At 28.7% G+C, this 161,837-nt stretch carries 140 protein-coding genes, 1 tRNA gene and 1 riboswitch; of the genes, 73 read left to right on the top strand and 68 right to left on the bottom strand.

The features are described 5' to 3' along the window. Window positions 1-204 precede the first annotated feature (204 nt). Window positions 205-936, bottom strand: a complete 732-nt coding sequence (locus tag ACKTTQ_RS18200) for a DUF4294 domain-containing protein (RefSeq protein ID WP_113785405.1) — start codon at window positions 934-936, stop codon at window positions 205-207. A 117-nt stretch (window positions 937-1,053) separates the two neighbouring features. On the opposite strand from ACKTTQ_RS18200, the gene fdhD reads away from it, so the two are divergent. The 3 genes from fdhD to ACKTTQ_RS18185 all read left to right on the top strand — a co-directional run bounded on the left by fdhD (window position 1,054) and on the right by ACKTTQ_RS18185 (window position 4,089). Further along, window positions 1,054-1,851 (top strand): formate dehydrogenase accessory sulfurtransferase FdhD, encoded by a 798-nt coding sequence (gene fdhD, locus ACKTTQ_RS18195; RefSeq protein ID WP_299135941.1) that lies wholly within the window; start codon window positions 1,054-1,056, stop codon window positions 1,849-1,851. A 69-nt stretch (window positions 1,852-1,920) separates the two neighbouring features. After that, window positions 1,921-2,550, top strand: coding sequence for a hypothetical protein (locus tag ACKTTQ_RS18190; protein ID WP_408050017.1), 630 nt, complete (start codon window positions 1,921-1,923; stop codon window positions 2,548-2,550). A 36-nt stretch (window positions 2,551-2,586) separates the two neighbouring features. Beyond that, the gene (locus ACKTTQ_RS18185) at window positions 2,587-4,089 is read left to right on the top strand and encodes a hypothetical protein (protein WP_408050016.1); all 1,503 of its coding nucleotides are present in this window, start codon (window positions 2,587-2,589) and stop codon (window positions 4,087-4,089) included. Window positions 4,090-4,142: 53 nt separating this feature from the next. On the opposite strand, the gene ACKTTQ_RS18180 is transcribed toward ACKTTQ_RS18185, so the two are convergent. Then, window positions 4,143-4,439 (bottom strand): hypothetical protein, encoded by a 297-nt coding sequence (locus ACKTTQ_RS18180; RefSeq protein WP_408050015.1) that lies wholly within the window; start codon window positions 4,437-4,439, stop codon window positions 4,143-4,145. Window positions 4,440-4,542: 103 nt separating this feature from the next. Between ACKTTQ_RS18180 and ACKTTQ_RS18175 the strand changes: the two genes are divergently transcribed. From ACKTTQ_RS18175 to ACKTTQ_RS18155, 5 genes are all read left to right on the top strand, one after another. Further along, a complete protein-coding gene (locus tag ACKTTQ_RS18175) occupies window positions 4,543-5,169 on the top strand; it encodes an NUDIX hydrolase (RefSeq protein ID WP_408050014.1) in 627 nt (208 codons plus the stop codon). 58 nt (window positions 5,170-5,227) lie between these two features. Next, window positions 5,228-6,031: a lysophospholipid acyltransferase family protein gene (locus tag ACKTTQ_RS18170; protein ID WP_093870960.1), complete on the top strand. Its 804-nt coding sequence runs from the start codon at window positions 5,228-5,230 to the stop codon at window positions 6,029-6,031. Between the two features lie 35 nt (window positions 6,032-6,066). Continuing rightward, complete coding sequence (locus ACKTTQ_RS18165) at window positions 6,067-7,155, top strand: M42 family metallopeptidase (protein WP_299135946.1); 1,089 nt, start codon at window positions 6,067-6,069, stop codon at window positions 7,153-7,155. A 36-nt stretch (window positions 7,156-7,191) separates the two neighbouring features. After that, window positions 7,192-7,734, top strand: a complete 543-nt coding sequence (locus ACKTTQ_RS18160) for an NUDIX hydrolase (RefSeq protein ID WP_408050013.1) — start codon at window positions 7,192-7,194, stop codon at window positions 7,732-7,734. 109 nt (window positions 7,735-7,843) lie between these two features. Continuing rightward, the gene (locus tag ACKTTQ_RS18155) at window positions 7,844-9,466 is read left to right on the top strand and encodes a class I SAM-dependent methyltransferase (protein WP_408050012.1); all 1,623 of its coding nucleotides are present in this window, start codon (window positions 7,844-7,846) and stop codon (window positions 9,464-9,466) included. Between the two features lie 77 nt (window positions 9,467-9,543). On the opposite strand, the gene ACKTTQ_RS18150 is transcribed toward ACKTTQ_RS18155, so the two are convergent. The 3 genes from ACKTTQ_RS18150 to ACKTTQ_RS18140 form a co-directional block, all read right to left on the bottom strand. Continuing rightward, entirely contained in the window at window positions 9,544-12,039 is a 2,496-nt protein-coding gene (locus ACKTTQ_RS18150; protein ID WP_408050011.1) for a PIG-L family deacetylase, read from the bottom strand. 112 nt (window positions 12,040-12,151) lie between these two features. Beyond that, complete coding sequence (locus tag ACKTTQ_RS18145; RefSeq protein ID WP_408050010.1) at window positions 12,152-12,847, bottom strand: energy transducer TonB; 696 nt, start codon at window positions 12,845-12,847, stop codon at window positions 12,152-12,154. 158 nt (window positions 12,848-13,005) lie between these two features. Beyond that, window positions 13,006-14,433, bottom strand: coding sequence for an ATP-dependent DNA helicase (locus ACKTTQ_RS18140; protein WP_408050009.1), 1,428 nt, complete (start codon window positions 14,431-14,433; stop codon window positions 13,006-13,008). Between the two features lie 103 nt (window positions 14,434-14,536). On the opposite strand from ACKTTQ_RS18140, the gene ACKTTQ_RS18135 reads away from it, so the two are divergent. From ACKTTQ_RS18135 to ACKTTQ_RS18120, 4 genes are all read left to right on the top strand, one after another. Then, complete coding sequence (locus ACKTTQ_RS18135; RefSeq protein ID WP_408050008.1) at window positions 14,537-15,271, top strand: hypothetical protein; 735 nt, start codon at window positions 14,537-14,539, stop codon at window positions 15,269-15,271. Next, complete coding sequence (locus ACKTTQ_RS18130) at window positions 15,249-16,079, top strand: DUF3822 family protein (RefSeq protein ID WP_408050007.1); 831 nt, start codon at window positions 15,249-15,251, stop codon at window positions 16,077-16,079. Before ACKTTQ_RS18135 ends, ACKTTQ_RS18130 begins: the two co-directional genes overlap by 23 nt. Continuing rightward, a complete protein-coding gene (locus tag ACKTTQ_RS18125) occupies window positions 16,080-16,622 on the top strand; it encodes an RsmD family RNA methyltransferase (protein ID WP_408050006.1) in 543 nt (180 codons plus the stop codon). Between the two features lie 100 nt (window positions 16,623-16,722). Continuing rightward, window positions 16,723-17,001, top strand: coding sequence for an STAS domain-containing protein (locus ACKTTQ_RS18120; protein WP_113785394.1), 279 nt, complete (start codon window positions 16,723-16,725; stop codon window positions 16,999-17,001). On the opposite strand, the gene acs is transcribed toward ACKTTQ_RS18120, so the two are convergent. Then, complete coding sequence (gene acs, locus ACKTTQ_RS18115; protein ID WP_408050005.1) at window positions 16,994-18,910, bottom strand: acetate--CoA ligase; 1,917 nt, start codon at window positions 18,908-18,910, stop codon at window positions 16,994-16,996. The two genes, ACKTTQ_RS18120 and acs, sit on opposite strands and share 8 nt — an antisense overlap. Before the next feature lie 116 nt (window positions 18,911-19,026). Between acs and ACKTTQ_RS18110 the strand changes: the two genes are divergently transcribed. From ACKTTQ_RS18110 to ACKTTQ_RS18100, 3 genes are all read left to right on the top strand, one after another. Next, on the top strand, window positions 19,027-19,800 hold the full coding sequence (locus tag ACKTTQ_RS18110; RefSeq protein WP_113785392.1) for a sulfite exporter TauE/SafE family protein: 774 nt from the start codon (window positions 19,027-19,029) through the stop codon (window positions 19,798-19,800). 126 nt (window positions 19,801-19,926) lie between these two features. Then, window positions 19,927-22,350, top strand: coding sequence for a LodA/GoxA family CTQ-dependent oxidase (locus ACKTTQ_RS18105; RefSeq protein ID WP_093870947.1), 2,424 nt, complete (start codon window positions 19,927-19,929; stop codon window positions 22,348-22,350). Window positions 22,351-22,352: 2 nt separating this feature from the next. After that, window positions 22,353-23,378: an NAD(P)/FAD-dependent oxidoreductase gene (locus ACKTTQ_RS18100; protein WP_408050004.1), complete on the top strand. Its 1,026-nt coding sequence runs from the start codon at window positions 22,353-22,355 to the stop codon at window positions 23,376-23,378. A 118-nt stretch (window positions 23,379-23,496) separates the two neighbouring features. Here the strand turns inward: ACKTTQ_RS18100 and ACKTTQ_RS18095 are convergent, their stop codons facing one another. Then, on the bottom strand, window positions 23,497-28,431 hold the full coding sequence (locus ACKTTQ_RS18095) for a GEVED domain-containing protein (RefSeq protein ID WP_408050003.1): 4,935 nt from the start codon (window positions 28,429-28,431) through the stop codon (window positions 23,497-23,499). Between the two features lie 488 nt (window positions 28,432-28,919). Next, window positions 28,920-29,390 carry a Dps family protein gene (locus ACKTTQ_RS18090; RefSeq protein ID WP_093870944.1) on the bottom strand — a complete coding sequence of 157 codons (471 nt, stop codon included), beginning with the start codon at window positions 29,388-29,390 and terminating at the stop codon, window positions 28,920-28,922. 114 nt (window positions 29,391-29,504) lie between these two features. Between ACKTTQ_RS18090 and ACKTTQ_RS18085 the strand changes: the two genes are divergently transcribed. Beyond that, complete coding sequence (locus tag ACKTTQ_RS18085; RefSeq protein WP_093870943.1) at window positions 29,505-30,446, top strand: hydrogen peroxide-inducible genes activator; 942 nt, start codon at window positions 29,505-29,507, stop codon at window positions 30,444-30,446. A gap of 64 nt (window positions 30,447-30,510) precedes the next feature. Here ACKTTQ_RS18085 and ACKTTQ_RS18080 read toward each other — a convergent pair whose 3' ends face one another. Beyond that, complete coding sequence (locus ACKTTQ_RS18080; RefSeq protein WP_093870942.1) at window positions 30,511-32,403, bottom strand: SulP family inorganic anion transporter; 1,893 nt, start codon at window positions 32,401-32,403, stop codon at window positions 30,511-30,513. A 146-nt stretch (window positions 32,404-32,549) separates the two neighbouring features. On the opposite strand from ACKTTQ_RS18080, the gene pyrR reads away from it, so the two are divergent. Genes pyrR through ACKTTQ_RS18055 form a run of 5 tightly spaced genes read left to right on the top strand, consistent with a single transcriptional unit; the run spans window position 32,550 to window position 35,698 of the window. Continuing rightward, window positions 32,550-33,092: a bifunctional pyr operon transcriptional regulator/uracil phosphoribosyltransferase PyrR gene (gene pyrR / locus ACKTTQ_RS18075; RefSeq protein ID WP_093872028.1), complete on the top strand. Its 543-nt coding sequence runs from the start codon at window positions 32,550-32,552 to the stop codon at window positions 33,090-33,092. A 36-nt stretch (window positions 33,093-33,128) separates the two neighbouring features. After that, window positions 33,129-34,061: an aspartate carbamoyltransferase catalytic subunit gene (locus ACKTTQ_RS18070; protein ID WP_408050002.1), complete on the top strand. Its 933-nt coding sequence runs from the start codon at window positions 33,129-33,131 to the stop codon at window positions 34,059-34,061. A 3-nt stretch (window positions 34,062-34,064) separates the two neighbouring features. Continuing rightward, window positions 34,065-34,397 carry a hypothetical protein gene (locus ACKTTQ_RS18065; protein ID WP_113785388.1) on the top strand — a complete coding sequence of 111 codons (333 nt, stop codon included), beginning with the start codon at window positions 34,065-34,067 and terminating at the stop codon, window positions 34,395-34,397. 36 nt (window positions 34,398-34,433) lie between these two features. Further along, window positions 34,434-34,754, top strand: coding sequence for a T9SS type A sorting domain-containing protein (locus tag ACKTTQ_RS18060; RefSeq protein WP_093870939.1), 321 nt, complete (start codon window positions 34,434-34,436; stop codon window positions 34,752-34,754). Window positions 34,755-34,756: 2 nt separating this feature from the next. After that, window positions 34,757-35,698 carry a ribonuclease Z gene (locus tag ACKTTQ_RS18055; RefSeq protein WP_299135962.1) on the top strand — a complete coding sequence of 314 codons (942 nt, stop codon included), beginning with the start codon at window positions 34,757-34,759 and terminating at the stop codon, window positions 35,696-35,698. Here ACKTTQ_RS18055 and ACKTTQ_RS18050 read toward each other — a convergent pair. Beyond that, the gene (locus ACKTTQ_RS18050; protein ID WP_093870937.1) at window positions 35,695-36,057 is read right to left on the bottom strand and encodes a CoA-binding protein; all 363 of its coding nucleotides are present in this window, start codon (window positions 36,055-36,057) and stop codon (window positions 35,695-35,697) included. The genes ACKTTQ_RS18055 and ACKTTQ_RS18050 overlap by 4 nt on opposite strands. Window positions 36,058-36,161: 104 nt before the next feature. Between ACKTTQ_RS18050 and ACKTTQ_RS18045 the strand changes: the two genes are divergently transcribed. The 3 genes from ACKTTQ_RS18045 to ACKTTQ_RS18035 all read left to right on the top strand — a co-directional run bounded on the left by ACKTTQ_RS18045 (window position 36,162) and on the right by ACKTTQ_RS18035 (window position 44,154). Beyond that, complete coding sequence (locus ACKTTQ_RS18045; protein ID WP_408050001.1) at window positions 36,162-38,573, top strand: TonB-dependent receptor domain-containing protein; 2,412 nt, start codon at window positions 36,162-36,164, stop codon at window positions 38,571-38,573. 199 nt (window positions 38,574-38,772) lie between these two features. Continuing rightward, window positions 38,773-41,166: a TonB-dependent receptor domain-containing protein gene (locus tag ACKTTQ_RS18040; RefSeq protein WP_408050000.1), complete on the top strand. Its 2,394-nt coding sequence runs from the start codon at window positions 38,773-38,775 to the stop codon at window positions 41,164-41,166. 153 nt (window positions 41,167-41,319) lie between these two features. Then, the gene (locus ACKTTQ_RS18035) at window positions 41,320-44,154 is read left to right on the top strand and encodes a M20/M25/M40 family metallo-hydrolase (protein ID WP_408049999.1); all 2,835 of its coding nucleotides are present in this window, start codon (window positions 41,320-41,322) and stop codon (window positions 44,152-44,154) included. 68 nt (window positions 44,155-44,222) lie between these two features. Here ACKTTQ_RS18035 and ACKTTQ_RS18030 read toward each other — a convergent pair whose 3' ends face one another. Then, complete coding sequence (locus ACKTTQ_RS18030) at window positions 44,223-45,230, bottom strand: 3-oxoacyl-ACP synthase III family protein (RefSeq protein ID WP_093870933.1); 1,008 nt, start codon at window positions 45,228-45,230, stop codon at window positions 44,223-44,225. Between the two features lie 185 nt (window positions 45,231-45,415). Here ACKTTQ_RS18030 and htpG point away from each other — a divergent pair, with 185 nt between their 5' ends. Further along, window positions 45,416-47,329, top strand: a complete 1,914-nt coding sequence (htpG, locus tag ACKTTQ_RS18025) for a molecular chaperone HtpG (RefSeq protein ID WP_408049998.1) — start codon at window positions 45,416-45,418, stop codon at window positions 47,327-47,329. Window positions 47,330-47,413: 84 nt separating this feature from the next. Here the strand turns inward: htpG and ACKTTQ_RS18020 are convergent, their stop codons facing one another. From ACKTTQ_RS18020 to ACKTTQ_RS17985, 8 genes are read right to left on the bottom strand one after another with little or no spacing between them, the layout of a single operon-like run. Continuing rightward, the gene (locus tag ACKTTQ_RS18020) at window positions 47,414-48,169 is read right to left on the bottom strand and encodes a LytR/AlgR family response regulator transcription factor (protein ID WP_113785381.1); all 756 of its coding nucleotides are present in this window, start codon (window positions 48,167-48,169) and stop codon (window positions 47,414-47,416) included. A 43-nt stretch (window positions 48,170-48,212) separates the two neighbouring features. Beyond that, window positions 48,213-48,530 (bottom strand): 2TM domain-containing protein, encoded by a 318-nt coding sequence (locus ACKTTQ_RS18015; protein ID WP_113785380.1) that lies wholly within the window; start codon window positions 48,528-48,530, stop codon window positions 48,213-48,215. Next, window positions 48,514-48,849: a 2TM domain-containing protein gene (locus tag ACKTTQ_RS18010; protein WP_093870929.1), complete on the bottom strand. Its 336-nt coding sequence runs from the start codon at window positions 48,847-48,849 to the stop codon at window positions 48,514-48,516. Before ACKTTQ_RS18010 ends, ACKTTQ_RS18015 begins: the two co-directional genes overlap by 17 nt. 20 nt (window positions 48,850-48,869) lie before the next feature. After that, a complete protein-coding gene (locus tag ACKTTQ_RS18005; RefSeq protein ID WP_093870928.1) occupies window positions 48,870-49,187 on the bottom strand; it encodes a 2TM domain-containing protein in 318 nt (105 codons plus the stop codon). Between the two features lie 2 nt (window positions 49,188-49,189). Continuing rightward, window positions 49,190-49,477: a 2TM domain-containing protein gene (locus tag ACKTTQ_RS18000; RefSeq protein WP_093870927.1), complete on the bottom strand. Its 288-nt coding sequence runs from the start codon at window positions 49,475-49,477 to the stop codon at window positions 49,190-49,192. 5 nt (window positions 49,478-49,482) lie between these two features. After that, a complete protein-coding gene (locus tag ACKTTQ_RS17995; protein WP_093870926.1) occupies window positions 49,483-49,767 on the bottom strand; it encodes a 2TM domain-containing protein in 285 nt (94 codons plus the stop codon). Window positions 49,768-49,798: 31 nt separating this feature from the next. Beyond that, complete coding sequence (locus ACKTTQ_RS17990; protein WP_408049997.1) at window positions 49,799-51,154, bottom strand: 2TM domain-containing protein; 1,356 nt, start codon at window positions 51,152-51,154, stop codon at window positions 49,799-49,801. A gap of 12 nt (window positions 51,155-51,166) precedes the next feature. Further along, window positions 51,167-51,580, bottom strand: a complete 414-nt coding sequence (locus tag ACKTTQ_RS17985) for a DUF2141 domain-containing protein (RefSeq protein WP_408049996.1) — start codon at window positions 51,578-51,580, stop codon at window positions 51,167-51,169. A 195-nt stretch (window positions 51,581-51,775) separates the two neighbouring features. Here ACKTTQ_RS17985 and ACKTTQ_RS17980 point away from each other — a divergent pair, with 195 nt between their 5' ends. Both ACKTTQ_RS17980 and ACKTTQ_RS17975 read left to right on the top strand, forming a co-directional pair. After that, window positions 51,776-52,270: an RNA polymerase sigma factor gene (locus ACKTTQ_RS17980; protein ID WP_093870923.1), complete on the top strand. Its 495-nt coding sequence runs from the start codon at window positions 51,776-51,778 to the stop codon at window positions 52,268-52,270. 8 nt (window positions 52,271-52,278) lie between these two features. Then, window positions 52,279-52,893, top strand: coding sequence for a hypothetical protein (locus ACKTTQ_RS17975; RefSeq protein ID WP_408049995.1), 615 nt, complete (start codon window positions 52,279-52,281; stop codon window positions 52,891-52,893). 35 nt (window positions 52,894-52,928) lie between these two features. Here the strand turns inward: ACKTTQ_RS17975 and ACKTTQ_RS17970 are convergent, their stop codons facing one another. Together ACKTTQ_RS17970 and ACKTTQ_RS17965 are read right to left on the bottom strand one after the other, a co-directional pair. After that, window positions 52,929-53,948 carry a threonine aldolase family protein gene (locus ACKTTQ_RS17970; RefSeq protein WP_408049994.1) on the bottom strand — a complete coding sequence of 340 codons (1,020 nt, stop codon included), beginning with the start codon at window positions 53,946-53,948 and terminating at the stop codon, window positions 52,929-52,931. A gap of 25 nt (window positions 53,949-53,973) precedes the next feature. Further along, window positions 53,974-56,358 carry a zinc-dependent metalloprotease gene (locus tag ACKTTQ_RS17965; protein ID WP_408049993.1) on the bottom strand — a complete coding sequence of 795 codons (2,385 nt, stop codon included), beginning with the start codon at window positions 56,356-56,358 and terminating at the stop codon, window positions 53,974-53,976. Window positions 56,359-56,452: 94 nt separating this feature from the next. On the opposite strand from ACKTTQ_RS17965, the gene prfB reads away from it, so the two are divergent. From prfB to ACKTTQ_RS17950, 3 genes are all read left to right on the top strand, one after another. Beyond that, window positions 56,453-57,559, top strand: a complete 1,107-nt coding sequence (gene prfB / locus ACKTTQ_RS17960) for a peptide chain release factor 2 (RefSeq protein WP_093872027.1) — start codon at window positions 56,453-56,455, stop codon at window positions 57,557-57,559. A 14-nt stretch (window positions 57,560-57,573) separates the two neighbouring features. Then, a complete protein-coding gene (arsC, locus tag ACKTTQ_RS17955) occupies window positions 57,574-57,915 on the top strand; it encodes an arsenate reductase (glutaredoxin) (RefSeq protein WP_408049992.1) in 342 nt (113 codons plus the stop codon). A gap of 113 nt (window positions 57,916-58,028) precedes the next feature. Further along, the gene (locus tag ACKTTQ_RS17950; RefSeq protein WP_408049991.1) at window positions 58,029-60,851 is read left to right on the top strand and encodes a M16 family metallopeptidase; all 2,823 of its coding nucleotides are present in this window, start codon (window positions 58,029-58,031) and stop codon (window positions 60,849-60,851) included. 51 nt (window positions 60,852-60,902) lie between these two features. Here the strand turns inward: ACKTTQ_RS17950 and ACKTTQ_RS17945 are convergent, their stop codons facing one another. From ACKTTQ_RS17945 to ACKTTQ_RS17925, 5 genes are all read right to left on the bottom strand, one after another. Beyond that, window positions 60,903-61,856 (bottom strand): glycosyltransferase, encoded by a 954-nt coding sequence (locus ACKTTQ_RS17945; protein ID WP_408049990.1) that lies wholly within the window; start codon window positions 61,854-61,856, stop codon window positions 60,903-60,905. Continuing rightward, window positions 61,856-62,635 (bottom strand): DUF3050 domain-containing protein, encoded by a 780-nt coding sequence (locus tag ACKTTQ_RS17940; protein ID WP_408049989.1) that lies wholly within the window; start codon window positions 62,633-62,635, stop codon window positions 61,856-61,858. Before ACKTTQ_RS17940 ends, ACKTTQ_RS17945 begins: the two co-directional genes overlap by 1 nt. Window positions 62,636-62,714: 79 nt before the next feature. Then, a complete protein-coding gene (locus ACKTTQ_RS17935; RefSeq protein WP_093870915.1) occupies window positions 62,715-63,527 on the bottom strand; it encodes an enoyl-ACP reductase FabI in 813 nt (270 codons plus the stop codon). Window positions 63,528-63,612: 85 nt separating this feature from the next. Next, entirely contained in the window at window positions 63,613-65,265 is a 1,653-nt protein-coding gene (recN, locus tag ACKTTQ_RS17930) for a DNA repair protein RecN (protein ID WP_408049988.1), read from the bottom strand. A 98-nt stretch (window positions 65,266-65,363) separates the two neighbouring features. Then, window positions 65,364-67,187 (bottom strand): cation:proton antiporter, encoded by a 1,824-nt coding sequence (locus ACKTTQ_RS17925; protein WP_299135976.1) that lies wholly within the window; start codon window positions 67,185-67,187, stop codon window positions 65,364-65,366. A gap of 78 nt (window positions 67,188-67,265) precedes the next feature. On the opposite strand from ACKTTQ_RS17925, the gene ACKTTQ_RS17920 reads away from it, so the two are divergent. After that, window positions 67,266-68,093 carry a universal stress protein gene (locus ACKTTQ_RS17920; protein ID WP_408049987.1) on the top strand — a complete coding sequence of 276 codons (828 nt, stop codon included), beginning with the start codon at window positions 67,266-67,268 and terminating at the stop codon, window positions 68,091-68,093. A gap of 5 nt (window positions 68,094-68,098) precedes the next feature. Further along, the gene (locus ACKTTQ_RS17915) at window positions 68,099-70,318 is read left to right on the top strand and encodes a SulP family inorganic anion transporter (RefSeq protein WP_093870912.1); all 2,220 of its coding nucleotides are present in this window, start codon (window positions 68,099-68,101) and stop codon (window positions 70,316-70,318) included. On the opposite strand, the gene pbpC is transcribed toward ACKTTQ_RS17915, so the two are convergent. Beyond that, entirely contained in the window at window positions 70,302-72,644 is a 2,343-nt protein-coding gene (gene pbpC, locus ACKTTQ_RS17910) for a penicillin-binding protein 1C (protein ID WP_408049986.1), read from the bottom strand. The genes ACKTTQ_RS17915 and pbpC overlap by 17 nt on opposite strands. A 95-nt stretch (window positions 72,645-72,739) precedes the next feature. Here pbpC and ACKTTQ_RS17905 point away from each other — a divergent pair, with 95 nt between their 5' ends. Next, window positions 72,740-73,687, top strand: a complete 948-nt coding sequence (locus tag ACKTTQ_RS17905; protein ID WP_408049985.1) for a tRNA dihydrouridine synthase — start codon at window positions 72,740-72,742, stop codon at window positions 73,685-73,687. Window positions 73,688-74,342: 655 nt separating this feature from the next. Here ACKTTQ_RS17905 and ACKTTQ_RS17900 read toward each other — a convergent pair. The 4 genes from ACKTTQ_RS17900 to ACKTTQ_RS17885 form a co-directional block, all read right to left on the bottom strand. Then, on the bottom strand, window positions 74,343-75,023 hold the full coding sequence (locus ACKTTQ_RS17900; RefSeq protein ID WP_408049984.1) for a type 1 glutamine amidotransferase domain-containing protein: 681 nt from the start codon (window positions 75,021-75,023) through the stop codon (window positions 74,343-74,345). Window positions 75,024-75,162: 139 nt separating this feature from the next. Further along, on the bottom strand, window positions 75,163-75,552 hold the full coding sequence (locus ACKTTQ_RS17895) for a Crp/Fnr family transcriptional regulator (protein WP_408049983.1): 390 nt from the start codon (window positions 75,550-75,552) through the stop codon (window positions 75,163-75,165). Beyond that, complete coding sequence (locus tag ACKTTQ_RS17890) at window positions 75,518-75,748, bottom strand: cyclic nucleotide-binding domain-containing protein (protein ID WP_408049982.1); 231 nt, start codon at window positions 75,746-75,748, stop codon at window positions 75,518-75,520. Before ACKTTQ_RS17890 ends, ACKTTQ_RS17895 begins: the two co-directional genes overlap by 35 nt. A 24-nt stretch (window positions 75,749-75,772) precedes the next feature. After that, window positions 75,773-77,422 carry a DUF4419 domain-containing protein gene (locus tag ACKTTQ_RS17885; protein ID WP_408049981.1) on the bottom strand — a complete coding sequence of 550 codons (1,650 nt, stop codon included), beginning with the start codon at window positions 77,420-77,422 and terminating at the stop codon, window positions 75,773-75,775. A 260-nt stretch (window positions 77,423-77,682) separates the two neighbouring features. On the opposite strand from ACKTTQ_RS17885, the gene ACKTTQ_RS17880 reads away from it, so the two are divergent. From ACKTTQ_RS17880 to ACKTTQ_RS17870, 3 genes are all read left to right on the top strand, one after another. Further along, window positions 77,683-77,859: a hypothetical protein gene (locus tag ACKTTQ_RS17880; RefSeq protein ID WP_158530802.1), complete on the top strand. Its 177-nt coding sequence runs from the start codon at window positions 77,683-77,685 to the stop codon at window positions 77,857-77,859. A gap of 200 nt (window positions 77,860-78,059) precedes the next feature. Beyond that, window positions 78,060-78,209 (top strand): hypothetical protein, encoded by a 150-nt coding sequence (locus ACKTTQ_RS17875; protein WP_408049980.1) that lies wholly within the window; start codon window positions 78,060-78,062, stop codon window positions 78,207-78,209. 167 nt (window positions 78,210-78,376) lie between these two features. Beyond that, entirely contained in the window at window positions 78,377-78,517 is a 141-nt protein-coding gene (locus ACKTTQ_RS17870; RefSeq protein ID WP_299135984.1) for a hypothetical protein, read from the top strand. Between the two features lie 1,010 nt (window positions 78,518-79,527). Here the strand turns inward: ACKTTQ_RS17870 and ACKTTQ_RS17865 are convergent. The 3 genes from ACKTTQ_RS17865 to ACKTTQ_RS17855 form a co-directional block, all read right to left on the bottom strand. Beyond that, window positions 79,528-79,767: a hexameric tyrosine-coordinated heme protein gene (locus ACKTTQ_RS17865; RefSeq protein WP_299135985.1), complete on the bottom strand. Its 240-nt coding sequence runs from the start codon at window positions 79,765-79,767 to the stop codon at window positions 79,528-79,530. Between the two features lie 67 nt (window positions 79,768-79,834). Continuing rightward, window positions 79,835-80,458 (bottom strand): Crp/Fnr family transcriptional regulator, encoded by a 624-nt coding sequence (locus ACKTTQ_RS17860; RefSeq protein WP_408049979.1) that lies wholly within the window; start codon window positions 80,456-80,458, stop codon window positions 79,835-79,837. Window positions 80,459-80,535: 77 nt separating this feature from the next. Continuing rightward, window positions 80,536-81,078 (bottom strand): HD domain-containing protein, encoded by a 543-nt coding sequence (locus ACKTTQ_RS17855; protein ID WP_408049978.1) that lies wholly within the window; start codon window positions 81,076-81,078, stop codon window positions 80,536-80,538. A gap of 183 nt (window positions 81,079-81,261) precedes the next feature. On the opposite strand from ACKTTQ_RS17855, the gene ACKTTQ_RS17850 reads away from it, so the two are divergent. From ACKTTQ_RS17850 to ACKTTQ_RS17840, 3 genes are all read left to right on the top strand, one after another. Beyond that, on the top strand, window positions 81,262-81,420 hold the full coding sequence (locus ACKTTQ_RS17850; protein WP_176974402.1) for a hypothetical protein: 159 nt from the start codon (window positions 81,262-81,264) through the stop codon (window positions 81,418-81,420). 521 nt (window positions 81,421-81,941) lie between these two features. Further along, entirely contained in the window at window positions 81,942-82,112 is a 171-nt protein-coding gene (locus ACKTTQ_RS17845) for a hypothetical protein (protein ID WP_158530799.1), read from the top strand. A gap of 460 nt (window positions 82,113-82,572) precedes the next feature. Beyond that, window positions 82,573-82,707: a hypothetical protein gene (locus tag ACKTTQ_RS17840; protein ID WP_255405196.1), complete on the top strand. Its 135-nt coding sequence runs from the start codon at window positions 82,573-82,575 to the stop codon at window positions 82,705-82,707. A gap of 1,636 nt (window positions 82,708-84,343) precedes the next feature. Here ACKTTQ_RS17840 and ACKTTQ_RS17835 read toward each other — a convergent pair. The 5 genes from ACKTTQ_RS17835 to ACKTTQ_RS17815 form a co-directional block, all read right to left on the bottom strand. Further along, window positions 84,344-85,921, bottom strand: a complete 1,578-nt coding sequence (locus ACKTTQ_RS17835) for a hypothetical protein (RefSeq protein WP_408049977.1) — start codon at window positions 85,919-85,921, stop codon at window positions 84,344-84,346. A gap of 623 nt (window positions 85,922-86,544) precedes the next feature. Next, window positions 86,545-86,620, bottom strand: a tRNA-His gene (locus ACKTTQ_RS17830). Window positions 86,621-86,675: 55 nt separating this feature from the next. Beyond that, window positions 86,676-87,392, bottom strand: coding sequence for a bacillithiol biosynthesis deacetylase BshB1 (bshB1, locus tag ACKTTQ_RS17825; protein WP_408049976.1), 717 nt, complete (start codon window positions 87,390-87,392; stop codon window positions 86,676-86,678). Beyond that, window positions 87,389-88,546: a trans-sulfuration enzyme family protein gene (locus ACKTTQ_RS17820; RefSeq protein ID WP_299135990.1), complete on the bottom strand. Its 1,158-nt coding sequence runs from the start codon at window positions 88,544-88,546 to the stop codon at window positions 87,389-87,391. Before ACKTTQ_RS17820 ends, bshB1 begins: the two co-directional genes overlap by 4 nt. A 37-nt stretch (window positions 88,547-88,583) precedes the next feature. Next, the gene (locus tag ACKTTQ_RS17815; RefSeq protein ID WP_408049975.1) at window positions 88,584-89,993 is read right to left on the bottom strand and encodes an MATE family efflux transporter; all 1,410 of its coding nucleotides are present in this window, start codon (window positions 89,991-89,993) and stop codon (window positions 88,584-88,586) included. A gap of 152 nt (window positions 89,994-90,145) precedes the next feature. On the opposite strand from ACKTTQ_RS17815, the gene ACKTTQ_RS17810 reads away from it, so the two are divergent. The 5 genes from ACKTTQ_RS17810 to ACKTTQ_RS17790 all read left to right on the top strand — a co-directional run bounded on the left by ACKTTQ_RS17810 (window position 90,146) and on the right by ACKTTQ_RS17790 (window position 93,159). Further along, window positions 90,146-90,898: a Rossmann-like and DUF2520 domain-containing protein gene (locus tag ACKTTQ_RS17810; protein WP_299135992.1), complete on the top strand. Its 753-nt coding sequence runs from the start codon at window positions 90,146-90,148 to the stop codon at window positions 90,896-90,898. Further along, window positions 90,882-91,409 (top strand): KdsC family phosphatase, encoded by a 528-nt coding sequence (locus tag ACKTTQ_RS17805; RefSeq protein WP_093870896.1) that lies wholly within the window; start codon window positions 90,882-90,884, stop codon window positions 91,407-91,409. Before ACKTTQ_RS17810 ends, ACKTTQ_RS17805 begins: the two co-directional genes overlap by 17 nt. Before the next feature lie 27 nt (window positions 91,410-91,436). Next, complete coding sequence (locus tag ACKTTQ_RS17800; protein WP_408049974.1) at window positions 91,437-92,012, top strand: Crp/Fnr family transcriptional regulator; 576 nt, start codon at window positions 91,437-91,439, stop codon at window positions 92,010-92,012. A 195-nt stretch (window positions 92,013-92,207) separates the two neighbouring features. After that, window positions 92,208-92,663, top strand: a complete 456-nt coding sequence (locus ACKTTQ_RS17795) for a hypothetical protein (protein WP_408049973.1) — start codon at window positions 92,208-92,210, stop codon at window positions 92,661-92,663. A 70-nt stretch (window positions 92,664-92,733) separates the two neighbouring features. Further along, the gene (locus tag ACKTTQ_RS17790; RefSeq protein WP_093870893.1) at window positions 92,734-93,159 is read left to right on the top strand and encodes a DUF2147 domain-containing protein; all 426 of its coding nucleotides are present in this window, start codon (window positions 92,734-92,736) and stop codon (window positions 93,157-93,159) included. Between the two features lie 79 nt (window positions 93,160-93,238). On the opposite strand, the gene msrA is transcribed toward ACKTTQ_RS17790, so the two are convergent. From msrA to ACKTTQ_RS17760, 6 genes are all read right to left on the bottom strand, one after another. Continuing rightward, complete coding sequence (gene msrA, locus ACKTTQ_RS17785; protein ID WP_408049972.1) at window positions 93,239-93,868, bottom strand: peptide-methionine (S)-S-oxide reductase MsrA; 630 nt, start codon at window positions 93,866-93,868, stop codon at window positions 93,239-93,241. Between the two features lie 67 nt (window positions 93,869-93,935). Beyond that, entirely contained in the window at window positions 93,936-96,383 is a 2,448-nt protein-coding gene (locus tag ACKTTQ_RS17780; RefSeq protein WP_408049971.1) for a M1 family aminopeptidase, read from the bottom strand. 174 nt (window positions 96,384-96,557) lie between these two features. Beyond that, on the bottom strand, window positions 96,558-97,097 hold the full coding sequence (locus ACKTTQ_RS17775) for a DUF4252 domain-containing protein (RefSeq protein ID WP_408049970.1): 540 nt from the start codon (window positions 97,095-97,097) through the stop codon (window positions 96,558-96,560). A 66-nt stretch (window positions 97,098-97,163) separates the two neighbouring features. Continuing rightward, window positions 97,164-97,664: a DUF4252 domain-containing protein gene (locus ACKTTQ_RS17770; protein WP_408049969.1), complete on the bottom strand. Its 501-nt coding sequence runs from the start codon at window positions 97,662-97,664 to the stop codon at window positions 97,164-97,166. A 53-nt stretch (window positions 97,665-97,717) separates the two neighbouring features. Next, window positions 97,718-98,194 carry a hypothetical protein gene (locus ACKTTQ_RS17765; RefSeq protein ID WP_299135998.1) on the bottom strand — a complete coding sequence of 159 codons (477 nt, stop codon included), beginning with the start codon at window positions 98,192-98,194 and terminating at the stop codon, window positions 97,718-97,720. Next, the gene (locus ACKTTQ_RS17760; protein WP_093870887.1) at window positions 98,181-98,690 is read right to left on the bottom strand and encodes an RNA polymerase sigma factor; all 510 of its coding nucleotides are present in this window, start codon (window positions 98,688-98,690) and stop codon (window positions 98,181-98,183) included. Before ACKTTQ_RS17760 ends, ACKTTQ_RS17765 begins: the two co-directional genes overlap by 14 nt. A gap of 159 nt (window positions 98,691-98,849) precedes the next feature. Here ACKTTQ_RS17760 and ACKTTQ_RS17755 point away from each other — a divergent pair, with 159 nt between their 5' ends. Then, window positions 98,850-100,298: a S41 family peptidase gene (locus ACKTTQ_RS17755; protein ID WP_299135999.1), complete on the top strand. Its 1,449-nt coding sequence runs from the start codon at window positions 98,850-98,852 to the stop codon at window positions 100,296-100,298. A gap of 1 nt (window position 100,299) precedes the next feature. Further along, window positions 100,300-101,709, top strand: coding sequence for a S41 family peptidase (locus tag ACKTTQ_RS17750; RefSeq protein WP_408049968.1), 1,410 nt, complete (start codon window positions 100,300-100,302; stop codon window positions 101,707-101,709). 54 nt (window positions 101,710-101,763) lie between these two features. Here ACKTTQ_RS17750 and ACKTTQ_RS17745 read toward each other — a convergent pair whose 3' ends face one another. Together ACKTTQ_RS17745 and ACKTTQ_RS17740 are read right to left on the bottom strand one after the other, a co-directional pair. Beyond that, the gene (locus ACKTTQ_RS17745) at window positions 101,764-102,657 is read right to left on the bottom strand and encodes a DUF72 domain-containing protein (RefSeq protein ID WP_299136001.1); all 894 of its coding nucleotides are present in this window, start codon (window positions 102,655-102,657) and stop codon (window positions 101,764-101,766) included. Next, complete coding sequence (locus tag ACKTTQ_RS17740; protein ID WP_093870883.1) at window positions 102,654-103,580, bottom strand: patatin-like phospholipase family protein; 927 nt, start codon at window positions 103,578-103,580, stop codon at window positions 102,654-102,656. Before ACKTTQ_RS17740 ends, ACKTTQ_RS17745 begins: the two co-directional genes overlap by 4 nt. A 39-nt stretch (window positions 103,581-103,619) precedes the next feature. Here ACKTTQ_RS17740 and ACKTTQ_RS17735 point away from each other — a divergent pair, with 39 nt between their 5' ends. From ACKTTQ_RS17735 to ACKTTQ_RS17690, 10 genes are all read left to right on the top strand, one after another. Continuing rightward, window positions 103,620-104,663: a WD40/YVTN/BNR-like repeat-containing protein gene (locus tag ACKTTQ_RS17735; protein ID WP_299136002.1), complete on the top strand. Its 1,044-nt coding sequence runs from the start codon at window positions 103,620-103,622 to the stop codon at window positions 104,661-104,663. Between the two features lie 75 nt (window positions 104,664-104,738). Next, on the top strand, window positions 104,739-107,693 hold the full coding sequence (locus tag ACKTTQ_RS17730) for an amidohydrolase family protein (protein ID WP_408049967.1): 2,955 nt from the start codon (window positions 104,739-104,741) through the stop codon (window positions 107,691-107,693). Window positions 107,694-107,712: 19 nt separating this feature from the next. Further along, window positions 107,713-109,008 (top strand): amidohydrolase family protein, encoded by a 1,296-nt coding sequence (locus ACKTTQ_RS17725; RefSeq protein ID WP_408049966.1) that lies wholly within the window; start codon window positions 107,713-107,715, stop codon window positions 109,006-109,008. An 81-nt stretch (window positions 109,009-109,089) separates the two neighbouring features. After that, window positions 109,090-109,887 carry a TrmH family RNA methyltransferase gene (locus tag ACKTTQ_RS17720; RefSeq protein ID WP_113785351.1) on the top strand — a complete coding sequence of 266 codons (798 nt, stop codon included), beginning with the start codon at window positions 109,090-109,092 and terminating at the stop codon, window positions 109,885-109,887. Window positions 109,888-109,997: 110 nt separating this feature from the next. Then, on the top strand, window positions 109,998-110,876 hold the full coding sequence (locus ACKTTQ_RS17715; protein ID WP_299136005.1) for an AraC family transcriptional regulator: 879 nt from the start codon (window positions 109,998-110,000) through the stop codon (window positions 110,874-110,876). A gap of 101 nt (window positions 110,877-110,977) precedes the next feature. Continuing rightward, window positions 110,978-111,859 carry a hypothetical protein gene (locus ACKTTQ_RS17710; protein ID WP_408049965.1) on the top strand — a complete coding sequence of 294 codons (882 nt, stop codon included), beginning with the start codon at window positions 110,978-110,980 and terminating at the stop codon, window positions 111,857-111,859. Window positions 111,860-112,030: 171 nt separating this feature from the next. Then, entirely contained in the window at window positions 112,031-113,263 is a 1,233-nt protein-coding gene (gene hutI / locus ACKTTQ_RS17705) for an imidazolonepropionase (RefSeq protein WP_408049964.1), read from the top strand. 2 nt (window positions 113,264-113,265) lie between these two features. Beyond that, window positions 113,266-114,273 carry a formimidoylglutamase gene (locus ACKTTQ_RS17700; protein WP_408049963.1) on the top strand — a complete coding sequence of 336 codons (1,008 nt, stop codon included), beginning with the start codon at window positions 113,266-113,268 and terminating at the stop codon, window positions 114,271-114,273. A 66-nt stretch (window positions 114,274-114,339) separates the two neighbouring features. Then, window positions 114,340-114,618, top strand: coding sequence for a putative quinol monooxygenase (locus ACKTTQ_RS17695; protein WP_408049962.1), 279 nt, complete (start codon window positions 114,340-114,342; stop codon window positions 114,616-114,618). A gap of 8 nt (window positions 114,619-114,626) precedes the next feature. Next, the gene (locus ACKTTQ_RS17690) at window positions 114,627-115,418 is read left to right on the top strand and encodes a helix-turn-helix domain-containing protein (protein ID WP_408049961.1); all 792 of its coding nucleotides are present in this window, start codon (window positions 114,627-114,629) and stop codon (window positions 115,416-115,418) included. A gap of 87 nt (window positions 115,419-115,505) precedes the next feature. Here the strand turns inward: ACKTTQ_RS17690 and ACKTTQ_RS17685 are convergent, their stop codons facing one another. The 3 genes from ACKTTQ_RS17685 to ACKTTQ_RS17675 all read right to left on the bottom strand — a co-directional run bounded on the left by ACKTTQ_RS17685 (window position 115,506) and on the right by ACKTTQ_RS17675 (window position 119,736). Further along, window positions 115,506-116,249, bottom strand: a complete 744-nt coding sequence (locus tag ACKTTQ_RS17685; RefSeq protein WP_408049960.1) for a LytR/AlgR family response regulator transcription factor — start codon at window positions 116,247-116,249, stop codon at window positions 115,506-115,508. Next, window positions 116,246-117,274 carry a sensor histidine kinase gene (locus ACKTTQ_RS17680; RefSeq protein ID WP_408049959.1) on the bottom strand — a complete coding sequence of 343 codons (1,029 nt, stop codon included), beginning with the start codon at window positions 117,272-117,274 and terminating at the stop codon, window positions 116,246-116,248. Before ACKTTQ_RS17680 ends, ACKTTQ_RS17685 begins: the two co-directional genes overlap by 4 nt. A gap of 95 nt (window positions 117,275-117,369) precedes the next feature. Further along, window positions 117,370-119,736 carry a TonB-dependent receptor domain-containing protein gene (locus tag ACKTTQ_RS17675; RefSeq protein WP_408049958.1) on the bottom strand — a complete coding sequence of 789 codons (2,367 nt, stop codon included), beginning with the start codon at window positions 119,734-119,736 and terminating at the stop codon, window positions 117,370-117,372. A gap of 204 nt (window positions 119,737-119,940) precedes the next feature. On the opposite strand from ACKTTQ_RS17675, the gene ACKTTQ_RS17670 reads away from it, so the two are divergent. The 3 genes from ACKTTQ_RS17670 to ACKTTQ_RS17660 all read left to right on the top strand — a co-directional run bounded on the left by ACKTTQ_RS17670 (window position 119,941) and on the right by ACKTTQ_RS17660 (window position 121,970). Then, the gene (locus tag ACKTTQ_RS17670) at window positions 119,941-120,297 is read left to right on the top strand and encodes a hypothetical protein (protein ID WP_408049957.1); all 357 of its coding nucleotides are present in this window, start codon (window positions 119,941-119,943) and stop codon (window positions 120,295-120,297) included. Between the two features lie 50 nt (window positions 120,298-120,347). After that, the gene (locus ACKTTQ_RS17665) at window positions 120,348-121,067 is read left to right on the top strand and encodes a hypothetical protein (protein ID WP_408049956.1); all 720 of its coding nucleotides are present in this window, start codon (window positions 120,348-120,350) and stop codon (window positions 121,065-121,067) included. Between the two features lie 180 nt (window positions 121,068-121,247). Next, window positions 121,248-121,970, top strand: a complete 723-nt coding sequence (locus tag ACKTTQ_RS17660; RefSeq protein WP_408049955.1) for a hypothetical protein — start codon at window positions 121,248-121,250, stop codon at window positions 121,968-121,970. A 38-nt stretch (window positions 121,971-122,008) separates the two neighbouring features. Here ACKTTQ_RS17660 and ACKTTQ_RS17655 read toward each other — a convergent pair whose 3' ends face one another. The 3 genes from ACKTTQ_RS17655 to ACKTTQ_RS17645 all read right to left on the bottom strand — a co-directional run bounded on the left by ACKTTQ_RS17655 (window position 122,009) and on the right by ACKTTQ_RS17645 (window position 129,108). After that, window positions 122,009-126,781, bottom strand: a complete 4,773-nt coding sequence (locus tag ACKTTQ_RS17655; RefSeq protein WP_408049954.1) for an excinuclease ABC subunit UvrA — start codon at window positions 126,779-126,781, stop codon at window positions 122,009-122,011. Window positions 126,782-126,932: 151 nt separating this feature from the next. After that, the gene (locus ACKTTQ_RS17650; protein WP_093870865.1) at window positions 126,933-128,228 is read right to left on the bottom strand and encodes an MFS transporter; all 1,296 of its coding nucleotides are present in this window, start codon (window positions 128,226-128,228) and stop codon (window positions 126,933-126,935) included. Window positions 128,229-128,298: 70 nt separating this feature from the next. Continuing rightward, window positions 128,299-129,108 carry a M48 family metallopeptidase gene (locus ACKTTQ_RS17645; protein WP_408049953.1) on the bottom strand — a complete coding sequence of 270 codons (810 nt, stop codon included), beginning with the start codon at window positions 129,106-129,108 and terminating at the stop codon, window positions 128,299-128,301. 123 nt (window positions 129,109-129,231) lie between these two features. On the opposite strand from ACKTTQ_RS17645, the gene ACKTTQ_RS17640 reads away from it, so the two are divergent. The 7 genes from ACKTTQ_RS17640 to folD all read left to right on the top strand — a co-directional run bounded on the left by ACKTTQ_RS17640 (window position 129,232) and on the right by folD (window position 134,759). Continuing rightward, entirely contained in the window at window positions 129,232-130,104 is an 873-nt protein-coding gene (locus ACKTTQ_RS17640; protein WP_113785337.1) for an alpha/beta hydrolase, read from the top strand. Further along, on the top strand, window positions 130,101-130,562 hold the full coding sequence (gene msrB / locus ACKTTQ_RS17635; protein ID WP_299136022.1) for a peptide-methionine (R)-S-oxide reductase MsrB: 462 nt from the start codon (window positions 130,101-130,103) through the stop codon (window positions 130,560-130,562). The genes ACKTTQ_RS17640 and msrB overlap by 4 nt, the downstream gene beginning before the upstream one ends. 53 nt (window positions 130,563-130,615) lie before the next feature. Then, window positions 130,616-131,170: a DUF1572 family protein gene (locus ACKTTQ_RS17630; protein ID WP_408049952.1), complete on the top strand. Its 555-nt coding sequence runs from the start codon at window positions 130,616-130,618 to the stop codon at window positions 131,168-131,170. 18 nt (window positions 131,171-131,188) lie between these two features. Then, on the top strand, window positions 131,189-131,725 hold the full coding sequence (locus tag ACKTTQ_RS17625) for a GNAT family N-acetyltransferase (RefSeq protein ID WP_408049951.1): 537 nt from the start codon (window positions 131,189-131,191) through the stop codon (window positions 131,723-131,725). Window positions 131,726-131,771: 46 nt separating this feature from the next. Further along, the gene (locus ACKTTQ_RS17620) at window positions 131,772-132,386 is read left to right on the top strand and encodes a hypothetical protein (protein ID WP_408049950.1); all 615 of its coding nucleotides are present in this window, start codon (window positions 131,772-131,774) and stop codon (window positions 132,384-132,386) included. Window positions 132,387-132,460: 74 nt separating this feature from the next. Further along, a complete protein-coding gene (gene ffh, locus ACKTTQ_RS17615) occupies window positions 132,461-133,789 on the top strand; it encodes a signal recognition particle protein (protein ID WP_093870858.1) in 1,329 nt (442 codons plus the stop codon). 91 nt (window positions 133,790-133,880) lie between these two features. Next, window positions 133,881-134,759: a bifunctional methylenetetrahydrofolate dehydrogenase/methenyltetrahydrofolate cyclohydrolase FolD gene (gene folD / locus ACKTTQ_RS17610; protein WP_093870857.1), complete on the top strand. Its 879-nt coding sequence runs from the start codon at window positions 133,881-133,883 to the stop codon at window positions 134,757-134,759. Window positions 134,760-134,838: 79 nt separating this feature from the next. Here the strand turns inward: folD and ACKTTQ_RS17605 are convergent, their stop codons facing one another. Continuing rightward, on the bottom strand, window positions 134,839-137,478 hold the full coding sequence (locus tag ACKTTQ_RS17605) for a valine--tRNA ligase (RefSeq protein WP_408049949.1): 2,640 nt from the start codon (window positions 137,476-137,478) through the stop codon (window positions 134,839-134,841). Window positions 137,479-137,651: 173 nt separating this feature from the next. On the opposite strand from ACKTTQ_RS17605, the gene ACKTTQ_RS17600 reads away from it, so the two are divergent. Continuing rightward, window positions 137,652-138,065 carry a DUF1573 domain-containing protein gene (locus ACKTTQ_RS17600; protein ID WP_093870855.1) on the top strand — a complete coding sequence of 138 codons (414 nt, stop codon included), beginning with the start codon at window positions 137,652-137,654 and terminating at the stop codon, window positions 138,063-138,065. A gap of 390 nt (window positions 138,066-138,455) precedes the next feature. Here ACKTTQ_RS17600 and ACKTTQ_RS17595 read toward each other — a convergent pair whose 3' ends face one another. The 7 genes from ACKTTQ_RS17595 to ACKTTQ_RS17565 all read right to left on the bottom strand — a co-directional run bounded on the left by ACKTTQ_RS17595 (window position 138,456) and on the right by ACKTTQ_RS17565 (window position 147,155). Further along, window positions 138,456-139,586, bottom strand: coding sequence for an efflux RND transporter periplasmic adaptor subunit (locus tag ACKTTQ_RS17595; RefSeq protein ID WP_408049948.1), 1,131 nt, complete (start codon window positions 139,584-139,586; stop codon window positions 138,456-138,458). Window positions 139,587-139,621: 35 nt separating this feature from the next. Continuing rightward, window positions 139,622-140,839 carry an ABC transporter permease gene (locus ACKTTQ_RS17590; protein WP_093870853.1) on the bottom strand — a complete coding sequence of 406 codons (1,218 nt, stop codon included), beginning with the start codon at window positions 140,837-140,839 and terminating at the stop codon, window positions 139,622-139,624. Window positions 140,840-140,841: 2 nt separating this feature from the next. Beyond that, window positions 140,842-142,071, bottom strand: a complete 1,230-nt coding sequence (locus ACKTTQ_RS17585; RefSeq protein WP_408049947.1) for an ABC transporter permease — start codon at window positions 142,069-142,071, stop codon at window positions 140,842-140,844. A gap of 2 nt (window positions 142,072-142,073) precedes the next feature. Next, the gene (locus tag ACKTTQ_RS17580) at window positions 142,074-142,775 is read right to left on the bottom strand and encodes an ABC transporter ATP-binding protein (RefSeq protein ID WP_093870851.1); all 702 of its coding nucleotides are present in this window, start codon (window positions 142,773-142,775) and stop codon (window positions 142,074-142,076) included. Window positions 142,776-143,031: 256 nt separating this feature from the next. Further along, window positions 143,032-144,102 carry a cell surface protein gene (locus tag ACKTTQ_RS17575; RefSeq protein WP_408049946.1) on the bottom strand — a complete coding sequence of 357 codons (1,071 nt, stop codon included), beginning with the start codon at window positions 144,100-144,102 and terminating at the stop codon, window positions 143,032-143,034. A gap of 2 nt (window positions 144,103-144,104) precedes the next feature. Continuing rightward, a complete protein-coding gene (locus ACKTTQ_RS17570; RefSeq protein ID WP_408049945.1) occupies window positions 144,105-145,976 on the bottom strand; it encodes a TonB-dependent receptor domain-containing protein in 1,872 nt (623 codons plus the stop codon). Between the two features lie 33 nt (window positions 145,977-146,009). After that, a riboswitch (cobalamin riboswitch) is annotated at window positions 146,010-146,207 on the bottom strand. Between the two features lie 27 nt (window positions 146,208-146,234). After that, window positions 146,235-147,155, bottom strand: coding sequence for an ABC transporter substrate-binding protein (locus tag ACKTTQ_RS17565; protein ID WP_093870848.1), 921 nt, complete (start codon window positions 147,153-147,155; stop codon window positions 146,235-146,237). Between the two features lie 103 nt (window positions 147,156-147,258). Between ACKTTQ_RS17565 and ACKTTQ_RS17560 the strand changes: the two genes are divergently transcribed. Genes ACKTTQ_RS17560 through chrA form a run of 6 tightly spaced genes read left to right on the top strand, consistent with a single transcriptional unit; the run spans window position 147,259 to window position 152,379 of the window. After that, entirely contained in the window at window positions 147,259-147,762 is a 504-nt protein-coding gene (locus ACKTTQ_RS17560) for a bifunctional adenosylcobinamide kinase/adenosylcobinamide-phosphate guanylyltransferase (protein WP_408049944.1), read from the top strand. A gap of 5 nt (window positions 147,763-147,767) precedes the next feature. Further along, window positions 147,768-148,805 (top strand): nicotinate-nucleotide--dimethylbenzimidazole phosphoribosyltransferase, encoded by a 1,038-nt coding sequence (gene cobT, locus ACKTTQ_RS17555; protein ID WP_408049943.1) that lies wholly within the window; start codon window positions 147,768-147,770, stop codon window positions 148,803-148,805. 3 nt (window positions 148,806-148,808) lie between these two features. Next, entirely contained in the window at window positions 148,809-149,576 is a 768-nt protein-coding gene (locus ACKTTQ_RS17550; protein WP_113785323.1) for an adenosylcobinamide-GDP ribazoletransferase, read from the top strand. Beyond that, window positions 149,561-150,091: an alpha-ribazole phosphatase gene (cobC, locus tag ACKTTQ_RS17545; protein WP_408049942.1), complete on the top strand. Its 531-nt coding sequence runs from the start codon at window positions 149,561-149,563 to the stop codon at window positions 150,089-150,091. The genes ACKTTQ_RS17550 and cobC overlap by 16 nt, the downstream gene beginning before the upstream one ends. A gap of 6 nt (window positions 150,092-150,097) precedes the next feature. Continuing rightward, window positions 150,098-151,210 (top strand): ABC transporter substrate-binding protein, encoded by a 1,113-nt coding sequence (locus ACKTTQ_RS17540; protein ID WP_299136028.1) that lies wholly within the window; start codon window positions 150,098-150,100, stop codon window positions 151,208-151,210. Between the two features lie 26 nt (window positions 151,211-151,236). Next, complete coding sequence (gene chrA / locus ACKTTQ_RS17535) at window positions 151,237-152,379, top strand: chromate efflux transporter (protein ID WP_408049941.1); 1,143 nt, start codon at window positions 151,237-151,239, stop codon at window positions 152,377-152,379. A 77-nt stretch (window positions 152,380-152,456) separates the two neighbouring features. On the opposite strand, the gene ACKTTQ_RS17530 is transcribed toward chrA, so the two are convergent. The 7 genes from ACKTTQ_RS17530 to ACKTTQ_RS17500 form a co-directional block, all read right to left on the bottom strand. Beyond that, window positions 152,457-153,410 carry an acetyl-CoA carboxylase carboxyltransferase subunit alpha gene (locus ACKTTQ_RS17530; RefSeq protein WP_093870842.1) on the bottom strand — a complete coding sequence of 318 codons (954 nt, stop codon included), beginning with the start codon at window positions 153,408-153,410 and terminating at the stop codon, window positions 152,457-152,459. Window positions 153,411-153,503: 93 nt separating this feature from the next. Continuing rightward, window positions 153,504-154,409 carry a DMT family transporter gene (locus ACKTTQ_RS17525; protein WP_093870841.1) on the bottom strand — a complete coding sequence of 302 codons (906 nt, stop codon included), beginning with the start codon at window positions 154,407-154,409 and terminating at the stop codon, window positions 153,504-153,506. Then, window positions 154,396-155,481, bottom strand: coding sequence for an LptF/LptG family permease (locus tag ACKTTQ_RS17520; protein WP_093870840.1), 1,086 nt, complete (start codon window positions 155,479-155,481; stop codon window positions 154,396-154,398). Before ACKTTQ_RS17520 ends, ACKTTQ_RS17525 begins: the two co-directional genes overlap by 14 nt. A 1-nt stretch (window position 155,482) precedes the next feature. After that, window positions 155,483-156,613: a tRNA guanosine(34) transglycosylase Tgt gene (tgt, locus tag ACKTTQ_RS17515; RefSeq protein ID WP_093870839.1), complete on the bottom strand. Its 1,131-nt coding sequence runs from the start codon at window positions 156,611-156,613 to the stop codon at window positions 155,483-155,485. 81 nt (window positions 156,614-156,694) lie between these two features. Beyond that, entirely contained in the window at window positions 156,695-157,516 is an 822-nt protein-coding gene (gene rluF, locus ACKTTQ_RS17510) for a 23S rRNA pseudouridine(2604) synthase RluF (protein WP_408049940.1), read from the bottom strand. Window positions 157,517-157,591: 75 nt separating this feature from the next. Next, entirely contained in the window at window positions 157,592-158,539 is a 948-nt protein-coding gene (locus tag ACKTTQ_RS17505) for a PorP/SprF family type IX secretion system membrane protein (RefSeq protein ID WP_093870837.1), read from the bottom strand. 2 nt (window positions 158,540-158,541) lie between these two features. Then, window positions 158,542-161,837 (bottom strand): T9SS type B sorting domain-containing protein (locus ACKTTQ_RS17500; protein ID WP_408049939.1); only part of this gene is annotated, 3,296 nt, incomplete at its 5' end.

Here is a 161,837-nt window from a genome sequence, read left to right as displayed (position 1 = left end):
TTGCTTACTTTTAAACTCTACGCTTATCCGTTTGCGGGTGCAAATATAGATCCCTTTTCTAACATGACAATGACTTTTTTGAAGTTATTTTTAAAGAAACTCTTAATTAACTACCTACTAAGCCTTTAAATGTGAAAGTTTTTTTGAGTACTGTTATAAATACTCTTTTCTTCTAGTAATACCTAAACTGTATTGTTTAGTAGCTTACTTCCTTGTGTTACGTCTTTTCTTTCTTTTACGTTGTTTAGCAAACATTTTTTTATACTTTTCTACATTAATCCCTCCTTTTTTATTTGCTAATATACTTACATAGTTCATTTTTAACTTAGGCTCTTGATAAATCAATGCTTCATCTATATATGCTCTTTGTAAAACATCTTCTATTAGATAATCTTCATTATTAAGTTCTGGATTATATTTTGACTTCAACGATAGCTTGAATAAATTAGCTGTAGTATTATACCAGAAAGCTTTCCAACCACTTCGTAATTCCTTTATATTATCAAATGCAGTTTTTCCTGTTTGGCGATGAATTAACTTTAAAAGCACTCTACCTTCCGTTCTTGTTAATTTTTTCAACCTATTTGTTAATTCGTTTTCAAGATATTTCTGAACTCTTTTTATATATTGCTTTTTCTTTCTTTTTGAAGAAACTCTATTTAAACGTACATTAAGACTATCTATTCTTTTTGAAGCTAACATGGCATAAGGATAAGCTTTGAACACCTTTCTTCTAAACCAGTAATAATAATGTACATCTACTTTTGAAGTAAACTTATGCTTAGGTAATACTGACACTTCATTAAGTTGTATCATTAATGAATCACCATTCTTTATAAGGTAATAATCATCTACAAAGCTTGGTAATGTATCTTTCACCTGAGCTATAATTAACGAACTAAAAAAAACAATATAAATACTTAAAACCTTTTTCATTATAATAAGATATAGATCAATCTCTCTACTTTTAAAGTAACAGGGCATAAAGTTAATTATTTTAATGCTACCCTATTTTCTTATTTTTGTTTTTTTTATTATTTACTTTTGTTCTCTATGACACAAGTAAACGCATACCAATCGATAAAAGTATCTAATAACATTTCAAATAAGTTAAATGACAATTTAGTTATAGAGGCTCCTTTGCAAATAAACATTAATGAAGAAGCTTATACCGTTGTAATGCGAACTCCTTATAATGATACTGATTTAATTACTGGTCTTTTATATGCTGAAGATATTTACAGAAGCAATGAACCATTATCTTTTAATATTACAACTAAAAAAGATAATCATCATGATATTATAAATGTTACTATTGATAAAGAAAAAATAGGTAAAGGCTACTTAAATAAACGAACTTTATTATCAGTCTCTTCATGTGGTATTTGTGGTAAAAAAGAAATCAACGATATTCAAGTTTCTGGAAAACCTATAAAAAACACTTATACCTTAAGTTCAAATAAAATTCAGCAAATGTTTTTGCAAATGACATCACTACAATTTACATTTAAATCTTCTGGAGGAAGTCATGCTTGTGCTTTATTTAATAAAAATCAAAAATTATTAACCTGTAAAGAAGATATTGGTAGACATAATGCCGTTGATAAATGTATTGGAAGTTTATTAAAAGAAAAAGATTTAAATAGTGCTAAAATAATGCTAGTTAGTGGTCGTGTTTCCTACGAAATAGTATCTAAAGCGTTTTTTGCTAAAATACCTATAATAATTGCTGTTTCTGCTTGTTCTTCATTAGCTGTAGATTTTGCTAAAGAGTTTGGAATATGCCTTATAGGTTTTAGTAGAGATGATAAAATGACAATATACGCTAACCCTCAATATATTAATTACTGATCATAAAAAACACTACTAAAAAAAGATTTGTATTTTAGTGGTCGAAAATCAACTAAAAACAACAACGGTATGCCATTCATCGAGGAAGAGAAGTATCAATTAATGCAGGAAGATTTTGACAAAGCAAAACTTAAAAGAGAAGAATCTGAAAAAGAGTTAAGTGAGCTTCAAGAAACATACAAACACCATAAGCAAAAATCTAGAACCATTTATATTATATTAGGTCTTTTTTTGGGGTTAGCATTAGGTATTATCTATTTATTTAAAAGCGGAAAATTAAATGATAAGGGTATTATAACTAATAATAAAGTTAATATTTCTGAAATTAAAACTAGAGAGGCTGAACGTGTTATTGACAGCTTAAAAAGAGTTAATAAAAAAGTAGAGAAAGAAGATATGGCTTCGGTAAGTACTGATAATTTAGATGACACTATAAATGAAGTTGAATCTAATGTACAAGGAAAAACAATTTACTCAGTTCAACTAGGAGTTTTTCAAACAAAAAAATACCCATTACTTTCAAATAATCTAATACCTGGAATTATATCATCTAAAAATGGTTACTTTAAATATTCATTAGGATTATTTTCAACTTTAAATGAAGCTAAATATTTTAAAAAAGAACTAGCAAAAATAGGTTTTAAAGATGCTTTTGTAGCATCATACATAAATAATAAACGACAGAAAATTCATCATTAAAAATTAATTCAATTATTTTATATGTTTAAAAACATAATGAAAAGAGCACTTGTGTTAAGTATAACATTGAGTGTTCATTTTTTTTACGCACAAGAGAAATTACCAAACAAAGTTACCCAAATTGGTTTTGGTCAATTAGATTTCCTTTCAATAAAGATGCCTGAAAATGAATCTAATATGGATTTCACAGGCTTACATTACAATTTAAAAATAAATAAATGGAGTTATGCAGGTGTAGGCTTTTATGGTGCTGTTGGAGGTATTAGAGGTGGTTTCTTCACTTTAGGAATTAACGCAGGAATTCAAAAAAACATCACTGATAATTTATTTATAGATACCGGTATTCATTTTGGTGGTGGTGGTGGTGCAAACGCACCCGATGGAGGTGGTGCATTTATTTTACCACACTTTAATTTAGGATATGACTTTAAACACTTTTCAATCTCAACTGGTTATAGTTATGTTAACTTTTTTGATAAAGGAACTATTAAAGGGAGTCAATTAAATGTAGCTATTCAAGTTCCTTTATCCTTTCAAACTTCAAGTTTTGACGAAAAAGAAACTGAATTTTCTTTTAACAACTTAAAAGACTCTGACTGGAACAAACCTAGTAGTAGATTGTCCTTATTAATGCATTTAAATAACTTATCAGTTACTAAAGGTTCATATAAAGGAAAAACAATACGGTTAGCTGGATTTGAATTTAATTCATATTTAACAAATAACATTTTCTTTTTTGTAAAAGCCGACGGTGCTTATCATGGAATTAAAGCTGGTTATATGGATATTTTTCTAGGAGGAGGATATCATTTTTCTATGAATAAAAACAGAACCAACATTCTTGCTAAATTTGGTATAGGTGCTGGTGGTGGTGGTGGTGTTGATACAAAAGGTGGTTTTTTAATTTATCCTGATCTTTCAATAGAACAAAAACTTTTTGACAACTTTTATGCTACTTTAAATAAAGGTTATTTAATGAGTCCAGATTCACATTTCACCTCCTCTACTCTTGGTTTTGGTCTAAAATATTATGTAGATAAGGATGGTATAAATTCAAAAACATTGTCTTTTTCAAAAGGAGTATTTAAAGGTTTAGAAACCATATTGAAACAAGATTTATATATAAACGCACAAAGAGTTAGTGGGATTAGTCAAAATATGCATCAGATATCACTACAAATTAACTTCTTTTTAAATAAACATATTTATGGAGCAGGCCAAACCTCATTTGCTAACTTTGGTGATGCCGGAGCTTATGCTGAAGGTATAGTTGGTTTAGGATACCAATCAAAAAAAATATTTGATAATACTACCTCTATTTTCCTTCAAGTATTAGGAGGAGCTGCTGGTGGTGGTGGAATTAGTACTGGTCAAGGTTTAATAATAAAGCCTAGCTTAGGTATCAACTATAAATTAACTGATAAGTTAAAATTAAGAGGAGCTTTAGGTCATGTTAAAGCTAAAGGTGGTAGTTTAAATTCAACATATATGAATTTAGGTATTAGCTATAATTTCTCCTTTTTAAGTATGAAAAAATAACAATAATAAATAACCAAAATCTGGTACTTAACATATCGTTTACTTGGTTTTGGTTATATTTCAATTGTTTTTTTCTTTTCATCAGAAGATTTAAAAACATAAGTATATAGCCACATAAGTGTAAAAGTAGGTATCACATCTAAACCTGGCATTGCTTCTTCTATAAACGATACTGCCGCTGCAATTTTCCCTTTATTCCCTTTATATAGCTTAGTCATTAAAAATGCAGAGATTGGAGCCCAAATAACATCTGTAATTTCTCCTAATCCTGGTAAAATAAAAGATGCATAACCTACAGCGTCAAAAATTAAACTCAAAGCTAGTTTTCTATATTTATATTTTTTACTCATATATTTTATTTGATTTTTAATAGTATTTAAAATACAAAATTCGAGCCAAAAAATTGACTTCGTGCTATTAAAATCAATATGTTTGTCTAAAATACTATAAAAAATGATTTTTTCTGATTTCACTAATCAAATACAACGATTTCAAAATAGTCCTTTAGGAGGTTTAGATTCTCAATTTAAGCTAGCTCCTGAATTAAGGAGAAAATATACAGAAGAAATGATTACACAAAAATCTCCTAAAAAAGCAGCAGTTTTAGCTTTGTTTTATCCCGATAAACAAAATAAAACAAACTTTTTACTAACACAACGAGCAAGTTATAATGGTGCGCATTCTGCACAAATAAGTTTTCCTGGTGGAAAAGTAGATAAAATCGATATTAATCTTCAACAAACTGCTTTAAGAGAAACTTACGAAGAGGTTGGGGTTAACAATAAAGATATTACTGTAATAAGACAATTATCTAACACATATATTCCTCCAAGTAATTTTTTAGTTACTCCTTTTATTGGGTTCTGTAACCAAAAACCAACTTTCAATCCAAATAATGAAGTTGCTACAATTATTGAGGTATTAGCACAAGATTTACTAGATGACGATAATATTGTTTACACTCCAATGGAAACATCATACATGAAAAATATCGAGGTACCATCCTTTAAACTAAATAATTACATTGTATGGGGAGCAACTGCTATGATGCTTTCAGAAATTAAAGATTTAATTAAATAGTAACAGTATTATTTTTCTTTTGTAATTTAGCATTTATACTAATAAAACCTGCATCAATATGCCCTTATTTAAAAGGAATCCTTTTGGACATATATTATGGATAAAAAAATGGCTTATACGTATCTTAGGAGTTATTTCTCATGGACGTTATCGTAGGTTTAATGAACTTCAAATTGAAGGTTCTGAAATTTTACGCCAACTTCCAAATCAAAATGTCTTATTCATTTCCAATCACCAAACATATTTTGCTGATGTTGCTGCTATGTTTCATGTATTTAATGCTTCTTTAAAAGGACGTATTGATAATATTAGAAACATTGGTTACATATGGAATCCTAAATTAAATGTATACTACATCGCTGCTGGTGAAACCATGCGTTCTGGTATTTTACCTAAAATCTTTGCTTATACTGGATCAGTATCTATTGACAGAACTTGGCGTAGTGGTGGAAAAGATGTTAATAGACAAGTTAAATTATCAGATATTTCTAATATTAAAAAAGCTTTAGACGATGGATGGGTTATCACCTTCCCTCAAGGTACTACGACAGCTTTTAAACCTATTAGAAGAGGAACAGCGCATTTAATTAAAACATACAAACCAGTAGTTGTACCTATTGTAATTGATGGATTTAGACGTTCTTTTGATAAAAAAGGATTACAAATAAAAAAGCGTAACGTTTTACAATCAATGGTTATTAAAGAGCCTTTGGATATCGATTACGAAAATGAGAGCATTGAAAACATTGTTGAAAGAATAGAATATGCCATTGAGCAACACCCATCTTTCTTAAAAGTAATGACTCCTAAACAAATAAAAGAACAAGAAGAATTAAACGAAAAACGTAAGTTTTGGAGTTAATCTTTTAGTTCTCATAAAATCTTATTAATAAAAACATGGCTGAGAAATCAATTTTAAATCAAAAGTCGATAGACTTCTTAGAAAAATATTTAAACAACGCAGCACCTACTGGTTATGAATGGGAAGGCCAAAAAATTTGGATGGACTATTTAAAGCCTTATGTAGATGAATTTATAACAGATACTTATGGAAGTGCTGTTGGAGTTATTAATCCTGATGCTAAATATAAAGTAGTTATTGAAGGACATGCTGATGAAATTTCATGGTATGTAAATTACATTTCTGATAACGGACTTATTTATGTAATTAGAAATGGAGGTAGTGATCATCAAATAGCACCAAGTAAGATAGTAAACATTCATACTAAAAACGGTATTGTAAAAGGTGTTTTTGGTTGGCCAGCTATACATACTCGTAACAAAGCTAAAGAAGAAGCTCCAAAACCAGATAATATTTTTATTGATTGTGGTTGCTCAACTAAAGAAGAAATTGAAAAATTAGGTGTTCATGTTGGTTGTGTTATTACATACCCAGATGAGTTTCATATATTAAATGGAGATAAATTTGTTTGTAGAGCCCTAGATAATAGAATGGGTGGATTTATGATTGCTGAAGTTGCAAGGCTTTTAAAAGAAAACAAAAAAGACTTACCATTTGGTTTATATATTACAAACTCTGTACAAGAAGAAATTGGTTTACGTGGTGCAGAAATGATTACCCAAACTATTAAACCTAATGTAGCTATTGTTACCGATGTTACTCATGACACTACTACTCCAATGATTGATAAGAAAAAAGCTGGTTTATTAGAAATTGGGAAAGGTCCAGTTATTGCTTATGCACCAGCTGTACAACAAAAACTTCGTGATTTAATTATTGATGCAGCCGAAGCAAACGATATTCCTTTCCAACGTTCAGCCTTATCAAGAGCAACAGGTACTGATACTGATGCATTTGCTTATAGCAATGGTGGAGTTGCCTCTGCTTTAATATCTTTACCTTTACGTTATATGCATACTACTGTTGAAATGGTACACAGAGAAGATGTTGAAAATGTAATCAAAATGATTTACCAAAGTCTCTTAAAAATTGAAAACGGAGAAGACTTCTCTTATTTTAAATAATATACTAAGTCCCGCAAAATGCGGGACTCTTTTTTTATGGATGAAATAATTGACATTCTTGATGAATTTGGTAATTACACAGGCAAGACCTGTTTAAAATCAATAGCTCATAAATATGGCTACTTCCATCCTACTATTCATGTATGGTTATATACTTCAGATTACAAAATTTTACTTCAAAAAAGAGCTTTAACTAAAAAAGTATTCCCTGGTTTATGGGATATTTCAGTAGCTGGCCATATAGCAGCAGGTGAAAATACTATTATTGGTGCAGTTAGGGAGATACAAGAAGAAATTGATTACACAATAAATCCAGATGACTTATATAAAATTGGTGTGAGAAAACATCAAATAAACCATAATAATGGTATAATAGATAACGAATATCATCACATTTTTATAGCAGAATTAAAAACACCTATTGAAGATTTAATTATTCAAAAAGAAGAGGTAGATGAAATTAAATTATTTGATTTACAAACTATTATAACCACTAAAAATTTAAAGAATATTTTATTACCTCAATATCATGACTATTATAGTTTTGTTTATGATAAAATAGTAGAAAAACTAAAATAAACATTTAATAACTCTTTATATTATAAGTTTTTTAAACGAAAGACTTCCTCTTTATTTTATTATGAAAGACATTTAAAAATAAGTATATTTAAAGGAAAATACTTAGTCAATGTTATCTAATAAAGAAAAATCAATACTTAGAAGTAGTTTATTTCGTCATTTAGACGGAATTGTAACCTGTCCTGCAGCATATATCTTAAAAGAAAAAGGTATCACTAAATATTTATTGAAAAAAAAATCAGTTAGTTTAACAGAAATCACATCAACTTTTAATGCTAATGATGGTTATTTAAATGTAGCTTTACGCACTTTATGCTCACAAGGCTGGTTAAATCAACAAGTAAATAACACAACTAATACTGTACACTTTGAAATAAATGAGTTGTCAGCAATCGCTTTTTCTTATTTCGATATTTACAAAGAAGCTTATTTATTACTTAAATTTTCAAAAAATTACAACTCTAGAAAATTTGAAACAGAACCATTTTTAAAACTAGAAGAACTATATCAAAACTTTAAAAATAATTTTAATGTTTCACCTCCACCTAATTCAAAAGAAAATGAAATATTAAACCAAATTTTAACACATATTGAGGGTATAATTATTGGACCCACTGTTGTATTATTAGGTATGAGTGGGATGTTTCATAAATATTTTATGCAAACAAAATTTAAAGCGGAAGAATTTCATAAAGATGCTAAAAATTTTAGCCGCTTATTAGATATACTTACAGGTTTAGATTGGTTTACGAAAACTGGAGATTCTTATGAATTTACAAATAAAGGACTATTTTTTGCACGAAGAGCAAGCGCTTATGGAGTAACTGTATCTTATATTCCTACTTTAAGAAAATTAGATAAGCTTATTTTTGAAGACTCTACAATTTTAAGAAACGCTAACACTGCCGCTGAAGAGGTTCATGTAGATCGAGAAATGAATGTATGGGGAAGTGGAGGTGCACATGCAGCATACTTTAGAGTAATTGATGAAATCATTATCAACTTATTTAATAAACCTATACATGAACAACCAAAAGGTATTTTAGATGTTGGTTGTGGTAATGGAGCATTTTTAAAACATCTATTTAATGTAATTGAAAATCAAACAAACAGAGGCAAAGTTTTGGAAGAGTATCCTTTATTATTAATTGGAGTAGATTATAATGAAGCTGCCTTAAAAATTACTAGAAAAAATTTAGTACAGGCTGATATTTGGGCTAAAGTAATTTGGGGAGATATTGGAAATCCTAAAGCCATGTCAGAAGACCTGCAACAAAAATATGATATTAACTTATCCGACTTATTAAACGTTCGTACGTTTTTAGATCACAATCGCATTTGGGAAGAACCGAATTTAAACACTAATATTACTATAAGTACTTCAACTGGTGCTTATGCCCATAGAGGTATACGCTTAGATAATAATTTAGTAATTGAATCGCTTAAACAACACTTCAAAAAATGGGCTCCTTATATTCATAAATTTGGTTTACTTTTAATAGAACTTCACACATCAAAACCGGAATTAGTTAGTCAAAATTTAGGAAGAACAGCTGCTACTGCTTATGATGCTACCCATGGATATTCTGATCAATATATAATTGAAATTGAAGAATACATGAGTGCTATGAAATCTATAGGATTAATACCTGATGAAAATACTTTTAAAAAATTTCCTAATTCAGATTTAGCAACAGTTTCAATTAATCTTTTTAAACCAAAGGTTTCTTAATTTGTAAATACTAAATATTTTGTCTACAATAATTAATCAATAAAAAACCCCGAAAATATTTCGAGGTTTTTCTGGGTTTATCTTTCATTCTTTTTTAAGGACAATAAGTTAGCAAATAACTTATATGCTCCTGGAACCCCTGCAGGCAGTTCTCTAAAAAAACTTAAGCCTGTATAAACATAATTTCCTTTACCATATTTTGCTACCAATAAACTTCCTTTCTTAATACGTTCACCTTTATCGTTCATTGAAAGTATTGGAGTATACTCTTTACTCCATTTATTAGGGAAATACAAACCTCTTTCTTGTACCCAATTTTCGAAGTCTACACTAGTTATTTTATTTGGATAATTTAATGCTGAATGCTCTTTTGCAATTAAATTAACTTTTGCATACTCATCAGTAACTCTGTCTCTTGACAACTGTAAGTCATAAGGAGCTTTAACATCTACCCTCCTATTAGTATTATACTGTACAATTACATTACCTCCATTTTTTACATAATCCAATATATACTTTTGTTTAAACTGTAGTTCTTTCTTTGTATTGTATGCTCTAATACCTAGTACTACTGCATCAAAATCCAATAAAGTTTTATCGTTTATTTCAACAGATTTTAACTCAGTTACAGTATACCCAATTTGACGTAAACTTTCTGGCACTGCATCTCCAGAACCAAGGATGTAACCTATCTTAGTTCCTTGCTTTTTAATATTCAAACGAACAACTTTTGCTTGTGAAGCTAATAATATTGATTGTTTTGGTATATGTTCATAATTAATTTCTACCAACTCTTTATCATAAATTTCACCATCAATTTCTGCTATTGATTTTAGTAATCCGTTTGACTCTTTTTGGGTAGGTTTAACCATAAAATTTATTGATCTTACATCACCTTTTTGTTCTATAGAAAACGAAACTTTATTAGGTGTTACTTCCCAACCATCTGGAGCTTTTAAACTTAAAGAACCCTTAGTGTTTTTTCCTCCTGATCTAACTTCTACAGAAACTCTCTGTGCTTCTTGTGTAGAAAAAATTAATACTTTATCTTTTAATTTTGTAGTTACCTGTGGTAAAATTTCAAAAGGTTCATAAATTTCTCCTTTATCTCTTTTAGAATATCTATATATTAAAGGTTTAATAAAAGAGATTGGTTTATTATCTATGATAAGATTATATTTAATTTCAACAGGTCTTTTAGTTTCTGGGTTTCCTCTTTCTTTTTGATTAGGTACTTTATACATACCTAAATTCCATTCAGAATTTAACCAATAAGGTGATGAATATGGTAAATCACCTATGGTAATAACCTCTTTAAAATTTCTTTTATCATTAGCTTTCAATCTTATTTCTTTTGCAATTTTCTTTCCATTTGATAGAAATTCAACAGAATTTAACTCCATTGAAGTATTACTTCTGTTTAATACTTCAAAATTAACATTAATAGTACTATTAGGTGTTGTACTAGAACTAGTAGCTGAGGCTTCAATATACAAACCAGAGCAAGCAATTATAATCTCTTCTAGTTGCTTAGTTTTTATACGTTTCCAATGTTCATTTTCTAACTTTAGAATCTTAGTATAGGCTTTCATTAAATTTGGTAAATGCTTAGATGGATTCACAAAATCAAAATTCTTTTCTACACTGTATAAAATTTCACCTATTTCTCCTCCTCCTTTAAGACGATTCCACGTTGTATTAATTCCTGAGAAAATATCTTTTTTATCTTTTGGAAAATCACCTTTTAAAAACTCTACATATTCTGTTTGACTACCACGTGTTGTTAAACGTCCAAAACCTTGACACAAATGCTGACTACTTGCAATAGATGCCAACTCATTGTTTGACAAACCTTTTAATGGGTAATAAGTTCCAATATCAAAACTTAACATTTTACTTTTATCAGCTTCTGCGAATTTTTTTTGACTACCATAAAACCACCAAGATGTATTAAAAAACAATCGATTTGGGTTCCATATATCTGTATAGGCTAACTGTTCAGGATATTTAGTTTTATCTCCAGCTAGTTCAAAAGCTTCAACACTTAACATTGCTGATGAAGTGTGATGCCCATGAGTAGTTCCAGGGGTTCTATGATTAAACCTATTTATTATAACATCTGGTTTAAAAGTTCGTATTGCCCAAACAACATCTGCTAAAACTTTCTTTTTATCCCATATTTTTAACGTCTCATCAGGATGTTTAGAATATCCAAAATCATTAGCTCTTGAAAAACGTTGCTCACCTCCATCAATTCTTCTTGCTGCCAATAATTCTTGAGTACGAATTACACCTAACAACTCACGTATTTCTGAGCCAATTAAATTTTGTCCGCCATCACCTCTTGTTAATGATAAATATGCTGTTCTTGCTTTTTCATGATTAGCTAAGTAAGCAATTAATCTAGTATTTTCATCATCTGGATGAGCTGCTATATACAATGCAGAACCTAAAAAATTTAATTTTTGTAATTTTTCGTATATCTGATTAGAAGATAACTTTTGCGGTTTTTGTGCTTCTATCGATATTGAAATCAATAAAAATAAAAGAAAAACAGTTACTTTATTCCTCATCCTTAATATTTTGAATTGGGTAACAAATGTAACTTTTTTGTTTGTTGAATTTAACAAATTAACAAAATGCTAACATTTTGCATTTATTTTAATTCAAGTAATAATTTTTAAATTACTTTAATTTGAAGTTCATAGGAAAACTATAAGATACAGCTATAACTTTACCATTTTGTTTCCCTGGAGTAAATTTTGGCAACAATGACACAATTCTAATTGCTTCTTTATTTAAAATAGCTATTTCTTTAGTAGAAGAAACTTTAATATTACCAACATTACCGTTAGAGTCTATTACAAAATAAACTAACAATTCACCTTCAACTCCATTATTTATTGCTTCTTTAGGATATCTAAAGTTATTTTCAATATGTAACTTCATACTGTTATTAAAACAATCTTCGCTTGCTTTATCGCAATCTAGAAATTTAGGAATTTCATTTACTTCATTAAATGAAATTATTTTATTTTCTTTTCTTTTATCTATTAGTGAAATCATTGCACTAACATTTTTTTTAACTAACTCAATCTTACTATCCTCAAGAGGATTACTTAATATATTTATTTTTTTATGTAATGTTTTTGTTTGAATAAAATCTCTCTCATTTATTCTTTTTTTTAGATATCTAAATCTCTTAATTTCTAAAACTTTGTTGTCTTTTATATTTTTCTCCGAAGATGAGTTAGTATTACATTTATTAATTGATATATTATTTGCCTCTACATAATCAGCTTCTTGATTTTCTTTACACACCTGTTGAGTAAAGCTTTCCTGAAAAGTTAATAAAGCAACAATTAATAGTATTTCCCTCATTACGAATTTTATTAGATTAACTTCTATTTACAATAGATTTCTAATTTATATGACACTAAATTTTAAAATAAGTCACATTTACACAAGAATCATTAATGATTTACGAAAACAGGAATATTAAATATACTTTATCATGGATAATAGGTGAAATTAGATTATTAGTCTACAAAACATTCATCTTTAAAACCTATTAAATATAATTTTTCTTGCGCACGTGTTACTGCAGTATACAACCATCTTAAATACTCTACACTAGATCCATCTGGAAGATATGGTTGCTCAATAAAAATCGTTTTCCATTGTCCACCTTGAGACTTATGACAAGTCATCGCATAAGAAAATTTTACTTGCAAGGCATTAAAATATTTATTCTTTTTAACTCCCATGAATTGTTTATACTTTGATTTTTCATTAGCAAAATCTTCTTTAACAGCTTCATACAACTTATTTGACTCTTCATAAGTTAATGAAGGACTTTCACTTGTTAAAGTATCTAACAACAATACTGTTTCAAAAGGCTTCATATCTGGATAATCAATCATACGCACTTCAACTTCAGCAAATTTAAATCCGTATAATTCTTTTATGGAATTAATTCGCATTACTTCACAAATATCCCCATTCGCAATAAAACCAGCCGACGAAGAATCTTTTAACCAGAAGTAATTATTTTTAACTACCATTACGTAATCTCCTGTAGAAATTTCATTTTCTTGCCCTCTAATTTTCGTTCTAATCTGATCATTATACTGGTTAGCTCTTTTATTAGAGCGCACTATAATTGCAGTATCCTCTACTCCTATTTCACCATCATAAGCTGAAGTAATTGCATCTTGAATTTCATAACCATCTTCCAATCGGATAATATCTGGAAAACTTACATCGAATTGAAAATCAACAGCTTTATTTTCTATTAACAATCTTAAATCAGTAGCATTGTATAAAATCCCTGAATCCTCTTGCTGACGTACAACTTCATCTAATTCAATTTCAGTAACTTGTTTATTAAACTCAAATGATAGCTTATCAGCTTCTAAAGCTGGACTCATTGTTAATTTTACTGGAGGTAACTGAGCTGTATCTCCTATAAAAACAATTTTGCAGTTTTTTCCTGAATATGCATATGCCATTAAATCATCAAGTAAAGAACCATTTTCAAACAATTTGGCATTTTGTTTTTCATCAGAAATCATTGAAGATTCATCAACAATAAAAATAGTGTTTGTATGCTTGTTAGGTTGCATTACAAAACTTACTCCACCATTACTTTGTTTTTTAGGGAAATATATTTTTTTATGAATAGTAAATGCTTGCTTACCTGAATACCCTGATATTACCTTAGCAGCTCTACCAGTTGGTGCCAATAAAACAGCCTTTTTACCAGCCTTCCATAGGTTATTTACTACGGTACTTATAGTTGTAGTTTTTCCAGTACCCGCATACCCTTTTAAAACAAATAAGGCATTTTCATTATCTTCGAAAATAAAATTAGTTAATTCATTTAATAATTTATTTTGCTTGTAGGTTGGTGTATAAGGGAATTTTTGTAATATTTCAGTATAAAATTTGTGTGCAGATGCTATCATAAAATAAAATAATTTCCAAAGATATATCTATTTATAGTTAAAAATTTTCTTCATTGAAAAAAAATTGTAGATTTGCGAATATCATATATTAAAAATTAAAAAAATGAATTTATTATTAATGATTTTAGCAGCAGCAGTTGTTGCGTTTCTTTTAGCTGTACTTATTGTTAAATTTGTACCTCTAAAAATGAGATGGTTAGTTTCTATATTACTATTAGTTGCCTCTATCTTCTTAGCCTATAAAATTTATGGCGGAATTATGGAGCCAATAAAATTTAATAAAGATAAAAAGGTTCGTTACGCTAAAGTTATTAAAAGTTTAAAGTTAATACGTGACGCTCAAATTAAATATAAGGAAGCTAAAGGTGATTATACTAAAGATAAAAATGCTTTAATTAGCTTTATCCAAAATGATTCTTTAGCTATTACAGAAACTACGAATATAGAAAAAGAGGTTACTTTATCTGGTGGTTTAACTGATAAAATATCTGTTAAACAAACTGACACTATTGATTATGAGCCAGTAATTAAATATTTTGAGGGGAAAGACTTCCAAAATATGTTTAATGTACCAGGTACTGACAAACAATTTGAGTTAGCAACGGATAAAATAGAAAAAGTAGCTGGTTTATTAGTTCCTGTATTTGAAGCTAAAGTAGATAAAAAACCTATTTTAGAAGGAATGAATAGTTCTTTAATAAAAATAGAATTAGAAGCAGTTGAAACGGATCAAGTAAAAGGTCCTTTTATCTCTGTAGGGTCTCTATCAGAAGTTACTACAGGTGGTAACTGGCCTCCATTTTACGACAAAGAAGATGCAGCTGCAAAAAAAGAGTAAAAAAATTAGCGCAATTGCGCAAAATAAAAATCTATCCATCCAATTTAGTTTGGATGGATTTTCTTTTTGTATTACTGATTTAACAACTAATGATGTTAATCTTTTTTCTGAATACATTTTTGAAAAAACTATTGCTTCTCCCGAATTATTGTTAGAGAAAATAATGTACATTTTTGCTAATGATAAAGATTTACAGCAAGATTTTAAATCAGTATCTGCTATACATCAAAACAACCTAGCTACTATTGTGCCTAATGATTTTTTTGATAGAAATAATTTAGTTCCTTATTTAAAATACTCTGTAAAAACATTAGCTACAGATTTTATTACATATGATAACCTGTCATCTATTAACGCCAATACAGTGTATATCCCATATGTAAACATTAATAATTATTTATTTCAAAATTTCGGAGAGTTTGAATACATGCATCATGCTTCTGTACTCATAGATAAACTTATTACTAAAATAAAAAACTCATCAATAAAAACAGGATTTTTTGTTAATGTTGCTCCAAACTTGATGGACATAATAATTATTGAAAATGATAAATTAAGTATGTATAATTCATTTTCATATTCTTGTAAAGAAGATTTTATTTATTACATATTATTTACTGCTGAACAATTACAAATGAATCCTGAAGAATTCCAATTAACCTTTTTAGGTAAAATTGAATCGGATTCTGATTTATATAAAATAACCTATAACTATATTAGAAATATTAACTTTATTGAAAGTACAACTTGTTTTTTTAATGAAGATGATGATTTTTCAAACCATTCAAACTATATATTACTTTCATAAATGCGTATAATTTCTGGAAAACATAAGAGTAAGCGAATTTCTGCTCCCAAAAACCTACCTGTTCGTCCAACAACAGATATGGCTAAAGAATCATTATTTAATATTTTAAATAACTTATATTACTTTGATAGTATATCTGTAATAGATTTATTTTCTGGTACTGGAAATATCAGTTATGAATTTGCTTCTAGAGGTACAGAAGAAATTTATGCTATCGATGCTCATTTTAATTGTATAAAATTTATCAATCAAACATCAAAAGACCTTGATTTAAATATTAATACTTTTAAAAGTGATGTGTATAAATTTTTAGAAAAAACTCCTTTAAAAGCTGATGTTATTTTTGCAGATCCTCCTTATGATTTTAAAGAGGAAGAGTTTTTAAAAATTGCAGATACTATTTTTGAAAGAAATATTTTAAAAGAAGAAGGACTTTTAATTATTGAACATTCAAAACATACCACATTATCAAATCACCCATATTTTAGTTATGAAAAACGTTATGGAGGGAATGTTTTTAGTTTTTTTGAAATAAAAGAATAATTATTTATTGTTTCCATTCATCCACAATAACATACATTTGAACGAAAAAAAATTAGGGCTTATTTAATTCATAATTATTTTTATTACAAACTATATTATTATGAATTTACAAATAACCAACGAAAAAAACTGTTTTCATCTTAAAGGTAATTTAAACTTTAATAATTATTCTCGTTTAAAAACTATTATTAACTCTTTTCTAAAGTCGAATAACAAAATAGTCTTAAATATTAATGAAGTTACTGAGATAGATACTTTTACAGTTAATTCTCTCATTAATTTATATACCAAAACCTCAAATAATAATAAAGATATTAGTATTCAAGGTTTTGGTGCTAAAGATTTTTATGATGAATTAGATTATAGAAATATTATTTAGTTTCTAATCTACTATCTATAATATTTTGTACAATTTCTGGGTTTAATAACGTAGAAACATCTCCTAAATTATTTAACTCATTATGTGCAATTTTACGTAAAATTCGTCTCATAATTTTTCCCGAACGTGTTTTAGGTAATCCATTTGTGAATTGAATTTTATCTAATTTGGCAATTGGTCCAATATGTTCGGTAATAATTTGATTAATCTCTTTTCGTAAATTATCATGATTTCTACCTTCACCGGTTTCTTTTAAAATAACATAACCGTATAACGCACTTCCTTTAATATCATGAGGAAAACCTACAATGGCACTTTCAGCAACTGCAGGGTGCTCATTTATAGCATCTTCAATAGGTGCTGTTCCTAAATTATGTCCTGAAACTATAATAACATCATCTACTCTACCTGTTATACGATAATAACCAACTTCATCACGAAGAGCACCATCACCAGTAAAATATTTATTTTCAAATGCTGAAAAGTAAGTTTCTTTATATCGCTGATGATTTCCCCATATTGTTCTTGCCATTGACGGCCAAGGAAATTTAACACACAATCGACCATCTACTTGATTTCCTTTTATCTCTTCTCCTTTTTCATCTATTAATGCCAATTGAACTCCAGGGAGTGGTAATGTTGCATAAGTAGGTTTAGTTGGTGTAGCATATGGTATTGGTGAAATCATCATTCCCCCAGTTTCTGTTTGCCACCAAGTATCTACAATCGGGCTCTTTTTTTTACCTACATTATCATTGTACCAATGCCATGCTTCTTCATTGATAGGTTCACCAACGGTTCCTAAAACTTTTATAGATGATAAATCATAAGAATCAACATAATCTAATTTTTCTTTTGCCAAAGCTCTAATAGCTGTCGGAGCTGTATAAAACTGACTTACTTTATGTTTTTCTACTATTTGCCAAAAACGCCCAAAATCTGGATAGCTAGGCACTCCTTCAAACATAACTGTAGTTGCTCCATTTGCTAAAGGCCCATATACAATATAGCTATGACCAGTTATCCAACCAATATCTGCTGTACACCAATACACATCATTTTCTCTATAATTAAAAACATTTTTAAACGTATATGCAGTATACACCATATAACCCGCAGTTGTATGTAACATTCCTTTTGGACTTCCGGTTGAACCCGAAGTATATAAAATAAATAAAGGATCTTCTGCATCCATTATTTCAGGTTCGCATTCTTCAGAAGCTATATCTAATAAAGGCTGTAACCATTTGTCTCTGCCTTCTTTCATATTAATATCAGTAGCTATTCTTTTTGTAACTAAAACTGTATTAATACTTTTACAACTATCTAATGCCTCATCAACAATACTTTTTAAATCGATCGTTTTTGCACCTCTATATGATCCATCTGCTGTAATTACCATTTTTGCTTCACAATCGTTTATTCTTGTAGATAATGCTGTTGATGAAAACCCAGCAAAAACCACAGAATGAACTGCTCCAATTCTAGCACAAGCCAATACTGAAACTGCTAATTCAGGAATCATTGGTAAATAAATACATACTCTATCACCCTTACCTATTCCATTATTTTTTAAAACATTAGCAAACTTACATACTCGCTTATGTAAATCATTATAACTTATATGTAGAGCTTCTTCATCTGGACTATTTGGCTCAAACAAAATAGCAGTCTTATCCCCTCTAATTTGAAGGTGCCTATCAATACAATTTTCTGTTATATTTAATTTTGCTCCTTCAAACCATTTTACTTCTGGTTTAGAAAAGTCATAACTCAATACGTTATCCCATTTTTTTCTCCAAACAAAATGTTCCTCAGCAATTTCTTCCCAAAATAATTCAGGGCTTCTTATTGATTTTCTATAAACTTGATAATATTCTTCTAAATGTTTTATGTGATAATTACTCATCTATAAAATCTTTTATGTTTTTAATAAAAAACTAATCTACAGTTTTTTTTAAATAGTTTTTATATTTTTTCTACTAACAACATAAGATCACTTATAAATATATATATTTGATTTATATGGAGCTTTTAATTGTTTTGAAAACTGTTCTCGAAAATTGGCATATAGTCTTTTTATTTTTTAGCATTGCTATTCTATATTCATCAGTAGGTTTTGGAGGTGGTTCAAGTTATTTAGCAGTTTTAGCTTTAACTAGTTTAGCTTTTACTGAAATTAGAGCTACTGCTTTATTATGTAATATTATTGTTGTAACAGGTAATGTTTTAATTTTCAAACAACAAAAACAGTACAATTGGAAAAAAGTAACTCCTTTGGTTATTTTTAGTATCCCTTTAGCTTTTTTAGGTGGGTATCTACGAATTGATCAAACGTTCTTCTTTATCTTGTTAGGCTTTACATTATTATTCGCAGCCATAACTATGTGGGTTTCAAAAAAAGTTGTCTCGAAAAAAACTAGTTCTAAAGAATTAAAATTACCCCAAAATGCTTTGTATGGAGGTCTAATTGGATTTGTTTCAGGCATGGTAGGTATTGGTGGAGGTATTTTTTTAGCCCCTTTACTTCATCTAACTAACTGGGAAACACCTAAAAAAATAGCAGCAACTGCAAGTTTATTTATTTTAGTTAATTCAATTAGTGGCCTAATTGGCCAATACACAAACCCTAATTTTTCAATCAACTGGAATCTAACCTCTATTCTTCTTATCATTGTATTTGTAGGAGGTCAAATTGGTAATAGATTAAGTAATAAAATACTTACACCTATTCAATTAAAAAAAGCTACTGCTATATTAATTGCCTTTGTTAGCATACGTATTTTAATAAATATTTAAGTTCTTAATAATCCTGCTCTCGTTCTCCAAAAGAACACGTTTATGGGTATTTTTCCAATTACTAATCTTTCTATTTATAGTTTTATATATATATCTAATTTTTCTAACTATATAAATTAAACTATTATGAATTTTAAAATTTATCCATCAATAGGAATTGCTCGAATGGGTAATGGTCCTGCAACAAAAGAAGATGTCGTTTTTAGCCCTGAAGTTCCATGGGCTAATTTATATGAAACTGGAGAAGAGTATCACACTGCTGATGGTGCATTAAAAAAACAAGCTCAACGTTTTTATATTTATGAATGTGACGATCAGGGTAACCCTATTCGTAAATTAGACGCCAATATTAGTCAAGTTGAATGGACTGTAGAGGTAGCTAATAAAAAACCATTTTGGTATGATTTTAATAATAGTTTAGATCTTTCTGTAAATACAGATAATGAAAATTTAAGCTCAACTTTTTTTACCGAAAAAATAGCTCCTGGAATTAGTACTTCAAGAAGAAATCCTAATGTATTAGATCAAAAACTAATAAACTCTGATGATCAAAATTATAGAAAAGAGTTAGTTAACTGCCCCGCACCTGTTAGTGTATCCTCAAGTAATCAAAAGCAAAAAATTGGAGGACAATTTCCTTTTCCTTTAAACCCTGAAGGAAAGAGTAAAATTGCAAAAGCAATGCACATGGAAAGTAAAAGTGTAAATTTAGGAACAGTTGAACATGATAATGGAACTTTAATTTTTTATCCTGGAGATGGGGTTTCCGCAGCTTTAAATCCATCAGATTTGAATACTGATTTTGCTGATAACTCTAATTGGTATGATGATATTTGTGACGGAAGAATTACTGCTAAAGTAACAATAGATGGAAAAACATACGAAGTAAACGATCCTAAATCGGCAGCTTGGATAGCTACTGCTCCACCAGATTATGCTCCACAAATACAACCATTAGCTACAATGTACGATCTTATTTGTGGCACTTCAAATGATACGTATTCTACAGATTTCAGTTTAGTTTTCCCTGTATTATATAGGTTATATAGAATGCAATGGGTAAATGCAAGTGATTTCCTTGCTCCATCATTTAGAGAAATTATTGATCAATTAACTACTGAAGAATTTAAATTTTTATATAATAGCTCTGATGAAGCTCAACCCTTAAGGGAAAAAATATTTAGCTTATTTAGAAATCCAGCTTATGCTTATACCAACGAACCAGTTATACCTAGTAAGAGTACAACTGATATTACAAATATTGGTAGTGGAACAGAAGAATTAAAATACCCTTTTTATCCAGGTGATGGAATTAATTATCCTGGAAGTCCTGCGCAATGGTTTGCAATCCCTCCTATTTTATATCAGCAACTTGAAAGTTGGAGAGATGGAAATTTTGAAAGCTTAGATTTTGAATTCACAACTATGGATGAAATAGGTCATTATTATCAAAATATATACATTCAAGCTTCAAAAGATGAAACAAAAAGTGCTTTATTAATGACACGAGCTGTTTTAGAAACTTTATATGGAGGTGGTTTCCACCCAGGAGTAGAACTTACTTGGCCAATGCGTCATGAACAAATGTATTCAGCAAATAATTTAACATTTAAAAATGTTACTGAAGGTGCTTCTTTCTTTGGACTACGTGAAATACGTATTGCTTCAGCTACAAAAAATGAACAATCTGAAATTTTTTATAATGATTTTGGATTTCAAATGAATTCAGATGATGTAAAAGCTTCATTAAATCCATCAAATAAAGAAAATTGGTTATGGAAAACAACACCAGGAGATTTAACTAAATGGATGGGAATTCCATGGCAATCTGATGCTGGGAGCTGCCAAAAAGTTTTTCTAGACAGTCAATACCCAATACCTGCATGGTGGGCTGCAAATTTACCAGTTGATGTATTAACTGAAGAAAGTTTAGTTAAAATGCAAGACACTACTTTAGGAGATGAAACTAAACAATATATTTATGCTAATCGAGTTCCATGGTTAATGACAAGTGATACAGGATATGTTGGTTATCACGCTGAAGGTGGCTATTTAAATGGCTTAATTAATATGGTTTACAAATGGAAAGATGTAGGTGTAGTTGCAGGTCGTAATGCAAATGTAAATGGAGTTCCTGAAATAGTGTATGTAGCTTCTGATAGCAAAAATGTTAAAGACAAACTAGTTATATTTTTAGGTAAAGAAATAACCTCTAGACCTGTAAAACTAAACCCTCCAAGTATTTTCTATTCAAATGTAAGAGAAATGGTATGGCTTCCTTCTGGTAAGGAAATATTTTTATCATCTACAAAAGATGGTACAGGTGATGTTTCTGTAGACGATGTTTTAGAACTTAAAATAAATGGAAACGTTGTATTAAATCAAGATTTCAGTAATGGTTGTAGTGGAAAAATAACTCCGCTTCCTCCAATGGACATTACAGAAAATTTAAAACCTTATAGTAATAATTTTGTTACTATTGAGGTTAGTTATATTGATAAATGTGGTGGATACGAATCAGCTACAAATATGTACTTAATTATTAAATAATTATGAATCCTGAGACACACTTAAAAACAAAAGTACTTATTGTTGGGAAAGGAGTCTCAGGACTCATTTTATGTTATTTATTAGAAAAAAAAGGAATTGAATGTATACTACTTAACAAAGAAGTAAATACATCTGCTACTATTCTTGCAGAAACTATACCTCCTTCTACACTTAGCCTATTAAAAAACATTGACTTACTTACTCTATTTGAAGAATGTGCTTCCAAAACATATGGCTATCAATCAATATGGAACAATATTTTTCATAGTGAAGATTTTTTCAAACATAATCCGTTTAAATATGGATTAAAACTAAACAAAAGAAAGGTCATTTCAGAATTAGAAAAAAAAGTAAAATCAAGAATAATAAACTATAATTTACTAAAGAACATAACATCAACAACTACATCTGTTCAATTAAACAATACTAAATACAATATTGATAGTGAATTAATTATTGACGCTACTGGACGAAATCGAGTTATTTTAAATTTCTTTAAAGTACCTATAATTTCATATGATAATAACATTGCTTTTATATGTTATTTACCAAAAACTAAAGAATCGCTTAAATATGGTTTTTTTACTGAGACATATGAAAGTGGATGGGGAACCGTTTCTGATTTAAATGAAACAACAAGAATTATGACTCTATACTCTTCAAAAAATGATGCTCTCCATAAAAAATTAAAAACTTTTTCTAATTGGTGTGAAATATTAACCAATACCAAAATATTAAAAAAACATTTACCTACTGGTAATTTTAAAGTTACTGGAAGACTAGCAAACTCATCTATCCCACAAAATATTGTAGGTGATAATTGGTTATCTATCGGCGATGCGGCCATGGCTTTTGATCCTATTTCATCACATGGTATTTCTAACGCTATATTTTGTTCTTTAAAAGCAAGTGAAAGTATTAATGATTTAATTACTAAGAACGATGGAACTTCTTTTAATAAATATCAAGAAACAATCAATGCTGTTTTTAATGAATACTATAATGTAAAAGAAAAACTATATGCGTAAAATAAAAAAGACTATAAATTCATATTATCTCTTTTTCTCTTAAAATGGGATTTAAAAAAAACACCTTTTTCATTAAGTTGAAAAGGTGTTTTATTATTAACAAAATATTTAGGGTTATTTATTTTTTAAGAACCCTTAAGACTTCTGTTTTATCATTAGATTGAATTCTAATAAAATAGTTACCAGGAGCGGTAATACGTTCACCTAAATTTTCTATTTTAGTTTGATTTCCATTGTATTCTTGAGAGTAAATCTGTCTTCCAACGATATCATAAATACTTACATTAAAGTTAGTACTTTTAAAAGAAGTTACATTCAAAGTAAAACTTTTATTAAATGGATTTGGAAATAAAGAAAACTTATTACCGCCGTTACTAAATAAACTAGGACTAGCATTAGCACTAGAGTTCGTTACATTAATTGTATAATCTTCATACTCTCCATATCGTACATCATTGGTACCAGTATCACATGAATTCTTTTCTGTATCATAATATGAGACTAGTAAACGCATTCTTGTTGAACCAGTTATTGCCGTTTGTGGTACCGTTACTGATATTGCACCTGTAAGACCATTTGTCTTAATCAAAGTAAATTCCTCTCCTGCATCCGAAAAATCACCATCACGGTTCCAATCAAAGAATGCATAGATTTCATCATTACTACCTCCTTGATAACCCAGTATTGTAACTGTAAGGTTATGACTTGTCCCTACATTTACATTAGTAGAAATAGAAGTAAAGTCATCATATCCAGAAACATTTCTTACAGAAGAATTATTAATTCCAGCAAAAACAACATTTGATATTCCCTCTGGTCCATCATTCCCTGTAGCAGAACAATAGGTAGGATTTGGATTCGTTTGTTGGGTGGTAACATTAACGGTATTACTGGAAGCTGATTGATTACCCGCTGCATCCTTAGCTCTAACAGAGAAAGTATACGCTGTATTAGCAGTTAAACCAGTTACACTGTAAGTTGTACCTGTAGCTGTACCTATATAAGTTCCTCCACGGAATACATCGTATCCTGTTATCCCTACATTATCTGTAGAAGCAGTCCAGTTTAATGTTAAGGTTGTTTCATTTACATTAGAAGCTAGTAAATTTGTTGGCGTACTTGGTGCTTGTGTATCACCAGTACTACCACCAATTACAACTACATAATCTTCAACTTCATCACCATCATTAGCACTAGTTCCACAAGGATTAGGATTACTTGCCCATCTGTAACGTACACGTAACTTAGTGGCTCCAGATTGAGCATTATTGGGTACAGTAACTGAAGTTGTTTCACCACCAGTACCAGGAACTTTCATTAAAACTTCTTCATTAGCATCTGTAAAATCACCATCTCTATTCCAATCAATCCAGGCACCAACTACATTAGCCGACCAATTAGAAGCTGTGATTCCTGGAGTTACAGTTAATGTTAAGGTTTGTCCAATAGAAACGTTTGTGCTTTGAGCTGTAAAATTTGTATAATTACTATTTTGACTCGTATTATTAATACTTCCAAATGTAACTCCACCTATATAATTGGTTCCTTGACTTCCTGCATTACAATAACCTGTTGGTAATGTTGGATCAGGATTTGTACCTCCTGTAGTTGTTACATTTGCTATATTACTTTCAGTAGATTGATTACTTGCTGCATCTTTAGCCCTAACGGTAAAACTATAAGAAGTATTTCCAGTTAAACCAATCACATTATACGAAGTTCCTGTAACTGTACCCAAATTAATGTTTCCTTGATACACATCATATCCAGTTACTCCTACATTATCAGTAGAATCCGTCCATGTTAATGTTAGTGAAGTACTTGTAATGCTAGAAGCTACTAACCCACTTGGAGCAGTTGGGGGTTGCGTATCACCAGTTACTCCACCACTTACTACTACTGAATAATCCTCAACTTCCCCAAAAGAAGTATCCGTACCACATGGTTGAGCTCTCTCACTACTTCCATAACCTAATCGTACTCGCATACGTAATAAGGTATTCGAAACAGCTGTATTAGGTGGCGTAACACTACCTGAATAAGGGCCAGCTCCATATCGAGCATATACTTCTTCTGAAGTTTCAAATTGACCATTATTATTCCAATCGATCCAAACTCCTACGTCATTAAATGTCCAACTACTATTATTTACGTCAATAGTAATTGTTTCCGACTGCCCCACTGAAAGATTAGTTGAAATAGTTGAAAAATCATTATATGCTGCATTTGTGGAGCTATTATTTATAGAACCAAAGCTTACATTCGTGATATGTAAAGTACTATTTTGTGTTGTAGATGCAGCACAAGGATCAGTTCCAGGGCTTGGACCGTCTTTAGTTACTATGTTAATAGTATTACTATTTCCAGAAGTATTATTAGAAAAATCCTTAGCTTTTACATAAAAAGAATAAGAAGTATTTTTAGTTAACCCTGTAACATTAAATATAGTTCCTGAAGGACTTCCTATCGGAGTCGCTTCATTATTTCTAAATACATCATAACCAGATACTCCTATATTATCGATAGAACCTGTCCAATTTAATGTTAAAGAAGTACTTTCAATATTAGAAGCAGTTAAATTAGTTGGTGTACTTGGAGCCTCTGAATCTGGAGTTGAATTACCTTTAATAAACACAAAATAATCTTCTACTTCGTCACCTTTCGATGATGCTATTCCACAAGGCTCAGGAGCAGTATGTAATTTATAACGCACTCTTAATCTGGTTGCACCATTTTTTGCAGTATTTGGAACTACAACAGTTGTTGTTACTCCACCTTGCCCATTGGTTGTTAATAAAACTTCTTCACCTGTATCCTCAAAATCTCCATCCTTATTCCAATCAATCCAAGCTCCAAAATAATTAGGATCCCAGGTCTCAATTCCTGGATTAACCGTTAAAGTAACAGGTTGGCCTTTGATAACATTTGTCCCTAGATTGGTAAAATCAGAATATCCACTATTTTCACTTTTATTATTGATATCTCCAAAGATGACTTCATCTATATAATTATTACCTTGATGACCAGCAGCACAATAATTTGTAGGCATAGGATCAGAGTTACCATCCGTTATGCTAAAGTTAGCGTTTGTAATATCAAAAAAAATATTGTTGGTACCTCTTACCATAATTCTATTTACACCTCCTTGTTCATCTGGTATTGTAATTTGATGAGAACCATCATTAGGTACCGCCGACGCTAAAGTTATTGGATATGTATTTCCTCCGTCTGTAGATAATAAAATATCTACGTTTGCTGCATTAACTCCATTTCCTGTAGTTCCTGCTACATTCCAGGTTACTTTTTGGGTAGAGCCAACTGGTGCATCAAATCTACTGTTTTGGGAAGTTATTACAAAAGGGCCGGCATTTCCAGCTACCTTAATAACAGCATCTCTAGAATCTGTATTCCCCCCTCCAGCGTGGTTATCTCTTACGGTAAATCTAAAATTAATCGTTCTAGCAACAGAAGGTGTTACCTCCCATTCAGAAGAAGAATTTCCAGCTTTTACTGTACCAAGATCAGGCATATATCGGATAGGAGATGTTGTAGGTGGTTTAAAACGAAATAAAGGGCCACCTGTTGATGTAGCAAGAGGGGGCATAGGAGCTATTTCTTTATCCATTTGATCCCAAGTATATGTTAGTTGGTTGGCCGGTGTATTAGCATCAGTAGCAGATCCTTCTAATATAAATGGAGTAGATCTTGGAATCGTATAGTTACCTCCTATACTAGCTACTGGTGCACTATTACCTACTGACTTTGTTATACCACAACCTGCTGTGTTTACAATATGATTCCACATTTCATCTATCTGTTTAGCATGAAAGAAAACATGTGAAGTTTGTAAATCGTAATTTGGAGCACAACCTTGATATGCCATAATACTATTACCTCCTCCTGGTTCAACGGCACCTTCATCCAAACGATTACCACCACATGCATTATTAAACGAGTGATTAGCACCAAATTGATGACCAATTTCATGAACGAATGTACGGAAGAAATAATCATTTACAGATGTGAAAGGATGCGCACCTGTAGATCCTTGCGCTTTTTTATCATCAACACATACAGAGTTTAAAGCTCCACGTCCGGTTCCATCTGAATCTAAAACATGACCTATATCATAGTTAGCATTACCTATTTGAGCATCAAGAATACCTTGAGATTCATTTATAGATATTCCCGTATTACCATGTGTAATACCATCTGTTACTGGATCAAGGAAAATGGAATTTAAAATGTTAGGTACTAATTCAAATGTAGTTCCTAAATCTCGTTCATAAACCGCATTCACCCTTGTCATGAGTGCATTTAACTCAGCAAGTACAGCAGCTTTCCTTTGTTGAACTGAACCATTTGTAACACTTGCTTTATCAGTATATATTTTAGACAATTCTCCCGTTACTGCTATGGCCATTCGATAAACTCTAAGACGACTATCATTAGCATCTCTTCTGGCTCTTTTTGGTAACCCTTTAGATCCTGTTGTCTTTTTTTCTAAAAAATTTTCGAAATCATTATCTGTAGTTTGGCAACTTATAGGTTCTGATTTTTCCTTTTTTGAAGTAATCATATACATTTTACTATTGATAGTAGGATGCTTGATATTAATTATTGTAGCATCTGACTTCATAATCATAGCCCTAAAGTCATTATTACCCAAACTAAAATGTACTAATTCATTTTCTCCACTTACAGATGTACCCACATAAGATTTAATCTTTGGAAATTTTTTAGCTAAATCTGGATGTAAAACATTAGTCTCCTTTATACGGTATTTTTTAAATTTTCCGTCTTCACTAGGAAGCGTGATAATAACATTTGATTTACCAAACGACTCGTACCTTTTAGGGCAGTAAGACAATACTTTTTTTAGTTTTTCAACACTAAGGTTATAAGTGTTATTTGGCGTAACTACCTTCTTCTCAACTAAATTAATAGTCTTATTTTGAATTGGTTGAGTGTTTTTTTTCCAGAAGTTGTTAGTTTGTGAGAATCCACAACCAAAAACGAATACTCCTAAGAGTAATGATATTTGATTTTTCATGATAGAAAGGTTTTAATAAGTATTTTTGGTAAATTTATTTTAACTTTTTCTTTTTACTCTATACTATTTTAATTCATCCGAATACTATACTACCTGATTAACAGTTTTTTAACTTAAAAAGTAAATTCTTTATCATTTTTTAACACTTAAAGTAATATTTAATCAACTCAACTAATATGACATTGAAATTAAAACATTTAAAAAAATCACTTTTTCAACATAATGAAAAAGTGATTTTGAGCTAAAAAAAATATTTAATTTTTCTTAAGAACTTGTAAGATTTCTATTTTTTCAAAAGATACAATCTGAGTAAAAATTCAGTTAAATGGATTAGGAAATAAAGAGATTTTATTATTACTATCATTAAATAAAGATGCTAGCATTACAATTATTAATGAATACTATTACATAAAAAGAAAACTATATACTTAAAATAAAAAAGACAACAAATTAATGTTGTCTTTTTCTCCCCTTAAAAAAAAGATGATTTAGCCTAACCAAGCATTCATCATCCATAATGTTTTTTCTTGTTCTGATATGAAATCACTCATCATAGAATTTGTTCCTTCGTCATCTGCATCATCAGATAATTCTAAAATACTTCTTTCTATTTTTAACAGTTCTGATAAAGACTCAACTACTAATTCTACAGCTTTAACATCTTCATAAATATTTTTCCCTACAGGAACTTTAGCCAAACTACTGTAATCGTTAAAAGTATGTAAAGGTACTCCTTGTAGAGTTAAAATACGTTCAGCAATTAAATCTACTTTTTCTTGTGCATCTGTATAAAACTCTTCAAATTTAACATGCAATTCAAAAAAATTTTTTCCTTTAATATTCCAGTGAAGTCCTCTTACATTCTGATAGTATATTTGAAAATTAGCTAATAGAACATTTAATTCTTCTACTAAGTTTTCTGTCTTCTTTTTATCTAATCCTAATATTGTAGTTTCCATATCTTATTGATTTTGTGTTGCGTTTTAAACTGATTCAAAATTATTGCAATTTTAACGAGTAAAACTATAAATTCAATTGATTGTTTTAATATCTTTATCAAAAAATATTATAGAATGACTATCACTCAACTAAAATATACATTAGCTGTAGCTGAATATAAAAATTTTACTGTCGCTGCTGAGCATTGTTTTGTTACACAACCAACTTTAAGTATGCAAATTCAGAAACTAGAAGATGAATTAGATGCTAAAATCTTTAATAGATCAAAAAAGCCTATTGAATTAACTGAAGTAGGAAAAAAAATTATTGAACAAGCAAAAGTTATTGTCGATGAAAGTAATAGAATTATTGATATTGTACATCAACAAAAAGGATATGTTGGCGGAGAATTTAAATTAGGAATTATACCTACAATAATGCCAACATTATTACCTATGTTCCTAAAAACTTTTAATAGAAACTATCCAAAAGTTCAATTAATTATCGAGGAACTTACAACTGAAGAGATTGTACGTAAATTAACAGACGGTCATATTGACGCTGCCTTAGCTGCAACCCCTCTTGAAAATGAAGCTATAAAAGAACGTGTATTATATTATGAACCATTTGTTGGTTTGGTTCCTGAAGAGCATAAACTTTTTAGTCAAAATAAAATTAAAGTAGATGAACTTGAAGTAGATGATATATTATTATTAGAAGATGGACATTGCTTTAAAGACAGTGTTATTAATTTATGTAGAACAAATAAAAAGAATAGAAATTTACAGTTTCAACTTGAAAGTGGGAGTTTTGATACCTTAATTAAGCTTTCAAAAGATGGGTTAGGTATGACTCTTTTACCTTATCTAAATACATTAGATTTACATGAGGAAGATAAAAAGCATTTACGTGAGTTTGAAACACCCCCTCCTGCGCGTGAGGTAAGTTTATTGTATCACAAATCACAATTAAAAATGCAACTTATTGAAGCTTTAAAAAGCACTATAGATAGTGTTGTTAGAGGCGCAATAGCCTTTAGTGATGTAGAAATAATCAGTCCATTACAAAAGAAATAACTAAGCATTTAAATAACATAAAAAAACCATTTTAAAATTAAAATGGTTTTTTTATGTTATTTTTTTAAAATTTATATTCAGATAATGGCTTCGGAAACTTTTCAGGATTTTCAGCTAAGTGATAACGAGGGTCATCAATATCTTCTATAATAATATCATGAAAAGTATCACTAGCTTTATACATTAATACTTTACAATCTTCACTTAAATGCTTTAATATTATTTTTTTCCCAGCTGCTTGATATTTTTCTACTAAATTAAAAATAGCCTCTATAGCTGAATGATCAGATACACGTGACTCTACAAAATCAATTTCAACTTTATCTGGATCATTTTTAATATCAAATTTCTCATTAAAAGCAGTTATACTTCCAAAAAATAAAGGGCCCCAAATTTCATAAACTTTAGTACCGTCATCTTTTGTACGTTTTCTTGCTCTAATTTTTCTTGCATTTTCCCATGCAAAAACTAATGCAGAGATTATAACACCTACAAATACAGCTATTGCTAAATCAAAGAATACTGTTACAGCAGATACTATAATTAAAACAAATGCATCTGTTTTAGGTATTTTATTCATGATTCTAAAACTAGACCACGCAAAAGTTTCTATAACCATCATAAACATCACACCTACTAATGCGGCAATAGGCACTTGTTCAATATATTTATCAGCAAATAAAATAAAAGTTAATAAAGTTAAAGCCATCATTACTCCAGATAATCTACCTCTACCTCCAGCATTAATATTAATAACTGTTTGGCCAATCATTCCACAACCACCAGTTCCTCCAAACAATCCACTAACCATATTTCCAGCACCTTGAGCAACACACTCTTTATTTCCATTTCCTCTAGAATCAGTTAATTCATCTACTAAATTCATTGTCATAAGCGTTTCAATTAAACCAACTGAGGCCGCTAAAAATGAATAAGGCGCTATAAATTTCAATGTATCCAAATTAAAAGGAAGGTTACTCCATAACTCAAATAGATTTAATTTTTTAGATAATTCATCAAAACCATTTAATCCGGCTCCTCCCCCATCTCTAATAAAATCACCTACATTAATAGAATTAATACCTCCAAAAATAACTACAAAAGAAACTATTAATATAGCAGTTAAAGCTGCTGGTATTTTTGTAGTCAATTTAGGTAGCCCCCATACAATAAGCATTGTTAATAATACTAAACCTATCATGGTATATAACTTTTCTCCTTGCATAGTAGATTTTACTACTCCACTATCTTTTATAGAATAAAAGCCATCATCTTTTACATTAAATACAACTTTTTTAGTTTCAGGATTGAACACCTGACCATCAGATATTACAAAAGCTTCTTTGTTTGTTTTTAAATTTATTACAGAGTTTTCTTTAATAGCATATAAAATTGTACCAGACATTACATCTTTAACTTCATTATTAGCGACATTATATACAAGTTCCTTAGAATCAGTTTTACGTTTGTTCTGCCCAAATAAATCTTTTGAGTTTTCTTTGAACATCCCTAGCTGAGCCATAAAAATAACGATAGCAAGTCCATTTACAAACCCCATCATTACTGGATGAGGTATTAATCTAACAAACTTTCCTAATTTAAAAACACCAGCCAAAACTTGTATAACTCCCATTAAAACTACTGCAGCCAAAAGATAGAAATACCCCATATTCTCTACTGGAGAATCAAATAAAAGACCTTTGGCATGCCCTTCTTGAATCATATGAACAAAAATAACTGCTACTGCTCCAGCTGCTCCCGAAATTAGACCAGGCCTACCTCCAAAAATCGCAGAAATTATACCTACCACAAACGCACCAAACAATGCTACAATAGGGCTTATTTGAGCTACAAAGGCAAAAGCAACAACCTCTGGTATCATTGCTAAGGAAACAGTAATACCAGCTAACGTATCATCTTTTATCTTAATCTTCTTATTCTTAATGTATTTCATCATAATATTACGAGGCTATTCTAAAAGTTGGCAAATGTAAAGATAATTTTATTGATTTACTTTTATGTTTCATTAACTTTAATTTTGCCAACGTATTTTTTTGTCTTAATTTTGAATATTGAAACTATCAAATAAAATTGGTAGCAACAATGAGCAGAAAAACACTACTTACTTCAAAAGAAATTGAAATCATTCTGCATCGATTAGCCTGTCAGTTAATCGAAAATCATAACGATTTTTCTAATACAGTATTAATAGGTATTCAACCGAGAGGAACATACTTAGCACAACGTTTAGCTAAATTATTAAAGAATGATTACGGTATAAAGAACTTACAATTGGGGTTATTAGATATAACTTTTTACCGTGATGATTTCCGAAGAAGAGACGAACCCCTAGAAGCAACTACAACTGAAATAAACTTTCTTATAGAAGGTAAAAATGTTGTTTTTATTGACGATGTTTTGTATTCAGGAAGAAGCGTTAGATCAGCTTTAACAGCTATTCAATCATATGGAAGACCTGAAAACATTGAATTACTAGTATTAATAGACCGTAGATTTAGTCGTCATTTACCAATTCAACCTAATTATAGAGGTAGGCAAGTAGATGCTATTAATGAAGAAAAAGTAGTTGTTCATTGGAAAGAAACTCACAAAAAAGACACCATTTACCTAGAGAACAAGCAATAATGCTTGATATAGTTATGATAAAAAAATTACACTAGAATGAAGCAATTAAGTGTTGAACATTTATTAGGCATAAAGTACCTTAATAAAAATGATTTAGATATCATTTTTGAAACTGCCTCTCATTTTAAAGAAGTTATAAACAGACCTATAAAAAAAGTACCTTCATTAAGAGATATAACTATTGCTAATTTATTTTTTGAAAACAGTACACGTACAAAGTTATCATTTGAATTAGCTGAGAAAAGATTATCTGCTGATGTAATTAATTTTTCTGCCGGTCAATCATCTGTTAAAAAAGGAGAAACACTTATAGATACAGTAAACAACATTTTATCTATGAAAGTTGATATTGTTGTTATGCGACATTCAAGTGTTGGAGCTGGTATATTCTTATCAAATCACGTAGATGCTAAAATAATAAATGCTGGTGATGGTACGCATGAACATCCAACTCAAGCTTTATTAGATAGTTTTTCTATGCGTGAAGCCTTAAATAGTAATTTAAAAGGTAAGAAAATAGTAATTGTTGGTGATGTTTTACATTCACGTGTAGCTTTATCAAATATCTTTGCTTTACAATTACAAGGAGCTGAAGTAAAAGTATGTGGACCAACAACATTAATTCCACGCTACATATCTAGCTTAGGAGTTGAAGTTGAAACAAATTTAAAGAAAGCTCTTGAATGGTGTGATGTTGCTAATGTTTTACGTGTGCAACATGAAAGAATGGATATTAAATACTTTCCTTCAACAAGAGAATACACACAGCTATTTGGAATCAATAAACAAATTCTAGATAACCTTGGCAAGAAAATTGTTATTATGCATCCTGGTCCTATTAACAGAGGTGTAGAACTAACAAGTGATGTAGCTGATAGTGACCAATCTATTATTTTAAATCAAGTAGAAAACGGTGTAGCTGTTAGAATGGCTGTTATTTATTTGTTCGCTCAGCAAATAAAAAGATAAAGTATGAATATAATACAGAAAAATAATTATAACTTAATTTCGTCCAATGAATCTTCTTTTGAAATATTCATTGAAAATTTTGATGAAAATTATACTAATTTGAAAGGAAAACATTTAATTGTTGAAATTTCTCCTAAAAATAATTTCACCGAAAAGAATATTTTAGTATTTTTGAAATACGCTGATTTACAACAACAAAGTGGCACATCTTTTGTTGTTATATGTAATGAAGTTAATGTTGATAATTTTCCTGAATTTTTTAATATAGTGCCAACACTAGTTGAAGCTGAAGATATTATTGAAATGGAAGATATACAACGTGATTTAGGTTTTTAACCTTATAACTATTCATAACCCCTTAATGAATTATTTATGACGAAAAAATTACTATTAATTATATTTTTCTTTGTTTCTTTTTCTATCTTTTCTCAACAGAAAGGCATTAGTAAATTAGTAGCATCTCCTAATCCTTTTACAAATAATACAACTATTTTTTTTAATGTAAATAATGATCAACCTGTATTATTAACTGTTAAAAATGTTTTAGGAAAAACTGTTTTTACTGAAAAATTAAAAGTTAAAAAAGGGAGAAATTCATTCCCTTTTAGGCGCAACGATTTAAAAGCTGGTATGTATATTTACGCAATACAAACGAACAAAGAAGTAATCTCTAAACGCTTTGTTATTAAATAATAATGAGCTTAAACCTTACCATTCTTGGGTGCCACTCTGCTACCCCTCGTGTAAATGCGCATCCTACCTCACAATATTTAGAAATAAATAATAGACATTTCTTAATTGATTGTGGCGAAGGTACCCAACGCCAAATGCGCAAATACAAAATAGGTTTTTCTAAAATTAACCATATTTTTATTTCCCATTTACATGGTGATCATTTTTTTGGCTTAATTGGCTTAATATCTACTTTTGGTATTTTAAACAGAGAAAAAGATTTACATATCTATGGTCCAAAAGGAATAAAAGAAGTTACAGTGCTACAATTAAAACTTTCTAAATCTTGGACAAAATACAACATTGTATTTCATGAGTTATCATCTAATAAAAGTGAATTAATTTTTGAAGACGATAAAGTTTCTGTACATACAATCCCTCTTAGCCACAGAGTATATACAAACGGTTATTTATTTACAGAAAAACCAAAATTAAAAAAACTACATATTGAAAATATAAAACAATATGATGAAATTGACACCTGTGACTATCATAACTTAAAAGCTGGAAAAGATTTTACTTTATCTTCGGGAGAAGTAATTCCTAATTTAAAATTAACCATTGAGCCTTCAAAACCAAAGAGTTTTGCTTTTTGTAGTGATACTGAGTACAAACCAGATATAGTACCTATCATAAAAGATGTAGATGTTTTGTACCATGAAGCTACTTTTTTAAAAGATAGAGAAGATTTATGTGATAAAACTAAACATTCTACTGCTGAACAAGCTGCTTCAATTGCCAGTCAAGCTAATGTTGGAAAATTAATTATTGGGCATTATTCAAGCAGGTACAATAACATCAATGATTTTAAAAACGAAGCTCAAACTGTTTTTGAAAATGTTGAATTAGCAGAAGCTGGTAAACGTTATTCTATAGACTCCTTCCCTATTCAAGTTTTAAACTAATATTGCCCTGTTGAAAGTAATACTAGAGTACATGCTACCTCTGTTTTAACACCATTCTCTTCAAGCAAATTTTTAAATTCACTGTTTTCTGTTCCTGGATTAAAAATTACTCTATTCACATTTAAACTAAGAATATAATCATAATAAGTTACTTGGTTTTTAGCACTTAAATACAATGTAACAGTATCTATATCTTTTAACATTAATTTTTCTGTAACAATTTTAATAGCATTAATACTACCTTCTTTGTTACCAATTGCCCTTACACTAAACCCTTTATTATCAAGCAACTTAACAGCTCTATTTGAATATCTATTCTCTTTTAAAGAAGCTCCTAAAACTAAAGTTGTGTTTTTCATACCTGTTAATAATACGTTAAATAGAGTTAATTAAGGTAACAAAAATATAATACCTATAGTCTATTAGTTATTAAGACAATTCAAAATTACATAAAATTAACAAAATGAAAAAAATACTACTTTTACTTTTAACCATTTTAAGCATGAATACATATGCCCAAATGTCTAAAGGTAATTTATCTAAACCTGGATCAGTTTACGGAAAGGTAATTGATCAAACTACAAAAGAACCTTTACCATACGTTAACATTATAATCAAAGATGTTGCCAAAAAAATAATAACTGGAGGAATTACTAATGAAAACGGAATATTTACAGTGAAAAATATTCCTGAAGGAAATAGTATTGTTGAAATACAGTTTATAGGATACAAAACTATTAACAAACCAATTGCTATTAAAGGGAGTCGTAAAAAAATTAATTTAGGAACTATTTCATTACTAGAAGACGCTACTACGTTAGATGAAGTTGAAGTTCGTGCTGAAACATCTACTGTAACACAAAAAGTGGATAGAAAAGTAATAAATGTAGGTAAAGATTTAACATCTGCAGGAGCAACAGCTTCAGAGCTATTAAATAACGTACAATCAGTAAGTGTTGATAGTCAAACAGGAAACATAAGTTTACGTGGAAATGACAATGTACGTGTATTAGTGGACGGAAAACCTACAAATATTAGTGCTGCTCAATTATTGCAACAAATCCCTTCAAGTTCAATTAAAAGTATTGAATTAATAACCAACCCTTCTGCTAAATATAATCCTGAAGGTATGAGTGGTATTATCAATATCATTTTAAATAAAAAAGCAAACATGGGTTTTAATGGTTCAATTAATACTGGTGTTGAAGCTGGGCATTATGTTCGTTATAATGGTTCATTAGACATGAATTATAAAACAGGTAATGTTAACTTTTTTGCTAATTACGGTACACGTATAGGAAAAAGACATAATTATGGATATGTTAATCGTACTTCACCACAAACTATTAATCAAAACTTTGTTTTTGATAACGACAATACATCTCATTTATTAAAAGTTGGAGCTGATATCTATATAAATGATAAAAATACTTTATCAGTTTATACTACTCAAAATTGGTTTGATGGTTTAGCAACTGGATCAACAATGGTTAGAAATAATGGTGTTTTACTTACTAATGCTCCTACTATTTCAAATTCTGAAAGTAATTCAAGTGCTTATAACTTTAACTATAAATTAGATTTTGATAAAAAAGGTCATAATATTGAATTTGAAGCTAACTTTTCTAATTCAAAATCCCCTGAAGTAGCGGTATTTAACGAACTAATTAATCCTAGTGATAAATCTTTAAACTATAATAATAGTGTTACTAACAATAGAGACAATACGTTACTTAATTTAGATTATACAAATCCTGTTTCAAAAAATGGTAAACTTGAATTAGGTGCAGAAGTTAGAATAAACAAAACTTCTAATAGCATTATTACCAATCAAGAAAACCTAAACAACTCTTCATTTAATTATGATAGAAATATATTTTCTTCATACATAACTTACAGTCATAAGTTTAATAAAATAACTATGCAAATAGGAGCTCGTTTAGAGCAGTATGAAATAGAAGGTGATTTTGTTAATGGAACTTCAACTGCTAAGATTACTGATGATATTTTCACTGTTTACCCTTCAGCTTTTTTTACCTATAACCCTTCTGATAAGAATCAGTTTCAGTTAAGCTATAGCCGAAGAGTTGATCGTCCTGGTATAGGTCAATTAAATCCTATTAGAGAATGGAGTACTCCTTTAATAACATCGATTGGAGAACCAACATTACGTCCGCAGTTTACTAATTCTTTTGAAGTTAATTATACACGTAGAATTAAAGGAGGTTCTTTAACTTTTGGAACTTTTTACAGAAAAATAAATGATAACATATCTAGATTAACCTACAAAGATCCTTTAGACACAAATGTACCTAAGGTAAAACAAATTTTATCTTTCATTAACTTCCCAGATAATGATGCTTATGGTTTAGAGTTTTCAGCAAATTATAGAATTGCAAAATGGTGGAGAGCAAATGCAAGTTTAGATTTCTATTCTCAATCTCAAAAAGGTATTGTAAACTACAAAGAAGCTAATGAAAGAACTACAGATGTAAAAACAAATGTTTTCAATTCAAGAATTAGTAACAGTTTTACAGCAACTAAGAATTTACGTTTTCAATTATTTGCAATGTATCGTGGTGGTCAGGATGGTATACAATTTAATAGTAAATCTATGTGGATGATCAATACAGGTGCTAGTTTAAGAGTATTAAAAGGTAAAGGTAATTTAACACTTAGAGTTAATGATATCTTCAAAGGAATGAGATTTGCCTTTGATGCTGAAACACCATTTACTCAAAACGGACAATTCAATTGGGAAAGTCAATCAGCTTATATAGGTTTTAACTACCGCTTTGGTGGAGGAAAGAATAAAGCTAAATCTCGAAGAAGAAGAGATAATAATGAAAAACAAGGTAGCGGAGGGTTCATTTAACAACAACTTTTGCTATAAATATATAAAAACTTCAGATATTAATTTATCTGAAGTTTTTTTCATATAATTGCACTTGGTATTTTATATGTATAAAATATACTTACTGGCTATATATAATTACCTCTTATTCCTTATTAGTTAATTGATATTATATCAATTATCGTTACCTCCATATTTTATTTTAGTACTACTATTTAAAATGAAAAAATTATTATTTATAATTTTATATATAAACACACTTTTAATATTCTCACAAAAAAAGAATCTAGGAGAAATCTCTGGGCTAGTTATAAATCAAAAAAACGAAACCGCTATACCTTATGCTACAATAGTTTGCAAAACCTTGGATAATAAAATAATTTCTGGAGGAATAGCAAATGAAAAAGGCCTTTTTACTATTAAACAATTACCTTTAAAAAGATATATAATTCAAATACAGTTTATAGGTTTTTCAACTTTGAGTAAAGAAATTGTGTTAAGTAAAGCTACTCCTATAATTAACTTAAAAAAGCTCTATTTAAAAAATAAAAATACCAAGTTAAAAGATATTGAAATACATGCAGAAGAGACTAGTGTTGTTCAAAAAGTTGATAGAAGAGTTATAAATGTAGGCAAAGATTTAATTGCTACTGGAACTAATTCATTACAAATGTTACAAAACATACCCTCAGTAAATGTTAATATTCAAACTGGTTCTATTAGCTTAAGAGGTAATGAAAATGTTCGTGTTTTGATTAATGGAAAACCCTCTAACATGGACACTTCTCAACTATTAAAACAAACTCCTTCCTCTTTAATAAAACAAATTGAAATTATTACCACGCCTTCAGCAAAATACAATCCAGAAGGTATGAGTGGTATTATTAATTTTATTTTAAAGAAAAATATGAAATCTGGTTTTAACGGAACAATTTCTGTAGGCTTTGAACACAGCAAAAACACAAGACCAGATGTTTCTTTAAATTTAAATTATAATACTGGAAAAATAAACTTATTTGGTAATTATAGTAGTAACTGGGGGAAAAACTCTACTATACAACAATTAGTAAGAACTACTAATAATTTAGAACAAAAATTTAATTTTTTGCACGACTACTCTGATCATGCTTTTAAAATTGGCTCAGATATTTATCTTGATAAAAACAATACATTATCACTTTATACATATCAGAATTTTAGTAATTCAACTTTATACACCAATTCTTTTTCACGTATAAATAACAACATATTAGAAGCTCCTAACCATTCAAAATACAATGAATCAGAACAAAACTATAATGTCGATTATAAATTAACAACTAATAATAAAGGCGAAAATATTGAGCTAGAAGTTAATTATAGTATTCATAAAAACCCTGAAGAATCAATTAACAGACTTCTTCAAGATACAAATAACAAATTATTTAATTATACCAACTCAATTTCAGACACTAAAAAATCTTGGTTAGTAAATCTAGATTATGAAACTCCTCTTTTTGAAACAGCAAAACTAGAATTAGGTATTGAATACCGAAATCAAAAAGTAATAAGCTCAATTAAAACAGATCAGGTTATTGAAATTGGAACTCCAGTTTCTCAACAACCTAAGGGAAATACTGATTTCAACTATGATAGAAGTATGTATTCTGGATATTTCAACATAAATAACAATTTTAAAAAATGGTCAATTCAAGCTGGTATCAGACTAGAACAATTCATTGTTAATGGATTATTTTCAAATACTCAACAGAGTAATCCTTCCATTTATTCTGATAAAATTTTTAGTATATACCCATCAGCTTTTTTAACCTACCATATTACTAACAAAGAAGATATTCAACTAGCTTATAGTAGACGTGTAGATAGACCTTCAATATATCAAGTGACTCCTATACAAGAATGGGTTAGCCCATTTACTACCTCAGAAGGTAATCAAAATTTAATTCCTCAATTTACTAATTCTATTGAATTAAATTATTCAAAATCTTTTTCTAAAGGAACAGTTACTTTTGGAACATTTTATCGTAAAATTTCAAATAAAATTGGTAGAACCATACAAAAAGATACTTCAGCCCCAAATAAACAGGTTTTTTCTTATGGAAACTACAATACAGCTAACAGTTACGGTGTAGAAATATTTGGGAGTTATAAAGCATTTTCTTGGTGGAAAATTAGGCCTCAAATAGAAACATATATTCAAGATTCACAAGGAATAATTAATACTAAAAATGAACAAGTTAAAAACACTCTTTTTAAATCTACTTTAAACAACAGCTTTAAAATAAATAAAAGAATACGATTACAATTAACAGCTATTTATAGAGGTAAAAGTAAAAATATACAATTTGAAGTAAAACCCTATACTATGGTTAATATTGGAGCTAGTTTAAGTGTTTTAAAAAAGAAAGGAACTATAACTCTTAGAGGAACAGATATTTTTAACGGACTTAATTACGATTATTTCTCTGAAAACCCTTTTTTAGAGAAAGGAAACTACAATCTAGAATACAACTCATTTTATTTAGGCTTTAGATATAATTTTGGTGGAACCAAAAATAAATCAAGAAATAGAAAACATAGGGATAACAATGAAACTGATGGAGGTTTATTTTAAACAATATCATATTGTCATTTTTACACAAAACATTCGTTAATTTGTTAAAAAAATATCTATAAAAATAAAATTAACATAAATAAATAAAAAATACACAATAAAAATCATAAATAACTGTTTTTAAAATAATTAACCCTCTAATTATTTTAAACAATGAAAAAACTTATCAATTTTACCCTAACAATGACGCTTATAACACTAGTGTCATTTAACATTTTTGCTCAAAAGCAAAAAATGTTTTATGCAACCATGGGAACCAATGATGCTGTAAACTTAAAAAAGAACCACCCTAAAGATGTGAAAATCATAAAATCTTACACCGATTACAGTGTTGTAATGCTTAACCATACCTCAGCAGAAGAACTTCATCATACTGGTTTAAGACACGGACCTGGTTATTTCTTAGAAAACTCTAAAGAAGAGGCTATTAAAGCCATAGAAAAAATTCAGGTAATCAAAAAAAGAAAACTAACAAGCTCTAAAAGAGCTATACCCCTTTCCATAACACAAGATGTACTAGTTAACCAAAGTTTAAACCTTGTAAATAACACGAATATCAAAAACCAAATCACCCAATTAGAAAGCTATGGAACTAGATTCCATACATTTTCTTCTGCACAACAATCTGCTGTAGATTTAAAAGCTAAATGGGAAAACATGAGTAGCACTAGAAGTGATATTTCTGTAAAACTAGTAAGTCATACAAACACACCAATGTCTTCTGTAGTAATGACAATTACTGGTTCTGAAAAACCTGATGAATATGTTATTTTAGGTGGACATTTAGACTCTACTTCTAGAGAAGGAAATGCCAACGCTCCTGGCGCAGATGATAACGCATCAGGAATAGCAACTATAACTGAAGTTGCTCGTGTACTATTGAGCATGAATTACAAACCTAAACGTACAGTTGAATTTATGGCTTTCGCTGCTGAAGAAATTGGTCTTGTAGGATCTAAAGAAATAGCTAGAGATTATAAAAATAGAAATGTGAATATCATTAGTTATTTACAATTAGATATGACGAATTATAAAGGTTCTACAAATGATATTTACATTACAACAGACTCTTATAATAGTACTTCTTTAAACAACTATTTAACTCAATTGATGGATCATTATAATGCTTCAGGTACTCATAAAATTACCTATGGTACTTCTCGTTGTAATTATGGTTGTTCTGATCATCATAGTTTTGCTCAACAAGGATACGAAACTGCTTTTCCTATAGAAGCTACATTAAGTGAATCAAACCCATATATTCATACCGCTAAAGATACTTCTTCAAGGTTTCCAACAGCAAATGCTACACACGCTGCTAAATTTGCTAAACTTGCCTTAGAATATCTTATTGAAATTTCAAACATTGGATCTGGAGGTGGTGGCGGTGAACCAACATATTGTAGTTCTAATGGACAAAGTACATCTGATGAATATATTAGTAATGTGAATATCGGTTCTATAAATAATAATTCAAATCAAGGTACCAATGGGTATTCTAATCACACATCAATTTCAACAGATTTAGAAAAAGGTAAATCACAAACAATTTCAATAACTCCTAAATGGGCAAGTACTAAATATAATGAAGGATATGCTGTGTTTATAGATTATAATAATGATGGAGACTTTTCTGACTCAGGAGAAACTGTATGGACAAAATCTCCTTCAAAAGAAACTCCTGTTTCTGGAACATTTACTGTTCCTTCAACAGTTTCAGAAGGAAAAAAAAGAATGCGTGTTATTTTAAGGTATAATACCATTCCTAGTTCTTGTGGATCTTATAATTATGGAGAAACAGAAGATTATTCTGTTAATATTACATCAGCTCAAGCAGATACTCAACCTCCGACTACTCCTAGTAATTTAGTCTCTTCTAATGTTGCACAAACAACTTTAACTTTAAACTGGACCGCTTCTACAGATAATATAGCGGTAACAGGCTATGATGTTTATCAAGGTACTACGAAACTAGAAACTGTTACTACAACTTCATATAATGTAACAGGATTAACAGCAAGTACTGCATATACCTTTTCTATAAAAGCAAAAGATGCCGCAGGAAATATTTCTCCTAAAAGTAATAACGTTAATGTAACAACATTAGATAACCTCCCTTCTTATTGTAACTCAAAAGGGGAAAGAATTACTTATGAATGGATAGACTATGTTTCATTTGGAGGTATGACAAATACAACAACAGCTAATGGAGGTTATGGTGATTTCACATCAAAAATAGCTACTGTTACGCAAGGGACTACTAATCAAATCATTGTAAGTGCTGGTTTTAGCAATACAGCATATAATGAATACTTCACTATTTGGATTGACTATAATAGAAACGGTACTTTTGAAAGTAGTGAAAAAACTGCTATAGGATTATCTAACATAGCTGGAAACAGAACAGCAAATATCTCAATACCTTCAACTGCTACTTTAGGCCAAACAAGAATGCGTGTTTCTATGAAATACAATGGAGCATCTACAGCATGTGAAACATTTCCTGATGGTGAGGTAGAAGATTATACTGTTAATATTGTTAATTCATCAATAAACATTAACAGTAAATCTGATTTATGTTCTAAAGCAAAATCATATGATAGCTCTATAAACTATAATGAAAAAGATCTTGTTTCTTATGCTGGATCGTTATATGAAAGAACAACTGATGGATGGAATCGTATTGGAAACTGTATAACTTCAGAAAGAAATAATATTGAAAATAATTTAATTTTAGCAAATGATAATTCTTTACTAAATATTTACCCTAACCCATCAAGTCAAAAAAACATAACTATAACAGTTAATAATGAACTTTGGAAAGCTGGAACTGTTCTTCTTTTTGACATAAGAGGAAATATATTAAAAGAACTAAAGTTAAAAGATAAATCAACTTTTGTAAACACTACAAAACTTAGTACTGGCATTTACTTCTTAACACTTTTTAATAACTCAAAAAGTTATTCTAAAAAAGTAATTATTAAATAACTAATTTATTTGTCATAAAAAAACCGTGTGAATTTTCACACGGTTTTACTTTTATTTTATCAAACGTCTTACCAACGAATAACTACAGACCCCCAAGTAAATCCGCTACCAAAAGCAGCTAATACTACCAAGTCTCCATCATTTATTTTTCCTTTTTCCCAAGCTTCAGTTAACGCAATAATTACTGATGCAGCTGTAGTATTTCCATATTTTTGGATATTATTATACACCTTATCATCAGCTAATTGAAACTTTTTCTGAATAAATTGAGCAATACGTAAATTCGCTTGATGAGGAATTAACATATCAATATCTTCTTTTTGTAAATTATTAGCTTGTAAACCTTCTACTATTGCTTCAGAAAAGCGAACAACAGCGTGTTTAAAAACAAATTGTCCGTTCATATATGGAAAATACGAAACATCTTCAGGATCATTAGCTTCTAATATTTCAGGTACCCAACGTCCAGTTGATGGTCCTTCTAATGCTAACTCTTTTGCATGTTTTCCTTCAGAATGTAAATGAGAAGATAAGATACCTTTTCCTTCTTCTTCACAACGTGACAAAACTGCAGCTCCCGCTCCATCTCCAAAAATAACAGTAACACCTCTTCCTCTAGTTGATCTTTCTAAACCACCTGAATGATTCTCTGATCCAATAACTAATATATTTTTATACATCCCAGTTTTTATAAACTGATCAGCAACTGAAAGAGAATAAATAAAACCAGAACATTGATTACGAACATCAAGAGCACCAATAGTAGGCATATCTAACATATCTTGAACACGAACTCCTCCTCCTGGGAAATACATATCTGGACTTAAAGTTGCAAATACAATAAAATCTATATCATCTTTGGTTAAACCTGCTCTTTCTATAGCTATTTTAGCAGCCTTAGCTCCCATTGAAGATGTATTATCTCCTGTTTTTGGGTCAATCCAACGACGTTCTTTAATACCAGTTCTCTCTTGAATCCATTCATCATTCGTATCCATCCACTGGGTTAAATCATCATTAGTTACCACGTTGTCAGGCACGTAATACCCTAATCCTGTAATTTTTGAACTATACATAATTTTTTATGTTATTTTTTACTTTTATGTAAATGCGTAGCTTGTAAAAGTAGTAATTTTTAACTTTTCACACAAAAACAATCACTATAGTCATTTTATATGTCATCTTGGCACATATCTATTTTTGGTATTTTTTTTGACAATAAAATTAACCAGAAAATAATATCAAATAAAATATATAAATTATGAGTAAAGGAAACATTAATGTATCGGTAGAAAATATATTTCCACTGATTAAAAAGTTTTTATATTCTGATCACGAGATTTTTTTACGTGAATTAATTTCTAATGGAACTGATGCTACTACTAAGTTAAAGCATTTGATATCTATTGGTGAAGCTAAAACTGAATTAGGAGATGCTAAAATTGAAATTAGCATTGATAAAAATGCAAAAACATTGACTATTAAAGATCAAGGTTTAGGTATGACTGCTGACGAAGTAGAAAAGTACATTAATCAAATTGCATTTTCAGGAGCTGAAGAGTTTTTAGAAAAATATAAAGACGATAAAAATGAAACAGGTGTAATTGGTCACTTTGGTTTAGGTTTTTACTCTGCTTTTATGGTAGCAGATAAAGTTGATTTAATTACAAAGTCATTTAAAGATGAACCAGCAGCTCACTGGACATGTGATGGTTCTCCTGAATATACCTTAGTAGAGCACGACAAATCTGACAGAGGAACTGAAATTATTTTACATATTGCTGATGACTCTACTGAATTTTTAGAAGAAGCTAAAATTTCAGGTTTATTAAATAAATATAATCGTTTTAATCAAGTACCAATTAAATTTGGAACTAAACAAGTAAACGATCCTGATTTTACACCTCAAACAACGACTGATAAAGACGGTAAAGAAACTACTGAGCCACATAAGCAAATTGATGTTGATAACATTATCAACAACACAAACCCTGCTTGGACTAAAAAGCCAGCTGACTTAGAAGCAGAAGACTATACTAACTTCTATCGTGAATTGTATCCTATGCAATTTGAAGAGTCTTTATTTCATATTCATCTAAATGTTGATTATCCTTTTAACTTAACAGGTATATTATTTTTCCCTAAGTTATCTCAAAACTTAGACATGCAAAAGGATAAGATTCAACTGTATCAAAACCAAGTTTTTGTAACAGATAATGTTGAAGGTATTGTTCCTGACTTTTTACAAATGTTAAAAGGAGTTATCGATTCTCCAGATATTCCTTTAAATGTTTCTCGTTCTTACTTACAAGCTGATGGAGCTGTAAAAAAGATTTCTGGATATATAACTAAAAAAGTAGCTGATAAATTAAGTTCATTATTTAAAAAAGATCGTGCCGATTTTGAACAAAAATGGAATGACATTAAAGTTATTATTGAGTACGGAATGTTATCTGAAGATAAGTTCTTTGATAAAGCTAAAAAGTTTGCTTTATACCCTACAGTAAGCGATTCATTTTTCACTTTTGATGAGTTAATTGAAAAAACAAAAGATGCTCAAACTGATAAAGATGGAAATCACATCATTTTGTACGCATCTAACAAAGAAGCACAACACAGCTATATTCAAGATGCTACAGCAAAAGGATATGAGGTTGTTATATTAGATTCTCCAATTGTATCACATTTAATGCAAAAACTAGAAACTTCTGGTGAATCTAAAGTTCAGTTTACCCGTGTTGATTCTGATTTTATTGATAATTTAATTAAAAAGGATGATACAGTTATATCTAAATTAACTGATGAAGAGAAAGAAACTTTAAAACCAGTTATTGAAGGAGCTGTTAACAACAAGAGCTATACTGTTCAATTAGAAGCTATGGACTCTTCTTCTTCACCTTTCTTAATTACTGTGCCAGAATTTATGCGCCGTATGAAAGAAATGCAAGCTTCTGGTGGTGGAGGTGGAATGATGGGAATGGGTAATTTACCTGAAATGTATAACTTAGTTGTAAATACAAATCACCCATTAGTTTCTGAAATTTTAACTGCTGAAGAGGGCAAGAAAAAAGAACTAATAACACAAGCTTTTGATTTAGCTAAACTATCTCAAAACTTATTACATGGTGAAGAATTAACAAACTTTATCAAACGTTCTTATGAATTAATAAAATAAGACTCACTATCATATTTAAAAGCCTCTTTATAATTAATTATAAAGAGGCTTTTTATTTTAAACTTTAAACAAAGTAATTTTAAATTATTCTATCCAATTTTTAAAATCTTTAACACGCTCTCTACTTACAATAATTTCTGCTTCATTATAAGTATGTAATTTCAATTGTAGTCGTGAGTTAGTATATGATATTATATCTTTTATTGCATTAATATGAACTATATAAGTTCTGTTAACCCTATAAAATTGTTCTGGGTCTAATTGTTCTTGCCAATATTCTAAAGAGTGATCTATTAAATAATTTCTATTAGAATTTGTATGAATATAAGTAGCCTTATTCTCTGAATAAAAACACTCAATTTCATCTGTATGTATAATTTTTATATGCTGTCCTACTTTTATTGTAAAACGTTTTTTATATTTTCTATCGATAGGGTTGATAAGTAACTTCCTTATATCATCAATATTAACCTGTATGTCGGTTTCTTTAGGTTTATTATTAATAAATTTATCTACCGCTACTTTTAATTCATCTTCATCTAATGGCTTTAATAAATAATCTATAGAATTTAATTTAAATGCCTTTAAAGCATATTCATCATAAGCAGTAGTAAAAATAATAGATGACTTCACTGGTACTTCTTCAAATATCTCAAAAGACAATCCATCAGATAGTTGAATATCTAAAAAAATTAAATCAGGATGTTCGTTTTTTTGAAACCAATTAATTGCTTCTTCTACTGAATGTAACATTTGTTGAGCTTCTAAATTTAAAACAGCTAACATTCTTTGCAGTCTTCTTGCAGCTGGTTTTTCATCTTCAATGATTATAATATTCATTACTTACAGTCTTCTTTATAATTTAATTTTACTTAACTTTTAACTATTTATTTATAAACTCTTTTATTTTTTCTTCTTCCCAGTTTTTTCCAAATAACTTTCTAAAACCAAACACTCTAAAAGCATCTATTATTAAAATAACTCCCCATATACCCCACAATGGATAATGTTCAAAACCATTTTCAGTAAACTTATTACTAACTCTTAGTCCATCAAAAACTCTAACTACAACATCAAAATAATTCGATATAAACGTAAATGCTAAATTAACAATTAAATATGCTGATAAATGCTTGTAAAATTCTTTTAACTCTTTTACTCTTTGTTCTGCTTTAATTCTTTTATTATCTGTTTCCATCATACCTAGTTTGATTATCCATATGTTCTTTAATTTTTCGTTCTTCCCAGTTTTTACCTAAAAAGAAATCAAAACCAAAAACTTTAAATGTATGAAATACTAAACCTATTCCCCAAAAAAACCAAATTGCAAAAGTTCCAAAATCGAAAAAAGCTTCTTGAAAAGTTTCTCCATTACCAACATTTCTTACTATCTTTTTTACACTTATAAATATATTAACTACTATATATACAGATAGATGAATATAATACTTTTTTAATTCTTCAACTTTCTTTTGCGCTCTAAAATATTTTTGCTCCTTTGTATAATTATCTGTTTTCATTTTGATTAAGTTTTTATTTATTATTCATCATTTTTCATATACTCATCTATCTTACGTTTTTCCCAATCTTTATTAAAAAATAAAGAATCTCCGTATACTCCTAGCCAATGAAAAAACAAACCTATTCCCCAAAATATCCAGGTTGAGTATACCCCGAAATTTTGTAACACTTCTATTAAAGAATCTCCATCATCAGACATTAACCCAAAAATTACCATTGATGAAATAAAAACATTTACTACTACATATGATATTAAATGCCAATAAAATCCTTTTATTTTCTCTACTTTTTTCTTTGCAAGTAAATATTTATGCTCTTTTTTATAATCTTTCTCCATCTTTATTTATTCTTTTTTATATACTCATCTATTTTACGTTCTTCCCAATCTTTACCATACCCTATTACATCTGATCCGAAAACTATCATCCAATGAATAAAGGTTACCAATATTATTCCCATGACAGGAAACCAAAACCAATGAAAATAAGGTACAAATGTTAAGTTCACTGAAACTATTATAACAATTGAAACTATGTTTACTACAACATGTATATAAAAAGCTTTTACTTTTTTTATCTTTTTTTTCGCTTCAATATATTTTTTTTCTTGAGTATAATTAGTATCCATAATTATTAGTTGTTATCTAAATATTCTTTAATTTTTTTCTCTTCCCAGTCTTTACCAAATCCTAATTTATCAAAACCGAAAGCTCCAAACCAATGAAAAAAAAGCCCAATTGACATTCCCATAATAGGAAACCAAAACCAATGAAATTGAGGAACAAATCTTAGGTTAATGAAAATTAAAAAAGGTATTAATACTATTGTTACTAATAAATGAATATAAAATCCTTTAATTTTTTCTATTCGCTTCTTCGCTTTAGCATATTTGTACTCATATGTATAATTTTTTTCCATTTTTTCTATATTTTCAATTAACTAATTCTTATTATTGGTACTTATCCTCTTCTTCCATTAGTTCTTTTATTTTACGCTCTTCCCAATTTCTTCCTAAAAACATTCTGTAATTATTTACTTCTAAGAAATGAAATATTACACCTATCCCCCATCCTATCATTGGAAACCAGAACCAATGAAATTGTGGTGATACTCTAAGATTTATAAATATTAAAAAAGGTATTACTAAACAATATGAAATTAAATTTTGGTAAAATTCTTTAAGTTTCTCTACACTCTCTACCGCTTTTACATATTTATTATTCTCTAAATCATTTGTATCAATTCTCATATCTTTTACTTTTGTTAACAGTGGTAAGCTCACTGTAAATGTTTTATTATTTTTTGTTATTTGCACATTTCTTTTGGTTATTAAACCATATCTATCTGCAATATTTCTTAATCCTACTTTTGTACTCTTTCCTATAGCTTCTTTAGGATTTATATTATTCTGTACTTGTAAGAAACCTTCTTCTTCATAAATTTTTATTTCTAAAGGTTTGTTTGAAGAAACTACATTATGTTTTACCGCGTTTTCAAGTAATAACTGTAAAGACAACGGTACTATTTTCAATTCAGGATTATTTAATGTTGTTGGAATCGTAAACTTTACAGCATCTTCAAAACGCATTTGTAACAACTCCATATATGTTTTTGCAAACAACAACTCTTCTTGAATTGGAACTAATTCTTTATTTCTTTGTTCTAATACATACCTATAAACTTTAGATAGTTTAGTTGTAAACTTTTCAGCTTGATATGGGTTTTCACCTATTAAAGAGGTTAATACATTTAAGCTATTGAATAAGAAGTGTGGATCTATCTGACTTTTTAATGTTTCAAACTTTGCCGTTTCTGTTTTGGCAACTATTTGTTGTTGCGTACTTTCTTTTTTTACTGATTCTTTCCAGTTTTTCATAAAGCCTCTCGCATGAAAAAAAGCAGCCATTCCTAAAGCTAACATTACAGCAAATAAATGTGTCCAAAATAATTCTCCTTTAAAAAAATTATTAATACCTCTATCAAAAATTATAATGTATTGTATATAATGAATTAATAATACGGCAATAACATTAAAAATAACTGTTGTTATAACTCCTGCCCAAACTCGTTGGTTTGTTTCTTCAACCCAACTCCATTTAGAACTTAAATAATCATTTATATAGCCATTTCCCATACCTAAAACGAACGAATACATTGCTGAAAAGAGAAAAATAATACCTGCTCCTTTAATACTAAACTGCTTGTTAACTATAATAAAAAACACCCCGAAAATTAATGTCATTTTTAAGCAAACCCAGAAATCTTGTTTTAGTTTATTTATTACGTTTTTATTTTCTGTATTCATTCTATTTGTATGTTAAAATCTAATTTCTAAAGATACGTTATTATCAATAATAGTAAACTTTGCATCTTCATATTGCGGTGGTCCAAAATTCATCACATTATTTGATGCACCATAGTTTTCTATCGGCATACCATTAGGTTGAAAATCCATTTTATTATTATTATTTTTATCATGATAACAAACAATTGCATATTCACCAGCAGGAACATCATTAAAAACTACTGTACTTTTTCCTTTAACAATTTTTGAAGACTTTGCTTTTACTGGCTCTTTCATAAAATTATCTTTATTATATAAAGCATAACTTACTTTTCCTTTGTTAGATGTTACATTTACAACTGTTGCAGTAATTGTTTGCTTTTGAGCCGAAACTGTTTCTATTGTAAATACTATTATTAATACTAAAATACTTGTTAAAAATCTCATCTGTGTATGTTTTAAGTTTAATTACACTACAAATATCTAATCATAGTTGTGTTTTTTAAATTAAAAACTACTCAACTGTATTTTTTTTAGGCTGAATTGTCACTTGAATATTATAAATTATAAAAAAATTGAAATAATAGTGTAACGTTTCTTATTTTTGATCTACTTATTCAATATCAACAGTTACTAAACTTAGTGCAAACAGAACTCGAAAATAAATTTTTATCCGATTTTGAAACTAATCAAAATATAGTGCATAAAGTATGTAGAATTTATACTACTAACCAAGATGCTCATAATGATTTGTTCCAAGAAATAACTATTCAACTTTGGAAAAATTATAGCAAATTTCGAGGTGATGCAAAATTTAGTACGTGGATGTATAGAGTTGCTTTAAATACAGCCATTTCATTATATAGAAAATCAACTAGAACGATAAAGACACAAGATATTAGTGACTTTACTTATAAAATACAGTCTAATGAATATGATGATACAGAAGAGCAACAGTTAAAATCTCTATACAAAGCTGTTCATAAATTAAATGATATAGATAAGGCTCTTATTTTTTTATACCTCGAAGATAAAGCCTATAAAGAAATTGCTGCTACATTAGGTATAAGTGAAGTAAATGCTAGAGTGAAAATGAATAGAGCAAAAGATAAATTAAAAAAAATACTGACACCCTAACGTATTATATGGATGCATTAGATAAATACAAAAAAGCTTGGGATAATCAACCTAAAGAAACCAATAAGGTTTCTAAGGTAGATATATACAAAATGGCACAATCAAAATCATCGTCTATTGTTAAATGGATATTTATTATTGGATTATTGGAACTTATTATACCACTATCCATGTATCTATTTTTTGATTTAGACAAATTAGATGATACCTATGCTAAACTTGGTTTAGCTAATTATGCATTTTATTCTCAAATTATATTATATCCTGTTGTTCTTGTTTTCTTGTTTTTGTTTTATAAAAACTATAAAAACATTTATACAACTGATACCACTAAAGAGTTAATGCAAAAAATACTAAAAACCAGAAAAACTGTACGTAATTATATATTTTTAAACTTAGGGTATGCTTTTATCACTTTAATTGTAGTAGTGTTCGCAACTATAAAAACTCAATTTAACAATTTAGGCACTAAAGAAATAATTATAACATCCTTAGTATCTATAGTATTTGGTATACTTTTAATAGGCTGTATCTGGTTAATATACCAACTCTTATACGGTATCTTATTACGAAAATTGAATAAAAATTATAAAGAACTGGCTAAATTAGATAATCCAAACTAAAAAAAAGAGAAGCTTAAAAGCTTCTCTTTTTTATTTTAATATTCTTTTAATTCTTTTAATAGAATTGATAGCATATCGTCTGTAAAATCCAAATGCGTTACTATTCTTATTTTTCCTTCCCCCATCGAAATTAGTAAAATTCCTTTTTCTTTCATTTTTTCCATAAATTCATCAGGGTTTATAGAGTCATTCACGTAAAAAATAATAATATTCGTTTCAATTGGTTCTACTTTTTTCACATAACTACAAGATGTTAATACATCTCCAATTTGTTTCGCCTTTTGATGGTCTTCCTTTAATCGATTTACATGATTATCTAATGCATAAATAGCTGCTTCAGCTAAAAAACCAGCTTGTCGCATACCTCCTCCAAATAATTTTCGAACCCTTAGAGCCTTTTCCATCTGTTTTTTAGTTCCTATCAAAACAGATCCAACTGGTGCTCCTAATCCTTTAGACAAACATATAGAAATCGTATCGAACAATTCACCGTATTGCTTTGGGGTTTCATTCTTTGCTACTAATGCATTAAACAATCTTGCCCCATCTAAATGATATGCTAAATCATTAGATTTAGCTACTCTTTGTATTTTTTTTAACTCTTCAAAATCCCAACAAGCTCCTCCACCTTTATTTGTTGTGTTTTCCACACAAACTAATCTATTATATGGCGTATGAATATCATTTCTTCCAGCTACTAACCCTTCTAATTGTTCAGCAGTAAACATACCTCTATCTCCATCTATTAAACAAGAAGTTACTCCAGCATTAAATGCTGCTCCTCCACCTTCATAATTGTACACATGGGCCCATTTATCACAAAACATTCTATCTCCTGGTTGAGTATGAATTTTTATAGCTGTTTGATTTGCCATTGTTCCAGATGGAAAAAACAATGCATCTTCCATACCAAACATAGCGGCTACTTTTTCTTGTAACTTATTTACTGTTGGGTCAGCTTTAAATACATCATCTCCTACTTCAGCATTCATCATTACCTCTAACATTTTTTTTGTTGGTTTGGTAACTGTATCACTTATTAAATTGATTTCCATAAATACTTTTATTCTTCTTTTAATATTAATATCTCGTTCCTATCGGTGAACCATCAGGCATTTTAGGTGCTCTTTGTTTTTTGTACTTTAAAGGATTCTTTTTAAAATCTTGAATCATTTCCAAATATTGAATATCCATTAAATTCTTATTCTTCTTTGTAAGATAATTTACTAACTTATTTATTTCATTATTTGTTATTGCCTTAGCTTGAGAATATATATTCTTATCTACAATTATTGAAAACATTCCTTTCAACACTTCTTCTTTAACCATTTCATTTAATCCCTTATAATAACTATCATTAAACGATCTTTTAAACGTTTTAGTTATTAACTTGTCTAAAACTTCGCTTAACCCTAGTTGACTTTCATCTAAATTTTTATGTTGAATTAACCTATTTATCCTTTCTGGGTGCAGTAAAAAGCTTAATGTAAATTCAGTAGCAGTTTGCATTGCTCCATATGGATCAAAAGCAACTCCTGTTTTACTTTTAAAGCTTTCTCTAGTTCTATAATATCCATATGCACGTGGAGGAAATAAAGTTAATATTTTTTTAGGAATTCCTATTTTTTCTACATCAATTGTTTTTAATAAACTTTTTAACGCTTTACGCTCTGCTTTACCACTTACTCTTTCAACAACTTTTTCTTTTTGTCCTTTAACTGCATAGGTATAATCTAAACCTCCTATAGTTTTTGAAGTCGCATCAACTTGGTATCTATGAAAATAGTAAAGAGGTACAAATACATCTTCCAACACAGAGTATGGTTGTTTACTTTTAATATTGTCTATAGAAAAATTTTGAATAGCATGTGCTCTTATTTCTAAAATAGTATCTAATTCATCACTTGCGCTTTCTCCATTATCCCATAAATGTGCATACGCATGTGCACTCCCTTTAGAACGAGAATCTGAATCAGTTATAAATCGTAGTCCTTGTGCAAAAGCATTCTCTAATATTTTATTTAAGTTACTTTCTTCATTACTTTCAAAATCTTGATAAGCATAAGCTACGGTAACTTTATCCCATATACCTATTTTAGTATCATATGCTTTTGAAAAATCTATTGCACCATTTTTTAATGATAATTTAGGGTGTGGATAATCCATTACTGAAGACCTTCCATTTGTACTTGCTGCAAAATTATGAGCAAAACCTAAAGTATGACCAATTTCATGGGCTGATAGTTGACGAATTCTTGCTAAAGCCATATCTAAAGCAAAAGAATCATTTGCAGTATTATTTTTATAAGGAGCTTGTAAAGCTTGGGCAATTAAAAAATCTTGACGTATACGTAAAGATCCCAAACTAACATGACCTTTTATTATTTCTCCAGTTCTTGGATCTGTAATACTTCCTCCATAACTCCAACCTCTAGTTGATCTATGGACCCACTGAACCATATTATAACGAACATCTAATGGATCTACTCCTTCAGGCAACATTTTTATTTGAAATGCATTTTTATAACCTGCTGCTTCAAAAGCTTGATTCCACCAACTTCCTCCTTCTAATAAAGCTGAGCGAACTGGTTCAGGTGTTCCTCTATCTAAATAATAAATAATTGGTTCTTTTGCTTCACTAATTGCCGCTGATGGATTTTTCTTTTCTAAACGATGTCTTGTAATAAATCTTTTCTTTATTGGTTCATTAACAGGGGTAGCATAATCCATATAAGTCATTTGCCAAGAACCACATCTAGGATCATACTTTCTAGGAGTATAATTATTATCTGGTAACTCCACAAAAGAATGATGTTGATGCACTGTTATTAAGGAAGCATTAGGGGCTACACTTCTAACATTATAGCCTTTTGGTTTTCCAGAAAAAGTAAGCATAATATCAAATTCTACATTTTTAGGAAATGCTTTAGTTCTTCCCAAATTAAATGCACTCTTACTCTTATCTAATCGATAACTTCCTTCCTTATTTCTAGCGAGTGTATTAGTTACACCATGAGCATCTCTCATAAAAAAATCTGTTGCATCAACCAAATATTTATTCTTTTTAAATTCTTGAATCTTGAATCCATATAAAACTGATTTAGCAAAAGCTTCTTTTACAGATTCTTTTTCTTCTTTATTAGTAGTTATAGCTCTGTAGTCTTGATTAGGTTGAATTAATAATAATTTATTTCCTGCTTTTAAAAACTTAACCACAACACCATTTCCTAATTGTCCTCTATCTAAACCAATATCATTTGATCCAAGTCCTTCTGATAATGAATTAACATATAAAAACTCATTATTTAATTTAGTTACTTCTAAAAATATTTTATCATTACTTTCATCATAATAAAAAGTAAAATATCCTTTATACTTAGTAACTTCTTTATTTCCTTCAAAAAATTGTGAAAATCCAGAAAATGTTACACAAAAAAATAAAATAAATGTAGTTAGTTTTTTCATTATGTTAAATATTTCTATAAAAATAGAAAAATACTATTGGTTATTTAAAAACACTTCTGTCAATCTTAAATTTTAACTTATTTTTGTGATGATTATGATAACACAAGAACAGTTAAAAAATATCTCAGAGCGAGTAGTTAAACTAAAATCGTATTTAGATATTGATAAAAAATTAATTGAAATAAATAACGAAGAAGAAAAAACTGCCAATCCTGATTTTTGGAATAACCCAAAAGAAGCTGAAGCTTTAATGAAAGAACTTCGTTTTAAGAAAAAATGGGTTAATGATTATAACTCTATTGTTACTTTAAGTGAAGACCTTATTGTTTTATACGATTTTTATAAAGAAGGTGATGTTGAAGAATCTGAAGTTATTGAACAATATGAAAAAACAAGTACTCTTTTAGAAGATATTGAGTTTAAAAATATGCTATCTGAAGAAGGTGATAGTTTAAGTGCTACTATACAAATTACAGCTGGTGCAGGAGGAACAGAAAGTTGCGATTGGGTAGAGATGTTAATGCGTATGTATACCATGTGGGCAGAAAAACAAGGATACAAACTAAAAACACTTAACTATCAAGCAGGTGATATCGCTGGTGTAAAAACAGTAACCATCGAAATTGATGGTGATTATGCCTTTGGATGGTTAAAAGGAGAAAATGGTGTACATCGTTTAGTTAGAATTTCACCATTTGATAGTAATAATAAAAGGCATACTACTTTTGGTTCTGTATATATTTTCCCTGTAGCAGATGATACAATTGAAATAGAAATAAACCCAGCAGATATTGAAATAACTACTGCTCGTTCTAGCGGTGCTGGAGGTCAAAATGTAAATAAGGTTGAAACTAAAGTTCAATTAACTCATAAACCAACTGGTATACAAATTCAATGTTCAAATTCTAGATCACAACATGATAATAGAGCTACAGCTTTAAAAATGTTAAAATCTCAATTGTATGAAATTGAATTACAAAAACGATTAGCAACTAGAGAGAATATTGAAGCTGGAAAGTTAAAGACTGAATGGGGTAGCCAAATTCGTAATTATGTAATGCACCCTTATAAATTAGTAAAAGATGTTAGAACAGCTCATGAAACTGGAAATGTAGATGCTGTTATGGATGGAAACATAAATCCTTTTTTAAAGTCTTATTTAATGATGATGGGGCAAAAAGAAACAGATAAAACTTTTTAATACAAAAACATAAAATGATAAAAATATACCATAATAATAGATGTAGTAAATCTCGTTGCGGTTTGGAGATACTTGAAAATTCTGGAAAAAAATTTGAAATAGTTAAGTATTTAGATACGATTCCTTCAAAAGAAGAGTTAAAAGAAATTATTACATTATTAGGCATAGAACCTTTGCAATTAGTTCGTAAAAACGAAAAGATTTGGAAAGAGAATTTTAAAGGAAAAGAATTAACAGACGATCAAATAATTGAAGCAATGATTCATTACCCAAAGTTAATAGAACGCCCTATTGTAATAAATGGCTCAAAAGCGGTTATAGGTCGCCCACCAGAAAATATCACTACAATTTTATAATATAAAGCTCTCAAGTAATTGGGAGCTTTCTTTTTAACACTAATTAACAACTAAAAACTTAGTTTATAAAGTATTTGATGTATATTAGCTACTTAATCAAATACTTATTCACTATGAAAAAAATTCTTTATTCAATTTCTTTCGCTTTACTGATGACACTACCTGGGTATAGTCAGGCTTTAAAAAAAGTACCAAAAGGAAAAGAAAGTATTAAGTCAATGCCAATTCCAACCGACCCTTCTGTTAAAATTGGAAAACTTTCAAATGGTATTACCTATTATATTAAACAAAACCCTAAACCAGCTAATAAAGTAGAATTGCGTTTAGCAATCAATGCAGGTTCTATTTTAGAAGATGATGATCAATTAGGGGTTGCTCATTTTATGGAGCACATGAATTTTAATGGAACCAAAAATTTTAAGAAAAACGAGCTAATTGATTATTTACAATCTATTGGTGTTAAGTTTGGAGCTCATTTAAATGCTTATACTGGTTTTGATCAAACTGTTTATATTTTACCTATACCAAGTGATGATGATAAAAAACTTGAAAAAGGTTTTCAAATTATTGAAGATTGGGCACATGGAGCTCTTTTAAATGGTAAAGATATAGATGAAGAGCGTGGTGTTGTTTTAGAAGAATATCGCTCTAGAAGAGGTGCAGATAGCCGTATGCTAGAAAAATACTTACCTAAAGTTATGCATGGCTCTAAATATGCTAAAAGATTACCTATAGGAACCAAAGAAAGTATTGAAACTTTTAAACATGAAAGTATTCGTCGTTTTCATAAAGACTGGTACCGTCCAGACTTAATGGCTGTTATTGCTGTTGGTGATGTTGATGTTGCTACTTTAGAACAAAAAATAAAAGCTCATTTCGAAAGGATTCCAGCAGTAAAAAACCCAAGAAAAAGAAAAGTTTCAACTTTAAAAAACCACAAAGAAACATTTATCGCAATTGAAGCTGATAAAGAAGCTGCTTTTTCAAGAGTACAATTAATGTATAAAGACTATGATGAAGCAAAAGCAGATGTAACTATCAATGATTACAGAAACTCTTTAGTTAAGTCATTATTTTCTCAAATGTTAAATAACAGATTAAGTGAATTAAGAGAAAGTGAAAAACCTCCATTTGTTTATGGTTTTAGTTATCATGGAGGAACTTGGGCTAGAGGTAAAAATGCATACCAATCAACAGCAGGAACAAGTGCTGATGGCCAATTAAATGGGTTAAAGGCTTTATTAAATGAAAATGAAAGAGTTAAACGATATGGTTTCCAAGCCGGTGAGCTTGATAGAGCTAAGAAAAATGTAATTGCTCGTATTGAAAAAGCTTTTAAAGATAAAGACAAAAGAGAGTCTAGAAGAATAGTTGGGCAGTACGTAAATAACTTTTTAGAACAAGAAGCTATTCCTGGAATTAGTTGGGAGTATAAAGCTCATATGGGATTATTACCTTCTATTAAATTAGAAGAAGTAAACAGTATTATTAAAAACTTTTTACATGATGATAATCGAGTGGTTGTTATAACTGGCCCTAAAAAAGTAGTTACAGAATCGCAAGTTACCCAAGCTTTAAAAGAAGTTAAAACAAAAGAATTAAAACCATATGAAGATAAAGTAGTTGCTACTTCATTAATTACAAAAGCTCCTAAGTCTGGTACAATTATTAGTACTTCTAAAAATGATAAATTAGGAACAGTTACTTTAGTTTTAAGTAATGGTGCTAAAATTACTTACAAAAAAACTGATTTTAAAAATGATGAAATTTTATTTGATGCTTTCAGTTTTGGTGGTACTTCATTATATAGTGATAGTGATTTAAAAGCTACTACTTTTGCCAACGGAGCATTATCTCAAGCTGGGGTTAATGGATATTCAAAAACTGATTTATCAAAAATGATGTCGGGTAAAATTGCTCGTGTAACCCCATATATAGGTACATATAGTGAAGGCTTTAGAGGTTCTGCTTCTCCTAAAAACTTAGAAGATATGTTTCAAATGGTTCATTTATATTTCACCTCTTTAAATAAAGATGAAAAGGCTTTTAAATCATTTGTAAATAAACAAAAGAGTTTCTTAGGTAATTTATTAGCTAGTCCAAACTTTTTCTTTCAAAAAGAAATGGGTGATTTTATGAATGCTGGTAATCCTCGTTATTCAGGATTCCCATCTCCAGAGGCATATGATAAAGCTGACTATAACTTAGCTTACAAAAAATATCAAGAACGTTTTGCTGATGCTGGTGATTTTAATTTTTATTTTGTTGGTAATATTGATGAAAAAAAATTAGCTGAATATGCAATGAAATATATTGCTGGTTTACCTAACAAGAATTCGAAGGAAAACTATAAAGTACATAACTTTCGTCCAAAATCTGGAAACCATACAAAAACAATTCAGAAAGGAAAAGCACCAAAAAGTAATGTTAGAATAACATATCAAGGGAAAGCTAAATACAATAAAAAAGAAGCTTTAGCTTTTTCTATTTTAGGAGATGTAGTTGCTATTAAGTTAACTGAAAAACTTCGTGAACAAGAAGGTGGTGTATATTCATCAAGAACACGTGGTAGAATATCAAAAATGCCTTACGGTTGGTTTAACTTTAGTATTTCTTACCCTTGTGCACCTGAAAATGTTGAGAAACTTAAAAACATTTCTGTTAACCATGTTGCTTCTGTTATTAAAGATGGACCAACTGAAGAAGACGTAATGAAGGCCAAAAAGGGAATGATTTCAGATTATAGAGATGACCTTAAAAAGAATCGTTTTTGGTTAAGAACTATTAAAAACATTGATTATCAAAAGAACGAGGCTTCTGATCCAAGTGATTTTGAAAATAGAATTAATGCTTTAACTAAAAAAGATATTCAAAACGTAGCTAAAAAATATTTAACTAATGGCTATATTTTAGGAGTTTTAAACCCTGAAAAATAAGACACTCAATAAATTAATAATATACAAAGTCCTCAATTTAATTGAGGACTTTTATTTTTCTATAAACTTAGATTGTAAGAACCCTAATCCATACCCATAGAATTGAGTTAATGTTGTAATTATACTCAAAAAAGCAACTTTAAAGCTTTTGTTTTCAAATAATGAATTTAAAAAAAGTATTACAAAATAAAATGCATAAAAAAGAATAGGTATCCAACTACCAAATAATAATAAAATGATAGTGATATCTATTCCAATAATAAATAAACTTGGAAACCAATAAGTAATTTTAGCTGTTTCAGGGTATTTTCTATTTAATTTAGGTCTTGCAGTACCAAAAGCAAAAGTTTGTTTAAAAAACTGTTTAATAGTAGTTCTCCGCTTATGGTACACAAATGCTTTTTCCAGTAATTGAGTATTAAACCCACTTTCTAATAAACGGAAACTTAAATCAATATCCTCTCCAGCCTTTAATTTAGAAAAGCCTTTTGTTTTTTCAAAAGCTTTTTTAGATAACCCGAAATTAAAACTTCTTGGTTGAAATTTACCTACACTTTTCTTTTTTCCTCTAATGCCTCCTGTAGTTATAGTAGAAGTCATAGAATAGTTAATTGCTTTTTGAATGGCAGTAAAACTATGATGAGCCGCATCAGGCCCTCCAAAAGCATCCGTGAAATTTTTAGTTAATTCGTTTTTAACTATTGACAAATATTTTTGGGGTACAATTACATCTGAATCTAGTATAATAAAATAATTTCCTGAGGCCTTCTTCATTCCAAAGTTCCTACTTAAACCTGCTCCAGTATTTTCTTTATAAAAATATTTTATATTTAATTTAGCATTATACTTTTCTACTATGCTAACAGATGACTGATCAGAACCATCTTCAATAATAATAACCTCAAATTCATCTTGATAATCTTGTTTTGTGATACTCTCTAATAATTCATCAACTTCATCAGGACGATTATACACAGGTATTATTATAGAAAAATATAACTCCATTAAACAAGTGTTAATTTCTTATTTTTTTTCGCAATTCCATTCCAAAGTGCTATTCTTTTTTCTAATGAAGCTTTTGCGTAATAAAGCACATCATTCCACTTTTGTTCATCATTTCCACATAACTCTTCAATCATTTGCAAAGCTAACGGGCCATGTTCTCCTCCATCTAACTCAATATGTCTGTTTAAATAAAAAAGTAATTTACTATAATTTGTATTTTCCTTTTCTTCTGTTTTTTTAACAATCTCAATAAACATATCTGGTATTACATCTTCTCTTCCAAAAGTAAAACTAGATGCAATTATGTGAGGTTCTTTTGTATTAATTACTTCAAAAGTAAATAATAAAAACTCTTTTGTTTCTTCATTTATTGATAACTTACCTATAATATTTTCAATACTTTTTCCTTCTATTAATTCAGAAATAAAAGTTGAAATTTGCAATGCATTAGCTTTTACTTGTTGCATTGCATCTATATACATTTCAAAATGGCTTCTAGGTTCTCCTAATTCATTTAAATCGGTCTCCTCTTCTAAAACTATTTCATTAATAAAACGAGCTGCAGTCGAATTAATAACTGGTATCCAAGGTAAGTTTGTACAAGTCAGCTGTTGTTGTAAGGCTTTCAATAATGACATAAAATCCCAAACAGCAAAAACATGTTCTTCCATAAATACTTTTACATCATCAATTGTATTTAATGATGCATATAATTCATGCTCTCTTAACTCTAACCTTAACCCTTCTAACTCTTTCTCTATTAATAAAATACGATCCATACTCTTTTAGTTTCAATAAAAAATGCAAATCTAACGATTTGCATTTTATGTTTTTTTATGAATTCTTAAAAAAATTCTTTTATTCTGTAACAAATTTATCCATTACGGCATCACTAACTCCCATATTAGAAAACCCTCCATCATGGTATAAGTTTTGTAATGTAACTTTCTTTGTTAAGTCTGAAAATAATGAAATTGTATAATCTGCACATTCTAATGCTGTTGCATTTCCTAATGGTGACATTTTTTCAGCATAAGAAATAAACCCATCAAACCCTTTTACACCACTTCCTGCTGTAGTTGGAGTTGGAGATTGTGATACAGTATTTACTCTAACTTTATGATCACGTCCAAAGAAGTACCCAAAACTACGAGCTATCGATTCTAAATATGCTTTATTATCAGCCATATCATTATAATCAGGAAATACTCTTTGAGCAGCCATATATGTTAAAGCCACAATACTACCCCATTCATTCATTGCTTTTTTGTTGTACAAAACATTCATTGTTTTATGAAAAGATAATGCCGAAACATCAAACCCTTTCATTGTAAAATCGTATTTTGAATCAGTATAATGGCGACCTTTACGCACATTTACCGACATACCTATAGAGTGTAAAACAAAATCAATTTTACCCCCTAAAATTTCCATAGATTTTTCTACTAAATTATTTAAATCATCCATAGAAGTTGCATCAGCTGGAACAATTTGTGATCCTGTTTTTTCAGCCAACGTATTTAATTCTCCCATTCTCATTGCTATAGGAGCATTTGTTAAAACAAATTCAGCTCCTTCTTCATGTGCTCTCTCTGCTACTTTCCATGCTATTGAATGTTCATTTAAAGCTCCAAAAATAATTCCTTTTTTACCTTTTAATAAATTATACATAGTGTTATAGTCTTTTCTTTAGTTATTTGAGTATTTCTTCTTTAAATTAGTAGTTTACCTAATCAATGAAAAACTTTTATTATTGTTATCCTAATAATTCTTTAGCATGTGTTAATGCACTTTCAGAAAAATCTTTTCCGCTTAACATTTCTGCTATTTCAGCAACTCTTTCATCATAATTTAAGCGTTTTAAATTTGAAGTAGTTACCCCTTTTTCTTCTCCCTTGAAAACTTTATAATGTTGCTGTCCTTGTGAAGCTATTTGCGGTAAATGTGTAATAGTTATTACTTGCATATTCTCACCCATATCATTCATTATTTTTGCTATTTTATTTGAAACTTCTCCAGAAACACCTGTATCTATTTCATCAAAAATAATGGTTGGCAATTGAATATTACTTGAAAGTATTTTTTTAATGGAAAGCATTATTCTGGAAAGTTCACCACCAGAAGCTACTTTTTTTAGTTCACCGAAATTACCACCTTTATTTGCTGAAAATAAAAACACTAATTCGTCTTTACCATTTACTGTATAAATTTCACTTGGTTTTAATTCTATTAAAAACTGTGCATTTGGCATACCTAACTCAGTTAATAAATACTTTAACTCTTTTTGTAACTTAGGTATTCCTTTATTTCTTCCTTTAGTAATTAAACTAGCTACTTCATCTAATTTAACAGCTACAGCTTTAATTTCAAATTCCTTCTTAGTTATATTTTCACTCGCTCCTTCAACTTGTGCTACTTTTTCTGATAATGATTCATGAATTTTTTGTAATTCTTCAATCGTAGCCACACCATGTTTCTTTTCTAAGTTATATATAAGTTGTAGTCTATCGTTTAGTTCTTCTATTTCATTCGGATTAAAATCTACTTGTTCATTGGCAGATTCTAATTCAGTTACAATATCATCTAATTCAATTTTTATACTTGAAACTCTAGAAGTTAACTCTTCATATTCAGCTGAAAAAGAACTTATTTTCTGTAACTTACTTTCTAAAGAATGTAATTGAGTTTGTATACCTAAATCTTCATTAACAGTTATTTGTAAACCTTCAGATAAATTTAACTTAATATCTTCAATATTATTAAGTTTTTCAATCTTCTCTTCTAAAGTTTTTTGTTCTCCTACTTTAAGGTTTGCTTCTTCTAGTTCATTAAATAAATGAAGATTATATTCGTATTGTTCAGTTGACTTTTGAGCCTGATCTTTTAACTCTTTTAATTCTTTTTTTAATCCATTATACTTACGTAAACCTCTTTTATAAGAAGCTATTTTAGCCTGATTTTTAGCTAGAGCATCAAGAATTGAAAATTGAAAGTTAATATCAGATAACTGTAAAGTTTGATGCTGAGAGTGTATATCTATCAATTTTACTTTTAAAGCTGTTAAAACTGATAGATTTACAGGAGTATCATTTACAAAAGCTCTAGATTTGCCAGATGGTAAGATCTCTCTTCTTATAATTGTTTCCTCTTCATAATCTACATCTAATTCCTCAAAAACGGATTCTAAATTGTATCCATCTAATAAGAACTGAGCTTCAATAATACATTTTTTTTCTGCATTTTTTAGTGATGACAAATCAGCTCGATTTCCCATTACTAAACCTAAAGCTCCTAATAAAATCGATTTCCCCGCTCCAGTTTCACCAGTTATTATAGATAGCCCTTTGGTGAAATCAATCGATAATTGATTGATTAAAGCGTAATTATGTATTTTTAAATGTGTAAGCAAATTCTAAACTTTCTGAAAGATAAAAGTAAGTATTTTGAATGAATAAAAAACATATAGATTTTTAAAAGTATTTTGGTATTTAAAACATCAGTTTTTAATTAGAATTCTAACTTTTTACCTACATAAACTAAACTCCAGTTTTCCATAGATGTAATCTTTTTTTCAAACTCTGAAATTAATAAGATTTCATTTGATTTATTTTTTACCAAAATAGGAATAGATTTCAGTTCTTCATTGATTTTCCCTAGTACAGTTTTATACTCTTCCTTAGATTTAATAAGAGTTTCATGAACTTCAGGAAATTCTCTGATAGCCTCTAGTAAACTAAAATAATCATCTTCTTTGGTAAATAACTTTTCCTCATCTTCATATTCTTTTGTATTTACTTCTTTAGAGTTAGCTAAACGGTAAGAACCTTGCTCTCCAAAAATAGACGAGAAATTTGACATTGCATATTCATTTATTGAGTCACTTCCTGTCATTGCTATCATATAACCTACGTCATTTAACTCTATGTTATCAGTAAGCTCATTGTCATATACATTAATTTCATAGGATTCTAATCCTTCATTATTAGCCTTTTCTATATTATCTCTGTTAGAATCAATAATCACTACCCTTCTATCATTCTCTTGCAAATACTTTGCTATTAATCTAGCTACTTCAGATGCTCCTATTATCATTATTGCATTTGATCGTTTTAAAAACACACCTACTAATTTAGCAAACAATCTTGCAGTAGTTGCATTTAACAATACAGTACCTAAAACAACCATAAAAACAAGCGGAGTTATATACTCAGCTCCATCTACTCCTTGCTTCATTAACTTAGATCCAAATAAAGAAGCAATACCTGCTGCAACTATACCTCTTGGTCCTACCCAACTAATAAAAAGCTTTTCATTTGTTTTTAAATTAGATTTATGCGTACTTAAAAACACTGCTAAAGGTCTTATTATAAAAACTATTAATGCAAAAAGTAATAATGTTTTCCACTCGTACAATAGCATTAGCTCTTTATAATCCATATTCGCAGCTAATAAAATAAATAATATAGAAATTAATAATACACTAAGAGATTCTTTAAAATATAATATTTCTTTTAAATCTTTTAACTTGCTATTTCCTAGTACCATTCCCATAACTACCACAGCTAATAAGCCTGATTCATGCGCAAACAATTCAGACTCTACAAAAACTAACAATACAGTTGATAATGAAACTACATTTAACAAGTAATGTGGAACCCATTTTTTATCAATTATGAAAATTAAAGCGTGCGCAAATGTAAATCCGAATGTTGTTCCAAATAATAAAATTTTTAAAAACTCCAATAAAGCTGTTAAAGTAAATCCAGCTCCTCCTCCAACACTAATAAACTCAAATACCAATACGGCAACTAATGCTCCAATAGGATCAATTAATATTCCCTCCCATTTTAGTACAGCAGAAACATCCTTCTTTAAAGGTATATTTCTTAAAATAGGAGTAATTACCGTTGGTCCTGTAACAATAATTAAACCTGAAAACAAAAATGAAAGTTTCCAATTTAAATTGAATATGTAATGTGCAGTAATCCCTGCTCCGAAAAATGTAATTGCCGATCCTAGCGTTATTAACTTACTAATAACAGGTCCAATATTCTTTATTTCCCCTCTTCTTAACGTTAATCCTCCTTCAAAAAGAATAATACTAATAGCCAATGAAACAAAATAATACAGCCCATCTCCAGGAAATAATCCTTTTTCTCCATTCCAAACTGGCTCAATCCATTTACTACCATCTTCATTAAAAAACTGAGCCGCAATAGGCCCTACAATCAATCCAATTAATATTAAAGGTAAAATAGCAGGAATCTTAAACTTCCATGCAACCCATTGTGCTAAAATCCCTAAAATTATAATCCCAGCTAATTCAATCATAGTTTAAATTTAAGTTTCATAGTTTTGTTTCCTAAAACTACAATAAAATTTTATATTCGAAGTCTAAAATTTACAATTTTGATTAACAAAATTATTATAGGTATTGCATTTTCTCCTAATTTAAAAGCCAATTTACTAGAGGCTATCAGATTAGCGAACATGTTTAAAGCAGAATTGATAGGTGTTCATGTTGGTGAAAAATCAATTCAAAAAGAAAATCAATTAAAAAAGTTGCTTTTTGAAGCACCAAAGCCACTAAAAGGATTTACAACTATTTGGCAAGAAGGAGAGCCAGTAGATGTTATTTTGAGTACCACAACTCAACAGCAAGCAGATTTACTTATTTTAGGAGCCTTACAAAAAGAAAATATCTATAAATATTATGTAGGATCTATCGCTCGAAAACTAACAAGAAAATCTCCTTGTTCTGTTTTACTTTTAATAAAACCTTCTACTGAACGTGTTCCTTGTAAACATATTGTTGTTAATGGTTTACAAGATGAAGATACAGAAGAAACTATTAAAACAGCTTTTACTATTTCAAAAAATTTAGATTGTAAAAGAGTTACCATTGTAGAAGAAATTAGTCAAAACGAATTAAACGTAACAGTAAGTGATGATAAAACACTTCTTAAAGCAACTGAAGTAAAAGAACAGTTAAAAAACAGAGAAGATTTACGTGTAAAAAACATACTTAAAACTATAGATATTAAAGATATAAATGTAAAAACGCAAAGTATTTTCGGTAGAAGAGGATATTCTATTGGGCATTATGCTAAAGTTAAAAGAGCTGATTTACTTATAATGAATGCTCCAAAAAAAACAGGGATTTTACATAGAATTTTCCCTCATGATATAGAATATATCTTATCAGAATTACCAACCGATGTTTTAATAGTTAAATAATATAGATGGGAAGAAAGAATAATATTAAAACATTTTTAGGAGAGTTACCTCAAAATATATTTGCAGGTTTTGTTGTTTCATTAATAGCCCTTCCTTTGGGGTTTGGATTAGCTTTAGCTTCTGGTGCTCCACCAATGTCAGGAATTATAGCCGCAATAGTTGGTGGATCTGTAGTTGCTATTTTAGGTGGATCTAATGTTACTATAACTGGTCCTGGTAATGGTTTAGTTGTTGTTATTTTAGCTGCTATTACAACATTAGGTGCTGGTGATATGCAGCAAGGATTCTTATATACATTAGCTGCTATTGTAGTTTCTGGAGTTATCATGATTATCCTTGGTTTCCTTAGACTTGGTTCTTTAGGAGACTTTTTTCCTTCGTCCGCCATCCAAGGAATGTTAGCTGCAATTGGTATAGGAATATTCGCCAAACAAATACATGTTATGTTTGGTAACCTGGATGCTAAGGGTAGTATTATTGACTTGTTACTTCAAGTACCTGAAGGCATTGTTAATTTTACAAAAACAGATAGTCAAAGTGTTTTTTATGCTGGAATGGTTGGTGTTATAAGTTTACTTATAATGATATTTTATAGTAAAATACGTAATAAATACTTTCAATTAATCCCTGCTCCTATGTGGATTGTTGTTTTAAGTGTTGGTATGTATTATTACTTTGATATGGTGTCACCTTCAACATATCCAATAGATAAAAGTTTATTAATAAACTTACCTGATAATGTACTTTCTAGCTTTGCTTTCCCTGATTTTGGAAAAGTATACGATTTTGAATTTATTAATGCTGTTATTGCAATTACTTTAATTGCTAGTATTGAAAGTTTATTAAGTATAAAAGCAGTTGATAAACTAGACCCTTTAAAAAGACGTTCAAATGTAAATAAAGATATTAGAGCTTTAGGATTAGCTACTGTAATCAGTGGTTTTCTAGGTGGTTTAAATGTGGTTACAGTTATTGCTCGTAGCTCAGTAAATGTTAACAACAAAGGGAGTAATCGTTCTGCTAACTTTTTTCATGCATCTTTTCTAGTTGCTTTTATTTTACTATTTGCTTCAGAGTTACGTAAAATACCATTACCTGCTCTTGCAGCTATTTTAGTTTATACAGGTTACAAATTAGCCTCACCTGAAAATATTAAAAAAGTATTTAAAATAGGAAAAGAGCAATTAATTATATTCTTAATTACATTATTTACCACTATTACTACCAATTTAATTACAGGAATCCTTGTTGGTATATTTTCTACCTTTATTATTCATGTAATTATTAATAAAAGTTTCATGTTTTTCATTAGAAACTTATTAAAGCCAAATGTTTTAATGTTTACTGAAGATGGTAAATATTACGTTTCAGTTGAAAATTTCTCAAGCTTTTTAAATTATACTCGTTTAAAATCTAAGCTAAACCAAATACCTGAACATGAAGATGCTATTGTAGATTTCTCTTTATGTGATTTTGTTGACCATTCAATTATGGAAAATATGAACAACTACATTGAGACTTTTAAACGAAAAGGCGGATACTTTGAAATTATTGGTTTAGATGGTTACAAAACTGGAAGTGAACATCCATTTGCTTTACGTAAAAACATACCAACAAATTTAATTGATAAATCGAAAAAAACTGTTTTAACAAAACGCCAAAAATCAGTTTCTAAAATTAGTAAAGAGTTAGGTTGGAGTTATAAAACCACTCCAAAAGAAGTTACTGAAATCCCAGAATTTGGATATTTTAAAACACGCCAAATTAATAAAGTATCTAACATTTTATCAAATGAAAATTGTGCTTTATTTGATGTTGAATTTTCTGAAGGAGAATTAATCGCTAAGCAAATTATTAAGGCAACAATGTTTTATATTAGTATAGATGAAAAAGTTCCTGAGTTTACTTTAGATAGGGAAGGAATTTTCGAATACATCTATCATTTTGCAGGCTTTAAAGATATTGATATTGAAGACCACCCTGATTTTTCTAGGCGTTTTTATTTATCTGGAAAAAACCAATTTGACATAAGAAGTTTTTTCACTGATGAATTAATTTTATTTTTTGAAAGTAATAATTATTATCATATTGAAGGTAGTAAAAATGGACTACTAATTATCGGTAAAGAACGTTTAGCTGGTGTTAAAGAAATTAAACAACTAGCTAATTTTGGAATTCGTTTAAAAGATGTTATTCATAAGGAAGAGCCTATAGCAGTTCTATAGTTCTCTTTCTTTCATTTCCTAAATCGTCTATTACAGTAATTTTATAGACTCCTTTTTCTTTAGGGTTTATAGCTTGCTCGTGGTATTCTTTTGTTTCTCCTATGAACACATTATTTAAATACCAATAAACTTTAGCTTCTGCATTTGCGTGAGTTAATTTAAGTATTAGTGGGTTTGTTTTAGTATCCTCAGATTTTGTTAATGAGATTTTTGAATATTGTTTTGTTGGAAAAACAAAGTCCATTGTATTGGAATCTAAAATAACACAATCACTTCTATAACTTGGTAATACTCTATAATTAGCATTTTTTTGCTGGTAATAATGTGCCATTAATGGAGGCAATATGAACCATGTTTTATTTTTTATATTAGTAACAGATTCGCAATTTGAATTTACTCTAAATTTTTCAGTTTGATCAATACTTATTTGCTTATGATATGGGCATGATTTAGCTCGTACTCCATTTTTTTGGACTCTTTTAATAATTGAATTACATATTGGTAATGCTAAATAACCACTTTTTTCACAAATACTTTCTTCAACCAAGTTTTCATAAGGGGCTAAAAACCAATTTGACTTTGGTAAAACATCAAAAACATCAAACATTAATGGAGCAGCACTACCTACACCTGTTAAATCTGGCCTTCCTTCCCCATCAGAATTACCTACCCAAACACCTACAACATACTTAGAATTAGTTCCTATAGCCCATGCATCTTTATTACCAAAACTAGTACCAGTTTTCCATCCTATTTTTTGAGAAGAATCAAAATATTTCCATGCTTGATCTGTAAATGGTCTATTTACTTCAGTTAAGGTATTTAGTGTTAAAAAAGCGGTGCCTGCATCTATTTTATTGTATTTCTCAGTTATAGCTCCAAAATTAACCTCATTCAACTCTATAAAAATAGGCTCTATAAATTCATTTTCATAATATTTATGTCCCAATTTTTCATAATGATTAACAATACCTGAATAACTTGCAAAGGTTTTACACAAATCCCATAAACTAGCCTCTGCTCCACCTAAAATTAAAGATAATCCATAATAATCGGCTGATTTATTAATATGCTTTATCTGATACTCTTTTAAATCTTCTCTGAATTTTTCCAATCCATACGACTGTAACATACGTATGGCAGGAATATTCAGCGAACGAGTTAATGCTTCGTTGGCTGGAACTGCACCATCAAAAGTCAGGTCAAAGTTTTTTGGTGTATAGCCTGCAATTTCTGTTGGAACATCAGGTATTAATTGAGTAGGAAGTAAATTTCCTAATTGAAGCATTTGCGCATATAAAAAAGGCTTTAAAGTACTACCTGTACTTCTTGGAGAAATCACATTATTTACATCTTTTTGATGTTTTTTATTAGTTGGAGAATTCCCTATGTAGCTCAATACTTTTCTAGTTTCAACGTCTAATACTAGTACAGCAATATTAAAAACTTCATTCTGCTTTTGTCGTTCGTAATGTTGTTTTACTAAATAATTTACACGTTTTTGTAAATGAAAATCTATGGTACTTTTTATATGTTTTCCTTTGAGTTCCTTTCCTACTTCTTGAACAAAATGAGGAGCAATAGAAGGAAGAGGAAAAGGTTTTTGAGGTAACTCTTCTTCTAAAGCTAATTCATAAGTAGTTTTATCAATTATTTTTTTTTTGTAAAGTTTATTTAATAGCCTGTTTCGTTTCTTTTTTAATTTTAATTGATTTTTACCTGGATATATCAATGATGGTGCATTAGGCAACACTGCTAAAGTAGCACTTTCAGCCCAAGACAGTTGGTTAGGTTGTAGCCCAAAATAACGCCAAGAAGCCATTTCTAAGCCTACAACATTTCCTCCAAAAGGTGCATGTGACGCATATAACTTTAATATTTCTTTTTTTGAAATTCTAAACTCTAAACGAGTTGCATAAATTAATTCCTTTAATTTTTCAATATAAGATCGTCTTTTATTTTTACGCGACAAACGAATTACTTGTTGAGTAATAGTACTTCCTCCTCTAACAACTCTTTTAGCTTTAATATTCTCTTTTAATGCCTTTGCAAGAGAAACTGGATTGAAACCAAAGTGTTTATAAAAATGAGCATCCTCAAATTGTAAAATACATTGTTCAAATTTTTTAGGAATAGAATCTAACTCTGGAAACCTCCATTGTCCATCATCAGCTATAAGTGCACCTAGCAATTCTTTATTTTTTGCAATAACAACTGTTGAAGTAGGATCTTCAAATAGTTTTTCGGGTAAACAGAAATAATATAGAACTAATAAAATAGCACTACTAATTATTTTTATTTTATGTTTTTTTAAAAAAACTAACACCACTTTTCTTTTACAATTTATACATATCAAAAGTATAAAGTTTATAGTTAAAATATCACAGATAAGTCTGCTATATTTGCAGCTTTGAATTTACTATGAGTTTTACCTTACTTTCATCACCTTTACAAGGTTTTACAGATTTCCGTTTTAGAAATGCACAAAACAAATATTTTGGTGGTATTGATACTTTTTATGCCCCTTATATTCGTTTAAATGGGAAATTTAAAATAAAATCAAGTTATCAACGTGATTTACAACCTGAAAATAACACAACTTTAACGGTTATACCACAGGTAATAACAAATAATCCTGATGAATTTTTATTTGTAGCTAAATACGTACAAAGTCTTGGTTACAAAGAATTAAATTGGAATTTGGGTTGCCCTTATCCAATGGTCACAAAATCTGGTATGGGATCTGGTTTAATTTGTAACCCCGCAAGAATTGATGAAGTTTTATCTAAAGCACATAATGAAACTGATATTTTAGTTTCTATGAAAATGCGAATGGGATATGAAAATAGCGAAGAAATTCTACACACATTTCCTATTTTAGATAAATATCCTCTTAAAAATGTAGCCATTCATGCACGAATAGGAAAGCAATTATATAAAGGTGGAGTTGATTTAGATGCTTTTCAAAAATGTATTGATACTTCAAAACATCAATTATACTATAATGGCGATATTACTTCTGTAGAAGGATTCAAGTTAATGACAGAACGTTTTCCTAGCATTACTCATTTTATGATTGGACGAGGTTTAATTGCTGATCCATTTTTACCACAAATGATAAAAGATAACACTACAGAGTATCCTACTGATAGATGGCAACGTTTTGAAGCTTTTCATAATGAAATTTATCAACAATACGACGAGGCATTGTCTGGTCCTACTCCTATTAAAATGAAAATGCTCGGTTTTTGGGAATACTTTTCTAAATCTTTTTCTGACCCAAGAAAAACTTACAAGAAAATAAAAAAAGCAGGGAATCAAAAAAAATATCAAGTAGCTGTTAAAGAAATATTTAATAATGAAAAATAAAAAAAGTTTATAGCTTAAAAAATATTTTTTTTATTTGTAATGATTGCTATTAACTAACGACTAAGCATACTAGAATTGAAAGGATAGATTTTAATTTTTGAAGGGTTAATTTACTATCACTTAAATAAAAAGGAACTCATAGTATGAGTTCCTTTATTTTTTGATATCCTAACTTAAAGTTTTTTTTTCTATTTTTTTCAATTCAATGGTGTTTTAATACTACTTATCGAAACACAACACCTATTCAACTAATAATCAGACAACTTACTTAGTTCTTAAATTATATTTACAGTGTAGTTTAAAATTTGATTTTTCATTTTTTGGAAAATGTTTGGTTAGTTAGGAAAGAAGTCTTCGCAAGAATACTTCTTTCTTTTTTTTATAAAACTTATTTTAGTTGTTTACTATAAAATCTCAAATACCGTTTATCTATAGATACATTCTATTCAACTAATTTAATTCAACAAAACTCTTTCTTTAAATTACTTTTATGTAGAAGTTTTAAATAATTTCATTTTTAGTAAGTTTAAATTAGTTTGAGAGAAGGAGTAATTTTGAAGGGTTACTTCTTTTCTTTTTTATTTATAAAAAGCATACTAATAAAAAAGCGACCTGAATAAAAATTCAAATCGCTCTTATCATGTTTTATGTAGTTTTATTTCAGTTTTTTTAATAAAATTTCAGCCACTAATTCAGAAGATGCTGGATTTTGACCAGTAATTAATAATTCATCTTCTAAAACATAAGGTGCCCAATCATCACCTTTAGAAAATATTGCTCCATTTTCTTTTAGCATATTTTCTACTAAAAACGGAACCACGTTTGTTAACTGTACAGCTTCTTCCTCTGTATTAGAAAATCCAGTAACTTTTTTCCCTTTTACTAACGGAGTTCTCTCTTCATTTTTTGTATGTTTAAAAATAGCTGGTGCATGACAAACTGCACTTACCGGTTTATTGTTTTTTATGAATGATTCAATAAGTAAAATTGAATCTTTGTCTTCTACTAAATCCCATAAAGGACCATGCCCTCCTGGATAAAATACAGCATCATAATCTGCTTGATCAACTGTGTTTAATTTTATTGTTTTTGATACAATCTCTTTTGTTTCTTCATCTTTATAAAACCTAATTGTGGATGCAGTTTGAAAATCTGGCAATTCACTTTTTGGATCTATTGGTGGTTGCCCTCCTTTAGGTGATGCCAAAATAACCTCAACATTATTATCTTTAAAAAAATAATAGGGAGCTGCAAACTCTTCTATCCAAAATCCAGTTTTTTCACCAGTAGTCCCAAGTTCATCATGACTAGTTAATACAAATAATACTTTTTTCATTTTTTCTACTTTTTGTCTGAGTAAATTATTTTATTTAATGATCATTGTATCGCAGGAGAATATTTATATATACTCAAGTTGATACTTAAACAAAACTATAATACTTAAGACTTAAAATAATTGATGTATGGTAAGAAAACTATTTTTCAGCAATTTCTTTTCTAATTCTACTTAAACTTTCAGTTGTTATCCCAAGATAAGACGCTATGTGGTAATTTTTTACACTTATTTCTATATTAGGATATGCCTCAATAAAAGTAATATATCTTTCTTTTGCCGTTTGAGATAAAGCACCAAGTATTCTTTTTTGAAAACTAGAAAAAGCTCCTTCCATTTTCCTTCTAAAAAAAGTTTCTAATTTTGGTATAACTGTATATAAACTTTCCATTGACTCTTTAGATATCTTATATACAACTGCATCCTGGATGCAATCAATAGTCATAATTGCTTTTGAAGTTGTAAAAAAAGCTGTATAATCACTTATCCACCAGTCTTCAATAGCGAATTGTATAGTATGCTCTTTTACCATCTTTACCTATAAAATAAGCTCTTAAACAACCGCTATAAATATAATATTGATTACCTACTGTTTTTCCAGAATTTAAAAGTCTGTCTCCCTTTTTTATAATGATTTTTTCAAATTTACGTTCAACAGTGCTTATTTCATCAACAGAAAAATTTATACCTTTAAAAATAGATAGTAATATGGATGTTTTTGAATTCATTTTTAATATACTATTGGAAAATTTTCAATTTTTCTCTATTACTATTTTAATTTTACTATTTACGCTAACTAATTTAGTTGAGTCTACTTCTTCTTTAAACATAACTGCCTCAGATAGCTTCACCTTTGCCGGGTTCCACTTAACACCTTTTTCATTTAACCAAGTTTGTACTTTTAACTCTAATTTTTTATTATCCGTTATAATAATTGGTTTTCCATTTGATAATATATAAAAAGTTAATGTGTCACCTTTCTGACTATAATTAGGATAAACTATTTTTGATACTTGTTTCCTAAAATGAGTGAGTCCCTCTTCAAACTGAAAATCTTTTTTTATAGGATATATTGCTTTTTGAATAACTGTAGAATCATTCTCATATATATGTGGTATCCATTTAGGGTCTCTATGAATGACTTCATTACTTTGTGACCTTAATAAGGCAGGTTCTTTTTCATTTTCTTTAGAAATAGCCCAAGTAACCCATGGCATTAATGAACCATCTACATATTGCTTTGCTCCCATAATTCCAGAATAAAGAAATAGTTTAGTTCTTTCATTTTTTAGGTGATTTTCCCAAATAATATTCGCTTCACTTTTATAATTTGGAAAAACATCAATATTTAATTTTGAGTATAAGTATTTATCACCAACTACGTATTCATTTTTTAAAAACTTATGTTCAACCTTCATCATTCCTAATTCCTTATCGTAAACACCTGTTCCTAAAACTTCTATATAAGGATAAAGTTTAATGATCCATCCAGAAATAGAGAACTCACCATAATCTAAATATTCTTTATAAATATTTCTCCAAAATTTTTCGTTTATAGTATTAGTATAGATTGCTATAAACTCATCTAGAATAAGTTCTAGTTCTTTACGCCAAAAACCTAATTCTAAATCATCTAAGTTTGATAAACTTTCTTTTATTTTTATCCAATCAGATTTAGTTCCCGTTAGGGTTATATAAGGAATGCCGCAACCTCCTTCACCTACGTATGTAAAAGCCTTTTTATATCCATATAAAATATTAGCTTGATAAGCTATATGAATATTTTCTGTTGTGGTAGAAAATTTGGGAGCTAAAAAAGAAAACATATCTTCTTTTGTGTATTTTTTTGTAGAATTTGTTAAGCTAGTTATTAAACTTTTCCAATGTTTTACTCCATACTCTAAAGAGTCGTTTCTAACTTTTATAACCTTAGGTTTATTTTTCTTAAATAATTTAACATCTAATTGTTTAAATTCTTTATTTATATGTGTTGAAACCCCTTGAGCTATAGTCATCCATATAACATCTGGAGATAATACTAACGGTCTATGCTGTCCATAACATATATTTATAGTGTTAATAAGCCCATTACCACTTATTGGAACCAACTTTAAAAGAGTATCATTACTTTCTGGGTAATAAGTAATTTGTTTTCTTATAAAATTTGCTAAAACTTTTTTAGCTGGAAATGTTTCAAGAAGGGTGTCATTCTTTAATACATTGTCTACTTTAAACTTTATTCCATTTACAGATTTGTTTTCATTTAAAAAAAAATCATCAACTTTCTGAAGTTTAAGAGTATCTGAAGTTATCTCTGTGTTTTTTTTTCTTTTCTCAAAACTACAGGCGAAAAATAAACATGTAAAACTTATAAGCATAAATGTTTTACAAAAAAAGTTCATAGTGTTTAATATCATTTTAAAGCAATTATAATGTAAATTTAAATTAAATACTCGAATACGATTATTTATACTCCTTTTTTTAATTCCTTTTTTATTTTCTAAAACGAAAGGTTCACTAACTTTCTTATTATTTAAACTAGGGCGCTATCATAATCTAAGTAACCTTACTAAAAGTAAGGTTATTCCTTACTTTTAGTAAGGTTACTATTTCAAAAAAAACATCTTAAAATATTAATTTTAAACAACTTAAAACAAACATCATGTTAAAAAAAATTTCAAATCTTGGAACAACTTTAAACAAAAGTGAACAAAAATCTATTAATGGTGGTAATTGGACTCAATGTGGAAATTCAACTTGTTGTAGAACATTACCTAATGGATATGTATTAAGAGAACCTTGTAGATGTTATTCTTGGGGTGGTTGTATTTTATTATAATGTAAATAAAAGTAAACTACTGGGGTTAAAAAGTTCTCATGTAGTTTACTTTAACTATCTTTCTTTTCTTAAAAGAATATATAACCAATCTATATATCTAAAGCTACTTACAACTCACCTTAACTTCTCCATGTAATTATCTAATTTTTGATTATTTTATTGATTTTATAAAGTATTTTAAAAGAATAAAATCTATAATTATGAAATCAAAACCAACATTAGTAAAGCTTATCAAATCGTACGGAAATAAATATGATGTTAAATTTCCTAAACTTAAATTCGAAATAACTATTGATCGTTATTGCTATAACAAAATGTCAAATAGTCCTGAAGAATATAAATTTATATAAGCTTATCTTCTTTAGTGAAGTTATGAAACAGTTTTAGCTAGTTATTTTAAAGTTATTTTGCTTTTTTGTTACCTCTAGAAGTTATTTTATAGAACTCGGAAATATTTCAGATTATTTTTCAAAAATCAATTTTAACTTGCTTATTAAATAATATAAAATTTAATACTATGTTAAAAAACATTTCAAAATTAGGTACTACTTTAAACAAAACAGAACAAACATCAATTAACGGAGGAAAAGCACCACTTTGTCCTTATCCATTAAAAGCAAAATATGATCCATCTACACGTTCGTGGTCTTGTAGGTAATTAATAATATTAAAAAAAGCAGGATAAAACCTGCTTTTTTACTTACACTAAAATATTTTTTAAATAAACATAGACGTACTTCATCTAATACATAAATTGCTTTATACTGAATTAAGTTATAATTGTTATATAATTTAAAAGTTAGTTTTTAATTTTTAGAAAAAAATAGTTACCAGAAAAGAAATATTCAGAGGAGTTTTTTTGTTTTACAAGACACTACTAAATTACAATTATTTCTATTAAATAATTAGTGATTTCTATGTTTTTTATCTTACTCATTAGCTTTATAATAAAAAAATAATATTTTTATTAATATTTACATTTTTAAGTTATTATTTACAATATCAAAAAACCTTCTAAACCTCTCTAAAACACTGAATTTTCTAATGGTTTACCCTTAGTAAAAATTCAGGGTTTTTACCTATTTTAAAATTTCTTGATTTATACAATATTTGCACTCTTTAAAAACAATAATCGTTAAATTTTTAGAAGGGTTTTAATTATTGTTTAGAAGGGAGCTTTATAAGCTCCTTTCTTTTTTAAAGTAACATGTTATCCTACCTTTTAATAACAATAACTCTACTCTTAATTTACTCTGATTTATTTAGCTTACTATAGAGTTCTTTATGTGACTTTTTTATTTTTTTAGAGTCTTACAAATAAAAAGAAGATAAACACGTTTTTATCTTTAACGATAGTTTTTAAGACCCGTGGGGACGGGCTTAAGGTTTGTTGGTCTATTATATTATTTAATAGGCCAGCTTTTTTATTAAATACCATTCATCTACAGTTAAGTTCTATTCAACTATTTTTTTTAATTTAAACTTTTGTTTTAAAGTATCTTTATGATGAAGTTTTAAGTAATTTCATTTTTAGTTAGTTTAAATTAGTTGGAAAGAAGAAGTATTTTTGAAGGGGTACTTCTTCTTTTATATTAAACTTATTTTTACAAAAAACAGCACTCAATAAGTGCTGCTTTTTATTATATAATATCAATCTAATATTTTTTATTATCTCCAATAATTATTTGCTTTAGATATAGTAGAAAATTCTAACGCTACAGTTTGACCGATAGCTATTAACATTGCTGCATCATTTGCATATACTGGACGTAATTGATCTCTTATCTCAGCATTAGGTTGAGTTATTTTAATAGTTAACCTTGCTATTTTTACAGCTAAAGCTCTTCCTTCTTCAGGTGAATTGGTGATTAACGTGTTTTCTGGTATTAATTGTGTTTTATCTAACATTATTTTATTTTTAAATATAAAACAAAGCTATAATTCATAATATCCAAAAACAGTGACTTCTGTCACTTTACAAAACTTTTATTTTTCTTCCCTCTTGAAGTACTTTATTAGCAATACTTAATTTTTTCAATAACCTTGTAATTACCTCTCTTGAAGTACCTAAATCATCAGCAACTTCTTGATGGGAAACACTTAAAACATTCGATGCTTTAATTTGTACTTTATTTTTTAAATAATTTAATAACCTTTCCTCTAAATTATAACATAGTACTTGTTTTGTTGTATTTAATAAATCTTTATAATGTCTCTTATAATCAGACAGTACTAGATTACCAAAGGATGGATATTTTTTTAACCACTTATTAACCTTATCAATTGGAAGTAATAATAATTCACTATCTAGTTCTGCAATAGCTGAAAACCCTGCTAGTTCTTTACTTGATATATGAGCAAAACTATAAATACAAGTTTCTCCTGATGAAATATAATATAAAAGAAACTGTATAGAATCTTCATTACTAAACACTTTAATATTACCACTTAAAACTATAGGCAAAAAACGTATTAACCTTCCTTGCTTAATAACAAAATCACCTGCTTTAAAACTTTTTAAAATTGAATGTTCTTCAACTTCATTCAAAAGTTCTTTTTCAAGTACAGGAAAACATTTAGCTAAAAAAGAAGTTTTCATTATAGGTGTTATTTTTAATTATTTACTAATACAACATTGGTTTACATACTTACAAGAAAGTATATATTTTTTAAACATTAAAAACTATTAAATAAACTTTCATATTCCTTTACCTTACTTTCTAACCTTTTATTTAAATAATCATTTTTATTATTAAGTGTAATTGATATCAATTTGGCTTCTTCACAATATTTAATTATTTTTTCTTTACTCCAGTGTATTGGTGGTTTTTGTAAATTTGTTATTCTATCAGCAATCTTAACCATTCCAACTTCTTTTTCCTGCTTATTTATACGCTTTAAACTATCAAGCATTCTATCTTCTTTTAAAGCTATATCTTCATTTTTACTCAATGCTTGAACAGCATTTGCTATTGACTCTCCAAATTTATCCTTTAATTCTTCAAATTTAGTATCTGTATCCTCAATCGTATCATGAAGCAAAGCTACTTGAATTGCATAATTAATATCAAAATTACTTTTAAAATTATAAGCAACTAATATTTCCATCGCTACATTTGAAAGATGTAAAAGATAATTAGAATTAGTTCCAGGTACTTTTTGATTACAGTGTTTTTCTCCAGCAAATTTGATTGCATTTTGATATAATTCTTGTGTCATATACGCTTTATAACTTAATTTAAGTTTCTTAAAATTTATCTAAAGTTACTATTTACTTTATTAATAAATAAATTTTCTTGTAGAGAAAAAAGTAAGGTTTAGCATTACTTATTGTAAGGTTCATTTTTATTCTTTTAATTTTAAGAAACTATTTTTAAGAAATTAACTTTAAATTATTTAATTATGTTTAAAAATGTATCAAAATTAGGTTCTATCTTAAAAAAATCAGATCAAAAAACAATTAACGGTGGTTTTTGGCCAACTACAAAAGAGGAATGTTTAAGATGTGGTGGAGAATGGGGAATATTATGTGCTTTACCTATGGACTCTGTTTGTTTATAAAATGTAAGTAAACTTTCGGTTCACTTTTTTATAACTGTACATTTCAAATACTCGTACAGTTATTATTAGGGTATATTAAACTTTAATTGTTCTACTTATTCATAAAAGGTTTTAAGAATATAAATCTAATTTTATGTAGTTAATAAAGCAAAGCTCCCTCGGGAGCTTTTTTAAATTTATATACTTTACTACTAAATAAAAACTAAACTGTATACTTACTTCAATCTTAAGTTATTTTTGAAATAAATTGATTAGATCTAAAACAAAGCATTCTGAAAGTGATTACTTATTTTTTTAGATTTTTTTTAGGGTTAACTTATTTTAAACTGTTATACAACTTCATAAAATAAATTTAGGGGTAAAGAAGTTTTATGAGATTAACACAAATAAGCTTCTTCGGAAGCTTATTTTTTTATTTAAATATTATTTTACAACAAAATATTCACTATAAATTTTACTCATATTATTTTTTTTGTAACAAAAAATTATTTCTAGCTACTTATTATTAAAACATAAGTTATATGAAAGCTAATTATTTTTTACTATTTATCGGTATTTTAGGTTTAATCTTTTGCGGTTATCATGTTATTTCAGGCAACGAAACAAGTACTAGTATTATTGGTTTTATTTGTGGTGCTAGTTTAATTTGGGGTTATATAAAAGAAAAAAAGCTAATATCTAATAAGGTTTAGGATGTTTCTAAAACTCCTAGTTATTATTTAAAACCACTAGATAAATTGATTATCTAACTCAATTATTTAAATTTAATTTTGTATATTATAAAAAAGTTTTTTTAGATCCGTGGGGACGGTTTTAACTTATGCTGGTCTAACATTTTGAATAGGCCAGCATTTTTTTATACTACTTTTTCTCTTATTTAAATTTAATTTTGTATATTTAGGTATTACATTTTTGTAATGGGATGATAAATAATATCTATTTTTATTTTAACATCCCCTTATAATGCCCACTATAATGGTGGGTATTTTTTATTAATACTTTTTTTAAATAAATTCCCCATAATGATTAATTGCTCTCTTGATAGTATTTAGCCCGAAAAGTAAGGTTTATCCTTACTATGTTTATAGTTTAAATATTCACATTTGATTTTAAAGAAATTAACTTTAAAAAATTAATTTAAATTATTTTATAATGCTAAAAAACATTTCAACTTTAGGAACAGCTTTAAATAAGGCAGAACAAAAAACAATTAACGGTGGAGTTATATACTGCCCTCCTTGTGCTAGAAAAGGAGCTTTAGGATGTAATTTACGTCAATGTGAATAACCATATTTTATTAAAGCGAACTTAGTGTTCGCTTTTTTTATCTTCTTTTGTTTCAATTTTATTTTACCATTAAATACTCCACTAATGGTTTTCCCTGACAACTTAATGGTTTACCCTAGTAAAATTTCAAGGGCAATCCCTTATTCTTTATTATTAGCTTTTTACTTAATTTTACTTCATATTATTCAGGATTTATAAGGGGATCCTTAATAAAGAACGGTAAGCTAGTTTATTTTAAACTAGCTTTCTTTTTTATAATATTATAGCTCATTCAATATTATTAGAAACATTGTTTACCAATACATCACTACAATAACAAACTATAAAAAATATTTCACTATAAACAATGTAAACTACATCATAAACCTAGTTAATTACTATTAAAAAATTGTTTTACCATATGTTAATTTCCGTAGTCATATCTCAAAAAAATGGTAGATAAAAAATCCTCTCCCTTTATAAAATGTTTAACAATTAACTAGAACTTTGTAAAAGCACTTAATTAGTCCTTTTTTCATTTTAACTTTAAAAACATTCCTTTTATCGATACTTATACTTACTTCATCAAATATTCAATTAATTTATTTTTATCATAAAGTATATTTACTGTATAGTTTAAAAATTTAATTTTTCATTTTTAGTAATAGTTTGGTTAAGTAAAAGAAGTATTCCGTGGGGGACTACTTCTTTTCTTTTATCTATTAACTTTTTGCGTAATTTACTAATGGTTTTCCATTAGTTAGAATTCAGGGATTTTAAGTATTCATATTTTAATATATTGTCCGTTATTTTGATTCGGCTAAAAGAATATTTTTAGCTATATATTTTTAACATAGAACGGACAAGAAAAAGAAGTTATCCGGGGGGACTACTTCTTTTCTTTTTCGTTCTACTTGTTTTTATTCAATATATATTTTTATTCATTTCTTCATATATTTCTAATAACACAGTTTACTCGTACAATACAATTTCTCATCTATTACTCATTTACTAAGGTAAATTGCACAAAAAATAACTATCTATTTTATAAACACATAGACAAAACCTTACCACTTACCGTAACTTATTTTCGCTTCATCTAAAACACTAATTAACAACACTAATCTTATACTATTTTTATAGTGTAGTTTTGAATTTCATTTTTGAAATTCGTTTGGTTAGTTATTAGAAAAGAAGTATTCTTTATGGTTACTTCTTTTCTTTTTTGCTAAAAATCATTATTAGCTCCCAATGATACTATCCCTTGATCTTTATGACCTGTATGTGCAACGATTTATGTAAATTTTGTAACTAATTGATTAGAACCTTTGCTCATACTCAACACCACTTAACCATTGGCTACTATACCAATATCTCCAAACATTTCCATTTAACACACCATCTTTTAGTATCTCGATATAAGCTTTTATTGCCTGTAAACGTGAATGGAATTTAGTGCGAAGTGTAAATAATAGTAACTAACGTTCTTTTTTCTCCTCTTATTTAGGAGTTAGTTATATTTTACCAGCGCTTTTATAATAAGCCCATACTTTATCAAAAAAAAGTATCTCAACATTTATTCTAGGTAATTTATTTGACATATCATTTTTAATAGTATAAAAATGATAGTTGTCAAACTAGATAAATTAGGACTAGTTTACTTTCTAGAATATTTTCTAAATGACTTAATTGTTTCAAATATACCAATACCAACAAATATTCGTCCAAGTAAATCAAATATTATAAACCAAGTATTATTAGAATAATTATAAAACTCTGTATCCATAAAATTCAATCTGTGTGTTGGATTTAAAAATTTAAAAAAATTAGCTATGTTATCACTAAATCCATCTGTTGAAAAAGCTAAATCATAGTTCGACGTTAATAACATAACCAAAAAAAATATAAAAGCAATTATAGGTGTAACTATAAAAAATGACCTTAACCAAGAGGTCCCATAAGCACTATATAAATTTGATATAGCAAGGCTTGTTATATCATTAAAATTTTTAACGAGTTCAGTTTTTGGATTAAATGATTTAAGTAAACTATCCTGTGCTTTTCTATAATATAATACCTCTTCTCTTTTATTATTTTTATTTTTTGCTACTGAATATAAGTCATTGAAAACTTCATATAGTTCAATATTCTTACCATCAAATTTATTAGGTGGAAATATAGTGTTATAAGTAGATATTGAGGATAATTTAGAAGAAATTGAAATTCTATTAATTTCTTCTAAATTTAAATTTGAAAATCTTGTATTTCCAAAATCACAATCAATAATTGACAAAAAAGATAATTCACTTAATTTTTCAATAAAAAAATCTTCAAAATCAATATAACGACTAAGTTTCAATAATTTATTTTCAATTCTAGGTAATAAATACATAAAATCTTCAAGTGATAAAGACTCTCTATACCTTTTTTTATGATATTTTAAAATTGACTTTATATCCTCTTCAGAAAATTGTTTTCTTTTAAAATACTCTTTAATACTTATATTTTCTACAAATTTCGAGTGTTTTAAAAAGGTAATCCCTGATATATGAATATTTCCATTGTTTTTTAAATTATCAAATTCTAAAGAAAAAAGATACACAGAGTTAATTAACATCGAGTCATCTATTGTTAATTGATTTGTAGTTAAAGAATTTAAATATATATCTTGGATTAGTATATGTGTTGTTTGACTTTTGTATATGTCTAAAATACCTATAAATGAAAAGAGCTCTCTTTTTGAATTATCTAAAATTAATTTATTTTTAATTATAGAATCAAAAATTGATATTTTATTAAAATAGCCTCCATAAAAAGAAGCTAAATTTAACTTTGAACTCATGAATTCAATTAACTCGCTTTTTCTATTATCAATGAAACTCAAGGTATCAATATCACATTCATTAAAAACCAATGATTTAAAAGAAGACCTACTTATTATTATTTTGTTAAAAGTACTATCGTTGATTATAAAGTTATTATAAAACTCAACTCCATTAACTATTAATTTATCAATCTCTAAATCGTAAAACGTTATGTGATAATTAAAAATAATATTTTCAATATCAATAACTCCCTTTATTTTTAAATCACTCAATTCAATAAAACTAATGTCATCATTAGTTTCATCATAATAAACAGAATTATAAAACTTTGAGTAAACGTGTTCCGAATTAAGGTAATCACCTTTTAGTATTTTAACAAATTCCTTTGCTTCAATTATTTCTTTTTCCATTAATACAAATTTAAAATTAATAAAATGTTAAAAAAAATAAAGCTCTAAACAATTATATTAAAATAAAATTAATCAATTAATAATGATGCTTGAAAAATATTAGTATTCAATTGCATCAACTTTTGCTCACATTTTGTAATATTTCGTTCTAGATTAAGAATGTTGCTATTTTGAATAACTTTAGGAAAATCATTTTGAAGTTTTTCTTTTCGTTGATTTTGTCTTGTTATAGAAGACCTTAATCATTTTTTTGTTTGTTTAATAGTTCAATAGGTGATAGTTTACTGTAATCAGTTTCTTTGATTTTTGGTATTACCTTATGTTCTAAGTAATAATCAATAATCTTCCAAGTTTCATTGATTCTATCAAACAAACGATCTATCTCTAAAATAATGGATAATGCTTTGTATTCTTATTCTTTAACACCAGTTTTCCAATTTTTAGGAGTTATGATTGGATAAGTGACCGAGCAGCCACTTGAAAGTGAAATAATTTTCTTCATTTTTTACTTACATTTTTTGGTACGTTTGCTGGCACGTTTGCTGGCACGTTTGTTTAAAATGTAAATCTTGCAGGATTGTAAAAAACAAAAAAGTCCCTGTAAATACAGGGACTCTATTTCTGGGTGGAAGACGGGATTCGAACCCGCGACCCTCGGTACCACAAACCGATGCTCTAACCAACTGAGCTACAACCACCATTTGAATTGCGAGTGCAAATATAAGACTGTTTCTGATATCTACAAAACTTTTTTTTAAATAAATTTACTTAAATTTTCAGCAGCAACGTAACGTTCTGATGTAAAGCCTTCTGCAAAATCAACTCCAATTAACCTTCCTAGGTCTCTTGCCCTGTAATTAATACTATCTGTGAAATTTTCACTTGTTATTGGTGTTTCAGGCTCTGCACTTTTAGGATCATAAAACTGAGAAGAGTATGCCAATACAGCATCAATTTTCTTATCCATATAACCAGATACATCAATTACAAAATCTGGTTCTATATTTTTCCATTGTATATAATGATACACTTGTTTTGGTCTCCATTTTTCTTGGTTTACTCCTTCAATAGTTGTTTCTATTTTTAATAGTCCACTTAAAAAACAAGCATCAGATACTAACTTGCTTCCTTTTGGGTGATCAATATGCCTATCATCAACAGCATTGCATAAAACAATCTCCGGTTGATATTTCCTAATCATTTTAATCACTTCTAACTGATGTTCTTTATCATTCGTAAAAAAACCATCAGCAAACTTTAAATTCTCTCTAACAGATACTCCTAAAATTTTTGCAGCATTTGCAGCTTCTTGATCTCTTATTTCTGCAGAACCTCTAGTTCCCAATTCTCCACGAGTTAAATCAACTATTCCTACTTTTTTACCTAAAGAAATTTCTTTGGCTATAGTTGCACTGCAACCTAATTCTACATCATCTGGGTGTGCTCCAAATGCTAATATGTCTAATTTCATTTTATTGTATTATATAAAGCTTGTTCTATATCTTCTATTAAATCTTCTGTTTCTTCTATTCCCACAGAAAAACGAATTAATCCATCTTTTATTCCTTGACTGTCTCTCTCTTCTTTTGAAAGCAAAGCATGAGATGTTTGTGCTGGGCTTAATACAGTACTTTCTACTCCTGCTAAACTCATAGACGGTTTTATTAACTGTAAATTACGTTGAAATTTCATCGTGTCTATTTCTTTTATTAATTCAAAAGACAGCATACCTCCAAAATATTTCATTTGAGCCTTTGCCAATTTATAGTTTTCATGTGATTTTAATCCAGGATAATATACAGTATCTATATATTTATTTTTCTCTAAATACTTTGCCATTTTAAGTGCATTCTTACTTTGTCTTTTTACACGTAAGTTTAAAGTTTTTAAACTACGCTCTAACATCCAAACTGTAAAATCACTTAAACTACCTCCTAAGTTTTTTGCTATATTCCATATTCTTTTCACATGTTCTTCTGAAGCTGCCACTGCCCCTGCTAAAATATCAGAGTGCCCTCCCATATACTTTGTTGCAGAATGTATCATAATATCAATCCCAAAATCTATTGGAGTTTGATTTACAGGAGATGCAAACGTATTATCAATCATCGTAATAATTCCATGTTTCTTTGCTAAAAGAGAAACTTCATTCATATCTACAATTTTTAATAGCGGATTAGAAGGGGTTTCTATAAAAATTACACGAGTATTACTTTTTATTTCTCTTTCAAAATCTTTAATCGCTAAACTTTTAGTAAATGAATACTCTATTCCAAACTTATCAAACTCTTCTACCACAAAATTATAAGTACCCCCATACAATGTTTCTTGTAAAACTACATGATCTCCTTGTTTTAAAAAAGCTAATAAACTAGTGCTAACTGCAGCCATACCTGATCCAAAAATTAAGGCGTCATCAGTTTTTTCTAAGGCAGCTATTTTTTTACATAAGGCTTCTTGATTTGGAGTGTTAAAATATCTTGGATACCTCTTTACATCAACACTATCAAACTGATATGAGGTAGACATATATAAGGGTGAAATAGCTCCTTTAAACTGTTCATCCTTTAATTCACCTACATGTGTACAAATTGTATTTATTCCTAAATTAGTATTTTTATTCATTTGAAAAACTTTAGTAGCTAAAGTTACAAAAACTACCTTATACCTTCACTGTTTTCCATTTTCCTTTTTTGAAAAGTAATATACCTATAATTGCTATTAAAATCTCAGCCAATGTAATTGCCCAAAATACCCCTTGAGGACCAAAATCAAATGTAATTGCCATTAAATAAGCAAATGGAAGTTGAAACAACCAGAAACAAACAAAATTTATTAATGTTGGTGTTTTTGTATCTCCTGAACCATTAAAAGATTGAATTACTACCATACCATAAGCATAAGCAATATAACCAGCTGCTATTACTTGTAAACATAAAGCCCCATTACTAACTACTTCAGGATTATTAGAAAACCATTCTAAAAAAGTAGATGCAAAAAGTATATACACTACAGATACAATTCCCATAAAATAAGCACAATATTTACTCGTAATCCAAACTGACTTTTCAGCTCTATCAGGTTTATTTGCACCTAAATTTTGCCCTACTAAGGTTGCAGCTGCATTACTCATTCCCCAAGCTGGCATTAATGTAAACATCATGATCCTAATAGCAATGGTATATCCTGCTAACACTTCACTTCCAAATTCCGACATTATTCTCATCAAAAACACCCAACTTGAAGTTCCTATAATAAATTGACCAATACCTCCAAGTGAAACTTTTATAATATTAAAAATTAAAGCTATATTTAATACTAAATCTTTTATAACTAATTTTATTTTTCCCTTTCCATAAAATAAAATTAACAGTTGAGTTATTACTGCTACTCCCCTTCCAATTGTAGTAGCAATTGCAGCTCCTTCAACTCCATAAGCAGGTATAGGCCCTAATCCAAAAATAAAAATAGGATCTAAAATTATATTTAACCCATTAGATAAAATCAACGTCCACATAGCAATAGAAGCATTCCCAGCTCCTCTAAATATGGCATTAATTAAAAAAAGTAACATCACTGTAATATTCCCACCTAATAATACTCTAGTATAACCAAAACCTTCTTCTATTAAATTTGGTTCACCTCCCATTAAAGCTAAAATTTCTTTTGGGTATACAATTCCTAAAATACTAATTAATATAGATATTCCTATACCTAAAAAAATAACTTGAACAGCAGTTTGATTTGCCCCTACACTATCTTTTTCTCCAGTTCTTCTTGCTATTAAAGCAGTTGCTGCCATACTTAAACCTATTGCTACTGCATAAACTAGTGTTAATACCGATTCTGTAAGACCAACGGTAGCTACTGCGTTTACACTTACTCTTGATACATAAATAATATCTACTAAAGCAAAAATAGATTCCATTAGCATTTCAAGTATCATAGGGATAGCTAACATAAAAACTGCTTTTTTAATGCTTCCTTGTGTAAAATCTTGCTGTCTTCCTAGTACAGCATCTTTAAAAAGTGAAAATATATTCTGTTTTGAAGTTTGATTGTTTTCAGTCATTTTAATATAGTATTAAACGTAATATTATAAACCTTGTATTTACAAGGTTCTATTTTAAATAGGTATGTACGAAGTAAAACTTAAACAATCATATGGCAAATATGCAAAAAAAATAACAAAGGTCTTTAGATAAAATCAATATCTTCGCTTTTATGATTAAAGTTGTTATTCTTGGAGCTGGAAATGTTGCTAGCCATTTAATAGATATTTTACTACCAAAAACTGATACTCAATTAATTCAAGTATATGCTAGAGATATAACAAAAATAACTCACTTAAAAAACCATGTTTCTATAACAAATAATATAGAGTTATTAAAAGAAGCTGATATATACATTATTGCAGTTTCTGATAATGCCATTGGTACAATTTCTTCAAAAATAAAAACAAAAGGTTTAGTTGTACATACATCAGGAAGTGTTTCTATAAACTCATTGAATAACAGTGGAAGAAAAGGTATTTTTTATTTATTGCAAAGTTTTTCAAAAGATAAAAAAGTAGATTTTGATACTATTCCTTTTTGCCTAGAAGCTGAAAATAAAGACGATTTAAAAACTTTAGAAACACTAGCTTTATCTATAGGTAAAAAAATATATTTCATAAATTCTGAACAAAGAAAGCATTTACATGTAGCAGCTGTATTTGTAAATAATTTTGTTAACCACTTATATACAATAGGTAATGACATTTGTAGTAAATATGATGTTCCTTTTGAAGTTTTATATCCATTAATTAAAGAAACAGCTTTAAAAATTCAATCGCTTTCTCCTGAAGATGCCCAAACAGGGCCAGCTAAAAGAAATGATACCAAAACAATAAAAAATCACTTAGATTTGCTTACTAATAAACAACAAGAAATTTATACAATATTAACAGAGTCAATTATAAATGGAAAAAAGTTATAAAGAAATACTACCTCAAATTGATACATTAATTTTTGATGTTGACGGAGTGTTAACTAATGGAATTGTTACCGTTATGCCTGATGGGCAATTAATTAGAAATATGAATATAAAAGATGGCTATGCTTTAAAAGCAGCAGTAAAGGCTGGTTTTAGAGTTTGTATTATTTCTGGAGGAAAAAATGAAGGTGTTAGAACCAGGTTATCAAATCTTGGTATTACTGATATTTACTTAGGTGCTCATAATAAAACTGAACAGTACAACGAATTGGTTAATAAATACCATTTGAAATCTGAAAATGTGCTATACATGGGTGATGACATTCCTGATTATCCTGTTATGAAACTTGTAGGAATGCCATGTAGCCCTAGTGATGGTGCTAGAGAAATTCAGCAAGTAGCTAAATATATTTCAGATAAAAAAGGTGGTGAAGGTTGTGCTAGAGACATTATTGAACAGGTAATGAGAGTACAAAAAAAATGGGACGACAATTTTGATGCCCAGTATGATTAAGGGTACTTTTTAAAGTAATCACTTAAAATGAATAAACTTAAAGAGTATATAAACAATATTAGTTACCTAAATGAAAATGTATTTCGAGAACTAGAGAAATGTTTTACTCCACTTCAATTACAAAAAAAGGATTTTTTTGTTCGTGAGGGAGAGTATGCTCGTAAAATTGGCTTCTTACAAGAAGGGATTGTACGAGCATTTTTTTTTAATGAAAAAGGAAAAGAATATAATAAACAATTTTTTATTGGGCCTTCTATAATTGGTGCTTACACATCATTACTTCTCAAGCAACCAAATACTATTGCCCAACAAGCATTAACTGATTGCAAGATTCTCGTAGCAGATTATGAAAGAATTGAAGGGTTATACAACGACTTCCATGAAATAGAACGGTTGGGTAGAAAAATAGCGGAACTTTATTTTTTAGAAAAAGAAAAAAAAGAAATAGAAATGGCTCTGCTTGACGCTGATAAGCGATACTTAATTCTAAGAAAAAAATTCCCTTCTCTTGAAGCTTTAATTCCTCAATATTATATTGCTTCATATTTAGGAATATCTGCAACTCAATTAAGTAGGATTAGAAAAAAAATCCTTCAATTGTGATTTATGTACATATGTAATTGAAATAGATAAAAAGGTGGTCGAATTTTGTTCTATCATAAATTTAAAAACAATTACTTATATGAAGTATTTATCACCTACTAATCTTAATAAATATTATTTAAGTGTAACTCAAACAAAACTCATTAATTTTAAAACACATATTTTTTATAGAAATTTAAAAACCAAAAATCTTAAATGATGGTAGTACTTCTATTATTATCTAGTGGAATATTAGGCATCTTTCTAGGAGCTCAAATTGCAGAAGCCTTTCTTTTAGTTCCCTACTGGAAAAATTTGAAAGAAAATGACTTCTTTGAATTACATAAAGTCTATGGTAAAAAAATTCATCATTTTTTTGCTCCATTAACTATCGCAGCAGTATTTGTTCCTTTAATTACTATTATTGTTCATATTTTTTGTCAAACAAATAAAAACAATCTTTTATTAGGAGTAATGGGCTTTTCTACAATAGCTTTTTTTCTAACCTATTTTTTGTATTTTCGAAAAACTAATAAGAGTTTTTCAGAAAAAAGTATAGATAATAAAAAACTTCAAAAAGAGTTAATAAAATGGGGGAATTGGCATTGGAGTAGAATTTTTTTTGAATTCATAGCTTTTACCTGCTCATTACTATTACTAATGAAAAATTAAATAAAACATAAAAAACTACAGCCCTTTTAAGGTATAGTATTTGCATAACACTTATAATAAACATATAAAAATGAAAAAATTACTTCTTACTTTTATTTTAACCTTAATATTCACAAACATTAATGCTCAATCTATTTTTGGTAAATGGGAAAATAGAGATGAAGAAACAAACAAGGTAGATAGTGTTATTGAGGTTTATCAAAAAGATGGAAAAGCATATGCTAAAATCATTGAAATTACTGATCAAAACAGGCAAACTGCAGTTTGTGATAAATGTACTGGTAAACAAAAAAACAAAGCTATTTTAGGCATGAATATTTTATCTGGTTTAAAAAAGGATGGAAAAGAATGGAATGGTGGGAAAATTCTAGACCCAAAAAATGGAAAAGAATACAAATGTTACATTAAACTAGAAGATAAAAACAAGCTTAAAATTAGAGGGTACATTGGCTTTTCTTTACTTGGAAGAACCGCTTATTGGTATAGAAAAAAATAATACTATTTTATTCATTATTAAAAAACAGCCATTACAAATATATTTGTAATGGCTGTTTTTTATGATTTACTTTTAGGTATTATTTTAATAAATGAGGAAATTTTCTTTTAAATCGATTTAACCTTGGTATAGAAACGTTCTTTACATAAGAATTTTCAGGATGTAATCGTTCATAATTTTGATGGTATTCTTCAGCCTTATAAAACTTCTTAAATTTTGTTACTTCGGTAGCTATTTTACCATTATAAACCTCTTTGTTTAATTTTTTAATTGCGTTTTCTATTATTTTCTTTTCATCTTGATTTTTATAAAAAGCAATAGACCTATACTGTGATCCATAATCAGGATGTTGTCCATTAACGGTTGTTGGATTATGAGAACCATAAAAAACAGTTACTAAAGTTTTAAAACTTACTTTTTTAGGATTGTAATAAACAGCCACCGCTTCTGCATGTCCAGTTCTACCTGTTCCTATCTTTTGATATGTTGGATTTTTAGTAAAACCTCCTGAATAACCAGAAACTGCTTCTTCTACTCCCTTTACACTTTCAAATACTGCCTCAACACACCAAAAACAACCACTAGCAAAATATGCTACTTCTAATTTTTGAGTTTCTTTAATTACCTTTTTAGGAGCTTTTTCTTTTTCTTTAAAACTAAAGAAAACTGCCAATACTAAAAATGCTACAACTAAATTTAAACCTTTCATTTATTAACTTTTATTTTATTAATTTTTTCAGATTCAAATACTCATTTTTATAAAATCACAACTTTAATTACTCTAATAATTTAGCCATTGCTGTTTTAATAACCTCTATATTTTGATGCTTATTAGTATGATTTTCTTTTTTCTGCATCTGAACCATTTGACGTAATAAATTAACTCCTACCTTATCAAAACTATATTGTTTATACTGTATTCCTTTTGCTACAATATCATTTGATAAATTTTGTATTGCATTAAAGTTATTACTCTTAGCTATTTTATCATATGCTTTTTTATATAATGATTGAATCTTTTTATTTTGACTCAAAAACATGCCCGACATTACATTACTTGCAATAAAATTTAATTCATCTTCATCATTTTCTTCTAAATATATACGTGTTAAAGGAGTTGCTATTATCTTTTTGACTTCTAATGGTAATGTTTTTGATTTTTGTATTGCTAGTTGCTTATCAACATAATACATTGCCACTAACGACTTTCCTAAAACTGCATATGATTTACTCTGTAATCCTTTTTCAAAGGCGGGCTTTAATTCTAGATCAGTTAATTTACCTAACGTTTCTATAGCAGCCGCTTGCACTAATGTTTTAGTGTCTTGCATTGCTATTTGTTTAATCTTGTTTATTACTGCTTTCTTTGAATATTTATTAATTAAATTAATATTCTCTAAAGCTAGAATCCTAATCTTATAAAAATCATCGTTCATTGCATTTGCTATTGCTCTGAATGCTTTTTTATCATCTTGCCTTTTAGACACCTCTAATAAAGCTTCCTTTTTATGAGCATAATTTTCAGCATATTTTAACTGATGAATATAATCGCTTAAAATTTTATTCTCTATGATATCGCATAGTAAAACACCATCAGAATTAATCTGTATCAGGTTAGGATGCTTTATAAATGGAAAGGTAAAAGAGGCATCTTTACCAGAAACAAAAACCTGATGACGCGTTTTTTTACTTCCTTCAAAAATATCAATTGCTAAAGGGAATTTAAACTCATTGGCTTGATCTTGGATAATATTAATAGTTACTGTTTTACGTAATTTATTATAATCATAAGATATGTTTAATTTTGGATGTCCACTATTAAAATACCATTGATTAAAAAACCAATTCAAATCTTTTCCGCTAACTTCTTCAAAAGCTAAACGTAATTGATGTACTTCTGCAGTTCTGTATTTATTTTGTGATAAATATTTATTCAACCCTTCAAAAAAAGCATCGCTTCCTAAATAATTTTTTAACATATGTAAAATTGACCCTCCTTTATTATAACTAACAGCATCAAACATATCTTCTCTACTATCATAGTTAAAACGCACTAAATGTTTATCAAAATTTTGTCCATTTTTATACGCCTCTCTATCCTCTAATAAATGAGCTTCTGCTTCATTCTTACCATATTTATGAGCCAGCCATAAATATTCGCTATAGTTTGCAAAACTTTCATTTACAGTTAAATTACTCCAACTTTCTGCAGTTACTAAATTTCCAAACCAATGATGAAAAGCTTCATGAGCAATCGTATTTTCATGTGTATTCTCATCAATTAATTGCCCTGGCATTTGATATGCTTGCTCACCATGAATTACAGCTGTTGTATTTTCCATAGCTCCACTTACGTAGTCTCTTCCTATAATTTGAGCATATTTATTCCAAGGATATTCAATTCCTGTAACTTTTGAGAAAAAAGCCAGCATTTCTGGTGTATTTCCAAAAATCTGTTTTGCAAATGGGGCGTATTTTTTTTCTACATAATAATTAACTGGAATGTTTTTATATGAATCCTTAACAACCTCATATTCCCCTACCCCCATAAAAAATAAATAAGGAGCATGTTTTTGTGTAAAATTCCAATAATCTGTTCTAGTACCATTACTATTTTTTGTCTGTTTTTCTAATTTACCATTGGACAGTGTAACAAACTTTTCAGGAACAGTTATATAAATTTCTTGTGAAGTTTTTTGATTCGGAGCATCAATGGTTGGAAACCAACAACTACTTGCTTCAGTTTCTCCTTGTGTCCAAATCTGTGTAGGCTTATTTTTATCCAAACCAGTTGGATTTATAAAATACAACCCTTTTGCTGATGTAATCGCAGCGCTTCCTTTTTGTTTAACTTTTTCTGGTTGTGCTGTATATTTTATATAAACAGTAAATTTTTCATCACGTTTATACATGCGTTGCAAATCAATAATTAACTTATAATTATCATAATTATAACTTAATTTTTTATCATTCAACATTACAGAATGAATAATCATTGCTTTGGCATCTAAAATTAATCTATCAGTATCATAAAAATGAGGTTTTAAAGTAACCCATTCTTCACCATTTAATGTTTTCTCTTTAAAATTAAAATCAACTTTTAATTTAGTGTGAATTATATCATGTATTTTTTCACGCTCGGCTCTATACACTCCCTGAGACTGTACTAGCGTTATCTTAAAAAAAAATAAAAATACGAGAATAAACGGTTTTTGAAACTTCATAAATTTTTTCTTAACTAATTAAACTTTTTCGTTTTAGTAATATTATACCGTAATTAAAAAGTTGTGGAATTTCAAAAATAAGAAAATATGACGTTAGGCTTGTTAATGAGCCGTTAAAAAGAAAAAACCATTATACAATGAAGTATAATGGTTAAAAAAAGTTTGTTTTATTTTTTATTTATCTTTAAAAATCATTTTAAACTGATCTAGGTTAACATTATCAGTATTAATTTTTGCTTTTTGCATCATGTCCATAATTTTAGCAGGATTCATGTCTTTTCCTAATATACGAGCAATACCAACACCTAATTTTTTACCGTAACCTAAAGCAACTATCTCATCTATTGCATCAGTCTCTCCTGAGTAATAAATAGCTGCATTCATTCCATCTTTTTTAAAATTCATTAACTTTTTATAAGATGATTTACTTAAAATATCTTTTATCTTTTTTTTCTCAGCCTCATAAGTAGCATCGTCAGTATTAGTATACGGTAATCCAGTAACGTTTATTTTTCTAATACTTTCGTAAGCTTTTTTGTCTTCTTCACTAGTACTATCTGAAGTTAATTGTACAACACTTGCTGGAATATCTAATGATATAAAACCTTTTTTATCTTGACTATCTACTAAATAAGTTTGTAAAGATTCTTTATTATTACAAGAAACAATTACTAATGCAAAAAGCATTATGGTATATATATATAGTTTTTTCATGTTCTTAATTTTTAAATTAATGAAAAAGAAAGTTGAACTAAGAGTTCAACTCTCCTTTAATGTTTACTACTTATTTTTTGAGTATTTATTGGCAATTTTTGATAGCTTATTTACATCTATTTCACCAGATAATGAAATAACCGTAGAACTTGATTTATTATCATCTCCTTTATTCATGTTTTTTACAAACATCAATACTTCACTAACTATTTCTTTGTTTTTTGTTGCCTTAATATAAATTTTTACTCGTGAATTTTTATCTTTAACACGCATTAATTGAGTTAAATTAGAACTTTTAATAGCCTTATTTACCATACTTTCCATTTTAGAAGCTACACTTCCATCTTCAGTAGAAAATATCTTTAACTCATTTAATCCTTTAGCCATGTTAAATATTTCCATATCATCAGATTTTGCATCTGGAAACTTCTCTAGTAAAACAAACATATCTTTTGTTACTACTACAGCTGATACTTCGTCTAAATCTTCTAATTTATCGAACATTGATTGTCCAAATGATACGCTTGATGTTATGATAAATGCTAGTATAAATATTATTTTTTTCATGATATTCTATTTTTAATGTACTTGGTTTATTTTTAGTTTACTTGGTATTTTAATTAATTGTTTACTGTTTTTATTACTTTATTTACAGTATTTTCATAGGTACTCAACTGTCCAATTGCATTTTTTCCTTTATTAATGTTACTTGAAACTGCATATAATGCTTCGTTTCCTTTATTTAAGTTGATTGAAACCATTTGCAATGCCTCTTTTATTTGTGCAAACTGTTTTCTCTGTATATGCTCATCATACTTTTGTTTCCCTGTGTAAATACTAATTAATAAAACTACTGATGCTGCTACTGATAACCATTTCCAGTTCTTTTTTCTTTTTATCTCAGGTTTTAACTGAATGGTTTTCGTAAAAACTTCATCTTTACTTTCTTTAAAATAATTAAACATTACACTATATTCATGCAAGTGAGGTGCTACATTATTACTTCTAAAGTACTTTTGTAATACTTTCTCTTCTTGCAAAGTTGTTTCTGCGTTTAAATATTTATCTAATAACTTTTCTATGCTAGCTAACTCCATAGTTGTGTTTTTTTATTAATTCTTGTCTTATTGTTTTTCTTGCTCTTGAAAGTGCTACCCTTACTGCTGTCGGTTTCATATCAACCACTTTACATATTTCATCAAAATCATACTCTTCAATATCTCTTAATTGAATTATTATTTTTTGCTGTTCTGGTAGTTTTTCAATTAGCCTGTGTACTTGGTTTACTGTATCGTTATTTTCTACTTTTTTTTCTAATGGTGTTTCTTTTTCTTTATAATTACTGTGAACTAATGTTAAATTACCTGCTTGCTTAGATTTTAATCTATCAAAACAATAATTTTTTGTCATAGTCATAGCAAAAGCTTCAACATTTTTATACTCTGAAAGTTTTCCTTTATTTCTCCATAACTTTAAAAACAACTCTTGTGTGGCATCTTCAGCTTCTTCTGTAGAAACTAACAATCTTTTTGCCAAACGAAAGACCTTGTCTTTAAATGGTAAAACAACTTTTAAAAAGTTTGATTGATTCATTGTTTAGTTAATTAGTTAGGTAAACTTATAAATAATTTTATTCTTTTTTATCAGGTTTACATAATTACGACGACACAGTATAATGTTTGTTACATCAATTATAAAAAAAATAATATAATTCATTAAATTGCGTTATAATTTTTAGCAAAAGCCTACTATATGAAATTTTTTAAAATACCTTTATTCTTACTTGTTTTTTTTACTATAACTTCTTGTAGTGAAAAAGAACCTACTCCTGAGAATATTGAAGTACAAGATTTTGTATGGAAAGGATTAAATGCCTATTACTTATGGCAAGATCAAATTCCTGACTTATCTGATAGACGTTTTTCTTCTGATCAGCAATTATATGATTATTTAAATGGATTTAATGATAATCAAAATTTATTTAAAAGCTTATTAATAGCTAATGATGATAGATCTACACTTATAGATGATTATACAACCATAGAAAATCCTAAAAGAAATGCCATTACCAGTGGATTAGAATTTGGAATCATTGCCGAACCAGGAAGTACTGAGAATGTATTAGGGTATGTAACACATATTTTGCCTAATTCAGATGCAGCTACGAAAAATATTACTCGTGGTGAATTTTTTCATGCTGTTGATAATGTACAACTAACAAGAACTAATTTTCAATCATTGCTAGTTACTAATCAAAATGCATATACATTAGAAATGGCTAATTTTAATGGTACTATTGTTACTCCTAATACAAAAAGGGTAGCTTTAGTTAAAGCTCAATATGACTTTCCTGCTGTATTTCATGAAAAAGTAATATCAAATAGGACTAATAATATAGGTTACCTAGTTTATAACAATGATTTTTCTACAAATTACATTAGTGACTTAAATACAACTTTTCTAAACTTTAAAAACCAATCGGTAAATGAATTAATTATTGATTTTCGCTATAATATTGGAGGTGGAAGTTTTGCTGAAAATATTACTAAAATTGCATCTATGATTACTGGGCAATTTAAAGATGAAGTTTTTATAAAAAAACAATGGAACACTAAAGCTCAATCATGGTTTGAAATTAACCAACCTGATTCATTGAACACTAAGTTCACAGAAAAGTTAAATAAAAACACAGCTATTAATAGTTTGAATTTAACAGATGTATACATTATTTTAAATGGGAATGAATTTACAGGTTCTCCGGCCACTGAATTATTAATTAACAGTTTGAAACCTCATATTAATGTACATGTTATAGGTAGACAAACTGAAGGTAATAATACTGGAACTATTCTTTTATATAATTCAGAAGATTATGATTTTGACAACAGAAATGTTACTCACACTTTTGCTTTAAAACCTATTGTTTTAAAATTTTTAAATAAAGATAAAGTGACCTATGAAAACGGATTTACACCCAATATGGAACTTTGCCCAAATGAAGATGTTTTGAACTTGGGAGTTTTAGGTGAAAATACAGATCCTATATTAGATAGGGTTTTAAATTATATATCATCAGGAGCTGTTGGTGCAACACCAAGGTGTAACGCTAATAATTTTGAATATTTATACAACAGCATAACACCTCAAAGAAACTTAAATCAAAACGTAACTATAACACAAAATTTACCTAATACTAATTAATATGAAAAAAAGTATCGTTTTAAATCTTCTTTTAATTACTTTTATTATTAGTGGATGCTCAAAAACAGAACCTAACCAAATTAATAATGGGGTAAATTCTTTTATTTGGAATGGCTTAAATAAATTTTATTTATGGCAAGAAAAAATCCCAGATTTATCTGATAGAAAATTTTCTACAGATCAACAAAAAAACAACTATTTAGCAACATACAACAATCCTGACAACCTATTTGAAAGTTTATTATATCAAAGAAACATTGTTGATAAATGGTCATGGATTGTTAGTGATTATGTTACTTTAGAGCAATCATTTCAAGGTACAACAGAAACTACTGGAATGGAATTTGGTTTAAAAAGATTTAAAACAAATTCTTCAAATGTTTTTGGATATGTACGTTATGTTGTTCCAGGTACAGATGCAGCTAATAAAGGTGTAAAAAGGGGTATGATTTTTACTAAAGTAAATGGTACAACTATTACAGATAAAAACTATAGAGATTTGTTATTTTCAAAATCAAATTCTTATACAATACATTTAGCTAATTATAATAGTGGAGATCCAATAACAAACTCAACAACATATTCATTAAGTAAAAGTAGTTTTACTGAAAATCCAATCCATATTGCCAAAACTATTGATGAAGGAGGCAAAAAAATTGGGTATTTAATGTATAATAGTTTTACAGCCAATTTTGATTCTAAATTAAATTTAGCTTTTTCTAAATTTAAAACAGATGGAGTTAAAGATTTAATTATTGACTTAAGATATAATGGTGGTGGGTCTGTTCGAACTGCAACAAGGCTAGCAAGTATGATTACTGGACAATTTACTGGTGACATTTTTGCAAAACAACTTTGGAACAAAAAATATATGAGTATTGTTTCACCTGATGCTCTTATTGATAGATTCCCTGATAAAATTGGAAATAGTGAAATTATAAATAGTTTGAACTTAACTAATATTTATTTTATTACTACTGGAAGTTCTGCTTCTGCTTCTGAATTAATTATTAACGGATTGCTTCCCCACATTAATGTAAAAACTGTTGGTACTAAAACACATGGTAAATACGTCGGATCTGTAACATTATACGATTCTCCTAATTTTACAAAAAGTGGCGTAAACCAAAATCATAATTGGGCAATGCAGCCTATCGTATTAGAAATAGTAAATAAAAACAATTATAACGATAAAGATGGAATTGACCCAACTATAAATATTCCAGAGAGTTATGGTAACATGGGGGTTTTAGGCGATAAAAATGAACCTTTGCTAGCTAGAACAATTGAATTAATAACAACTGGTAAACGTGGTTCTGTTTATAACAAAACAATTATTGAATTAGAATCAATTGGTAATTCTAAATCAAATAATCCAAACTATAATAATATGTATGTTGATTTAAAATAATCATACTTAAAATATAAATAAAAAGCTCTGGTATTAAAAACAGAGCTTTTTTATTTACAGTAATGACATTTGTTGATTAGTATCTTCGTTTGGAATTTTTAAATTAATACTTAGTTCTTTGTTTAATTTTTTAATGAAATAAGAAGCTAATAAAGGAGACTCAACTTCTAAATTTTGATGAATAAAAAAGTGAATGTTTTTTAACCCCAAATCTGTCCATTCTTTTAACCTTACTACCCAATCATCTAAACGAGAGTAATCCGATATATGATTTGCACCTACATAACGAATAAATGCTTCATTATTTGTTAAACGCATGTGAAGCATATCTCTCCTTCCTGCTGTATCAACTAATACATTAGCTACATTATTTTCTTCTAATAATTGAGTATACTCTTCAAAAATACTTTTATCAGTATACCAATCTGGATGCCTAACCTCAACTGCTAAAGGAATTTCATTAGGCCAACTTTTAACAAAATTTTCTATCTTAGAAAAGTTTTTAGATCCAAAATTAGAATGCATTTGTAAAAAAACAGTACCTAATTTCTCTTCTAATCGTAGTGCATTGTCTATATAATAATTCACAACTTCTTGTACTCCTTCTAATCGTTTCCAATGGCTAATTTCTTGAGTCAGTTTTGGGAAAAACTTAAAATTACTTGGAGTTTTATCTTTCCACTTAGTAAACTGTTCTCCTGAAAATTGTCGATAAAAAGTTGCATTTAATTCAATTGAATTAAATTGTTTAGAATAATACCCCAATTCATCTTTTGTTCCTTTAGGGTAAAAACCTTTTAAATCTGCTTTATTCCATTTTGCACACCCTACATAAACATTTGGACTATCAGATATTTTATTTTTAGATAACAAATCAATAGTAGCCTTAGTGTTATTAGGCATTGTAAAATCTATTAATTCTGGATGGTCAACTTTTCCAAATTTCATTTATCTCCAATTAATTCTGTTCTAAAATCGTTCATTGAAGTATCATCTTTATACTTTGCATGGTAATATCCTTGCTTCCACCATTTTTTCATTAATTTTTTATCAAAAACTAATGAATTAGTTGTTAAAACAGTAGGTGTATAATAAAGATTTAATTTAACGTCATTATGTTTAGCTGATAATTTACCTATAGTCACATTATGCTTTTCAACATGTTCTAACATAAAATCAAAAACGTTAAGCATTAAAGAAAAAGGATTTTTAGCTGGCATTCTATTTATTTGAGTTACTTCAGTTTCTAAAATAATAGCGTCAATTTCTTTTGCTCCTCTTAAAATAGCTTCTCTAATAGGAACTAAGCAACCAAAGCCTCCATCAGCATATTGGCAAGAATTTTTTTCAAGCAAACTCATAAAAGGCACATAATTACATGATCCCCATATCCAATCACAAAAATCATCATAAGAGCAATCTAAAATAGATTTATATTCTATTTTATTAGCTGTTAAATTAGATATAGTAACAACTACTTCTTTATTTTTCTCTCTAATTTCGTCATACATTTCTTTAGTAACGTTTTTCCTTATTAAACGTCGTAAATTTTTACTTTCTCCAAATGTTTTTCTTCCCTTTAAAAAGTTCCATAAAGTATTTCTATGACGAATTGAAATTACTTTTTCTCCATGAATCGTTTTTATTTTAAAAGGGCTATTACTAAAAATAGATTGTTGATTTACTTTCGTATAAAGTTCTTTTAAAGCATCTACTTTACGCAAAGCTAAATGAGAAACCATTAAACTTCCTGTAGATGTACCTAAAAATAAATCATACTTTTTATTTTTTTCTTTCATCAAATACTCAACTACACCGCCAGCAAATGCTCCTTTACTTCCTCCTCCAGAAATTACTAATGCCTTTTTCATTGATATTTTGCCTATTTTAGTTCTGTAAAAATATTAAAAATGAAACGAATCGAACTCTTTTTTTTAGTCGCAATTATATTTATTTCTTGCAAAAAAGAATACCAACCTAGAAAAATTAATAACGCAGATATTACAACTTTTAAAATAGATAGCTCAAGTATAAGGGCAATAAAAGCTATTGATAATAATAATGTGATTTTTGCTGATTCAAAAGGAAACATAGGTAAAACGGAAGATGGAGGAAAGAATTGGAGTTTTAATAAAATTATTTACAATGATTCTATTACTCCACATTTTAGAAGTATTGCTGCGAATAAAGAAAATATTTTTGCTTTATCTATAGCTAATCCTGCGTTATTATATAAAATTGATGCTAATGAAACTAAAATAGTATATAAAGAAGAACATCCAAAAGTATTTTACGATGCATTACAGTTTTTCCCTGATGGTAAAAACGGAATTGCAGTTGGAGATCCTACAGAAAATTGTCCTTCAATAATTATTACTTCAAATGGAGGAACTACCTGGAATAAAATACCATGCTCAAAACTTCCAGTTTTTGAAGATGGTGAAGCATTTTTTGCTGCTAGTAATACAAATATTAAAATTGTAAACAATACTGTATGGATAGTTTCTGGGGGGAAAAAAGCTCGTGTGTTAAAATCTACAGATAAAGGTAACACTTGGAACATATATGATACGCCTATTGTACAAGGTAATGGGCCACAAGGCATGTATTCTGTTGATTTTTATGATGAATTACATGGAATTACTATTGGTGGAGATTATTCAAATTCAAATGATAATTGTGCTAACAAAGCAATTACCTCAGATGGTGGTAAAACATGGACTCTTGTAGCAGACAACCAAGAACCTAATTATAAAAGCTGCATTCAATACGTTCCTAATTCAAAAGGTAAAGAAATTATAGCAGTAGGAAAAACAGGTATTTCTTTTTCAAATGATGGAGGCCTAAATTGGAAAAAATTAAGCGATGAATCTTTTTATGCTATCCAATTTGTAAATCAAAATACAGCATGGCTATCTGGCCATGAAAAAATGGGAAAACTAATCTTAAAATAATCTTAATATTTTGTTAAACAAAATTTTAAGATTTAAGAAATCAATACATTTAAGAACTAATTCAACTTTAACATAATGAAAAAAATTTTCATACTATTATTCTGCTTGTGTATTTCACACATTAAAGCACAAGAATACTTCCCTACCAATAAAGGGGTTAAAACTACAAAAAGTAGTTTAATCGCCTTAAAAAATGCAACTATCTATGTTACTCCTAAACAAGTTATAAAAAAAGGAACTTTACTTATTAAAGATGGTAAAGTATTAAATGTTGGTAAATCTGTAAGCATACCTAAAGATGCTCAAATTATTAATTTAAATGGAAAATCAATTTACCCTTCATTTATTGATGTATATGCTAATTTTGGTGTAAAAAAAGCAAAAAGAAACAATAACTTTAGCAGGCGTCCACAATATGATGCTAATAGAAAAGGCTATTACTGGAACGATCATATCCGTCCTGACACAGATGCTTTTAATCAATTTAAATATGACAGTAAAAAAGCTAAAGAGCTTTTAAATGCAGGTTTCGGTGTTGTAAACTCACATAGTGATGATGGAATCATGCAAGGAAATGGGGTGTTAATAGCTTTAAATTCTAATAGTTCTGATGCATATAGAATACTGAATAAAAAGTCAGCTAATTATTTATCTTTTTCTAAAAGTAGTAAATCACGTCAATCATATCCAACTTCTCGTATGGGAGCTATGGCTTTATTAAGACAAACTTATTTAGATGCTAATTGGTACGCTAATGGAAATGCAAAAAACTCTGACTTAGCCTTAGAAGCTTTAAATAACAAAAAAGATTTACCTCAAATTTTTAGAGCTGGAGATTACCTCAATAGTTTACGTGCTGACAAAATTGGAGATGAATTTGGTATTCAATACACTATTGTAGGTGGTGGAGACGAATATGAACGCGTTAACGATATAAGAAAGACAAACGCTACATTTATTATACCAATTAACTTTAGAAAAGCGTATGATGTTAGTAACATTGCTTTAGCTAATAAAATAGCTTTAAGTGATATGCGCAAATGGAATCAAGAACCTTCTAACCCAAGCATTTTAGCTAAAAACAATGTTCCCTTTGCCTTAACTACTTATAAACTTAAAAGCATTAAAGGATTTTCTACGAACTTACAAAAAGCTATTTTGTATGGATTAGATAAAACAACAGCTTTAGAAGCTTTAACTACAATACCTTCAAAAATACTTAACAATAACAGCATAGGTAATTTAAATAAAGGAAGTTATGCTAACTTCCTAATTACTTCTGGTGATATTTTTGATTCTAAAACCACACTTTATGAAAATTGGGTGCAAGGAAATAAAAATAGTGTTACTCCTATGGACATTAAAGATATTACTGGTGAATATATGTTATACGCTAATGGTAAAAACTATACCATGACAATTACGGGTAAGGGTACAAAACAAAAAGCTACATTTAAACAAGAAAAAACTAAAATAAATGGTAAATTTTCATTTAAAAATGATTGGATTCAAATTACTTTAAATGACAATGGAAATTTCACTAGGCTTTCTGGTAGAATTACTAACTCAGCAAACCTTATGCAAGGAAATGGAGTTGATAATAATGGTAATGATATAGAATGGTCTGCTTCTAAAAAAGTAAAGAAGGAAGAGAAAAAGAAAGAAGGAAAAAAGAAGAAAGATAAAAAAACCAATGAAGTAGTTTCTATTAGTTATCCTAATATTGGTTATGGAAACTATAACATACCACAACAAGAGTCTATTTTAATTAAAAACACTACTGTTTGGACTTCTGATAATCAAAAAGTATTAAATAATACTGATGTTTTAATTTCTAATGGAAAAATAACTAAAATTGGTACTAATATTAATTCTAGAAATACCAAAGTAATTGATGGAACAGGTAAGTATTTAACAGCAGGAATTATAGATGAACATTCTCATATCGCTGCTTCTGCAATAAATGAAGCAGGACACAATTCATCTGCCGAAGTTACGATTGAAGATGTTGTTGATCCTAGTGATGTTAATATTTATAGAAACATAGCAGGTGGTGTAACATCAATTCAAATATTACACGGTTCTGCAAACCCTATTGGCGGACGTTCTGCAATATTAAAATTAAAATGGGGAGAGAATGCAGATGGATTAATTTACAAAAATTCTCCAAAATTCATCAAGTTTGCCTTAGGTGAAAATGTAAAGCAATCCAATTGGGGAGATAATAACACTGTTAGATTTCCTCAAACACGAATGGGAGTTGAACAAGTTTATATTGATTATTTTCAAAGAGCTAAAGAATATGATACTAAAAAGAAAAGTGGAAAGCCTTACCGTAAGGATATTGAGTTAGAAACATTAGCCGAAATTATTAATAAAAAACGTTTTATCTCTTGTCATTCATATGTACAATCAGAAATAAATATGTTAATGAAAGTTGCAGAAAAATTCAATTTTAACATTAATACGTTTACACATATTTTAGAAGGATATAAAGTTGCTGATAAAATGAAAAAACATGGTGTTGGTGGTTCTACTTTTTCTGACTGGTGGGCATATAAATATGAAGTTAACGATGCAATTCCTTACAATGCAGCAATAATGCATAAACAAGGTATTACAGTTGCAATTAACTCTGATGATGCAGAAATGTCAAGAAGGTTAAATCAAGAAGCTGCAAAAACTATCAAATACGGAGGTATGACTGAACAAGAAGCTTGGAGCATGATTACCATTAACCCTGCTAAATTATTACATTTAGATGATCGAACTGGAAGTATTAAAGTAGGAAAAGATGCCGATGTGGTATTGTGGAGTGATAATCCTTTATCTATTTATGCTAAAGCTGAAAAAACAATTATTGACGGAGCTATTTATTTTGACATTAAACAAGACCTAGCAAAACGTAATGCTATAAAAGCAGAGCGCTCTAAACTTATTAATATGATGTTAAAAGAAAAAATTAAAGGAGCTAAAACACAAGCCCCAGTTAAAAAAACTAAAAAATTATTTCACTGTGATACTGAATAAGAATTTTAAAAGACAACTCATGAAAAACACCATTTTATATAGTTTAGTTTATTTCTTATTCATAGGGAATATACTTGCTCAACAAACTCCGTCTCCTAAACAAACAAATGACTACTCTATAGAAGGTGCTACAGCTCATTTAGGAAATGGACAAATAATAGAAAACTCATTAATTATGTTTTCTAAAGGAAAAATTTCTTTTGTTGGTAGTGCCAATACAAGAATAGCTAGAGCAGGAACAGTAATTAATGCAAAAGGAAAACATGTATACCCTGGCTTTATTGCTGCAAATAGTTCGTTAGGATTAGCTGAAATTGATGCTGTACGTGCTACTAAAGATTACGACGAAGTTGGTAGTATGCTACCACATATAAGAACTATCATAGCGTATAATACGGAAAGTAAAGTTATAGAAACCATGCGTCCAAATGGAGTTTTAATGGCACAAATTACTCCGAGAGGTGGTAGTATATCTGGTACATCGTCAGTAGTACAATTTGATGCATGGAATTGGGAAGATGCGAGCATTAAAACTGATGACGCTATCCATTTAAATTGGCCTAGTAATTTTAGTAGAGGTCGTTGGTGGTTAGGAGAAGATCCTGCTTTAAAACCAAATAAAAATTATGTAAAAAACATTACAAAAATTAAAGAATATTTTTTTAAAGCAAAAAGGTATTTAAACAGTAAAAAAACTAATAAAAACTTACCTTATGAAGCCCTTAAAAATGTATTTAAAGGAACACAGAAAGTTTTTATTCATGTAAACGGTAAAAATAGAATAACTGATGCTATTAATTTATTTCATGAACTTACTATAAAAAACATAGTTATCGTTGGGGGCGCTGAAGCTGAAAAAGTAGCTCCTTTATTAAAATCGAATAATATTCCAGTTGTTATAGAAAGAGCACATCGTTTACCTTCAAGTGAAGACGAAGATTATGATTTACCTTTTCGTTCTGCTAAAACGTTAACTGATGCTGGTTTATTAGTAGGTTTAGGAATGAATGGTAGTATGGAACGCATGAGTACAAGAAATTTGCCTTTTTATGCTGGTACTTATGCTGCTTACGGATTAACAAAAGAACAAGCTTTACAATTAATTACATTAAATAATGCTAAAATTCTAGGCATTGACAAATTTACTGGTAGTTTAGAAGTTGGTAAAGATGCTACATTATTTATCTCAGAAGGTGATGCATTAGACATGAGAGGAAATATACTCTTAAATGCATTTATTCAAGGAAGAAAGTTAAGTTTGGAAACACATCAAACAAAACTTTGGAAACGCTATACGAATAAATATAAAAATTAACTATTGTCCCTCCCCTTAAAAACGCTATTCCTTAAAAAGAATAGCGTTTTTTTTTATAAAACATAATAGTATTTTTGCAAAATGAAAATAATTAGTAGTATACAGAATTCATACATAAAAGATCTATTAAAATTACAAGATAAATCACGTGAACGAAAGAAAAAAGGGCTTTTTTTAGTAGAAGGCCAACGTGAAATTTCTTTAGTTCTTAAAGGAAATTATGAAATAGACTCTATTTTATTTGTAGCTGAAGTTTTTTCTAAAGAAAAAGCTATACTATTAAATATACCTACTTCAAAATATATAGAAATAACAAAAGAGGTATATCAAAAACTAGCTTATAGAGATTCTACTGAAGGAGTAATCGCAGTAGTAAAAACAAAAGAGTTTAAGTTAGATAACATTGAATTTAACACTCCTACTCCACTTATTTTAGTACTGGAAGGAATTGAAAAACCTGGAAATTTAGGAGCAATGTTACGAACTGCAGATGCCGCAAAATTAGACGCTGTTTTTATAGCTAATCCTAAAACTGATATGTTTAATCCAAATATTATTCGATCTAGTGTAGGGTGTTTATTTACAAATCAAATAGCGGTTGGTAGCTCTGAAGATGTTTCTAATTTTTTGAAGAATAAAAACATACATATTTATAGCGCTACTCTTCAAAATTCAAATGAGTATCATAAAAATGATTATACCAAACCTACAGCCATAGCTGTTGGAACCGAAGCAACAGGACTTACTCAAATTTGGAGAGACGTAGCAACTCAAAATATTAACATCCCAATGCAAGGAGAAATAGACTCTATGAATGTATCTGTAGCAGCTGCTATATTAACTTTTGAGGCCAAAAGGCAAAGAGAATTTAAAATTTAAATATAAAAACTATCTTATGGGTATTTTTTACATAAGTTATAATCATAAAAATCAAGATTAAATAATTGTAGTTGTATTTAATTTTAAAACAATTATACTACTATTGTGTAATGGAAAAGCTTCCTATTCATATAAAATTTAATAATCAACAAAATCCTAATTCGGAATTTGATATACTTCAACTTGAAGATTTATTTAAAAGAGAAGATTTAGACAATTCAATTAGAGAATTACAAATAGTTGAATTTTATATGATAGTTCTAGTACAACAAGATTCAGGAAAACACACCATAGATTTTACAGATTATGATTATCAAAAAGGAACTTTACTAACTATTAGAAAAGATCAAATTCATAAATTCCATGTTAATGAAAATGTAAAAGGTAATTTACTTCTCTTTACAGATAATTTTCTGGTAACTTATCTTGAAGAAATAGAGAATCAAAAAACTATACAGCTCTTTAATGAATTATTAGGTAATCCTAAAATACAATTAACAGAGAAGGAATTGAATGATATTAACGAAATTATTTTAAAAATTCAGAATGAATATTTATCTATTAGCGATAGTTATTCTTTAAGCATTATTAGAAGTTTACTTCATATTCTTATCACTCAATTATATAGAATAAAATCAAAAAACAACCAGATAGTCAAAAATAAAAAATACTTAAATGATTTTATTCTACTACAAAAATTAGTAGAAAAAAGTGTGATAAAACATTCTAAAGTTAACTATTATGCTCAAGAGATGGCCATCTCTACAAAAACCTTAAATACTATCACAAAAAGTATTGTTAATCAATCTGCCAAAAAATTCATTGATAATATCTACATTAAACAAATCAAACGTTTATTATTAAACACTGAATACCCTATAAAAAAAGTAGCTTATCTTTCTGGATTTGAAGAAAGTACAAATTTCTACAAATACTTTAAACGTAAAACTAACCTATCACCTGATCTCTTTAGAAGTAAAAACAAGTAACTTTCCCATTTTTACAGTTTTTAGAAGTTTTTCTATAGCTTCTTAACAACGAAGTCATCTCATCTTTGCAATCAATTATTAACTATAAATAATTATACAAAATGAGAACTATATCTATAATTTTATCTACTATTTTCTTAGTACTTATAATTGGTTGCAATACAGTTAAAGAATCAAATTCAAATTCTAAAAAAACAAAAAAAATGGAGAGTAAAAATTTAAAAAACACAGCAAAAAAAGCTCAAGAAGCTTTTTTTAGTACCTATAATGAAGAAGGTATTAAAAAATATTTTTCAAAAAATTACATTCAACATAACCCTAATATTCCTACTGGTATTGAGCCTGTACTCGAGTTTTTACCGATACTAAAAAAAGCAGGTACTACCAGTAAAACACATCGTATGCTACAAGACAACAACTATATTGTAATGCATAATACTTATAATAATGCTGAAGCTTTTGGTGCCAAAGAAGTAGTTACTTTTGATGTTTGGAAAATAGATGAGGAAAAAGTTACCGAACATTGGGATGCGGTGTCTCCTATTGTTAAAACAACAACAAGTGGAAGAAGTCAATTTGATGGAATGACTAAAATTACCGACCTAAATAAAACTCAGGATAACAAAAAAATTGTAGAAAATTTTATTAATGATGTTTTATTTGGTAATAATCCTAATAAAATAACTAACTATATTAGTACTGAAAAATACTATCAACATAATACAAATATTGCAGACGGATTAGACGGACTTGGAAAAGCTATTGATTATTTAGTTTCTCAAAATGACATGTTTGTATACAAGAAAGTTCATAAAATTTTAGGTGAAGGTAATTTTGTGTTAACTATAAGTGAAGGAGAATGGCATAATAAACCTCATGCCTTTTATGATTTATTCAGGTTAGAAAATGCTAAAATTGTTGAGCACTGGGATGTTATTCAAGAGATTCCAAAAAAAATGGCTCATAATAATGGTATGTTTTAATTTTTCCGAAGCTTATAAACCATCTAAGGGTTTATAAGTTTCTTTTTTTTATAAAAAAACAGAAAGTAACTTTTAATTAAAATTACAAAAAATAGTGTCTAGTAATCAAAAAAACATATCATAATTTGTACTTTTTAATGTAAGTTTGTCTAGTAAAATTTGAAACTACCTATGACAACTTTATTAATAAACATCAAGGAATTAATACAGATACGTGAAAACAGTGTAAAAAAAGTAGCAGGTAAAGACATGAATGTTTTACCTACTTTAAAAAATGCTTTCTTACTTATTGAAAATGACATTATTATTGATTATGGAAGCATGGAAAACATTCCTTCTTCTACAGATAATATTATTGATTGTGAAGGAAAAATGATTTTACCAACTTGGTGTGATTCACATACTCACATTGTATATGCAGGTAATCGAGAACAAGAATTTGTTGATAGAATTAATGGTTTAAGCTACGAAGAAATAGCCAATAATGGTGGAGGTATTTTAAATTCTGCTAAAAAACTACAATCTACTTCAGAAGAAGACCTTTACAAACAATCTTCAAAACGTTTAGAAGAAGTTATCGCTTTAGGTACTGGAGCTGTTGAAATAAAATCTGGCTACGGATTAACAGTTGATGCTGAGCTAAAGATGCTTCGTGTAATTAAAAAATTAAAGGAAAATTATAAACTACCTATTAAAGCTACCTTTTTAGGCGCTCATGCTTTTCCATCAGAATATAAAAACAATAAAGAAGGATACATTAATTTAATTATTAATGAGATGTTACCTAAAATTGCTGAAGAAAACTTAGCTGAATTTGTTGATGCTTTTTGTGAAACTGGTTATTTCTCAGTTGAAGATACCGATAGAGTTTTAACTGCTGCAAAAATATACGGATTAACCCCTAAAGTACATGTTAATCAATTTACAACAATAGGTGGTGTAGCAATGAGTGTAAAACAGAATGCAATATCTGTTGACCACTTAGAGGTAATGAATAATAAAGATATTGAAGCTCTTCAAGGATCAGAAACAATGCCAGTAGCACTACCTTCATGTTCTTATTTTTTAAGTATTCCTTATACACCAGCTCGTGATATTATAAATGCCAATCTTCCATTAGCTTTAGCTACTGATTTTAATCCAGGATCAACACCTTCTGGAAACATGAATTTTGTTGTAGCTACAGCATGTATTAAAATGAAAATGACTCCGGAAGAGGCTATTAATGCAGCAACTATTAATGGTGCTTACGCTATGAATTTAGCAGATAAAGTAGGAAGTATTACTAAAGGTAAAAAAGCAAACTTTATTATTACTAAAGAAATTCCTTCATATGGTTTTATACCTTATAGCTTCGGTTCTAACTTAATCGATTCTGTATATATTAACGGTGAAAAAATATAAAAATGTTACATCTTTTTACACAACAAGCAATTGCTAATTTCACTAATACTAGAAATGGTGAAACTAAACTAGGAGAATGTGTTTCAGTAATTAATTCAAAAAAAACATTAAGAGATGAATTAAATGATTCACCAACAAATTTTGTTATTCTTGGTATACCAGAAGATATTGGTGTTCGTATGAATGGTGGTAATGGTGGTGCACATACATCGTTTATTCCTGCAATAAAAGCTTTTTTAAACACTCAGCAAAATCAATTTATTGACGGAAATAAAATACTCGTTTTAGGATATTTAGATTGCTTAGATGATGTCATAAATTTTGATAGCGATGATAGAGAAAAAGGTGATTTACTAGTTAAAAAAATTGACAAAGAAGTATCTAACATTGTACAGTTAATTATTGAATGTGGTAAGACACCTATTATAATTGGAGGTGGCCATAACAATGCATTTGGGAATATCAAAGGACTGTCAGAAGCTAGTAAACAAGCTGTAAATGTTATTAATTTAGATGCACACACTGATTTACGCCGTTTAGAAGAACGTCACAGTGGTAATGGTTTTTCATATGCTTTACACGAAAACTATCTCGATAAATATTTTATGTTTGGTTTGCATGAAAACTATACTCCTCAATATGTTTTTGACATGATCCATAATAACATGAAACTAGAGTATAATACTTTTGAAGAATTAGAAGTATACGCTATTGCTAATTTTAAAAATGAATTACAACGAGCTAAAAATTTTATTGACAATAAACCTTTTGGTATTGAAATAGATTTAGATTGCGTTCAACATTTTCCTAGTAGTGCCATGACGCCTACTGGTTTTACACCTCAGCAAACAAGGCAGTTTGTTTATAGTTTTGCTAAAAACAATAATGCTTCTTATATTCATATATGTGAAGGTGCACCTAGCGTTAAAAACGAGCCTACAGCTGCTGTACAAGTTGGTAAATTTATTAGTTATTTAATTTCAGACTTTATAAAGGCAAAAGAAAATTAATTAACTTTTATAATCAATGTCGTTTTTTTACTATACTATCTTTTATTGCTAAATTATTTTTGACTCATGGAAAAAATTATAATAGCACAAATAACAGTAAAAGAAAATCAAATAGTTACCTTTTTAAAACTAGCTAGTGAAATGGTAAAAACAAGCAATCAAGAAGAAGGATGTATTACCTATCAATTATTAAATGACGTTTATAATAAAAGTAGCTTTTTATTTTATGAGAAATATCAAAATGAAAAAGCAGTAAAACTACACAATACATCTTTTCATTTTAATGCTTTTTTAAATGATATTTCTTCTTTACTAAGTAAAGAGCCTATCATTAATATTTATTAAAAATTAACGTGAATAAAAAGTATTACAAACCATCAAAAAACCTATCATCTTATGTTGATAGGTATTTTATTTGTAAACAATTTGAAAAGCTTCCTTTAATTTTACCTGGTACAGGATTAGAATTACTTTTTCACATAAACGAATCATTCAATATTAATAACCAAACTTTAAGTGAAGCACATATTCTTTGCCCCAGAGAACACTTAAAAATAAATACTAATTCTAAGGTAAATTACATTGCTGTAAGATTTAAAAGTGGTGCATTTAGGCACTTTAGTCCTTTAGGGCACACAGAAATTATAAATAGTTATTTATCGGTTGAAGATTTATGGAAAAACTCTGGTAAAACACTTATAAGTAAACTACAAGAAACATCAGAAATTAATGATAAAATACAATTGATTGAACAATTTTTAATATCAAAATTATCAAAATATCAAATTAAGGAAACTACTAATTGGGATGGAGTTATTACTTCTTTATATAAAAACTTCAACACTATTAATTTGCAAGAATTAGCTTGCAATACCAATTTAAGTTATCGTCAATTTGAACGAAATTTCAAACAACATTTTGGCATAACTTCAAAAAAGTTTCAACGTATTACTCGATTACAAAACACTGTTAAACAAGTTCTTTTAAGTAAAAACACTCATTATTTACACATAGCCTTAGATAATGGGTATTATGATCAAAGTCATTTTATAAAAGATTTCTTTTTACTTTCTGGAACTAAACCTTCCAACTACTTTACTATGGATAATTTTGACAACCATTTTTATTATGAATCTCTTGTGTAATATTTTGCTTTTATACTCAAAAAATCTAAGTATGAGTAAAAATCATTATTTATGAATCTGAAATTAAACTCTTAAACTGCAAGTTTTTTACTCAATCCATTTTCTAAACTCACTTGTAACTGATGCGCTTGTAATTAAATGTTGTTTGTATTTTTTAATTGAAATTGCCAACCTATCTCCAAAGTAAGGTTCTATTTTCTCAATAAAATTGATGTTTACAATTTCTCCCCGATTAATTTGGAAAAACTCTTTTGGATTTAACTCTTTTATTAAATCAGATAATTTATAACGAAATTCATTTTCTTTTCCGTTTTCATCAATTGCAATACATTTACCTGAATTAGATAAAATTGCTCCAGTATTTTTTGTGCTTAAAATTTTTAATTCTGTTTTAGTTTTTACAATAATACGTTCTTTGTAATTATTGTTCAATCCATGAATAGCTTCAGATATTTTCGTCCAATCAACTTCTTTACTTTGTAAATTACTAAACTTTTCCATTGCTTTGCAAAACTTATTATAACTTATAGGTTTTAATAAATAAGCTATTCCGTTTACATCAAAAGCATCTTGGTAAAAAGTATTATAGGCAGTTGTAAAAATAATTGGACATTTAATAATACTTGTTTTCAATAAAGAAAATACATTTCCATCTAACAACTCAATATCAGAAAACACTAAATCAACTTGATCATTGGTTTTATACCAATTCTCTACTTCCTCTTTACTTTGTAACGAAGTTACAATTTCAATTTTGTCATTGAATCTAAGAATATGATCAGTAATAATTTCGATATTAATAGCTTCGTCTTCAATAATTAATACTTTCATACTTCAGGAATTAGTGGTATTTTAACAGTAAATTCATTGTCAGTTTCTGTAAAAATAACGTTTTTGTTAAAATTTAGTTGGTATTGACGTTTTAAATAATCATTTCCTGTTCCTGTCCCGATTGTAAAATCTACTTTATTAAGTTTATTTTTTATTACAATTCTATTTTCTTTTAATGAAAGATAAATCAATAGTGGATTTTTTTCACTTGCTTTATTATGTTTTATTGCATTTTCAACACACAACTGTAAGGAACACGGAATAATAAAACCATCAGTATTTTCTATACTATTTTCAATTTGATAAGTATTTCCAAAACGTTTTTCCATTAAATTCATATAGCTAATTAAGAATGACAACTCATCTTTCAACTCAACCAATTGTTTTTTTCCATGATTTAAATAATAACGATACACATCCGAAAAATCATCAATAAAACCTTCTATTTGTTCTGGATTTTTTCTTACCAATCCTGATAAAACGCTTAAGTTATTAAATAAAAAATGTGGTTCTAGATTCTTTTGCAGCATTTGCGATTGTAATACTGCCTTTTCTTTTTCTGTTTGTTCTAATTCTAGTGTTGCTTTTTGAGATTGTCTGAAATATAAAAATGCTGAAGTAAGTGCAAAAATATCAACAAGTATAAAAGCAACGGACATTGTATTTATAAATCTAATTATAAAATTATACTCTTTACTATTCATTACAATACCTAAAAGAACATAATCAATAATAACTCCCACAGCAACAAATAATAAAAACGATAAAATATAAACCTTTACAAATTTTAAAATTGTATTTGTTTTATCTATTTTATTAATAACTTTCCATGAAACAATTACAGAAATTAACGAAACTAAAGAGAATAGAAAAACAGAAATGTGATCGAAATAGTCATAAAAATCAATATCGCTATTAACTCGCACATTATGTAATAAATAAATTTTACCAGAATTACCAAATAACAATAATACTATGACTACTAAAACTTGTTTTATATTTATTTTTTGATTGAAAATCTTCACTTCTTTAGAATTTTTAGAATTACAAAATACATTTTTAGTTTAAAATTAAGCTCTTAAAAAATATTTAATTGCTTAAATCGCTTTATTGTAAGTTATTATTTTTTAGCTCTATTTTGTTCTTCTGAGTTACCTGAACTACGCTGCTTAACTTTAATTTTTTTATTTCCAAAACTATAGTTTAAACTAATTCTTACACTTTGCGTATCAAAATAGTTATAATATGTTTGATTTATTCCGTTTGTTTTAGTGTTAACACTTGTTGCTCTTTGTTTTAAAATATCATTTATAGCAAGAGTACAGTTTAGTTTTTTATCTAATAATGAAAACTTTAATCCTAAATCTAAGTTAACCATTTCAGTTGTTGAAAAATACATTAATTTTTGTGGAGAAGCATAAATAAATGTAGCTTCTGCTTGTACAGTTTTTGCTTCATTTAAATGGAACGTATTTCTATTATAAAATTGAAAGTTCCAACCACTTAATAACTTAGCGTCTAAATTAAATCCATCTTTATAACGAGTATCCATTTTTGATAAAGCTGCTTGAGTTGTTGTATTCCACCATTTTGTTGGATTATATATAAAAGTTTCTGTTATCCCGTAATTATAGGCGGTATAAAAATTATCAAATGTTACAACTATTCTTTGCTGTGCCCCATCTTCAGCCTTAATAATATTAAAATAACCATTATCAACATAGCTTACAAACGCTTTACTTATCAATTTTCCTTTGTAAATATGCTTTAATTCAAAATTTTCAGAAATTTGCGGTTTTAAAAATGGATTCCCTTCTTGATATGAAATAGGATTAATATAAAAACGAAACGGATTTAAACGCTCAAAACTAGGTCGTTGAATTCTTCTACTATAACTCAAATTAAACATGTTTGTTCTACTAGGGTTGTACCCTAAAAAAACTGATGGAAATAGTTTGTTATACGAGTTAATATCAGTTTGATTATTTGTTTTTGAAACTCCTTTTGTTCTAGTGTTTTCAAAACGAAGCCCCATTTTTAATTGCCATTTTTCACTTAATGGTTTAGACATGTCTGCATATAATGCATTAATATTTTCAGAATACATAAATGTATTGCTTTGCGTTGGATCAAAAATAGGTGCACCAGCACTAATATTGTAAAAAGCTACATCGCTATCTGTTTTAGTAAATGTTGTTTTAACTCCGTATGAAAAGTTCGCCCACTTACTTGGGTGCTCCATATCTATTCTCCCGCTATAATTTTTAATGTTTTGATTTATACTGTTTTTTGCTTCAATATAGCTTTGATTTGTAATAAATTGTTCACTACTAAAATCTCTATTAGAAGAATTATTATAATTAAAATAATCAACATCAATAGATAATTTTCTACCTAAAGTATCTAATTTCTGAATGTAGTGAGCATTTATTGAATGGTTTTTGTTATTCGTATCTGCATTACCTTCATTAACTGTATAGGTTCCATTTCCATCATTTATTAATGTTCTTCCACCATCTTTTATACCTTTATCTTCAAACGAGCCTGAATACAAAAAACCTACAGTAGCATTATCTGTTAAACTGTAATCTACACCTAACCTACCTGATATTATATTTTCTTTATTTTTCATGTCAAGATTTGATACTGTTGAAGCAGATGGGTAAATAATATCAAATTGATTAAATTGTGCTGTATGTCCTTTAGTTCCATTTAAAGAAGCAATTAAACTTACTTTATTTTTATTGTAATTAAATGTGTTTCCAACATTAAGTAAAGCATATGTTGCCTGCGTATAAGACGTTCTTAATTGATTATTCCAGCTATATTCTTTTGATTTTTTTAAAACAATGTTAATAAGTCCACTATTACCTTCAGCATCATATTTCGACGGAGGCGTTGTAATTACTTCGATATTTTTAATATCATCTGAAGCAATAGTACCCAAATAAGCATTTAGTTCACTTCCTGATAATTGTATAATTCTATCATTTATCATTACTCTTACATTTCCCTTACCTACAATAGCTAATTTATCAGTATCTACATTTACACTTGGTGTTGTTTTTAAAGCATCAAGGGCAGTTCCTCCTGTTCCAGCCACTGTATTCTCTATATTAAAAACCAATCTATCTACTTTTTGTTCAATAAGTTTTTTACGAGCAGTTATTACTACTTCTTGTAGTTGCTGTCCTTCTTCCTCTAAAACGACTGTTCCGATACTCGATTTTGTAGGGTATATCTTTTTTGTAATAAAACCTACAAAACTAATTTCTAAATACACATTTTCCTTTTTTGAAGTGATTGAAAACTCTCCAACTTCGTTAGAAATCACACCTGTAATAAGTGAATTATCTACTTTGTTTTTTAATATAATATTCGCAAATGAAATAGGTAAGTTTTCTTTATCAACTATCTTTCCTGTAAACGTTTGTCCAAAACTAATTGAACAAATAAAAATGAATAAAAATGTTGCTATGGTTTTCATAATAATAGTAATTCAATATTAATAACACTTCAAAAGTACCTTGAGAAGGTTGTTTTTGAAATAGCTATGAAATGAATTGAGGAAAAAATGAAATGAATTAAGGGTAATTAAAATAAACAGTTACTCGTTTTCTTTTTTAACTACATTTTTTTATACTTAAATTTACTATTTTGGAAAAATATTCAAAAAAAATAAAAAGCTACTATGGAAGGAGATATTGTTATTTTATTAACCTTTATTATATTGATAGGAATATACATAACATTCTTATTCTGGTCTAATAACAGAAAGAAAAATCATCTTATGACAATTGAATCTGATTGGAAAAATTTAAAAAAAGCAATAGAGAATAATCATGTTGATGGAATTGTAAAATTTGGGACAGCAGTTATATGGAATGAACACTTTACAATGGTTAAATTAAAAGAAATGAAAAAACTAATCAATGTTTTGGAAAAACAAAACCCAGAAATAAAGAAATCAAAAAAACTTGAAAATTTAAAATTATTGATTTTTAATAAGTCTTTAGATTGGAATACAAAACATCTAAACATAGGGTAATAAGAATTATTAAAACAACCACAAAGCAACTAATATAAAAAACACAAATCTTGAAATTGAAAAGTCGAATTAAATTCAAAAAATGGAATAAATATTTATTTGAATTCCTTTCTATTTTTCTAGCTGTTACTTTAGCCTTTTTACTAGACAGGTGGAATGATGAAAGAAAAAATAATATTGCAGAAAATAAAATTCTTAAAGAAATTTATAACGGTTTAGAGCGTGATAGCTTAGATATTGCAAATGATGAGCAATATTTCAAAATTGCCTTTAGAGGCTTAAACTATTTTAGTGACATCATTGATGGAAAAACTATTAAAAATGATTCTTTAGTAATGTTCTATTATCTTTTTTCCAGAGAGAACATAGTTGTTCAAAACAAATCTGGATATGAATCTTTAAAATCTAAAGGTTTGGAGACTATTAAAAGTGATAGTCTTAGAAGTAAAATTATAAATCTATATGAAGTCGACTATGAATTAGCTAGAAAATTTAACGAAGAGCATAGTGAATATAAATTTATGCCTAACTACTTTCATAGGATAAATCAATTTATTGCCCCAAATTTTAAATATGATACAACTTATAACTTAGTTGGAATAAAATTACCTTTAGTGCTAAAAAAAACAGAAAGGAATTTATTGAAAAGCTATTTATGGAAAATAGGAGTTGGTAAATCAGATAGATACCGTGCCTCTCAAAATAGAAAGAAAAAAATTGGAAATTTAAGAAAAGAAATAAAAGAATATCTAAACACAAGAAACGAGTAAAATTACTTATTAAACTCTTAACAAATACATATGTTTGTTATTAATAAACCTTTACAGAATTTAAAAGAATTAGACACATATAAAATCTATTACCTCAATAAATTAATAATTGATATTCTAATAATCTCTGTATCATACAGGTTAAAGTAAAAACTCTTAAAACAATACTAAATAGATCAAATGGATAGCATAAATAATATTATAAAAAAGGCTCAAAACGATATATTTCCAGAATTAGAAGCGAAAATTCGATTAGAATTAGAGAAAAAAGATAAAGATTGGCTAATTGATCAAATAATCTTTCTTACATGTGAAAGACATAGTTTACATGAACAAAAAAGTAACTTTGAAAACATTAAAAAACGCCTAACTAGAATCAAAAACATAAGCTATAATAGTAAAACGTTAAGTGACTTTATAGGTAAGTATCAAAAAATCAATAGATCTAATTTAGAAGAATCTGGATTACTATTAAACCCTCCAAAAATGGGATTAAATTCTATAGCTGTTCAGCAAAGATCAATAAAAGGAGAAACGCTACTTAAAAAAGTTGAAGATATGCTTTATGTATCTTTATATGGAGATATTACTATTAACGTTGATTTAAAACGTAATCAGAAAGAAATACTAACAATCATGTTACCCAAAAGTAAAAGTGACTCATTATCTTTTCTTAAGGCAGTAACAGAAATGAATGTTACAGGTACTTGGAATGATCCTGATGGAGTATCAAATGATGATCACACCAATAATGTTGAGCTACAAATTGAGTTTAATAATGATGAAGAAGGAACTATTGGACTTGCTATATTTACAGCGCTTAATCTTATTAATCTTTTACATGTAAATGAACAAATTTTATACACTCGTATGGAGAAAATTGAACGAAGCTCATTATATTAAGCTAATAACTTACTTAAATACTAATAGTTAAAAAAATATTAATCGATCACTATCCCTCCTTTATCTCCACTACCAGGACCTAATTTAATTACTTTATCCGCAGAATTAATTAGAGTTTTATTATGTTCAATAAATAATACGGTATCTCCATTATTAATTAACGATTGAAAAACACTTATTAATTGTAAATTATCAAAATAATGAAGGCCAGTACTTGGCTCATCAAAAAGATATAAGGTTTTCCCTTTCTTTTTTTGCATCATAGATACTCCTAGTTTTAACCGTTGAGATTCTCCACCTGATAATGTATTTCCAGATTGCCCTAAAACTATATGCCCTACTCCTACTTTCTTCAAAATATGTAATTGCTTCAAAATAATTTCTTCAGTTTTAAAGAAATCGATCGCTTCAACTACAGTCATTTTTAACACTTCACCTATTGAATGCTCTTTATACTTACATGCTAGAATAGTATGATTGTAACGTAAACCTTTACAAGTATCGCATGGAAGCCATATATCACTCATAAAATCCATACTGGTTTTTACCTTACCATGCCCAGCGCAAGTTTCACATTTTCCTTTTTTACTTTGATAAGAGAAATCTGCTTTTTTTAACCCCTCTTTTTTAGCCAACTCAGTACTTGAATATATCTTTTTTAAACTCTCAATTATCCCAGTGTATACTACTGGGGTACCTAATCTATTTTGCACCAGAATTTCCTGATCAATTAATAATACATCGTCAAATTGATTTAACCCATGTAACGAATAACAATTAATTGGTTTCTTTTTCAACCAAGAGTTAAATAATACCTCTTTAACTAGACTAGATTTTCCACTTCCAGAAACACCAGTAAGTGCTATTACCTGTTCTGAGTAAAATTTTACATCTATTTTTTTAAGATTATTAGCAAAAGCTCCTTTTATTTCAAAAGGCTTACCTTTTTCATTAAATACTTTTTCTATAATATTTTCATCTAACTCAAATAACCTTCTAGTAATTGATTGCTTTACTTTATTAATACCATTAATCTTTCCTTGATATATTATTTCACCTCCAAATCTACCTGCTCCTGGTCCCATTTCTATAATATAATCCGTTTTTTTAATGAATGAAATATCATGTTCTACAACTACAACAGTATTTCCATTGGCTACAATTTTTTTTAATACTCTTGATAAAACTGTAACTTGCTTATCATCTAGTCCTATTGTTGGTTCATCCAACACATAAGTTACTCCATATAAATGGCTCGATAATTGACCTGCTAAAGTAATACGTTGACGCTCTCCTCCTGAAAGTGTTGTTACCGATCTATCTAAACTTAAATACCCCAATCCTAAATCTATTATAGTTCTTAACGATTTTTTTACAGTTGGTAAAACTACTTTACTAATTTCCAGTATAACCTTATCAAGATTAGAAGGTATACTTTCAATCAACTCATAACAAGATACCATGCTCTGTTTTGATATTTCATAAATGTTTTTACCTAGGAATTTTACATCCAATAATTCATTTTTTAACCGACTTCCTTTACATGTATAACATTCAACCTCATGTAATAAATCTTCTAAATTTTTCTTGTTTTTATTATGAATTTTTCTTTGATATTCACTATCAATATAATTACATAACCCTAACCATTTAGCATTTAATTCTTGCGTTCCTGATCTTGATTTAGTTTTAAAGTTCCATGTAAGACTCCACACCTCTTCCCCTGTTCCATAAAGAATTACATTCTTAATCTCAGCATTCAAATCTTCCCAAGGAAGTTGTAAATTCCATTTATTTTGTTTGGCAACTTCATTAAGAATTGCCATAAACTGACCATTTACATCCGAATAATAAGCTATTGCTTTATTGGTAGAAATTGCTCCTTCAAATATTGACTTTTCAGGAAAAATAATTATTTCATCAGGATTACATTTCAGCTTCACACCAATTCCTTCACAACTTGGACACGCTCCTAAATGATGATTAAAAGAAAAATGTTGAGCTGTATATATTTTTTCTTCATACTGGGCTATTCTAGAGTACAATAATCTAAATGCGTCATGAATTCCTGACAATGTTCCAACAGTAGATCTCTTTGTAGTAGTACCTCCTCTTCTATTTACTCCAATTGCTGGACCTAAACCTGAAAAAGATTCCAACTCAGCATTACTGTTTTGTTTTAAAAAACTTCTATTATATGTAGACAATGATTCCGTAAATCGAGCATTTGATTCAGCAAATAATGTATCATATACCAAAGATGACTTTCCACTTCCAGAAACTCCAGTTACAACAGTTAACTGATTTTTAGGAATACGAACATCTATATTTTTAAGTCCGTTAGTTGTTACACCTTTCAACACTATATCATTAGAAATAACCGTTTCTTCTATTTGATTATTGATTGTATTATAACGTGATTCCTCATTACGATTTGGAATACCTTGATGAAGAATGTTCCCACCATTAACACCTCCAATAGGTCCTAATTCAATATGCCAATCACTAACACTTATAATTGTTTGATTTTGTTCAACACAAACTATAGTATTCCCCTTGTTCTGAATAGCTTTAAATAAATTAAGAAGTGATTCAATATCATCTTGATGTAAACCAATACTTGGCTCAATTATAACATATAATGTATTACCTGTATCTTTTTTCTGTAACTGATTTGCAATTTTAATACGCTGAGCCTCTCCTCCAGAAAGAGTTGTTGATGAATGTCCTAAAGTTAAATATCCAAGCCCAATTTCTTTTAGTGTTTCAAGTCCTTGAGTTATCTTTTTATGGCCTACAAAAAATTTTAAAGCATCGTTAACCGATAACCTATAAATATCGGCAATTGATAATCCATTATATGTTACTTGAAGTGTTTCTTTATTAAATCGATCTCCATTACAGGTACCACATATTAAATCAATAGTACCTAAAAAATGCATACCTATTTGCGTTTTTCCAGCACCTTGACAAACTTCACACCTTCCCCCTTTGTTATTAAATGAAAAACGAGATTTGGTAAATCCTAATAATTTTGATTCAGACTGCTTTGCATAGATATCACGAATATGATCAGAGAGACCTAAATAAGTAGCTGGATTACTTCGTGGTGTTTTTCCTATTGGAGTATGATCAATATAAACTAGTTTATCAATACTCTCAATATTTTTATAGCTTTCTAATTTTGGTAATTTTTGAATTTCATTCTCTAACTTTTCTTCAATAACTTTGATTAATGTTTCTTTTACTAAACTAGCTTTTCCAGAGCCTGACTTACCACTAACAACATTCAATTTCCCAAATTGAAACTTAACATCTATATGCTTTAAATTTCTTTCATAACACCCTATAAGATGCATAAAATCTGTTCTAGTTTTTTTCTTTGAATCTACCTGTAAATAATTCTTATTTATAGCTCTGAATGTTGGGCTAACATCTTTTAATGTTTTCTGCTTTATAAATTCTAAAAATGAACCATTAAAAACAAGTTTACCACCATTAACTCCAGCTTTGGGTCCAAGCTCTATAATATGATCAGCACTTGTAATTGTATTTAAATTATGTTCTACTACAATAACTGTATTTCCTTTTTTTACCAATTGTTTAAAATGGTAAATCAACCTTTCATTTTCTTCTTTGTGTAATCCAATTGAAGGCTCATCAAAAATATAAAGAACATTACTCAAAGGTGTTAAAATTTGATTTGCTACTCGAATACGTTGAATTTCACTTGAACGAAGTGAAAATGATGAACGATCAATAGTTAAATGTCCAAATCCTAAATCTTCCAATAAACTAACTTGAGATTCAATTTTTTTTATAATTTCAGTAGCAATATCACCCCAAGAATTAGTCTTTATCCATGATTTAAGCTCAGTCAATTCTAAAGTAACAATTTCTGCAATTGACTTTCCATGAACACATACATTTAAAGCCGTTTTATTTAATCGATTACCATTACAATCCTCACAAATTACAGCATGTACATATTTAAGAATATTAGCATTTCTATCTCTTTTTAAAATATCCGACATAATCGGAATCATTCCTTTGTAATAACCTTCTTCACGAGGTTTAGCCTTGATACCTGTCCATTTTAAACGAGACTCGAGGCTATGCTTTCCAAAAGGTACTTTTATTTTAGTACTACCATATAAAATAACATCTTGCTGTTTTTTTGTTAATTCATTCCATGGAATATCTACATTAAACCCTTCAGAATTGCATACATGATTAAGTACATCAATCGTTACTTGAGAGTACATAATATACCCATTTGGTAATGTTGGAGCTAATGCACCTTCTCTAATTGTTCTTTTTGGAAAAGTAATTAAGCTATTTAAATCAATTTGTTCCTCTTTTCCTATTCCGTTGCAACGTTTACACTTTCCAACTTCAGAATTAAACGAAAAAAGAGCACGAGACAATACAACATTTTCAGTTCCAATACCAGTTCTTGTAAATAACAACCGTAACAAATCATAAATATCTGATATAGTACCTACTGTAGAACGTGCATGCATTCCTGCAGTTTGCTGTCCAATAAAAATAACAGGGGAAAGTCCTTCTATTTCATCTACATCAGGTCTTTTCAACTTTCCTAAAAACTGCCTTGCAAAAGATGGTAATGTTTCAAAGTACCTACGTTGACCTTCTTTAGCTATTATTTCAGAAATTAGACTTGATTTACCTGACCCAGATACTCCACTAACCACAATAAATTTGTTATGTGGAATCCTCAATGAAATATTTTTCAGATTATTTGTTTTAGCTCCTTTAATTATTATTTCAGAAGGTGCAATTGAATTCATAAAAAAATGAAATAAGTTGTATTAACTACGAATCAAACTCCCTTATATATTATAAAGGAGTTTGATTACTTAAAAAAATAGATTTTGTCAAAATAAAGTATACTACGGTAACCTACTATACCTTAAAAAACCATTAAATATATATGTACTATTATGAAACGTACTTCGTTTTCTTTAAAGTGCTTAAAATAATAAATGACGCTAAGAAGAAAACAGCTAAACACAATACACTCCATTGCATTGAATTTGTTTTTGCATATAAGAAACCATAAACAAATGTACCTAACACAATTGCTATTTTTTCAGTAACATCATAAAAACTAAAATAAGTAGCATGATCTTCAGTTTCAGGTAATAATTTAGAATATGTAGAACGCGTTAATGATTGAATAGCTCCTTGTACCAATCCTAATAAACCACCTAATCCATAAAAATAGAGCCCTACATTTTCTTGATTTTTATCTAGTAAAAAAGCACAAAAACAAACAAGAGTCCATATTCCTAAAGTTACTTTTAAAGCTTTTATGTTCCCCCATTTTTCAGATAAACGAGAAAATAATGCAGCACCTGCAATAGCAACAATTTGCACTAATAAAATTGTAATAATCATATTGGTTGGTTCAAGTCCTAATTCAGTAGAGCCAAAAATTGCCGCCATTAAAATAATAGTTTGTACACCAATACTTAATAAAAAAAATGAAATTAAAAAACGTTTTAATGTTGGGTACTGTTTTACTTCTTTTAACACGTTTTGTAATTCTTTAAAACCTTTCCATATATAATCCTTTTCAGGTTTTTTATTATAAATATCATCTGGTAAACGTTTAAAAGTTATTTGTGCAAAACCTAGCCACCATAAACCAACCATTACAAATGATATACGAGAAGCCATACCTGAAGTAATTCCAAATAAATCTGGCATTTGAATTAATACTAAGTTTATTATCAATAGTATAACAGAACCTATATACCCGTAAATAAATCCTTTAGCACTGGCTCTATCTTGCTGTTCAGGCAATGCTACTTCAGGTAAATATGCATTGTAAAAAACCAAACTAGCCCAAAAACCAATACTTGCCAAAATTGTAAAAACTATACCTACCCAAACAGTATCTATACTATCAAAAAAATATAAGCTCATTACTGATAACGATCCCATCCAACAGAAAAATTTCATAAACTTTTTCTTACTTCCTGTATAATCTGCAATACCTGATAAAATAGGAGAAATAAATGCTACAACTAAAAATGAAAAAGACAACGCATAACTATATAAACTATCTGGATGTTCCCAATCAATTCCTAAAAAACGAACTGACTTACCATCTGTAACTGCACTATAATACAACGGAAAAACTGCTGTACTTATTACTAATGAATATACTGAGTTTGCCCAGTCGTAAAAAGCCCAAGCATTAATTAATTTCTTATTACCTATTTTATACATAATTTATTAAATAAAAAAACCGTTCGATTAAACGAACGGTTTGCAATATAGTATATTTAAAAAATATATCTTACTTTTTGGCTGGCACATTATATTTTGCTGCTAGTCTTGTAGCTTCAGGTAAATATGCTCTTAATGTTTGTATACGACTTTCATTTGAAGGGTGAGTGCTTAAAAATTCTGGTTGTGATTTTTTTGATCCAGCACGTTGACTCATACGAACCCACACTTCAGCTGCTTCTTCTCCTTTATACCCAGCCATAATCATAAACACCAATCCTAATTTATCAGCTTCATTTTCATGTGTTCTACTAAAAGATAGCATTCCTACTTGTGAACCTATACCGTATGCCATATTCCAAAGTTGAGAATTTTTACTATTCCTAGTACCTAAGGCAACAGCAATACCACCTAATTGTTGTCCGTAAGCACTTGTCATACGCTCTTGACCATGCTTTGCAAAGGCATGTGCTACTTCATGCCCCATTACTGCGGCTACACCATTCTCATTATCACATATTGGCATAATTCCAGTATAAAAAACAACTTTTCCTCCTGGTAAGCACCAAGCGTTTACAGTTTTATCATCTACTAAATTAAATTCCCATTTATAAGAATTTGCCTCAGCTGTCATTCCATTAGCACGCATAAACCTATCAACTGCTGCTGATATTTTTTTTCCTACCCTTTTTATTTGATTAGATTTCGCCACATCTTTAGATAATTTATTTTTTTCTAAAAAACCTTTATACTGAGCAAAACTAGCAGGTAAAACTTGTGAATCTCCAACAATATTTAAACGTTTTCTCCCTGTAATTGGTACTGTACTGCACTCTACTAACAAAGTAGCTACAAAAACTAAAGCTAATATTTTTTTCATTACTATTTGATTTTGTTCTGGTTTTATAAATTATGACACAAAATAAGAGGATATGTCACAAAATATAATCAAAATTATATCTTTAAATTTACAAATTCTATCTTTAGCATAAAAATTATCTTAATGAATTTTATAAGTACTCGTAAAAATCCTAAAAGCATAAAAATACCGAAGAGTATAACACTTTTAGCAAACTTTTTACAAGCATTATCTACTAATTTAGTTACTAAATTTGGTTCTAAATTATTTATTACTCCAATTAACTTTTCTGTTCCTGAAAGAGAAAAAGCACTTTATAAAAGTGCTCAGAAAAAGAACATAACAATTAAAACTATTAACAAAGAAATTGAAGTATTATCATATGGCTATTCAAAAAAGAAAGTTTTATTTGTTCATGGTTGGGCTGGTAGAAGTACTCAATTATTTATGACAGCTGATAAATTATTAGAAAAAGGCTATATGTTTATTTCTTTTGATGGTCCGGCACATGGGAAGTCTTCAGGAAAAACAACCTCTATGCCTGAATTTCTAGAAGCAATTAAACAAATAGATGAAGAACTAGGTCCTTTTGAAGTAGTAATTGGCCATTCATTTGGAGGTTTATGTTTGTATAATGCTGTTTCTGATGGTTTATCTGTAAAAAAATTAGTAACAATAGGTGCTGCAGATAAAATTTCTGATGTTCTTTTAAATTTCACAAAAAGCTTAAAAATAAAACCTTTAATCGCTAAAAAAATAAAACAACTATACGATAAACAATGGGGTAAAAATATTGATGACCATTCTTCAAGTGTTGTTGCCAAAAACATACAAATACCAACTTTAATAATTCATGATAGTTTTGATGGTGATGTAAATGTAAGTTGTGCTTTAAACATACGTCAAAATATAAAAAAAGGAGAACTTTTAATTACTAAAGGTTTAGGACATACTAAAATTTTACGTGATAAAAATGTTACTTCTAAAATTATAGATTTCATTCAAAACAACTCATGAAAAACTGCATTTTAATAATTACTATTAGTCTTTTTTTTAATTTTACTGGTACAGCTCAAAACAAAAAATATAAAGTTTCAAAGCCTAATAGTGAATGGAAAAAACTATTAACTCCAAAACAATATTATGTTTTAAGAGAAGCGGGTACTGAAAGACCATCTTCTAGCCCCTTGAATAAAAATTATAAAAAAGGAATCTATGTGTGTGCTGCTTGTAAAACACCTTTATATAAATCTGAACATAAATATGATTCTCGCTCAGGTTGGCCTTCTTTTGATAGAGCTATAAAAGAAAATGTAGAATTAGATGTTGATTATAAAATTGGATATGCTCGTACTGAACTAAAATGTAATACTTGTGGAGGGCATTTAGGGCACTCTTTTAATGATGGTCCTAGTGAAACTACGGGGAAACGTCATTGCATTAACGGGGCTGCCTTAGAGTTTATTATTCAATAATAGCTCTCATAAAAAATGACTACTTTAGAAATAAAATAAACTAGTTATCTTTTATGAGAAATTCTTATTTAGAAAGCGTAATAAAACAAATTACTTATTATAAAAGTTTAGGTGATAAAACCTTTTGCCAATTAACAAAAGAACAGCTTTTTTTCCAACAAAATAATGAAAGTAATTCAATAGCTATTATTGTTAAACATATTGCTGGAAATATGTTATCACGATGGATCAATATTTTTACTGAAGATGGCGAAAAATCGTGGAGAAATAGAGATGATGAATTTGTTAATACCTTTACTTCTAAAGAAGCTATGATTGCATATTGGGAAAAAGGATGGAGTACTTTTTCAAATACATTAAATTCTCTTAATGAAAAAGATTTAGAACGTATTATTTATATCAGAAATCAAGGACATACAGTTACTGAAGCTATTAATAGACAAATTTGTCACTATCCATATCACATTGGTCAAATTGTATTTTTAGGTAAAATGCTCAAAAATGAAAATTGGGAATCATTGTCTATTCCTAAAAACTCCTCAAAGCAATATAATCAAGAAAAGTTTAACATAGAAAAATCAAGAAAACATTTTACGGACGATTTATAAAATCTATATTTTTGCTTTATGAAAAATTATCTATTTACTTCAAAGCGTTTAGGTTTTAGAAATTGGAAACTTTCAGATATTGACAATTTATTCGAAATAAATTCGAATATTGAAGTTATGAAATACTTTCCTTCTACTCTAACAAAAGAAGATTGTGAAAAGTTTATTCATAGAATGCAACAACAATATATAAAAAATAAATTTTGCTACTTTGCTGTTGAAGTAATAGATACTAAACAATTTATTGGTTTTATTGGTATTTCAGAACAAACATATGAAGCTGATTTTAATCCATCTATAGACATTGGTTGGCGATTATCTCCAAAATTTTGGGGAAAAGGATATGCTAAAGAAGGAGCTTTACAATGTTTAAATTACGCTTTTTTTCAATTAAAATTACCTGAAATAATCTCAGTTGCTCCCCAAATTAATACACCTTCAATTACAGTTATGGAAAGAATTGGTATGAAAAAAATAAAAAAATTTAATCACCCACTATTAAGTGCTTTTCAAGAATTAGAAAAATGTGTGTTATATAAAATAAGTAACAAATAAAGTTTTCTATCGTCAATAGGATAAATAAAGTTTTAAATTTATTCTAATGAAAAACAAAACACTTCCACAGATATTTATTATCTATTTACGTTATTTATTAGGTTTTGCGTTTGTCTATGCTAGTATTGTTAAAATACAAGGACTCAGGTTTACTTCTGAAAGTGGTGCACTGAATCCAATAAATAGTGCTTGGCATTTTTTTGAAACTATGTATCAATCTGGGATTTACTGGAAATTTTTAGGGTATGGTCAATTAATAGCTGGTTTTTTATTAATGACTCAGCGGTATGCTAAATTAGGCGTTATCCTTTTTCTACCAATCATTTTAAATATTTTTGTTATCACTATTTCTTACGATTTTAAAGGAACACCTATTATAACTGGGCTAATACTTGTAGCTACTTTTATTTTAATTGCTTGGGATTGGAATACATTAAAAATATTAATCAATAAAACTCCAACTTTTTCAACTAAACCAAGGTTAGAAAATGATATTATATGGTCAATAATTGGAGGAATATTTTTCTTTCTTACTATTATATCAAAACTAATTACCTCTAAAAATAGTTTTATCCTTATTTTTTTGAGCTTTCTTACTATTAGCCTTTTAGGAATGATTATTGGGTATCGAAAACAAAAAAAAATTACCAATAAAAGTTAAATTCTACTAGTTATTAACTACCTACAACCAACTAAAATTCCTATATTTGTGCTTCTAAAAAATGGAGCCGATACATGTTTAATAATTTAAGCGAAAAATTAGATAAGGCGTTACATACGCTAAAAGGACACGGAAAAATCACTGAAGTTAATGTTGCGGAAACTCTAAAAGAGGTTCGTAGAGCTTTATTAGATGCCGATGTTAATTTTAAAATAGCGAAAGAATTTACTAAAAGAGTAAAAGAAAAAGCTTTAGGTCAAGACGTTTTAACAACACTTAACCCTGGACAGTTAATGGTTAAATTAGTTAAAGATGAATTAACTGATTTGATGGGAGGTGATACTGTAGGAATTAATCTTGGAGGCTCACCAACTGTTATTTTAATGTCTGGTTTACAAGGTTCTGGTAAAACAACTTTTTCTGGTAAACTTGCTAGCTATTTAAAAACTAAGAAAGCTAAACAAGTTTTATTAGTTGGTTGTGATGTGTATCGTCCTGCGGCAATAAACCAATTACAAGTTGTTGGTGAACAAATTGGTGTTGAAGTATATGCTGAAGTAGGAAATCAAAATCCTGTTGAAATATCATTAAACGCTATTAAACATGCAAAAGCTAATAGTAAAAATGTAGTGATCATTGATACAGCTGGTCGTTTAGCTGTAGATGAAGAAATGATGACAGAGATTTCTAACATTCATAAAGCGGTTACTCCACAAGAAACTTTATTTGTTGTAGATTCCATGACTGGTCAAGATGCTGTTAATACAGCTAAAGCCTTTAATGATCTTTTAAATTTTGATGGTGTAATACTTACCAAATTAGATGGTGATACTCGTGGTGGAGCTGCATTATCAATTAAATCAGTAGTAGATAAACCAATTAAGTTTATTGGTACTGGTGAAAAAATGGATGCTATTGATGTTTTCCACCCTGATCGTATGGCCGATCGTATTTTAGGGATGGGAGATGTTATATCGTTAGTAGAACGTGCTCAAGAACAATACGATGAACAAGAAGCTAGAAAACTACAAAAGAAGATTGCTAAAAATCAATTTGGTTTTGATGACTTTTTAAGTCAAATTCAACAAATCAAAAAAATGGGTAGCATGAAAGATTTAGTAGGAATGATACCTGGAGCTGGAAAAGCTTTAAAAGATGTTGATATTGATGATGATGCTTTTAAAGGAATTGAATCTATTATACACTCCATGACTCCTTTAGAAAGAAGTACTCCAAACGTAATTAATGCTAGTCGTAAAAAACGAATTGCAAAAGGTTCCGGAACTTCTGTTCAAGAAGTCAATCAGTTAATGAAGCAGTTTAATCAAATGAGCAAAATGATGAAAATGATGCAAGGTGGTGGCGGAAGAAAAATGATGCAAATGATGAAAGGAATGAAATAAAATATAAAAAAGAGAAGCTGTAGACTTCTCTTTTTACTTTTATATAAAATTTTATAATAACAATAAACACAACACAACAACATTACACTACATGATATTACTAGACGGTAAAAAAACATCAGCAGATATTAAAGAAGAAATTGCGTTAGAAGTAGCAGAACTAAAAAAACAAGATAAAAAAGCACCTCATTTAGCTGCAGTTATTGTAGGGAGTGATGGAGCAAGCTTAACTTATGTAAATGCGAAAGTAAAAGCTTGTGAGCGTGTTGGTTTTGAATCTTCTTTAATTCGTTTACCTAAAGAAACTACAGAAGAAGAATTACTTAATGAAATTGCAATTTTAAATATAGATAAAGATATAAATGGTTTCATTGTTCAATTACCATTACCAGATCATATTGATGAACAAAAGATATTAATGGCTATTGATCCAGAAAAAGATGTAGATGGTTTTCACCCAATGAATGTTGGTAAATTAGCATTAAATCTTCCTACTTTTATATCTGCTACTCCATTTGGAATTTTAGAGTTGTTAGAACGTTATAATATTGAAACTTCGGGTAAAGATGTTGTTGTAATTGGACGTAGTCATATTGTTGGTAGTCCAATGAGTATTTTATTAGCTCAAAAAAGAAAAGTTGGAAATGCAACTGTTACTTTAACACATAGTAGAACTAAAAACCTATCAGAAGTAACTAAAAAAGCTGATATTATTATAGCTGCCTTAGGTATTCCTGAATTTTTAAAAGGTGATATGGTAAAAAAAGGAGTAGTTATAATTGATGTAGGAATTACAAGAGTTGCTGACTCTTCAAAAAAGAATGGATTCAGATTAGTGGGTGATGTTGATTTCAATGAAATGTCAGAAAAAGCCTCTCATATTACTCCTGTACCTGGTGGAGTTGGACCAATGACCATAGCAATGCTTTTGAAAAACACCTTACTTGCTCTGTACAGACAAGAAAATTAATTTATTAAAATACATTATAAATAAAAAGACTACAATAACAAATATTGTAGTCTTTTTTTATATTTATCTAGATATTTCTTTACTGCAAACTAACCAAACTATTTTTTATAGTTTCAATTTTAGCTATAGTATCTGATTCCTTTTTTCGTTCTAAAGTAATTACTTGTTCTGGAGCATTATTTACAAATCGCTCATTAGATAATTTCTTTTGAATTCCAAACAAAAACCCTTCTGCTCTTTTTAGTTCAGCCTTTAATTTTATAATTTCAGCTTCAACATCAATATTATCTAAAGAAATTGGCACAAAATATTCATTCGACTTTACTCTAAAAGACGCTGCTCCTTCTACTTTCTTAGAAACATAACTTATCACTGATGTATTCGTTAATTTTTGAATAACCTGATCAAAATTCTGAGTATAATTTTCAGTATTAACAACTGATAATTCTATAGCTTCTTTAAATGCTATATTTTTTTCTTTCCTAATTGTTCTAATTCCTGAAACAATATTAGCTGCAAAATCAAACTCGCTTATTAATTCCTTATCAAACTCTAATACTGAAGGATATTTAGCAATAATCAAAGCCTCTTCAGGTGCTCTTTCTGCTATTGATTGCCAAATTTCTTCTGTAATAAATGGCATAAACGGATGTAAAATCTTTAAATTATCTTCAAAAATTGCTATTACCTCCTTATATGTTTTAATATCAATTGGTTGCTGATATGCTGGCTTTACAATTTCAAGTAACCAACCACAAAAATCATCATATATTAATTTGTAAATAGCCATTAAAGCATCACTTAAACGATATTTACTATAATGATCTTCAATTTCAACTAATACTTGCTGAAATTTAGCTTTATACCATTCTAAACCTAATTTACTAGAGGCAGGTTGCTCAATAGTCTCAGAAACTTCCCATAAAGTTGTTAAATAAAAAGCACTCCATACCTTATTTCCTAATCCTTTACCTTGTTGACATAAAGCTTCATCAAACATTAAATCATTACCAGCTGCTGAACTCAATAACAAACCAACACGAACCCCATCTGCTCCAAAGTCTTCAATTAACTTAAGTGCATCAGGCGAATTCCCTAACGATTTAGACATTTTACGTCGTTGTTTGTCACGTACTAATCCTGTTAAATATACATTTTCAAACGGACGTTCATCTTTATACTCATATCCAGCAACAATCATTCGAGCAACCCAGAAAAATAAAATATCTGGCCCAGTTACTAAATCGTTTGTAGGATAATAATATTTAATTTCTTCATTTTCTGGGTTTCTAATTCCATCAAAAACAGACATTGGCCATAACCAAGAAGAAAACCAAGTATCTAATGCATCTTCATCTTGACGTAAATCAGATGCTAATAACGTTGTTTCTCCTGTTTTTTCTTTTGCTAAGACTAATGCTTCTTCTCTACTCTCAGCAACTACGAAATCTTCTTTTCCATCTCCGTAGAAATATGCTGGAATTTGTTGCCCCCACCATAATTGACGAGAAATATTCCAATCACGAACATTTTCCATCCAATGACGGTAAGTATTCTCAAATTTCTTAGGATATAGCTTAACATCACTATCCTCTCCTAAAACAGCTTCAATAGCTGGCTTAGCTAACTCTTCCATTTTTAAAAACCATTGATCAGATAACCTTGGTTCTATAACTGCTTTAGTTCTTTCTGATGTTCCAACTTTATTAGTATGAACTTCTATTTTCACTAAAAATCCTTTTTCTTCTAGTTCTTTAGTAACTTCTTTACGAACAACAAAACGATCTTTTCCTTCATAATGCAATCCAAAAGAATTTAAAGAAGCATCATCATTAAAAATATCAACTACTTCTAAATTATGTTTGTCTCCTAAAACCTTATCATTCTCATCATGAGCAGGAGTTACTTTTAAACATCCTGTACCAAACTCTACATCAACATATTCGTCTTCAATAATAGGAATTACTCTATTACATAATGGAACAATCGCTTTTTTCCCTTTCAAGTGAGTAAAACGCTCATCATTTGGATTAATACAAATAGCCGTATCTCCAAAAATAGTTTCAGGACGCGTTGTAGCAATTGTTAATTTATCGTCAGAACCTTCAATTTTATATTCTAAATAATAAAGGTTTCCTTGTTTTTCAACGTGAATTACTTCTTCATCAGATAAAGTAGTTTTTGCTTCAGGATCCCAATTTACCATTCTGTAACCTCTATAAATTAATCCTTTATTATAAAGATCTACAAATACTTTTATTACTGATTCAGATAATGCAGGATCCATAGTAAAAGAAGTTCTTTCCCAATCACAAGAAGCTCCTAGCTTTTTCAATTGGTCTAAAATGATTCCTCCATACTCATTTTTCCATTCCCATGCATGCTCAAGGAACTCTTCACGAGTTAAATCGTTTTTATTAATTCCTTGCTCTTTTAGTTTCGCTACAACTTTTGCTTCAGTAGCAATCGAAGCATGATCAGTTCCAGGAACCCAACATGCGTTTTTTCCTTGTAAACGAGCCTTACGTATTAAAACGTCTTGAATCGTATTATTTAACATATGCCCCATATGTAATACTCCTGTGACATTAGGTGGCGGTATTACAATTGTATATGGCTCACGATCATCTACCTCAGAATGAAAATAATTATGTTTCATCCAGTATTCGTACCACTTTCCTTCTACCTCTTTAGAATTGTATTTTGATGGAATATTCATATGTTTTTACTATATTTAGCCTAATAAATATTTTTTGGCATTATTTTTGAAAATTGATTAGCAAAAATACAACTATCTGTGAGCTACAGAAAAATAGTTGCCTTTTTTTTAGTATCAAAAAATAATTATAAATTTGTAACTGGTTATATAACCCCTAAAATAAAATAAACATTATGAAAACAATTTTATCATTTGTAGCTATTTGCTTTATCACTTTAACTGTAAGTGCTCAAGAGTTTAAATTTGAAAACGAAGTGATTAACTATGGTAAAGTAGCTTTAGGATCTGAAGGTAAGCGTGTATTTGAATTCACGAATGTAGGTGATGCTCCTTTAATTATTAAAGACATTAGATCTACTTGTGGTTGTACAGTACCTAAAAAACCTGAAAAGCCAATTATGCCAGGAGAAAAAGGACAAATAGAAGTTTCTTATGACACAAATAGACCTGGAGGTTTTTCTAAACAAATTACTGTTATGTCTAACGCTAAGAAAGCTAGAACTGTATTAAAAATTAAAGGTTTTATCGCTAAAAAACTTGTTCCTACTAAAGCTAAGAGCATGGTTTCTACCGGAGGAACTGAATAAGTTATTACTTAAAATATTTAAAAAGACCGATGAATATTTCTATTCATCGGTCTTTTTATTTAAAAAAATAAAATTTTTAACTTTATATCATTCTCTTTAAACTTTTTCCTTTAGAAAATAAAATGAAGTAGTTATAATATGCTGATTTATTTTTTACTACAATTTAATAAGCGCTATATTAATTAAATATAATTAAACTTTTCATTATTTAATAAAATTCAATTTTAAACCTAAAAGAAGTAAAAAGAGTCTATATACTCATTCAATGTATAGCTACTACAATTGTATTAATATACTTATTAAAATAGTTAAAAACAACTATATCATAGAACAAAAAACGTCTATAAATTTCAGCTTATAGACGTTTTCTTATTTTATATTCGATTTACTTTAATCGTCATCATCTTTATCATTATCATTTTTATTTTTACCTTTTTTGGAAACCTTATTCCAAATTTTAATTTCATCATCTGCAGTTATACCTTCAATAATTTCAACATTAACTCCATCAGATAACCCTAATTTAATCTCTCTTTTTTCAAATTTCTGATCACCCACTTTTATTTCAACATAAGGCTTTTCTGTTTTTCTATCAAACTGTAATAAAGCTTCTTTTAAAGATAATACACTATCTTTCTTTGCTAATACTATCTCAGCGTTTGCACTATACCCAGCTCTAATAAAATATTTATCATCTAATGACACATCTGCTTTAATTTTAAACTGCACAGCTCCTCCTTCATCAGTCCCTTTTGGTGCTATAAAGTTTAATACAGCAGGGAACTTTTTTTCTTCAATTGCTCCAATTGCTACATCTATGTTTGTACCTTTTATAAGTTTTCCTACCTCAGATTCATCTACTTTACCTTCAAAAATCATTTTGGTCATATCTGCTATACGCGCAATAGTAGTACCAGCATTAAAATCATTTGTTTGTGTAACTTGGTATCCTTTTTTCACAGGAATTTCTACTACCATTCCTGATGTTGTTGCTCTAATACTTGTATTTGCTGCACTACCTAAACCAGATGTTGTTCCTTTTTTAATAATATCCATATCAGATTGTGCATTTGATAATCCTTGTTTTGCATTATTAAAGCTTAATTCTGAATTTTCAAATGTTTGACGCGATATTACTCCTCTATCAAATAATTTCTTGTTTCTTTCATACTGCACTCTTGCATTGTTAAATGACAGCCTTGCATTTTTAACACTTCCATTTGCTCTATTTAAAGAAGCAACATTTGGTACAACTCTAACAGTTGCTATTAAATCACCCGTTTTTACAATTGCTCCTTCTTCAACTAAAATTTTATCTACAATACCAGCTATTTGTGGCTTAATTTCAACTTCTTCTAACGGTATTACTTTACCAGTTGCAACACTTTTTTTAACTATTGTAGCTTTAAATGCTTTTTCAGTTTCATACTCAACTGGTGAAGCGCTATTTTTTTTACCAAACCATATTAACACTGCTATCAATGCTAACGCTATTCCGCCAAAAATGATTACTTTTTTCATCTGTTTTTATTTATTCTTATTAATTGATGCTATATTTATTCTTCTCTTAATGCCTCTATTGGCTTAATAACTGTTGCCATATATGCTGGTATAAAACCTATTAATGTTCCTAAGGTTACTAAAACAGCATAAGCAATTAATACAATAGGTATGTTTACTGTTGGATTTGTTAATAAATCCATTTTATCTATCACCATTAAAATTAGTCCTCCAGCAATAATACCCAATGAACCAGCTAATAAGGTTAAGAATACTGATTCTAATATAATTTGTTGTTTAATTTTACCTGGTGTGGCACCTAAAGCCCTTCTTATTCCAATTTCTTTTGTACGCTCTTTAACTGTAATTAATAATATATTTCCAATAGCAAAAACTCCCGCTATTAACGTTGCTATACCAACAAACCAAGTTAAAAATTGCATACCTGTTAAAAAACCTGTCACTTTAGCTATTTCTTTACCTAAATTGAACCCGTTAAAGGCCCTGTTATCATCAGGATGGATTTTATGTAAACTTCTTAATAACACTTTTACATCAGACTCAACCTGCTCAATATCAGACTCTGGCTTACCTGTAACTACCATCCATTCAAATTTGTTCCCTTTATTATATACCAACCTGAATGTACTAAAAGGAATATGAACGTTATTTGTTCCTTCAAATCTACTTGGTTTATATATACCTACTACTTTATAACCTATATCGTTTACTTTTAAATATGAACCTAAAGCTTCTTCATCTTTATCATATAGTTGTTTATATACTTCAGTACTAATAACACAAACTTTTTTGTTTTCATTAATATCATTTTGATTAATGAAACGTCCCTCTGTTAAGTTTTTCTTTTGAATTTTATCTAACAACGGATAATCACCAAAAATAGTAAGGTTAGCAGTTTTTAAACCATAAACAACCATTCCTCCGGTTACATTTCTAGGTACAACAAATTCAATTCCATCAACTTCATTTCTGATTTTTTCTACATCACTTGTTGTTAAAGTAATTTGTCTACCTTCTTGAAAACCTTTAAATGCTTTTGAAGTCCTCCCACCTGACATAAAAACACTATTAGTAGCAAAATCACCAAACATGCTATTAAAACCATTTTCAATTCCTTTAGCAGCTCCTAATAACCCTACTAATAATAGGATTCCCCAAAAAGCACCAAAAATTGTAATTGCTGTTCTTGTTTTATTTTTACGAATACTTTCATAAATTTCTTGCCAGCTGTCTTTATCGAATAAAAATTTCATAATTAATCTGCTCTTAAGGCTACTATTGGTTTAATGTTCGCTGCTTTTTTCGCTGGTAAATAACCAGCTATAACACCTGCTAAAACTAGTGTAATGGTCGCGCCTACAACAACCGGGGTTGAAACTCCTGGGTTTAGAATAAAGTATTTTTCTAAAGTAGGTCCTGATAATTTTAAAATACCTACACCAAACATTAAGCCTATATACCCTGATAATGCTGTAATAAAAATAGCTTCTAACATAATCATAGAAACAATAGATTTAGGAGTTGCTCCAACAGCTTTTCTAATTCCTAATTCTTTAGTACGCTCCTTTACAATGTATACCATAATATTACTAATACCTACAACACCCGCTATTAATGTACCCGAACCAATAATTAAAATTAAAATACCTAAAACAACCATCATTCCTGATACATTCTTGTTACCTTCAGCATAGTTATTTACTCTAATTCCTCTTTGGTCATTAGGTGCTACTTCATGTTTCTTTTTTAAAGCCCTAAGCATACCATTACTAAAAGCAATTGCTTCATCTACACTTAACTTAGGGTCGTACGTCATACCAAATTCACCAATATGGTCATTATTCCCATAAATTTGCTGCATTGTTGTAAACGGTGTATAAATATATCGTTCATCACTGTCTCCTCCTGGATCAGAAAAAACTCCAATTATTTTATACATGATTCCACCTATATTTAAAAGTTTACCATAAGCACTAATTTGACCAAATAAGTCTTTTTCAACCATGCGACCAATAACAACAACTTTAGATCTTTTGTTAATGTCTCTAATATTTAAAAAACGTCCTTCTGTTACTTCAGCAGATTCTAATAAATCATACTTAGGATAAACTCCTCGCATAGTATAATTATCTTCTTCTGTTTTATACACCACCTTTACCCCTCTTTGTATACGTGGACTTATCATTTGAATTTTATCGGAATACTTTTCTTTTAAAAATTCGAAATCATCATTTTTAAATTGAATTCTACGCCCAATTTGATTTCCTTTATAAGCTTTTGTAGTTCTATTTCCCCAAATATAAATTGAGTTGATTGCATCTTTAGCAAACTCATTTTTAAATGTATTTTGAAGTCCGTTTCCAATACCAAAAAGCAAAGTGAAAAGTAAAATAGCAAAAGCAACAGTAAAACCAGACAATGCAGAACGTAATTTATTTTTACTAATACTTTGAAATATTTCTCTCCAACGATCTAAATCAAACATAATTATATTGCTTTGGCTTTATTCTTTACTCCAGTCAATTCATCACTAATAATCACTCCATCTTTTAAGCGAACAACTCTATTCGTTTGTTCTGCTACTTCTTCCTCATGAGTTATCACAAAAACAGTCATCCCTTCATCATTAATTTCTTTTAATAAATCCATTACAGAATCTGTTGTAGTTGAATCTAATGCTCCTGTAGGCTCATCTGCCAATACAACTTTTGGTTTAGTTACTAAAGCTCTAGCAATGGCAACACGTTGTTTTTGTCCTCCTGAAAGTTCATTAGGTAAATGATTTGCCCAATCTTTCAACCCTACTTTATCTAAGTAAGCTAATGCTGTTTCTAATCTTTCTTTTCTCCCCATTCCTTTATAATACAATGGTAAAGCTACATTTTCTAATGCAGTTTTGTAGGATATCAAGTTAAAAGACTGAAAAACAAAACCTAAAAATTTATTACGTAAAACAGCTGCTTTTTTTTCATTCAAATTTTCAATTAATTGTCCATTTAAATAATAGTTTCCTTCATCATGTGTATCAAGTAGTCCTACTATATTCAATAAAGTAGATTTTCCTGATCCTGATGACCCCATAATTGATACAAATTCTCCTTCTTTAATATGTAGGTCTAAGCCTTTTAAAACATGAAGAGACTCTTTACCTATTGGGTAAGACTTATGTAAATTTTCAATTCTTATCATTCGTTAGTTAATTTTTATACTAAAGTAAAAATCGATTAACTATTTATATACTAATTCTCTGTTAAAACGTTAATTACTTTCCTACAAGACGTTTGTTTTAAAATTATGTTACAAAAAAATATAATAATTTTACACAAAAAAAAGTCAGGGCTGAAAACTAACAACTTATATAAAAAACAAAAGCTCACATTTAAGTGAACTTTTGCTACTATAAATGAACTTTATAGATTTAAGGGGAGATATTATTATAAACTTATTAGTTAAAATAAATTTTAGAAGCTCCTAAAGCAACTTCTTTTGTTTCTTTTTTGGTTTTAGTTACTAAGTCATAAACATTCAACTTACTTAATCCAGTAAAACTAGCATCTAATACATATAAATTATTATCCTTTACTGCCAACCCATATAAATAACCAGCATCAGTTGTTATCAGTTTTGCTGTTGGAAGAACTATTGCATTGTCTTCTACTTTATAAATATCTTTACCTAAACTGTAATAAATACTATTGTTACTAACTACCATTTGAGACGGGTGATCTCCTTCTTTAAACGTTAACTCTGATTCCCATCTATTTTCAGTTGTATCAATAAAAGTAATTGCTCCTTTAGTATGACCAGTTACATTCCAACTTGTATCATAAATTGTTTTTCCTTCACATAAAACAACTAATTTACCAGAATTGTTGATATATAGTTCATCCGGCTTGTCTTTAATTGTAATCTCTTTATCTACCTTTTTTGTAGAAATATCTATCACGCTTATTTTGTTATTAGTTCCAAACGCTCCTTTATGTGACACATATAATTTACCATTTTTAGATACTATTCTTTCAGGACCTAAGACAACATCTATTTTACCTTCATTTTGAAATGAAGATAAGTTTACAATAGCAACAAAATCATCATTATCATTATCGGTTGCTCCCCAGTTTGTTACATATCCTTTATCACCTACAATGGTCATATATCTTGGTTTAATTAAACCTGTTGTAATTGTTCCTTCTTTTTCGAAAGTAAAACGATTCACAACAGTAATCGTATTTTGATTATCTGCTATAATATACGCTCTATCTTTATCAAAAGAAATTGATTGAACATATTCTCCTAATTCTACTTTATTTACTTTTTTATAAATAGATTTTTCTACAGTTGAAAGATCATTTGACACATATGAAACCGAGCCTGAAACCGTTGTTGTTCCTTCACCACTCACTAAAATTCCATTCTCATAATCTCCTTTAGGTAAATTCGATTCAGCATCATCACTACATGATGTAAAAAGAATGGTTCCTAAAAATAATACCCCAAATAATTTAGTTATTTTCATTTTTAAAATTTATAATTGATATTTATATTAAAATTTCTTTCTGGCATTGGCCTCCTCGGCAAAACTACATACTTTTTACCAAGTAAATTATTTATTTTAAACCCTAAGGTTAAACTTTTATTTAGTTTCTGAAATACTTTATACTCACCTCCTGTATTTAACAAGAAAAAACTTGGAACATTAAAGTCTTCTGAATTTTCTTCAGTTGTATATATTTTTCCATTAAATAATGATTGAAAAAATAGAGAAGCTTTTTTATAACTAATAGTCAAATTACTATTTAATAAATGCTTAGGAACAAAGGTTAAAAATTTATCTGTTCTTGTATTTTTAGCAAGAGTATAATTATAATTAATACTTGTAACTACTTTATAGTTTTTATAGTCAAGATTATAATTAAAACTTGCCTCAATTCCTTTATTCTTAGTTTTTGATAAATTAATAGGCACCCATACTCCTGGTCTATTAGGATCTCCTGAAGGAGTCCAAACAATTTTATCTTCAGTATTAATATAATATCCGCCTATATCAATAGATAGCTTTTTATTTTTATACCCAACACCAACTTCTCCTTGTAAAGATATTTCTGGTAATAAATCTAAATTACCTTGTCCAGGCCAAAATAAATCATTGTATGTAGGTACTCTATAATTTTTAGATCCATTAACTCTTATATAAAATTTTGAAAACGGTCTTATTTTTAATCCTGCGGAATATACAAATGGAACATTGTAGTCAGAATTGAAGTCTTTTCTTAATTTAATATTAAATGAAATAAGTTTTTTGATGTTTTGGCTATAAATGAAATATTGAGAAAATTGTTTCCTATTTTTTTCTTGAATCATGTCTGTTGAACCAAAGGTAGATTCATATTCAGAAAAAGAAGATACTGTTGCATTTATTTGAGGAAGTTTTAAATCTACTGAATACCCTCCTATAAATCTTCTTGACTTTCCAAAATTAAATTTTTCTGAAAGTTTATTTGAAAAGTATTGATACTTCTGTGTTAAGTAAGCTACTTTTATTTCATGATTTATATTTCGAGATGAAAAACCATAAATCAACATATTTCTATAATTAGTATCCTTATATTTTTCATTTGCTGAACTTGGGTTTGGCAATGTTCCCGAAAAATGACGTTCTCCTAAATAACTCGTACTAAAAAACTTAAGCTCAGAATTATTTTTAAATCGATATCCAAAACCTAAATTTATTCCATAATTCTCATAATTACCATTTGTATTATTAAACTCAGTATTAAAAAACTTAAAATCATTATCAGAGAAATTATGAGATATCCCTAACGAAACAGTGTAATTATTATCAGAAATTTTTGATTTATAGATAGAATTAAATGTAGAATAATTTCCTCCAGAAAAAATAAATTCGTTATTAATTTTAAATGTATCATTATATTGAAGTATATCGTTTAAATGTATTGTCCCGCCTATAGCTCCAGAACCATATTCAATACTTCCTCCCCCACTTCTTATATCAATTGCATCAAATAAATTAACTGTTAATGAATTAAATCCTGTTTGGCCGTTATTAACTGAGTTTATATTTATCCCATTCCAAACTACAGCTGTATTGGAGGCACTTGTTCCTCGAAAACTTACTGAACTAGTTCCTCCTTTACCATACTCTTTTAAGTATATTGATGAATTATACCTAATTAAATCTGTAAATGACCCTAAATTTCTAGTTATAACGGAATCAGAAAGGTTTATTATTTTCTGACCAGCTGAATATTTTTGTAATTTTTTAGTAGAATTAATAATAACTTCGTCTAAACGATTATAAATAGAGTCGTTTTGACTTACACTTATAAGTGTATAAAAAAAGAATGAAAAGGCTATTGTTTTTTTTATCATCTTTACATTAAACTTTTATCCCGAAAGTTTGATTTACATCAATATTATTTGGCAGGTCTCCTGGCTTGCTTATTGTAATTTGTCTTCCCATTTAAAATAAAACAGTGACGTAAAGATTAATTACAATATTATTAGCTTACAGTTGCGGGAACAGCCTCGGTTTTTAACCGAATTCCCTTTTAATTTCCTTTAATTAATTGTTAAAGAAAAACCAAAAATAATGGCAAATGTATTCTATTATTACATACCTACAACAACTTAGCTGTAATAATTTGAAAATTTAACTTTTAACTCATCAGCAATAGTATAATGATTAGGGTGAATCATTTGGGCCAAACACTCTATACCATCTACTAAAGTACTTGCTGATGATTGAGTAAACATAGCAAAATCAGCAATGTATACCTTTTTATTTTTCACTGCTCTTAAAGTATTCCATTCTTTTTTATCTTCTAAAAACTTCATATCTTCAAGAGTTCTTTTTATTCCATAACCACAAGGTGCTATAATTAACACTTCAGGATTATACTTAACAATTTTATCCCAAGAAATAACTATACTATCTCCAGATGGATGTGATAATAAATCTACCCCTCCAGCATATCCTATTTGATGAGGAATCCAGTGTCCGCAATTAAACAAAGGGTCAATCCATTCTAATAATAATACACTTTTAGATTGTATTTTATGTATCCTTTGAATATCTACAATATTATATATTCTTTCTTTTAATCCGTTTACATAATTAATTCCAATACTTTCTTGGTTCATTTCTCTTGCAATAGTCAAAGCATTATTAAAAACATCTTCTAAAGAGTTTGGTGTTATTGAAACTAATTTTGGGTGCTTCGCTAACTTGTAAGCTGATTTTGCAACAGATTCTGTATCTATTTGACAAACATCACATACATCTTGCGTAAAAATAAGGTCAGGCGATATACTCTTAAGAATAGGTTCATCTACATAGTACAAAGTACCTCCTTCAGCTTTAGTTCTTGAAAAAATATCAGTTATTTCTTTACTGGTTAATTCCTTTCCTTCTAATTTATATCGAACAGCAACTTCTTTTTCTTTTAATGCTATTTTAGGGCATTCAAAAGTTATTCCATTTAAATAATTTTGCAAACCCATGTCGTAAATCATTTGGGTTACAGCTGGCATAAAAGAGGATACAATCATTTGTTTGTTTTATCTAAAAAAAACAAAAGTAAATAGTAATTTACTTTAATCTTCGTTTTATTAAAAATCTTTGCAATATTTGTCTTCTCTATTTAACATATCTATGATTTACTATATAACAGGAGGTGAACGTTCAGGAAAAAGCAGTTATGCTCAAAAACTTGCTGAATCTTTATCTGATACTCCAATATACCTTGCAACCTCTCGTATTTGGGATGATAATTTTAAAGAACGCGTTGAAAGACACATTTCTGACAGAGATGATCGTTGGACAACTATTGAAGAAGAAAAATTAATTAGTACCTTTATTTCTGAAAAACAAACTGTAGTTATAGATTGTGTTACTTTATGGCTTACCAATTTTTATCTAGATACAAAAAACGATGTGCAGTTAAGTTTAGAATTAGCAAAAAAAGAAATAGATAAGTTAGCTCAAATAGATGCTAACATTATTATCATTTCTAATGAAATAGGCATGGGACTGCATGCTCAAACTGAAGTAGGTAGAAAATTTACTGAATTACAAGGTTGGACCAACCAATACATTTCAAAACATGCTAATAAAGCTATTTTTATGGTTTCTGGACTACCTTTAACGTTAAAATAAACTCAATGAATACAATAATACCCAATCTTTCTAAAAAATTACAAAATACCATTCAAGAAGAAATAGATTATAAAACAAAACCAATTGGAGCATTAGGAGTATTAGAAACCATAGCTTTACAAATAGGGTTAATTCAAGATACTTCAACTCCAACTCTATCAAAACCTACTATTATGGTTTTTGCGGGTGATCATGGTATAGCAAAAACAAACAAGGTGAGTCCATACCCCCAAGAAGTAACACAACAAATGGTTTTAAATTTTTTAAATGGAGGGGCAGCTATCAATGTTTTTTGTAAACAAAATTCTATTAATTTAAAAATTATTGACGCAGGTGTTAATGCCGATTTTGAATCTAACTCTGAATTAATCAACGCTAAAATAGCTAAAGGAACAGCTGACTATAGTTTAAAAAAAGCCATTTCATTACAAGAATGTGAATTAGCGTTTACTAAAGGAAAAAAACTTGTAAGAAAAATATACAGTGAAGGTTGTAATATTGTAGGTTTTGGAGAAATGGGAATTGGAAACACTTCTTCAGCATCGCTTTTAATGAGTTATTTCACAAATACACCTATAGAACAATGTGTTGGTAGAGGTACTGGAGTAAATGATGAAGGTTTAAAAACTAAAATAAATACATTAAAAGAAGTATATGATTTTCATAAAAACTCACTAAATACTCCCATTGATGCTTTAATTTCTTTTGGTGGGTTTGAAATTGTTATGATGTGTGGAGCCATGTTAGAGGCAGCTTCATTAAAAATGACAATACTAATTGATGGTTTTATTGTTACTTCTGCTTTATTAGCTGCGAATGCACTTAATTCAAATATTTTAGATTATTGTATTTTTTGTCATACATCTGGAGAGCAAGGCCATACAAAAATGTTAAATTATCTAAACGCTACACCTCTAATTAATTTAGGCTTACGATTAGGTGAAGGAACTGGATGTGCTGTTGCTTTTCCCATAATTAAATCTAGTGTAAACTTTTTAAATGAAATGGCTACTTTTAAAAGTGCAAACGTTTCTGAAGCTTAAAACATGAAAAATCAAATTCATTACTTTTTAACAGCTGTACTATTTTTCACTAGAATACCTTGCCCTAAGTGGGTTGATCACTCTCCTGAAATATTAAATAAAAGTAGTAGATACTTTTCTTTAGTAGGAATATTAGTTGGCTCAATAGCTTCCTTATCATATTTTATTACTTCTTTTCTTTTTACTCAGGATATTGCTATCATACTAAGTATGATAACATCTATTTGGATTACAGGTGCTTTTCATGAAGATGGGTTTGCAGATGTATGTGATGGTTTTGGAGGTGGGTGGACTAAGGAAAGAATATTAATGATTATGAAAGATTCTAGACTAGGAACTTTTGGAGTAAGTGGTTTAATATTTATTTTAGCTTTAAAATTTCTAGCTTTATATCATTTACAAGACCTATCAATTAACCTTATTATTGTTATTATTTCTGGACATAGTATTAGTCGATTTATAGCTACTTTATTACTCTATACTCACGAATATGTTAGAGATATTGATAGTTCTAAAGTAAAACCAACTACCCAACAAATGAGTACCAAATCACTAATCATATCAGGTGTATTTGGTGTACTCCCTTTACTTTTTTTTCAAAAAAATATAATCTTTTTAGCCTTACTTCCATTGTTAGTTACTTTTCTTTACATGGGACATTTTTTTAAAAAATGGATTGGCGGACAAACTGGAGATTGTGCTGGTGCCTTACAACAAGTTTCTGAAGTTATTTTTTATTTATCTATTTTAAGTTTATGGAAATTATTTTAATAAGGCATACTACACCTGATATAGTAAAAGGTATTTGTTATGGTCAATCAGATATTAACATTAGAGATTCTTTTTTAGAAGAAATTAAGCCTATTTTAAAAGAAATACCTGTGAACAATGAAAATGTAACTTTTTATAGTAGTCCATTAAAACGTTGTGCAATTTTAGCAAAAGAATTAACTACAAAAATTACTTTTGACAATCGATTAAAAGAATTGAACTTTGGTGATTGGGAACTAAAAAAATGGGATGAAATTAATAGAGTGGATTTAGATATTTGGATGAACGATTTCGTTAATGTTCCAACAAAAAATGGAGAATCATATATTGATTTACATCAAAGAACTACATCTTTTTTAAAAGAACTGAAACAAAATAAAACAAAAAAGGCTATAATAGTTACTCATGCTGGAGTGATTAGAAGTATTTGGTCATATATAAACAATATACCATTAGAAAAATCCTTTGATTTAAAACTTGCTTATGGTGCTATTATAAAACTAAATTTAGTTTAAAATATTATGAAACAATTTTTATTATTATATATAATATCTTTTTTTTTAATTCAATGTAAATCATCTAATCAAAAAGAAAGTATTAAAAAAACAGATAAAATAAGCGTATTAAAATATGCTAAAGGTTTTGAAATTATTACTAAAAATGGTTATAAAGAGTTAATTATAAAAAAGGTATTTCAAAAGTCAAACAAACAATTTTCTTACATACTTAGTAACTCTAAAAACAATAAAAATGAAATTAAAGTGCCAGTTAAAAAACTGGTAGTTACTAGTACTACGCACATTCCAATGCTAGAGTTATTAGGTTCAGAAAGCGCTTTAGTAGGTTTTCCTAATACCCAATATATATCTTCTAAAAAAACTAGAAAAAGAATAACAGAAGGAAAAGTAATCGAATTAGGTTCTGAGCAAAGTATGAATACGGAAAAATTAATGGACTTAAACCCTGAACTTGTTGTTGGTTTTTCATTACACCCAAACAATAAATTATATGAGAATATAAAAAAAGCAGGTATTCCTGTAGTTTTTAACGGAGATTGGCTAGAAGAAACTCCTTTAGGTAGAGCAGAATGGATAAAGTTTTTTGGTGCTTTACTTAACAAAGAAAAAGAAGCCGATAGTATTTTTAACAAAATAGAAGCAGAATATTTAAAAGCTAAGAATATTGCCAAAGAAAATAATAAAAATATCACTGTTATTTCGGGCAGTATGTTTAAGGATGTTTGGAATGTTCCTGCAGGAAAAAGTTTTTTTTCATCGTATTTTAAAGACGCAAATCTTAATTATTTATGGAAAGACACGAATGGAACAGGTAGTTTACAACTTAGTTTTGAAGAGGTTTTAGATAAAGGGAAAAAAGCAAATTTTTGGTTTAATTGTGGACTGTATGAAACAAAAACACAATTAACAACTGCCAATATTCATTACAAAGAATTTGATGCTTTTATAAACAACAACTTATATTCTATTGCTCACAATAAAGGTGAAACTGGTGGTTTAATATATTTTGAATTATCTCCAGTACGTCCAGACCTTGTTTTAAAAGATTTAATAAAAATTACTCAACCAAATTTATTACCAAACTATCAATTATCTTTTTACAATCGTGTAAAATAACTAGTTTAGCTATATAACAAAATATTTTGAGCGAAATAAATAAAACAGTATCACAAAAAAAAGACTTAAAAGAAGTAGCTACTTTATTTTTTAAACTAGGATGTATTGCATTTGGTGGACCAGCTGCACATATAGCAATGATGGAAGATGAAGTTGTTACAAAACGAAAATGGATGACTCAAGAACATTTTTTAGATCTTGTAGGTGCTACTAATTTAATTCCAGGCCCTAATTCTACCGAAATGACTATGCATTGTGGGCATGAAAGAGCCGGATGGAAAGGATTATTTGTTGCTGGGATTTGCTTTATTTTTCCTGCAGCTTTAATTACTGGAGTTTTTGCTTGGCTTTACCAAGAATATGGTCAATTACCAGATGTCAATCCTTTTATTTATGGTATAAAACCAGCTGTAATTTCTATAATTTTAATGGCAGCTTATAAATTAAGTAAAAAAGCTATAAAAAGTAAACTGTTAGCCTTACTTTGTATTTTAGCAATAATAGCATGCTTGTTTGGAGTAAATGAAATTATTGTTCTTTTTGGAGCTGCTATTTTAGGGGTATTATTATTTTTTATTAAAAGAAATAATAATTATTTAAATAGCATTATTCCTTTATTCATTATGCAATTTAGCACAGAAACCAAAGTATCAACTTTAAGTGTGTTTTTAGTTTTCCTTAAAATTGGAGCAATACTTTATGGTAGTGGTTATGTATTATTTGCTTTCCTTGACTCAGAATTAGTAGCTAATGGTTGGCTTACTAAACAAGTCTTACTAGACGCTATTGCTGTAGGACAAATAACTCCTGGGCCAATTTTAACTACAGCTACTTTTATTGGGTGGCAAATGAATGGTTTTTTAGGGGCTTTAGCTGCTACATTTGGAATATTTCTACCTTCTTTCCTTCTTGTTTTAATACTAAACCCATTAATTCCTAAAATGCGAAAATCAAAAGTAATAGGAAATATTTTAGATACCGTTAATGTAGCTGCAGTAGCTTTAATTATAGCCGTTTGTTTAGAAATGGCTAAAAATACTATCACAGATTGGAGAACAACTTTAATAGCGATAGTTAGTTTACTTATTGTTTTTTTATTTAAAAAATTAAATAGTGCTTTTATTGTTTTAGGAAGCTCTTTTCTAGGATATTTATTAACTTTTATTTAATTCTACAATTACTTTTATAAAAAAGAGCATCTTATAAATTTAAGATGCTCTTTTATTATATATTATTTAGGAAAAAATTACTCTTTATATACTCCCATATTAGCATATTTTTCCATTCTTTGTCCAACCAACTCAACTTTATCTAACACTTTTAATTCTTCAAAAGCAGTTAAAATTTGGTTTTTTACAGCTTCATAAGCTCCATTTCTGTCTGAATGTGCTCCACCAACTGGTTCTTCAATTATTCCATCAATTAGTTTTAATTTTTTCAAATCATCACTAGTTAATTTCAATGCCTCAGCTGCTTGCTCTTTAAACTCCCAGCTACGCCATAATATTGATGAACAAGACTCAGGAGAAATTACAGTATACCATGTGTTTTCCATCATATATACTCTATCTCCTACTCCAATACCAACTGCTCCTCCTGATGCTCCTTCTCCAATAATAATAGTTATTACAGGAGTTTTTAAACGAGTCATTTCAAGTATATTACGAGCAATAGCTTCACCCTGACCTCTTTCTTCAGCTTCTAAACCAGGATATGCACCTGGAGTATCTACTAATGTTACTACAGGTATACCAAATTTCTCAGCCATTCTCATTAACCGTAAAGCTTTACGGTATCCTTCAGGATTAGCCATACCAAAATTACGATATTGACGTGTTTTAGTATTATACCCTTTTTGCTGTCCGATAAACATAAACGATTGATCACCTATTTTACCTAAACCACCAATCATTGCTTTATCATCTTTAACACTTCTATCTCCATGTAATTCCATAAAAGTATTTCCGCAAATAGCTTTAATATAATCTAGAGTATAAGGTCTATTAGGATGGCGTGATAATTGTACTCGTTGCCAAGGCGTCAAGTTTTTATATATATCTTTTTTAGCTTTCTCTAATTTTTTTTCAATTTTCTTACAGGTCTCTGTAACGTCAACATCACTTTCTTTTCCTATATCAAAGCATTTTGCCAATTGATCTTCTAATTCTTTAATTGGCATTTCAAAATCTAAATATTCCATTGTGTATAGTTTGATTTTCTACTTATTTAATCAGTTGTTTGTAAAAGCAAACATACTAAAAATTTGCACAGTTATATTATTACTAACTCTTTTTTACTTATTTTTTGTTCTTATTTTTTTTTCAATAGCTCTTTTATTCTTCAGTAAACCATTTAATAATACTACAAATAAAACAATAGCAGCTCCGTAATAAAATTCTATATTCATTTGTTCTTTTTCTCCAAAAATAATTAAAGCTAATATTATAGCGTATACGGGCTCTAAGTTAATAGTTAGCATTACTGTATATGGAGTTAAATATTTCATTACGTGAACGGAGGCTATAAAAGCATAAGCAGTACAAATACTACTTAATAATAATAGATAAAACCAATCTGACAATGGTAAACTAAAAAATTCTAATGAAAATTGATTTGTAAAAATCAAAAATACAGTAACACCTAAAACGCCAAAAAGTAGTTGATAAAATGATATTAAGTCTGCTTCATACTTTTTTACAAATAATCCATTTAATACTGAAAATAAAGCAGACAAAAAAGAGGAAATCAATGCATATATAATTCCTAAAGTATATTTGCTTTCAAAATTAAATATAATATATAACCCAAAAATCACCAATAAACCTAGTAAGATTTCAATTGCTTTTATTCTTCTTTTGAAAAAAACAGGCTCAATTAATGAAGTAAAAAAAGCTCCTGTACTCATAGTTACTAGAGCTACTGATACATTTGATACTTTTATTGCTTTAAAAAAAGTTATCCAATGTAATGCTATTATTAAACCTGAGATTACAAATTTTAAAATTGCCTTTTTTTCTATTTTAAAGCTCTTCTTTTTTACAATAAAATAAATAGCTATAAAAATAACAGCTAGTAGCATTCTAAACCAAACTAATGGTACAGCATTAATAGTTATTAAAGCTCCTAAAATAGCGGTAAAGCCCCAAATAAAAACTATAAAATGTAATAGTAAATAATGCTTAAGTTTACTTTCTTGCATTTATATATAAGTATATCGCATAAATACCAAATATGATATTTGGCGTCCAAACATTTATTAAAGGATTTGCATCGGCAACAGCACCAAGAACTTCAGCTATTTTTAAAACAAATATGTACACAAACATAATAGCTAAACCAAAAGCTAAATTAACTCCAATTCCTCCTCTTTTTTTCTTATATGCTAAAGCTACTGCTATTAAAGTTAAAATATATGAAGCAATAGGTAAGCTAGTTCTTTTATACAGCTCAACATAATAAGCGTTTAAATTTTTAATACCTCTTTTTTTAGATATGGTAATAAAATCTATCAGCTCATTTGATCCCATTTCTTGGGCAACAATAGACTTATAATTAAAATCTTTAGGTGTAAATGCAAAAGTTGTATCCATATTATTTCCTGAAGAAATAATATCTCTATCTTTTAGTACTTTACGTATTTTCCAATTATATAATTTAAAAACGCTATCGTTTTTATCCCAATTTATATTTTCTGAAGTTAATTTATATTTTAATTGAATTCCTTTATAAGTTTCAGTTGAGAAATTGTATCCCGAATTTCTTTCTAAGTTAAATCTTTGTATAAAAACATAAGTACTATCATTTAATTGTAAACTAAAGTCCCTTATAGAATTATCAACATAATGTCTACTTGATAGGTATTTTTTTTCAAATGTCCTTCTTGTTTTACTACTAGATGGCACAAAAAAATGATTCATTAAAAGTGCAACTGTTGTTATAATAGTAGCACCAACAAAATATGGATATAAAAATCTAGTAAACGATATTTGTGAGCTATTAATAGCAACTATTTCAGTGTTATTAGCAAGCTTAGATGTAAATAAAATCACAGCTATAAACAATGCTAATGGCATAAATGTATTAACATAGTAAATTATAAAATTTACATAATAATCATTTACAACTTCAAATAATGTTAAGCTTTCATTTCTTAAAAACTTATCTATTTTCTCAGCAATATCAATAGCAACCGCTATTGGTATCAATATAAGTAAGGTAAACAGAAAAGTTACCAAATAACGTTTTAATATGTACCTATCTAATAATTTCAAATTATAAACGTTTGTCCATTTGTTTTACCATCTTGTCTTTCCACTCAACAAAATCTCCTGCTAAAATATGCTTTCTTGCTTCGCGGGTTAACCATAAGTAAAACCCTAAGTTATGTATAGATGCTATTTGTTTACCTAACATTTCTTTAGATGCAAAAAGATGTCTTAAATATGCTTTAGAATACATAGTATCTACATGAGTAATCCCCATTTCATCTATAGGAGAAAAATCATTTTCCCATTTCTTATTTTTTATATTTATACTTCCATGCGCTGTAAACAACATTCCGTTACGAGCATTACGTGTTGGCATAACACAATCAAACATATCAATTCCTAAAGCTATATTTTCTAATATATTTATTGGAGTTCCAACTCCCATTAAATATCTAGGTTTATCTTCAGGTAAAATTTCTGTAACAACCTCAGTCATTGCATACAATTCTTCTGCTGGTTCCCCTACAGATAAACCTCCAATTGCATTCCCTTCTGCTCCTACAGAAGCAATATATTCTGCAGATTGTTTTCGTAAATCTTTATAAGTACTCCCTTGTACTATTGGAAAAAAAGTTTGATTATAATCGTATTTTAAAGGTGTTTTTTCTAAATGATTAATACATCTTTTTAACCAACGATGCGTCATATGCATTGATCTTTTTGCATAATTATAATCACACGGATATGGTGTACATTCATCAAAAGCCATAATAATATCCGCTCCAATTGTACGTTGTGTTTCCATTACATTTTCTGGTGTAAAAAAATGTGTAGAGCCATCAATATGACTTTTAAACTTTACTCCTTCTTCGTTTATTTTTCTTCTTCCAGAAAGAGAGTATACTTGATATCCTCCACTATCAGTTAAAATATTACGATCCCAATTCATAAACTTATGTAACCCTCCAGCTTGTTCAAGGATCTTTGTTTGTGGTCGTAAATATAAGTGGTATGTATTTCCTAATATTATATCAGGATTTATTTGCTCCTTTAATTCAGATTGATGAACTCCTTTAACTGTAGCAACTGTACCTACAGGCATAAATATTGGAGTTTCTATAGTTCCGTGATCAGTAGTTATTACTCCTGCACGCGCTTTACTTTTTGGATCAGTTATTTTTAAGTCAAATTGCATAGTTGGCAAAGATAAGCATGTAAGTTTAATGTTGTAAAGTAGAAAGTTAAAAGTTTCTTATTGTTATTTCTTTTATAAGTTCTATCTATTTCTCTTTCTCCCAAATTTAGAATTAAAATTTGTTCTTTTTCCTGATTTTAAATTTTGATTCTTTTTAGGTTCTTTTGATATTTCTTGAGTTTTAGAAGATGTACTTACTAGCTTAGTAATTTCATCCATTTCTTGAGATGTTAACTCTCTCCACTCTCCTCTTTTTAATTTACCTAAGGAAACATTCATAATTCGTGTGCGCTTTAGTTTAACTACTTCGTAATCTAAATACTCACACATTCTTCTAATTTGACGATTTAATCCTTGTACTAGAATTATCTTAAAAGTTGTATCATTTATTTGTTCAACTTTACATTTTTTTGTTACTGTACCTAGAATGGGTATTCCATTACTCATTTTTTTAATAAAACGCTCATTAATGGTTTTATTTACAGTAACAACATACTCTTTTTGATGATTATTACCAGCTCTAAGAATTTTATTTACAATATCTCCATCATTGGTAAGAAATATAAGTCCTTCAGATGGTTTATCTAATCGTCCAATAGGAAACAATCTTTGAGGATAACCTACGAACTTTACTATGTTCTTTCTTTCTTTACTATCAGTTGTACAAACAATACCTACTGGTTTATTTAAAGCGATATATATAGTTTTAGGTTTTGATTTTAATGGTTTTCCATCAATTTTAACCAAATCACCTTCAAAAACACGATTCCCTAACTGTGCAACTTTTCCATTTATAGTAACCCTCGAAGTACTTATAAATTTTTCTGCTTCACGTCGAGAACATATACCAGTACTACTAATATATTTATTAAGATTTATTGATTTATCGTTAGTATTTTCCATTAAGAACAAAGAAAAAGAAAATCCTCAAAGTACATGAATGTATTTGAGGATTTTTAAAGTTATTTTTATTTTGTATTAAAAAATCATCATTTTTTGAGTACAACGAGCTAAACTAGGTCTTCTTTCATAATCAAATCCAATTGTAATCATATGTGTACCATAGTTAAAGTCTTGTGTTTTATTCATATTAATACTAAAACCATAAGAGGCATAAAAATTACTCTTTTTTAATCCAAATAATGGTGCTATTGCATTTGGTACAAAAAATTGATCATTTAAAAAAGTATAACTCAATCCTGCCCAAACATATCCGTCTCTAATTCCTTTTCTTGCTTTAATATTTAAATCAGTTCTTGAACGTTTATCAAATTCACGATACTCAACTAAAAGAGATGGTTCTAGCTCAAAATTTCTACTTATTTTATCAAAAGTAAACGATGAATACATCGTGTATTTTCTTAATACTTTTGGTTCACTTGAATTAAAATCTCTAACTTTTTTATCTAATAAATTTGAAACATTAGCACTTATGCTAAAGCGTTCATAACGGTATAACATTCCAACATCAAAATTTGAATTACCTACAGATCTATTTGCTAAAGATTGTGAGGTATTATTTTGAGAGGTATCAATACCAAACTGGATATAACTATAACTCAATGCAAAAGATAAAAAACTATCATGAAAATCACTTAATGTTAAATGACTTGCTAAAGATAATTTAGCTCCTTGCTGCGTTGTAAAACCATTTCTATCATTAAAAATAGTTAATCCACCTCCAAATCTATCAGCTAATCTCGCCTCAACTGTTACAGATTGGGTATCAGGAGAGCCTTCAACACCAATCCATTGGCTAACTCCATTCAGTCTAATTTGTAATCCAGACCCAATACCAGCATATGTTGGTGATATTAGGAATGGGTTATCTGCTAAGTGACTTACATATTGAGGTAACTCAACTTCCTGCGCTACTAATCTTACGCTACAGATTATAATACTTATCGTTAATAAAATCTTTTTCATCCTTATCTATATAATGTAAAGTGACCCATTATTTTTCTTTCTTGACCTGATAACTCTTTAAAATATATAGTATACCAGTAATCTCCTGATGGTAATTCTTTCCCATCATATGTACCATCCCAACCTTGAGCTTGAACACCATTAAAAGTAGTTATTTTTCTAGCATACCTATCATAAATAAACACTCTTAATTCATGATATGTTTCTACTTCTAAAGGATACCAATAATCGTTTACTCCATCTCCATCTGGTGTAAAAATATTAGGTACTTCAATAGTAATATAAACTCCTTCAATTGTTAACTCAGTTTCACATCCTCTACTATCTCTAACTTTAATTTTGTATTCTCTAGTTTCAAAAATAGTAAACTCGTTTTCAGAACTAAATTCTCCATCGTCAATGCTATACTCATAAGGTGGTAAACCAAAACTAGCATTTGCTATTAACTTGTTTTTCTGAGAATCATCTATTGTTAATACTAACTCTTGAATATCTAATACTTCATCTACATTAAGTGTAACTGGGCATGAACTCACAGCGTGTTCTACTGTAACTGTATAATTACTACTTGGTGCTACATTCGTAAAGATACCAGTATCATTAGAAGAAACTAGTGCTCCAGAATCTAATAATGAATATACTACTGCGTCTTTATACTCATCTTGTACCATTGCTGTAATTACATTTCCTACAGGACAAGTATATTCTAAATTAACTTGTAATTGTAAATCTATAGGTCTTACAGTTTCTATTAAAGGTAAAGATTCTGGACTACATACATCATTACTATTTCTAACAGAAATTCCATATTTTTTATTTGCTTCAATACCTTCAGAAGCTCCTAAAACGATTATACCTTCATTATATCTTCCTGGTAAATCAATTCCATTAATACTTACAATATAAGTTGCTGAACCTGGTAAAATACCTCCTCCAGTAGCTTCAATCCTTATTACTGGTGTTGTGTCTGCTATACAAACTTGTTGAGTTACATCTACTAACCTTACAGCTAAAGGTGTTGGAGTTAAAATTTCTACTTCAATAGTATCATAACATCCTACTCTATCTTTAACAGTTATTGTATAAGTACCTGGTGCTAAATTTTCAAAAACGTTAGTTTTAACAAATTTATTTGGTGGCTCTGAACTTATATTATACTCATATCCAGAATTACCTCCTAATGCATTAACTGTAATAGTACCATCGCTTCCTCCGTTACAATTAACATTTGTATGAGTTTCACTTAATTGTAAAGCATCTGGTTCAGTTATTTCATGTACTCCTGTATCTATTTGACAAACATCTCCATCTGCATTTGTACTAAAAACTCTAATCTTATAATTACCTGCAACTAAACCTGAGAACATATTAGATGCTTGAGTTGGTCTTATAATAGTGTTAGAAGGATCTAATAATTGGTACTCATAATTACCTAAACCACCAGTAGTTATAGCTGATAAAACTCCATTATTATCTCCATTACAAGTAACAAATCCTGTAATTACCCTTAAACTAGAAACTAACTCTTCATAAGGATCAACAGTTACTAAAGTAAATGGATCAGAAGTACATCCGTTAGCGTCTCTAACATAGAACTGATGTTTACCTGCTACTACACCAAAAAGATTACTCGGTACAAAATTGACACCATCAACACTATAAGTATATGCTCCTGTTCCTCCTTGACCAGTTACCACAACAGTAGCTAAGTTTCTATCACAAGTTATTGCGGTAGTAACACCCGCTTGAGCTACTACTTTAGTAGGGTCAGTTATTTGAATATTTATAGGTGAACTTTGACAAGAATACTCATCGTATATATTAACTACATAATCACCAGCTTTTAAGTTTGTAAACATAGTACTTGTCTGACTAGCAGAAATTGTACCATCTGGATAGGTTAATGTATAAGTATATACTGGAGTTGCTCCTTGACCTCCTGTTGTATTAGTTAACGTTATTGTAGCTGTTTGTTCTCCTATACATAAATTATTATTAACATTATAACTCGCTGTTATCGGAGTAGGATCAAATAATTCAAACATTATAGTTTCTCTACAATTATTAAGATCTCTAACCGTTGCTGAATATTGCCCAGCATTTAATCCTATAATAACATTATTTGTATCAAAATTTTGTATTGTAATCCCAGTTGTTGTATTTACTAATTCGTAATCAAAATTACCCCAACCTCCTGTTGCGCTCAATATAACTTGACCGGTATTAGGTCCTACACAACTAATAAGGGTAGGCGTTGCTGTTATACCTAAACTACCTGTTGGTTGTGTTATTGTTACTGGTGCAGAGGTCACAGGACAGAATGGACTTGCTGTCATAGTTACTTCTACATAATATTCTCCTACAGCTAAACTTCCTATTGTGGTTAACCCTGTTCCTGTTCCTGTTACTCCTGTTGTTACTCCTCCTGAATTAAAAACTTCATAGTTGTACGTTCCTGCGTATGGACTACTACTACTGAAATCAAAAGTAAACTCTCCTGTTGATGTTCCAAAACAAACTACATCACTGGTCTTATTGATATCTAAATTAAACACTGGTGCTGCAGCTACCTGATGAACTGTTGATAATCTACACCCGGTTACTGGATTGTAAATTACAACCTCATAACTTCCTGTTCCTAATCCTGTAAATACTTCTGGATTTGCTGCCGGTGCTGTTTGAGTTACCGTCGCAAAAACTGTTCCGTTAATACCTGTTACACTATACTCAACAGCTGGTATTGCTGATACTGAAGTATAGCCTACAGTAATGTTCTCTCCTGAAGCACAATCTATTGCTTTATCTACTGTAATAGTAGCATTTGTCAATCCATTAAATACTGCTATTGCAGCATTTGTTACTCCAGTACATCCTTTATCATCATAAGCTGTTACTGATACATTTCCACCTGCTATATTAGTAACAGTAAAAATTGTACTTGAATCATCTTGTGTAATATCATCAGATAAGTTTGCTGGTGTTCCATTATCATATACAAATACATAACGTACAAAGGTTCCTGTTCCTCCTGTGATTGATCCCGGTGTTACCATTACCGTTGCATTGTTTGTTACATTATCTGTTGTACACCCAAACTCTACAACTGCTACTGCCCCACTTACATCTACTGCATTATTCTGGTTTATCGTTACATTTCTTGTAGTTAAACATCCATTGGTTCCAGTTCCTGTAATTACATAATTTCCTGCTGGTAAGCCCGTATAAGTTAATGTTCCGGCAGTAAATGTTCCAGCTACTGGTGCTATACTATATGTTAATGGGTTAATACTATTATTTA

Origin of the sequence: Tenacibaculum halocynthiae (assembly GCF_964512825.1) — a bacterium.
Taxonomy (GTDB): domain Bacteria; phylum Bacteroidota; class Bacteroidia; order Flavobacteriales; family Flavobacteriaceae; genus Polaribacter; species Polaribacter halocynthiae.
The sequence above is the reverse complement of the archived record's forward strand: the minus strand, read 5'-3'. Positions and strand labels throughout refer to the sequence as shown.

Bases quoted from the DNA above. Each gene is read 5' to 3' on its own strand.
- ACKTTQ_RS17595 (WP_408049948.1), bottom strand. From the start codon at position 139,586: ATGAAAAAAGTAATCATTTTTGGCGGAATAGCGTTAGCATTGATAGCA.
- rluF (WP_408049940.1), bottom strand. From the start codon at position 157,516: ATGGAAAATACTAACGATAAATCAATAAATCTTAATAAATATATTAGT.
- ACKTTQ_RS17695 (WP_408049962.1), top strand. From the start codon at position 114,340: ATGGAAAAAATTATAATAGCACAAATAACAGTAAAAGAAAATCAAATA.
- cobT (WP_408049943.1), top strand. From the start codon at position 147,768: ATGAATACAATAATACCCAATCTTTCTAAAAAATTACAAAATACCATT.
- ACKTTQ_RS17945 (WP_408049990.1), bottom strand. From the start codon at position 61,856: ATGGAGTTATATTTTTCTATAATAATACCTGTGTATAATCGTCCTGAT.
- ACKTTQ_RS17685 (WP_408049960.1), bottom strand. From the start codon at position 116,249: ATGAAAGTATTAATTATTGAAGACGAAGCTATTAATATCGAAATTATT.
- ACKTTQ_RS17975 (WP_408049995.1), top strand. From the start codon at position 52,279: ATGGATGCATTAGATAAATACAAAAAAGCTTGGGATAATCAACCTAAA.
- ACKTTQ_RS18030 (WP_093870933.1), bottom strand. From the start codon at position 45,230: ATGTATAGTTCAAAAATTACAGGATTAGGGTATTACGTGCCTGACAAC.
- ACKTTQ_RS17575 (WP_408049946.1), bottom strand. From the start codon at position 144,102: ATGAAAATAACTAAATTATTTGGGGTATTATTTTTAGGAACCATTCTT.
- ACKTTQ_RS18050 (WP_093870937.1), bottom strand. From the start codon at position 36,057: ATGAAAAACACAACTTTAGTTTTAGGAGCTTCTTTAAAAGAGAATAGA.
- ACKTTQ_RS17530 (WP_093870842.1), bottom strand. From the start codon at position 153,410: ATGGAATATTTAGATTTTGAAATGCCAATTAAAGAATTAGAAGATCAA.
- ACKTTQ_RS17895 (WP_408049983.1), bottom strand. From the start codon at position 75,552: ATGGTAAAAGAGCATACTATACAATTCGCTATTGAAGACTGGTGGATA.
- ACKTTQ_RS17620 (WP_408049950.1), top strand. From the start codon at position 131,772: ATGAAAAACAAAACACTTCCACAGATATTTATTATCTATTTACGTTAT.
- ACKTTQ_RS18090 (WP_093870944.1), bottom strand. From the start codon at position 29,390: ATGGAAACTACAATATTAGGATTAGATAAAAAGAAGACAGAAAACTTA.
- ACKTTQ_RS17790 (WP_093870893.1), top strand. From the start codon at position 92,734: ATGAAAAAATTACTTCTTACTTTTATTTTAACCTTAATATTCACAAAC.
- ACKTTQ_RS18175 (WP_408050014.1), top strand. From the start codon at position 4,543: ATGATTTTTTCTGATTTCACTAATCAAATACAACGATTTCAAAATAGT.
- ACKTTQ_RS17720 (WP_113785351.1), top strand. From the start codon at position 109,090: ATGAAAATAATTAGTAGTATACAGAATTCATACATAAAAGATCTATTA.
- ACKTTQ_RS17655 (WP_408049954.1), bottom strand. From the start codon at position 126,781: ATGAATTCAATTGCACCTTCTGAAATAATAATTAAAGGAGCTAAAACA.
- ACKTTQ_RS18045 (WP_408050001.1), top strand. From the start codon at position 36,162: ATGAAAAAAATACTACTTTTACTTTTAACCATTTTAAGCATGAATACA.
- ACKTTQ_RS17630 (WP_408049952.1), top strand. From the start codon at position 130,616: ATGAGAAATTCTTATTTAGAAAGCGTAATAAAACAAATTACTTATTAT.
- ACKTTQ_RS18180 (WP_408050015.1), bottom strand. From the start codon at position 4,439: ATGAGTAAAAAATATAAATATAGAAAACTAGCTTTGAGTTTAATTTTT.
- ACKTTQ_RS18035 (WP_408049999.1), top strand. From the start codon at position 41,320: ATGAAAAAACTTATCAATTTTACCCTAACAATGACGCTTATAACACTA.
- ACKTTQ_RS17605 (WP_408049949.1), bottom strand. From the start codon at position 137,478: ATGAATATTCCATCAAAATACAATTCTAAAGAGGTAGAAGGAAAGTGG.
- ACKTTQ_RS18085 (WP_093870943.1), top strand. From the start codon at position 29,505: ATGACTATCACTCAACTAAAATATACATTAGCTGTAGCTGAATATAAA.
- ACKTTQ_RS17770 (WP_408049969.1), bottom strand. From the start codon at position 97,664: ATGAAAAAAATAATATTTATACTAGCATTTATCATAACATCAAGCGTA.
- ACKTTQ_RS17550 (WP_113785323.1), top strand. From the start codon at position 148,809: ATGAAAAATCAAATTCATTACTTTTTAACAGCTGTACTATTTTTCACT.
- ACKTTQ_RS17600 (WP_093870855.1), top strand. From the start codon at position 137,652: ATGAAAACAATTTTATCATTTGTAGCTATTTGCTTTATCACTTTAACT.
- ACKTTQ_RS18080 (WP_093870942.1), bottom strand. From the start codon at position 32,403: ATGATGAAATACATTAAGAATAAGAAGATTAAGATAAAAGATGATACG.
- ACKTTQ_RS17710 (WP_408049965.1), top strand. From the start codon at position 110,978: ATGAGAACTATATCTATAATTTTATCTACTATTTTCTTAGTACTTATA.
- ACKTTQ_RS17580 (WP_093870851.1), bottom strand. From the start codon at position 142,775: ATGATAAGAATTGAAAATTTACATAAGTCTTACCCAATAGGTAAAGAG.
- ACKTTQ_RS17745 (WP_299136001.1), bottom strand. From the start codon at position 102,657: ATGAAATTTGGAAAAGTTGACCATCCAGAATTAATAGATTTTACAATG.
- hutI (WP_408049964.1), top strand. From the start codon at position 112,031: ATGACAACTTTATTAATAAACATCAAGGAATTAATACAGATACGTGAA.
- ACKTTQ_RS17875 (WP_408049980.1), top strand. From the start codon at position 78,060: ATGAAATCAAAACCAACATTAGTAAAGCTTATCAAATCGTACGGAAAT.
- ACKTTQ_RS17755 (WP_299135999.1), top strand. From the start codon at position 98,850: ATGAAATTTTTTAAAATACCTTTATTCTTACTTGTTTTTTTTACTATA.
- ACKTTQ_RS18010 (WP_093870929.1), bottom strand. From the start codon at position 48,849: ATGAAAACAGATAATTATACAAAGGAGCAAAAATATTTTAGAGCGCAA.
- ACKTTQ_RS18160 (WP_408050013.1), top strand. From the start codon at position 7,192: ATGGATGAAATAATTGACATTCTTGATGAATTTGGTAATTACACAGGC.
- ACKTTQ_RS17810 (WP_299135992.1), top strand. From the start codon at position 90,146: ATGATTAAAGTTGTTATTCTTGGAGCTGGAAATGTTGCTAGCCATTTA.
- ACKTTQ_RS17940 (WP_408049989.1), bottom strand. From the start codon at position 62,635: ATGGATCGTATTTTATTAATAGAGAAAGAGTTAGAAGGGTTAAGGTTA.
- ACKTTQ_RS17740 (WP_093870883.1), bottom strand. From the start codon at position 103,580: ATGAAAAAGGCATTAGTAATTTCTGGAGGAGGAAGTAAAGGAGCATTT.
- ACKTTQ_RS17650 (WP_093870865.1), bottom strand. From the start codon at position 128,228: ATGTATAAAATAGGTAATAAGAAATTAATTAATGCTTGGGCTTTTTAC.
- ACKTTQ_RS18070 (WP_408050002.1), top strand. From the start codon at position 33,129: ATGAAGCAATTAAGTGTTGAACATTTATTAGGCATAAAGTACCTTAAT.
- ACKTTQ_RS18015 (WP_113785380.1), bottom strand. From the start codon at position 48,530: ATGATGGAAACAGATAATAAAAGAATTAAAGCAGAACAAAGAGTAAAA.
- ACKTTQ_RS17835 (WP_408049977.1), bottom strand. From the start codon at position 85,921: ATGGAAAAAGAAATAATTGAAGCAAAGGAATTTGTTAAAATACTAAAA.
- ACKTTQ_RS18140 (WP_408050009.1), bottom strand. From the start codon at position 14,433: ATGATAGCATCTGCACACAAATTTTATACTGAAATATTACAAAAATTC.
- ACKTTQ_RS17540 (WP_299136028.1), top strand. From the start codon at position 150,098: ATGAAACAATTTTTATTATTATATATAATATCTTTTTTTTTAATTCAA.
- ACKTTQ_RS17760 (WP_093870887.1), bottom strand. From the start codon at position 98,690: ATGAATCAATCAAACTTTTTAAAAGTTGTTTTACCATTTAAAGACAAG.
- ACKTTQ_RS17525 (WP_093870841.1), bottom strand. From the start codon at position 154,409: ATGCAAGAAAGTAAACTTAAGCATTATTTACTATTACATTTTATAGTT.
- ACKTTQ_RS18130 (WP_408050007.1), top strand. From the start codon at position 15,249: ATGCAGCTGCAAAAAAAGAGTAAAAAAATTAGCGCAATTGCGCAAAAT.
- ACKTTQ_RS17560 (WP_408049944.1), top strand. From the start codon at position 147,259: ATGATTTACTATATAACAGGAGGTGAACGTTCAGGAAAAAGCAGTTAT.
- htpG (WP_408049998.1), top strand. From the start codon at position 45,416: ATGAGTAAAGGAAACATTAATGTATCGGTAGAAAATATATTTCCACTG.
- ACKTTQ_RS17645 (WP_408049953.1), bottom strand. From the start codon at position 129,108: ATGAAAAAAATATTAGCTTTAGTTTTTGTAGCTACTTTGTTAGTAGAG.
- arsC (WP_408049992.1), top strand. From the start codon at position 57,574: ATGATAAAAATATACCATAATAATAGATGTAGTAAATCTCGTTGCGGT.
- ACKTTQ_RS18040 (WP_408050000.1), top strand. From the start codon at position 38,773: ATGAAAAAATTATTATTTATAATTTTATATATAAACACACTTTTAATA.
- tgt (WP_093870839.1), bottom strand. From the start codon at position 156,613: ATGCAATTTGACTTAAAAATAACTGATCCAAAAAGTAAAGCGCGTGCA.
- ACKTTQ_RS17505 (WP_093870837.1), bottom strand. From the start codon at position 158,539: ATGAAAAAGATTTTATTAACGATAAGTATTATAATCTGTAGCGTAAGA.
- ACKTTQ_RS17935 (WP_093870915.1), bottom strand. From the start codon at position 63,527: ATGTATAATTTATTAAAAGGTAAAAAAGGAATTATTTTTGGAGCTTTA.
- ACKTTQ_RS17890 (WP_408049982.1), bottom strand. From the start codon at position 75,748: ATGAATTCAAAAACATCCATATTACTATCTATTTTTAAAGGTATAAAT.
- ACKTTQ_RS17925 (WP_299135976.1), bottom strand. From the start codon at position 67,187: ATGATTGAATTAGCTGGGATTATAATTTTAGGGATTTTAGCACAATGG.
- ACKTTQ_RS17995 (WP_093870926.1), bottom strand. From the start codon at position 49,767: ATGGAAAAAAATTATACATATGAGTACAAATATGCTAAAGCGAAGAAG.
- ACKTTQ_RS17855 (WP_408049978.1), bottom strand. From the start codon at position 81,078: ATGACACAAGAATTATATCAAAATGCAATCAAATTTGCTGGAGAAAAA.
- ACKTTQ_RS18005 (WP_093870928.1), bottom strand. From the start codon at position 49,187: ATGGAGAAAGATTATAAAAAAGAGCATAAATATTTACTTGCAAAGAAA.
- folD (WP_093870857.1), top strand. From the start codon at position 133,881: ATGATATTACTAGACGGTAAAAAAACATCAGCAGATATTAAAGAAGAA.
- ACKTTQ_RS18165 (WP_299135946.1), top strand. From the start codon at position 6,067: ATGGCTGAGAAATCAATTTTAAATCAAAAGTCGATAGACTTCTTAGAA.
- ACKTTQ_RS17840 (WP_255405196.1), top strand. From the start codon at position 82,573: ATGCTAAAAAACATTTCAACTTTAGGAACAGCTTTAAATAAGGCAGAA.
- acs (WP_408050005.1), bottom strand. From the start codon at position 18,910: ATGAGTAATTATCACATAAAACATTTAGAAGAATATTATCAAGTTTAT.
- ACKTTQ_RS18125 (WP_408050006.1), top strand. From the start codon at position 16,080: ATGCGTATAATTTCTGGAAAACATAAGAGTAAGCGAATTTCTGCTCCC.
- ACKTTQ_RS17675 (WP_408049958.1), bottom strand. From the start codon at position 119,736: ATGAAAACCATAGCAACATTTTTATTCATTTTTATTTGTTCAATTAGT.
- ACKTTQ_RS17585 (WP_408049947.1), bottom strand. From the start codon at position 142,071: ATGTTTGATTTAGATCGTTGGAGAGAAATATTTCAAAGTATTAGTAAA.
- ACKTTQ_RS17730 (WP_408049967.1), top strand. From the start codon at position 104,739: ATGAAAAAAATTTTCATACTATTATTCTGCTTGTGTATTTCACACATT.
- ACKTTQ_RS18190 (WP_408050017.1), top strand. From the start codon at position 1,921: ATGCCATTCATCGAGGAAGAGAAGTATCAATTAATGCAGGAAGATTTT.
- ACKTTQ_RS18120 (WP_113785394.1), top strand. From the start codon at position 16,723: ATGAATTTACAAATAACCAACGAAAAAAACTGTTTTCATCTTAAAGGT.
- ACKTTQ_RS18105 (WP_093870947.1), top strand. From the start codon at position 19,927: ATGAATTTTAAAATTTATCCATCAATAGGAATTGCTCGAATGGGTAAT.
- ACKTTQ_RS17865 (WP_299135985.1), bottom strand. From the start codon at position 79,767: ATGTTAGATAAAACACAATTAATACCAGAAAACACGTTAATCACCAAT.
- ACKTTQ_RS17990 (WP_408049997.1), bottom strand. From the start codon at position 51,154: ATGAATACAGAAAATAAAAACGTAATAAATAAACTAAAACAAGATTTC.
- ACKTTQ_RS17870 (WP_299135984.1), top strand. From the start codon at position 78,377: ATGTTAAAAAACATTTCAAAATTAGGTACTACTTTAAACAAAACAGAA.
- ACKTTQ_RS17900 (WP_408049984.1), bottom strand. From the start codon at position 75,023: ATGAAAAAAGTATTATTTGTATTAACTAGTCATGATGAACTTGGGACT.
- ACKTTQ_RS17780 (WP_408049971.1), bottom strand. From the start codon at position 96,383: ATGAAGTTTCAAAAACCGTTTATTCTCGTATTTTTATTTTTTTTTAAG.
- ACKTTQ_RS18170 (WP_093870960.1), top strand. From the start codon at position 5,228: ATGCCCTTATTTAAAAGGAATCCTTTTGGACATATATTATGGATAAAA.
- ACKTTQ_RS17795 (WP_408049973.1), top strand. From the start codon at position 92,208: ATGATGGTAGTACTTCTATTATTATCTAGTGGAATATTAGGCATCTTT.
- ACKTTQ_RS18185 (WP_408050016.1), top strand. From the start codon at position 2,587: ATGAAAAGAGCACTTGTGTTAAGTATAACATTGAGTGTTCATTTTTTT.
- ACKTTQ_RS17625 (WP_408049951.1), top strand. From the start codon at position 131,189: ATGAAAAATTATCTATTTACTTCAAAGCGTTTAGGTTTTAGAAATTGG.
- ACKTTQ_RS17850 (WP_176974402.1), top strand. From the start codon at position 81,262: ATGTTTAAAAATGTATCAAAATTAGGTTCTATCTTAAAAAAATCAGAT.
- ACKTTQ_RS17965 (WP_408049993.1), bottom strand. From the start codon at position 56,358: ATGAAAAAACTAACTACATTTATTTTATTTTTTTGTGTAACATTTTCT.
- fdhD (WP_299135941.1), top strand. From the start codon at position 1,054: ATGACACAAGTAAACGCATACCAATCGATAAAAGTATCTAATAACATT.
- ACKTTQ_RS17570 (WP_408049945.1), bottom strand. From the start codon at position 145,976: ATGATAAAAAAAACAATAGCCTTTTCATTCTTTTTTTATACACTTATA.
- ACKTTQ_RS17700 (WP_408049963.1), top strand. From the start codon at position 113,266: ATGTTACATCTTTTTACACAACAAGCAATTGCTAATTTCACTAATACT.
- ACKTTQ_RS17815 (WP_408049975.1), bottom strand. From the start codon at position 89,993: ATGACTGAAAACAATCAAACTTCAAAACAGAATATATTTTCACTTTTT.
- ACKTTQ_RS18135 (WP_408050008.1), top strand. From the start codon at position 14,537: ATGAATTTATTATTAATGATTTTAGCAGCAGCAGTTGTTGCGTTTCTT.
- pyrR (WP_093872028.1), top strand. From the start codon at position 32,550: ATGAGCAGAAAAACACTACTTACTTCAAAAGAAATTGAAATCATTCTG.
- ACKTTQ_RS18200 (WP_113785405.1), bottom strand. From the start codon at position 936: ATGAAAAAGGTTTTAAGTATTTATATTGTTTTTTTTAGTTCGTTAATT.
- ACKTTQ_RS17565 (WP_093870848.1), bottom strand. From the start codon at position 147,155: ATGATTGTATCCTCTTTTATGCCAGCTGTAACCCAAATGATTTACGAC.
- ACKTTQ_RS17845 (WP_158530799.1), top strand. From the start codon at position 81,942: ATGAAAGCTAATTATTTTTTACTATTTATCGGTATTTTAGGTTTAATC.
- ACKTTQ_RS18020 (WP_113785381.1), bottom strand. From the start codon at position 48,169: ATGAATATTATAATCATTGAAGATGAAAAACCAGCTGCAAGAAGACTG.
- ACKTTQ_RS17725 (WP_408049966.1), top strand. From the start codon at position 107,713: ATGAAAAACACCATTTTATATAGTTTAGTTTATTTCTTATTCATAGGG.
- ACKTTQ_RS18110 (WP_113785392.1), top strand. From the start codon at position 19,027: ATGGAGCTTTTAATTGTTTTGAAAACTGTTCTCGAAAATTGGCATATA.
- ACKTTQ_RS17715 (WP_299136005.1), top strand. From the start codon at position 109,998: ATGGAAAAGCTTCCTATTCATATAAAATTTAATAATCAACAAAATCCT.
- ACKTTQ_RS17885 (WP_408049981.1), bottom strand. From the start codon at position 77,422: ATGAACTTTTTTTGTAAAACATTTATGCTTATAAGTTTTACATGTTTA.
- msrA (WP_408049972.1), bottom strand. From the start codon at position 93,868: ATGAAAGGTTTAAATTTAGTTGTAGCATTTTTAGTATTGGCAGTTTTC.
- ACKTTQ_RS17775 (WP_408049970.1), bottom strand. From the start codon at position 97,097: ATGAAAAAACTATATATATATACCATAATGCTTTTTGCATTAGTAATT.
- ffh (WP_093870858.1), top strand. From the start codon at position 132,461: ATGTTTAATAATTTAAGCGAAAAATTAGATAAGGCGTTACATACGCTA.
- ACKTTQ_RS17640 (WP_113785337.1), top strand. From the start codon at position 129,232: ATGAATTTTATAAGTACTCGTAAAAATCCTAAAAGCATAAAAATACCG.
- ACKTTQ_RS17750 (WP_408049968.1), top strand. From the start codon at position 100,300: ATGAAAAAAAGTATCGTTTTAAATCTTCTTTTAATTACTTTTATTATT.
- ACKTTQ_RS18000 (WP_093870927.1), bottom strand. From the start codon at position 49,477: ATGGATACTAATTATACTCAAGAAAAAAAATATATTGAAGCGAAAAAA.
- ACKTTQ_RS17660 (WP_408049955.1), top strand. From the start codon at position 121,248: ATGGATAGCATAAATAATATTATAAAAAAGGCTCAAAACGATATATTT.
- ACKTTQ_RS18145 (WP_408050010.1), bottom strand. From the start codon at position 12,847: ATGAGGGAAATACTATTAATTGTTGCTTTATTAACTTTTCAGGAAAGC.
- bshB1 (WP_408049976.1), bottom strand. From the start codon at position 87,392: ATGAAATTAGACATATTAGCATTTGGAGCACACCCAGATGATGTAGAA.
- ACKTTQ_RS18155 (WP_408050012.1), top strand. From the start codon at position 7,844: ATGTTATCTAATAAAGAAAAATCAATACTTAGAAGTAGTTTATTTCGT.
- ACKTTQ_RS17880 (WP_158530802.1), top strand. From the start codon at position 77,683: ATGTTAAAAAAAATTTCAAATCTTGGAACAACTTTAAACAAAAGTGAA.
- ACKTTQ_RS18065 (WP_113785388.1), top strand. From the start codon at position 34,065: ATGAATATAATACAGAAAAATAATTATAACTTAATTTCGTCCAATGAA.
- msrB (WP_299136022.1), top strand. From the start codon at position 130,101: ATGAAAAACTGCATTTTAATAATTACTATTAGTCTTTTTTTTAATTTT.
- ACKTTQ_RS17915 (WP_093870912.1), top strand. From the start codon at position 68,099: ATGGGAAGAAAGAATAATATTAAAACATTTTTAGGAGAGTTACCTCAA.
- prfB (WP_093872027.1), top strand. From the start codon at position 56,453: ATGATAACACAAGAACAGTTAAAAAATATCTCAGAGCGAGTAGTTAAA.
- ACKTTQ_RS18095 (WP_408050003.1), bottom strand. From the start codon at position 28,431: ATGAAAAATCAAATATCATTACTCTTAGGAGTATTCGTTTTTGGTTGT.
- ACKTTQ_RS17905 (WP_408049985.1), top strand. From the start codon at position 72,740: ATGAGTTTTACCTTACTTTCATCACCTTTACAAGGTTTTACAGATTTC.
- ACKTTQ_RS17970 (WP_408049994.1), bottom strand. From the start codon at position 53,948: ATGGAAATCAATTTAATAAGTGATACAGTTACCAAACCAACAAAAAAA.
- ACKTTQ_RS18055 (WP_299135962.1), top strand. From the start codon at position 34,757: ATGAGCTTAAACCTTACCATTCTTGGGTGCCACTCTGCTACCCCTCGT.
- ACKTTQ_RS17735 (WP_299136002.1), top strand. From the start codon at position 103,620: ATGAAACGAATCGAACTCTTTTTTTTAGTCGCAATTATATTTATTTCT.
- cobC (WP_408049942.1), top strand. From the start codon at position 149,561: ATGGAAATTATTTTAATAAGGCATACTACACCTGATATAGTAAAAGGT.
- ACKTTQ_RS17800 (WP_408049974.1), top strand. From the start codon at position 91,437: ATGAATAAACTTAAAGAGTATATAAACAATATTAGTTACCTAAATGAA.
- ACKTTQ_RS17590 (WP_093870853.1), bottom strand. From the start codon at position 140,839: ATGAAATTTTTATTCGATAAAGACAGCTGGCAAGAAATTTATGAAAGT.
- ACKTTQ_RS17950 (WP_408049991.1), top strand. From the start codon at position 58,029: ATGAAAAAAATTCTTTATTCAATTTCTTTCGCTTTACTGATGACACTA.
- ACKTTQ_RS18060 (WP_093870939.1), top strand. From the start codon at position 34,434: ATGACGAAAAAATTACTATTAATTATATTTTTCTTTGTTTCTTTTTCT.
- ACKTTQ_RS17765 (WP_299135998.1), bottom strand. From the start codon at position 98,194: ATGGAGTTAGCTAGCATAGAAAAGTTATTAGATAAATATTTAAACGCA.
- ACKTTQ_RS17670 (WP_408049957.1), top strand. From the start codon at position 119,941: ATGGAAGGAGATATTGTTATTTTATTAACCTTTATTATATTGATAGGA.
- ACKTTQ_RS17820 (WP_299135990.1), bottom strand. From the start codon at position 88,546: ATGAATAAAAATACTAATTTAGGAATAAATACAATTTGTACACATGTA.
- ACKTTQ_RS17985 (WP_408049996.1), bottom strand. From the start codon at position 51,580: ATGAGATTTTTAACAAGTATTTTAGTATTAATAATAGTATTTACAATA.
- ACKTTQ_RS17805 (WP_093870896.1), top strand. From the start codon at position 90,882: ATGGAAAAAAGTTATAAAGAAATACTACCTCAAATTGATACATTAATT.
- ACKTTQ_RS18100 (WP_408050004.1), top strand. From the start codon at position 22,353: ATGAATCCTGAGACACACTTAAAAACAAAAGTACTTATTGTTGGGAAA.
- ACKTTQ_RS18150 (WP_408050011.1), bottom strand. From the start codon at position 12,039: ATGAGGAATAAAGTAACTGTTTTTCTTTTATTTTTATTGATTTCAATA.
- ACKTTQ_RS17860 (WP_408049979.1), bottom strand. From the start codon at position 80,458: ATGAAAACTTCTTTTTTAGCTAAATGTTTTCCTGTACTTGAAAAAGAA.